Source organism: Corallococcus sp. AS-1-6, from assembly GCF_020037015.1.
Classification (GTDB): Bacteria; Myxococcota; Myxococcia; order Myxococcales; family Myxococcaceae; genus Corallococcus.
In genome coordinates this window covers 1-230,686 of record NZ_JAIQDE010000008.1, presented here as the reverse complement: position 1 = coordinate 230,686, position 230,686 = coordinate 1, and the positions used below count along the sequence as shown (strand labels likewise).

Annotated in this window: 190 protein-coding genes (1 of these 190 cut by a window edge); 86 read left to right on the top strand and 104 right to left on the bottom strand. The window is 70.7% G+C overall.

From position 1 onward, the window contains the following. Together xdhB and xdhC are read right to left on the bottom strand one after the other, a co-directional pair. Positions 1–1,994 carry the 5' portion of a xanthine dehydrogenase molybdopterin binding subunit gene (gene xdhB, locus K8612_RS14020; RefSeq protein WP_223762608.1) on the bottom strand. The gene continues 1,840 nt to the left of window position 1, outside the view, so 1,994 of the gene's 3,834 nt are visible here — the first part of the coding sequence; its start codon is at positions 1,992–1,994; the stop codon falls past the left edge of the window. Further along, positions 1,991–2,809, bottom strand: coding sequence for a xanthine dehydrogenase accessory protein XdhC (gene xdhC, locus K8612_RS14015; protein WP_223742928.1), 819 nt, complete (start codon positions 2,807–2,809; stop codon positions 1,991–1,993). Before xdhC ends, xdhB begins: the two co-directional genes overlap by 4 nt. Positions 2,810–3,539: 730 nt before the next feature. Between xdhC and K8612_RS14010 the strand changes: the two genes are divergently transcribed. Then, on the top strand, positions 3,540–3,983 hold the full coding sequence (locus tag K8612_RS14010) for a DUF2383 domain-containing protein (RefSeq protein WP_206791443.1): 444 nt from the start codon (positions 3,540–3,542) through the stop codon (positions 3,981–3,983). Between the two features lie 168 nt (positions 3,984–4,151). Beyond that, positions 4,152–4,991 (top strand): hypothetical protein, encoded by an 840-nt coding sequence (locus tag K8612_RS14005; RefSeq protein ID WP_223762607.1) that lies wholly within the window; start codon positions 4,152–4,154, stop codon positions 4,989–4,991. 12 nt (positions 4,992–5,003) lie between these two features. On the opposite strand, the gene K8612_RS14000 is transcribed toward K8612_RS14005, so the two are convergent. The 3 genes from K8612_RS14000 to K8612_RS13990 all read right to left on the bottom strand — a co-directional run bounded on the left by K8612_RS14000 (position 5,004) and on the right by K8612_RS13990 (position 8,686). Further along, positions 5,004–6,098 carry a hypothetical protein gene (locus tag K8612_RS14000; RefSeq protein ID WP_223762606.1) on the bottom strand — a complete coding sequence of 365 codons (1,095 nt, stop codon included), beginning with the start codon at positions 6,096–6,098 and terminating at the stop codon, positions 5,004–5,006. A gap of 11 nt (positions 6,099–6,109) precedes the next feature. Further along, positions 6,110–6,667 carry a DUF2378 family protein gene (locus K8612_RS13995; RefSeq protein ID WP_223742931.1) on the bottom strand — a complete coding sequence of 186 codons (558 nt, stop codon included), beginning with the start codon at positions 6,665–6,667 and terminating at the stop codon, positions 6,110–6,112. A 129-nt stretch (positions 6,668–6,796) separates the two neighbouring features. Further along, positions 6,797–8,686, bottom strand: coding sequence for a M4 family metallopeptidase (locus K8612_RS13990; protein WP_223762605.1), 1,890 nt, complete (start codon positions 8,684–8,686; stop codon positions 6,797–6,799). A gap of 259 nt (positions 8,687–8,945) precedes the next feature. On the opposite strand from K8612_RS13990, the gene purL reads away from it, so the two are divergent. Continuing rightward, a complete protein-coding gene (gene purL / locus K8612_RS13985) occupies positions 8,946–12,842 on the top strand; it encodes a phosphoribosylformylglycinamidine synthase (RefSeq protein ID WP_223762604.1) in 3,897 nt (1,298 codons plus the stop codon). Between the two features lie 15 nt (positions 12,843–12,857). Here the strand turns inward: purL and K8612_RS13980 are convergent, their stop codons facing one another. The 3 genes from K8612_RS13980 to msrB form a co-directional block, all read right to left on the bottom strand. After that, positions 12,858–14,747 (bottom strand): glycosyl hydrolase family 18 protein, encoded by a 1,890-nt coding sequence (locus K8612_RS13980; RefSeq protein WP_223762603.1) that lies wholly within the window; start codon positions 14,745–14,747, stop codon positions 12,858–12,860. A 133-nt stretch (positions 14,748–14,880) separates the two neighbouring features. Continuing rightward, complete coding sequence (locus K8612_RS13975) at positions 14,881–16,527, bottom strand: glycoside hydrolase family 18 protein (protein ID WP_223762602.1); 1,647 nt, start codon at positions 16,525–16,527, stop codon at positions 14,881–14,883. Positions 16,528–16,576: 49 nt separating this feature from the next. After that, complete coding sequence (gene msrB / locus K8612_RS13970; protein ID WP_223762601.1) at positions 16,577–16,999, bottom strand: peptide-methionine (R)-S-oxide reductase MsrB; 423 nt, start codon at positions 16,997–16,999, stop codon at positions 16,577–16,579. Between the two features lie 215 nt (positions 17,000–17,214). Between msrB and K8612_RS13965 the strand changes: the two genes are divergently transcribed. Next, positions 17,215–17,634: a CBS domain-containing protein gene (locus tag K8612_RS13965; protein WP_223742936.1), complete on the top strand. Its 420-nt coding sequence runs from the start codon at positions 17,215–17,217 to the stop codon at positions 17,632–17,634. 73 nt (positions 17,635–17,707) lie between these two features. On the opposite strand, the gene thrS is transcribed toward K8612_RS13965, so the two are convergent. Beyond that, complete coding sequence (gene thrS, locus K8612_RS13960; protein WP_223762600.1) at positions 17,708–18,910, bottom strand: threonine--tRNA ligase; 1,203 nt, start codon at positions 18,908–18,910, stop codon at positions 17,708–17,710. A 255-nt stretch (positions 18,911–19,165) separates the two neighbouring features. Beyond that, positions 19,166–21,013: an OPT/YSL family transporter gene (locus K8612_RS13955; RefSeq protein ID WP_223762599.1), complete on the bottom strand. Its 1,848-nt coding sequence runs from the start codon at positions 21,011–21,013 to the stop codon at positions 19,166–19,168. Between the two features lie 127 nt (positions 21,014–21,140). Here K8612_RS13955 and K8612_RS13950 point away from each other — a divergent pair, with 127 nt between their 5' ends. Next, positions 21,141–22,733, top strand: a complete 1,593-nt coding sequence (locus K8612_RS13950) for an MBL fold metallo-hydrolase (protein ID WP_223762598.1) — start codon at positions 21,141–21,143, stop codon at positions 22,731–22,733. Here K8612_RS13950 and K8612_RS13945 read toward each other — a convergent pair. Continuing rightward, positions 22,688–23,725: a hypothetical protein gene (locus K8612_RS13945; protein WP_223762597.1), complete on the bottom strand. Its 1,038-nt coding sequence runs from the start codon at positions 23,723–23,725 to the stop codon at positions 22,688–22,690. The two genes, K8612_RS13950 and K8612_RS13945, sit on opposite strands and share 46 nt — an antisense overlap. Before the next feature lie 85 nt (positions 23,726–23,810). After that, a complete protein-coding gene (locus tag K8612_RS13940) occupies positions 23,811–24,419 on the bottom strand; it encodes a hypothetical protein (protein ID WP_223762596.1) in 609 nt (202 codons plus the stop codon). 278 nt (positions 24,420–24,697) lie between these two features. Between K8612_RS13940 and K8612_RS13935 the strand changes: the two genes are divergently transcribed. After that, positions 24,698–25,516, top strand: coding sequence for a class I SAM-dependent methyltransferase (locus K8612_RS13935; protein WP_223762595.1), 819 nt, complete (start codon positions 24,698–24,700; stop codon positions 25,514–25,516). A gap of 303 nt (positions 25,517–25,819) precedes the next feature. Further along, positions 25,820–27,139 carry a carbamoyl-phosphate synthase gene (locus tag K8612_RS13930; RefSeq protein ID WP_223742943.1) on the top strand — a complete coding sequence of 440 codons (1,320 nt, stop codon included), beginning with the start codon at positions 25,820–25,822 and terminating at the stop codon, positions 27,137–27,139. A 9-nt stretch (positions 27,140–27,148) separates the two neighbouring features. Here the strand turns inward: K8612_RS13930 and K8612_RS13925 are convergent, their stop codons facing one another. The 3 genes from K8612_RS13925 to K8612_RS13915 form a co-directional block, all read right to left on the bottom strand. Continuing rightward, positions 27,149–28,594, bottom strand: a complete 1,446-nt coding sequence (locus tag K8612_RS13925; protein ID WP_373692103.1) for a pyridoxal-dependent decarboxylase — start codon at positions 28,592–28,594, stop codon at positions 27,149–27,151. Positions 28,595–28,619: 25 nt separating this feature from the next. Next, positions 28,620–29,471: a glycosyltransferase family 2 protein gene (locus tag K8612_RS13920; RefSeq protein WP_223742944.1), complete on the bottom strand. Its 852-nt coding sequence runs from the start codon at positions 29,469–29,471 to the stop codon at positions 28,620–28,622. A gap of 266 nt (positions 29,472–29,737) precedes the next feature. After that, the gene (locus K8612_RS13915) at positions 29,738–29,908 is read right to left on the bottom strand and encodes a hypothetical protein (protein ID WP_223742945.1); all 171 of its coding nucleotides are present in this window, start codon (positions 29,906–29,908) and stop codon (positions 29,738–29,740) included. Between the two features lie 178 nt (positions 29,909–30,086). On the opposite strand from K8612_RS13915, the gene K8612_RS13910 reads away from it, so the two are divergent. Next, positions 30,087–30,896, top strand: coding sequence for an arginyltransferase (locus K8612_RS13910; protein WP_223762594.1), 810 nt, complete (start codon positions 30,087–30,089; stop codon positions 30,894–30,896). Here the strand turns inward: K8612_RS13910 and K8612_RS13905 are convergent. Beyond that, the gene (locus tag K8612_RS13905; RefSeq protein ID WP_223762593.1) at positions 30,883–31,782 is read right to left on the bottom strand and encodes an alpha/beta fold hydrolase; all 900 of its coding nucleotides are present in this window, start codon (positions 31,780–31,782) and stop codon (positions 30,883–30,885) included. The two genes, K8612_RS13910 and K8612_RS13905, sit on opposite strands and share 14 nt — an antisense overlap. Before the next feature lie 422 nt (positions 31,783–32,204). Between K8612_RS13905 and K8612_RS13900 the strand changes: the two genes are divergently transcribed. Both K8612_RS13900 and K8612_RS13895 read left to right on the top strand, forming a co-directional pair. Beyond that, positions 32,205–33,341 (top strand): glycosyltransferase, encoded by a 1,137-nt coding sequence (locus K8612_RS13900; protein WP_223742948.1) that lies wholly within the window; start codon positions 32,205–32,207, stop codon positions 33,339–33,341. 93 nt (positions 33,342–33,434) lie between these two features. Beyond that, positions 33,435–35,117, top strand: coding sequence for a glutamine--tRNA ligase/YqeY domain fusion protein (locus tag K8612_RS13895; RefSeq protein WP_223762592.1), 1,683 nt, complete (start codon positions 33,435–33,437; stop codon positions 35,115–35,117). 66 nt (positions 35,118–35,183) lie between these two features. On the opposite strand, the gene K8612_RS13890 is transcribed toward K8612_RS13895, so the two are convergent. Both K8612_RS13890 and K8612_RS13885 read right to left on the bottom strand, forming a co-directional pair. After that, a complete protein-coding gene (locus tag K8612_RS13890) occupies positions 35,184–35,666 on the bottom strand; it encodes a GNAT family N-acetyltransferase (protein ID WP_223762591.1) in 483 nt (160 codons plus the stop codon). A 114-nt stretch (positions 35,667–35,780) separates the two neighbouring features. Continuing rightward, positions 35,781–36,284 carry a DUF3592 domain-containing protein gene (locus K8612_RS13885; protein ID WP_223742951.1) on the bottom strand — a complete coding sequence of 168 codons (504 nt, stop codon included), beginning with the start codon at positions 36,282–36,284 and terminating at the stop codon, positions 35,781–35,783. A 168-nt stretch (positions 36,285–36,452) separates the two neighbouring features. On the opposite strand from K8612_RS13885, the gene K8612_RS13880 reads away from it, so the two are divergent. Continuing rightward, positions 36,453–37,286: a 3'(2'),5'-bisphosphate nucleotidase CysQ gene (locus K8612_RS13880; RefSeq protein ID WP_223762590.1), complete on the top strand. Its 834-nt coding sequence runs from the start codon at positions 36,453–36,455 to the stop codon at positions 37,284–37,286. On the opposite strand, the gene mug is transcribed toward K8612_RS13880, so the two are convergent. Beyond that, positions 37,287–37,787, bottom strand: a complete 501-nt coding sequence (mug, locus tag K8612_RS13875) for a G/U mismatch-specific DNA glycosylase (RefSeq protein ID WP_223742981.1) — start codon at positions 37,785–37,787, stop codon at positions 37,287–37,289. 195 nt (positions 37,788–37,982) lie between these two features. Between mug and K8612_RS13870 the strand changes: the two genes are divergently transcribed. Together K8612_RS13870 and K8612_RS13865 are read left to right on the top strand one after the other, a co-directional pair. Continuing rightward, entirely contained in the window at positions 37,983–39,242 is a 1,260-nt protein-coding gene (locus K8612_RS13870; protein WP_223762589.1) for a glycosyltransferase 87 family protein, read from the top strand. 71 nt (positions 39,243–39,313) lie between these two features. Further along, on the top strand, positions 39,314–39,622 hold the full coding sequence (locus K8612_RS13865) for a hypothetical protein (RefSeq protein ID WP_223742954.1): 309 nt from the start codon (positions 39,314–39,316) through the stop codon (positions 39,620–39,622). A gap of 19 nt (positions 39,623–39,641) precedes the next feature. Here the strand turns inward: K8612_RS13865 and K8612_RS13860 are convergent, their stop codons facing one another. Then, the gene (locus K8612_RS13860; RefSeq protein ID WP_223742955.1) at positions 39,642–40,016 is read right to left on the bottom strand and encodes a DUF423 domain-containing protein; all 375 of its coding nucleotides are present in this window, start codon (positions 40,014–40,016) and stop codon (positions 39,642–39,644) included. A 102-nt stretch (positions 40,017–40,118) separates the two neighbouring features. Between K8612_RS13860 and K8612_RS13855 the strand changes: the two genes are divergently transcribed. Continuing rightward, positions 40,119–40,784 carry an SET domain-containing protein gene (locus K8612_RS13855; RefSeq protein ID WP_223762588.1) on the top strand — a complete coding sequence of 222 codons (666 nt, stop codon included), beginning with the start codon at positions 40,119–40,121 and terminating at the stop codon, positions 40,782–40,784. Between the two features lie 53 nt (positions 40,785–40,837). Beyond that, the gene (locus K8612_RS13850) at positions 40,838–41,773 is read left to right on the top strand and encodes an acyl-CoA dehydrogenase family protein (RefSeq protein WP_223742957.1); all 936 of its coding nucleotides are present in this window, start codon (positions 40,838–40,840) and stop codon (positions 41,771–41,773) included. A 50-nt stretch (positions 41,774–41,823) separates the two neighbouring features. Here the strand turns inward: K8612_RS13850 and K8612_RS13845 are convergent, their stop codons facing one another. Both K8612_RS13845 and K8612_RS13840 read right to left on the bottom strand, forming a co-directional pair. After that, positions 41,824–42,777 carry a VCBS repeat-containing protein gene (locus tag K8612_RS13845; RefSeq protein ID WP_223762587.1) on the bottom strand — a complete coding sequence of 318 codons (954 nt, stop codon included), beginning with the start codon at positions 42,775–42,777 and terminating at the stop codon, positions 41,824–41,826. 506 nt (positions 42,778–43,283) lie between these two features. After that, positions 43,284–43,991 carry a hypothetical protein gene (locus tag K8612_RS13840; RefSeq protein ID WP_223742958.1) on the bottom strand — a complete coding sequence of 236 codons (708 nt, stop codon included), beginning with the start codon at positions 43,989–43,991 and terminating at the stop codon, positions 43,284–43,286. Between the two features lie 120 nt (positions 43,992–44,111). On the opposite strand from K8612_RS13840, the gene K8612_RS13835 reads away from it, so the two are divergent. Beyond that, the gene (locus tag K8612_RS13835; protein ID WP_223742959.1) at positions 44,112–44,945 is read left to right on the top strand and encodes a hypothetical protein; all 834 of its coding nucleotides are present in this window, start codon (positions 44,112–44,114) and stop codon (positions 44,943–44,945) included. A 12-nt stretch (positions 44,946–44,957) separates the two neighbouring features. After that, complete coding sequence (locus tag K8612_RS13830) at positions 44,958–46,268, top strand: M18 family aminopeptidase (protein WP_223762586.1); 1,311 nt, start codon at positions 44,958–44,960, stop codon at positions 46,266–46,268. A 76-nt stretch (positions 46,269–46,344) separates the two neighbouring features. On the opposite strand, the gene K8612_RS13825 is transcribed toward K8612_RS13830, so the two are convergent. Then, the gene (locus K8612_RS13825) at positions 46,345–48,477 is read right to left on the bottom strand and encodes a M4 family metallopeptidase (RefSeq protein ID WP_223742961.1); all 2,133 of its coding nucleotides are present in this window, start codon (positions 48,475–48,477) and stop codon (positions 46,345–46,347) included. 373 nt (positions 48,478–48,850) lie between these two features. Here K8612_RS13825 and K8612_RS13820 point away from each other — a divergent pair, with 373 nt between their 5' ends. Then, on the top strand, positions 48,851–49,435 hold the full coding sequence (locus K8612_RS13820; RefSeq protein WP_223742962.1) for a DUF2378 family protein: 585 nt from the start codon (positions 48,851–48,853) through the stop codon (positions 49,433–49,435). 43 nt (positions 49,436–49,478) lie between these two features. Here the strand turns inward: K8612_RS13820 and K8612_RS13815 are convergent, their stop codons facing one another. From K8612_RS13815 to K8612_RS13790, 6 genes are all read right to left on the bottom strand, one after another. Further along, entirely contained in the window at positions 49,479–50,375 is an 897-nt protein-coding gene (locus K8612_RS13815) for a formyltransferase family protein (protein ID WP_223762585.1), read from the bottom strand. Between the two features lie 2 nt (positions 50,376–50,377). Continuing rightward, positions 50,378–51,565: a GNAT family N-acetyltransferase gene (locus K8612_RS13810; protein ID WP_223742964.1), complete on the bottom strand. Its 1,188-nt coding sequence runs from the start codon at positions 51,563–51,565 to the stop codon at positions 50,378–50,380. Further along, positions 51,562–52,830 (bottom strand): GNAT family N-acetyltransferase, encoded by a 1,269-nt coding sequence (locus tag K8612_RS13805; RefSeq protein ID WP_223762584.1) that lies wholly within the window; start codon positions 52,828–52,830, stop codon positions 51,562–51,564. Before K8612_RS13805 ends, K8612_RS13810 begins: the two co-directional genes overlap by 4 nt. A gap of 46 nt (positions 52,831–52,876) precedes the next feature. After that, complete coding sequence (locus tag K8612_RS13800; RefSeq protein ID WP_223762583.1) at positions 52,877–54,154, bottom strand: sterol desaturase family protein; 1,278 nt, start codon at positions 54,152–54,154, stop codon at positions 52,877–52,879. Positions 54,155–54,182: 28 nt separating this feature from the next. Then, a complete protein-coding gene (locus tag K8612_RS13795) occupies positions 54,183–55,484 on the bottom strand; it encodes an aminotransferase class I/II-fold pyridoxal phosphate-dependent enzyme (RefSeq protein WP_223762582.1) in 1,302 nt (433 codons plus the stop codon). Positions 55,485–55,812: 328 nt separating this feature from the next. Then, the gene (locus K8612_RS13790; RefSeq protein WP_223762581.1) at positions 55,813–56,826 is read right to left on the bottom strand and encodes a serine protease; all 1,014 of its coding nucleotides are present in this window, start codon (positions 56,824–56,826) and stop codon (positions 55,813–55,815) included. A gap of 168 nt (positions 56,827–56,994) precedes the next feature. Between K8612_RS13790 and uvrA the strand changes: the two genes are divergently transcribed. The 3 genes from uvrA (at position 56,995) to K8612_RS13775 (ending at position 64,169) form a co-directional block, all read left to right on the top strand. After that, positions 56,995–62,298, top strand: a complete 5,304-nt coding sequence (uvrA, locus tag K8612_RS13785; RefSeq protein WP_223762580.1) for an excinuclease ABC subunit UvrA — start codon at positions 56,995–56,997, stop codon at positions 62,296–62,298. Between the two features lie 34 nt (positions 62,299–62,332). After that, positions 62,333–62,893 (top strand): glutathione peroxidase, encoded by a 561-nt coding sequence (locus tag K8612_RS13780; protein WP_223742970.1) that lies wholly within the window; start codon positions 62,333–62,335, stop codon positions 62,891–62,893. A gap of 130 nt (positions 62,894–63,023) precedes the next feature. Continuing rightward, entirely contained in the window at positions 63,024–64,169 is a 1,146-nt protein-coding gene (locus tag K8612_RS13775) for a chemotaxis protein (protein WP_223762579.1), read from the top strand. Between the two features lie 6 nt (positions 64,170–64,175). On the opposite strand, the gene K8612_RS13770 is transcribed toward K8612_RS13775, so the two are convergent. From K8612_RS13770 to K8612_RS13750, 5 genes are all read right to left on the bottom strand, one after another. Then, positions 64,176–64,751 (bottom strand): DUF4136 domain-containing protein, encoded by a 576-nt coding sequence (locus K8612_RS13770; RefSeq protein ID WP_223762578.1) that lies wholly within the window; start codon positions 64,749–64,751, stop codon positions 64,176–64,178. Between the two features lie 128 nt (positions 64,752–64,879). Then, positions 64,880–65,377 (bottom strand): hypothetical protein, encoded by a 498-nt coding sequence (locus K8612_RS13765; protein ID WP_370639972.1) that lies wholly within the window; start codon positions 65,375–65,377, stop codon positions 64,880–64,882. Further along, complete coding sequence (locus tag K8612_RS13760; RefSeq protein WP_223762577.1) at positions 65,374–65,916, bottom strand: zf-HC2 domain-containing protein; 543 nt, start codon at positions 65,914–65,916, stop codon at positions 65,374–65,376. The genes K8612_RS13765 and K8612_RS13760 overlap by 4 nt, the downstream gene beginning before the upstream one ends. Then, a complete protein-coding gene (locus K8612_RS13755; protein WP_223742974.1) occupies positions 65,916–66,488 on the bottom strand; it encodes a sigma-70 family RNA polymerase sigma factor in 573 nt (190 codons plus the stop codon). The genes K8612_RS13760 and K8612_RS13755 overlap by 1 nt, the downstream gene beginning before the upstream one ends. 150 nt (positions 66,489–66,638) lie before the next feature. Next, the gene (locus K8612_RS13750) at positions 66,639–67,115 is read right to left on the bottom strand and encodes a peroxiredoxin (protein WP_223742975.1); all 477 of its coding nucleotides are present in this window, start codon (positions 67,113–67,115) and stop codon (positions 66,639–66,641) included. 122 nt (positions 67,116–67,237) lie between these two features. Between K8612_RS13750 and K8612_RS13745 the strand changes: the two genes are divergently transcribed. The 4 genes from K8612_RS13745 (at position 67,238) to K8612_RS13730 (ending at position 73,110) form a co-directional block, all read left to right on the top strand. Beyond that, positions 67,238–68,407: a YcaO-like family protein gene (locus tag K8612_RS13745; RefSeq protein ID WP_223762576.1), complete on the top strand. Its 1,170-nt coding sequence runs from the start codon at positions 67,238–67,240 to the stop codon at positions 68,405–68,407. Positions 68,408–68,655: 248 nt separating this feature from the next. After that, the gene (locus K8612_RS13740; RefSeq protein WP_223762575.1) at positions 68,656–69,825 is read left to right on the top strand and encodes a TfuA-like protein; all 1,170 of its coding nucleotides are present in this window, start codon (positions 68,656–68,658) and stop codon (positions 69,823–69,825) included. A gap of 379 nt (positions 69,826–70,204) precedes the next feature. Beyond that, positions 70,205–72,079 carry a serine/threonine-protein kinase gene (locus K8612_RS13735; RefSeq protein ID WP_223762574.1) on the top strand — a complete coding sequence of 625 codons (1,875 nt, stop codon included), beginning with the start codon at positions 70,205–70,207 and terminating at the stop codon, positions 72,077–72,079. A 122-nt stretch (positions 72,080–72,201) separates the two neighbouring features. Beyond that, a complete protein-coding gene (locus K8612_RS13730) occupies positions 72,202–73,110 on the top strand; it encodes a DUF2381 family protein (RefSeq protein WP_223762573.1) in 909 nt (302 codons plus the stop codon). A gap of 14 nt (positions 73,111–73,124) precedes the next feature. Here the strand turns inward: K8612_RS13730 and K8612_RS13725 are convergent, their stop codons facing one another. Next, complete coding sequence (locus K8612_RS13725; protein WP_223762572.1) at positions 73,125–73,982, bottom strand: DUF3396 domain-containing protein; 858 nt, start codon at positions 73,980–73,982, stop codon at positions 73,125–73,127. 44 nt (positions 73,983–74,026) lie between these two features. Next, entirely contained in the window at positions 74,027–74,818 is a 792-nt protein-coding gene (locus K8612_RS13720; protein WP_223762571.1) for a hypothetical protein, read from the bottom strand. A 60-nt stretch (positions 74,819–74,878) separates the two neighbouring features. Between K8612_RS13720 and K8612_RS13715 the strand changes: the two genes are divergently transcribed. Beyond that, positions 74,879–75,652, top strand: a complete 774-nt coding sequence (locus K8612_RS13715) for a DNA methyltransferase (RefSeq protein ID WP_223762570.1) — start codon at positions 74,879–74,881, stop codon at positions 75,650–75,652. Here the strand turns inward: K8612_RS13715 and K8612_RS13710 are convergent. Continuing rightward, positions 75,631–76,269 carry a hypothetical protein gene (locus K8612_RS13710; RefSeq protein WP_223762569.1) on the bottom strand — a complete coding sequence of 213 codons (639 nt, stop codon included), beginning with the start codon at positions 76,267–76,269 and terminating at the stop codon, positions 75,631–75,633. The two genes, K8612_RS13715 and K8612_RS13710, sit on opposite strands and share 22 nt — an antisense overlap. Before the next feature lie 71 nt (positions 76,270–76,340). Between K8612_RS13710 and K8612_RS13705 the strand changes: the two genes are divergently transcribed. The 3 genes from K8612_RS13705 to K8612_RS13695 all read left to right on the top strand — a co-directional run bounded on the left by K8612_RS13705 (position 76,341) and on the right by K8612_RS13695 (position 80,142). Then, complete coding sequence (locus tag K8612_RS13705; protein ID WP_223762568.1) at positions 76,341–77,618, top strand: dicarboxylate/amino acid:cation symporter; 1,278 nt, start codon at positions 76,341–76,343, stop codon at positions 77,616–77,618. Positions 77,619–77,693: 75 nt separating this feature from the next. Continuing rightward, positions 77,694–78,176 (top strand): peptidylprolyl isomerase, encoded by a 483-nt coding sequence (locus K8612_RS13700; protein ID WP_223744192.1) that lies wholly within the window; start codon positions 77,694–77,696, stop codon positions 78,174–78,176. Between the two features lie 70 nt (positions 78,177–78,246). Then, positions 78,247–80,142, top strand: a complete 1,896-nt coding sequence (locus tag K8612_RS13695) for an OPT family oligopeptide transporter (RefSeq protein WP_223762567.1) — start codon at positions 78,247–78,249, stop codon at positions 80,140–80,142. Positions 80,143–80,159: 17 nt separating this feature from the next. Here K8612_RS13695 and K8612_RS13690 read toward each other — a convergent pair whose 3' ends face one another. From K8612_RS13690 to fusA, 3 genes are all read right to left on the bottom strand, one after another. Next, positions 80,160–81,074, bottom strand: a complete 915-nt coding sequence (locus tag K8612_RS13690; protein ID WP_223744194.1) for a flagellar motor protein MotB — start codon at positions 81,072–81,074, stop codon at positions 80,160–80,162. 110 nt (positions 81,075–81,184) lie between these two features. Then, entirely contained in the window at positions 81,185–83,125 is a 1,941-nt protein-coding gene (locus K8612_RS13685; protein ID WP_223762566.1) for an ABC-F family ATP-binding cassette domain-containing protein, read from the bottom strand. Between the two features lie 102 nt (positions 83,126–83,227). Further along, on the bottom strand, positions 83,228–85,345 hold the full coding sequence (gene fusA, locus K8612_RS13680) for an elongation factor G (protein ID WP_223744196.1): 2,118 nt from the start codon (positions 85,343–85,345) through the stop codon (positions 83,228–83,230). Positions 85,346–85,501: 156 nt separating this feature from the next. On the opposite strand from fusA, the gene K8612_RS13675 reads away from it, so the two are divergent. Together K8612_RS13675 and K8612_RS13670 are read left to right on the top strand one after the other, a co-directional pair. Then, a complete protein-coding gene (locus K8612_RS13675) occupies positions 85,502–85,864 on the top strand; it encodes a nuclear transport factor 2 family protein (protein WP_120548854.1) in 363 nt (120 codons plus the stop codon). A 10-nt stretch (positions 85,865–85,874) separates the two neighbouring features. Continuing rightward, complete coding sequence (locus tag K8612_RS13670; RefSeq protein WP_223762565.1) at positions 85,875–86,207, top strand: hypothetical protein; 333 nt, start codon at positions 85,875–85,877, stop codon at positions 86,205–86,207. 13 nt (positions 86,208–86,220) lie between these two features. On the opposite strand, the gene sthA is transcribed toward K8612_RS13670, so the two are convergent. The 4 genes from sthA to K8612_RS13650 all read right to left on the bottom strand — a co-directional run bounded on the left by sthA (position 86,221) and on the right by K8612_RS13650 (position 89,579). Further along, the gene (gene sthA / locus K8612_RS13665; RefSeq protein ID WP_223744199.1) at positions 86,221–87,624 is read right to left on the bottom strand and encodes a Si-specific NAD(P)(+) transhydrogenase; all 1,404 of its coding nucleotides are present in this window, start codon (positions 87,622–87,624) and stop codon (positions 86,221–86,223) included. 43 nt (positions 87,625–87,667) lie between these two features. Continuing rightward, a complete protein-coding gene (locus K8612_RS13660) occupies positions 87,668–88,462 on the bottom strand; it encodes a pseudouridine synthase (RefSeq protein WP_223744200.1) in 795 nt (264 codons plus the stop codon). A 46-nt stretch (positions 88,463–88,508) separates the two neighbouring features. Then, entirely contained in the window at positions 88,509–88,727 is a 219-nt protein-coding gene (locus K8612_RS13655; protein ID WP_223762660.1) for a hypothetical protein, read from the bottom strand. Positions 88,728–88,832: 105 nt separating this feature from the next. After that, positions 88,833–89,579 carry an RNA methyltransferase gene (locus K8612_RS13650; protein WP_223744201.1) on the bottom strand — a complete coding sequence of 249 codons (747 nt, stop codon included), beginning with the start codon at positions 89,577–89,579 and terminating at the stop codon, positions 88,833–88,835. A 270-nt stretch (positions 89,580–89,849) separates the two neighbouring features. Between K8612_RS13650 and K8612_RS13645 the strand changes: the two genes are divergently transcribed. Together K8612_RS13645 and pbpC are read left to right on the top strand one after the other, a co-directional pair. Then, the gene (locus tag K8612_RS13645) at positions 89,850–95,567 is read left to right on the top strand and encodes an MG2 domain-containing protein (protein ID WP_223762564.1); all 5,718 of its coding nucleotides are present in this window, start codon (positions 89,850–89,852) and stop codon (positions 95,565–95,567) included. Positions 95,568–95,572: 5 nt separating this feature from the next. After that, on the top strand, positions 95,573–97,933 hold the full coding sequence (gene pbpC, locus K8612_RS13640) for a penicillin-binding protein 1C (protein WP_223762563.1): 2,361 nt from the start codon (positions 95,573–95,575) through the stop codon (positions 97,931–97,933). Positions 97,934–98,015: 82 nt separating this feature from the next. Here pbpC and K8612_RS13635 read toward each other — a convergent pair whose 3' ends face one another. Both K8612_RS13635 and K8612_RS13630 read right to left on the bottom strand, forming a co-directional pair. Beyond that, positions 98,016–99,038: an NAD(P)/FAD-dependent oxidoreductase gene (locus K8612_RS13635; RefSeq protein WP_223762562.1), complete on the bottom strand. Its 1,023-nt coding sequence runs from the start codon at positions 99,036–99,038 to the stop codon at positions 98,016–98,018. 68 nt (positions 99,039–99,106) lie between these two features. Then, positions 99,107–100,945, bottom strand: coding sequence for a CotH kinase family protein (locus K8612_RS13630; protein ID WP_223762561.1), 1,839 nt, complete (start codon positions 100,943–100,945; stop codon positions 99,107–99,109). 301 nt (positions 100,946–101,246) lie between these two features. Here K8612_RS13630 and K8612_RS13625 point away from each other — a divergent pair, with 301 nt between their 5' ends. Further along, the gene (locus K8612_RS13625; RefSeq protein ID WP_223744251.1) at positions 101,247–101,717 is read left to right on the top strand and encodes a hypothetical protein; all 471 of its coding nucleotides are present in this window, start codon (positions 101,247–101,249) and stop codon (positions 101,715–101,717) included. 2 nt (positions 101,718–101,719) lie between these two features. Here the strand turns inward: K8612_RS13625 and K8612_RS13620 are convergent, their stop codons facing one another. Continuing rightward, the gene (locus K8612_RS13620; RefSeq protein ID WP_223762560.1) at positions 101,720–105,304 is read right to left on the bottom strand and encodes a tolB protein precursor protein; all 3,585 of its coding nucleotides are present in this window, start codon (positions 105,302–105,304) and stop codon (positions 101,720–101,722) included. A gap of 183 nt (positions 105,305–105,487) precedes the next feature. Here K8612_RS13620 and K8612_RS13615 point away from each other — a divergent pair, with 183 nt between their 5' ends. Both K8612_RS13615 and K8612_RS13610 read left to right on the top strand, forming a co-directional pair. Next, entirely contained in the window at positions 105,488–106,939 is a 1,452-nt protein-coding gene (locus tag K8612_RS13615) for an LVIVD repeat-containing protein (protein ID WP_223762559.1), read from the top strand. Positions 106,940–106,954: 15 nt separating this feature from the next. Next, a complete protein-coding gene (locus K8612_RS13610) occupies positions 106,955–108,043 on the top strand; it encodes an EAL domain-containing protein (protein WP_223762558.1) in 1,089 nt (362 codons plus the stop codon). Here the strand turns inward: K8612_RS13610 and K8612_RS13605 are convergent. The 3 genes from K8612_RS13605 to K8612_RS13595 all read right to left on the bottom strand — a co-directional run bounded on the left by K8612_RS13605 (position 108,033) and on the right by K8612_RS13595 (position 111,685). Then, positions 108,033–109,562, bottom strand: a complete 1,530-nt coding sequence (locus tag K8612_RS13605; RefSeq protein WP_223762557.1) for a hypothetical protein — start codon at positions 109,560–109,562, stop codon at positions 108,033–108,035. The two genes, K8612_RS13610 and K8612_RS13605, sit on opposite strands and share 11 nt — an antisense overlap. An 84-nt stretch (positions 109,563–109,646) precedes the next feature. Beyond that, the gene (locus K8612_RS13600) at positions 109,647–110,972 is read right to left on the bottom strand and encodes an NAD(P)/FAD-dependent oxidoreductase (RefSeq protein ID WP_223762556.1); all 1,326 of its coding nucleotides are present in this window, start codon (positions 110,970–110,972) and stop codon (positions 109,647–109,649) included. A 119-nt stretch (positions 110,973–111,091) separates the two neighbouring features. Next, positions 111,092–111,685: a hypothetical protein gene (locus tag K8612_RS13595; RefSeq protein WP_223744210.1), complete on the bottom strand. Its 594-nt coding sequence runs from the start codon at positions 111,683–111,685 to the stop codon at positions 111,092–111,094. Between the two features lie 246 nt (positions 111,686–111,931). Between K8612_RS13595 and K8612_RS13590 the strand changes: the two genes are divergently transcribed. The 26 genes from K8612_RS13590 to sctV all read left to right on the top strand — a co-directional run bounded on the left by K8612_RS13590 (position 111,932) and on the right by sctV (position 133,172). Continuing rightward, entirely contained in the window at positions 111,932–112,249 is a 318-nt protein-coding gene (locus tag K8612_RS13590) for a hypothetical protein (protein ID WP_306799648.1), read from the top strand. Positions 112,250–112,389: 140 nt separating this feature from the next. Next, positions 112,390–112,953: a hypothetical protein gene (locus K8612_RS13585; protein ID WP_223744211.1), complete on the top strand. Its 564-nt coding sequence runs from the start codon at positions 112,390–112,392 to the stop codon at positions 112,951–112,953. Between the two features lie 95 nt (positions 112,954–113,048). Further along, positions 113,049–113,483, top strand: coding sequence for a tetratricopeptide repeat protein (locus K8612_RS13580; protein ID WP_223744212.1), 435 nt, complete (start codon positions 113,049–113,051; stop codon positions 113,481–113,483). A 26-nt stretch (positions 113,484–113,509) separates the two neighbouring features. Further along, entirely contained in the window at positions 113,510–113,905 is a 396-nt protein-coding gene (locus K8612_RS13575; RefSeq protein ID WP_014398430.1) for a hypothetical protein, read from the top strand. A gap of 9 nt (positions 113,906–113,914) precedes the next feature. Then, positions 113,915–114,754 carry a sigma-70 family RNA polymerase sigma factor gene (locus K8612_RS13570; RefSeq protein WP_206791679.1) on the top strand — a complete coding sequence of 280 codons (840 nt, stop codon included), beginning with the start codon at positions 113,915–113,917 and terminating at the stop codon, positions 114,752–114,754. 22 nt (positions 114,755–114,776) lie between these two features. Further along, complete coding sequence (locus K8612_RS13565) at positions 114,777–115,196, top strand: ATP-dependent helicase HrpB (protein ID WP_207056305.1); 420 nt, start codon at positions 114,777–114,779, stop codon at positions 115,194–115,196. 109 nt (positions 115,197–115,305) lie between these two features. Continuing rightward, positions 115,306–116,127, top strand: a complete 822-nt coding sequence (locus K8612_RS13560; RefSeq protein WP_223744213.1) for a type III secretion protein — start codon at positions 115,306–115,308, stop codon at positions 116,125–116,127. A gap of 113 nt (positions 116,128–116,240) precedes the next feature. After that, entirely contained in the window at positions 116,241–118,325 is a 2,085-nt protein-coding gene (locus tag K8612_RS13555) for a hypothetical protein (protein WP_223744214.1), read from the top strand. A 24-nt stretch (positions 118,326–118,349) separates the two neighbouring features. Then, positions 118,350–119,027 carry a FliH/SctL family protein gene (locus K8612_RS13550; protein ID WP_223744215.1) on the top strand — a complete coding sequence of 226 codons (678 nt, stop codon included), beginning with the start codon at positions 118,350–118,352 and terminating at the stop codon, positions 119,025–119,027. Positions 119,028–119,072: 45 nt separating this feature from the next. After that, complete coding sequence (gene sctN, locus K8612_RS13545) at positions 119,073–120,386, top strand: type III secretion system ATPase SctN (RefSeq protein WP_223744216.1); 1,314 nt, start codon at positions 119,073–119,075, stop codon at positions 120,384–120,386. Between the two features lie 58 nt (positions 120,387–120,444). Further along, complete coding sequence (locus K8612_RS13540) at positions 120,445–120,933, top strand: flagellar assembly protein FliH (RefSeq protein ID WP_223744217.1); 489 nt, start codon at positions 120,445–120,447, stop codon at positions 120,931–120,933. A gap of 36 nt (positions 120,934–120,969) precedes the next feature. After that, positions 120,970–121,875, top strand: a complete 906-nt coding sequence (locus K8612_RS13535) for a flagellar hook-length control protein FliK (RefSeq protein ID WP_223762555.1) — start codon at positions 120,970–120,972, stop codon at positions 121,873–121,875. Beyond that, on the top strand, positions 121,872–123,236 hold the full coding sequence (sctQ, locus tag K8612_RS13530) for a type III secretion system cytoplasmic ring protein SctQ (RefSeq protein WP_223744219.1): 1,365 nt from the start codon (positions 121,872–121,874) through the stop codon (positions 123,234–123,236). Before K8612_RS13535 ends, sctQ begins: the two co-directional genes overlap by 4 nt. A 102-nt stretch (positions 123,237–123,338) precedes the next feature. Beyond that, complete coding sequence (locus K8612_RS13525) at positions 123,339–123,986, top strand: flagellar biosynthetic protein FliO (RefSeq protein ID WP_223744220.1); 648 nt, start codon at positions 123,339–123,341, stop codon at positions 123,984–123,986. A 10-nt stretch (positions 123,987–123,996) separates the two neighbouring features. Further along, positions 123,997–124,821: a type III secretion system export apparatus subunit SctR gene (gene sctR / locus K8612_RS13520; protein WP_206791741.1), complete on the top strand. Its 825-nt coding sequence runs from the start codon at positions 123,997–123,999 to the stop codon at positions 124,819–124,821. Between the two features lie 16 nt (positions 124,822–124,837). Next, positions 124,838–125,104: a type III secretion system export apparatus subunit SctS gene (gene sctS, locus K8612_RS13515; protein ID WP_120528175.1), complete on the top strand. Its 267-nt coding sequence runs from the start codon at positions 124,838–124,840 to the stop codon at positions 125,102–125,104. Further along, on the top strand, positions 125,101–125,919 hold the full coding sequence (locus tag K8612_RS13510) for a flagellar biosynthetic protein FliR (RefSeq protein ID WP_223744221.1): 819 nt from the start codon (positions 125,101–125,103) through the stop codon (positions 125,917–125,919). The genes sctS and K8612_RS13510 overlap by 4 nt, the downstream gene beginning before the upstream one ends. 28 nt (positions 125,920–125,947) lie before the next feature. Beyond that, positions 125,948–127,030: a type III secretion system export apparatus subunit SctU gene (gene sctU / locus K8612_RS13505; RefSeq protein ID WP_223744222.1), complete on the top strand. Its 1,083-nt coding sequence runs from the start codon at positions 125,948–125,950 to the stop codon at positions 127,028–127,030. Positions 127,031–127,040: 10 nt separating this feature from the next. Continuing rightward, positions 127,041–127,322, top strand: a complete 282-nt coding sequence (locus tag K8612_RS13500; protein WP_014398415.1) for an EscU/YscU/HrcU family type III secretion system export apparatus switch protein — start codon at positions 127,041–127,043, stop codon at positions 127,320–127,322. 46 nt (positions 127,323–127,368) lie between these two features. Next, complete coding sequence (locus K8612_RS13495) at positions 127,369–127,851, top strand: hypothetical protein (protein ID WP_120580929.1); 483 nt, start codon at positions 127,369–127,371, stop codon at positions 127,849–127,851. Positions 127,852–127,854: 3 nt separating this feature from the next. Beyond that, complete coding sequence (locus K8612_RS13490) at positions 127,855–128,331, top strand: SycD/LcrH family type III secretion system chaperone (protein WP_206791762.1); 477 nt, start codon at positions 127,855–127,857, stop codon at positions 128,329–128,331. Positions 128,332–128,424: 93 nt separating this feature from the next. Next, positions 128,425–129,021 (top strand): hypothetical protein, encoded by a 597-nt coding sequence (locus tag K8612_RS13485; protein ID WP_223744223.1) that lies wholly within the window; start codon positions 128,425–128,427, stop codon positions 129,019–129,021. Positions 129,022–129,159: 138 nt separating this feature from the next. Beyond that, positions 129,160–129,378, top strand: coding sequence for a hypothetical protein (locus tag K8612_RS13480; protein ID WP_223744224.1), 219 nt, complete (start codon positions 129,160–129,162; stop codon positions 129,376–129,378). 604 nt (positions 129,379–129,982) lie between these two features. Then, the gene (locus K8612_RS13475) at positions 129,983–130,393 is read left to right on the top strand and encodes a hypothetical protein (RefSeq protein WP_223744225.1); all 411 of its coding nucleotides are present in this window, start codon (positions 129,983–129,985) and stop codon (positions 130,391–130,393) included. 98 nt (positions 130,394–130,491) lie between these two features. After that, on the top strand, positions 130,492–130,959 hold the full coding sequence (locus K8612_RS13470) for a tetratricopeptide repeat protein (protein WP_223762554.1): 468 nt from the start codon (positions 130,492–130,494) through the stop codon (positions 130,957–130,959). An 86-nt stretch (positions 130,960–131,045) separates the two neighbouring features. Further along, positions 131,046–133,172 (top strand): type III secretion system export apparatus subunit SctV, encoded by a 2,127-nt coding sequence (gene sctV, locus K8612_RS13465; protein WP_223744227.1) that lies wholly within the window; start codon positions 131,046–131,048, stop codon positions 133,170–133,172. Positions 133,173–133,262: 90 nt separating this feature from the next. On the opposite strand, the gene K8612_RS13460 is transcribed toward sctV, so the two are convergent. Beyond that, positions 133,263–134,318, bottom strand: coding sequence for an FHA domain-containing protein (locus K8612_RS13460; RefSeq protein ID WP_223762553.1), 1,056 nt, complete (start codon positions 134,316–134,318; stop codon positions 133,263–133,265). Positions 134,319–134,345: 27 nt separating this feature from the next. Next, positions 134,346–135,404 carry a lipopolysaccharide assembly protein LapB gene (locus K8612_RS13455; RefSeq protein ID WP_223762552.1) on the bottom strand — a complete coding sequence of 353 codons (1,059 nt, stop codon included), beginning with the start codon at positions 135,402–135,404 and terminating at the stop codon, positions 134,346–134,348. A gap of 103 nt (positions 135,405–135,507) precedes the next feature. On the opposite strand from K8612_RS13455, the gene K8612_RS13450 reads away from it, so the two are divergent. Continuing rightward, the gene (locus K8612_RS13450; RefSeq protein WP_223762551.1) at positions 135,508–136,026 is read left to right on the top strand and encodes an outer membrane beta-barrel protein; all 519 of its coding nucleotides are present in this window, start codon (positions 135,508–135,510) and stop codon (positions 136,024–136,026) included. On the opposite strand, the gene K8612_RS13445 is transcribed toward K8612_RS13450, so the two are convergent. Next, a complete protein-coding gene (locus tag K8612_RS13445; protein WP_223762550.1) occupies positions 135,968–136,813 on the bottom strand; it encodes an RDD family protein in 846 nt (281 codons plus the stop codon). The genes K8612_RS13450 and K8612_RS13445 overlap by 59 nt on opposite strands. 211 nt (positions 136,814–137,024) lie before the next feature. On the opposite strand from K8612_RS13445, the gene K8612_RS13440 reads away from it, so the two are divergent. Further along, positions 137,025–140,129, top strand: coding sequence for a cyclic nucleotide-binding domain-containing protein (locus tag K8612_RS13440; RefSeq protein ID WP_223762549.1), 3,105 nt, complete (start codon positions 137,025–137,027; stop codon positions 140,127–140,129). A 1-nt stretch (position 140,130) separates the two neighbouring features. Here the strand turns inward: K8612_RS13440 and K8612_RS13435 are convergent, their stop codons facing one another. Beyond that, entirely contained in the window at positions 140,131–141,678 is a 1,548-nt protein-coding gene (locus K8612_RS13435; RefSeq protein ID WP_223762548.1) for a hypothetical protein, read from the bottom strand. 51 nt (positions 141,679–141,729) lie between these two features. Here K8612_RS13435 and K8612_RS13430 point away from each other — a divergent pair, with 51 nt between their 5' ends. The 3 genes from K8612_RS13430 to K8612_RS13420 all read left to right on the top strand — a co-directional run bounded on the left by K8612_RS13430 (position 141,730) and on the right by K8612_RS13420 (position 144,854). After that, complete coding sequence (locus K8612_RS13430; protein ID WP_223762547.1) at positions 141,730–143,301, top strand: 5'-nucleotidase C-terminal domain-containing protein; 1,572 nt, start codon at positions 141,730–141,732, stop codon at positions 143,299–143,301. 102 nt (positions 143,302–143,403) lie between these two features. Further along, a complete protein-coding gene (locus tag K8612_RS13425; protein WP_223762546.1) occupies positions 143,404–144,414 on the top strand; it encodes a stage II sporulation protein M in 1,011 nt (336 codons plus the stop codon). Continuing rightward, entirely contained in the window at positions 144,411–144,854 is a 444-nt protein-coding gene (locus K8612_RS13420; protein ID WP_223744236.1) for an inorganic diphosphatase, read from the top strand. Before K8612_RS13425 ends, K8612_RS13420 begins: the two co-directional genes overlap by 4 nt. Here K8612_RS13420 and K8612_RS13415 read toward each other — a convergent pair. The 13 genes from K8612_RS13415 to K8612_RS13355 all read right to left on the bottom strand — a co-directional run bounded on the left by K8612_RS13415 (position 144,851) and on the right by K8612_RS13355 (position 163,671). After that, positions 144,851–145,372 (bottom strand): N-acetyltransferase, encoded by a 522-nt coding sequence (locus K8612_RS13415; protein ID WP_223744237.1) that lies wholly within the window; start codon positions 145,370–145,372, stop codon positions 144,851–144,853. The two genes, K8612_RS13420 and K8612_RS13415, sit on opposite strands and share 4 nt — an antisense overlap. A 12-nt stretch (positions 145,373–145,384) precedes the next feature. Next, the gene (locus K8612_RS13410; RefSeq protein ID WP_223762545.1) at positions 145,385–146,692 is read right to left on the bottom strand and encodes a DUF58 domain-containing protein; all 1,308 of its coding nucleotides are present in this window, start codon (positions 146,690–146,692) and stop codon (positions 145,385–145,387) included. After that, positions 146,689–147,687: a MoxR family ATPase gene (locus K8612_RS13405; RefSeq protein ID WP_223744239.1), complete on the bottom strand. Its 999-nt coding sequence runs from the start codon at positions 147,685–147,687 to the stop codon at positions 146,689–146,691. The genes K8612_RS13410 and K8612_RS13405 overlap by 4 nt, the downstream gene beginning before the upstream one ends. Next, the gene (locus K8612_RS13400; protein ID WP_223762544.1) at positions 147,684–148,961 is read right to left on the bottom strand and encodes a DUF4350 domain-containing protein; all 1,278 of its coding nucleotides are present in this window, start codon (positions 148,959–148,961) and stop codon (positions 147,684–147,686) included. Before K8612_RS13400 ends, K8612_RS13405 begins: the two co-directional genes overlap by 4 nt. Further along, positions 148,954–150,831 (bottom strand): DUF4129 domain-containing protein, encoded by a 1,878-nt coding sequence (locus K8612_RS13395; RefSeq protein WP_223762543.1) that lies wholly within the window; start codon positions 150,829–150,831, stop codon positions 148,954–148,956. The genes K8612_RS13400 and K8612_RS13395 overlap by 8 nt, the downstream gene beginning before the upstream one ends. A gap of 4 nt (positions 150,832–150,835) precedes the next feature. Continuing rightward, positions 150,836–151,102, bottom strand: coding sequence for a hypothetical protein (locus tag K8612_RS13390; protein WP_223762542.1), 267 nt, complete (start codon positions 151,100–151,102; stop codon positions 150,836–150,838). 58 nt (positions 151,103–151,160) lie between these two features. Further along, positions 151,161–152,756, bottom strand: coding sequence for a transcription termination factor Rho (gene rho, locus K8612_RS13385; RefSeq protein WP_223744242.1), 1,596 nt, complete (start codon positions 152,754–152,756; stop codon positions 151,161–151,163). Positions 152,757–153,015: 259 nt separating this feature from the next. Continuing rightward, the gene (gene sppA / locus K8612_RS13380; RefSeq protein WP_223762541.1) at positions 153,016–155,502 is read right to left on the bottom strand and encodes a signal peptide peptidase SppA; all 2,487 of its coding nucleotides are present in this window, start codon (positions 155,500–155,502) and stop codon (positions 153,016–153,018) included. Positions 155,503–155,550: 48 nt separating this feature from the next. Next, a complete protein-coding gene (locus tag K8612_RS13375) occupies positions 155,551–156,759 on the bottom strand; it encodes a PEGA domain-containing protein (protein ID WP_223744244.1) in 1,209 nt (402 codons plus the stop codon). A 28-nt stretch (positions 156,760–156,787) separates the two neighbouring features. After that, positions 156,788–158,251, bottom strand: coding sequence for a PEGA domain-containing protein (locus tag K8612_RS13370; RefSeq protein ID WP_223762540.1), 1,464 nt, complete (start codon positions 158,249–158,251; stop codon positions 156,788–156,790). Between the two features lie 97 nt (positions 158,252–158,348). Continuing rightward, complete coding sequence (locus K8612_RS13365; protein WP_223762539.1) at positions 158,349–160,280, bottom strand: type IIA DNA topoisomerase subunit B; 1,932 nt, start codon at positions 160,278–160,280, stop codon at positions 158,349–158,351. Positions 160,281–160,290: 10 nt separating this feature from the next. Then, positions 160,291–162,669 carry a DNA topoisomerase (ATP-hydrolyzing) subunit A gene (locus tag K8612_RS13360; protein ID WP_223762659.1) on the bottom strand — a complete coding sequence of 793 codons (2,379 nt, stop codon included), beginning with the start codon at positions 162,667–162,669 and terminating at the stop codon, positions 160,291–160,293. Between the two features lie 288 nt (positions 162,670–162,957). Then, positions 162,958–163,671 (bottom strand): hypothetical protein, encoded by a 714-nt coding sequence (locus tag K8612_RS13355; RefSeq protein ID WP_223762538.1) that lies wholly within the window; start codon positions 163,669–163,671, stop codon positions 162,958–162,960. Positions 163,672–163,778: 107 nt separating this feature from the next. On the opposite strand from K8612_RS13355, the gene K8612_RS13350 reads away from it, so the two are divergent. Further along, positions 163,779–164,438, top strand: coding sequence for an MBL fold metallo-hydrolase (locus tag K8612_RS13350; RefSeq protein ID WP_223762537.1), 660 nt, complete (start codon positions 163,779–163,781; stop codon positions 164,436–164,438). A gap of 123 nt (positions 164,439–164,561) precedes the next feature. Here the strand turns inward: K8612_RS13350 and K8612_RS13345 are convergent, their stop codons facing one another. Next, positions 164,562–167,129, bottom strand: coding sequence for an NACHT domain-containing protein (locus K8612_RS13345; RefSeq protein ID WP_223762536.1), 2,568 nt, complete (start codon positions 167,127–167,129; stop codon positions 164,562–164,564). 86 nt (positions 167,130–167,215) lie between these two features. After that, a complete protein-coding gene (locus K8612_RS13340) occupies positions 167,216–167,953 on the bottom strand; it encodes a M50 family metallopeptidase (RefSeq protein ID WP_223742726.1) in 738 nt (245 codons plus the stop codon). Positions 167,954–168,075: 122 nt separating this feature from the next. On the opposite strand from K8612_RS13340, the gene K8612_RS13335 reads away from it, so the two are divergent. Together K8612_RS13335 and K8612_RS13330 are read left to right on the top strand one after the other, a co-directional pair. Beyond that, complete coding sequence (locus K8612_RS13335; RefSeq protein ID WP_223762535.1) at positions 168,076–170,253, top strand: S46 family peptidase; 2,178 nt, start codon at positions 168,076–168,078, stop codon at positions 170,251–170,253. 1 nt (position 170,254) lies between these two features. Further along, positions 170,255–170,908: a hypothetical protein gene (locus K8612_RS13330; RefSeq protein WP_223742724.1), complete on the top strand. Its 654-nt coding sequence runs from the start codon at positions 170,255–170,257 to the stop codon at positions 170,906–170,908. A gap of 12 nt (positions 170,909–170,920) precedes the next feature. On the opposite strand, the gene K8612_RS13325 is transcribed toward K8612_RS13330, so the two are convergent. Beyond that, positions 170,921–171,436, bottom strand: a complete 516-nt coding sequence (locus tag K8612_RS13325; protein WP_223762534.1) for an RNA polymerase sigma factor — start codon at positions 171,434–171,436, stop codon at positions 170,921–170,923. Positions 171,437–171,613: 177 nt separating this feature from the next. On the opposite strand from K8612_RS13325, the gene K8612_RS13320 reads away from it, so the two are divergent. Then, positions 171,614–173,563: an APC family permease gene (locus tag K8612_RS13320; RefSeq protein WP_223762533.1), complete on the top strand. Its 1,950-nt coding sequence runs from the start codon at positions 171,614–171,616 to the stop codon at positions 173,561–173,563. Between the two features lie 19 nt (positions 173,564–173,582). On the opposite strand, the gene K8612_RS13315 is transcribed toward K8612_RS13320, so the two are convergent. The 19 genes from K8612_RS13315 to K8612_RS13225 all read right to left on the bottom strand — a co-directional run bounded on the left by K8612_RS13315 (position 173,583) and on the right by K8612_RS13225 (position 195,607). Then, positions 173,583–175,214: a sigma 54-interacting transcriptional regulator gene (locus K8612_RS13315; protein WP_223742721.1), complete on the bottom strand. Its 1,632-nt coding sequence runs from the start codon at positions 175,212–175,214 to the stop codon at positions 173,583–173,585. An 82-nt stretch (positions 175,215–175,296) separates the two neighbouring features. Continuing rightward, a complete protein-coding gene (gene gspN / locus K8612_RS13310; protein WP_223762532.1) occupies positions 175,297–176,277 on the bottom strand; it encodes a type II secretion system protein GspN in 981 nt (326 codons plus the stop codon). Between the two features lie 3 nt (positions 176,278–176,280). After that, entirely contained in the window at positions 176,281–176,838 is a 558-nt protein-coding gene (gene gspM / locus K8612_RS13305; RefSeq protein ID WP_223742719.1) for a type II secretion system protein GspM, read from the bottom strand. A gap of 1 nt (position 176,839) precedes the next feature. Then, positions 176,840–178,447 (bottom strand): pilus assembly protein PilM, encoded by a 1,608-nt coding sequence (gene pilM / locus K8612_RS13300; protein ID WP_223762531.1) that lies wholly within the window; start codon positions 178,445–178,447, stop codon positions 176,840–176,842. A 1-nt stretch (position 178,448) separates the two neighbouring features. Next, entirely contained in the window at positions 178,449–179,885 is a 1,437-nt protein-coding gene (locus K8612_RS13295) for a type II secretion system protein GspK (RefSeq protein WP_223762530.1), read from the bottom strand. Continuing rightward, positions 179,885–180,559 carry a type II secretion system protein GspJ gene (locus K8612_RS13290; RefSeq protein WP_223762529.1) on the bottom strand — a complete coding sequence of 225 codons (675 nt, stop codon included), beginning with the start codon at positions 180,557–180,559 and terminating at the stop codon, positions 179,885–179,887. Before K8612_RS13290 ends, K8612_RS13295 begins: the two co-directional genes overlap by 1 nt. Beyond that, a complete protein-coding gene (locus tag K8612_RS13285) occupies positions 180,556–181,494 on the bottom strand; it encodes a prepilin-type N-terminal cleavage/methylation domain-containing protein (protein ID WP_223762528.1) in 939 nt (312 codons plus the stop codon). The genes K8612_RS13290 and K8612_RS13285 overlap by 4 nt, the downstream gene beginning before the upstream one ends. Further along, positions 181,491–182,213 carry a Tfp pilus assembly protein FimT/FimU gene (locus K8612_RS13280; protein WP_223742714.1) on the bottom strand — a complete coding sequence of 241 codons (723 nt, stop codon included), beginning with the start codon at positions 182,211–182,213 and terminating at the stop codon, positions 181,491–181,493. Before K8612_RS13280 ends, K8612_RS13285 begins: the two co-directional genes overlap by 4 nt. An 8-nt stretch (positions 182,214–182,221) precedes the next feature. After that, entirely contained in the window at positions 182,222–182,689 is a 468-nt protein-coding gene (locus tag K8612_RS13275; RefSeq protein ID WP_223742713.1) for a type II secretion system protein GspG, read from the bottom strand. Between the two features lie 59 nt (positions 182,690–182,748). Beyond that, positions 182,749–183,168 (bottom strand): type II secretion system major pseudopilin GspG, encoded by a 420-nt coding sequence (gene gspG, locus K8612_RS13270; RefSeq protein ID WP_223742712.1) that lies wholly within the window; start codon positions 183,166–183,168, stop codon positions 182,749–182,751. A gap of 75 nt (positions 183,169–183,243) precedes the next feature. Continuing rightward, the gene (locus K8612_RS13265) at positions 183,244–183,387 is read right to left on the bottom strand and encodes a hypothetical protein (RefSeq protein WP_167510879.1); all 144 of its coding nucleotides are present in this window, start codon (positions 183,385–183,387) and stop codon (positions 183,244–183,246) included. A gap of 18 nt (positions 183,388–183,405) precedes the next feature. Further along, positions 183,406–184,662, bottom strand: a complete 1,257-nt coding sequence (gene gspF / locus K8612_RS13260) for a type II secretion system inner membrane protein GspF (protein WP_223742711.1) — start codon at positions 184,660–184,662, stop codon at positions 183,406–183,408. A gap of 7 nt (positions 184,663–184,669) precedes the next feature. After that, positions 184,670–186,496: a type II secretion system ATPase GspE gene (gspE, locus tag K8612_RS13255; protein WP_223762527.1), complete on the bottom strand. Its 1,827-nt coding sequence runs from the start codon at positions 186,494–186,496 to the stop codon at positions 184,670–184,672. A 5-nt stretch (positions 186,497–186,501) separates the two neighbouring features. Beyond that, a complete protein-coding gene (gspD, locus tag K8612_RS13250) occupies positions 186,502–189,102 on the bottom strand; it encodes a type II secretion system secretin GspD (protein WP_223742709.1) in 2,601 nt (866 codons plus the stop codon). 28 nt (positions 189,103–189,130) lie between these two features. After that, entirely contained in the window at positions 189,131–190,042 is a 912-nt protein-coding gene (gspC, locus tag K8612_RS13245) for a type II secretion system protein GspC (protein ID WP_223742708.1), read from the bottom strand. A 200-nt stretch (positions 190,043–190,242) separates the two neighbouring features. Next, positions 190,243–191,649, bottom strand: coding sequence for a sigma-54 dependent transcriptional regulator (locus K8612_RS13240; protein WP_223742707.1), 1,407 nt, complete (start codon positions 191,647–191,649; stop codon positions 190,243–190,245). A gap of 47 nt (positions 191,650–191,696) precedes the next feature. Then, the gene (locus K8612_RS13235) at positions 191,697–192,707 is read right to left on the bottom strand and encodes a ParB/RepB/Spo0J family partition protein (protein ID WP_223762526.1); all 1,011 of its coding nucleotides are present in this window, start codon (positions 192,705–192,707) and stop codon (positions 191,697–191,699) included. Between the two features lie 63 nt (positions 192,708–192,770). Next, positions 192,771–194,117: a TldD/PmbA family protein gene (locus tag K8612_RS13230; protein ID WP_223742705.1), complete on the bottom strand. Its 1,347-nt coding sequence runs from the start codon at positions 194,115–194,117 to the stop codon at positions 192,771–192,773. An 8-nt stretch (positions 194,118–194,125) separates the two neighbouring features. Beyond that, the gene (locus K8612_RS13225; protein WP_223762525.1) at positions 194,126–195,607 is read right to left on the bottom strand and encodes a TldD/PmbA family protein; all 1,482 of its coding nucleotides are present in this window, start codon (positions 195,605–195,607) and stop codon (positions 194,126–194,128) included. 298 nt (positions 195,608–195,905) lie between these two features. On the opposite strand from K8612_RS13225, the gene K8612_RS13220 reads away from it, so the two are divergent. From K8612_RS13220 to K8612_RS13210, 3 genes are all read left to right on the top strand, one after another. Beyond that, positions 195,906–197,846 (top strand): FHA domain-containing protein, encoded by a 1,941-nt coding sequence (locus tag K8612_RS13220; RefSeq protein ID WP_223762524.1) that lies wholly within the window; start codon positions 195,906–195,908, stop codon positions 197,844–197,846. Between the two features lie 105 nt (positions 197,847–197,951). Then, entirely contained in the window at positions 197,952–199,289 is a 1,338-nt protein-coding gene (locus K8612_RS13215; protein ID WP_223742702.1) for a cyclic nucleotide-binding domain-containing protein, read from the top strand. A gap of 1 nt (position 199,290) precedes the next feature. Further along, positions 199,291–199,782 carry a hypothetical protein gene (locus K8612_RS13210; protein ID WP_223742701.1) on the top strand — a complete coding sequence of 164 codons (492 nt, stop codon included), beginning with the start codon at positions 199,291–199,293 and terminating at the stop codon, positions 199,780–199,782. Here K8612_RS13210 and K8612_RS13205 read toward each other — a convergent pair. Continuing rightward, positions 199,779–201,389 carry a tetratricopeptide repeat protein gene (locus tag K8612_RS13205; RefSeq protein WP_223762523.1) on the bottom strand — a complete coding sequence of 537 codons (1,611 nt, stop codon included), beginning with the start codon at positions 201,387–201,389 and terminating at the stop codon, positions 199,779–199,781. The two genes, K8612_RS13210 and K8612_RS13205, sit on opposite strands and share 4 nt — an antisense overlap. Before the next feature lie 144 nt (positions 201,390–201,533). Between K8612_RS13205 and K8612_RS13200 the strand changes: the two genes are divergently transcribed. Beyond that, entirely contained in the window at positions 201,534–202,502 is a 969-nt protein-coding gene (locus K8612_RS13200; RefSeq protein ID WP_223762522.1) for a homoserine kinase, read from the top strand. Positions 202,503–202,517: 15 nt separating this feature from the next. Here the strand turns inward: K8612_RS13200 and K8612_RS13195 are convergent, their stop codons facing one another. From K8612_RS13195 to K8612_RS13185, 3 genes are all read right to left on the bottom strand, one after another. After that, positions 202,518–202,988 carry a nuclear transport factor 2 family protein gene (locus tag K8612_RS13195; protein ID WP_223742698.1) on the bottom strand — a complete coding sequence of 157 codons (471 nt, stop codon included), beginning with the start codon at positions 202,986–202,988 and terminating at the stop codon, positions 202,518–202,520. A gap of 73 nt (positions 202,989–203,061) precedes the next feature. Beyond that, positions 203,062–203,589, bottom strand: coding sequence for a hypothetical protein (locus K8612_RS13190; protein WP_223742697.1), 528 nt, complete (start codon positions 203,587–203,589; stop codon positions 203,062–203,064). Positions 203,590–203,643: 54 nt separating this feature from the next. Then, positions 203,644–206,007, bottom strand: a complete 2,364-nt coding sequence (locus K8612_RS13185) for a hypothetical protein (RefSeq protein WP_306799647.1) — start codon at positions 206,005–206,007, stop codon at positions 203,644–203,646. Positions 206,008–206,032: 25 nt separating this feature from the next. Between K8612_RS13185 and K8612_RS13180 the strand changes: the two genes are divergently transcribed. Then, positions 206,033–206,437, top strand: coding sequence for a TIGR02266 family protein (locus K8612_RS13180; RefSeq protein ID WP_120528360.1), 405 nt, complete (start codon positions 206,033–206,035; stop codon positions 206,435–206,437). Beyond that, entirely contained in the window at positions 206,434–206,991 is a 558-nt protein-coding gene (locus K8612_RS13175) for a DUF192 domain-containing protein (protein ID WP_223762520.1), read from the top strand. The genes K8612_RS13180 and K8612_RS13175 overlap by 4 nt, the downstream gene beginning before the upstream one ends. 22 nt (positions 206,992–207,013) lie before the next feature. On the opposite strand, the gene K8612_RS13170 is transcribed toward K8612_RS13175, so the two are convergent. The 7 genes from K8612_RS13170 to cglC all read right to left on the bottom strand — a co-directional run bounded on the left by K8612_RS13170 (position 207,014) and on the right by cglC (position 214,565). Next, positions 207,014–208,792, bottom strand: a complete 1,779-nt coding sequence (locus K8612_RS13170) for a bifunctional diguanylate cyclase/phosphodiesterase (RefSeq protein WP_223762519.1) — start codon at positions 208,790–208,792, stop codon at positions 207,014–207,016. A 139-nt stretch (positions 208,793–208,931) separates the two neighbouring features. Continuing rightward, positions 208,932–210,152 (bottom strand): hypothetical protein, encoded by a 1,221-nt coding sequence (locus K8612_RS13165; RefSeq protein WP_223762518.1) that lies wholly within the window; start codon positions 210,150–210,152, stop codon positions 208,932–208,934. A gap of 81 nt (positions 210,153–210,233) precedes the next feature. After that, positions 210,234–210,710 carry a Cys-tRNA(Pro) deacylase gene (gene ybaK / locus K8612_RS13160; RefSeq protein WP_206791999.1) on the bottom strand — a complete coding sequence of 159 codons (477 nt, stop codon included), beginning with the start codon at positions 210,708–210,710 and terminating at the stop codon, positions 210,234–210,236. A 5-nt stretch (positions 210,711–210,715) separates the two neighbouring features. Continuing rightward, positions 210,716–211,858: a 5-(carboxyamino)imidazole ribonucleotide synthase gene (gene purK / locus K8612_RS13155; protein WP_223762517.1), complete on the bottom strand. Its 1,143-nt coding sequence runs from the start codon at positions 211,856–211,858 to the stop codon at positions 210,716–210,718. After that, the gene (purE, locus tag K8612_RS13150; RefSeq protein WP_199738875.1) at positions 211,855–212,358 is read right to left on the bottom strand and encodes a 5-(carboxyamino)imidazole ribonucleotide mutase; all 504 of its coding nucleotides are present in this window, start codon (positions 212,356–212,358) and stop codon (positions 211,855–211,857) included. The genes purK and purE overlap by 4 nt, the downstream gene beginning before the upstream one ends. A 164-nt stretch (positions 212,359–212,522) precedes the next feature. Beyond that, complete coding sequence (locus K8612_RS13145; RefSeq protein ID WP_223762516.1) at positions 212,523–213,956, bottom strand: VWA domain-containing protein; 1,434 nt, start codon at positions 213,954–213,956, stop codon at positions 212,523–212,525. Between the two features lie 102 nt (positions 213,957–214,058). Continuing rightward, positions 214,059–214,565, bottom strand: a complete 507-nt coding sequence (gene cglC / locus K8612_RS13140) for an adventurous gliding motility lipoprotein CglC (protein WP_223742690.1) — start codon at positions 214,563–214,565, stop codon at positions 214,059–214,061. A 274-nt stretch (positions 214,566–214,839) separates the two neighbouring features. Between cglC and K8612_RS13135 the strand changes: the two genes are divergently transcribed. The 7 genes from K8612_RS13135 (at position 214,840) to pcnB (ending at position 224,208) form a co-directional block, all read left to right on the top strand. After that, a complete protein-coding gene (locus tag K8612_RS13135) occupies positions 214,840–215,667 on the top strand; it encodes an outer membrane beta-barrel domain-containing protein (protein ID WP_223762658.1) in 828 nt (275 codons plus the stop codon). Further along, the gene (locus tag K8612_RS13130) at positions 215,664–216,551 is read left to right on the top strand and encodes an outer membrane beta-barrel domain-containing protein (protein ID WP_223762515.1); all 888 of its coding nucleotides are present in this window, start codon (positions 215,664–215,666) and stop codon (positions 216,549–216,551) included. The genes K8612_RS13135 and K8612_RS13130 overlap by 4 nt, the downstream gene beginning before the upstream one ends. Positions 216,552–216,556: 5 nt before the next feature. Then, a complete protein-coding gene (gene gltC / locus K8612_RS13125) occupies positions 216,557–218,602 on the top strand; it encodes an adventurous gliding motility protein GltC (RefSeq protein ID WP_223762514.1) in 2,046 nt (681 codons plus the stop codon). Between the two features lie 111 nt (positions 218,603–218,713). Continuing rightward, entirely contained in the window at positions 218,714–220,027 is a 1,314-nt protein-coding gene (locus tag K8612_RS13120; protein ID WP_223762657.1) for an MFS transporter, read from the top strand. A 10-nt stretch (positions 220,028–220,037) separates the two neighbouring features. Continuing rightward, on the top strand, positions 220,038–221,072 hold the full coding sequence (gene plsX / locus K8612_RS13115; RefSeq protein WP_206792020.1) for a phosphate acyltransferase PlsX: 1,035 nt from the start codon (positions 220,038–220,040) through the stop codon (positions 221,070–221,072). Then, on the top strand, positions 221,069–222,115 hold the full coding sequence (locus K8612_RS13110) for a phosphatase domain-containing protein (RefSeq protein WP_223742685.1): 1,047 nt from the start codon (positions 221,069–221,071) through the stop codon (positions 222,113–222,115). The genes plsX and K8612_RS13110 overlap by 4 nt, the downstream gene beginning before the upstream one ends. 380 nt (positions 222,116–222,495) lie before the next feature. After that, positions 222,496–224,208: a polynucleotide adenylyltransferase PcnB gene (gene pcnB / locus K8612_RS13105; protein WP_223742684.1), complete on the top strand. Its 1,713-nt coding sequence runs from the start codon at positions 222,496–222,498 to the stop codon at positions 224,206–224,208. Positions 224,209–224,357: 149 nt separating this feature from the next. On the opposite strand, the gene K8612_RS13100 is transcribed toward pcnB, so the two are convergent. Beyond that, on the bottom strand, positions 224,358–225,563 hold the full coding sequence (locus K8612_RS13100; RefSeq protein WP_223742683.1) for a DNA polymerase IV: 1,206 nt from the start codon (positions 225,561–225,563) through the stop codon (positions 224,358–224,360). A gap of 41 nt (positions 225,564–225,604) precedes the next feature. On the opposite strand from K8612_RS13100, the gene K8612_RS13095 reads away from it, so the two are divergent. After that, entirely contained in the window at positions 225,605–226,018 is a 414-nt protein-coding gene (locus tag K8612_RS13095) for a secondary thiamine-phosphate synthase enzyme YjbQ (protein WP_223742682.1), read from the top strand. Here K8612_RS13095 and K8612_RS13090 read toward each other — a convergent pair. Together K8612_RS13090 and K8612_RS13085 are read right to left on the bottom strand one after the other, a co-directional pair. Beyond that, positions 226,015–226,956: an RluA family pseudouridine synthase gene (locus tag K8612_RS13090; protein ID WP_223762513.1), complete on the bottom strand. Its 942-nt coding sequence runs from the start codon at positions 226,954–226,956 to the stop codon at positions 226,015–226,017. The two genes, K8612_RS13095 and K8612_RS13090, sit on opposite strands and share 4 nt — an antisense overlap. After that, on the bottom strand, positions 226,953–228,071 hold the full coding sequence (locus K8612_RS13085; RefSeq protein WP_223762512.1) for a serine/threonine-protein kinase: 1,119 nt from the start codon (positions 228,069–228,071) through the stop codon (positions 226,953–226,955). Before K8612_RS13085 ends, K8612_RS13090 begins: the two co-directional genes overlap by 4 nt. Positions 228,072–228,199: 128 nt before the next feature. Here K8612_RS13085 and K8612_RS13080 point away from each other — a divergent pair, with 128 nt between their 5' ends. Then, on the top strand, positions 228,200–230,050 hold the full coding sequence (locus K8612_RS13080; protein WP_223762511.1) for a serine/threonine-protein kinase: 1,851 nt from the start codon (positions 228,200–228,202) through the stop codon (positions 230,048–230,050). Between the two features lie 9 nt (positions 230,051–230,059). On the opposite strand, the gene K8612_RS13075 is transcribed toward K8612_RS13080, so the two are convergent. Next, positions 230,060–230,434 carry a hypothetical protein gene (locus K8612_RS13075; protein ID WP_223762510.1) on the bottom strand — a complete coding sequence of 125 codons (375 nt, stop codon included), beginning with the start codon at positions 230,432–230,434 and terminating at the stop codon, positions 230,060–230,062. Between the last annotated feature and the right edge of the window lie 252 nt (positions 230,435–230,686).

The following is a 230,686-nucleotide window of genomic DNA, read 5'->3' as shown; positions in this document are numbered from 1 at the left end:
TGCTCCTGGCCGCCCATCGTCAGCTCGCCGGCCAGCCGGTTCGGACTGGAGGCGAGCGCGCTGTCCACGTCGCCCCGGCGGATGACGTGCGGGTCGGTGTGGAAGCTCTGCTGCTTCAGGGCCTCGGCCAGCGTGAGCACCGCGGGCAGGGGCTCGTAGTCCACCACCACCTGGCGGGCGCCCTCGCGGCAGGCCTCGGGCGTCTCGCCGACGACGAGCGCCACCACCTGCGCGTGGAAGAGCACCTCGTCCTTCGCGAGCAGCGGCTCGTCATGGCGGATGGGGCCCGTGTCGTTCATGCCCGGGATGTCCTCCGCGAGCAGCACCTTCACCACGCCGGGCACCTTCAGCGCGGCGCTGGCGTCGCGGCGGAGGATGCGCGCGTGCGCGTGCGGCGACAGCACCGGCCACACCGTCAGCATGGGCCTGCGCTGCGCGAGGTCGTCCACGTACTGCGCGCTGCCCGTCACGTGGCCCAGCGCGCTCTCATGGCGCAGCTCGCGGCCCGCGTCCGCGGTGGCGGAGGGAGCGCCCACGGTGAAGCGGGGGCGTCCGTCCAGCGCGGGGCTGCGCTCGCCGGACGCGAACTTCTCCAGGAGCGACACCACCAGCCCGCGCCGGTACTCCGCGCTGCCGCGCAGGTCCGTGAGGGGCGTGAACTCGCGCTCCAGCGTGGCGCGCACGCGGGCCACGGCCTCCGCGTTCCACGGGTGGCCCACGAGCAGTCCTTCCGTCTGCTTCGCCCGCGCGGGCGTGGCCGCGACGCCGCCGTAGCCCAGCCGCGCGGTGCGCACGAGGCCCCGCGCGTCCGTCTCGATGCAGAAGCCCGCCGCCACGATGCTGATGTCCAGCTCGCGGCGCTTGGACACCTTGAAGCTGTCCGAGTGCCGGGTGAGCCCGCTGTCCTTCGCCGGGGCGTGGGGGATGACGACGAAGCGGACCACCTCGTCCGGCTGGAGCGCCGTCTTGCGGTAGGCGAGGAAGAAGTCCGACAGCGCCACCGTCCGCTCGCCGCGCACGGACGCGAGCACCAGCCGGGCGTCCAGCGCGAGCAGCACCGGCGCGGTGTCGCCAATGGGCGAGGCCGTCACCAGGTTGCCCGCGAGCGTGGCGCGGTGGCGGATCTGCCGCGAGGCGAAGACGTTGAGCATCTTCGCCAGCTCCGGCACCTCGTGGCCCAGCGCGTCCTCCACGTCCACCAGCGACGCGGCGCCGCCCACGTACCAGCCGTCCTCCTCGCGGCGGATGGCGCGCAGGGCCTCCACGCCCTCGGTGGAGATGAGGAACGGGTAGCGGCGCGACTTCTTGGTGATGTCCACGCCCAGCTCGGTGGCGCCCGCCACGAGCATCGCCTCCGGGTGCAGGGCGCGCAGCGCGAGCAGGTCCTCCCAGGTGGTGGGGCGCAGGAACAGGCCGTCGCGCGCCTCGTAGCGCAGGGGCGGGGTGGGGGAGGGCGGCCCCTCCAGCGAGACACCGGGGAGGCCGGAGCCCGCGCCCTTCGCGTCGCGGGTGGCGAGCGCGTCCACCATCGCGTCGCGGATGGGGCGGTAGCCGGTACAGCGGCAGATGTTGCCGCAGAGCTGATCCGCGATGGCCTCCGGCGAGCCCGCGTCCTTGCGACAGTACGCCTCCACCATGGAGACGACGAAGCCCGGCGTGCAGAAGCCGCACTGCGAGCCGTAGTGCTTCACCATCGCCTGCTGCACGGGGTGGGGCGCGGCGCGGCTGCCCACGCCCTCCACGGTGACGAGCTCGCGCCCGGCCACCATGGGCAGCAGCGCGATGCAGCTATTGAACGCGCGCAGCGTCTTCTGGCCGCTCACGTCCCGGTCCACCATGGCCACGGTGCACGCGCCGCAGTCGCCCTCGGCGCAGCCTTGCTTGGTGCCCGTCAGGCCGCGCGCGCGCAGGTAATCCAGCAGGGTGGTGTTGGGCGACGCGTCGTCGACCTGGACCGTCTGGCCGTTGAGCCGGAACTCGAAGGGGGTGCTCATTCCCCCGAGGATAGCAGGGGCGCGGGCGCTGGCTGAGCGCCTGCTTCCTGGGCCAGCCCATGGTGGAGCTGGAGCAGCCCGGCCGCGATGCTCACGGCCACCTCCTGCGGTGACTTTCCCCCGGTAGGCAGCCCCATGGGGCACTGGACGCGGCCCACCTGCCCGGCGGGCATGCCTTTCGCTTCCAGCCGCTGCCGGAAGCGGGCCCACTTGGTGTCACTGCCGATGAGCCCGATGTAGCGGGCGGGCTTCTGGACGGCGAAGGCGATGATGTCCTGATCCACGTCGTGGCGGTGCGTCATCACCGCCACGTAGGTGCGCTGCGCGTCCCAGACCGCGCGAGAGGCGAAGTCGTCCCACGCCTCCTCGTGACGCACCACGCCCGAGGGCACCAGCGGGGACTGGACCCACTCCGGGCGCTCGTCCACCAGGTGCACGCGAAAGGGGGTGCCCTCCAGGATGCGGCACAGCGCCTGGCCCACGTGGCCGGCGCCGAAGAGGTAGAGCTGGGGCCCGTGGTTGACGGGCTCGACGAAGACGTCCACGACACCTCCACAGCACTGCCCCAGCTTCGCGCCCAGCGGATAGCGGAGCGTGCGCGCCTCGCCCCGGGCCAGACACGCGCGGGCGTCCTGTAGCACCAACTGCTCCAGGTGGCCGCCGCCGATGGTGCCGTGGAAGGTACCGTCCGCGCGCACCAGCAGCTTCGCGCCAGGGGGCGCGGGCGTGCTGCCCTTGCACTCCGTCACCGTGACGACGGCGAACGGCGTGTCCTCCCGTGCCCACTCCGCGAGTTGGTGAACCCAGTTCCACATGCCGCAGGGGAGTCTGCCACGACCGCAGGCACACGTCTCCGCTTACCCAGAGTTGGGGCGCAGTCCAGCCCCAGTGGACTCAATGCCTATCTGCTGGAATAGGCAGACGTGTTTGGATTGTCGGTGCTGGGTTGTGTGGAAAGTTATTTGCAGGTGAATGTGGTAGGGGGTTGAGAGGCATTGTTATATAGGTTTGTCTGTCGTTGCTGTGGACCACCAACGGGAGGTTGCATGCGGAAGATTGTGATGCTGGGTGCGGTGCTGCTGTCGATGGCCGGGTGCGGTGCGGGCGTTCAGGAGGACACGGGGAGTCAGGAGATTGGCTCAAATGAAGCGGCCGTTTGCGATGGCGCGGCGCTGCATGGCATGTGTCGGTCAGGAACCTGCTTTGGCACCACGGGATCTCAAGCGGCCTGCAATGGCCAGCCTTGTGAGAGCCCGGATGACTGCGCGTCCGCCTGCGTGAATGGCGAATGGGCTTGCGCCTCTTCCGGTGGGTAGTTCCGCGCTGCGGGTCTGAGGTTTGAAGTGAGGGAGCGCTGAGGCTTGTTGTCCAGCGCACCTCGGTAACGGGCTCATCAGGCGGCGCACGCGCGAAGGGCGTGAGCGGAGCCCTTCCCTGGCTGTCCGCCAAGCGGTCGAGGAGGCCAGCGCCTGTTGCCGGGCCGGTGAGGCACACCACCTTTTGCGCCAGACGTTTTCAACCCATCCGAATCAAGGAGATGACGTCATGGCCAATGCCGCCGCTGAACTCGAGACGCTGAACTCCTTCCTGCGGGGTGAGATCTCCGCCGTGGAGACCTACCGGCTCGCCTCGAAGCACATCGAGACCGAGGTCGCCAAGACGGAGGTGGAGGCCTGCCTCCACGACCATGAGAAGCGCGTGGAGGCCCTCAAGGAACGCATCGAGAAGCTGGGCGGGAAGCCCGCGGAGGGCTCCGGTCCCTGGGGCGTCTTCGCCAAGGTCGTCCAGGCCGGCGCGGACCTGCTGGGCGAGAAGCGCGCCATCGACGCGCTGGAGGAGGGCGAGGACCACGGCCTGAAGGACTACAACCGGGACGTGGACAAGCTGCACGGCGAGGCGCGCACCTTCGTGCGCCAGCAGTTGCTGCCCTCGCAGAAGCAGACGCACGCGCGGCTCAGCGCCCTGAAGAAGAATCCCACCCTGCACTGAGGGTCGGGGTTGCGCATTGCCGGACATCCCAAGGTGCCCATCCAGGATGTGGGGAGGGGCGCCTTGTGGTGCATCACACGTCCCCGCATCCAGGCCTGGAGGCTTTCAAGGGGCGTGCGATAGTTGGAAGGAGGGGACTTCCACCGGCGAGCGAGGGCGAAGAAGCACATGGGGCGCGAGCACACGGTGCCGGGGCCGCACGGGCCCGGGGCCGTCACCGACAGCGAGGACACGGGGACACCGGCTCCCCGCCCGCCCGACGTGCGCGCCGATGCCGAGGCGGCACCCTCCATTCCGTCCCCGACGACCGCCGACACCAGCTACGCCGCGGGTGCCCTGGGCACCGGCGTGGAGGTGCTCTTCACCACCTCCGAGCGCGCCCTGCAGTGGGCCTGGCGCGTGCTCCAGCTCGCGCGCGGCGTGGTGGAGGCCACGCCCCGGGGTGACGCGTTCATCCGCGAGGCCCGCGCGTCCGTGGTGGACTTCCTGGACCACATCCCGCCGCACGTGCGCCGCAGCGTCGAGGAGGTGCTCGTCTTCTGCAACCTGTGGCAGGCCGTGGGCGTGCGCCTGCGCCGCCGGGGCGGCTTCCCCGCGGGGGACGACACCGCCTGGCGCCAGCTCTGCGAGGACGTGGAGCTGCTCCAGCGCGCCGCCCAGGCCCGGCTGGGCACCGCCGCGGCCCTGGAGCAGGGGCTGCTCAAGGACCTGGGCCACCTGCGCGCGCTGGCCCTGTCCTGCGGCGACAGCGCCAATGAGGTCACCGTGGGCATGGAGGTGTTCACCCGCTGCATCGCGGAGCTGATGGCCGTGGCCAGCGCCATGCGCCGCGCGTGGGAGGCCGCCGCCCACGAGCTGGCCGAGTCCGCCGCGTGGCTGCGCGCGGGCGACCCGGCCTTCAGCGCGTGGCTGGCGGAGCACCTGGTCGCCGCCGAGCCCGCGTGGGAGCGCACCCAGAAGATCGCCCGCTGGCTGCGCGACGTGGGCGCCTTCGCGGGCCAGCCCTGAAGCCCGGCCCTCTCAGGGCTCGATGAGGATGCGGTGCCGGTGCAGCTCCAGGAGGATGTCCGGATCCAGGTCCGCCTGCTTGTGGTCGCGCAGGTGCTGGCGCACGGCCTCCACGGGCTTCTGGCCGGTGAACTCCACCAGCAGCGCGTAGGCCTCACCCGGCAGCGCCACCGCGTCGTATTCGCTGTACGAGCCCAGCGCCACGCTGCCGTCCGGCAGCCACTTCACCGTCGCGTCCGGGTTGAAGCGCAGCACGCGCGGCAGCGTGGGCGCGGTGGCCTGGGTGTGCAGCTTCTCCAGCACCTTCAACTCGATGGTGCCGTCCAGGCCCAGCATCCGCTCCAGGTCGTCCCGGGACACGGCGCGCACGGCGTCGAAGCAGGCGCGGTAGAAGTCCTTCTCCATCCCGGCGTAGCCCTTCCAGAGCGCGGCGTACACCTTCGCCGGGGGCGCCGCGTCGTCCAGGTCCTCCACGGACAGCGGGGCGGTGGCCACCTCCGCCTTGTCGCGGCCGTCCAGGAGGAACTCCGGCATCAACTGGAGCAGCGCGTGGCGCGACAACTGGAACTCCGCCAGCGTCAGGTACGTCTTCAGCGACATCCAGAAGCGCTGACCGTCCCGGCCCGCCACGTACTTGCAGAAGAACGTGGAGCAGACGGACTCGCGGTACGCCCAGATGGTGCAGCCGCCGGTCTCCAGCGCGTAGTACGGGCAGCGCAGCGACGACGCGCGGCCGAAGAACTGGTGCGCGTTCTTGTACAGGTGGTTGAACTTCGCCGGCGGCTTCACCCACTGCGGGCTCACGCCGATGCGGCTGTCGATCTTCGCCTCGATGCGCCGGCGCCCCTCCGCCATCTGGGGCGAGTCATCCGACAGGAGCGCGCCCACGAGGTAGTTGGGCAGCCGCGGCTGGTACGTGCAGCACTTGGTGTCCGGCCGGAACAGGTGCTCCGCCCCGTCCACGGACTCCACCGTGGCCTGCGCGGAGGCGCGGCTCATGGCGCAGTTGGAGCAGGTGGCCTTCTCTTCCGTTGGCGCGTCCTTGCGGAAGAAGGCCGGCAGGAGGTCCTGGTAGAGGGCGGGCAGCGTCGAGAGGATGGAAGACATGAAGGCGGGGGTCAGGCGGACCGGTCGGCCCACTCCAGGTGATAGGTGGCGGATTCGGGCGAGTGGCGGGTGCGGTGCAGGGTGAAGCCCTGGACTCCCACGCGCAACATCCCTTCCTCCAGCACGCCGTCCACGAAGCCCTCCAGGGGCTCCGGTTCGTTGAACCAGAGGTCCGCCTGGGTGGGGCCCAGCACGGTGAGCCGCGTCTCCGTGTAGTTGTTGCCGCTGCGGAAGTTGTGCTGCATCCGCTCCAGCGAGCGCATGGGGCCCACCACGCGCGCCAGCGTGAGGACAGCGCCGCCCACCAGCGTCTGCGCGTAGCCCTCCACCATCCGCCGGCCCATCAGGCGCCGGCCCTGCTCCACGGGCTGGTCCGGGTGGAGCGTGCGCGCCGTGTCCTCCAGGCAGTCCACCCAGACGGCCAGGGGGTAGGCGGCGAGCAGCGGGGCGTGGAGGTTCAGCCCCCGCGCGCGCAGCCGGTCCACCAGCTCGGGCGTCAGGGAGGGGGCGAGCACCTTGCGGTACAGGCTGTCCACGCTGCTGCTGAAGATGACGCGCTCGTCCCTCATGGCCCTCTGCCCTCGCCGGGACCCCCAGCGGCCCCGGGCGCGCATTCTTCGCCCAGGGCCCGGGAGGAGGCCAGCCCCCATGTGTCCACCCTCACACCGGGTGCGCGGCGAGGGGAAGCGCCGGGTGCGTCAGTAGTGCACCGACAGGCTCACGCCGCTGTAGGCCGAGTAGCCCCGGAGCAATATCCACTGCCGGCCGGCCGTGGTCTGCGCCGCCAGGTTGCACGTCTCGTTGTTGCCTCCCAGGTAGGGGCGGCAGTTGTAGGCCGTCGTGGTGGGCGCGGCGCCAAAGCGCGTGTAGAGGTCCACGTCCCCGGTGCCGCTGGAGGTGCTCACCGTGGAGGCCGTGTTCGCCGGCACGTCGAAGCAGAAGTACTGCTGCGAGTTGGCCGCGCCGGACAGCAGCGACACCGTGGTGTTGTTGGGCAGCAGGGTGCACGTGGGCGGAGGCGTCACCGCGCCCACGCCCACCGCTTCCCACGCCGCGTCCACCGCGTCCTGGGTGGCGGTGGAGTAGCCCAGGGTCTGCGCCGCCTGCCGCGTCGCCGTCTTGGCCGCGGCCAGCGTGGTGGTGGCGGTGAAGAGGTTGGCGTTGGCGTAATAGAAGATGCGGGCCGCGGCCTGCACGCCAATGCCCGTCACGTTCACCGTCGTCTTGCCGCGCGGGTGCGTGCCGCCGGTGGCCAGCAGCTTGAAGGCCAGGTTGGGCACGCCGGAGCCGTAGTGGACGACCGTGGTGCTCGTCACATCCGGCGCATAGTCCAGCGAAACGCCGTCCGCCGCGGGGTCGTTCATGTAGCGCAGCGCGTCCCCGGGCGTGCTCGGAGTCCAGGCCGTCTCGCCCAGTTGCCAGACGGACGCGGCGGTGCTCCACGTGCCCAGGGCCCAACTGGTGCAGGTGGCGGCGAAGATGTCCGACAGGGACTCGTTCAACGCGCCGGACTGGCCGCTGTAGACGAGGTTGGACGTCATCTGCGTGACGGCGTGCGTGAACTCGTGCACGACGATGTCCGGGTCCGCGCACGGCGGTCCGACCTGGGGCAGGCTGCCGTCTCCGCACACCAGCTTCGCGCCGTCGAAGTACGCGTTCGCGTAGTTGGTGCCGTAGTGCACCTGCGCCAGCAACTGGCCGCCCGTGCCGTTGTACGAGTCGCGCCCGAAGTTCTGCTGGAAGCAGTCGTAGAAGAGGCCCAGGTTGTCGTACGTCGTGTCGATGCCCGCGTCGCCGGTGGCCAACTGGCCCTCCATCCGGCACCAGCCGTTGGTGGCGCCCCCCACGGAGCACACCTTGCGGTTGCGCGCGGCGTGGATTTCCGGCGCGCGCAGCACCTCCCGGCCGTCCTCCGCGCTCACGTAGACGCGGTCGCGCAGCGGCATGCCGTCCTCGTGCTGGCCGGACACCACCACCTCGAAGGCGCGGACCAGGGCCGCCTCCGGCGCCGGGCGCACGAACACCTCCCGCACGGACTCCGCGAGGCCGCCCGAGGTCGCCGCCAGCGCCGCCTCACTCGCGGCCTCCGCGCTGATGCGGGCCGGGGCCGGCAGGGGCTCCCCGTCGCGCGCGGTGCCGTTCACCGCGTACACGTCGCCCCGCGCGTCCAGGTGGACGAGGAGCTCCTCGTTCACCACGGGCAGGCCGCCCTTGGTCTGCGCGTAGCGCAGGTGCGTGTGGCCCAGCCCGTCCCGCTGGATGCGCTGGGGCACCACGTCCTTCGCCGTCAGCCGGAAGGCGGGCAGCACGCGCAGCAGGGTGGGCTCCAGGAGCGCGTGCGCCTGCCAGGCGCTGGCTCCCGGGATGGGCCGGCCCGTCGCGCCCAGCGCACCCTGGATGAACTGGGGCACGCCGTCCGCGTGGACCCCGCGCACCTCCGCGCCGGGCAGCGCGGACAGCGCGGACTGAAGGTCGCCCAGACGGGCCCCGGTCGCGGGAGAGGGTGCCTCCGCGTCGGGCCCCCCCGCACCACACGCGGACAACGTGAACGTCAGGCCGGCAAGGAACCAGCGGGTGTTGCGCTTCATGGACATGCCCCCAGTGTGACGAGACCCAGCTTCAAAGCCTGGCGAGCAAAGCATGGAGCGCTGACTGGGAGGTGAATCCTGGAATGACTGGGAGTGCTGGGAAGGAGGTCGAGGACGGAGGGGCGCCCACGTCGGCGGTGGTTCACCCACCTGGGTGCTGTGCGGGCGTCCTGGCACGAACTCCGGACGTTGTGACGCGAGGCGCGGTGATAAGGACGGCCCCGCTGTTACCTCCCGTCACCCGTTCGCAAGGACCTTCATGCTCACGCTGCGCGGGGCTCCGGCCCTCTCCGAATTCAGGCTCGCCAAGCTGCTCGCCCGTTGCCGGGAGCGGGTGCCTACGGTGGCCACCCTCTACTCGGAGTTCGTGCACTTCGTGGACGCGTCCGCGCCGCTGACGCAGGACGAGTCGGAGCGGCTGGGGCGCCTGCTGGAGTACGGCCCGCATGCGGCGAAGCGCGAGCGCACGGGCACGCTGCTGCTGGTGGTGCCGCGTCCGGGCACGGTGTCGCCCTGGGCCTCCAAGGCGACGGACATCGCGCACCACTGCGGCCTCACCCAGGTGCGCCGCATGGAGCGCGGCATCGCGTTCTTCCTCACCGGCCCCGGCGGCCGGGAGCTGGACGCGAACGAGGCGGAGGGCGTGCAGGCGGTGCTGCACGACCGGATGACGCAGGCGGTGCTGCCCCGGCTGGAGGACGCGGAGGTGCTGTTCCGCGCGGACTCGCCCCGGCCGCTCACGCGGGTGGACGTGCTGGGCGGAGGCCGCGCGGCGCTGGCGAGGGCCAACGGCGAGCTGGGCCTGGCGCTGGCGGAGGACGAGATCGACTACCTGGTGGCGCGCTTCACGGAGCTCAAGCGCAACCCCACCGACGTGGAGTTGATGATGTTCGCGCAGGCGAACAGCGAGCACTGCCGCCATAAAATCTTCAACGCGTCCTGGACGGTGGATGGACAGCCGCGCGAGCGCTCGCTGTTCCAGGCCATCAAGAACACCTACGCCCAGAGCCCGGGCGGCGTGCTGTCCGCGTACAAGGACAACGCCGCCGTCATCGAGGGCTTCGAGGTGGAGCGCTTCTTCCCGCAGGGCGAGGGGCGCGAGTGGGGCACCGTGCGCGAGCCGGCCCACATCATGATGAAGGTGGAGACGCACAACCATCCCACCGCCATCTCGCCGTACCCGGGCGCGGCCACGGGCGCGGGCGGTGAGATCCGCGACGAGGGCGCCACCGGGCGCGGCGCGAAGCCCAAGGCGGGGCTCACCGGCTTCTCCGTCAGCCACCTGCGCCTGCCGGACTTCGCGCGGCCGTGGGAGGCGCCCTACGGCAAGCCGGACCGCATCGTGTCCGCGCTGGACATCATGGTGGACGGCCCGCTGGGCGGCGCCGCGTTCAACAACGAGTTCGGCCGGCCCAACCTCACCGGCTACTTCCGCAGCTTCGAGCAGCAGGTGCCCACGCCGGAGGGCGTGGAGGTGCGCGGCTACCACAAGCCCATCATGCTGGCGGGCGGCCTGGGCAACATCCGCGCGGACCACGCGAAGAAGGCCCCGCTGCGCGCGGGCGACAAGCTCATCGTGCTGGGCGGCCCGGCGATGCTCATCGGCCTGGGCGGCGGCGCGGCGTCGTCCATGGCGCAGGGCGCGAGCGCGGCGGACCTGGATTTCGCCTCCGTGCAGCGGGACAACGCGGAGATGGAGCGCCGCTGCCAGGAGGTCATCGACCAGTGCTGGATGCTGGGCGAGAAGAACCCCGTGCGCTCCATCCACGACGTGGGCGCGGGCGGCCTGTCCAACGCGCTGCCGGAGCTGGCGCACGACAACGACCTGGGCGGCCGGCTGGAGCTGCGCGAGGTGCCCAACGACGAGCCGGGCATGTCCCCGGTGGAAATCTGGTGCAACGAGGCGCAGGAGCGCTACGTGCTGGGCGTGGCGCCGGAGGACCTGCCGCGCTTCGCCGCGCTGTGCGAGCGCGAGCGCGCCCCCTTCGCCGTGCTGGGCGAGGCCACGGCGGAGCAGGTGCTCACGCTCACGGACCGCGAGCTGGGGGACACGCCCATCGCGCTGCCCATGGACGTCCTCTTCGGCAAGGCGCCGCGCATGCACCGCGAGGGCACGTCGCGCCCCCTGAAGCACGCGCCGCTGAGCCTCCCGTCCGACCTGAAGGCCGTGGCGCACGCGGTGCTGTCTCACCCCACGGTGGCGGACAAGTCGTTCCTCATCACCATTGGCGACCGCTCCGTGGGCGGCCACACCGCGCGCGACCAGATGGTGGGGCCGTGGCAGGTGCCGGTGGCGGACTGCGCGGTGACGCTGTCCTCGCTGATGTCGAACACGGGCGAGGCCATGGCGCTCGGCGAGCGCACGCCGGTGGCGCTGGTGGACGCGGCGGCCTCCGCGCGCATGGCGGTGGGCGAGGCGCTCACCAACCTGGCGGCGGCGCGCATCCAGAAGCTGTCGGACGTGAAGCTGTCCGCGAACTGGATGGCGGCGGCGGGCAGCCCCGGCGAGGACGCGAACCTCTACGCGGCCGTGCACGCGGTGGGCATGGAGCTGTGCCCCGCGCTGGGCATCGCCATCCCGGTGGGCAAGGACTCCATGTCCATGCGCACGCAGTGGCAGGAGGACGGCCAGAAGAAGGCCGTGACGGCGCCCCTGTCCCTCATCATCACCGCGTTCGCGCCGGTGCTGGATGCGCGCGTCACGCTGACGCCGCAGCCGGTGGACGTGGCGGGGGACACCCGCCTGCTGCTGCTGGACGTGGCGCAGGGCCGGCAGCGGCTGGGCGCGTCCGTGCTGGCGCAGGTGCACCAGCAGGTGGGGCCGGAGTGCCCGGACGTGGATGACGCGGCGGCGCTGAAGGGCTTCTTCGCGGCGGTGCAGGAGCTGCACGCGGCGGGCGTGCTGCTCGCGTACCACGACCGCTCCGACGGCGGCCTCTGGGCCACGCTCGCGGAGATGGCCTTCGCGGGCCGCTGCGGGCTGGACGTGGACCTGGCGAGCCTGGGCGGCGACGCGGTGGCGGCCCTCTTCAACGAGGAACTTGGCGCGGTGGTGCAGGTGCGCGCCGCCGACGTGGCGCGCGTGCGGGAGGTCCTCGCCCGCCACGGCCTGGGCGCGCACGTCCACGAGCTGGGGCGCCCCACGGCCCAGCAGGTGGTGCGCGTGCGGCACGGCGCGCGGGAGCTGCTCGCGGAGGAGACCGTGGCGCTCAAGCGCACCTGGTCCCGCGTGAGCTACGAAATCCAGAAGCTGCGTGACAACCCCACCTGCGCGGAGGAGGAGTACGCCGCGAAGTGCGACGCGCACGACCCGGGCCTGTCGCCCCGGCTCACGTTCGACCCCGCCGTGGACGTGGCGGCGCCGTACATCGCGAAGGGGGCGCGGCCTCGCGTGGCGGTGCTGCGCGAGCAGGGCGTCAACAGCCAGCAGGAGATGGCGGCGGCGTTCACCCGCGCGGGCTTCACCGCGGTGGACGTGCACATGAGCGACCTGGTGTCGGGCCGCGTGTCGCTGAAGGACTTCCACGGCGTGATGGCGTGCGGCGGCTTCAGCTACGGCGACGTGCTGGGCGCGGGCGGCGGGTGGGCGAAGTCCATCCTCTTCAACCCGCGCACGCGCGACGCCTTCTCGGAGTTCTTCGCGCGGCCGGACAGCTTCGGCCTGGGCGCGTGCAACGGCTGCCAGATGTTCGCGCAGCTTCGCGAGCTCATCCCCGGCGCGGACGGCTGGCCGCGCTTCGTGCGCAACGCGTCCGAGCAGTTCGAGGCCCGCCTGGGCACCGTTGAAATCGCGCCGTCGCCGTCGCTCTTCTACAAGGGCATGGAGGGCAGCCGGATGCTCATCGTCGTGTCGCACGGCGAGGGCCGGGCGGAGTTCGCCCACGCGGAGGCCGCCGCGCGCTTCGACGCCTCCGGGCTGGTGACGACGCGCTGGGTGGACAACCGGGGCCAGGTGGCGGCGAAGTACCCGGCCAACCCCAACGGCTCGCCGCACGGCATCGCCGGCGTCACCACCAAGGACGGGCGCTTCACCATCACCATGCCGCACCCGGAGCGCGTGCACCGCACCGTGCAGCACTCCTGGCACCCGGCGGAGTGGGGCGAGGACGGCCCCTGGATGCGCATGTTCCGCAACGCCCGCGTCACCCTGGGCTGACGCGGGCGCCGCGCGTCATTGCAGGAGGGCGCCCTTCACCGCGTCCAGCAACGGGTTGGCGCCGGTCTCCGGATCGGTGCAGCCCTGGTTGATGGTCCAGATGATGGTGCCGCCGTAGCCCTGCTGCTTCACGAAGGCGCCCTTGGCGGCGATGGCCTGCGGGCCGTCATAGGAGATCCACCGCACCGTGCCGTCCTCGATGGGCGTGTTCGGCGGGAAGGTGAGGTACTCGGCCTGCGCCGCGTCATCCCAGTGGTGGGTCCCCAACACCGACCACGCGAGGATGTTCTTGTACGTGAACGAGTTGTCCCCGCCCACGTAGTCGGACCAGTCCGTGAAGGGCTGGTAGGGCCCGGTGATGTTGCGCCAGCCCATGCCGTAGAAGGGGATGCCGATGCCCAGCTTCGCCTTGGGGATGCCGGCCGCCGCCCACAGCGCCAGGCTGGACTCGATGGAGGTGGGGTGCTGTCCCGACTCGCCCCGGAGCGCGGACGTGTACCAGGACACCCAGCCGTCCCAGGGGCCCACCATGGAGTAGGACATGACGTTCACCTGGTCCAGGTACAGCGCGAGCTCCGCGTACCAGGGGGCGGCGTCCTCGGGGAAGTTGGTGTTGATCCAGTGGATGGGGAAGGTGAGGAGCAGGCCCGGCCGCGCGGCGCGCAGGGTCTGCACCAGGGCCAGCAGGTGGAGCCGGTCCTCCAACTCCACGGGCTCCCAGTTCAGGTCCAGGCCGTCGTAGCCGAAGTCGTCCACGGCCTTCAGCAGCGCCTGGACGAACTTCGCGCGGTTCGCGTCCGACGCGGCGCCCACCCACCCCTCGTGCTCACCGGAGCCGCCCACCATGATGAGCGCCTTGCGGCCCGCCGCGTGGGCGCGCTGCGCCAGCAGCCGTGCGATGGCCGGGCCGTTGTCATTGTCGAACTGGGTGTTGAGCGTGCCGTCAGGCCGGGGCGTGGCGCGGCCCACGAGGATGTGCGTGAGCGCGCTGAAGTCCACCTTCTCCGGCGGGTACTCATCCGCGTTCCAGCCCGTGTAATAGCCGGACACCCACTTGCCGGAGCCGCCTCCAATGGCATGCACCCACGCGGTCGCCCGCGCGAACTTCGTGGGGTCCGCCCGGCTGCGCGCCACCACGCCGTAGGTGCCCTGCGTGGTGGGGGCGGTATAGACGCCCCCGGAGGTGATGGTGCCCGAGCCCGTCTGGGGATCCAGCTCCCACGTCACCGACGTGTCCGTGCTGCCCGTCACCGTGGCCTGGAAGGTGTACGCAGCGCCGGGAGCCAGCTCCACCTGCGTCGGGCTCACCGTGACGACCACCTGCGGGGGGGTGGTCCCCGAGGACTCCACGCGGAGGTCATCGAAGTAGAGCGTCGGCAGCGGCTTGCCGAGGGTCTCCTGGAGCCAGAGGCCCTTGATGCGGGACGTTCCCGCGGGCAGCAGCTTCGCCAGCGGCACATGGCAGGTCACCCACTTCCGGGCCTGGATGCGCCCGCCTTCGCAGTAGTCGCCGAGCAGCAGGCCCGCGTGTTGCGTTGCGTTCGCGACAGCACGCACGCGCACGGTCGCGCCTTCGCCAAACTCACCGCCATGGACCTTCAGCGTGAAGGTGTCGGACGCCGTCACGTCCAGGCCCGGGTGGGAGAACGAGAGCGCCTCGGAGGGCTCCATCGTCACCGAGATGGCGAAGCTGCCGGAGAACACCGGCGCGGTCGCGCTCAGCGAGTGCTTCGCCGTGGAGGTGTCCTTCCACGGCGCCGTCAACCGGTCCTGGTAGATCCATGCGACGGCGTTGGGGGTCCTGGGGCGGGCCTGCTCCTCGAGCGGTTGGGCACCCGCTTCCGAGCGGGTGAGCAGGATGAGCGTCAGCGCGACAAGGAACCACGTCCTTGCTTCTCTTTGCATGTCACTCTCTTCATGAGGAGCGTGAGCAGACAGTGCTCGCACACCGCGCCGTGGGGGCGGTGCCAGGACATAGAAAAGAGCGGCGTCGCTCGCATCCGCCACCGGTACTACCTGGAGGTGGAGTGCAGGACGTCTACGGGAGGAACGCGGCCTTCACCGCGTCCAGCAACGGGTTGGCGCCCGTCACCGGGTCGACGCATCCCTGGTTGAGTGTCCAGAGGATGGTGCCGCCGTAGCCCTCCTGCTTCACGAAGGCGCCCTTGGCGGCGATGGCCTGCGGGCTGTCGTAGGAGATCCACGTCACCGTGCCGTCCTCCACGAGCTTGTCCGGAGCGAACGTCACGTAGCTGGCCTGGGCCTTCTCGTCCCACTGGTACTTCCCCTGCTTCGAATAGCGGAGGATCTTCTTGTAGGTGAACGAGTTGTCCCCGCCCACGTAGTCGGACCAGTTCGTGAACGGCTGGTAGGGTCCGGTGATGTGGCGCCACGCGAGGCCGTAGAAGGGGATGCCGATGCCCAGCTTCGCCTTGGGGATGCCGGCCTTCACCCACAGCGCCAGGCTGGACTCGACGGACGTGGGGTGCAGCCCCTGTTCGCCCTTCAGCGCGGACGTGTGCCAGGACTTCCAGCCGTCCCACGCGCCAATCATCTCGTAGGACATCAGGTTCATCTGATCGAAGTACGTGGCCAGCTCCGCGAACCAGGGGTCGGCGTCGGTGGGGAAGTTGGTGTTGATCCAGTGGAGGGGGAAGGTGAGGAGCAGCTTCGGCCGCGCCTCGCGCAGCGCCTTCACCAGGGCCAGCAGCTTCGGCCGGTCCTCCTTCTCCACGGGCTCCCAGTCCAGGTCGAGCCCGTCGTAGCCGAAGTCGTCCACGGCCTTCAGCAGCGCGCGGACGAACCTCGCGCGGTTCGCGTCGGACGCGGCGCCCACCCAGCCGTCGTGCTCACCGGAGCCGCCCACCATGATGAGCGCCTTGCGGCCCGCCGCATGCGCGCGCTTCGACAGCGTGCGGGCGATCTCCGGCCCCCGGTCGTTGTCGAACTTCGTGCTCAGCGTGCCGTCCGCCTTCGGCGTGACGCGGCCCACGAGGATGTGCGTGAGCGCGCTGAAGTCCACCTTCTCCGGCGGATAGTCATCCGCGTTCCAGCCCGTGTAATAGCCGGACACCCACTTGCCGCCCTGTCGCGGGACGGCGGGCGGCTCCCGCGTGACGGTCACCGGCCGGAGGCCCTGCTCGATGCCGACGTCGTCGAAGAAGAGCGGCGGCAGCGTCTTGCCGCTGTCCTCCTGGAGCCACAGGCCGGTGATGCGCGTCCGGCCCTCGGGCAGCAGCTTCGCCAGGGGCACGCGGCAGGTCGTCCACTTCCTGGCGGGGATGGCGCCGCCCTCGCAGGTGGGGCCCAGGGGCACGCCCACGGGTTGCTCGGAGCCGAGGACGACGCGCGCGCGAACCGCCGCGTTCGCGCCGTCCTTCCCGCCGTTCACCTTCAGCACCAGCGTGTCCTCCGGTGACACGTCGAAGCCCGGGTGGCCGAAGTACAGCGCCTCCCAGGGCCCCAGCGTCACGGAGATGGCGTGGCGGCCCGAGGCCCCCGCCACGGCGGCGCTCATCGCGTGCGCCCCGGCCCACGTCAGGTCCTCCCAGGGCGGGGCCAGCCGGTCCTGATAGAGCCACGCCACCTGGGGCGGCGCTGCTTTCGGAGGGGGCGCCCCCCGGGCAGCCCCTCCCAGCAAGAGCGCGGTCAGCAGCACCCGGAGTCCGGCGGGAGGTCGTCGCATGGCCGCCCATCCTCGCAGAGGGAGGGGAGGCCCGTCCTGCCCCAGGCGCTCAGGCCCGGACCAGCTCGATGGGGCTGCCTTCGGGGACGTGCTTCATCGCCACGGAGTTCATGCAGTAGCGCAGCCCCGTGGGCGGCGGGCCGTCCGGGAACACGTGGCCCAGGTGACCGTCGCAGCGCGCGCAGCGGACCTCGGTGCGGATCATCCCGTGCGACACGTCGCGGATCTCCGTGACGGAGTCCTCCGACAGCGTCTGGGTGAAGGACGGCCAGCCGGTGCCGGACTCGAACTTCATTCCGGACTTGAACAGCGGGTTGTTGCAGCCCGCGCACACGTACGTGCCCGGCGTCTTGGTGCCGAGGAAGCAGCCCGTCCCCGGGTACTCGGTGCCGTGCTGACGCAGCACCTGGAACTCCTCGGGGGTGAGGCGCTTGCGCCACTCGTCGTTGGAAAGAATGAGCTTGTCCGCCATGGGTCCTCCTCCACGTTTCGGGCCTCGGGCCCGGAGCACGGCCTTGGATGCACCGGGGGCCATTGGGTCGCACCCTATACCAGGCAGGCCGCCGGGCGGCCGGCCGCCTTGTCCTGTACCGCACGGCATGGCGGGCCTTGCGGGCCAGGGCTTGGAGCGCCGTCCGTCGGTTGTACTCCTCCTGGACGCGGTGCGCGCCACGAGGAGGCCTGCCGATGCGGATCTCGGAGCTGATGCAGAGGGACGTGAAGACCATCGACGCGGATGAGTGCCTGCGCTCCGCCGCCGAGCGGCTGGACACCGCCAGCCTGGGCGCGCTGCCCGTCACGGAGCACGGCCGGGTGGTGGGCCTGCTCACCGACTCCGAGCTCTTCCTCTGCTCCACCGTCCACGGCCATGACCCGGACGTCACCACCGTGCGCGAGGCGATGACGGCCCCGCTCGTCACCTGTCCGGAGGACGCGCCGCTGGAGGCCGGTGAGCGCCTGATGGAGCAGCACCACCTCAACCGCCTGGTGGTCGTGGACGCGGAACACCACGCGGTGGGGCTGCTCCGCCTGGACGACGTCGCCTCCGAGTCCCTCACGCTGCTGCGGCCCGGCGAGCCGCTGGAGCACCTGAGCCTCTACTCCTGAGCGCACGAAGAGGCCCGGCGCCCCCTTCGCATGCGGGAAGGGCGCACCGGGCCGGTGCCTCCGGTGTGGGCGCTCAGCCCGCCACGGCCGGCTGGCACGCGGCGGACAGCCACGCCACGGCCTCATCCCAGGGCAGGTCGCGCTGGGAGCCGTCGCGCTGGCGCAGGCGGACGCCCTGGGACTCCACCTCGCGGCCACCCACCACCGCGAGGAACGGCACCCCGTCCTCGTGCGAGCCCAGGACCTTCTTCGACAGGGACTCGTCCCGCACGTCCGCCCGCGCGCGGCAGCCGGCCAGCCGCAGCCGCGCCGCCAGGCTTTCCGCGTACGCGGCGGCCCCCGCTCCCACGGAGGCCACCACCACCTGCTCTGGCGCGAGCCACGCTGGGAGCGCGCCCCCGTGGTGCTCCAGCAGCACGCCGATGAAGCGCTCCAGGCTGCCGAACAGCGCGCGGTGAAGCATCACCGGGCGCAGGCGCTCTCCGGACGCGCCGACGTAGTGCAGGTCGAAGCGCTCCGGCAGCACCAGGTCCAGTTGGATCGTCCCGCACTGCCACGCGCGGCCCAGCCGGTCCTTCAGCACGAACTCCAGCTTGGGCCCGTAGAAGGCGCCCTCGCCGGGCTGGTCCTCGTACTGGAGGCCCGCCTGCCTCGCCGCGGACTGGAGCCACGCCTCCGCCTGGTCCCACAGCGCGTCAGCGCCGGCGCGCATCGCCGGGCGGCTGGAGAAGGCCACCTGCACGTCGTCGAAGCCGAAGCCCGCGTAGAACGCCTTGAGCGAGCGCACGAAGCGGACGACCTCCGCCTCCACCTGCTCCGCCGCGCAGAAGATGTGGCCGTCGTCCTGCGTGAACTGGCGCAGGCGGAACAGCCCGTGCAACGCGCCGCTGGGCTCGCTGCGGTGCACCAGCCCGAACTCCCCCAGCCGCAGGGGCAGGTCGCGGTGGCTGGGCGCCATGCGCTGCACGAGCTGGATGTGGCCGGGGCAGCTCACCGGCTTCAGCGCCAGGTGCCGGTCGCCCTCCGGCAGGCAGAACATGTTCTGGCGGAAGTTGTCCCAGTGGCCGCTCTGCTCCCACAGCGGCTGGGCGCACAACTGCGGCGTACGGACTTCGCGGTAGCCCTCCTCGCGCATGCGCTGGCGGACGTGGTCCTCCAGGAGCCGGTACAGCATCAGTCCGCGCGGGTGCCAGAACACCATGCCCGGCGCCTCCTCCTGCAGGTGGAAGAGGTCCAGGCGCTGGCCCAGCGCGCGGTGGTCGTGTTCATCAAGCATGGTCGTCTCCGTGTGTCGGTCGGGATGAAGCAGCCGGGGCCGGACACGGGGCGTGTGAGGTTGCACGGTCGCCCCGGCCGGAACTCGGCGGGGCGGAAAACCGTGCGCTCGTCAGTCCACCGACACGCGCACCGCACCCACGCCCGCCGAAGCGGTGGTGGTCGTGGTCGCGGTGGTGTGGATGACGAGGCTCACGCGACAACAAGTGCTCCCGGAGGCACGGAAAGTCAAGCCGTGCTCCGGGACAGGACGCCTTCAGCCCAACAGGGACAGCAGGCCGGCGAGCCCCACGAAGAGGTAGAAGAGCGACTCGCCCGCGATGAGGCCGCCGCCCACCAGCGACATGGTGCTCATGTCCTCCGGCAGCACCGCCTCACCGGGCGCGGGCTCCTTGCGGAAGCGCTTGGACACGGTGTTGAAGACGGACGTGAGGACGCCGCCCACGCCGAACCAGATGGCCGCGGGCAGCGCGATGAAGCCGCCGAACGCGAGCGCGTAGGGGCTGGCCAGCACCAGCGAGTCCAGGGTCCATCCCACGCCGAACCCCGTGCGCGAGCCCTGCACGTAGCGCAGGTACGCGGGGCGGCGGCGCACCACCTTGCGGATGACCTCCAGCGTGAAGCCGATGCACAGGCCCACGAGCAGCGCCGTCACCTTGTGCGCGGACAGCGTGCCCAGGTCGCGGATGGCGCCCACGAACTTGTACGTCATCGCGGAGCTCCACTGGGCCACCTTCACGTCCGGGTGGTCCAACTGGTTGACGGACAGCACCGGGTACGCGCCCATGAAGACGCGCGCCAGCACCACGCACAGCACCGCGCCCATGAAGATGCCCAGCACCTGGTAGCGGAACTGCACCACGCGGTTGGTGCCCAGGCGCCACCCGGTGGAGCGGTCCTGCTGCATGTCGCAGCCCACCGACGTGGAGATGAGCAGGATGGAGGACGCCATCAGCCCCACCAGCGGATCCTTCAGGCCCAGCAGCGACATCAGCAGCACCGACACCACGAAGGCGCTGGAGATGGGGTTGTTGTCGCTGATGCCGTAGGCGATGCCGTTGATGAGCACGAACAAGAGCGACAGCACGAGCCCGAAGAGGATGAAGCCCGGGGGCTGGTGCAGCACCTGCGTGGCCACCACGACGACGGCCGCGCCCCAGCCCACCACCCAGGCGATGAGCCGGGGCACGTTGACCTTCTTCCACGCGGGCTCGGTGTCCGCGGGGGCCTGCGCGCGCCCCCGGATGCGGTCCACCGCCTGCACCGCGAGCAGCGACAGGTCCACCAGCGCCGCGCCGCAGATCATCGCCAGCGAGATGAGGAAGCCGATCTTCCGGTACGGATCCCCCGGCCCCAGCCACCCGATGCTCGTCAGGAAGGGCGTGATGGCGTAGCCGATGAGGCCCATGAGCATGGCGGGCACGGTGATGCGGCTGCCCACCACCATGCCGGCGCCCACAGTGGAGCTGCTCACGCCCAGCGCGGCGACCGCGGCCACCTTCTCCGTGAGCCACGCGGCCAGGATGCCCAGGCCGGTGCCGCCGCCCAGCTTCGCGATGGAGGCCTTGAGCAGGCGCTTGTCCGTGAGCGCCCGCAGGATGTTGGCCACCGCGTAGCCGGACGGGTAGTCCAACTGGAGCCGGTCCACGAGCAGCGGCGTGTAGAGCATGCCCACGCCCACGCCGAACATGCCCACGCACCCCACGAAGAGCATCAACTGCCACGCGGGCGGCTGGGGCATGCCCAGCCACACCATGGACTGGATGAGCACGGACATGGCGCACAGCGAGGCCACGGACGCGGCCATCGTCTGCATGTAGTTGGCGCCGTGCTTGCCCTCCGCGCCGTAGCCGTAGGTGACGACGCTGCCCAGGATGCCGGACAGCACCTGGCTGGCGACGAAGAAGCCCAGGCTGAAGTTCATGTACGACGCGGCCACGCCGCCCAGGGGGCCCAGGAAGAAGATGGCCACCGACGCGAGCAGCAGGTGGTACTTCCACGTGCCGACCGCGGGGAGGAAGCGGAAGCGCGGCGCGACGGCGTCGGGCACGGAGGACAGGGGGACGGAAGGCTCCGGCGGGAGCGGCTCGGCGGGGTGGGCCATGGGTGCGGGGGAGGGTACCGGCCTCCCTGGGCCGCCCACAACCCGCACGGGCGCGGGCGGCCCGGCGGCCGGTCGCAAGAAGCGCAACCCCTTGCGAAGGCCCGGGCGCCATGCGACGTCGCACGCCATGCGATTCACCCTGCACCGCGGCGTCAGCCTGGCCGTCCTCGCCTCCGCCCGCACGGAGGCCGACCACCACGAGGACCTGGGGTGCAGCATCCAGGGGCCCACCGCGCGCCCCGTGCGCCGCGCGCAGGTGCCGCTGAAGCGCCACATCGCCGCGCTGGGCCGCGAGGGCGCGCTGCGCGAAGCGGACGCGCTCATCCGCTGGCTGGAGGACACGCCCCGCTACGCCGCGCTCTGCCAGGGCACGAAGCGGCGCATGGGCCGGCGCGTGCTGCGCGAGGACGTCCTCTTCCCGGATCCGCTGCGCCACCGCCCGCGCGTGCTGCACCTGCGCCAGGGCTCGCTGGGGCTGGACGTGCCGGTGCGCGCGAAGGACTGGCCCGGGGTGGCGGACCTGTTCGCGGCGCTCGCCCGCGGCGCGACCCGGGAGGAGCTGCGCGCGCTGGCCACCGCGCCCGTCGTGGGCGAGCTGCTCGGCGACCTGTCGCAGGCCGGCTGGCTCGTGCGCCACGCGGGGCCGGTGGACGTGCCGGGGCCGGGCGCCCTCTTCGTGGGGCACAACACGGTGCTGGTGTCGGGCAGGGAAGGGCGCGTGCTGGTGGACCCGTACTTCCGCCCCACGGGCGAGGCGGACCTGCCCGGCTACGGGGCGTTGCAGGCGTCGGACCTGGGCCGGGTGGACGCCGTGGTCATCACCCATTCCCACGGGGACCACTTCCACCTGGGCTCGCTGCTGCCCCTGCCTCGCGACACGCGCATCTTCGTGCCGGCGGTGGCGCGCGAGAGCCTCTTCTCCACGGACTGCGCGCTGCGGCTGAAGCAGTTGGGCTTCACGCGCGTGGAGCCCCTCCGCTGGGGCGAGACGCGGCAGGTGGGCGACGTGACGGTGCACGCGCTGCCCTTCCACGGCGAGCAGCCCACCGACGGCGAGGGGCCGCACCCGGACCTCTACAACGAGGGGAACACGTGGCTCGTGCGCTCGCAGGACTTCTCCGCCGCCTTCTTCGCGGACGCGGGCCATGACGTGCGCGGGGACATGGCCGCGGTGTGCCGCCGCGTGCGCAAGCAGCAGGGGCCGGTGGACGTGCTCTTCTGCGGCGTGCGCGGCTTCCGGCTGCCGCCCATCTTCTTCGGCTTCACCACGCTGGATGCCTTCCTCGTCAACGTGCCGCGCGACGCGCTCACCACGCCGCAGCGCCTGATGGCGGGCCCGGAGGAGGCGCTGCGCTACGGCGAGCTGCTGGGCGCGCGCTACGTGGTGCCCTGCGCGGACGGCGGCGCCCCCTGGTACTGGCGCGAGGGCATGGGCCCGCGCTACGCCGGCTATCCAGGCGAGCCCGTCGAGGGCGCGAGCAACATGGACGAGAACCCGGACGCGGACCCCTATCCGGAGCGGCTGGCCGAGGTGCGCAAGGCCCGGGGCGAGGGGCCCGAGGCGCTCCTGCTGCGGCCCGGCGAGGCCCTGCGCTGGCGGGGCGCGCGCAAGCCGGAGGTGCTGAGCACGCCGGGCTTCGAGTGGCCCTTCGGGAACTGGCGCGACGCCGCGCCTCAGCCGCGCAGCACGTCGCGGGCACGCCAGAGGGAGACGAGGTAGAGCGCGGCCAGCGCGGCGAGGCACGCGAGGCCCACGTTCACGTTCCAGTGGATGACGCGGCTGATGTTCCAGCCGTACACGTCCACCAGGGCGCTGGGGTCGCTGAGGCCCGCGCCCTCGACGCGGCCGAAGGGGATGCGGTCCACGTGGGTGCGGGCCGCCCACCACATCTCGAAGCTGTCCATGAGCGCCGCCGCGCCGATGACGACGAACCCCCAGCGCAGTTGGTGCCGGTGGAGGTAGTGGCCCGGCGGCACGAAGAACGTGGCCATCAGCAGGGTGCCCAGCACCATCCGGCCCGCGTCGCCGCCGAAGTAGATGAGGGCGCGGGCCTGGACGGCGGTGAGGCCGAACCGGCCCGCCCCCAGCGCCGCGAGCAGCACCGCGCCCACGCCCATCCACGCCCACCGGCGGCGCTTCCAGCCCTGCCACACGAGCGCGCCCAGCAGGCCCGACAGCAGGAGGACCACGAACGTCGAGCGCTCCGGCGACACGTGGGTCACCCAGAGCGTGGGCGTGGCGCTGTAGCCGCAGAACCAGGCGGTGACGGCGTGCCCCAGCTCATGCACCGGCATGGTGAGGAAGGTGCGAATCAGGAAGTGGAAGAAGGGCGACTGGACCGCGAACCACGCGCCGACGAGCGCCACGGGGAGCACCGCCAGCCGCAGCCGCGCCTCCAGGGCGCCATCGCTCAGCTCACCGCCCGGGTGGAAGGTGATGCCCTCCGTGGAGGGCTCTGTCGCGGGTCGGGCCGCGGCCAGGGGCGACGCGAACGTGGGGACGGTGTGCGCCTCCAGCGCCTCGCGCAGGGCGGCCCGCTGGTCCTCGGACTCCCGCTGCGCGGCTTCACGGGCCTCGCGGTCGCGGGCCTCGGCCTGACGGGTGGCGGCGCGTGCTTCCGCGCGCAGGTAGATGACGCCGCACGCCGGGCACTCGGGCCCCGCCACGCGGGGGGCGCCACAGCGGGGACAGGTCGCGGACGGAGGGCTCACGAACCCCACACTCTAGGTGCGCCGCGGATGGGACGAAAATCGCACCGCCGGGAACCCGTGGGGCTCCCGGCGGCGGAGCGCGGAACTAGAAGCCGTAGTAGCTGCTGTAGTCCGTGCCGAACAGGTCGATGACCGTGACGCCCCACGAGTGCACGATGATGACGATGATGGTCTTGCGGAAGCGCGTGAGGTTCCAGTCGTTGATGGTGTGCTGCTGGATGCCCACCGTCATCGGCGAGCCGTAGCCCGCGGGCTTCATCGCGGAGGGGAAGGTCTCGATGACCGTCGCGCGCTGCGCGACCTCCTTGCCGTCCTTGTCGATGAGGCTGGCGATGGCCTTGTACTTGCCCACCTGGATGTCTTCCGGCCGGGCGCGGACGTTCACGCGGTAGTGGCCCGCCGGGATGCCCGCCTCGGGCGAGTCGATGTAGACGAAGGCCGCGTCCACGCCCTTCGCGTACTCCGCGGCGGGGACCTTCTCGTAGCCCGCGATGCTCGTCGCCACGACGGTGGCCTGCTCCGAGGTGAGGGTGCCGATCTCCGCCTCGTTGAGCGAGAGGCCCTGCTCCTTCGCGCCCCGCACCAGCTCGCCCTTGAGCTCGGTGCAGGCGGCCGCGGCGGCCGACGCGTACGGGGACTCGCCCGCGAAGGCGGAGCCGGAGAGGAGGAGGGCGGCGACGAGGGAGGAACGCACGAAACGGGAAGTGCTCATGGGGGACGGGGAACCAATCTCTAGGAGGGGACTGCGGTCACGGATGTCACGGGACGTCGACACCGGCGGCTCCCCCTGTGCAGCGAAGATGCCAATCCCTCTCCGGGCCGTGTTCCCCCTGGCTCCAGAGGCGAGCCCGCCGGGCCCGCGCCAGCGGGTGTGACCTGCGGTGTTACGGCGCGGGCCGGGCAATGACGTCCCGCGCTACAATCCGAGGGGAACGCTTGACGTCCCCGGCCCGGAGCGCCGAAGTCGTGCCCATGGCTCAGGAGCTGGATGCCCACACCCGGGGGAGGACCGCGCGAGGGCGCCTGCGCGCACTGGACGCGTACCTTTGCCACTTCGAGGCCCCGTTGCTCACGCGCGACGACGGCCCCTGGGCCCGCGCTGTCTTCGTGGACGTGGGCTTCGGTGAGCAGCCGTGGACCACGCTGGAGAGCGCCACCGCCTTCCGCGCGCTGAACCCGGGGCTGTCCGTGGTGGGCGTGGAGCTGGACCCCGAGCGCGCCTCGGCCGCCGCGCGAAACCACGCGGACGCGCGCACGCACTTCCGCGAGGGCGGCTTCGCGCTCCCGCTGTCACCGGACGAACCCGCCCGCCTGGTGCGCGCCATGAACCTCCTGCGCCAGGGCCCGCCGGAGCGCATCCCGGAGGCCCACCGAGCGATGTCGCGGCACCTGCTGCCCGGCGGGCTGCTCGTGGAGGGCTCTTCCGACACGGACGGCGCGGTGCTGGTGGCGCACCTGCTGCGCCGGACGCACGAAGCGGAAGCCCCCACGCGCGAGGGCCTCCTCTTCCACACCGACTTCTCCCGGGGCTTCGCGCCGCTGCTCCTGCGCGACTGGCTGCCTCGCGACCTGCGCCGCCGCGTCCGCCCGGGCGACCCCATGCACGCCTTCTTCCAGGCGTGGGAGGCGGCATGGAGGGCCGCGCGCGCGGAGGGGCACACCGCGCCCCCGGAGGCCTTCGCCGAGTCGGCCGTGCGCCTCGCGCAAACGACCCCAGGGGTCTCCACCGACGCGTGGCTGCTGACCCGGGGCTGTCTGCGCTGGAGCCCGCCGGGCGGCACTCCGGCGTGAGCCCGGTCACCCCTTGGGGGTGCAATCGTTCAGGGGCCGGTCCCAAGTGCCCCCGGAAAAGGTATTCTGTCGGGAATTGAGCTTCCGGCGGCCCCCCGATTCGCCAGAGGCAGACGGCTCGACATGAACAGGCACCTTCTGACGCTTCTCGCCGCGGGGCTGATGGCAAGCACCTCGTCCGCCGCCGGCCCGTCGAGTCCCGACTTCGGGGGAGGGCGTCTGTCACAGCGCCCCCACCGCCAATCCCGTCGTTCCTCGGCGCGCCCTCGCCGCGAGGCCGACCCCGCGAAACTGGAGCAAGAGATGGAAGAGGCCGCCTACTCCGATGAGGCCCCCGCGGCCGTCATCGCGGCCCGGCCCCCCGCGTTGCTGTTCTCCGCCAACTTCTACGGCACCCTGGCCGCCGCCCGCTGTCTGGGCCGCCACGGCGTGGACGTGACGGTGGCGGACACCGGCCGGTTGGGGCCGGCCAGCTACTCGCGCTTCGTCAGCCGCCGCGTGCAGTGCCCGCCGGAGTCCCAGCCGGAGGCCTTCCTCCAGTGGCTGGTGGACTTCGGCCTGCGCGAGCCCGTCAAGCACGTGCTCTACCCGACGAGCGATGAGCTGGCGTGGCTCATCTCCGCGCACCGCTCCAAGCTGGAGGACCTCTTCCACCTCTACGACCCGGGCGTGGACGCGGTGTACGGGCTGCTCAACAAGCGCCGGCTCTATGAAGTGGGCACGGAGGTGGGCCTGCACCTGCCGCGCACCTGGTTCCCCCAGTCCGAGGAGGACCTGGAGCAGGTGCGCCGCGAGGCGAACTTCCCGGTGCTGCTCAAGCCCACCACGCAGATCCTCCACGCCACGCACCGCAAGGGGCAGCCGGTGTCCTCGCCGGACGACCTGGCGCGCGAGTACCGCGAGTTCGCGCGGGACACCTACGCGCCCATGCTCGTGAAGTTCGACCCGGCGGTGGTCAACCCCATGGTGCAGGAGTTCCACCCGGAGGCCGCCGAGGGCATCTACAGCCTCTCCGGCTTCGTGGACGAGTCCGGCGAGCTCTTCGAGGCGCGCGCCGCGATGAAGGTCCTCCAGCGTCCGCGCCGCCTGGGCGTGGGCGTCTGCTTCGAGTCCGCGCCGCTGCGCGCGGACCTGGTCGCGGGCCTCACCCGGCTGTGCAAGAAGCTGGGCTACCACGGCGTCTTCGAGGTGGAGTTCATCCAGACGAAGGACTCGTACCTCCTCATCGACTTCAACCCGCGCTTCTACGGGCAGATGGGCTTCGACATCGCGCGGGGGCTGCCCCTGCCGCTGCTCGCGTACCACGCGGCCACCGGGGACCGGGACGCGCTCACCCGCGCGGTGGAGGACGCGCGCGACGCCAGCGCCGCGCACGAGGACGCGGTGTTCTGCAACCGCATCGCGCTGGAGATGCTGCTCAACCTCCAGCGGCTGTCCGGCGCGCTGCCGGCGGACGAGGCCCGGCAGTGGCGGCAGTGGTTCAACACCCACAAGGAGACGGCGGTGGATCCGCTCATCGACCGGGACGACATGATGCCCGCGGCGGTGGAGCTGGCCACCATCTCCTATGGGGCCGCGCGCCACCCCCGCGCCTTCCTGCGGATGATGGTCTTCAACCGCTGAAGGGGGCCCTCACCCCGCGGCGCGGGACGCCGAAGGCACCGGATCATCGAAGGTGATGAGGTCCTCGTTCGTCTCCGCCCGGCGCAGCCGCCGCACCTTCCCGCCCTCCACGCCCACGATGGCCGGCTGCGGGAAGGAGAAGGACGTGCCGAAGGGCACGAAGTACGCGCCCGCGTCCATGATGGCCAGCGTGTCGCCCACCTTCAGCTCCGGCAGCCGCACCGCGTGGTACAGCGTGTCCGCCGGGGTGCAGATGGGGCCCACCACCGTGTACGCCTTGTGTGACGGCGCGGCCGGCCGCTCGACGTGGAAGAGCTGGTGGTACTCGTTGCGCACGCATTCGGCGTGGTTGATGCCCATGTCGAGCACCGCCCACGTCCGCTCGCCGCCCTCCTTGAGCGCGTGCACGCGGCCCAGCAGGAGCTGTGTGTTGCCCGTCATCGCGCGGCCCGGCTCCAGGAAGATGCGCGGGCGCTTGCGGCCGTGCTTCGCGTAGTGCGCCTCCACCTGGGACACCACCTTCGCCACGTACCGCTCGATGGAGAGCGCCGCCGCGAAGTCCGGCGCGGGCAGGTCGCGCTGGAAGGTGAGGTTGAGCCGCCAGTCCCGCTGCTCGATGTGCTCCACCGTCGGCGTGCAGAGGCTGCCGCCCAGGTCCAGCACCTCCAGGTCCAGCCCCAGCTCGCGGTGCAGCGCGTCCGCGAAGTCCAGCACCGCGCCGACGAAGCCCTCCAGCTCCGCCTCCGTGCGGATGAGCTCGCCCCGGTGCGCGTGCAGGCCCACCACGTCCAGGTGGCCGGAGGCCAGCGCCTGCCGGTACGCGGCCATCGCCTGGCCTCCCGCGATGGGCGTGCCGAACTGCGACGTCCAGCCCGACATCGTCGTCACCCGCACCGCCACGCGCGGGCGCTTGCCGATTTCCGCCGCGTGGCGTGAGAAGACGTCCAGCTCCTCGCGGTGGTTCGCGGCCAGCAGGCCGATGCCCCGGGTGATGGACTCGCGGATGGACGCGTCCGACTTCACCGGGCCGTTGTAGACGATGCGCTCCGGCGCCACGCCCAGCTTGAGCGCGAGCCACAGCTCGTAGGCGGAGATCACCTCCGCGCCCACGCCGCGCGCGTGCAGCGCGGACAGCACGCCGGGCACCGGGTTGGTCTTGTACGAGTAGTAGACCTCGCAGCCGCCCGCCGCGCCCGGAGGCACCGCCTGGAACGCGTCCGCGTTGCGGTGCAGCGCCGCCATGTGCACCACGTGCAGCGGCGAGCCGTACTCCTCCGCCAACCGGGACAGCGACACGCCCTCCAGGAAGAGGCCCTGGCCGGGGCGCGACTCCAGGCCCCACGTCTCCGGGGGGAGGAAGGCCCTGGCGGGGGCCATCGCGCGCTGCACGACGGGCCCCAGGGTCTGCTTCAACTGGCGCTTGGCGGTTCCAACGAGACGATGACGCAGGCTCACGGGGAGAGGCCCTTTCAGGAGACGCTCAAGGCAGCTTGAGGGGGAGATAGCGCGTGAGGCCGAAGCGGCCCTTCAGCGCGCGCGTGGCCACCTGCAGGAGCCGGTACTCCAGCTCGCCGTGCTCGCGCCGGTACTTGTTGTGGATGATGGCGTTGGACTCCGCCACGGACTTCTCCACCTTCGCGCCCGTCTTGCCCAGGTCGTTCATCAGCGACGGCTTGCCCACCCGGTAGTTGAGGATGGGCCGGTTCACGTAGACGTGGCCGTAGCGCCGGATGCCGCGCATGTAGAAGTCCACGTCCTCGTAGACGGGGATGTTCGGGTCGAACCCGCCCAGGGGCTGGAAGTATTCGCGGCGCACCATGCACGCGGAGTTCACGTACAGCGTGCCCAGGAACAGGATGTGCGCCACCGTCCACGCGCTGTTGGGCGTCATGGCCCCCACCTTCGCCACCCGCTCGAAGTAGGTGCTCTTGTCCTCCAGCCACTCCGGATCCTCGCTGAAGGGCACCACCCAGCCCACCGCGACGCCCGCGTCCGGCCGCGCGTCCAGCGCCGACACCATGGCCTTGAGCGCGCCTTCCGCGAGCAGGTCGTCGTCGTCCAGGAAGTGCAGGTAGCGGCCCTGGGCCAGCGTGGCGCCGTGGTTGCGCACCAGCGCGGGGCGCCCCTTGGACGGCACCTCCTGCTGGAAGTAGCGCACGCGGGCATCGCCAATGCCCTGCACCGCGTCACGGGCCGTGCCCTCCGCGGAGTCATCCAGGACGATCACCTCCACCTGGACGCCTTCCTGACGCAGCGCGGAGTGGATGGCCTCCACCACGTCCTTCTCGCGCTTGTACGTGGGCATCACGACCGAGACGTCGATTGATGACATAGGCCCCGGTTTATACCGGTGGCGCCCCACGACTGAGAAGCCAGCCGGGCCCCCGCGCACGTGGGGCCTCCCGCAACCCGGGCCCTGTGTCCGGGGTTACCCGCCCGCTGTCCGGGGAAACGAACGGGGGCGTCGGTCTCGCGGTTTCTCGGAAGTTTCTACGGCCCCTTGAGGGGGCGGACCGGAAAGAATCACGGTCCGATCGCGACAGGGGTGCCACACCGTGGCTCCCCGACCGCAGGATTTTCGCCAGCTCCGCAGGATTTTCAGTAGCTGGCGACGGCGAAGTCGAACGCGTCCAGGTCTTCCACGGCGTCCTCCACGGCGGCGGAGTGGAGGGCGTCGTCCTCCTCGAGGAACGCGTCGCCCCAGAGGGGGCCGTCCGCCTCGTCGGGGTCCATCGGCAGCCATCCGGGATGCAGTTCCTCGCGGGCCATGTGCGTTCCTCCCCTGCCGCAAGTGGTACGGCTCTCCAGCCTGGACTTGCAGCCGTTGTGCCACCTTGTGGATACGGTACGGCCCACGTGGACGGGTCGTTTCCGACGAAGGGTGGGTCGGCGGACGGGCAGGCATGGCTTGACGCGGGAGCCCGGGGCCGACAGGAAGGGAACACCGATGGCCGTCCTGCTGGCACATGAAATCGAGACCCCGCGTCCGTGCAGCTACCTGCCGGAGCGGGAGGCGTCCCTGGAGACGCTGCTGATGCGCAACGTGACGGCGCAGGAGTACGAGCACCTGCTCGTGCGCGGGTGGCGCCGCTTCGGCCCGCAGTACTTCCGGCCCGCCTGCGCGTCGTGCCAGGAGTGCGTGTCCCTGCGCGTGCCCGTGGCGGGCTTCACGCCCAACCGCAGCCAGCGCCGGGCCCGCGCCGCGTGCGCGCACCTGCGCGTGGAGGTGGGCCCGCCGCGCGTGGACGAGGAGCGCCTGGCGCTCTACCGCGCGTGGCACGCGGAGCGCGAGTCGTCCCGCGACTGGGAGTCCTCGGAACTGGGGGCGCGCGAGTACTCGCTCCAGTTCGCCTTCCCGCACCCGTCCGCGCGCGAGGTGGCCTGGTACGACGACAGCGACCCCTCCGGCCCGAAGCTGGTGGGGCTGGGCCTGTGCGACGAGACGCCGCGCGCGTGGAGCGCGGTGTACTTCTTCTACGACCCGGCCTACGCGCGGCTGTCCCTGGGCAAGGCGAGCGTGTTGTTCCAGGTGGAGCTGGCGCGCGAGCGGGGCATCCCCTACGTGTACCTGGGCTACCGCGTGCTGGCGTGCGATTCGCTGCGCTACAAGGCCGGCTTCCGCCCCCATGAGCTGCTGGAGGGCCGCCCCGCGCTGGACGCGGCGCCGGTGTGGAGCGCCTCGGCTGACACGGCGGAAGCCGCGGCGGACGCGCCAGCGCCGGAGCGGGTGGGCCCGGAGGCCGTCAGGAGCCGCTGAGCAGCGCCGCGTCGAAGAAGTCGCGCAGGTGGCGCGCGTACGCCTCCGGGGCCTTCTTCGCGTACTCGCCGTGGTGCGCGCCGGGCACCACCCAGTAGGACTTGGGTTCGCACGCGGCCTGGAAGAGCGCGTCCTGGAGGAACGCGGGCGCGTACGGGTCCACGTCGCCGTTGATCAACAGGAGCGGCCGGCCCTTGAGCCCGCACAGGCGCTTCATGGGGTCCACCGCGTCCACGTCCACGCCGGACAGGCGCAGGGTCCAGAGCACCGGCTGGACACTCAGCGGCCCCCACCTGCCGTAGCTGTAGCGCGTGTCCGCCTCCAGCGACGGGTACGCGCCCGCGGCGGCCACCGCCTTGAGGCGCTCGTCCTCGAGCGCGCCCAGCATCGCGGTGGTGCCGCCCATGGAGAAGCCCAGCACGCCCAGGCGGGACGGATCCACGTCGTCGCGGTGCGAGACGAAGTCCACCGCCGCGCGCAGGTCCTCGCGCTCGCGGTCGCCCCACGTCACCAGGTCACCGTCGCTCTCGCCGTGGCCGCGCGAGTCGAAGAGCAGCACGCCGTAGCCCGCGCGTGAGAGCACCTCCGCCTCGAAGAGCATCTGCGTGCGGTTCTCCGCGAAGCCATGCATCACCACCACCGCCGCGCGGTTGCGCGAAGGCAGGTACCAGCCGCGCAGCGACAGGCCGTCCCGCGTGCGCAGCACCACGTCCGTGCGCTCCGTGAGCGCGCCTTGCGCCACCGGCTTCAGCGGTTGGCGCGCGGGGTGCAGTACCGCGCGCGCGGTGCGGACGTTGCGGTACGCGATGACGGCCGCCACCGCGAGCACGCCCAGCAGGGCGAGCGCGATGAAACGGGCGGGACGGAGGCGGATGGGTGTCTTCACGAGGATGGATTGTGAGCCTATACCCGGAATCCAGTTCCTGGCAGGTGGCCCCCGGGCTCGTTGAGTCCCCAAGCAGTGGACCCCGCCTCCTGACGCGCCCGGCGTCCGTTGACGCGTCAATGCGGGGACTCGCCCGGCAGCAAGCCCTGCGGGTGTTTCAACGATGTATCAGCGCGCCGGTGAAGGCCGCGGCTTCGGCGTGGCGTTGGTGCATCCGGGAGATCCACGGAAAGGGCGGCGTGCAATTGTCTCCTGGGTGGCGGCGCCGGGTGACCTTCGCTACCTATCGCAAGGTGCGTGGGCTATTGATCACTCCGTCACTCCAGGGGAGGGCTCGCCGGACACTCGGACGCCGGGCGGGAGGTCAAAAAATCGTTTCTTACCGGGAATCCCAGACATTGGAACCGCAGGCGCGGCAAGAGATGGCGGTTCCGGCCCCCGGGCGGCGGCGCGTGTTGTTCACGCTCGTCTTCATGGGGACGGGGGGCATCGAGCGCTCCGTGTGCAACGTGTTGGCGGGCCTGGACCGGGAGCGGTTCGATCCCTCGCTGTTCTTCCACCATGGGCCGCCGCCGCCGGACACGCGCGGGCGCATCCCCGCGGACGTGCCCATCTCCTGGGGCGTGGGCGTGGAGGCGTACCGGCGCTGGGAGCTGCCCCGGATGCTCTGGCGGCTTTTCCATGAAGCGCGCAAAGCGGACATCATCGTCTCCGGGCAGGAGGGCAGGGCGGCCCTGCTGGCGCGGCTGGCGGGGGCCCTGCTGGGCAAGCCGGTGCTGGGGATGGTGCACTTCGACTGGGGGGCCTTCCACCGCGAGCAGCCGAAGCGCCAGCTCTGGGGATTGAAGGTGCTCTACCCGGGCATGGACCGCATCGTGGCGTGCGGCTACGACTCCGCGAAGGCGTTCGCGGAGCTGGTGAACGTGGACCGCGAGCGGCTGGAGGTCATCCCCAACTTCGTGGACGCGGAGCGGATCCGCGCCGCGGCGGACGCTCCCCTGCCCGCGTGGGCGGTGCCGGTGTTCAAGAAGCCGGTGGTCATCGCGGTGGGGAGGCTGGAGCCGCAGAAGTCCTTCGACATGCTCATCCGCGCGCACGCCCGGATGCGGGCGGCCGGGGCGGACACGCACCTGCTCATCCTGGGAGTGGGCTCGCTGGAGGCGGAGCTCCGGGCGCTGGCCGCGGAACTGGGCGTGGCGTCCTCCGTGTTCATGCCGGGCTACGCGGACAACCCGCACGCGCTGATGCGGCGGGCCACGGCGTTCGCCCTGTCCTCGCGCTTCGAGGGGCTGCCCATGGTGATGCTGGAGGCGCTCGCGCTGGGCTGCCCCATCGTCAGCACGGACTGCCCCTCCGGCCCCGCGGAGGCCCTGGACGGGGGGCGGGCGGGGGTGCTGGTGCCCATGGGGGACGACGCCGCCATGGCCCAGGCGCTGGGGCGGGTGGTGACGGACGCGAAGTGGCGTGACGGGCTCCGCCAGCGGGCCCTGGACCGGGCGGACGAGTTGTCCGCCGAACGGGCGCTCAAGGCCTGGGAGTCGTTGCTGGCCGGGGTCTGAGCGGGCTGGCTCCCGAAGGATGAGGCCGGGCGGGGGGGCAGGTCAGGAAAACCTTGCTCCCCTTGTCCCGCTTCCAAGAGGATTCGCACCATCATGACGACGACGAACGAGACGCAGGGCCTCAACTTCCTCCAGGAAGTCGTTGAGGAAGACCGGCGGACGGGGAAGCACGGCGGACGCGTGCACACCCGCTTCCCGCCCGAGCCCAACGGCTACCTCCACATCGGCCACGCCAAGTCCATCGTGCTGAACTTCGGGCTGGCGCAGCAGTATGGCGGCAAGTGCAACCTGCGCCTCGACGACACCAACCCGCTCACCGAGGACACGGACTACGTGGAGTCCATCCAGCGCGACGTGCGCTGGCTCGGGTTCGACTGGGACGACCGGCGCTTCTTCGCCTCCGACTACTTCGACCGGCTCTACGCCTTCGCGGAGCAGTTGATTTCGCAGGGCCAGGCCTACGTGTGCAGCCTGTCGCCGGAGGAGATCAGCCAGTACCGCGGCAACTTCACCACGCCGGGCCGTGACAGCCCGTACCGCACGCGCACGGTGGAGGAGAACCTGGACCTGTTCCGCCGGATGAAGGCGGGCGAGTTCCCGGACGGCAAGCACACGCTGCGCGCGAAGATCGACATGACGTCGTCGAACCCCGTGCTGCGCGACCCGCCCATCTACCGCATCCGGCACGCGCACCACCACCGCACGGGCGACACGTGGTGCATCTACCCGCTCTACGACTTCGCGCACTGCCTGTCGGACGCGATTGAAGGCATCACGCACTCCGTCTGTACGCTGGAGTTCGAGAACCGCCGCGTGCTGTACGACTGGATCGTCGACGCGCTGATCAAGGGCGACCGGCCCTACCAGTACGAGTTCGCGCGGCTGAACCTCACCTACGCGGTGATGAGCAAGCGCAAGCTGCTCCAGTTGGTGCAGGAGAAGCGCGTCTCCGGCTGGGATGATCCGCGCATGCTGACCATCAGCGGCCTGCGCCGCCGGGGCTACACGCCCGCGTCGCTGCGCGACTTCGCGAAGCGCATCGGCGTGAGCAAGTCCGACAGCCTCATCGACATGGGCGTGCTGGAGCTGTCCATCCGGGACGACCTCAACGAGACGGCGCCGCGCGCCATGGCCGTCCTGCGTCCGCTCAAGGTGGTGCTGGAGAACTACCCGGAGGGCCAGACGGAGGAGCTGGAGACGGCGAACCACCCGAAGCGCGAGGACATGGGCACGCGCAAGGTGCCGTTCATGCGCGAGCTCTACATCGAGGCGGACGACTTCCAGGAGGTGCCGGAGAAGGGCTTCTTCCGCCTGGCGCCGGGCAAGGAGGTGCGCCTGCGCTCCGCGTACTTCATCAAGTGCGAGAAGGTCATCAAGGACGCGGCGGGCAACATCACGGAGCTGCGCTGCACCTACGACCCGGCCACGCGCGGCGGCGACTCGCCGGATGGCCGCAAGGTGAAGGGCACGCTGCACTGGGTGCCGGGCAACGCGCCCGAGGCGCAGGTGCGGCTGTTCGACCGGCTCTTCTCCGTGGAGCAGCCGGACAAGGACGAGACGAAGGACTTCAAGGAGTTCCTCAACCCGAACAGCCTGGAGACCCTCACGGGCGCGCGCGTGGAGCCGATGCTCGCGGAGGCGAAGCCGGGCGACCGCTTCCAGTTCGAGCGCCTGGGCTACTTCTGCGCGGACGCGGTGGACTCCAAGCCGGGCGCGCCCGTGTTCAACCGCACGGTGACGTTGAAGGACTCGTGGGTGAAGGAGCAGAAGAAGTAGGGCGCTCCGCCCCTCGCTGATGCTTCAGGGAGCCCCGGGTGGAAGCACCCGGGGCTTCGTCGTCTCTCACGGGGGCGCTTCGCGGGTCATCTCCACCATGGTGGGACGCCAGCCCAGCCGCGTGAACAGCCGCTGGGCGGCTTCGTTCTTCGCGGCGGTGCTGAGCACGACACGCGGGGCCCCCAGCTCGGTGAGCCGCCGCACCATGGCCTCCGCGAGCAGCCTGCCGGTGCCGGTGCCGCGCGCCGCTTCCTCCACCCAGATGTCGTGCAGGGCGCCGTGCTTGTCGAGGAGCATGTTCCAGTCCACGCCCTCCATCCGGCCGTAGCAGTAGCCGACCACTTCGCCGTCCAGCTCGGCCACGAGCACCACGGCCTCCTGCGGACGGCGCGCCTCCTTGCCCAGCCACCAGCGGTAGCCGGACTCCACGTCGTCCGGGACCATGAAGCGCCGTGAATCGAAGCCGTGGTGCTGGCGCGCGAGCGCCGCGCCCATGCGGCCCAGCGCGGGCGCGTCCGAGTCCTTCGCGGGGCGGATGGTGACGGGCATGCGGTCTCCAGGAAGCGGGTGTCCGCTCCAGGTTGCGCATCGTGGGCCGCGTCTGTCGAAGCCTTCCGGAGGAAAGTGCTCAGCCGGCCACGCGGAGGGGCGGCCCGGCGTTGGCTAACGGGCCTTCGCGCGCATCTGCGGCGCCGCGCGCCTGCCCTCGCCCAGGCCGGAGCGGGCCAGCTCCAGCAGGCCCCAGCCGGCCACCAGGGCGAACACCGCGCCGACCGCCGTGACGATGTAGTTGGCGAGGCCCGTGTCGCCGCACTGGAGGCACGCCACGGACGGGTCGCCCGGCTCGTAGTGGAGCGTCACCGGGGCACCGGTCACGTAGTGGCGCGACACCGCCTGCGCGTCCGCGAGCGCGCCGGCGCCGTGGCCGTCGAAGGCCACCGTGTCGGAGGTGTAGGGGACGCCGTTCACCTCGTAGCGGTAGCTCACCTCCGGGCGGAAGCTCACCGCGCGCTTGCTGCGCAGCGTCTCCACGCGGGAGCTCACCACGGTGCCCTGCACGGTGGGCCAGTCCTTGCTCACCTTCGAGCGGTACACCATCCGGCCGCCCGCGAACGCCAGCGCCACGCCGATGCCCAGCAGGGCCAGCCCCATCAGCCACTTCATCATCGTTCCAGTCCTTGCATGCCTCCCGCGCGCTGCCCGGGGTGGGGGAGGCGAATCCCCCTGGGAAGTGCAGCCACCGGGCCAGGGGCTCCGCCCTGGAGGGAGGGGGCCGCGCGGCGGGGCAGATTTCCCCACGGGGGGCAAATCGCCCCAGTAGACTCACCGGCCTCCATGCCCGCACTCGCCCAAGAGCTCGAAGTGGCCCGGCGCATCGCCCGCCAGGCCGGTGACATCCTCCTGCAGGTCTACGCCACGGACTTCTCGGTCACGGACAAGGCCGGAGGCGCCGGGCCCGTCACGGTGGCGGACGAGCGCGCCAACGCGTTCATCGTGGGCGAGCTGCGCAAGGCCTTCCCGGCGGACGGCGTGGTGGCGGAGGAGAAGGAGGACGTCTCCGACGCGAAGCGCTTCAGCCGCTGCTGGTTCGTGGATCCGCTCGACGGCACGCAGGAGTTCGTGAACCGCAACGGCGAGTTCGCCATCCACATCGGCCTGGCCGTGGAGGGCCGGGCGGCGCTGGGCGTCGTCTACCGCGCGGTGGGGGACGTCCTGTACTCCGGCATCGTGGGCGAGCAGGGCTACGTGGAGGACCCCCAGGGCCGCCGCGCGCTGCGCGTGTCGGACGTGGCGGACCCGGCACACCTGCGGCTCGTGGTGTCGCGCTCGCACCGCTCGAAGACGACGGACGCGGTGGTGCAGCGGCTGGGCATCACGAAGGAGACGGAGTCCGGTTCGGTGGGGCTCAAGTGCGGCCTGCTGGCGGAGGCCCGCTGCGACCTCTACGTGCACGTGAGCGACAAGAGCTACCGCTGGGACAACTGCGCGCCGGAGGCCGTCATCCGCTCCGCGGGTGGCGTGCTCACGGACCTGGCGGGCAACGCGTACCTCTACGACGGCTCCGAGCTCCAGAACCGCCGGGGCCTGCTCGCGTGCAACGCCGCCGCCTTCGACAAGGTGCTGCCCGTGGCCTCGCAGGTGGCCCGCGAGTCCGGCCTGCTCAAGTAGTCAGCGCGTCCCGGCCGCGCGGCGCAGCTCGCCGTAGAGCCGCGCGAGGTCCGGGAGCTGGTAGCTGGCGTTGAGCCCGCTCGGGTTGGGCAGCACCCACAGCCGCGTGTCGCCCAGCGTCTCCTGCTGCGGCCCGAACCTGGCTTTCGGCCGCGAGAAGGCGGTGCGGTACGCGCCCAGCCCCAGCACCGCGAGGTACGCCGGACGGTAGCGCTTCACCTTGCGCGCCAGCGACTTCGCGCCCTCCGCGTACTCCTCCGCGCCCAGTTGGTCCGCGCTCGCCGTGGCCCGGTCCACCACGTTGGTGATGCCCAGGCCCAGCGCGAGCAGCTCCTGCTGTTCCGCCGGCTTCAGGAGGCGCGGGGTGAAGCCCGACGCGTGCAGGGACGGCCAGAAGCGGTTGCCCGGCCTCGCGAAGTGCACGCCCACCACCGCCGAATAGAGGCTGGGGTTGATGCCGCAGAAGAGCACGCGCAGGCCCGGGGCCAGCAGGTCCGGCATGGTGCGGCCGGTGGCGGCGGACAGCTCGTCCTTCGTGGGGCGGTGGAGCTTCATGGCGTGGGCAACCCAGGGCGGAACCTAGCGGGTCGGGTGCCGCCTCGCACGTCCCTGCGCCTGGACGCGGCCCGGGCAGGGAAGGGGACGGACGCCTTTCCCGGCGACAGCGCCCGGCCCTCAAGGGCAGAGTGGCACCTCGTGTCCGCACCGACATCGTCCGCGCCCTCGCGACTGACGCCCAGGCACTGGCTCGCGCTCGCGGTGGCCGTGTCGCCGCTGGCGCTCTACGCCTTCTCCCCGCGCGAGGGCGACCTGCCGCTGTACTTCCGCACGGCCCGCGCGTTCCTGGACGGCGCGGTCCCCAACCGCGACTTCCGCTTCGAATACCCGCCCTACGCGCTCCTGTGGTTCGTGCCCGCGGCGTGGGTGGGCGGTGGCGTGCGCGGCTTCATCCTCGCGTTCGGACTCCAACTCACGCTCGTCGACGCCGTCATCAAGGGGCTGTTGCTCTCCGAGGGCGTGCGCCGGTGGGGCACGGCCTGGCGCGCGTGGGCGCCGTTCGCGGCGTACTCCGTCGTCAGTTGGCTCCAGAGCGTGCACTACCTCAAGCGCTACGACCTCATCCCCGCGGCGCTCGCGCTGGCGGCGTTGGTGGCGCTGATGCGCGGGCGTGAAGGCTGGGCGGGCGCGGCGCTCGCGGTGGGCACCGTCACCAAGCTGTACCCGGCGGTGCTCGTGCCGCTGGCCCTGGCCGTGTGCTGGCGCCGGGGCGCGAAGCCGGCGCGGGCCCTGCTCACCGGCCTGGTCGCGGGCCTGCTGCCGCTGGTTCCGCTGAGCTTCGTGTGGCCGTGGTGGCGGTTCGCGGCCTTCCACGTCGAGCGGGGCCTCCAGGTGGAGTCCTTGAGCGCGGGCCTGCTCTGGGCCGCGCACCTGCTGGGGTTCGCCCACGTCCAGTGGGTCCACGCCCCCGCCGCCTATGAGCTGCACGGCGCGGACGCGGAGTGGGTCCGCGCCGTCACCCGCCAGGTGTGGGTCGCGGGCCTGCTGCTGGCCGTGGCCGTCTCCGCGCGCGCCGCCTGGCGCAGGCCCCCGGCGCACCTGGAGGACCTGGCCCGGCTGACGCTGGTGCCGCTGGTGGCCTTCGTCATCCTCAACCCGGTGCTGAGCCCGCAGTACCTCATCTGGCTCACCGGGGCCGCCGCGCTCGCGCTGCTCTCCGGAACGGTGGCCCCGTCCGCCGTGCTGCTGGTGGCCGCCGCCATCACGCGCGGGCTCTTCGCGGGCAGCACCTACAACACGGGCTGGCAGCCGTCGTTCACGCTGCTCCTCATCGCGCGCAACGCGATGGTGCTCTTCGCGGGGCTCGCCTGGGCCCGCGAGGCGTGGCGGTGGGGATACCCGGGCGCCACGGTGCTCGCGGAGGCGAAGGACGCACCCGCGCCGACACCGCCCGCCTGAAGCCCGGCCGCCTGCCCGGCGTGGACCGGGGCACCGCTGCGAAGCCCGGGGCTCGTGGTTACAGGGAAGGCATGGCCCGTCCGGTGAACGTCAACGCCCTGCTGCCCGTGGAGGTGGACTTCCAGCGCGAGCGCGCCTCCGGGTTGCGCCGCTCCGGGGACAAGCTGGAGGACGCCCTCGCCCTGGTGGCTCAAGCGGAGAAGGAGCTGCGCGCCCTGCACGGCCTGGCGCGGGTGGAGCGCTACGCGGCGTACCGCGCGCTCTGGAAGGAAGCGGAGCGGCTGCGCTGGAACCTCACCGTGCAGCGCGAGGCCTGCGGCCTGCGCAACCACCGCGACCTGGACCTCATCTACCCGCTGCCGCCCCTGCTGCGGGAGTGACGGCCGGCGGTCCGCCGCTTCACGGCGAGGCGCGCCACGCGGCCACGGCGAGGAGCGCCCAGCCCGCGAGGAAGCCCAGGCCGCCCAGCGGCGTGATGGCGCCCAGCACGCGCACGCCGGACAGGGCCAGCGCGTACAGGCTGCCGGAGAACAGGACGATGCCCGCGAGCATCGCCCAGCCCGCGGACTCCAGGAGCGCGGAGGGGCGCACCGTGCCCAGGAGCCCCACCGCCACCAGCGCGAGCGCGTGGTACATGTGGTAGCGCGCCCCGGTTTCGAAGATGACCTGCAGGTCCTGGGCGAGCCGGGCCCTCAGCGCATGCGCCCCGAAGGCGCCCGCCGCCACGGACAGGAAAGCGTTCACCGCGCCCACCACGATCCACCACCGCATCATCGAGTGCCTTTCTTCGCGCGCTTGACTGCGGCACGCTACACCGCGCTCCACGGCAGCGTCCTGGTTGAACACGCACCCGCCCCAGCCGCGCCCCTATCCGCGATGACGACTTCCCCTTCCTTCCAGCCGACCCCGTCGATCCCCTTCGAGCTGCGCCAGTCCCCCATCCAGGGCACGGGCGCCTTCGCCACCCGCCGCATCCGCAAGGGCGCGCGCATCATCGAGTACATCGGTGAGCGCATCACCCAGGCCGAGGCGGACGTCCGCTACGACGACGAGTCGATGGAGCGCCACCACACGTTCCTCTTCAACCTGGACGACGACACGGTGCTGGACGCGGGGACCCTCCACAACGAGTCGCGCTACATCAACCACTCGTGCGAGCCCAACTGCCAGTCGCTCATCGACAAGGGCCACATCCACATCTACGCGCTGCGCGCCATCGAACCGGGGGAGGAGCTGACGTACGACTACGCGTACGAGCGCACCCCGGAGATGGACGCCGAGGCCGAGGCGCTCTACGTCTGCCGCTGTGGCACGCCCTCCTGCCGGGGCACCATCCTCGCGCCGGAGAAGAAGGCCCCCGCGCGGCGCAAGAAGGCCGCGTCGAAGGCCAAGTCGGGCTCCAAGTCCAAGGCCGCGTCGAAGGCCAAGTCGACCTCCAAGGCGAAGTCCGCCAAGAAGTCGAAGGCCGCGCCGCCGGCCGCCGCGAAGAAGAAGCGGGGCACCCGCCGCGCGAAGTCCCCGGGCCGCCGCGCCGCGAGCTGACGGCCCCGCACCGGAAGCGCGCACGCTCCAGGGCGGAGCATTAGACTGGGGGCGTGAAAGACGTCCTGCGCTTCCTGCTCACCGAGGCCCCTGACTCCCCTTCGCTCGACTCCGTGGAAGCCTGGTGGCGCCGGCACCTCGCGGTGCTGCCACGCTTCCAGGTGCCCGCGGACCTGGCGCTCGCCAGCGGCTTCCGGATGGACCGGATGGGGTTCGCGTTCTCCTCCGGTTATCAGGCCGCGCTGCGCTCGCTCTTCCCCCAGTTGCCGAAGGACAAGCGCGCCGCGCTCTGCGCCACGGAGATGGGCGGCGGGCACCCGGGCGCCATCGAGGCGAAGCTCACGCCGAAGGGCGCGGGCTGGACGCTCGACGGCGTGAAGACCTACGTCACGCTGGGCACGCACGCGGAGGTGCTGCTGGTGGTCGCCTCCGAGGGCCGGGACGCCCAGGAGCGCAACCGCCTGCGCATGGTGCGGCTGGACGCGCGCGCGCCCGGGGTGACCGTGGAGCCGCTGCCGCCCCTGGGCTTCGTGCCGGAGGTGCCGCACGCGGCGCTGCGGCTGGATGGCGTGGAGGTGGGGCCGGAGGACGTGCTGCCCGGGGACGGCTACACCCGCTATCTCAAGCCGTTCCGCACGGTGGAGGACTGCCACGTCAACCTGGCCGTGCTGGGCTGGCTGCTGAAGGTGGCCCGCCGGTGCGGCTGGCCGGTGGCGCTGCGCGAGGAGCTGGTCGCCATCGCGGTGATGATCCGGGCCCTCGCGCTGGAGGACCCCAGCGACCCGGCCGTGCACGTGGCGCTGGGCGGCGCGCTCGCGCAGATGCACCGGGCGCTGGAGCGCTGCGAGGTGGCCTGGGAGGGCGTGGACGTGGAGACGCGCGAGCGCTGGCAGCGCGACCGGCGCCTGCTCGACCTGGCGTCCAAGGTGCGCGCGAAGCGGCTGGAGGTCGCGCGGCAGCGGCTGGCCGGCGGCGCGGGCGAGGACTGAGCCGGGGCGCCAGGAGCGCACCCCCGTCCAGCCCTCATGCAACGGGGTGCCTAGTAGAAGCGGTTGCCTTCGTTCCAGCCGCTCGCATCCGTGAACGGCGTGGTGAAGACCGAGTAGGAGCTCACGCTCCAGCCACCGGAGCGCCACACGGTGAAGCTCCCCGACGGATCACGCGCCAGCAGGTCGTCGTAGCCGTCCCCATTGAGGTCCATGGGGAAGTAGCGGTGGCCGAACTTCCAGCCCGCCCCCGTCCGGAAGGGCGTCTCGATGCGGGTCGTGTCCTCGTTGAAGCTCGTCCCGTTCGAGCGCCAGAAGGACAGGTCTCCATCCGAGCGGCGCACGGCCAGGTCGTCCCGGTGGTCGCCGTTGACGTCCATCACGATGAAGCGATGGCCCTCGTCCCAGCCGCGCGCGTTGTTCAGCAGGGTGGAGAACGCGTTGGCGAAGACGAGCACCGAGCCATTGGAGCGCCACACCTCGAAGGCGCCACCGCCGTCGCGGGTCACCAGCTCCTTCGAGCGGCGGCCCGTGGTCGGAGAGATGGCGCCGTCGATGTCCATGACGAAGAAGCGGTGGCCTTCGTTCCAGCCGTTGGCGTCCGTGAGGGCCGTGCTGGTGGTGCCCGCGTACGTGAACGTCGTGCCGTTGGACACCCAGGTGTCGAAGCCGCCAAAGGCGTTGCGCGCCAGCAGGTCGCTCATGCCGTCGCCCGTGATGTCGGCCACCAGGAACCGGTTGCCTTCGTTCCAGCCCCAGGCGTCGGTGTACCCGGTGGAGAAGGCGCCCGAGTAGACCAGCGCGGTGCCATTGGAGAGCCAGACATCGAAGGTCCCATCCGCGCGCCGGGCGAGGAGGTCGTCCATGGCATCGCCGTTGATGCGCATCCGCTGGAAGGACTCACGCGCGCCCGGGAGCACGCGCACGCCGTAGTACTGCTGGACGCCGGCGCGGTCCCAGTAGCTCAGCTCCCCGTCGCCGTTGCGGACCGGGTTGCAGTAGTTCATGACGGAGTCCCAGTCCCAGGGGCCCACCGTCGTGTCGCCATTGTGTCCCTGGGGATCGCAGGTGGCGGACGAAGGCGTGTCACCCCGGTTCTGCTCATGCGAGAAGCCGATCGCATGGCCCAGTTCATGGACGACCGGCGACCGTGTGGGGCGCGGGCCAGAGGGCGTCCGTGGCCACGTACAGGGATTGCTTCGCCGAGGTCTTGAGGGCCGGGGCCGGCCCGGGCTCGCAGCCAATCAACGCGAACGCAAGCAGGCCAAAGGATTTCACAAACACGCGCTTCAACGGGAACTCCTTCACCACGGGGTGGGGAGGGAGTGTGTCTGGATTTGTGGTTGGAAAGCCAGTTCAATCCATTTCATGTCTGCTTATTCCCGATTCCGGGACCCGTCCCGGTTCTGGGAAGGGATTGCGTGGGCCGGGGTCTGGGAAAAGCGAAGCCCGCGAGGGGAGGGGCTCGAGGCCTCCTCCACCGCGCGGGCTTGGGGTGCGGCGGATTGGGGGGTCAGTACCGTCCGCCGCCCAGCGCGGAGACGATGGCGGACAGGACGCGGTTCTCCACGCCCCAGACGGCCTTGTTCATGCCCTTCACGCCCGCGCCGCGCATGTAGTCCGTGAAGTCGTGCAGGGCGGTGGAGCGCTGCATGCGCTCGGTGCTGGCGGCGTAGAGCAGCGGCGTGTTCGGCGCGCCCGTGAGGCCCAGGTCCGGGCAGGCCTCCGACAGCGCCGCGCGGTCGATGCCCGTCACCGCGGACAGCATCGCCACGGTGAAGTGGTGCACCGGCAGCTCGCGCGCGTTGGGCACGCGCTCCAGCACCTTCGCGCGCGTCGCCGGATCCGTGGCCAACTGGGGCAGCGTCACCCGGGACATCTCCAAAATCTGCTCGTTGGTGACGTGCTTGTTGTCCAGGATGGCCCGGTCGAACAGGCTCTGCGGCGTGTCACCCTTGATGGTGATGTTCACGTCGGACAGGCGCTGACGCATGGTCTGGATGGCGCGCCCCACCTCCGTGTTGGGGCCGCCGCGCCACGAGCCCGGCGTCGCCTGCACCGGCGCCATCGTCGCGCGGGCCCGCGCCAGCTCCGCGCGGTTGAGCACGTCCGCGCGTGACGCCTCCGTGACCTGGTTGGCCCGGGCGGGCTGGGCGGCCGGCGCCTGCGTGCGGGCCGGGGCGACGGAGGGGGCGGCGGGACGGTTGCGGATCTGCGTCATGGAGGCACCTTCTACCCTGGATGTCGGAGTAACGGATTATCGCCGGCAGAGCAGGGGAGTTGCCTTCCCATGCCCTCCCCAGCGCGTGCGTTCCGCCCCCGTCCCGGTATGGTGCGCGCCATGTCCCCGCGCCTGCCCACCCAGTTCGCCGACCTCCTCACCCCCAAGGGCCGCCGCATTCTCGAAGGCCGAGACTCCGAGACCCGCGGCGCGCTCCTGGACCCCACGCGGCCCTTCATCGCGCTGCAGGGCGTCATCGACGTGAAGAAGGCGGCCGAGGCCCGCGACCTCCTGGACGCCGCGCTGCGTGACACGCTCGTCACCATGGAGGACCCCATCCCGGAGGACTCCATCTCCGGCATGGTGGAGAACTACACGGAGGCGCTGCCCAAGACGGTGCGCGTGCGCACCGCGCTGCTGGAGAGCCGGCGCTCGCGCTCCTGGCGCGCGGCGGAGGCCGTGGGGCTGAGGGCGCTCTTGCGCTCGGACACGTTCGCGGCCTTCGCGGCGACGGTGAGCGGCCGGCCGCTCAAGCGGGGCTGGGGCATCCAGGTGCTCTGCTACGGCCCGGGCGACTACACCGGCCCGCACAACGACCACCACCCGGAGGAGGCGGACGCGCGCCACGGCTACGTGGACATGCACGTGAGCCTCACCCTGCCCGCCGTGGACCACCAGTACCTGGTGTACGCGAAGGACGGGCACTTCTCCGAGCTCACCCGGGTCAGCACCGTGGGCGGCGTCACCGTGTACCGGCTGCCCTTCTGGCACTACACGACGCCGCTGTCCGCGAAGCCGGGCCGGGAGGACGCGGCGCGCCGCTGGGTGCTCCTGGGCACCTTCCTGGACGCCGCTCCCGGGACGCGCCCCTCCTCCACCGTCCTGCCGGCGGGCGCCCCGCCGCCTGTCCGGGCGGTGACAGTCGGACGTGGCAGCGGGGCCGGACGGCGTTAGCGTGCCGGGCCCATGAGCCCGACCGACATCGACACGCAGGCCAACGACCTCCTCCAGTACATCGACGCGTCGCCCACGCCGTACCACGCCGTGCGCGAGACGGCGCGCCGCCTCACCGCCGCGGGCTTCCGCGAGCTGGACGAGCGCGAGTCCTGGTCGCTGAAGCCCGGCGACAAGGTCTTCGTCATCCGCGGCGACACGAGCATCGCCGCCTTCCAACTGGGCACGAAGCCCGTGGACACCACCGGCTTCCGGCTGGTGGGCTCGCACACGGACTCGCCCAACCTGCGCCTCAAGCCCAACGCGCCCGTCAACCGCCACGGCTACCAGCAACTGGGCGTTGAAATCTACGGCGGGGTGCTGCTGCACACGTGGACGGACCGCGACCTGTCGCTCGCGGGCCGCGTGGTGACGCTGCACGACGGCCGCCCCCGGCACCACCTGGTGGACTTCCGCCGGCCGCTCCTGCGCGTGCCCAACCTGGCCATCCACCTGAACCGCGGCGTCAACACGGAGGGCCTGAAGCTCAACCCCCAGGAGCACATGGTGCCGGTGCTGGGCCTGGAGAGCGCGGGCCCCGCGGAGCTGAAGGCGCTGCTGGTGGAGGAGCTGGGCCGCGCGGGCGTGAAGGCCGCCGCGGACGACCTGCTGGGCTACGACCTGTGCCTCTATGATTTGCAGCCGTCCACCCGCTCCGGCCTGCACGGGGAGTTCCTCCACGCGCCCCGCCTGGACAACCTGGCGAGCTGCCACACCGGGCTCACCACGCTCCTGAAGGACACCGGCCCGCGCGAGGCCACGGTGGGCGTGGTGCTCTACGACCACGAGGAGTGCGGCAGCCGCAGCGCGCAGGGCGCCGCGTCGCCGTTCCTGAAGGACCTGCTGGAGCGCATCGTCCAGGGGCACTCGGATGGACGCGCGGACGCGTTCCACCGCGCCATCCGCCGCTCGTTCCTGGTGAGCGCGGACATGGCGCACGCGGTGCACCCCAACTACGCGTCCATGCACGAGCCCAGGCACCAGCCGCAGTTGGGCGGCGGCCCGGTCATCAAGACCAACGTCAACCAGTCCTACGCGACGGACGGCGAGTCGTGGGCGCACTTCGCGGCGCTGTGCAAGGAGGCGGGCGTCACGCCCCAGCACTTCGTCACCCGCACGGACCTGGGCTGCGGCAGCACCATTGGCCCCATCACCGCGGGCCAGTTGGGCATCCGCACGGTGGACGTGGGCAACCCCATGCTGTCCATGCACTCCATCCGCGAGCTGGCCGCCGCGTCCGACGTGGCCCGCATGGTGGCGGTGCTGACGCGCTTCTTCGCCTGAGACGAAAAGGAAGAGGCGGGCCCGGTGGTGACACCGGACCCGCCTCGGGTGTTTCAGGAAGCTCGCGGCGCGGGGACTAGTTCACGCCCACCGCGGTCCAGGCGTCCTTCACCTTCGCCACCTGGTTGGAGTCCGCGCCGTACAGGTCGGTGGCGGCCTTGATGGTGGCCTCACGCGCCTGGGCGAACGTCGTCTTCGGCGTCATGTACGTGGTGAGGGCGCGGCCGAAGATCTTCAGGCCGTCCTCCATGCCGATGCCGCCCTTCACCTCCAGGCCGGAGGTGCGGTTCTTGCCGCCCTCCACGAGCAGGTAGAAGGCGTTGTTGGAGATGCCGCTGGAGCCGTGCACCTCCGTCTGCTTCGGGTAGTTCTTGTAGTTGTCGACCGAGTAGCCGTCCTTGGTCGGGTCGTTCATGTAGCGCAGGCCGTCCTCGTCGGTGCCGTTGTTCGGCGTCCAGGCGGCCTCGCCCACGGTCCAGTTCCACTTGGCCTCGGGGTTGTTCTTCGCGGCGTACCACTCCACGCCCGTGCCGATGATGTCGGAGAAGGACTCGTTCAGGCCGCCGGACTCGCCGCTGTAGATGAGGCCCGCGGTGCGCTCGGTGAGGCCGTGCGCGATCTCGTGGCCCGCGATGTCCAGCGTGGTGAGCGGGCCGGACTGCTTCCCGTCGCCGTCGCCGTAGCTCATCTTCTCGCCGTCCCAGTACGCGTTCACGTAGTTGTTCTTCACGTGCACGTAGTTGACGAGCTTCTCGCCGGCGCCGTCGATCGAGTCACGGCCCAGGACGTTCTTCAGGAAGTCGTAGGTCATGGCCGCGCCGTAGTGCGCGTCGATGCCGGCCTTGGCGCGCGCCGGGTCGGTGGCCTCGCCCCACTTGTCGTTGTTGTCGGAGATCTTCGTCTGGCCGGACGCGGTGGACTTGTTGTTCGCGTCGTAGGTCACGATGCCCTTGCCGCGCGTCGAGTCCTCCAGCGAGTACGTGCCGTCCGCTTCCTTCTTGGTCTTCAGGTCCACGTGGCCGCTGTACATGGACAGGTCGTCCGCGACGCCCGTGGGCGGGTTCTGCGGATCCGTCGGCGGAGGCGTGGTCTCCTTCGCGGTGATGTTCAGGCTCCAGTTGTTCAGGGTGCCCGTGTCACGCGCGGCCTTGTCCTCGACCGTGATGGTCCACTCGCCCTTGGCGCTCTCGCCCTTGAAGGCCTCCGAGAGGTCGAACGAGCCGGCGATGTCGTCCTTGGAGCCGCCCTTGCGGTCCTGCAGCACGGCCGTCTTGCCGGAGGGGCTGGTCACGGAGACCTTCAGGTCGCCGCTCCAGGTGTGCTTGATGTTCAGGTCGACGGACAGCTTGTCCACCGTCACGCCGTCCGGGATGTTGATCTTCGACTGGACCTGGCCCTTGTCCGGGATGGCGACGTTCGGGCTGGCGGTGCCGTTCACCTGCAACTGCGCCGCGGCGGACTTCGACCAGCCGCCGATCTTGTTGAAGCTCTCCAGCACCTTCCCCGTGTTGGCGTCGATGATGTAGTTCTGCTTCTTGGGCTTCTGCTGCCCGGCGATCTGCTGGATCTCCACCTGGTAGGCGGAGTGGTACTTGCCTTCCGCGTCCTGGTAGATGACGCGCTCGGAGGAGGGCTGCTTGTCGGCCTTGCCGCCCAGCTCCTTCTTCGCGATGTCGATGGCCTGCTGCGGCGCCAGCTTCGGCTTCTGGGTGCCCAGGCCCGCGGGGATGGGGTTCTGCTCACCGGTGACGCTGGACACCTTGCCGTCCGCGCCCAGGTGGCTGATGAGCTGCTCGCCGAAGACCTTCACGCCCTCGTGCATGCGGTCCAGGCGGACGTGGGTCATGCCCAGCTCGTCGACCTCCACGCTCTTGGGGGCCAGCGTCGGGCCGGCCTTGTTCGCCGCCAGCAGCGACGAGGCCGTCATCGGCGGGGTGAGGGCCTTCAGGGACGTCTGGATGGCGGCCTGCGCCTCCTTGCTGTCCAGCGCGAGGCGGCCGGGCTGCGCGGAGGCGGCCCCCGTCGTGGAAGCCTGCGCCGTCGTCGCGGCGGCGGCCGTGGGCTGCGCGCCAGCGGCGGCGCCCGTGCGGGAGACGGACTCGAAGCCGTCCTTCACGCGAAGGACGTTCTTCGCCTTCGCCGGCGCGGAGGTGTCGGTGGTGGGACGGAGGGAAACGGGCGTCGAACCTTCGGTGCGGCGAATGGTCATGGATCACTCACACTGCAAGGGGGATGAACAATTCTCGCACGATGAACTCCGAGAGTTTCCGATGGGTTGAAGAAGTTAACGCGGCAGCCCAGGAATCAGGGGATTGGGCTGGTGGACTTCCGGTGAATCCAACGGTTGACACCAAAAATTTGCTTTCAGTAAGGGTCCATTGCGACCCGAAGTCTCTGAATCCCCCGAGGCGAGCCGTCACGGATCAGCGCGAGCGGCGCGGGAAAATGCGGGGGAAATCATTGGAAAAGTCCACAACAGCGGCAACCAGGCGGGCAGGCCCGGCGCGTGGAGGCTGATACACTGAGACACGGTTTCCCGGCCGGGACGGTGCGGGGGCTGGACCCTGGGGGGGTTGAAGACCATGGAGCCGTGGAATCATCCGGAGACGCGGCAGGCGCCAGGCCTGCCGCTGCTGATGGTGCGGGTGCCTCGCCGCAACTTCGAAGGGCTGTTCGAGCACGCGCTGAGGCCGTCCGGCCCGTTCGCGCAGGCGCTGCGGGACGTGGGCTACGACCCGGACACGGTGGAGGAGCGCCTCCCCCTGGAGGTGTGGCGCGCGTCGCTGGCGGTGGCGCGGCGGCATGCGTGCCCGGGCCTGGCCAACGAGGACGCCAACCGCGTGCTGGGCACCCACTACGTGGAGGGGTTCGCGCAGACGCTGGTGGGGCGCATCTTCGCGGCGGCGGCGCCGCTGTTGGGCGCGGAGCGGTGCCTGGCGCGGCTGCCCACGTACCTGCGCGCGGGCCGCGAGGACATGAAGCTCACGCTGGAGCCGGTGCGCGCGCGGGAGTGGCGGGCGCGCGTGGTGGACGCGGATCCGCTGCCGGACTTCGTGGCGGGCGTGGTGGAGCAGGTGCTGCGCCGCACGCGGGTGCTGCCGCGCGTGGACGTGCTGGAGCGCACCGAGCACACCTATTCACTGCGGATCCGCTGGGACGAGGCCTGAAGCGGCGCGCTCCCCGCCGGAGGATGGCCCCGGCGGGCAGGGCTCAGGAGGCCGCGGTCCCCAGGGGCGCCTTGGCCACGGGGAACACGTCCCGCGTCGTCGGGTCGGTGGGGTCCTCGAAGCGCAGCAGCCGGCGGAAGTCCTCCGCGCGCCAGAACACCTGGCCCGCCGCGTGGAAGCGCTCCAGCTCCTCGCGCGTGGGCCAGGAGCGGTAGGGGAAGCGGGCGCGGCTCACGTCGATGGCGAGCGAGGGGGGCGTCCGGCCCTGCTCGAGCGCCTCCAGGTGCCGCGCGAGCAGCGGCACCCCCGCCGCGGTCGCCTTCACCGTCAGCGCCAGGTGGGACTCCGCGCCGGTGCGCGTGAAGGCGGACTGGCCATGCACGTCCCCCGCGTCGATGCGCGCGGTGGTGCGGTGGAGCGTCGTCCCAATCTCCGGCACGCCGTGGAGCATGGCCTGGAAGATGGAGTCCACGCCGCGGAAGTCCGGCAGCAGCGACGGGTGGAGGTTCAGGCAGCCGTGGCGCGGCAGGCCCAGCAGCGGCTCGCGGAGGATCTGATCGCACATGCTGGTGACGAAGAGGTCCACCTGCTGCGCTCGCAGCGCCTCGACGGTCTCCTCCCCGGAGAAGTCGTCGCTGACCTTCAGCGGGATGCCGTAGGCGCGCGAGAGCTGCTGGAAGCTCATCAGCCCGCCGCGAGGGGCGCCGAAGGGCAGCGAGCCCCCGAGCCCCGCGAGGACGTTGTAGCCGGTGAAGCGCGCGCCGAACTGCCGCAGGAAGACGGGCAGGACCTGGGCCGGGGTGTAGCGCTTCTTCTGGAAGCGCAGGCCCCCGGCGGACAGCAGGATGCTGGTGGGCACGAGCCCCCCGCGCCGCACCAGGGTGTTGGCGAAGGCGAGGGACATGATGGACGGGATGCAGCCGTAGGCGAAGCGGATCACGGTCACGCCGCCTTGTGGGAGGGGGGCTGGTCCCCCTCGTCGGACGTGGAGACGCGGAAGCGGCGCCGCTCCTGGGGCTGCTTCTCGCTCAGCAGCAGCGGCAGCAGCGGGTTGATGAGCGGCCGCAGCCAGGGGGACTGCAGGCGCGCGGCCATGGTCATCCCCTCCAGGTCCGCGCCCACGGTCTGCTTGACGAAGTAGCTGGTCAACCCCAGGTCCGCCACCCGGCACCCGTGCAGGGCCGCGTGCTCCAGCTCCTTCCAGAGCAGCAGGTAGTACGCGGGGGTGCCCTCCGTGCGCGCGTAGTCCATGCCGATGAGGAAGGGGTTGTGCACCCCGCCGCCCGTGCCCGTGAGGATGAAGGCGATGAGCTCACCCTCCTTCGTGCGCAGCGTGAGGAAGCTGCTGGTGGCGGGCATGCGCTCGGCGAGGGTCTCGAAGAAGGCGCGCGGGAAGGGGTTGCGCTTGAACTCCGAGGCGCCCTCGTGGACCTGGAGGTAGAGCGGGTAGCACGCGTCGATGAGCGGGCGGAAGTCCCGCACGCGCTCCACCTGGAACCCCAGCGCCTCCGCGTCCTTCAGCTTCTTGCGCAGGTTCTGCCGCGACTTCTTCTTCAGCCGCTGGAAGTGCTGCTCGCTGCTCATCCCGTCGAGCGTCACCATCGCCATGGGGTGGTTGGCCACCGGCTTGAAGCCCCGCTCCAGGAACCACGACTGCAGCCGCAGGTCCTCCGGCAGCCCCTCCATGAAGTCGCGCACCAGCAGCAGCGCGGAGTCCGTGCAGACCGTGTCGCAGGCCTCCAGCAGCGCCTGGGCGAAGTCGTGCTCCGACAGCTTGCGCGCGTCGTACCACCAGTGCCGCTGCGCCGTTTCGAAGGTGCCCACCATGCCCAGGCCCAGGGACAGGAAGCCGGGCATCACCCGGCGCACGCCCTTGGCCAGGGCGCCCACCCGGTCCGGCATGAGGAGGGTGAGGTCCAGGCGCTCCTCGGTGATGACGGCCAGGCCGACGACGTCCTCGCCCTGGGACATCACCAGGTAGCCGAACTTCCGCTCCGGGAACGAGTCCTCCAGGCACGACAGGAAGGCCGCGCTCTTGAAGGGGTGGCCCTGGGCCAGCTTCTCGTCCCAGAGCGCCTGGGGCACCTGCTGGATGCTGGGGACAATCCGCGTGGTGGTGGCCGTGCTCATTCCTCGCTCCCGTCGTCCAGCCGCTCGAAGTGGATGCCGTGACGGGCCAGGCCGTCGTCGTTCTCCTTCATGTCCCGGAACACGCGCTGCGAGCGCGGCAGCGGCGTGGGCGGGAACAGCTCCGCGCCGAAGCGCTTCAGCAGGGCGTCCAGCACCGGGTTCGTGTGGTGGACGGCCAGGTAGAGCCGGTCCACCACCGCGCCGATGCTCGCCTTGACGGCGTAGCTCGTCTGGCCCAGTTGCACCACGGCCTTGCCGTGGGCCTCCAGCACCTCCACGATCTTGTAGATGCTGTTGAAGTACAGCGCGCCCTCGTCCCGCAGGCGGTAGTCCAGCCCCAGGTAGATGGGGTGCACCCACTCGTCGTCCTTGAGGAACAGCTCGAAGGACACCAGCTCCTCGCCCTTGAAGCACAGGAGGGCGAAGACGCGCTCGCCCATGAGCGCGGGCAGCCGGGCGAAGAAGTCCACGCTGAGCGTCTCGAAGCGGATCTTCGAGCGGTTCAGCACCTGGAGGTACAGCGGGTGCATCTGCGCGGCGTAGCGGGAGAAGTCCGCGACCTGCTCCCAGCGCAGGCCCGCCTCCTGGACGCGGGCCATGCGGTTGTTCATGAGGGAGCGGTACTTCTTGCGCAGCCGCTCCCGGTAGGTGCTCTTCCCGGGCTCGCCCAGGTAGAGGTAGGTGGTGGCGGCGCTCTCCACGAAGGAGAAGCGCGGGGACAGCACGTCCCGCACCTCCGGCAGCAGCCGGGTGGTGAGCTCCTTCATGAAGACCAGGCCCAGCTTCAGGTGCCGGGCCCGGGCCACCACCTCGTCGGAGATGGCCCGCAGCACGGCGTCACGGCGCGGCTTCGGCAGGTCCGGGCGCACACCCAGCAAGTCCTTGCAGATGGCGATGGGCGTCCCGATGACGAAGGCGTTGAGGAACAGGAAGTCCGGCAGGACGCGGCGCACCTGGGAGACGACCTTGTTGACGTTGTCCGGCGCGATGACCGTCAGCGACATCCGGAAGCGGAAGCACGGCACGACGGCCAGGACCTCGGACGCGCTCCGGACCTGGAGGTAGTGGAACTGCACGTCCTCCAGGCTGGCGGCCTCCGTGGCCTGGTGCAGCTCATAGGCCTGCATCACGTCCGAGGTCGGGAAGCAGGTGTTCCAGGCCTCCCGGCCGATTTCCTGGATGGAGGAGACCCAGCGGAATTCGAGCGGCCCTGGAGGGGCGTGGGGCGCGGGGGCGCTCCCGATGGCGGTGGCGGACGCGGTCATGACGTGTCGTGCGAAGGAGGGACGGAGAAGAAGAAGGGGAGGCGGCTCAGGCGGCCAGCGCGCCCGGGGTCCGGGAGGCCTGGGACGCGCCCTCCTGGAACACGGCGCGGAAGCGCAGGAGCCACAGCGAGCCGAGCACGGGGTGCAGGAGCAGGGGCAGCGCGCCCGTCAGGGGCAGGCCTTCCATCAGCGCCAGGGCGGGGACGAACAGCGCCACGCAGGCCAGCCGCGCGCACTCCATCCGCCAGGCCCAGGGGCGCGAATCCATCAGCACGCCGAGGGTCCAGGTGCTGACGAGCACCAGCCCCAGCGCCAGGACGCGCGCGGCCACGCCCAGCGTGTCCAGGTACCACGCCACCAGGAGGATGCCGGTGGCGAGCACCAGGAACTGCGCGAAGCAGTAGGCGGCCACGGGCCAGGGCAGCCTGGGGTCGTACTTCTGGAACGTGGCGGACGGCCCGTCGTCCGCGTGGCGGAAGCGGTCCGCGCGCAGGGAGGGGGGCGTCCAGCCCGGACCGCGCACGACGCACAGCAGCTTGTCGGACACCCGCTCGCAGGCGGCGGCCTTCTGGAAGAGCTCGCCGAAGTAGTGGAAGTGCGCGGTGAAGGGGTTCCACGAGCGCAGGCCCGCGCGCAGCCCATAGACGGGAGGGTGCTCCGGCAGCTCCGGCTGGTAGGTGCCGAAGAGCAGGTCCCACACGACCAGGATGTTGCCGTAGTTCTTGTCGATGTACGGCGTGTTGCGGCTGTGGTGGACGCGGTGCTGGGACGGGGTGACGAGCACCTTCTCCAGGAAGCCCAGCGGCGGCACGTAGGTGTTGTGGATGGCGTACTGGAAGACGAGCTGGAGGCTGGTGATGCCCAGGAAGACCTCCGGCGAGATGCCCAGCAGCGCCATGGGCACGAAGAAGGGCCACGTGGTCAGCTCGCCCAGGGCGCTCTGGCGCACCGCCAGGCCGAAGTTCATGTCCTCGCCCGAGTGGTGGACGACGTGGATGCCCCACATCCACGCCATGGTGTGATGCAGGCGGTGCGCCCAGTAGTAGAAGAAGTCGTAGGACAGGAACGCCAGCACCCACGTCCACGCGGAGTCGTTGGGCAGCGCGAAGAGCGCGTGGTGCCGGTGCACGTAGCCGTAGAAGACGAACGTGGCCCCGGCGATGACGACGCTGCCCAGGACGGTGAGCAGGCTCATCGTCACGTTGGTGATGAGGTCGTTGAGCCGGTACGCCGGCCGCCGCCGCAACACCCCCACCACCAGCTCCAGGAGGATGGGGGTGAAGAACACCGGCAGCCCGTAGAGGAGCTGTTCCTTGAGGTCCATGGGCGCGAGTCCTGGGAGGGGGCGTGCGTCAGGTGCCGGTGGGCGACAGGGCCGGGGCCTGCTGCTGGAGGCCCAGCTTGCGGCTGCAGCGGTCCAGGGTGTCCAGGAAGCGCTCCAGGTCCGCCTGCCTCAGGTTGGCGCTGACGTTGATGCGCAGCCGCGTCCGGTTCTTGCTCACCGCGGGGTAGCCCACCGGGTTGACGTAGATGCCCTCCTCGTGGAGCAGCCGCGTCAGCTCGAAGGTCTTCTCGTAGGCGGGCATCAGCACGGGGATGATGGGGGACTCGCTGTTCATGCAGTCCAGGCCCATGGCGCGGATGCCGGTCCGCAGGACGTTCTCGTTGTGGTGCAGCCGCTGCTGCAGCTCGGGCTCCTCCTGGAGGATGCGGATGCCCTCCAGCAGGCCCGCGGCGACGGGGGGCGGCAGCGAGGCGGAGAAGATGTAGCCGTTGGAGCCGAAGCGCAGCAGGTCGATGGTGGCCTTCGCGCCGGCGGCGAACCCGCCGATGCCCGGCAGGCCCTTGCTGAGGCTGCCGGTGAGCACGTCCACGCCGTGCTGGAGGGCGAAGTGCGCCGGGGTGCCCCGGCCGTTGGGGCCCATGGCCGCGGTGGCGTGCGCGTCATCCACGAGCACGAAGGCGTTGTAGGACTCCGCCAGCGCCACGATGCCCGGCAGGTCCGCCACGTCGCCGTCCATGCTGAAGACGCCGTCGGTGATGATGAACTTGCGCTGCTCGAAGGGCAGCTTCTTCAGCATGCCTTCGATGCTGCGCAGGCTCTTGTGCCGGAAGGTGCGCACGTCCGCGCCCGACAGCTTCAGCCCGTCGATGATGGACTGGTGGTTGAGCATGTCCGACAGCACGACGTCGCCCTCGCCGCACAGCGCGGACAGCACGGACAGGTTCGCCGCGTAGCCGCTGCTGTAGGTGACGCAGTCCTCGAAGCCGAGGAACTCCGCCAGCGCGCGCTCCAGCTCCAGGTGCAGCTCGCAGGTGCCGTTGAGCAGCCGCACGCCGCTGACCGTCGTGCCGTAGCGCTTGAGGGCCGCCTCCGCCGCGGCCACCACGCGCGGGTGCCCGTTCAGGCCGGAGTAGTTGTAGGAGCCGAAGTGGAGGACCTCCCGGCGTCCGCGCGAGGCCGCCTCCCGGCGGGTCGGGCTGAGGCTGACGCTCGCCTCGCGGCCGGGGATGCCGTGGAACACGCGGCCGATGACGTCACAGTGGTGGTTGTCCACGTAGTAGTGGACCGCCTTCTGGACCTCCTGGAGCCGGGCGGAGCCCACGGTGAGGTCACGGTTCTTCACGACACGGGGAGGGGCGGCGATGTCCATGGCTGTTGCTTCCCGGGCCACGGCGCATGGGTCCCCTGCCTTCGGGCGCTCCCCTCCCGTTGCGCGCCGTGCGGCGAGCGCCACGGGCGGTGGGAAGCGAGGCCTCGACGGCGGTCCGGGTACGGGGAGCCGCTGCGCGTGGACGCTTCAAACGCAGGTGTGAGTGCGGGGGTGTACCGGATGGCCACGCCGCCGAGCCCCGGGTCGGGTGCTCGCCGCAGTCCCCCACCGTGGCGACTTCCAGTTATACAATGATAACCAGATTGTCAAAGGATGGATGTTTATTTTGTTTTTACTGGAATTGACCCGGATGTATCGGGGTGCGCCCCTAGTTGAGGTACGTCTTCGGCGGGGGGCGCTTGCTGGCGGGGGTGGGAGGCGCCGGGCGGGACTGGCGCCACCGGCCGATGACGTCCATCAACCCGTCGAACGTGTCGCGCAGGGCCCAGGCCCGGTCCTCCACGTCCTTCAGGGCCTCGCAGCGCAGGAGGCCGTCGCGCAGCGCGCGCTGGACGCCGGGGCAGTCGTCGCGCTCGTCGATGAGCTGCTCGGCGGTGTGCGCGTAGAGGCGGTAGCAGCCCTCCACGTCGCCCCGGTTGTAGGCGGGGGCGCCCACGTTGATGGCCTGGCCCAGCAGCGAGGCCACGGACTCCACGGCCGGCGTCGCGCAGCCCTCCAGCAGGCCCACGGGATGCTGCGGCACCTGCCGCACGCGCATGGCGCGCTGCCGGGGCGCGTCCAGCGCGGACAGCGGGCGGGGCGGGCCGGGCGTCTTGAGGAGCGGCGCGATGTAGCGCACCGGGATGACCAGCCCCAGCGCGCGGCCGTTGGCGAGCGCCGCGGTGGCCAGCCCCACCACCTGCCCGCGCGCGTCCAGCACCGGCGAGCCGGACGCGTCCTCGGGCAGCGTGCGGGACAGCTCCAGCAGGGTGAGCCATTCGCCCAGCACCTGCACCGCGCGGACCTCCAGCAGGCGCGGTTCGGGGGCGCGGTCCGCGTGGGCCTGGATGACGTGCAGGGACTCGCCCTCCGAGGGCAGCGTGGCGGGGCCCAGCGGGAGGGGGGGCACCAGGTCCGGGACGGAGAGGCACAGGAGGGCCAGGTCGCGGCGCTCGTCCACGGCCGCCACCTGCACCACCGGGGAGCGCAGGCCGTCCGGCAGCACGGCGGTGATGGCGCGGGCGCTGGCCACCGCGTGGAGGCTGGTGACGACGTGGCCTTCGGGGGAGATGACGAAGCCCGTGGCGGTGTGACCGCCCAGGTCCAGCAACACCAGGGAGGCACTCGTGCGCCGGAGGGCCTCTTCGGCCCGCGCACGGCGTACCTGGACGTCATCGGACATGGCCACCCCCGTTCGGCCGGCATTCCCACCGGGATGCGTTGGATGTGACCGGCCGCATCACGTTGTATCAGCCTGCCCGCTCCCCACCCAACCCACCCGGGCGGTGCGATGTTGGCCGTCATGTTGTGATTGGCGCGCGACTGTCCGGTCGTTAAACCTCCGGCCGGCATGCACAAGACCCACCTCGTCGGCGCCCGCACCCACAACCTCAAGGATCTGTCCGTCGACCTCTCCGAAGGGGAGTTCGTCTGCGTCACCGGCGTGTCCGGGGGCGGCAAATCGAGCCTCGCGCTGGACACGCTCTACGCGGAGGGGCAGCGCCGGTTCGTGGAGAGCTTCAGCCCGTACGCCCGGCAGTTCCTCGAGCGGCTGGAGCGGCCGCCCATGGACGCGCTGGAGCCGGTGGCCGCGGGCGTCGCGGTGGACCGCCGCGCGCCGGTGAAGAGCTCGCGCAGCACGGTGGCCACGCTGGCGGACGTGGAGCCGTACCTGTCCGCGCTCTTCACCCGCGAGGCGATGCCGGTGTGTCCGGACTGCGGCCTGGAGGCGGTGCGCACCGACGCGCGCGTGGCCGCGCAAACCGCCCTCCGCGAGCACCCGGACGCGCAGGGCGTCTTCACCTACCCGGTGCGCATCCCGGACACGGCCGCCTTCATCGACGCGCGGGCCCGGCTGCTGAAGGACGGCTACCACCGGCTGATGGTGCAGGGCGAGGTGAAGGAGCTGGAGACGCTCAAGCCGGGCGAGGCCACCGACCCCGCGGGCGTGGCGCAGGTGGTGGTGGACCGGGTGAAGCTGACGGACGCGAACCTGTCCCGCGTCACGCAGGCGCTGGAGGACGCGTGGGCCCGCGCGGACGGCGAGGCGCTCCTCTTCCTGCCGGAGACCGCGCCCCAGAAGCTGCGCCGGGGCCTGGTGTGCCCGAAGTGCGCGCGGGAGTTCGAGCTCGCGAGGCCGGGCCTCTTCAGCTACCAGAGCCCGGTGGGCGCGTGCGCGCCGTGCCGCGGCTTCGGGCGCACCATCGGCATCGACTGGGGGAAGGTGATCCCCAACCCGGGCTTGAGCCTGGCGCAGGGGGCCATCCGCCCGTGGTCCGGCCAGTCCACGAGCTGGGAGCGGGAGATGCTCCAGCGCTACTGCAAGCAGAAGGGCATCCCCTTCGACAAGCCGTGGGAGAAGCTCACCGCGGCCCAGCGCGAGGCGGTGCTCCAGGGCGAGGGGGACTACGACGGCGGCCGCGTCTACCCGGGCGTGCGCGCGTGGTTCCGGTGGATGGAGGGCCGCACGTACAAGATGCACGTGCGCGTGCTGCTGGCCCGGTATCGCGCGTACACGCTCTGCGAGAGCTGTCACGGCGCGCGCCTCAACGAGCAGGCCCGTGCGTGGCGCGTGGGCGGCCTGGACCTGCCGGCGTGGCACGGGCTGGAGCTGACGGACGCGCTGGCGCGGCTGGACGGGCTGAAGACGCTGACGGGGCAGGGGGACCTGGCGCGGCGGGAGCTGTCCGCGCGCCTGCGCTATCTGCAGCGCGTGGGCCTGGGCTACCTCACGCTGGACCGGCCCGCGCGCACGCTGTCCGGCGGCGAGGCGCAGCGCGTGTCGCTGACGGCGGCGCTGGGCACGTCGCTGACGGGCGCGCTGTTCGTGCTGGACGAGCCCACCGTGGGCCTGCACCCGGGGGACGTGCCGCCGCTCACGGAGGCCATCGCGGAGCTGGCGGACCGGGGCAACATCGCGCTGGTCATCGAGCATGATCCGCTGATCATCCGCTCCGCGCACCGCGTGCTGGAGCTGGGCCCGGGCGCGGGACGCCATGGCGGCACGCTGTGCTTCGATGGCACCCCGGAGGCGCTGGCGAAGCGGCAGGACCTGCCCACCGGCCGCATGCTGTCCGGGGGGGCGGAGGCGCCGCGCACGCCGCGCACCCGCACGGGCGAAATCGTCATCCGCGAGGCGCGCGAGCACAACCTGAAGGACGTGTCCGTGCGCGTGCCGCTGGGAGTGCTGTGCGCCATCACCGGCCCCAGCGGCTCCGGCAAGAGCACGCTGATGGACGAGGTGCTCTACCGGCACCTGGCGCGCGGGCTGGGCGTGAAGGACGTGGAGGCCCCCGGCGACGTGGCGGCGGTGGAGGGCGGGGCGCAGGTGGAGGCCATCACCTTCGTGGACCAGTCCCCGCTGGGGCGCACGTCGCGCGGCAACGCGGCCACGTACACCAAGGCGTGGGACCGGCTGCGCGAGCGCTTCGCCTCGGAGCCGGACGCGGAGGCGCGGGGGCTGACGTCCGCGCACTTCTCCTTCAACGTGGACAAGGGCCGCTGCGAGGCCTGCTCCGGTGAAGGCTACGAGACGGTGGAGATGCAGTTCCTCGCGGACGTGGCCCTCCTGTGCGCGGTGTGCCGGGGCCGGCGCTTCAAGGAGGAGGTGCTCGCCGTGCGCCACCAGGGCTTCAGCGTGGCGCAGGTCCTGGAGATGACGGTGGACGAGGTGCTCCAGCACTTCGGTGACGACTCCGCGCTCAAGCGCACCCTGGGGCCCGCGCAGCGGCTGGGCCTGGGCTACCTGCCGCTGGGCCAGCCCCTGTCCACGCTGTCCGGCGGCGAGGCGCAGCGGCTGAAGCTGGCGCGCGCCCTGGCGAGCGACGCGAAGGGCACGCTGTTCCTCATCGACGAGCCGAGCGCGGGCCTCCACGCGGAGGACGTGCGCCACGTGATGGCGTCCCTGCACGCGCTGGTGGACCGGGGCGCGAGCGTCCTCGTGGTGGACCACGACGTGTCGGTGATGAAGGGCTCGGATTGGATCATCGACCTGGGGCCCAAGGGCGGCCGGGACGGTGGCCGGCTGGTGGCGGAGGGCACGCCCGCGGACGTGGCGAAGGTGAAGGGCAGCGCCACCGCCGCCGCGCTGAGGGGGGAGGGCAAGCCGCTGGCGAAGGCGGTGAAGCTGCGCCGCCCGGGGAAGGAGGCGCCGCCCGCCATCGAGGTGGAGCACGCGCGCGAGCACAACCTCCAGGACGTGTCCTGCCGCATCCCCCTGGGGAAGATGACGGTGGTGACCGGGCCCAGCGGCTCCGGCAAGAGCTCGCTGGTGTTCGACGTCGTCTTCGCGGAGGGCCAGCGCCGCTTCCTGGAGACGCTGACGCCGTACGCGCGGCAGTTCCTGCCCACGCTGCCGCGCCCGGACGTGGAGCGCATCAGCAGCATCCCGCCCACCGTGGCGCTGGAGCAGCGCACGTCGCGCGCGGGGTCCACCAGCACCGTGGCCACCGTCACGGAGGTGGCCCACTACCTGCGGCTCATGTACGCGAAGATCGGCGAGCCGCACTGCCCGCATGACGACACGCCCATCGGCGCCACCACGCCGGCCGCGCTCTATGCGCAGGTGCTGGCGACGAAGGGCGACGGGCAGGTGCTGGCGCCCGCGGTGCGCGCGCGCAAGGGCACGTACCTGGACGTCTTCACCGCGGCGGCTCGCGCGGGCATCACCCAGGCCATCGTCGACGGGGAGCTGGCGTCCACGGACAACCCGCCGCGGCTGGCGAAGACGAAGGAGCACGACATCGACCTCGTGATGTACGAGGGCAGGCTCGCGAAGCTGCCGCGCGAGGTGTTCGACGCGTCGCTCAACTGGGGCAAGGGCGCGGTGAAGCTGCGCGCGGGCAAGGCGGAGACGCTCCTGTCCAGCGAGCGCACGTGCCCGAAGTGCGGCACCGCCGTGCCGGAGCTGGATCCGCGCTGGTTCTCCTTCAACACGAAGCAGGGCCGCTGCGAGTCGTGCGAGGGCACCGGCGTGCAGGGCGGCGCCGCCGCGATGGCCGAGGGCGAGACGGCCCCGTGCCGCACGTGCGGTGGCACCCGCCTGTCCCCGGTGCCGCGCGCGGTGCGGCTGGAGGGCGCGCGCTACCACGAGGTGGTGCAGGCGTCCGTGACGGCCACGCTCGCGCGCGTGCGCACCTGGAAGCTCAAGGGCGACCGGGCGCTCTTGGGGGAGACGGCGCGGCAGGAGATGCTGCGGCGGCTGGAGTTCCTGGAGCGCGTGGGCCTGGGCTACCTGTCCCTGGACCGCAACGCCGCCACGCTGTCCGGCGGCGAGATGCAGCGCTTGCGGTTGTCCGCGCAGTTGGGCGCGGGGCTCACCGGCGCGATGTACGTGCTGGACGAGCCCACCATCGGCCTGCACCCGCGCGACACGCACCGGCTGCTCGACAACCTCCGCGCGCTGGTGGAGACGGGCTCGACGGTGCTGGTGGTGGAGCATGACTCGGACACCATCCGCGCCGCGGACCACCTGCTGGACCTGGGGCCCACGGGCGGCCGGGGCGGCGGCCACATCCTGGCGGAGGGCACGCCGGACGTGGTGCTGGAGTCGGACTCGCCCACCGCGCAGGCGCTGCGGGCCGCGCAGGTGCGGCCTCCGTCCGGCCGGGGGGAGCCGAAGGCCTGGGTGGAGCTGAAGGGCGCGCGCGCGAACAACCTCCAGCGCGTGGACCTCAAGCTGCCGGTGGGGCGGCTCAACGTCGTCTCCGGCGTGTCGGGCTCCGGCAAGAGCACGCTCATCCGGCAGGTGCTGTACCCGGCGCTGCGCGACAAGCTGGGGCTCGTCACGGCGAAGGCCGGCGCGTTCGACGCGCTCAAGGGCACGGAGTCCATCAAGCGGGTGCTGTCGGTGGACCAGTCGCCCATCGGGCGCACGCCGCGCTCGGTGCCTGCGACGTTCCTGGGCATCTGGGACGAGCTGCGCCGCGTGTTCGCGGCCACGCCGGAGGCGAAGATCCGCGGCTTCGGGCCCGCGCGCTTCTCCTTCAACACGGCGAGCGGCGGCCGCTGCAAGGTGTGCGAAGGGCAGGGCGCCATCTCCCATGAGATGTCCTTCCTGCCGGACGTCGTCACGCCGTGCGAGGCCTGCAACGGGGCGCGCTTCGACGCCGCCACGCTGGAGGTGCGCTACCACGGGCTCACCGTGGGCGACGTGCTGCGCCTGTCCGCGGACGAGGCCAAGGACGTCTTCCGCGCGCTGCCCAAGGTCGCCGCGCCGCTGGAGTGCCTGGCGGACCTGGGCGTGGGCTACCTGCAACTGGGGCAGGGCTCCAACACGCTGTCCGGCGGTGAGGCGCAGCGGCTCAAGCTGGCCGCGGAGCTGACGGCCACCTCCCGCCACGAGCCCACGCTGTACGTGCTGGACGAGCCCACCACCGGCCTGCACCTGGGCGACGTGGAGAAGCTGATCACCTTCCTGGGCCGGCTGGTGGACCGGGGCGACACGCTGGTCGTCATCGAGCACCACCCGTCCGTCATCGCCGCGGCGGACCACGTGGTGGAGCTGGGGCCGGAGGGCGGCGAGGGCGGAGGCCGCATCGTGGGCGAAGGCACGCCGCGCGAGGTGGCGAAGCTCAAGACGCCCACGGGGCGCGTGCTCAAGTCGGTTTTTTCCACTGAAGAACCCCGGGCGCGCGCCGCCTCACGCGGACGGTGAAACGATGCGGCCCTTCCGGCATCCTGCGCACGCCATGAGAACCTCCCTGCTGTGCACCGTCGCGACGGTGCTCTCCCTCTCCACGGCGGCCTCCGCCGCGGACAAGACCGAGAAGAAAGCCATGTCCTTCCACCAGCTCTCCGCCAACCGGCTCGACGGAAAGCCCGAGAAGCTGTCGGACTTCCAGGGCAAGGTCGCCCTCGTCGTGAACACCGCGTCCGAGTGCGGCTACACGCCGCAGTACAAGGGCCTCCAGGCGCTCTACGACAGCTACAAGGACAAGGGCGTGGTCGTCCTGGGCTTCCCGTCCAACGACTTCGGCGGGCAGGAGCCGGGCACCTCCGAGCAGATCGCGAAGTTCTGCGAGCTGCGCTTCAAGGTCTCCTTCCCCATGTTCGAGAAGGTGAAGACGAAGGGCGAGGGCCAGTCCCCCGTCTACGCGTTCCTCGCCAGGGACCACGGCGAGCCCAAGTGGAACTTCCACAAGTACGTGGTGGGCAAGGACGGCCAGGTGAAGGCCGCCTTCCCCAGCAGCGTCACGCCGGACAGCCCGGAGCTGAAGGCCGCCATCGACAAGGCGCTCGCGGAGAAGTGACATCGGCGCGGGAGCGCGCGCATCCGGCGATGCGCGCGCCCCGGGCTCACCGTCGGGCCCATGACGGTGGCGTCACCCCCGGGCCCTGCTCGGCGGCGGGGCAGGGCGTGCGCAGCTTGCGGGCCGGCCCATGGCTCCGGCTCCTTCCCCCGTCCGCGCGGTGACCGTGGTGCTGCTCGCGGCGCTGTGTGGTGGATGCGCGTCGCTGGAGCCCCAGCGCTCGGAGCTGGCCATGCGCGTGGGGCGCTCCGACCTATCCGTGGCGGTGATGCGCACGCGGGTGCGCGACCTGGCCCGGCGCTTCTCGGGACTCATCGAGGCCATGGCGGACGACCTGTCCGCGCGCTCGGGTTCACCGCACGTGGCCTCCGCCATGCTGCGCTTCAAGGCCAACGCGGTGCCCGCGGTGCAGAGCGCGCTCTTCCAGCCGGATCCGGTGGCCGCCCTCATCGACACCTGGGCGCTGCTGGCCCAGCTCGAGAACTCGCTGCCGCACGCCGCCGAGGGCGCATCGCCGGAGCTGCTGGCGCAAGCCCATGGCTCGCTGGTGGCGCTGGAGTCCGAGGTGGAGGCCGAGTGGCGCGAGGTCACCGGCCGCGAGGACGCGACCCAGACCCGCGACAGGGTGCACGCCTGGGCCGCGGCGCATCCGCTGACCGGGCCGCTCGTCACGCGCGTGTCCACCGCGGCCCTGCTGGCCTCCCTCACGGATGTGACGGGCGGAGGCCTGCGCTCCACGGCCGCGGGCCTGGTCGAGGACACGCGCGACCTCACCGCGCGCGTGGACCTCTACGCGACCAGCCTGCCCCGGCAGGCGCGCTGGCAGGCGGAGCTGGTCGCGATGGATGCCCTGCGGGCCCCCACCGTCCAGGCCGCGCTGGCGGAGCTGGGGCGCACGGTGGACCTGCTGGACCGGGTGGGCGCCCTGGCCGCGAGCTCGCCCACGCTCATCGAACGCGAGCGCCGCGCGGTGCTGGACGCGCTGCACGCCGAACGCCTGGGCCTCCAGGACTTCGCCACCGGCGAGCGGCAGGCGGTGCTCGCGGACGTGGGCCGCGAGAGACAGGCCGTGCTGGACGCGCTGCACGCCGAGCGCGTGGCCACGCTCCAGCAGTTGGACGGCCTTGCGCGCGGCTGGGTGGACCACGCGTTCGACCGGCTGGGCCCGCTGGTGGACCGCGTGTTCCTCTGGCTCACGCTGCTGGTGGTGCTGCTGGGCGCGGGAGGCCTGCTGGGGGGCCTGCTGCTCACGAGGGCGTGGCGGCGCGCGCGCTGAAGGCGCCTACTTCTTCTCCTCCAGCTTGGGCGGGAACTTCTCCAGCATCTTGTTCACGCCCTTCTCGATCTTCTCGCCGTTGCCCTGGGCGCTCGGGCTGTCGCCCAGGTTCGCCTGGGCCGTGCCGCGCCAGACGAGCTTCTTCTCGTTCGCGTCCACCACGTCGAGGATGAGCGTGCCCACGTCGTACTGGCGCACGTACGTCTGCGAGGGCCCGTAGTACGAACCCCAGAAGGGATCCCACGGGTAGCCCCAGTAGTTGTCCACCGTCTCCGCGGACAGCCGCGTGTCGATGGCGCCCTGCCAGCCGACGAGGAAGTCCGGGTTCGCGCTCGCATCCACCTTCTGGTAGCCGCGGGACTGGAGGTCGCGGTCCACCGCCCCCGTCACCTGGGCATTGGTGATGTCGTTGTTGATGCGCGAGTCGTTCCCCTGCTGCGGATGCGACAGCCACGCATAGGTGTGGAAATCATTGATGCGCTGGACGGCGGCGGGGTCGTAGTTGGTGCCGACATCGACGCCCGCGCAGGACGCGAGCCCCAGGCCCACGAGCACGGGAAGAACACGGGACAGCAGACGCATGGCGGACTCCGGAAGGAGGGGGGTCCCTTGGGGGAAGGGACACGGTCAACGCCACGACGTTGGGTATGGCCTCCGGGGATGACCGCCCGTGCCCGCCCGTCCGCCTCCGACTCGGGGGAGGGGCGGCCTCAGTCGCCGCGCGATTCCTTCGGTCCCCTGGCCTTCAGCCCCTTCAGGCTCTCCGAGCGGGCCATGAGCACGGCCAGCCGGGCGCGCTTCTCCGGGGACAGGTCCTTGGCGAGCGCCTGGTACAGCTCCCGGTCCAGCGCGGCGATCTGCGCGCGGGCGTCGAAGACCTTCTGCGCCGCCGCGTCCACCTGACCCAGCGCCGCGCTGTCCCCCCGCGACGCCAGGTGGAGGATGCGCGCCGAGTCCCGCACCTGCTCACGCAGCGGGCGGCGCCGGTCCTCGAAGCGGCGCAGCGTCTCATCCATCTTCAGGGCCTGCGCGCTGTCCAGCTCCAGCGTGTCCGCCAGCTCCAGCACCTGCCGCAGCCGGTGCCGCTGCTCGGCCCGGGCCATGCGGTCGGCGTCGCGCGCCCCTGGCTCCCGGGGCCCGGGCTGCGCCAGCGCCAGCATGGGCAGCGCGAACACGAGCCCCCAGGTCATCCGCTTCATCGTCTTCACAGTGTCTCTCCCAGGTCGAAGTCCCCGTCCAGGCCGGGGTCGTCCCACGACAGGTCCTCGTCCAGGCCGTACCCCGAGCCTTCGTCCTCCAGCGGCTCCAACCCGGCCCACGCCTCGAAGGCGGCAAGCGTCTCCGGGTCCACGTCGTCGCGGGCGCTCACGGACGGCTGCGCGGCGGCCGGCGTCTTCACCGGGTGGGGTGCCTTGAGCCGCTCCAGCGCGGAGGGCCCCAGCATCAGCGCCACCACTGCCGCCACGGCCGCGAGCGACCCCAGCGCCCGGCGGCCCATGCCCCGGCGCGTCTGCTCCCGGCGCCAGGCCGCCAGGGTCCTGGCCCCCAGGCCCTCCTGCGCGCGCACCTCCACGGGCGTCTGGGGCGGCAGCGCCACCAGGCCCAGCAGCTCGCGAGCGGAGGCCACCTCCGCCTGACAGGCCGCGCAGGACTCCAGGTGGGCCTGGAAGCGCGCGGCCTCCTCGCCCTCCAGCGCCTCCGCGGCGTGGAGGCTCGCCTGCTCCTCGTATTCCACGCACGCACCCATCACCGCGTCTCCCCGGCCACGTCGGCCTTCAAGCGTTTCACCGCGTGGTGGAACTGCACCTTCGCGTTGTTCTCCGTGATGCCCAGCGTCTCGGCGATGTCCTTGAACGGCAGCCCGCCGTCCACCCGCAGCGTCAGCACCTCGCGCTGACGGCGGGGCAGGGCCAGCACCGCCTGGCGCACCCGTTGGCCCTGCTGGGTGCGCTCCAGCGACGCGTCCGCGCCCTCGCTCATGTCCGCCGCCACGTCATCCGTCACCGGCTCCACCAGCACCGGCCGCCACCGCAGCCCCTGGCGCGCGTGGTTCTTCGCCAGGTTGAGCGCCACCCGCACCAGCCACGAGCGGAACGGCGTGGGCGTGGCGGGCGTGAAGCGCGCGAACACCCGCCGCGATGCTTCCAGGGCCCGGAGGAACGCCTGCTGCGTCAGGTCCGCCGCGTCCTCCGCGCTCACGGTGTAGCGGCGCATCAGCGAGAAGACGAGGCCCCGGTGCCGTTCGAAGAGCTGGCCGAACGCCGTCGCGTCCCCCGCGAGGAAGGCCCCGCACAGGGCCTCGTCCGAGAGAGCGCTCACGGCCCCACCGGGCCGCACCAGTCCTAGGACCCGTCCGCTCACAGGGGCTTGAACCCTCCAGGGGCCGGAAGGTTATTTTCCGGCCCGTTTTTCGCCCCCAGGGATGTGCGCGGGACGTCCGGTACCGGGCAGGCGGGCGGGCGCGAGGCCTCAGGCGGAGGCGGTGTCGCCGCCCGGGGTGGGGTGGGCCTGGAGGTACTTCAGCACGTCGTCCAGGTGGCGGTAGACGCGCACCTCGTGGTGGATGACGTGCTCGACGACGCCGTCCGCGCCGATGATGAAGGTGACGCGCCGGTCGATGTTGAGGACCGGCCACAGCACGCCCCAGGCGCGGCTGATCCGCCGCTCCTCGTCTCCCAGGAGGGCGAAGTGGATGCCCTCCTGCTCCGCGAAGTCGCACTGGGTGGTGAGCGTGTCCACGGAGACGCCGACGAGCTCGGCGCCCAGGGCGCGGATCCGCTCGTGGTTGTCCCTGAAGGCGCGGTTCTCGATGGTGCAGCCCACGGTGAAGGCGCGAGGGAAGAAGAAGAGCACGACGCGCCGGCCTCGCAGCTCCGACAGGCGCACGGTCTGACCGTGGCAGTCGGTCGCGGCGAAGTCCGGTGCGGGTTCTCCGACGGCAATCATTCGATGCGCGCTCCATCCCGAGACGGCGGGGCCGCCCTTCCCCTACCACGTTTTCCCCGCCATCCCATGCCGCGCCGCGCCGGGTGTCCGCTCCCCGGAGAATCTGGCTAAGGTGACCCATCGTGTCGCCTGCCTCGACGGACCCTGTCCCCCCCGCATTTCTCGATGCCCTGGCCCGTGCCCTGGGGGTGACCCGGGTCGCCCGGGTGACCGGCCTGGACCGCACCGGCGTGGAGGTCGCCTGCGCGGTGCGTCCAGGTGGGCACGTGCTCCAGGTCTGTAATGGCAAGGGGTTGACGTTCGAGGCCGCGGCCCGGGGCGCCCTCTTCGAGACCGCGGAGCTGTGGGCGGCGGAGACGGTGCGGCCGGAGCGGCTGCGCTGGGGCTCCCGGACGGAGCTGGAGCGGGAGGGCGACGCGGTCTGGGGCGTGGAGGCGCTCGGGTCGGCGGGTGCGGTGGTGGCGCCGAGGCTCGCGGGGCCGGCGGTGCGGCTGGCGTGGTGCGAGGCGCGGACGCTGGACGGGGGCGAGCGGGTCTGGGTGCCGGCGCAGGGGGTGTACTGCCCGCCATCGGGAACGGTGGAGCTGGGGCCGGTGTCGGTGGCGTGGACGACGAATGGCTCCGGCGCGCATCCGGAGTCGGAGCCGGCGCTGCTGCACGCGCTGCTGGAGGCCACGGAGCGGGATCAGCTCTCGAGGGCGCTGCCGGAGGGGTGGTCGGAGGAGGGCGTGGTGGAGCGGATGCTGCGGCCGGAGGCCCTGGAGGACGGGGCGCCGCGCACGGCCGCGCTGAGGGACGCGCTGGGGGCCCAGGGGTTCCGGGCGTACCTCTTCGATGTGACGCCCGCGCCCCGGACGCGGGGGAGGGTGGGGCTGCCCGTGGCGGCGGCGGTGCTGGTGGACGCGGACGAGGGACCGGTGCCGCTCACGGCGGGTTATGCGTGCGCGATGGACCGGGACGAGGCGTTGCTGAAGGCCTTGCTGGAGGCCGCGCAGTCGCGGCTGACGGACATCCACGGAGCCCGTGAGGACGTGGCGGCGGCGGACCGCGAGGCGGCGCTGGGGTTCGCGCAGGCCCTGTCGGAGGTGAGGCCCCGCCGAGCGGTGGACGCGATGCCGGACGTGGCGGACCGGCGCGCGAGGACCCACGCGGCGAAGGTGCGCACGGTGTTGTCGCTGCTGGGCGAGTCAGGATTCACCAGGGTGGCGGGAGTGGCGCTGGACGCACCGCTGCCCGGGCTGCACGTGTGGAAGGTCGTGGTGCCGGGCATGCGCGTGTCGGAGCTCCTGTGAAGCGGCGGTCAGGTGTGAAGGGTGCCGGGGGCCAGGGCGTCCCGGCTGACGCGAGCAGGCCCGCGCGTGCAGGAGCGCGCGTGAAGCGCAGCGGTACCGGGCCCACGGAGCCAGGAGCCCCGGCAGCCGGGACCGACGCGGGGCGTGCGCGTGCAGGGGCCCGCGTGAAGCGCAGCGGTACTGGCACCATGGCGCCCGGTGCCCTGGCAGCCGGGACCGACGCAGGGCCCGCGCGTGGCGGGGCCCGCGTGAAGCGCCGGCCGGACGACCTGGTGGTGTTCCTGGGACCTTCGTTGCCCGCGGCGGAGGCGCGGCGGATCGCGCCGTGCACGGTGTTGCCTCCCGCGCGGCAGGGGGACGTGTGGCGGGCGCTGTCGCTCAAGCCCCGGGCGTTGGTGCTGGTGGACGGCGTCTTCGAGGCGCAGCCGTCCGTGTGGCACCACGAGCTGCTCGCGGCGCTGGAGGCCGGAGTGGCCGTGTTTGGCGGAGGCAGCATGGGCGCGCTGCGTGCCTCCGAGCTGTCCGAGCACGGCATGGTCGGCGTGGGCCGCATCTTCGGCTGGTATCGCGACGGCGTGGCGGTGGACGACGCGGAGGTGGCGCTGCTGCACGCGGACACCGAACACGGCTGGCGCCCCCTCACGGTGCCCCTGGTGAACGTGCGGCACGCGGCGGAGCTGGCGCGAAAGGCGCGCGTGCTGGGGCGCGCGGGGGCACAGGCCCTGGTGGACGCGGCCGCGGGCATCTTCTACCAGGAGCGCACCTGGACCCGGATCCGCGAGGCCGTGGAGCCCGCGTGGACCCGGCCCGTGCGCGACGCCTGGGACGCCTGGTTCGCGGGCGGCGTGGAGGACCTCAAGCGGCTGGACGCCATCGAGTGCGTGCGCGCGGGCGCGGAGTTCGTGAGCCGTGCGCCTCCGCCGCAACCTGGAGCGCGGCGCAATCCCTCGTCGCTGGTGCGGCGCCGGCGCCTGATGGAGGACGTGACGCGCGTGGGCTCGCGCGCCGTGGACTCCGGGCGCGTGATGGAGTTGCTGCGCGGCGCGCCGGATGCGGATGCATGGGCGGAGGCAGGCCTGCGGCGGGCGTTGCTCGCGGGCTGGGCGCGTTCGCTGGGGCTCGCCGCGACGGAGGAGGAGCTCGCCGCGGAGGAGGCCGCGTGGTGGACCGAGCGGAACGTTCGTGCCTCGCGCCGTGAGGGCTTCCTCGCCGCGAACGGGCTCGACGCGCTGGAGCTGCGCCGCCTGTGCGAAGCCCGCGCGCTGGAGCGCCTGGCCTTGCAGCACGCGTCGCGGCTCCTGCCGGATGGCCCTTCCTGGGACGAAGCCCTGGCCTCCGAGGCCCGCCTGGGAGGCCAGTGGGAGCAGGCCGCCCGCGCGCTGGCGGAAGCCGACGACACGGCCGACGAAGGCGGATAGCCGGCCCGAAGACGGGCCCCGCGCAATCCCAGACAGGGGATGCCGTCACATCCGGACAGGCTGAAAGCTGTTTCACGAACCTCAGGCTGCCTGGCGGGTTGGACGCCCGTTCAGGGGCGACCCCCCTGCTGCGTCACGAAAAAACGTGACAGCCCCGCAGGGCCAGATAGGGTCAACCCCGGAGGTTGTCCGCATTGAACACCGCTCCCTGGGTGGTTCCGCCAAGCAGGTCCGCGCCGTCGTCGGCCGGGCACGCTCGCGGATTGCGGGGAATCCGACCTCTGCGGTGGGGTGTGGCAGGGAAGTCGCCCTCGCCGGTCCTGAAACCCCGGGTGGCCGTCCCCACCTCCCAGGTTGTGTCACGGCATGAGTCAGAGGCATGAGCACACCGCTCCATCCGGACCAGCTTGAAGTCGGCCACCACGTCGGCCCTTGGCGAATCGTCGGGACGCTTGGCGCGGGAGGCTTCGGGCGGGTGTTCAAGGTGGAGCGGAGCGGGAATGTCTACGCGCTGAAGCTCGCGCTGCGCCCGGCGAACCAGCACGCCAGCGATGAAGAGGACGTCAACGGGCGGCTCGCGCGGGAGGTGGCGGCGCTGCTCGCGTGCGCGCCGCATCCCAACCTGCCGCGCGTGCACGCCGTGGATCGCTGGCCGGAGCCACCGGACGGCTATCTCTTCCACGTCACGGACTTCGTGGACGGCGAGACGTTCCACGAGTGGCGCTGGCGGGTGAAGCCCTCCGCCGCGCACCTGCTGACCGTCTACACGGAGGTCGTGCGGGTGGTGGCGGATCTCCACCGCAGGGGCGTGCATCACCGCGACCTCAAGTCGGACAACCTGCTGATCCGCCGCCTGGATGAGCGCCCCATCCTCATCGACCTGGGCACGGCGCGCATCCCGGGAGCCTCCACGCTGACCGTGGGCGTGGCGCCCGCGTCGCCGCACCTCCTGCCGCCCGAGTGCGTGACCTTCCTGCGCGAAGGCTCCTGGAAGTCCGGAGCGAACTTCGACGCGGGCATCCCGGGCGACCTGTACGCGCTGGGCGCGCTGCTCTACGAGTCCCTGACGGACGGCTACGCCTTCGACCCACGCCTTCCCTACGAACGGCTGCTGCCCGCCATCGAAACAGTGGTGCCGCGAGCGCCGAAGGACATCAACCCCAAGGTCCCCTCCAGCCTGTCGGACATCGCGATGCGGCTGCTCTCCAAGCGCCCCGAGGATCGCTACTCGGGGACGGAGACGCTGCTGCAGGCGCTCTGGGACGCCGCGAAGGACAAGCGCCACGCGGACTGGAAGGTCTCGCTGGACGTCCCCGCGGCTCCAGATGAGGCCGGGCTGGACCGGGGCGTCGTGTCGCTGTCCCAGTTCCCCGGGAACGCTCCGCCGCCGACGGCGCAACCCCGGGAGTCAGCGCCTCCGGAACCGTCCTTGCCCGCGCAGGCCGTCGAGCCGAAGCGGCGCCGTCGCAACGGCGCGGTGCTCGCCCTGGGCGCACTCCTGCTGGGCTTCTTGATCTTCGGGCTGGCGCGGCTGACGCCGGCCCGTCCTCCACCTGTTGTCGCGCCTGTGTCTGAGAAAGGAAGTCCGTCCGTGACACCAACCCCGAGTCTTCCCGATGCCGCCGTGCTCGCGGTGGCGTCTTCCCCGGATGCGGGTGTCTCCGCTGCGGTGGAGCCGACTCCGCCCGTGTCCACCGAGGTTGCGCCCCCCTCTGTGAAGCCCCTGCGAGCGGACGGCGGTGTCATGCGGAAGATCGCTGGAGCGGCCGTTGCGGCCTGCGTGGGCGCGTCATGCGCGGGCGGCAATGCCAACGCCCCCAGGGATCGGAGCGAACCGTGCCCGGCGGGGGCCAAGGAGGCCATGCTGGAGTTGAGGTCCGGCCACATGGCGTGGGACGGCCTCTGGCTGAAAGAGTCGCAGCGATTCGAGCTGGAAGTCCGTGAAGGACCCATCCAGGGCATCGTCCATAATGCGGCGGCGAGGCGCGGTGCCTTGCCGATAGGGACGGTCGTGAAGGGCCGCGCGGTGTTCGATCCGCTGATCACCCGACTGCTCTTCACGCAGGCCATCCTACCTGACGGGAGGGTCTTCCCCATCTGCATGGAGTACTTCGACGTGGACGGCACTCAGATCGGCCATGCGGTGAACTCGGAAGGCTACAGTCCGGACACCCCCACGACCCGGTGGATCCCGAACCAGTTGTACGGTGTGGTTGGGGTCAAGCGGCTCAACATATACTACGAGCCCAGGTAGCAGGCACTTCGCCAGGTCGACGCCTACTCGTGGAGGTGGGTCATCCGCGAACGGCGGGTCCGCGTAAAGCCCCGTGATAGAAGGGAGCTTCTGTTGCCCCGGTTCGAGGAGCCCTCCCCACCGTGCCCTCCTGTCTGTTCGTCGCGCTTCCGGTTCTTCTCTGGTCGACCCATGTATTGGCGGCTCCTCCCGTTGCAAACGACGCGGTTGAGGGGACGCTCCGGATGGAAGTGGGAGCGGATGGCGTGGGGACGCGCCCCATCCACATCGGGCCAGGGGTGAGCACGACGCTCCTCTTCGATACCGACATCCAGCAGGACCAACTGAGCCTGGAGTCACGAGCCCAGTTCGCACGGGTGAGCACGGGCAGTTCCGTGCTCGTGCTCGTGCCATCCAATGACTTGCAGGGGGGAGGCAGCTTGAAGCTGTCCATTCCCTTCAAGGATGCGGGCTCGGCGCTTCCCTCCAGGTTGTTTTTGACCTTGGTGGTGGGTTCAGGCGCCGTGGATCGGCAGGTGGAGATCTACCGACGGGTGCGTTCCGCGGAGTCGTACCACCAGGAAGTGCAGCAACTTCGCGCGGAGATCGAGCGCTTGCGGCAGGAGCGCGTTTCCTCGGGCGGGAGCACGCGTGAGCCGATGGGGCTTCGGGGGCTCCTGATAGGCTCGACGTCACTTCCTGGCATTGGGATCAATAGAAAATGGGAGCCCGCCAACTGCAGGCGCCCGTGTTCATTCCAGATGGACAGGGGCGCGGCGTTCACGTCAGGCCCGAGGCGAGCCGTGCAGATGGTGCTGCGAACGGCCGACAAGAAGCCGTGGACCATCGGGAGGGCCGTGCTGGTGGACCGGAGGGGAAGGGAGTGGCAATCCTTTCCGCCCTTTCAGACCGGCCCCATTGCCGCCGAGTCCGAGGCGACATTGATTCTGGAGTTCGATGTGAACAACGCGGAGCTGGAGGGCTATCAACTGATCGTCACGGATGTAGATGGCATCCGGACGGTGCATTGGAGTGGCGTCAACTTCCCCTGAGCCCGAAGCCCCGCTCAGTCCAGGAACCGGCGCTCCCATCGACGCTGGCCTTCGGTGTCTCGCCAGGGGCGGGAGTCGCCCTGGAAGTACAGCCAGGGCTCCAGGGCGCGGGCCAGCTCACGGTAGGCCGGTAGCACAGGGCTCTGCGTCACGTCTCCCGCGTCGGGTTCACTTCCCAGGGTGATGACCGCACGCTTACCGGACAGTGACTGCACCGTCGTGCCAGGACTCTTGAGCCGTCCACGAAGGGCCTCCACGCCGCCCAGTTCCGTGAGCACCGGCGGCCCCAGGAAGTTCAGCCAATGGACACCGCGGATCCGGTCGCCCAGGTGCAGGGACGCGGACTCATCGGGAACATCCATTCCGGGATGGCGAAGGCGTTCGCGCTGGATCCATTGATCGACCTCCAGCAGTCCGAGCTCTGCGTTGAACGCAAGGCCCGCGTGCCCCGAGGCGAACGGGAGGTCCGCTGAGAGTTTCAGTGCCAGCTCGCGAACGGCGTCAGGCCCGTGTGACTCCAGGAACTCCGTGGGGAGCCAGAATGTGACGGTGCTCGACAGCCGCGACGCATCAGGGGACCCGGGGTTCTCCCTCCACTGGCCTTCATAGATGAACTGGTAATCGCCCACTCCGTTGACGTGATCCGCCAGATGGACATGGGCGAACCGGGAGGCGTGGAACTCCTGCTCCAGCAACGCCCGCCCCTCTTCATCCAATTCATGGAAGTCCCCCTCGTAGTCGCAATACCAATCCAGGGATGCCGGGGCGATGGCCTGCTGAAACACATGGAGGGTGTGTTCAATCCGCTGGGTGATGTCCCGGTGCGAATGCCTCAAGTAGAAGGCAATGCTGACGCCATCCCGGACCAACATGCCTCCGTGCCCTGCGCGAATCCGGACTTGGGGATGTGAGCGGTTCACTGCGATGCTCCAAGGATGGGGACGACGAGCCAGGGACGAATGCCCAGGACCTGCTCATACATCTGACCTTGCGTCTTCCCCTCATAGGGATGGTTGCGGGGATAGCGCCTCCAACTCGCGGGATTGCTGATGGGACACGGAAACTTGAAGTCGAAGGCAGCTTCGGGCTCCAACGGCTCTCCCAGATGGATGACGACATCCGGAATGATCGTGCCCAGAAGTTGGCCCGCCTGTCCGGACCGAAGCCACGCTTCCGCTTGCGCACGGGTGATCAACCGGAGCGCTCCCGTCTTCATGTCGTAGCCGTACCGCTGCTCCAGACTGAATCGACCTGGCCATTCCGCGGACAGGCGTGCCTGAACGCAGCGGAGGGCCACCTCGTGCTTCTCCCGGCCCAACTGCATGGCCCGGGTGATGGGTTTGCCCTCCGCATCCGTCCCGACCTGCTCCCCGCACTGCTGCGCCGTAGGCGTCTTGCCGTCGAGAAGTCGCAGGTTCACCTCTGAGTCCGCCTTGTCCGCGCACTCCTGCATGACTTCCCGAATACTGGCTCGGGCCGCCGCATCCATGACCTTCAGCGCCCCTGCCACGGACGCGCCGGCCTGCGCCGTGGTTCGAACACTCGCGGGCATGGCCGCGCAGTACGCGGGGTTGTGGCGGCACGCGTTCGTGCCCGAATCCAGCGTCTGTTGGTACTCCCGCCGCGTCTGGCTTCCGCCCGCGGACTGGCATCCGCAGAGCAGCAGCCAGCCCAGCACCGCCGCGATGTGACGAACCCGCATGGCCACCGAGCGTGCCAGAATCCCGGCACCCCCGTCCCCATGCCGGGTAGGGTGCGGCTCCACACGATGACCTCCGACCTCACGCCCGAATCCCTGCGCTGCGTCCGCGCCGATGCGCGCGAACCCGAGGGCTACCGGGCCGCCCTCGGCGACACCCGCGCCTCGTTGCTCCACACGGACCCGCCCTATTGCCTGCTCACCCGGCGCCGCAAGGGCGGGGACCTGCGCGACCCCCGCGCCAACAAGAAGATCGACCGCAACCCCATCGTCCGCTTCGAGTCCGTGCGCGACTACCGCGTCTTCTCCGAGGCCTGGCTCACCCGCGCCACCGCGCACCTCACCCCCGACGCGCCCCTCATCATCTGGACCAACCTGCTGGGCAAGGAGCCCATCCTCACCGCCGCGCACGGCCTGGGCTACACCCACCTGCGCGGCGAGTACGTCTGGGGCAAGCGCACCACCGACAAGAACGCCAACGAGCAGCTCCTGCGCGTCTACGAGGTCGCCCTCGTCATCGCCCGCTCGCCCGCGCCGCCGCTCGCCCCCGGGGACGCCCCCACCGTGTGGGCCGTCGTCGGCGGCTACGACGATGACGCGGAAGCCGCGCAGTGGGGCGGCCACCCGCACCACAAGCCCTTCTCCGTGCTGGAGCCCCTGGTCCGCACCTGGAGCCGCCCCGGCGACACCGTCCTGGATCCGTTCGCCGGCAGCGGCTCCATGCCGTCCGCCGCCCTGCGCCTGGGCCGCCGCCCCGCCTGCATGGAGGTCGAACCCGAGTGGGCCGAGCGCGTCACCCACCGCCTGCGGGAGACGGCCCGTCAGGTGGCCAGCGCCCGGTAGAAGCGCGTCTCGCTCCACGTGGGCACGTCCGTGGGGCGGTGGCCCCACCAGTTCATCACCAGCGTGCGCCGCTCGCGCGAAGGCCCCGGCAGCTTGCCGTCCGGCACCTGGTTGTCCGCGTCCAGCACCCCGTGCGTCAGCGTCCCGTCGAACACCACCAGCCGGTTGGGGCGCGGCGCCACCAGCGTCAGGTCCTCCATCCGCTCCGGCGCGAGCGACGGGTTGTCTTCACACGGCGGCTCCCGCGTCACCGCCAGCGCGCCGCCGCGCACCCGGTTGAGGAACAACACCGACGAGCGCACCGGGTGCACCAGCTTCCCCGTGGCCAACGCCAGCCGCTCGTCCCGGTCCTGGTGGAAGTCCACCCGCACGTCCGTGGCCCGCATCCGCGACAGCCACCACTCCACGCCAGCAATCTTCCAGCCCTTCGTCACCCGGGGCCGCAGCGTGTGGATGACCTCTTCCACCACGTTCTCCGGCGGCCCGAAGGCGTACCAGAACGTCGTCTGGTACGTGTGACGCAGGCGCTCTCCCTTCAGGTCCCCCACCCGGCGGGTCAGCCGTTGGAAGAGGGGCGGGGGCAGGGCGGGCTCGGTGAGCTGGACGAGGGATTGCACGATGGGGCGGGAGCTTTCCCCCGAACGCGAGGTGGGCGCCACCTCCTTTCACCGGTAGGCTTCGCCCCCTCATGAAGCCCCATCAGAAGATGCTCCTCGGGATTTCCATCGGCGCGGCGGCCGGGCTCGTCTGCAACGCCGTGTTCGGGAGCGCGGACTGGCTCACCTGGCTCGTCGAGCACGTCACCAACCCCCTGGGGCAGATCTTCATCCGCCTGCTCCTGATGCTCGTGGTGCCGCTGCTGTTCTCCGCGCTCGTCGTGGGCGTGGCGGAGCTGGACCTGAAGCAGGTGGGCCGCCTGGGCGCCCGCACCCTGGGCTACACCGTCGTCTTCTCCGTCATCTCCGTGCTCATCGGCCTGCTGCTCGTCAACACGCTGCGGCCCGGCGACGGCCTGAGCGACGAGGCCCGCGCCCTGGCCCGCACGGGCACGACCATCAAGCCCGCGCCGCCCCCCGGGGACACCACCGCGGGCGCGCTCTTCATGTCCATGGTGCCCACCAACCCGCTGAAGGCCGCGGCGGACGGGGACATGATCGGCCTCATCGTCTTCTCGCTCATCTTCGGGCTGGGCCTGGCGCTCACCCCGGGCGAGCCCGCGCAGCGGCTCAAGGACGTCATCCAGGGCCTCTACGACGTGATGATGAAGCTCATCGACGGGGTGCTCAAGCTGGCGCCCGTGGGCGTGGGCGCGCTGCTCTTCTCCATGACGGCGCGCCTGGGCTTCCACATCCTGGGACAGTTGGCGTCGTACGTGGGCGTGGTGCTCCTGGCGTTGGGCATCCACATGTTCGTCGTGTACTCGCTGTCCGTGCGCTTCCTGGGCGGCCGCAACCCGGTGGAGTTCTTCCGCTCCTGCCGGCTGGCCATCGTCACCGCGTTCTCCACGTCCTCCTCCAGCGCCACGCTGCCCACCGCCCTCAAGGTGGCGGAGGAGAACCTCAAGCTGCCGCGCAACGTGTCCCGCTTCGTGCTCACCGCCGGCTCCGCGATGAACCAGAACGGCACCGCGCTCTTCGAGGGCGTCACCGTCCTCTTCCTCGCGCAGGTGTACGGCGTGCAGTTGGACCTCACCCAGCAGGCGACCATCATGTTCATCTGCGTGCTGGCGGGCATTGGCACCGCGGGCGTGCCGGCGGGCTCCATCCCCGTCATCGCGATGATCCTCGGCATGTTCCACATCCCCGTGGAGGGGCTGGGCCTCATCCTCGGCGTGGACCGCTTCCTGGACATGTGTCGCACCGTGCTCAACGTCACCGGAGACCTGGCGGCCGCCGTGTACGTGTCTCGCGGCGAGCCCCCCGACCGGCCGGTCGGCGAGGAGGCGGCGCAGTCGCCCGCCGCCTGACGTGGCACCGCCCCGGCTCCACCTTTGAACGAAGTCCCATCCGCCGTCCTTCCGCATCCAAGGAGCTTTAGCCGCATGAAAGTCTCGAACGGCCGCGTCGTCGCACTCGACTACCGCCTCCACCTGGGGGACGGGCAGATCATCGACCAGAGCGGTCCGGGCCAGCCGCTCGCCTATCTGCATGGGCACAAGCAGATCGTCCCCGGCCTGGAGGGCGCGCTGGACGGCCTGGGCGTGGGGGAGAGCAAGCAGGTGGTGGTGACGCCGGAGCAGGGCTACGGCGTCCACAAGCCGGAGGGCGTGCGCAACGTCCCGCGCACCATGCTGCCCACCACCTACCTGCCCCAGGTGGGCGGCACGCTGATGGCCCAGACGGAGGACGGCGACGTCCCCCTGCGCATCATCGCCGTGAACCCGGACTCCGTGGTGGTGGACCTGAACCACCCGCTCGCCGGCAAGACGCTCCACTTCGACGTCACCGTGCGCGAAGTGCGTGACGCGACGCAGGAAGAGCTGGCGCACGGCCACGTCCACGGGCCGGGCGGCGCGCACGGGTAGTGCCTTTTCCCAGCCGGGAGTCACGGAGCGTTTCGTGACCCCGGGGGGCGTGCACTATCTTGCGCCCCCCATGGTTCCTCCCGTCCCGAACCCCAGCCAGCTCCGCGTCCCCGCGCCCGACCCCGGCGCCGTCCCCGAACGGCCCGGCGCCTCCGCGGCCATGGATCCGGAGCTGTACTGGCGGGAGCACGTCTACCAGGGCGGCGCGCGGCAGCTCACCGTGCGCGCCGTCATCGCGGGCATGCTCATTGGCGCGGTGATGTGCCTGTCCAACCTCTACGTCGTCCTCAAGACGGGCTGGAGCCTGGGCGTCACCATCACCGCGTGCATCCTGGCCTTCGCGGTGTTCGGCACGCTGCGCTCGCTGAAGCTGCTGAGCAACGAGTTCACCGACCTGGAGAACAACGCCATGGGCTCCGTGGCGTCCGCCGCGGGCTACATGACGGGCGGCGGCAACATGGCCGCGGTGCCCGCGCTGCTGATGCTCACCGGCACGCTGCCGTCCTCCGGCTGGCTGATGCTGTGGTTCGCCGTCATCTCCGCGCTGGGCGTCTTCGCCGCCATCCCCATCAAGCGCCAGCTCATCAACATCGAAGCGCTGCCGTTCCCCACCGGCACCGCCACCGCGGAGACCATCCGCGCGCTGCACGGCCACGGCGACGTGGCGCGCAACAAGGCGCGGCTGCTGGGCCTGTCGGGCCTGGTGGGCGCGTTCCTGGTGCTGGTGCGCGACGCGCGCTTCACCTGGCTGAAGAACCTGCCGGAGAAGGTGAGCCTGCCCTTCAACATCCTGGGCCGCGAGGCGGGCAAGTGGTCCCTGTCCTTCGACTTCAGCCTGCTGCTCATCGGCGCGGGCGCGCTGGTGAACTTCCGCACCGGCTGGTCCATGCTGCTGGGCGCCATCCTCAACTACGGCTTCCTGGCGCCGGCCATGTTCACCCAGGGCGTCATCCCGGAGGTGACGTACAAGGCCATCAACGGCTGGTCGCTGTGGACGGGCTCCGCGGTGCTGGTGTCCTCCGGCCTGCTGTCCTTCGCCTTCCAGTGGAGGAGCGTGGTGCGCTCCTTCTCCGCGCTGGGCTCGCTGGTGGGCAGGAAGCCCCAGGAGGGCGCGGGCGCGGATCCGCTGGCGGACATCGAGTGCCCGCCGGCCTGGTTCCCGCTGGGCTTCGCGCTGCTGGGCCCCGTGGCCGTCTTCCTCATGGCCTGGCTGTTCCAGATTCCCTGGTGGGCCGGCGTGCTCGCGCTGCCCCTGGCGGTGGTGATGGGCGTCGTCGCGTCGCGCGTGACGGGTGAGACGGACACCACGCCCACCAAGGCGCTGGGCCCCGTCACCCAGCTCATCTTCGGGGGGCTCGCGCCGGGCAACATCCCCGCCAACGTAATGAGCGCCAACGCCACGGGCGGCGTGGGCCTGCACTCGGCGGACCTGCTCACGGACCTCAAGTCCGGGTGGCTGCTGGGGGCGTCGCCGCGCCAGCAGTTCTTCGCGCAGTTGTTCGGCGTGGCCGCGGGCGCGGTGGTGGTGGTGCCCATCTTCAACCTGCTGGTGCCCACCGCGGACGTGCTGGGCTCCGAGCAGTTCCCCGCGCCGTCCTCCATGGTGTGGGCCGGCGTGTCGAAGATGCTCGCCTCCGGCATGTCCGCGCTGCACCCCACCGCGCGCATGGGCGCCCTGGCCGGCGCGCTGCTGGGCGTCACGCTGGTGCTGCTGGAGCGCTGGGCCCACCCGAAGGTGAAGGCCTTCATCCCCACCGCGTCCGGCCTGGGGCTGGCCATGGTCATCCCCGGCTCCAGCTCCATCAGCCTCTTCGTGGGCGCGGCGCTGGCGGCGCTGATCAAACGCCTGAAGCCGAAGCTCGCCGAGGACACGGTGCTGCCCGTCTCCTCCGGCTTCATCGCGGGCGAGAGCCTGTTGGGCATCGCCATCGCGATGGTGAAGGCCTTCGGCTTCATGCCGAAGTAGGGGACGGGCCCCCCGCGTCAGTCCACCTTGCTGGTGGCCCAGGACACGCCCGCGACGAAGCGGAAGGTGGGCGTGTCGAACCCCGCGCCCACGCCCGGGCCGCCCATCACGTACAGGTCCAGGCTGGACAGGGCGTGGCGGCGGATGGCGATGAGCAGCTCCGCCCCCACCCGGCCCCCGTCCAGCGGGATGCCCGTGAGCACGCTCACCTCGCCGCGCGTCGTCTCACCGTGGAGCGACGTCACCGTGGCGCCCAGCCGCAGCTCGTTGCCCGCGATGTCGCGCGGGTCGTAGGACACGGGGCCCAGGTCCTGGCGCTTGCGCAGGAAGACGCCGGCCTCGCCGCCCACCTGGAAGCCCTCGCCCACGTAGCCCAGTTGCAGGCGCGGCTGCCACGCGTAGTCCTCGTGCGCCTGCGCCTCCCGGCTGCCCACCGGCAGGCCCGCCGTCAGCGCCACCGCGAGGTTGATGGGGGCGCCCTTCGTCTGGCGCAGCAGCGCCGCCCGGGCCGTCAGCCACGGCGTGGCGAGCCCCCCCGTCTTCGGCCCGAAGTACTCCAGCGTGGGCTTTCCCCCCTGCGTCAGCACGAAGGGCAGCTCGCCGCCCAGCTCCAGCCACGACAGCACGCCGATGCCCACCGTCAGGTGGGCGGACATCTTGTTCTCCACCAGGCCCGTGCCCTCGCCGGGCTCCCAGCGCGTCTGGAAGTGCAGGGGCAACTGCTCGTAGTGGTAGTTCAACGCCACGCGCAGTTGCCCGGGCGCCAGCGTCCGTCCCGTCCCCACCACCAGCGAGCCCAGCGCCGCCGGATCCAGACGAAGGCGTTGCAGGTCGAACATGGGGAGCGGGCTCTTGGGGCCGCTCTCCAGGGCGTGGGCGGAGAAGGGGAGGGACAGCAGGGCAGCGGCGAGGACCGAGGCCGGACGAAACACGTGACGACTCCCGAGGCGGAGGGACGCGGACTCTAGCCAGAGTCCCCCGACCCGAAAATCATGCACGGGGCGCAGCGGATTGTGTCCTCCCCCACGAAAAGACTGGCAGCTCAGGCCGTGCCGGCCGCCAGGTCCTGCAATTCCTGCCATCGCGTATAGAGCCGATCCACTTTGGCGGTGGTGGCCTCCAGGGCCTGGTTCACCTCCGCCACCTTGGAGCCCTGGCTGTAGACGGCGGGGTCGGCCAGCTTCGCCTCCAGCTCCGCCTTGCGCTTCTCCGCGGCCTCGATGGTGGCCTCCATGCCGTCCAGCTCGCGCTGGTCCTTGTAGGAGAGCTTCCCGGGCTTCTTCGGCGCGGGCTTCTGGGCGGGCTCCTCGCGCGGCTCGTCCTTCTTCTGCTCGTCCTTCTTCTGCGCGGCGGCGGCCTTGAGCGCGGCGGCCTGCGACTGCTCGCGCAGCCGCTTGTACATGTCGTAGTTGCCCTCGTAGCGGGTGACCTTGCCCTCGCCGTCGAAGGAGAGGATGGCGGTGGCCACCTTGTCGAGGAAGTACCGGTCGTGCGTCACCAGCAGGGTGCTGCCGGCGAAGTCCAGGAGCAGGCGCTCCAGGATGTTGAGCGTGACGATGTCCAGGTCGTTGGTGGGCTCGTCCAGCACCAGCACGTTGGCGCCTTCCAGGAAGAGCCGCGCCAGCAGCAGCCGGTTGCGCTCGCCGCCCGACAGCGCGCCCACCTTCATGCGCTGCATGGGCACCGGGAAGAGCAGGTCCTCCAGGTAGTCGCGCAGGGCCACCTTCCGGTCCGCCAGCTCCACGTGGTCCTCGCCGTTGGAGGCCGCGTCGTACACCGTCTGCTCCGGGTCCAACTGGGCGCGCTGCTGATCGTAGTAGGCGACCTTGGTGTTCTTCCCGATGACGAGCTTGCCGCTGTCCGCGGGGATCTCCCCCAGCAGCACGCGCAGGAAGGTCGTCTTGCCCACGCCGTTGGGGCCCAGGAAGCCCACGCGCTCGCCGCGCTGGAGGCGGAAGTCCACGCCGTCCAGCACCTTGCGCTCGCCGAAGGACTTCCTCAGCCCCTCGGCCTCGATGACGGTGTGTCCCAGCCGTGGCGCCGCCACCACCTTCAGGTCCGCCACCTTGGGGCGCTGGAAGCCCTTCTCCGCCAGCAGCTTCTGCGCCCTTTCGATGCGGGCCTTGCTCTTGGTTCGCCGCGCCTCCGGGCCCTTGCGCAGCCACGCCACCTCCTGGGCAATCCAGCGTCCGCGCTTGTGCTCCGCGACCTCAGCGTTCTCCTGGGCCACGAGCTTCTGCTCCACATAGGCCGCGTAGTTGCCGGGGTAGGAGACGAGGCCGCCGCCGGGCTGGATCTCCACGATGCGGTCCACCAGGTCGTCCAGGAAGTAGCGGTCGTGCGTGACGAGCAGCAGCGCCCCGGGCAGCTTGTCCAGCTCGTCCTCCAGCCAGTCCACGGTGTCCGCGTCCAGGTGGTTGGTGGGCTCGTCCAGCAGCAGCAGGTCCGGGCGCGTGAGCAGCGCGCGCGCGATGGCCACGCGCTTCCTCAGACCGCCCGACAACTGGGCCACGGGCCGGTCCCAGTCCTTCACGCCCAGCCGGTCGAGCAGCGTCTTCGCGTGGTGCTCCGTGTCCCAGCCGCCCGCCTGCTCGATGCGGTCGCTCAGGGCGGACAACTGCTCCAGCATCTTCGGGGTGGCGTGCGCGGGGTCCGCCTCCAGCTTCCGGGACAGCTCCGCGTGCGCGTCCAGCGCCTCCTTCAGCGGCGCCTGGGACACGGCGAGCTCGCTGGCCACGGTGGCGCCCTCGGGGAACTCCGGCTCCTGGGGCAGGTAGGTGACGCGCGCGCCCCGGCGCAGTTGCAGCTCGCCCAGGTCCGGCTTCGCCGCGCCGGCCAATATCTTCATCAGGGACGACTTGCCGGAGCCGTTGACGCCCACGAGGCCCACGCGCTCACCCTCCTCGATGGTGAAGGTGAGGCCCTCGAAGACGGTGCGGCTGCCGAAGGCGAGCTGGACGTTGGCGGCGCGAAGCAGCGTCACGGAAAGGAACCTTTCGAAAAGGGGAGGGGAAAAGCGAAAGGGCGCCCCCCACTTGAAGCGGGGAGCGCCCTTCCTACAGCCAGTGCGGCGTGGGCACCCGGACTACTTGCGGGCGGCCTGCTCCGCGGCCTGCTTCTCCTTGTACTGCGCCATCAGGGCCTCCGCCTCGTTGCGGGGGACCGGCAGGTACTTGGCGAACTCCATCGTGAACTCGCCCTTGCCCTGGGTGGCGGAGCGCAGGTCGGTGGAGTAGCCGAACATCGTGTTCAGCGGCACTTCCGCCACGGCCGTGACGTAGCCCTCGGCCGTGCCCGTCTCCAGGATGGTGCCGCGGCGCTGGTTGAGCTGGCCGACGACGGAACCCTGGAAGTCTTCCGGAGCCGTGACCTCCACCTTCATGATCGGCTCGAGGATGACCGGCTTGGCGGCGGCGTAGCCCTCGCGGAAGCCCATGATGGCGGCCGTCTTGAACGCCATTTCGGACGAGTCCACCGCGTGGAACGCGCCGTCGTTGATGACCACGCGCAGGCCCACCACGGGGAAGCCGATGAGGCTGCCCTTCTTCACGGCTTCCTGGAAGCCCTTGTCGCACGCGGGGATGAACTCGCGCGGGATGGAGCCACCGACGATGTCGTCCACGAACTCGTACTGCTGCACCGCGTCCGCGGGCAGGGGCTCCACGTAGCCGCACACGCGCGCGAACTGACCCGAACCACCGGTCTGCTTCTTGTGCGTGTACGCGAACTCGCCCTTCTGGGAGATGGTCTCGCGGTACGCCACCTGCGGCTTACCGGCGACCACCTCGCAGTTGTACTCGCGCTTCATGCGCTCGATGTAGATCTCCAGGTGGAGCTCGCCCATGCCGCTGATGATGGTCTGCGCGGACTCTTCGTCACGGCGCACGCGGAAGGTGGGGTCTTCCTTGTGGAAGCGGTTGAGCGCCTTGGAGAAGTTCGCCAGCGTGTCGCGGTTCTTCGGCGTCACCGCCAGCGAGATCACGGCGTCCGGCACGAACATGGACGTCATCGTGTACTGCACGGTGCCGTCGGTGAACGTGTCGCCGGAGGCGCACTCGATGCCGAACAGCGCGACGATGTCGCCGGCCGTGGCCTCGTTGACGTCGTGCATTTCCGACGCGTGCATGCGGACGATGCGCGGAACCTTGACCTTCTTCTGGTTCACCTGGTTGATGATGAAGTCGCCCTTGCTCACCTTGCCCTGGTACACGCGCATGTAGGTGAGCTGGCCGTAGCGACCGTCTTCCAGCTTGAACGCCAGGCCGACGAAGGGCTTGGTCGGGTCCGACTCCAGGATGACCTTGGCCTCGTTGTTCTTCTGGTCGAGCGCCTCGTTGGTCGCTTCCTTGGGGTTGGGCAGGTAGCTGCACACCGCGTTCAGGAGCAACTGCACGCCCTTGTTCTTGTACGCGGAGCCGCACATCACCGGCGTCATCTTCAGCGCGATGGTGGCGCGGCGCACGGCGGCGCGGAGCTGCTCCTCGGTGATGGAGCCCGGGTCCATCAGGAAGGCCTCGCCCAGCTCGTCGTCGACGTTGGCGATGCCCTCGATCATCTCGTCACGGCGCAGCTTGGCCTCGTCCAGCATGTCCGCCGGGATGGCCTCCTCGCGGATGTTCTCGCCGTTCTCGCCGTCGAAGTAGAACGCCTTCATCGAGAGCAGGTCGATGAGGCCCTGGAAGCGGTCCTCCGCGCCGATGGGGTACTGGAGCTTCACGGCGTGGTGGCCCAGCTTCTCCTTCAACTGCGCGGCGACGCGATCATAGTTCGCGCCCGAGCGGTCCATCTTGTTGATGAACGCGATGCGCGGAACCTTGTAGCGCTTCATCTGGCGGTCCACCGTGATGGACTGCGACTGCACGCCCGACACGGAGCAGAGCACCAGGATGGCGCCATCGAGGACGCGGAGCGCGCGCTCCACCTCGATGGTGAAGTCCACGTGTCCCGGGGTGTCGATGAGGTTGATGTTGTAGTCGCCCCACATCGCGTACGTGGCGGCGGACTGGATGGTGATGCCCTTCTCACGCTCCAGGTCCATCGAGTCCATGACCGCGCCCACGCCGTCCTTGCCGCGGACCTCGTGGATCTCGTGGATCTTGCCCGTGTAGAACAGGATGCGCTCGGACAGCGTCGTCTTGCCCGAGTCGATGTGGGCGGAGATACCGATGTTACGAATCTTCTCGATGGGTACGTTGGAGGCCACGATCCGGTCCTTCTTCGATTGAAAAAATTGCCTGAGGGAACAGAGCAGGCGGGGCCCTTACTTCCCACAGGACCCAGTTACCAGACAAATCCGCATGACGTAGGGCGTACATCCGCCTACGTTCCACCGCCCTGTTCCGACTGAGGTCTCATAACAATGAGCGCGAGCGAAAACTTCTCCCTGGCCCGAGCCTGGCTCAAGGCCTTCAACGCCCACGACGTCACCGCCCTGGTCTCGCTCTACGCGGAGGATGCAACACACACCTCGCCCAAGATTCGTGTCCTGCACCCGGAGACGGGCGGGCGTCTGGTGGGCCGGCCGGCCCTGGAGCGGTGGTGGAGGGACGCCATCGCCCGGCTGCCGGGCCTGCGCTACGAGGAGACGGCCCTCACGGCGGACGGGGACCGGGTGTTCATGGAGTACCTGCGCCACGCGCCCAATGAGGCCCCCCTGCCGGTGGCGGAGGTGCTGGAGGTGAAGGGCGGGCGCATCGTCGCGTCACGCGTCTACCACGGCTAAGGTGCCCCCCATGGCGACCCCCAATTTCGACCGGGACTTCGGGTACCTGCTGCCCTTCATGGACAAGGTGGCGGCGGCCGCCTCGGACCTGCCGGACGCGGCCGCCCGCGAGGAGCTGGTGCGGCTGGTGGCGGAGGAGAAGGTCCGCTGGGAGCGGATCCGCTCGCTGCTCCAGGGCGCCCCGGGACAGGCCGGGGGGGCCAAGGCTCCGGCCTCCCAGCCCCCCAGGGCCGCGCCGCCCGCCGCCGCGCCCGCGCTGGCCCGGGTGTCCTCGGACGGGGTGAACCGGGTGGCCCCCCGCGAGGCGGGCCTCACGGTGGGCAGCCTCAAGGACTCGCGCTAGCGGCCGCGGTGGATCAGGCGCTGCTCACGCGGACCTGATCCAACGCGTCGTAGGTGGCGGCCTTGTAGGCCTCCGACAGCGTCGGGTAGTTGAAGCAGGTCTCCACGAAGAGCTGCGCGGTGGAGCCGGTGAGCAGCGCGGTGAGCCCCACGTGCACCAGCTCCGAGGCCTGCTCGCCCAGCACGTGCACGCCCAGGAGCTTCAGGTCGTCGCGGTGGAAGAGCAGCTTCAGCAGCCCCTGCTTCTCCCCGATGATCTGCCCGCGCGGGTTGGTGTCGAAGGTGGCGCGGCCGACGACGTAGGGGATGCTCCGCGCGCGCAGCGACTCCTCCGAGTCGCCGGCCATGGACACCTCCGGGATGGTGTAGATGCCGTAGGGCAGGATGGGCGTGAGCGTGCGCTTGCCCGGGCCGAACGCGTGCTCCACCGCGATGCGGGCCTGCTCCATGGACGTGGAGGCCAGGGCGGGGAAGCCGATGACGTCCCCCACCGCGTAGATGTGGGGCACGGCCGTCTGGTACGCGAGCCCCACTTCAATCTGGCCGCGCTTGCCCTGCTTCACGCCCAGCGCCTCGATGTTCAGGCCCGCGGTGTTCGCGGTGCGGCCGGAGGCGACCAGCACCTGGTCCGCCTCCAGCACCTCGCCGGTGGACAGCTTCAGGCGGATGGGCTCCTCGTGGGACTCGGGGACGTGCGCGGACTCCACCGTCTGGCCCAGGCGCAGCCGCACGCCCAGCGTCTCCATGCAGTCGCGCAGGCGCTGGCCAATCTCCGCGTCCAGGAAGGCCAGCAGGTCGTGCTTCACCTCCACCAGCGTCACCGGGATGCCCAGCGCGGCGAACATGCACGCGTACTCGCAGCCGATGACGCCGCCGCCCACCACCACCAGCGTGCGGGGCAGGGTGGTGATGTCCAGGATCTCGTCCGAGTCGTGCACCCGAGGGTCGCCGAAGGGGTACATCGGCGGGCGGTACGGCGTGGAACCGGTGGCGATGAGGACGGTGCCGGCGGTGAGCCGGGCCACCTCCGCGCCGTCGCGCTTCACCGCGACGGTGTGCGCGTCCACGAAGGCGCCGGAGCCCTGGAACAGCGCCACGCCATGGCGCTGGAGGTTCTTGTGGATGCGCTCGCGCTCCATCTGCTTCACGCGGCGCTCGCGGAAGAGGAAGTCGGAGACGGTGGCCTCGTGGCGCAGCGTCGCGTCCACGCTGTAGAGGCCGCGCGCCTTGAAGCCGGACAGGTGCAGCGCCGTCTCGCGCAGCGTCTTGGAGGGGAGGGTGCCGGTGTTGGCCGCGGTGCCGCCGAGCACCAACTCCCGCTCCACCACCGCCACCCGCTTCCCCGCGAGCGAGGCCTGCACCGCGCCCCATTCTCCCGCGGGGCCTGAGCCGATGACCACCAGGTCGAAGTCCGCCATGGGCCCACCCTATCCCCAGCCCGGGGGCCAGGGCACCGGGAAGTCAGTCCCGGCCGGAGTAATTCAGCTTCTCGCGGACCTCCTCCTCGGTGAGCAGCCGGAAGCCGCCCTCGGGGATGCCGTCCAGGGTGATGTCGCCCACCGCCTCCCGGTGGAGCGCGCGGGCGGGCAGCCCCACGGCGCCCAGCATGCGCTTCACCTGGTGGTGGCGGCCCTCGGTGAGCGTCACCTCCACCGTGTGCTCGTCGCGCACGCGCACCCCGGCGGGGCGGGCGGGGCCGTCATCCAGCATCATCCCCTGGCGCAGCGGCTCCACCTTCGCGTCGTCCGCGGTGCTGAACACCGTGGCCACGTAGCGCTTGGGCAGGTTCGTCTCCGGGGACGTGGCGTGGGCCACCAGCTTGTCGTCGTTGGTGAAGAGCAGCAGGCCCGTGGTGTCCACGTCCAGCCGGCCCACGGCGTGCCAGGTGAAGCGGTTCAGCTCCAGGGGGAGCTGGGGCAGCAGCAGCTCGAACACCGTGCCCGTGCGGTGCTGGCGCGCGGTGGAGGTCAGCACCCCCGCGGGCTTGTGGAAGGCCAGCACGTGCGTGGGCGTTCCCTTGCGCACCGGCAGCCCGTCCACCTTGATGACGGCGTCGGGGGGGACGGGCGTCAGCGGCGTGGTCGCCACGCGGCCGTTGACGGTGACACGACCCGCCTTGATGGCGGCGTCGGCCTCGTCCTGGGGCATGGCGCCCGCGCGGGCGAGCGCGCGGGAGAGCCAGTCCGGCTTCTCCTTGCCCTCCCAGCGGTTGGGGCGGGGCGGTGACTTGGGGGGCCGTTCGGGCTTGCGAGGCATGGGCGCGGCACTGTAGCCGCGCTGAAGGCGGCGGCGGGGTCTTCCGTTAGCGCCGGATGGGTTCGTCCGGGTCCTCGCCCTCGGCGGAGCCCGGCGTCCTGCCCGGCTCGTCGCCGTCCGCGATGCGGTGGGGCTCCTCCTCCAGCCCGCCGTCCTCGGCTGTTTCGGGCGTGCGGCCGGGCTCCTCCGGCGCGTCCTCGTGAGACGGCGCCTGCCGGCCAGGGCCGGGCTCGGTGCCTCCCACGATCATCGACTCGTAGGGCATGTGGTTCACGCGGTGCTCCCTTCCGTGGGCTTCGCCCGTGGGTCCGGAAAAGGTAGCGACGCGCGGGCCTACCGCCGCGAGGGGGTGGCGCGTCCCCCTGCCTGCTCAGGTTCCGTCCGTGGGAGGGGTGTCCCCGCCGGGGAAGTGCTTGCGCACGGTGTGCAGCGCGGCCAGCCAGAGCCGGGCCTCGTTGCGCGTGAGGCGGGAGCGGCGCAGGGGCGCCACCAGGTCCCGCACCGCCGTGCGCCCGGGCTTCTCGTCCACGAGGAAGCCCCCCGAGGTGAGCAGCGCCTCCAGCGTCGCCTCCACCCGGGCCAGCTCCGCGTCCGTGGCGGCCAGGGGCAGGGGACCCGGCGGTGGCGCCGTGTCCGCCAGGTGCGCCATGCGGACCTCGTAGGCGTAGAGCAGCACCGCCTGGGCCAGGTTGATGGAGGGCTGCTCCGGCGCGGTGGGCACCGCGGACAGGTCGTGGCAGCGCTCCACCTCCGCGTTGGTGAGGCCGCTGCGCTCATCCCCGAAGACGAGCGCCACCGGCCCCTGCTTCGCCCGGGCCACCAGCTCCTCACCCACGGCCCTGGGTGACAGGCGGCGCTTCCCCTCCACCTTGCGGGAGCTGGTGCCCACCACCCAGACGCAGTCGGACACGGCCGCGTCCAGCGAGTCCGGGCGCTTCACCCCACCCAGCACGTCCTCCGCGTGCACCGCGAGCCGGTGGGCGGGGCCCAGGTCCTCCACCTCCGGCGTCACCCAGGCCCAGTCGGACAGGCCGCAGTTCTTCAGGGCGCGGGCGGCGGCACCCAGGTTCTCCGCGTTGCGCGGGCGCATGAGGACGAATCGGACGGGCAGCACCATGGGCGCGCACCCTACCGCCCTGGTGCCCGGGCAGGGACCCCTGTTGACCGCCCGGGTGTCTCACCGCCAGTCTGCACCGCGAAATCCCGCGTCCCGCGCGTCCAGCAGGCCACCCGCGAGTGTGGCTGCCCGGACACCCTGTGGGCCCGCGGACGCGCACGGGGGAGCGCCGGCACGTGGTCGCCGGGCCGCACTTCCCGTGCGCCTCCGGGGGCACCACGCGCGGCACGCGGCATGAAATCGGTCCCGCCGCCACCCCCTGGAGGAAACATGTCCCCGCAGTCCGCAGTCCCGCCGAAGGCCGCGCGCACGCCCCGTGCCCGCTGGCTCCTGCCGGCGTTGCTCGTGGGCGCGCTCGCCGCCGGCTGCAAGCAGGAGCCCGCGAAGACGCCGCCCGCCACCCCCGCGTCCACCGAGGCGCCCGCCGCCACCGCGACGTCCCCGTCCACCGCCCCCGCGCCCGTGCAGGCCGCGAAGCTCACGCCCGTCATCCACGAGCTGGCCAGTGAGAACGCCGTGCCCATGGGCGTGGTCATCGAGTTCGCGCTGCCGGTGCGCCCGCGCTACGAGAGCGTGGACGGCACGCGCGTCACGTTCTCTCCGGAGGTCGCGGGCAGCCTGAAGTGGACGGGCCCCTCGTCGCTGCTCTTCACGCCGTCCACGGGCTTCGCTGCTGGCACGACGTACACCGTGTCCGTGGACGCGGTGTACACCGACGCGGGCATGGTCCAGCCGGCGTCGTTCCGCGACTGGCGCTACAGCTTCACGACCTACGCCTTCAAGTTCAGTCAGGTCTACCCCACGCGCATGGACCCCCTGAAGGGGCTGGTGGAAGCGCACGTGGACTTCTCCGGTCCGGTGGACCTGGCCGCCGTGCGCTCCCGCATGGGCTTCCGCGTGGGCGACAGCGCCATCAGCGACGTGAAGTGGAGCACCCGCGCGGACACGCGCAACTCCCTCTCCGTGGTGCTCACCCATCCGAAGCTCAAGCCCGGCGCGACGGTGCAGTTCTCCCTGCGCGAGGGCCTGACGTCCGCGGGGACCGGCTCCAAGGAGCAGGCGCCCGCGGCCACCGGCAACTTCGTGGTGAACGGCGGCAAGCGCCTGGACATCACCTACGTGAGCCTCCAGGAGGGCTCCAGCGGCTACTTCTTCGAGGTGAGCTGCCGCGACGTGGCGGCGGACGCCCCGGCGAGCCCCACGGACGAGCAGTGGGACTCGTACTACTACGACGACGACAACAAGGGCTGCAGCTTGAGCGACGCGGTGGCCCAGGACGCCATCCGCTTCAAGCCCAAGGTGAAGTTCACCGTGGCCCCGTCGCGGCGCGGCTTCCGCATCTTCGGTGACTTCAAGCGCGGCCCGCACACGCTCTCGCTCGCGGAGGGCACGCTGTCCGTGGGCGGCGGCACGCTCATGGGCGCCTGGTCGCGCGGCTTCTCCGTGCCCGCGCGCCAGTCCCAGGTGCGCTTCAACGCCAACGGCCGCTACCTGCCGCGCAGCGCGTGGCGCAACCTGCCCCTGCAGCACCTCAACCTGGAGGAGGTGACGCTCACGGTGCGCAACGTGCCGCCGGAGAACCTCGTCTTCTGGATGGGCAGCGACTATTCGGAGAGCGCGGACGAGCGGACGAGCAACGTGCTGGTGCGCAAGGCGGTGCCGCTCAAGTCCACGCCGGACGCGCTGCTCACCACGTACATCGACGTGGCGTCGCTGGTGCCCGCGAACACGCGCGGCCTGGTGGAGATCCTGGCCGAGCGCGGCGACTACAAGGCCGCCGCCCGCATCCTGCTCACGGACCTGAGCCTCGTGGCCAAGCGCGGCGGGCCCGCCGTGGGCTCCAAGGACTCCGGCGAGGTGTGGGTCTGGGCCCTGGGCCTGGAGAGCACGGAGCCCCTGGCCGGCGTGGAGGTGACGCTGGTGAAGAAGAGCGGGCAGGCCGTGGCCCGCTGCACCACGCAGGGCGAGGCGGGCTGCCAGCTCAAGGTCCCCGCGCCCGGCGTGGACGACAGCGCCCCGTTCGCGCTGGTGGCGCGCAAGGGCGACGAGCTGACGTACCTCAAGTACGACGAGCTGAAGACGGAGATCGCCAACTCGGACGTGCAGGGCGAGCCGTACCGCGCCGAGCAGCCGTACCGCGCCTCCCTCTGGTCCGACCGCGGCGTGTACCGCCCCGGTGACACCGCGCACGTGGCCGCGGTGCTGCGCGGCCAGGACAACCTGGCGCCGCCGGTGGGCATGCCGGTGGAGGTGCGCGTCATCGACCCGCGCGAGCGTGAAATCCGCAAGCTGACGCTGAAGACGAACGCGGCGGGGCTCGTGGCCTTCGACCAGGCGTTCGCGGCGTTCCAGGACACGGGCCACTACTGGGTGCGCCTCAAGGTGGCGGACCGCGACCTGGCCTCCTACGCGGTGAACGTGGAGGAGTTCGTCCCGGAGCGCATGAAGGTGACGGCCAGCACCACCGCGCCGGGCTACGTGCAGGGCACGGAGATCCCCGTGGGCGTGGAGGCCGCGTACCTCTTCGGCGGCTCCGCGGAGGGCAGCCCGGTGGAGATGACGTGCCGGCTGGAGTCCGTGCCCTTCAAGCCCAGGCAGAACGCCCAGTACACCTACGGCGTCTGGCGGCAGGACGGCACCACGCCCCGGCCCGTCACGCTGGGCCAGGTGAAGGGCACGCTCGACGCGAAGGGGCAGGCGCTCCTCAACTGCCCGGCGCAGGCGGCGTCCGGCCCCATGAAGGGCGCGGCGCGGCTGTCCGCGGTGGCCAGCGTCTTCGAGTCCGGCAGCGGCCGCTCCACCATCGGAGAGGCCACGGTGCCCGTGCACCCGGAGGCGTACTACCTGGGCCTCCAGGCCAACACGCAGAAGGTGAAGGCGGCCACGCCCTTCACGCTGACCGGCGTGGTGGTGGACTGGAACGGCCAGCCCTTCACCGGCGACAAGGCGCCGAAGACGGTGCGGTTGGAGTACCAGTTGCTCGAGGAGAACTACGGCTACTACTACGACGAGGAGTCCGGCTACGAGCGCTACCAGCGCTACCTGCGCCCGCAGCGCGAGGGTGAGGCGACGGCGAAGGTGGAGAACGGCCGCTTCACCGCGACGGTGCTGCCGGGCCGTGACGGCGCGGGCTACCTCGTGCGCGCTCGCGCGGGCAACACCCAGACGGACCTCGCCATCGAAGGCGAGGGCCGCTACTACTGGTGGGGCGAGGGCTCGCGCGTGGACCAGACGCCGCGGCCCCTGAAGCCCACGGCGCTGGATATCTCGCTGCCCGCGAAGGGCAGGGTGGGCGAGGCCCTCACCGTGAAGCTGAAGGCGCCCTACCGGGGCCGCGTGCTCTTCACCGTGGAGACCGACCGCGTGCTCACCACCGCGTGGAAGCAGGTGGAGCCCGGCGAGGTGTCCTGGTCGTTCACGCCGTCCGAGTACGCGCCCAACGTGTACGTGAGCGCGTTCCTGGTGAAGGACCCGCACCTGGAATCCGCCCAGGCGTTCATGCCCGACCGCGCCTTCGGCGTGGGCAGCATCGCGCTGGAGCCGGTGGACTTCACCCAGGCCGTCTCGCTGACGGTGCCCAAGGAGGTGAAGAGCAACGACACCCTCACCGTGGACGTCGCGGTGGAGGGCGTGGAGGGCCCCACCTTCGCCACCGTGGCGGTGGTGGACGAAGGCATCCTGTCCCTCACGCGCTTCCAGAGCCCGGATCCGCTGAAGGAGATCTTCACGCGGCGCGCGCTGGGCATCCAGACCTACGAGACCGTGGGCTGGGCGCTGCTGGTGCCGCCCGGCGGCAACTCCAGCTCCACCGGTGGTGACGAGGGCGGCGCGGACGGCCGCGTGCAGCCGGTGAAGCCCGTGGCCCTGTGGAGCGGCGTGGTGGAGGTGCCCGCCAACGGCAAGCTGAAGGTGCCCTTCAAGCTGCCGCAGTACCGGGGCGCGGTGCGGGTGATGGTGGTGACGGCGGGCGCGAAGCGCATCGGCCGGGCCAGCGCGCAGGTGCTGGTGCGCGACCCGCTGGTGCTCCAGACGACGCTGCCGCGCTTCCTCTCCCAGAACGACGAGATTCAAATCCCGGTCTTCGTCACCAACCTGTCCGGCAAGGCGCAGGACGTGAAGGTGTCGCTGTCCGCGGAGGCGCTGGCGGTGCCGGGGCTCGCGATGCCGGAGGGCCTGGGCTCGCCGCTGGAGCTCAAGGGCAAGAGCGAGGGCCGCGCGAAGCTGGAGGACGGCAAGTCCCGCACCTTCGTCTTCCAGGGCCGCGCGGTGCAGTCGGTGGGCGCGGCGCGGCTGGTGGTGACGGTGGAGGGCGGTGGCTACACGTCTCGCGAGCAGTTGGACGTGCCGCTGTCTCCCGCCGGACCCCGGGAGCGGCGCATCCAGCAGGTGGAGCTGGCGCAGGGCACCACGGACCTGAAGCCGCTGCTCGCCGGCTGGGTGCCCACCACGGAGCGCACCAACGTCTGGGTGACGAACAACCCGTACGCGAAGTCGCTCCAGCACCTCTCGTACCTGGTGCGCTACCCGTACGGCTGCATCGAGCAGACGACGTCCTCCACCCGTCCGCTCCTGTTCGTGAGCCAGTTGGTGGATCGCGTGGATCCGACGCTGGTCTCCACGGCGAAGGTGGAGGACATGGTGCAGTCGGGCATCAACCGGGTTCTGTCCATGCAGACGGCCTCGGGTGGCTTCGCGTACTGGCCGGGCCAGACGGAGCCGGTGGCCTGGGGCACGGCCTACGCGACGCACATGCTGCTGGACGCGCGCAAGCTGAAGTACCCGGTGCCGGACGACCGCGTGGAGAGCGCGCTCGCGTGGATCGGGGACGAGCTGACCCGGAAGGAGGGCCGCCTGGGGGAGGACGACCACTACGGCCAGCACGCGGAGGCGTACATGCACTACGTGCTCGCGGTGGCGGGCAAGGGGCGCAAGGCGCGGGCGCAGGCGATGGTGAGCGTGCTGGAGACGGCGGCGAAGAAGGCCGCGCTCAGCGGCGAGAACCAGGAGGACCTGTACATGCTCAAGGCCGCGCTGTGGCTGTCCGGCGACCGCCGCTACGAGAAGGAGCTGCGCACTCCGGACGTGTCCACCGTCACCGATGAGCGCAAGAACAGTTGGTCGTTCTATTCGGACAGGCGCCGGCGCGGGATGATGCTCAGCACCTTCCAGGACCTCTTCGGCGACGCGCCGGAAGGGGAGCCCCTGGCGCGCATGGTGGCGACGGCGCTGTCGACCCGCACGTCGGCGTACTACTCGACGCAGGAGCTGGTCTGGGGCATCACCGGCCTGGGCAAGCGGCTGCAGGGCACGGCGACCAGCTTCTCGCCGCCCACGCTCACGGTGGCGGGCAAGACGGTGACGCCCGTCGCGGAGAAGGACGCGCGCGTGTCGGACCGCACGTGGGCCCTGGCCCGCGCCAGCGAGCGCGCCAGCCTGTCGCTGGACCTGAAGGAGAAGGGCGGCGGCAGCGTGTACCTCATCCTCAACAGCGAGGGCGTGCGCACCACGCCCGAGGTGAAGGTGGGCGGAGCGGGGCTGACGCTCAAGCGCACCTGGCGCTCGCTGGACGGCACCGCGCTGGACCTGAAGGCCCAGCCGGTGAAGCTGGCGGACCTCATCTACGTGGAGCTGGAGGTGACCAACACCCGGGCCGAGCGCGTGCAGAACATCGCGCTGGTGGACCGGCTGCCGGCGGGCTGGGAGATTGAAAATGCCCGCCTGGGGCGCGGTGGCAGCGTGGACTGGGTGGACGCGGATTCGCTCTGGGCCGCCGACTACGTGAACGTGCGCGATGACCGCATGGAGGCGTTCGGCACGCTGCAGGCCCACGAGACGAAGAAGCTCGTCTACGCGGTGCGCGCGGTGACGGCGGGCAGCTTCACCCTGCCGTCCGCGGAGGCCGAGGCGATGTACGACTCCTCCATCTGGGCCCGTGAGTCCGCGGGCACGGTGCAGGTGACGGGTCCCTGGAAGGACGACCTGCTCTAGGCCCCATGCGTCGCGTGCGTCTCAACGTGAAGAGGTGGGCGAGGGTGGCGCTGGCGGGGCTCGTGCTGTTGGGCGCGGGCCTCGCGGCGGCCTGGTGGGTGCCGCTGCCGGAGCGGTTGGCGGCGCCCCCCTCGGTGGTGATGGCGTACCGGGACGGGTCGCCCGCGTACGTCTTCCTCGCCCCGGACGAGCGGTGGCGCATCCCCGCGCCGAAGGACCGCGTCGACCGGGCCTATGTCCGCGCCCTGCTGGCGCTGGAGGACAAGCGGTTCTTCCAGCACCCGGGCGTGGATCCGCTCGCGGCCCTGCGCGCCCTCGGGCTCAACCTGAGCCGGGGGCGGCGGGTGTCGGGGGCGTCCACGTTGACGATGCAGTTGGTGCGCGTGCTGGAGCCCCGTCCCCGCACGTTCACCTCGAAGGTGATCGAGTCGTTCCGCGCCGCCCAGTTGGAGGCGCGGTTGTCCAAGCAGGAGGTGCTGGAGGCGTATCTCCAGTTCGTGCCCTACGGGCGCAACGTGGAGGGCGTGGAGGCGGCGGCGCTCGCGTACTTCGGGCACACCGCCCAGCACCTGAGCCCGGCGGAGATCGCCACGCTGCTGGCGGTGCCGCAGAACCCGAACCGGCGCTTCCCGTCGCCGGAGAACCGGGAGCGGCTGCGCTCGGCCCGGGATGACATCGCCCGGAGGCTCCTGGAGTCCGGGGGGCTGGCCGTGGAGGGCGTCGCGTCCGACGTGGCGCTGGCGGAGGTGCGGGCGACGGCGGTGCCGGATGTGCTCACGCCGTTTCCAAGGGAGGCGCCGCACGCGGCGGTGTGGCTCAAGGCGCAGCGGCCCGGGGAGACATGGCTGGCGACGACGCTGGACGCGGGCACGCAGCGCTTCGTGGAGCGCACGCTGGGCGAGGCGGCCCGGCGGTTGGATCGGCAGGGCATCCACAACGGCGCTGCGGTGGTGGCGGACCGGGAGACGGGCGAGGTGCGCGCGCTGGTGGGGAACTTCGACTTCTTCGATGAGAAGCACGGCGGGCAGATCATCGGCTTCGCCACGGCGCGCTCGCCGGGGTCGGCGCTCAAGCCGCTCTTGTACGCGCTGGGGATTGATCAGGGCCTGGTGGGGCCGGAGACGCTGGTGCCGGACATCCCGGTGGCGTACGGCGGCTACCAGCCGCGCAACTTCGACGGGCGGTTCCTGGGGCTGGTGCGGATGGAGTCCGCGCTGTCGCAGTCGCTCAACCTGCCGTTCGTGAGGCTCTTGGAGCGGCTGGGCGTGGAGGGCTTCCTGGGCTCCCTGCGGCAGGCGGGGGTCACCAGCCTGGATCCGCGGCCGGGGCACTACGGCCTGTCCGCGGCGGTGGGCGGCCTGGAGTTGACGCCGCTGGAGTTGACGGGCGTGTATCTGGCGCTGGCGGGGGATGGGCAGGTGCGGCCGCTGCGGGTGCTGGAGCAGGACACGGCGCCGAAGAAGGCCCAGGCGTTGGTGTCGCCGGGAGCGGCGTGGCTGACGCGGCAGGCCTTGGCGTTGAGGGATCGGCCGGACTTCCCGGAGCGGCGGCGGCTCACGGGGTTGCCGGCGCGGGTGCACTGGAAGACGGGCACGAGCTTCGGCAACCGGGATGCATGGGCGGCGGGCTCCGGTCCGAAGCACACGGCGGTGGTGTGGCTGGGCAACTTCGACCACTCATCGAGCGTGCACCTGGTGGGAGCGGAGAACGCGGCTCCGCTGCTGTTCGACATCCTGGAAGGCATCGGCCCGAGAGGCACGGCGGTGCAGGAAGAGGACACCGCGCCGCCGAAGGACCTGGTGAGCGTGGAGGTGTGCGCGTATTCGGGGCACCTGCCCACGGACGCGTGCACGCAGCGCAAGCGGGTGGACGCGGTGCGCACGGCGGTGCCGACGACACCGTGTCCGTACCACCACCGCGTGGAGGTGGACGTGGCGTCGGGCCTGGCAGTGGGGCCGGGATGCAGGGATGGGCGCAAGACGGAGTCGCGCGTGTACCTGACCTGGCCGTCCAGCCTGCGCCGGTGGCTCGCGGAGCAGCAGCGTCAGTTGCCCGAACCGCCGCCCCTGGCGCCCGGCTGCGTCGCGGGAGGCGAGCGCGACACGCCGACCATCCTCTCCCCCCCGGAAGGGCAGGTGGCGCTGCTCATCCCGGGCATGAGCACGGAGGAGCAGAAGATCCCCCTGGAGGCGGAGGCCGCGCACGACCGTGAGCTGACGTGGTTCGTGGACGGCGCCGTCCTGGGAACAGCGAAGGCCGCGGAGCGCCTGTGGTGGAAGCCGAGCGTGGGCACGCACGACATCCTCGTCACCGACGACCGGGGCCTCACCGCTCGCCGCACGCTGGTGGTGCGCGAGCGGCAGTAGGACTCAGGACGCGGCGAACCGCCTCGCATGAACACCGCCCCCGTGCTCGCGGCACGCTGGTGTGCGCGAGCGGAGGCAGGCTTCAGCGTTCAGCGATCCGCCTCGCCAGCGCGACGCCGCTGAGGAACGCGCCCTCCAAACGAGGACCCGCGCACCAGTCGCCACAAGCGCCCAGGCCCAGCGCCGCGTCGTACAGCGCCGAGGCATCCAGCGGAGGAGAGGGCATCGCGAAGCGCCACCGGTGCGCCACGGCCTCCACGGCGCGCACGTCCCGGCCCAGGGCCTCCCCAAACGCCTCCACGAGCTTCGGGGCCATCGCCTCCGGCGCCTCCTCCAGGTGCGCCGCGCTGAACTCCGGCGACGCGTGAAGCACCCAGCGCTCACCCGCGTCCCGCCCCGGCTTGCTCGCGTCCCGAGCCACCCACGACAGCGGCGAGTCCTCCACGAACGCGCCATCCAGCTCCACCGCCACCGGCGCGTCGAACCGGGCCATCACGGCCCAGCACGGAGCCATCCGCGCGGTCCCGGCCTGGGCCGCCAGCGCGGGCGCACCCGCGAGCAGCGGCACCGCCTGCGGTGCGGGCACCGCGGCCACCACCACCTCCGCGAGCCCCAGGTCCTCGCCCGTCTCCGACGTCAGCCGCCACGCCTGCCCCTCGCGCGCCACTCGCTCCACCCGCACCCCGGTGCGCACGTCCAACCCGTCCGCCAGCGCCTTCGCCACCGCGCTCATCCCCGGCACGCCCACGTACCGCACGGCCTCCTTCGCGGGCGTCACCGTCCCCCTCGTCAGCGTCCCGATGCGCCCGCGCCACTCCGCCGCCGCGCCCTCCGCCACCCACGCCTCCACCAGCGCCTGGAAGAGCGGATCCCTCGCGGTGAAGTACTGCGCCCCGTGGTCGAACGCGCCACCCTCCGCGCTCCTCCGCGTGGACAGCCGTCCTCCCGGCCCGCGCCCCTTGTCCAGCACCCGCACGCCGAAGCCCGCCCCCGTCAGCGCCCGCGCGAGCACGAGCCCTGACAGGCCCGCGCCAATGACGGCCACGCGGGGCAGGGGACCGGAGCGACGGGGCAGCAACTCATCCAGAACGCGAGAGGCGGGCATGGTCCAGGTGCTAACCCGGACCTGCCCGCCCCGCACGCCTGCTCATCCCTCGATGTCCGCGCGTCGACTCAGCGCACCTCCCAGCCCTCCTCGCCGCGGACGTAGCGCTTGCCCGAGGGCAGCTCGCCGTAGAACAGGGCGTCCTTCATGCCCACCACCGACGCGCCGTCGAACAGACCCACCTCGCCCTTGGCGGGGAAGGTGATGCCCAGCGAGCCGGCCGTGAGCCGCACCGTCTGGCCCGGAGCCACCGTCGTGTTGCCCAGCACCGCGCCCATGGGGGCCTTCACGATGGTCGGCGCGTAGTCGCCGCCCGCCAGGCTCACCCGCAGGTTCGTGGTCAGCGTCATGCCCTGGAGCGACACCGCCTGCGTGCCGTGGTTGGCCACCTCCACCCAACCCTCGCGCGGGTCGAACGCCTCCAGCACCAGGGTGGACTTCGCCGCCTTCAGCCGCTTCACCTCCGCCATCACGAACTCACGGCGGAACTTCACGAAGCGCTTCATGTACGCCTTGCCCGCGCTGAACTTCGCGTAGTCCATGTACGGGTCGGTCTTCATGGACGCGTCGATCAACCCATGGAGCTGGTCGATGTACGGGTCCATCACCTTCGAGACGAAGACCTCGGCCAGCGCCTTGTCCAGCCGCGCCTCCAGGCGGGCGCGAAGGACGGGGTTCAGCACCACCCGCGTGCCCATGTTGGAGAAGGTCGGCAGGTAGCCCGGGTAGCTCCCCTGTTCCAGCTTGCGCTGCTGGTACATCTTCTCCACCCAGCCATCCAGCAGCGTGAAGTTGAACAGCGGGTGCTTCATGTTGTTCGTGGAGACGGACTGGTCCTCCACCGTGTTCGTGTACCACCAGCGCGCATCGACGTTGTTCAGGTCCCACGGCACGTAGCGCCAGCGCCCGGTGATGTCGTCGTGCATGAAGTAGCTCTCGGAGTCCTCCACGTAGTTGTTGGACATCAGCGCGTCCAACACCATGGAGCGCACGTAGGATTCGATCTCCAGGTTCTTCTCCAGCGCGGCCACCAACTGCGGCTCCGGCGTGTGGTTGATGACGTCCAGCACCTCCCACAGCGCGTCGTCGGGCTCGCTCTCGTTCGTCTTCTTCACCCAGTCGCCCTGGTAGGGCACCTTCCACGTCTTGAACTCCGTGTCCTTCCAGCCCGCGCGGTAGATGGTCGCGTCGTCGTCCGGGAACTGCCTCGCCTTGACGAAGGCCTTGTTGACCTGCTCCACCTCCAGGAACACGCCCTCGTACCGGCCGTTCACGGAGAGCCGCACGAACGTCGCCTTCGACGCCGGCACCCGCATCGCCGCCAGCAGGTCGTAGGAGATCTTCTCCGCGATCATCGACGCGTCGGCGTACTCGGCGATGAGGTTGAGCGACGTGCGGCCCTCGAACTTGTCCTTGTCCGCGAAGCTGACGTTCCAGCTCTTCTTGTCGAAGTAGCGCGCGGAGGCCCCGCGCAGCCGCACCTTCACCGGGAACGTCTTGCCGTTCGCCTGGAACGTCGCGTCCTGTTCCCCGGTCAGCGGGTCCTTCATGAACTGCTCCAGCGTCTCCGGAGGCATGACCAGCGCGTACTCCGGCACCGTCGCCTGGAGCTTCGGCAGTGTGAAGGGCCGCTCCACCTCCGGAACGGGCTGCGGATCCGTCCCCGCGTCCGCGCTCCCGCCATCCCCGGGGCCGGTGCCCGCGTCCACCGCGCCACCGTCGGAAGCCCCGGCATCCGGGGTGCCCGCTTCCACGGAGCCCGCGTCGGGAGCACCGGAGTCCGGCGTGCTCGGGTCCGTGATGCCGGGGTCGGTCACGGAGGGCTGTGGGTCATCGGGATTCGATGTTCCGGCGCCGCAGGCGGCCAGCAACATCGAGAGGCTGATCAGAAGTCTTAGGCGCATCATCGTCCGACCCCAGAGCAAGGCCCATGCCTCCCTGCCTGGAAGGCGGAAGGAACTGCGCATCACCCGCCAGGAAGGCCCCTGGGGCAACGCATGGGGTCCGGAGTGCCCAGTGGATGGAAAACCCTTTCCCTCCCCGGAATGCTCGCCTGCCCTCCGGAACAGGGGAGGCAGCCGTCATCACCTCCGGGGCGGGCAGCCGGGCAACAGCCACGGGACGCCGCGCTGTGCACGGACACGACCGGCGGACCTAGCTTTCCAGGAGCAGGCTGGAGGACGGCCCGAGTCCGACAAGGGAGTGATGATGGAGTCCTGGAACCAGACCTCGACCGATGCCGTGCGCGCCCATGCGCCTTCCACGATGAACCGGCGCATCGACGTCCACGTGGAGTCGTGTGTCCGCTTCATGGCGGAGCATGGGGACCGCTCGGAGATGAGCCGGTACCTCGAAAAGCTGGAGCACGAGTGGGACGTGCACCGGACCCTGGTCGTGGGCGTCTCCGGGCTGGCGCTCGGTGGCCTGCTGCTGGGCCGCAAGTCCGGCCGGGGCTGGCGCGTGCTCGGCGGCGTCACCCTGGCCCTGCTCCTCCAGCACGGCCTCACCGGCTTCGGGCCCCTGTCCGTGCTGGTGCGGGCGCTGGGCGTGCGCACCCGCCGGGAGATCGACCTGGAGAAGTTCGCCATCAAGGCCCTGCGCGGGGACTTCGAGCGAATCCCCAACGACGGGGGGCCGCTGGCTCGCGCCAACGCCGCCCTCGTCGCCGCGCAGTCGTGACCTCAGTGCACCATGGGCGTGGTGTAGCCGCCGCCCAGCGCGGGCATCAGCGCGGGGCCCGGCGTGGGCGAGCCCGGCCTGCGGTCGCCCTTGGTGTCGAAGAAGCCGTTGAGGCCGGCGACGCCGATGGAGAAGTTCGTCACCCAGCCCTCGTCCGGCTTGCCCTCGGCGGCGTTGATGTCGAAGGGCCGCGCGAAGTGCAGGCGCAACAGCAGGGGCCCGAGCGACAGGTTGAAGCCGACGACGGCGTTGAGCACGCGGTGGTCCCAGAGGTCCCTCGCGCCGTCGCCCACGCCGCCCGCGTCCACCGCGGCGATGGCCTCCAGGTCGCTCAGGAAGGCCACCCGGATGATGTCGTTGAGCGGCAACTGCGCCTCCAGCGTGGAGTAGACGAAGTGCTGGCCCAGCAGCCACCGCTCGTCGCCGAAGTTCACGCCGCGCAGGGTGTCGAAGCTGGACAGGTAGTAGGAGCGCGCGTAGCGGCCGCCCACCGTGGTGCCCGCGCCCAGGCGCGCGAAGAAGTTGGTGCGGCCGTAGATGGGGAAGTACCGCTCCGCGTCCAGGCGCAGGTTGCCGTACGCCTGCCCGTCGAAGGGCTGCACGCCGGCGGTGGCCTCCAGCAGCACGGAGCTGCCGGACAGCGGCCCCGTCGCGTAGTGGTACTTGATGCTGTCGTAGCCGACGCGCCCGCTCAGCTCCGTCTGGAAGCGGATGTGCTGGTTGTCCGCGCGCCACACGGACAGCAGCTCCGTGTTCGACTCGTTGCGCTCCGGGAACGCCAGGTAGAACTCGCTGAAGTCATCCAGGAAGTACTTCGTGCCGCCGATGCTCAGGTCGCCCTGGAGGTAGAAGAAGGTGCTCAGCGGGTAGCGCAGGCTGCCCAACGCGCCGAAGTAGCGCTCCGACGACACGAAGAACGGCCGCTGCTCCGGCGGCAGGTAGTCGAACGTCTTGTCCACGCGGAAGCGCAGCGACTGGAACAGACCGCCGCCCCACGTCGTGCGCTTCTCGTCGTTGACGTAGAGCAGCAGGCCGTCCGTCAACTCGAAGGAGCCGTACACCGCCAGCGTCAGCACCATCTGGTGGTCGCGCAGCCGGTCCGACGCGGACGCGAACACCTGGCCCACGAAGCCGCCGCCGCCCGCGCCCGCGAAGCCGAAGATGGGCCCCAGCTCGATGTTCTCCCGCGTGAAGGGCCGGTAGGCCTGCGCGTCGGTGAGCGGCTTGAGCGCCAGCGGTGAGGGCGGATCCGCCACCGGCTCCTTCGGGCTCTCCAGCGACAGCATGCGCGGCGGACGCAGCAGGGACGGCTTCCGCTCGCCGCTCATGTGGAAGAGCATCCACAGGCCGCCGTCGGGGCCGGGGCCCGGCTCGAAGACGCCCGTCGTCAGGTCGGTGCGCCGCACGATGCGCCCGTCCGCCAGCCGCTCGTGCAGATCCGAGCTGCTCTTGTTGTAGGCCACGAAGAACAGGCGGCCGTCCGGCAGCGCCAGCGGATCCGCCTCGTCGCGGTCCTCGCTGGTGAGGCGCTCGGCCTGGCCCACCGGCGCGTCCGGCTTGATGCGGAAGAGGTTGTACTTGCGGTGCGACGTCGCGTCGGACGTGTAGATGATGCCGGACGGGCCCCAGGTGACCTGGCGCTCGGCGAAGACGTCGTCGGTGAGCTTGCGGATCTTCGCGTCCTCGCCCTGCGTGAGGTCCACCAGGTACAGGTCGCGCAGGCCCGCGTCGTTGATGCCGATGAACGCGACGTAGCGCCCGTCCGGGGAGAAGGCCGGCGAGTAGATGGCCAGCACGCCCTGCTTGTCGACGCGGTACGCGCGCCGGTCGCCCGTCTCCAGCTTCACGTTGAGGCCCACCTCCGTGCCAATGCCCGTGCGCACGGCGGACCGCCGCACCAGCACGTCCGTGGACCGCTTCTCGGAGAGGTGCACGTAGTCCTGCACGTACAGCACGTCGCGCCCGGTGCGCTCCGCCACGAACGCGAGCTTGTCCTTGGTCAGCGCGAAGTTGCGGCCGGACACCGGGTGCAGGGACTCCACGCCCGGCACGCCGTCACCCGCCACCTTCACCGTCTTGCCCGGCGTGCGGGGATCCGTGAGGTACAGCCGGCTCTCGCCCGTCTCCGGGATGATGGTGCGCAGGGCCAGCACGGTGCCGTCCGGGCCGCTGGCCATCGCCGTCACGATCCCCGGCGTCTCGCCCAGCGAGTCCAGCGCGGGCGCCGTCTGCGACGAGTCCAGGTACGTCTTGAACGCCCGGCGCTTGAGCCAGTTCTCGAACCGCGCGGAGATGCGCTTGGGATCATCCCCCGTCAGCCGCTCCAGCAGCTCCTCGAACTTGAGCGACGGGGAGTCGCGCGAGCCGCCCACCAGCCGGGGCGCCTCCTCCAGGAGCCGCTGCGTGATGCCCGCGCCGTACTCGTCCTCCAGGAACGCCACGCGCGCCTGACCGACCTTGTAGATCCACAGGTAGCCGTACGGCCCGGGGGAGAAGAAGTCGAGGAAGGCGTAGCCCTTCATCAGGTCCGGGTTCACCAGCAGGTCCCGCACCATCATCTCCGCCTCGGGGTCCAGGCCGCGCTTGGCGTAGAACTCCGCCAGGCCTTCGATGAACCACAGCGGATAGCCGCCCAGCGGGTCGCCGAACGTCTTGGCCTGCTCGGCCACCGTGCGCACCTTCTGGATGGTGAACTGGTGCGCCAGCTCGTGCGTGCTGACCTCCTCGAAGAGGTGGTGGTCGCCCAGGTACGGCAGGGACAGCTTCAGGTCCTCCGTGGAGGTGACGCCCAGCGTGCCCTCGGAGACCGCGAACACGTTCGTCTGGAGGAACTCCGCGTAGCTGCTGTAGAGGATGTACGGGAACGTCTCAGTGGGCACGTACTTGAACTGATCCACCAGGTACCGGTACGCCTCCTCGATGATGGGCGCGGCCCGCTCGGCCACCTCGCGCTCGCGCTCGTAGAAGTAGAAGCGCACGCCGCCCGTCTTCGCGCCCAGGTCCTTCGCGTAGGTGTACTTGAAGCCGGCGTCGGAGCTGCCCAGCATCAGCGGCGCGCCGGAGAACACCGTGCCGCCGTCCGCGCCCGGGGTGCCCGCGAGCACGCCCGCGTCGCCCACGGTGCCGCCGTCCGCCAGCGCCACCACGCCCGGGGGCGGGATGCCGCCGTCGGGGAGGCCCGTGACGGTCGGGGGCGCGCCGGCGTCGGACGCGCCCATGTCGAGCGAGATGCCGTCGGTCGGCGGCATGCGATCCGTCGGCGGCTGCGAGGACACGTTGCCGGAAGGGGTGACCTCCGCGCCGTCCACGGGGGACTGGCTGTCGCCGGTCCGGTCGGACGTGGTGGGCGCCTGCGGATTGGGGCCGCCCTGCACGCCGGGCGGGTTCTGATGCGCGGTGTTGTCCGGGGGCTTCGCCAGCCCGGTCGCGGCGGGGCCCACGAGGATGTCGACGTGGCGCCACTCGAACTCGTAGCTGTTCACGGGTGTCTTCCCCGCGCGGCGGGGAACGACGAAGACCTGGGCCAGCGCGAGCTCCGGCAGGAGCAGGGCCAGCAGCACGGCGATCACGTGCGGACGGGGGTTCAAAAAGCACCTCGGTACGGCGAGGAGACGGGCTATCAGGGGCCTGGAGGAAGGCTCCCTCTCCCACCGGAAACGCACAAGCGGTCCTTTTGTTTCTTTGCGTTGCGGTGGACGTCCCGGCGCTTCCGCCTCGGCGCGCGCCGGGGGACTTGGCGGCGGTCGGGATGGCCCGGTATGGAGGGGGGAATGAATCGTCTCTCTCTCGTCGCCGCTACCGCGCTCCTCGCCATCGGTTGTGGCAAGGACAGTTCCGCCAACAAGGCCGAGTGTCAGCTTGAAGCCATCGACCTGACCGGTTGTGACAGGTCGACGTTGAGTGCCGTTCAGGCGGAAGGCATCTGGAACGCCAACATCAACCTGAACGACGGCTACTCGGCCCCGTCGACCATCCGGTTCTCGCCCGGTGAGCCGCTCCTCATCGGCCTGGCGATGACGACGAAGCAAGTCACCCCGGACACCTTCTACCTGGCCAGCGACGTGGCGGGCAGCGCGGCGGGCTCGACGGTGCGCTACGCGTTCGCCGGCTGCAAGGCCTCCGGCCCGGGCGAGGTGCTGGGGGTGGTGCGGGTGTGCGGCAACGGCGCGACGGTGAGCCAGGGCACCTTCACCGCCCGGCGCGTCGTGCGTCGCGAGGGCGAGGCCGAGTCCGACCGCGTGGAGCTGCTGGGCCAGGGCGTGCTGCCCCGCGGCGCCGCCAACGGCGTGGTGGCCGCGAACGGCTACGCCTACGTCATCGCGGGCAGCGAGGGCGTGTTCGTCTACGACGTGAAGGACCCCGCGCACCCGGCGCTGGTGTCCGAGCTGAAGCTCCCCTCGGTGACGTTCACCAGCGCGCTCGTCAGCGGCACGACGCTCTACCTGGGCACCTACGCGTCGGGCATCCGCATCTGCGACCTGACCAAACCGGAGCGCCTCACCTGCGACACGTCGGTGCTGGCGGACGTGTCGGTGCGCGTGGACAGCATGGCGAAGGACGGCAACCTGCTCTACGTGGCCTCGCCGCTGCCCAAGTCGGACATCGTCATCCTGGATGTGACCCAGCCGTCCGCGCCGACCCTGGTGGTGCGCTACACGGTGGAGGGCGCCTCGCCCGACCTGAGCGAGTACCCCTACGCCCTGGCGGTGCAGGACAACCGCCTGTACGTGAGCAACTGGAGCTACGGCGTGACGGTGACGGACCTCGCGCCCCTGGCGACGGCGACGAAGCTGCCCAAGCTCCTGGGCCGCTTCGCCGGGCCCTCCACCAGCGCCCTGGCGGTGGGGAGGCTGGGGGACTCCACGGTCGTCTACCAGGGCTCGGACGCGTGGGGCTCCTCCCTCCTGGCGCTGGACGCCACGAACCCGGCGTCCATCGTGCAGCGCGGCGAGCTGCCGCTGCGGCCCGAGGCGACGCTGGGCGGCATGGCCCTGTCGGGCACCACGCTCTACGTGGCCAACTACCAGGACGGCCTGCGGGTGTATGACGTTTCCACGCTGGGCACGCCGAAGGCCGCCGGGTACTTCAACACCTGGAACGAGACGGACGCGGGCCGGGGCAAGAGCTACTTCGACGGCCTTCAGGGCGTTCATGTCGCGGACGGGCTGGTGTATGGGTGGGACACGACGCGCGGGCTGCTCATCTTCCGCCACACCCCGTGACGCCAAGGCTGTCTCATGACCCTGATGAACGGATGCGGCCGCTGTCAGACCCTGCCCGAGTCGCCGGACGCACCGGGGCGTCTCTTCCTGTGGCCGCCGCTGGGCCACAGCCTGGGCAAGCTGGTGGCCCACCTGCGTGACTCCGGGGGCACCTTCCAACTGCGCACCGACGCTCAGTGTGTCGTGGTGGGGATGGGGGAGGGCGGCCTGCGGAAGCTCTCCGCGAGCCTCCCCAACGTGCTGACGGCGGAGGAGGTGCGGGGCACGCGCGCCCTCTTCATCGAGGGTGACGGCGAGCCCGGCATGGCGGACTTCCCGCGCGTGGACTCCCTGCAGCGGCTCACCACGCTGCATCAGTCCGGGTGGCTGGTGGACATGCTGGCGGAGTCGCGGCTCACCAGCTTCTTCCAGCCCATCGTCCACGCGCAGGACACCTCGCGCATCTTCGCGCACGAGGCGCTCGTGCGGGGCCGCGACCGGGACGGGGCGTTGGTGCCCCCGAACCGGCTGTTCGACACGGCGCGCGAGGCGGACCTGCTGTTCCAGTTGGACCTGTCCGCGCGCACCACGGCCATCCGCGAGGCGGTGCGGCACCAACTGCGCACGCACCTGTTCATCAACTTCACGCCCACGGCCATCTACGACCCGGCCTTCTGCCTGCGCTCCACGGTGGCGGCCATCCGCGAGTCGGGCATCCCGGAGTCGAACGTCGTCTTCGAGATCATCGAATCCGACCGGGCCGCGAACGCGGCGCACCTGCGCGCCATCGTGGACTTCTACCGCGCGGCGGGCTTCAAGGTGGCGCTGGACGACCTGGGGGCGGGCTACTCGTCGCTGAACCTCATCCACCAGCTCCGGCCGGAGTTCATGAAGCTGGACATGGAGTTGGTGCGGGGCGTCCACGAGGACCCCTACAAGGCGTCCATCGTGCAGAAGCTGCTGGAGATCGCCCGGCAGCTCGGCATCCAGACGGTGGCCGAGGGCATCGAGACGCCCGAGGAGCTGTCCTGGGTGCGCCGGCACGGGGTGGACTTCGTGCAGGGCTACCTCATCGCGAAGCCCGCGAGCGCGCCGGCGAGCACCACCCCGCGCCTCACGGATTGAGCAGGGTGTTGGACGAGCCCGAGCGCTCCAGGCTGGCGGCGCGCGCCAGTCGCAGCTCCTCGCCCGCGGTCTGGAGGGCGAGGCGCGCGGCGTAGATGTCCCGGCGGTTGGCGGCATCCCGGGCGAAGGCGATCTGCGCGCGGATGCGCTCGGCCTGGACCACGACGCCGCCCTGTCCGTAGGTCGAGGCGCTCTGGCGAACGACGGCGAAGTCCTCGTCGGCGATATCCAGGGCGTTGTCGACGTTGAGCTCGCCCTGTTCCAGCGCCTGATCCGCCGCGAGCATCCACTGGCCACCGGACTGGATGCGAGCCAGCCGCTGCTGCCGGGCGCGCTCGGCCTCGTAGGCGCGCTGCTCGTGGGTGTCCACCTGGGTCTGCACGGATTGGGTGCGCTCGGTGGCGCGAGCGTCGCGGGCTTCCATCTCCTGCTCCAGGTCCGCGACGCGCTGGCGCAGACGCGTCACCTCCTCGTTGACCGCGACGTCCTGAGCCGTCTGAGCCTGCCCCTGCGCGCCCTGGGGCGCCTGCGTCGTCTGACCCGAAGGCGCCTGGGCCGGCGCCGTCGTGCCAGACGCAGCGGCGCCCCCCGTAGAGGGCTGCGTGGTGGATCCGGTTCCTGTCGTGGCCGCCGCACCGGCGCCACCCGTCGAGGTGGTCCCAGTCTCCGTCGTGCCAACCGCCCCCGCGCCGCCCGTCGAGGTGGTCCCAGTCTCCGTCGTGCCCGCCGCCCCCGCGCCACCGGTCGGCGCGGCGGATCCGGTTCCTGTCGTGCCGGCGGCCCCCGCGCCACCCGTCGCGGTGGTCGGCGCAGTGCTCTCGGTCTCTGTCGTGCCAGCCGTCCCCGCGCCACCGGTCGCGGTCCCCGGCTCCTGCACCGTCACGCGTGACGTATCCAGCGGTGCCTCCCCCGTGCCACCTGGAGCGACATTGCTCGGAGCGGTCGAAGAGGTCGCGCCCGTGTCGTAGCCGCCGCCGAAGCCAGGGGCGTTCGCTTCGGTGGTACCGGACGCTGGCGCAGTCCCCGCGGCACCCGCCCCCGTGGTGGGCTGCCCCGCGGCCGCTCCACCCGTGGTCGGCGCCGCCCCCGGACCCGTGGTGGGTTGCTCCGTCGAACTCCCCGTGGTTCCAGCGCCTCCCGTGCCCGTCTGGGGCTGCGCGGCCTCCGTCTCCGTCGACTCACCAGGAGCGGGCTCCTGCGCGAAGACCGTGGGGACGGGCGGCGGCACATACGTCTGGGCCTCCTGGACCGCGACCTCGCCCGAGGTGGCCGGCGGTTGGCCGTCGGACATCAGGGGCGTCAGCGAATAGTAGCTGCCCTCGGTCAAATCCAACGGGGCCTGCATGACGTAGCCCTGGGGAGGCCGCGCACCATCCCGGTCATCCGCGGCCTTCTCATAGGCATCCTGCAACGCGGCGGCGGCGGGGTCCCTGACGGAAGGATCTTCCGGAGGCAGCGGCTCCACGTCGTACGACTGCCCCATGCTCAATCCCGCGACGATGGCGATCCAGAGGCGCATGCCTCGAAGATGTCCACGCGCGAACGCTTCCACATCACCGCCAGCGCCCCTCCGCCCGCTCCTCCGCCAGGAGGACGGAAGGGCTCAGGCCTTCGAGCGCCGGTCCAGCAGCTCGTCCGCCGCGCGCCGTCCCGTCTCGAGCGCGCCATGCACCGTGCCCTCATCACCGCCCGCGTGCGTCGCCTCGCCAGCGAAGAAGAGCGTCCGGCCCACGGGCCGCGCGAGCGCCGCGACAGCGTCCATCGCGCCAGAAGGGATGACCGCGTAGCCCCCGCGCGTGTAGGGCTCTGCCTGCCAGTCCTGCACGTGCCACGCCTCCAGCCGCGCGTTCAGCTCCCGCACGGAGAGCTTGAAGAGCTGGGACAGCCCCTGGAGCGCGCGTCCCAACACCACCCGCTCGCTCGAACGGGACAGCGACGCAGCGGGAGGGCCTCCACTCCAGCCCACCAGGTGCCGGGTGCGCCGGTGGGGCGACAGCGTCCACCAGGTGGGGAACGCGGAAGCCGGCGCGTGGAAGAAGCCGAAGCGCGCCGTGGCCTCCTGCTCCCGCCAGAACGCCGTGCGGAAGCGCAGGAGGATCTTCACCAGGGAGCCCATCGCCAATCGGCCCCAGGCCCGCTCCTGCTCCCGCACGCGAGGCACGAAGCGCACGGCCCCCGGGGCGGGCGGCTTCGCCTGCAACACGCCCACGGGAAGCGTCACCACCGCGTGCGCCCCCCGGAACGTCCCGAGCGGAGTGCCCTGCCGGGTCCGAGCCCGCACGAGGACCGAGCCCGGTCTCCAGCGCACCTCCTCGGCCACGGCGTTGAGGACCAGCGTGTCCGGCTTCGCGAGCAGCTTCGCGGCCATCGCGTGCGGCACGCGGTCGTACCCCTCCAGCACACGCGAGGGTGTCGTGCCCCCGGACGCGTCCGCGGTGCGCTCCATGCGCGCGATGGCGAGCGTGCTCGCGACCTCCGGATCCGCGGCGTAGAAGCCCCGGACATACGAGCGCGCCATCGCGCACACGACGGGTGACCACCGGTGGATGCGTGCCTGCTCCTCCAACCAGGCGGCCATGGGGCGGTCCGGTCCCTTCGCGGACATCAGGGCCTCCTGGAACGCGAAGGCATCCTCCCCGTCACCCAGCTTCCCGCGCCACAGGAGCGCATGCCTGTCGTTGCAGGGGCTCACCGTCAATCCCGCCCGGTGGGCGCGTCTCAGCAACCCGCCGGGCTTGCCATGGATGAACTCGGCCCCCAGCTCCAGGGGCACCTCCGCCACCGTGTCCCGGAGCGTCGCCACGCGGCCGCCCACGCGGTCGCGAGCCTCCAGCACGATGACCCGCAGGCCCTTGCGCATCAATCGTTCAGCGGCGGCGAGCCCCGCGGCACCGGCCCCCAGGATGACGACATCCGCCTCGTGGTCCATGCCGCTCCTGCGTGCACCGCCCCTCATGGAAAGCCGCTCGCGGCCCACCGACGAACGGGGGCCGCGAGCCACGGTTCCCCTCCCATGCGGGAGAGGAACAGGGGAGGGGAGACGCGGTGCTAGTAGGTCTTCGGCGAGCTGCTGGAACCCGTGCTGGATCCCGTGTCCGGGTTCATGGAGGAGTCGTTGCCCTGGTTCTTGTCATCCATGCCCGAGCCGCCCTTGCCCTCGTTGATGGACGAGTCCGGCGACATCACGTCGGAGCCCGAGCCGCCCGTGCCCGAGCTCGGCGAGATGCTGGTCGCCATGTTCTTCTCGTCCTTCACCTGGAAGCTGGCGCGGATCTCCTGGCCCTCCTTCAGGCTCTTGGCGTTCTTCATGCTCGGGTCGGTGAACTGCGTCTTGCTGTCGATGTCCAGCGGCACCACCGCGCCGCTGGCGCTGCTGACGTAGACCTTCTTGCTCTCGCTCTTGACGACCTTGCCCGTCAGCTCGTTCGAGCCCGTCATGCTCGAAGAACCCATGGATTGCGAGGACGACGACCCCGAGCCGCCCATGGCGTCCGAGCTGCCCGTGCTCCCGGAGGAGCCCTGCATGCTGCCCGACGACGTCGACGGCTGCTGCGAGCCCTGCTGCGTCGTGCTGTCCTGGGCAAACGCCACACCCGAACCCAGCAGCGCAACGGACGCGAAAACCCCAATGAGCTTCTTCATGGAATCTCTCCCGGATGATGTGAGTGGGACGGGGCGGCGCCACCGGGCCCCCCCGTTGGGAAAAAGCTAGGGGTGGTGGGAGTGGGGAACAGGTCGGGGGGAGGAGACCGCGTGAATGCCTGTTCGGCCCCCGGCCCATGGGACGTGGTCCGGAAGCGACATCCGGCGCTCCGGCCGCCGGGTGGGGTGCTTGAAGCCGCTTCCGGATTCACCTAGCGTGCTGGGGAAAGAGCGGAGGCTGGCCGCATGCCTGCTCCCCGCCAGGAGACCGAGACCTCGATGCCCCCGCCCGCCAGGCCCTCCGCGCCGCAGCCCCAGCCCCAGGAACTGCCTGTCCCGTCGTACCCCGCCGTCGAGACCTTCATCGAGAAGGCCTCCGCCAGCGACGTCCAGGCGCTCTTCGCGCCCGTCAAGGAGGGGCTCGCCGGCCTCAAGGGCCCGCGCGCGGAGATCGGCAAGAAGGCCCAGGCTGCGATCGCGCGCTCCGAGGAGCTGCTCACCATGCTCGTGGACGTCCGCGAGAAGCTCGTCGCCGAGTCGAAGCAGTCCAAGGGCCGGAAATAACGGGCCTTTCCGGGGACCGGACGATTTCTTGTCACCAGCAGGCAACCGGCGGCTGGCTCTCCCGATAATCCATTGAAAGAGCCGAGGGATGATCCCGGGGCTCCCCTTTTCGAATCGCTGGCACCAGCGCGGAGGCTGAAATGAGCAAGATCGACAGCGGCATGATGGGCCCGAACCTGCGCATGAACACCCAGATGACCACGGCTCGGCAGACGCCGAACACGAGCTTCGGCGCGCGCGTGCAGAACGGCCTGAACAGCACCGTCGGCGCCGTGGGCGCGGGCGTGGGCGCGGTGGCGGGCTTCGTTCCGGGCGCCGGCATCGTCTCCGCCGCCGTCTCCTCCGCGCAGACCTTCTCCGGCGCCTCCGGCTCCGGCATGCAGGGCGGCCCGTACGTGGGCGTGATGAACACCGGCTCCGGCGCGGTGCCCTCCACCAACCTGCCGGGCGTCGGCGGCTCCGGCCTGCCCTCCACGGGCGGCTCCACCGGCCTGGGCACCAGCGTCGGCGGCGGCGCCTCGGGCGGCCAGGTGTCGGATCAGCTCACCAACAACAGCAGCCTCAAGACGATGATGGACGACAACGTCAAGCTGCTGAACCTCCAGTCGGCCATGCAGCACGAGTCGCAGCTCTTCACGGCTGTTTCCAACGTGATGAAGTCGCGGCACGATACGACCAAGAACTCCATCGGCAACATCCGCTAGTCTTCACGGACAGCGGAATCTGACCGGTGCAAGGAAGGCGGCCCTCGACGGCCGCCTTCCGTGCTTCCGGCGACAGGAAAGGAAGCGCGACGTCCATGGCGGAGACCCCTTCGGAGATTGCCAACAGCCTCGTGCCCCTGGCGCGCCAGCCGGCCATGGTCCTGCTGGAGTCCGGCTACCTGTGGCTGGACATGGGTCACTTCGACAAGGCGAAGGAGGTCTTCGCCGGCGCCGCCGCGCTCATGCCCAAGAGCGAGGTGCCGCAGATCGGCCTGGGCGCCGTGGAGTTCGCGCAGGGCAAGCACGACAAGGCCCTGGCGGCCTACCGGGTCGCCCAGCGGCTCGCGCCCCTGTCCTCGCTGCCCCGGGCACACGCCGGTGAGGCCCTGCTGTTCATGGGCAAGGTGCCGGAGGCCCTCAAGGAGCTGAAGGCCGCCATCGACCTGGAGCCCGAAAGCGACGGCGCGAAGCTGGCCCAGGCGCTCATCCAGGCGAAGGAAGCGGGGGCCCTGCCTCCGCCGAAGAAGTAGTCGCGGAAGCGGAAGGAGGTACGTCGATGGCTGTCGGTGGAGTCGGACGTGGGGGTGGGAAGGGCCGCGCGGGCGGCGTGAAGGGGGCGTCCGGTCCGTCGGGTGCCTCCGGCGCGTCCTTTGGCGGCAAGGTGGACCGCACGGAATCGCTCGTCGGGCCCTCGGGTCTGGTAGGCTCCAGCAACGTCCAGGGCCCCCAGGCAACGGATCCGATCGCGGCGCAGGCCCTCGCCATCGCCAAGCGGCTGAAGAACGGGGGCTTCAAGAGCAAGGAAGAGGCGACGAAGGCGCTCGTCTCGGAAGTGCTCCAGGAGAAGTTGAACATGAAGTCCGCTGCCCTCACGGGCCGCATCGCCGGGGCCCTGCAGGATGATCCCCGGCTGAACCAGGTTCTCGAGCGGCTGTGGTCCAAGGCCGAGTGAGCGCGCCGCTTGCCTCTGGGTGAAGACAGGAAGGTCATCCTGGAGAAGTACGGCCCGTACGTGCGGTCGCTCGCGGCCACCGTGCGCAAGCAGTTCAATGCCCAGCTCGAGCTGGATGAACTGCTGGCCTATGGGCAAATCGGTCTCCTGGAAGCCGCTGAGCGCTTCGACCCCAAGGTTGGCGCCAACTTCCTCACCTTTGCCCACTACCGCATCAAGGGCGCCATCTTCGACGGCCTGAGGAAGATGGGCGTTCTGCGGGGCGCGGACGCCCGCACCGCCTATCAGGGCGAGCGCGCGACGGCGTATCTGGGAAATCTGGCGGACCGCGAGCAGGGCGCAAGCAACCGCGGGTCGTCATTCGACGATGATATTGGAGACATCTCGGATGCCGTGGCGGGCCTCGCGGCGGTTTTCGCGGCGGGGGCGGAAGGGGCGGAGGCGGCGGGCTACGTGGATGAATCACTCCCGGCGGATCAGCGCCTGGAGATGGAGCAGTTGAAGAACCGGGTGCGCTCGGCCATCGAGAAGCTTCCGGAGAAAGAGCGCAAGCTCCTGCAGGGCTATTACTTCCAGGGACGCACGCTGGAAGAGGCAGGAGCGGAGATCGGGCAGTCGAAGAGCTGGGCCTCGCGGCTTCATGCGCGGGCCATTGATCGGCTCAAGGAACTCTTGAACGAGGAGGAGGAACTCCCTCCCCCCTCGACGGATGCAAGGAGGGTGTCACATGGCGGCTCCGATGAGCGGCATCTCCGCGGGACAGGTGGCGCAGCAAAAGCTGCAGGATCAGGGCGCGCAGCAGCAGACGCAGAAGACGGGCGCGTCGAAGTTCGACGGAGTTCTCGCTGACAAGGCGCAGGGCGCCGGCCAGGTGGACGCCGCCCAGAACGTGAACAAGGCCCAGGCCGCGCAGGCCACCCAGAAGGCGGACGCCGTCCGCCAGGTGGAGACCGTCAACAAGGCGGAGAAGGCCAACCTGAACAAGGTGAGCGGCGCGGCCCAGCAGCCCGCCACGGCCAAGGGCGCGGAGCCCGTGGATGCGAAGGCGGAAGCCTCCAAGACGACCAAGTCGGGCGGCATGGTCTCCGACCTCGTCTCCGGTCTGGAGAAGGGTCAGGTCAGCATGGACAAGCTGATCAAGGAGGCCTCCTCCGGCAAGAACATGTCCAACGCCGAGCTGCTCGGTCTCCAGGCGTCCATGTACAAGTACTCGCAGGAGCTGGACCTCACGTCGAAGGTCGTCGAGAAGGCCACCAGCGGCCTGAAGGACGTCGTCAAGACGCAGGTCTGAAGTCCCCACCCCGCCGGGCCAGGGCGGCATGCGAAGGGCGGTCCCTCCCAACGTCGGGAGGGGGCGCCCTTCCGCGTTTTGCAAGGGCCCTGTTAAGCTAAGCGCGCCCATGACTCGCCGAACGCCCGTCTTCGCCGCCCCGCTCCTCGCCCTGCTGTTCCTCACCGGCTGCTCCATCGAGCTGCAGCACGAGCTGACGGAAGCGGACGCGAATGAAATCTACGTCCTGCTCAGCAAGAACGGCATCAACGCCAAGAAGGAGAAGGCGGAGGGCGGCAACGAAGTGCGCTTCACCATCGTCGTCCCCAAGGGCGACGCCGCGCAGGCCGCGGAACTGCTGAAGCGCAACTCGCTGCCGCGCCCGGTGGAGAAGGGCCTGTCCCACTTCGCCAAGGGCAGCATGGTGCCCACCGCCACGGAGGAGCGCGCCATGCTCCTCAAGGCCATGGCGGGCGAGGTCTCCAACGCGCTCAACCAGATCGACGGCGTGCTGGAGGCGCGCGCCATCGTGATGGTGCCGGAGAACAACGACCTGTCGCAGCCGGAGAACAAGCCGATGCCGTCGGCCTCCGTGTTCATCAAGTACCGCACGGTGGAGGGCGGCAAGCCCCCCGTCTCGGTGGACGCGGTGAAGCAGTTCGTCGCCAGCTCCGTGGCGGAGCTCAAGCCGGAGGCCGTCACCGTGCTGATGACGGAGGCCATGGCCCCCACGGCGGAGACCACGGAGACCAACCGCCTGCAGGACGTGCTCGGCGTGCGCATGACGGCCGCCAGCGCCAGCACCTTCAAGATGATCCTCGGCGGCGCGTTCGTGCTCATCCTGGCGATGATGGGCCTCACCGCGTGGACCTTCATGCGCGGAGGCTCCGGCGGCGCCGCCCCCGCCGCGGCGGCGCGCCCCGCGCGTGCGCGCGGCGGTCGCGAGGGCTAGAGCTGCACGTCGCTTCCCGCGGCCCTCCTGGGGTGGTCCGCGGGACGTGTCCTCCAGGCCGGGGACACGACTTCTATCTTCAGCGGGCCACCTGGGGGCCCGCGAGGTGACCGTTGGATTCCTTCTTCACCTCGCTCAGCAAACGCCAGACGATGATGCTGCTCACCGCGGTCACCTTCGGGGGCCAGGAGAGCATGGCGGCGCTGGAGCACCTGCCGGACGAGGAGGGCGCGCTCTTGCGCCACCGCGCGCAGGAGATCCTCCAGATTCCGCGCGAGAAGCGCCTGCCCGCGGTGGTCCAGGAGCTCAAGCGCCTGATGAAGGACCGGCGCGGCCAGTTGTGGACCGCGGATCCGGAGCGGCTGGCGGCGCTGCTCCAGCGCGAGCGCGGCGCCCTGGTGGAGGTCACGCTGCGCGCGCTGCCCGGCAACATGGCGGAGGCGGTGCGCGGCCACCTGCCTGCCTCGCGCGTGAAGCTGACCCGCGAGGTGCGGCCGCAGGTCCTGGACATCATCCGCTGGAAGCTGGAGGAGGCGCTGGCGCGCGAGGTCGCGGGCCAGTCCGCGGGCTTCAAGTTCGCGGACGTGCTCAACCTGCAGACCCGCGAGCTGCTCACGGTGAGTGACCGGCTGGGCGCGCGCGTGCTGGGGCCGGCGCTGGCGGGACTGCCCGAAGAAGAGCTGAACGGCCTCCTGGAGTCGCTGCCCCCGGACCTGCTCCAGCTCGCGAGCAAGTCCGTGGCGGCCAATGCGCCGCGCAAGCTCCCGGAGGAGGACGCGCGCGCGCAGCTCAACCTGCACGATGGCTTCAGCCGGCTGGCGGGCGCCATCCGCAGCGCGGGCGTGCAGCGGCTGGCGCGCGCGTGCGTGGCGCAGTCCCCGGAGTTCGCCGCGCGCATGCTGGAGAAGCACCGCGGCGAGTTCGGCCACCTGGTGGCGAAGTGGGTGCGCGAGGAGCGCTCGCGGCCGACCGCCCGGGGCGACGGCGGACGCACCGACATCGTCATGGACCTGGAGCGGCTGGCCGTGCGCGGCCTCATCGAGCGCCCCGTGCGGCTGACCGCGCCGCCGCCGCGCCCCTCCGCCGTGCTGCCTCCACCGCCGGGGGCCCGGAAGCCCGCGCCCGCGGCTCCCGGAGCCCAGGGAGCCCGTCCCGCGGCTCCGGCCGCCGCGCGCCCCGGGGCGGCCCCCGCGCCTCGCGAGGGCCTGCGCACCACCGCGCCGGATCCGTCGCGCTCGCCCGCGCTCCGGGCTCCCAGGGCCCTGCGGGGAGCCCCTCCCGCCGGAGAGTCCGCGGATGCGGGCGCCAAGCGCGACTTCATGGCCGAGCGCGCGGCCCGGCGCGCGGGTGCGGCGTCCAGCCGTGACGCGGGCCCGGGTGCGCCCCCCGGCGCGCGTCCGCGCCCGGCGCCAGGGGAGGAGCGGGGCTCGTCGGTAGGGCCCGCGCCCCGCGCGTCCATGGTCTCGCCGGAAGGGGACGCGAACGGTTCGCGGATGCGCCGCATGCCGGTGGAGCGCGAGCGTGGGCCCGCGCCCCGCGCCTCCATGGTGGCGCCGCCGGAGGGCGAAGCGGGCGGTTCGCAGATCCGCCGGATGCCGGTGGAGCGCGAGCGTGGGCCCGCGCCCCGTGCCTCCACGGTGGCGCCGGAAGGGGACGCGAACGGCTCCCAGATGCGCCGCATGCCGGTGGACCGGGGCTCGTCGGTGGGGCCCGCGCCCCGCGCGTCCACCGGGGCCGTTCCCGGCCGCCGTGATCCAGAGGGCCCGCGGCCGTCGCGTCCCGCCCGGCCGGATCCAGACGGCGCCCGCATTGGCCCGCCGCCCTCGCGGCTGGGGGCACGCGGTGCGTCACGCCCGCCGGAGCCGGAGGCGCCGGAAGGCCGCTCCGTCCGGGCCGAGCGCCCCGCGCGTCCTCCCGCGGAGGCGGAGGAGCGCGCCCCGCGGCGCCCGGAGCCGTCCGGGGAAGCCGCTGACGGGGCCCGCGTGCTGCGCTCGCGCACGGGGGGCCGCCCCGCGGCGCGTCCCGAACCGGGGGCCGAGCCGGAGCGTCCCCCGCGCGTGCTCTCCAGCCAGGCATCCTCGTCCCGGGTCTCGGAGGGAACGCAGGTGGGCCGCCGGCGCCCCCCTCCCTCCGACCGGCCGGCCCAGGATGACGCGGGCGGTCCGGGAGGGCGTGGACCGCGCGGCGGAACGCGCTAGCATCCGGTCTTCAAGGAGTGGCCCATGGCGATCGGCAAGGTAATCAAGGGGGACGGGTTGGCGGAGTCGGTGGTCGTCGCCACGTCCGAGCGACCGGCGCTGCGTCCGCCGCGCGCGGGCGTGATGAACGCCGAGGTCTTCGAGGCACGCCAGGGCGCCCAGGGCATCATCGAGGAGGCCCACCGCGAGCGTGAGCGCATCCTCGCCGAGGCCCAGCGCGAGAAGGAGGAGCTCTTCGCCAAGGCGAAGGACCTGGGCCGTCAGGAGGGCATCGCCCAGGCCACGGAGCTGCTCCTGCGCGCGAAGATCCAGGCCGGGGAGATGCTCAACTCCCAGGAGCAGGACATCATCGCGCTGGCGCTGAAGATGGCGGAGAAGATCCTCGGCCGCGACCTGGAGCGCGAGCCGGAGCTGCTGGTGGACATGTGCGCCGCGGCCATTGAAAACCTCCGCAACGCGCGCGCCATGGTCCTGCGCGTGCACCCGAAGACGGCCACGGTGCTGCGCGCCAAGCGCCCGCAGTTGATGGAGCTCATCGGCCGCACGGTGGACCTGGCCATCAAGGAGGACCCGGAGGTCGCTCCCGTGGGCTGCATCGTCCAGACGGAGTACGGCACCGTGGACGCGCAACTGCCCACCCAACTGGAGATGCTCCAGAACCTCCTGCAGCCGGACACCGGTCGCAAGAGCGGCCCTCCCTGAGCCTCCCGGCCAACGCCGCGCCCTCGAGCCCTCCCGGAATCCGCCATGGCCATCGACCTCTCGCGCTACTACGACCTCATCAAGGAAGCGTCCCTCGTCCGGGTGCGCGGCCGCGTCACGGAGCTGACGGGGCTCGTCATCAAGGCGAGCGTGCCCAACGTGCGCATCGGCGAGCTGGTGCTCATCAAGAACCGCCAGCGCGGCCTGATGAAGTCGGAGGTCGTGGGCTTCGTGGGCGACGAGGTGATGCTCATGCCCCTGGGCGAGCTGTACGGCATCGGTCCGGACAGCGAGTGCATCCCCACGGGGCGTCCCCTCACCATCAAGTGCGGCGACGGGCTCCTGGGCCGCGTGCTCAACGGCATCGGCGAGCCCATGGACGGCCTGCCCCTGGAGGGGGATAACCTGGTCGACTGGCCCGTGGACCGCGACTGCCCGGACCCCTTCACCCGCCAGCGCATCGAGCGGCCGCTGCCCCTGGGCGTGCGCTGCATCGACGGGCTGCTCACCGTGGGCGAGGGTCAGCGCGTGGGCCTCTTCGCCGGCTCCGGCGTCGGCAAGTCCACGCTGATGGGCCAGATTGCCCGCAACACGCAAGCCGACTTGAGCGTCGTGGCGCTCATCGGCGAGCGTGGTCGCGAGGTCCGCGAGTTCATCGAGGACGCCATGGGCGAGGAGGGCATGAAGCGCGCCGTGCTGGTGTGCGCCACGTCCGACCAGCCCGCCCTCGTGCGTCTGCGCGCCGCCTACGTGGCCACGGCCATCGCGGAGTACTTCCGGGAGCGCGGCGGCAACGTGCTGTTCATGCTCGACACGGTGACGCGTCTGGCGCGCTCCCAGCGCGACATCGGCCTCGCCATCGGCGAGCCCCCGGCGCGTCAGGGCTACCCGCCCAGCGTCTTCTCCATGCTGCCGCGCATCCTCGAGCGCACGGGCAACTCGGCGAAGGGCAAGTGCACCGCCATCTACACCTGTCTCGTGGCCGGCGGTGACATGGAAGACCCCATCGCCGACGAGGTCCGAGGTATTCTCGACGGCCACTTCATCCTCAACCGTGAGCTGGGCGCGCGAAACCAGTGGCCCGCCATGGACGTGCTCCAGAGCCTCAGCCGTGTGATGAGCGGCATCGTGAGCAAGGAGCACAAGAAGGCCGCCGGCAAGCTGCGCGAGACGCTCTCCACCTACGAGAAGCAGCGCGACCTCATCCTGCTGGGCGCCTACCAGGCCGGCGCGGACCCCCGGACGGATTACGCCATCGAGAAGTACGACTCCATCATCGACTTCCTCAAGCAGGACACGCACTCCAACTCCCCGTACGAGGAGACCGTGGAGCAGCTCATCAACCTGTTCGCGGAGTGAGCCGGGCCGCCCCGGCGTACCTACGGACCGGACGGTTTTTGGGTAGGATGGCCCCACCATGCCCCCGTACCGGTTGCAGTCCCTGCTGGACATGCGTGAGAAGGCGAAGGACGAGGCCGAGCAGGCCTTCTCCGACGCCGTCAAGGCGCTGGCGAAGGAAGAGCTGGAACAGCAGCGCCTGGAGGCGGAGCTGGAGCGCCGCCGCAAGGAGCGCAAGGCCAAGGTCCAGGAGTACTTCCAGCAGATCATGGCCAAGGGCGCCGGCATCAACGGCATGAACATGATGGGCCGCTTCGAGGAGCGCCTGAAGGACGACGAAGCCCAGGTCGCCCTCCAGATTGAACACCAGAAGGAGGTCGTCCGGACGGCGGGCCGCCTGGTGGAGCAGCGCCGCATGCTGATGGCCGAGGCCGCCAAGGAGCTCAAGGCCATCGAGAAGAACAAGGAGAAGTTCGTCAAGCAGGTGAAAAAGGAGCGCCAGGATCGGGAGGAGTTGCAGCAGGAGGAGATCGGCAGCGCCTTGTTCCTGGCCCGCCAGCGCAAGTAACCTCCCGCCGCCTTCCGCCGAGTCTGGAGAGACGCCATGAGCCGAGTTGATGATGATCGCGATGCCGCGCGCTTGGCCGAGCGGATGATCCAGGAGCGCAAGCTCGCGGAGGCGAAGACCCAGAAGCGACTGCAGGGCGAGTCCGTCTTCTCCAAGCTGGTCCAGCAGGGCCAGGCCGAGCAGGCCCAGCCCAAGCAGGCGCAGGAGCTCAAGCAGCCCCTGGGCAAGCAGGTCCTGGCGCGGCTCGCGCAGGGGCAGGGGAAGTCCTTCGACGAGAAGCTGGCCCAGAAGGAGACCGCCTTCGCGAAGCCCGGTGAGTCCACCCAGGGCGCCCAGCAGTCCCAGCGCAACAGCGAGTCGCAGAGCCTGTCCAAGGGCGGCGAGGCCCGCAAGACGGAGGTCGTGGAGGAGAAGCGCTCCACGGACGTCCGCGAGGGCGACATGAACAAGGCCGAAGGTCAGGCCAGCCGGCTGAGCCAGGAGAAGGGCGAGCTGAAGATCGACGTCAACGCCGGAGGTGGCAAGGGCGCGGGCGGCGGGGCCAGCAAGGAGAAGGACGACAAGGGCGGGCAGATGGCCGCCGCGGGCTTCCGCTTCAACCCCGCGCTGATGGCGCCGGTGCCGGTGGCCAAGCCCAAGGACACCGCGGGCTCCGAGCGGCTGCGCGCCATGGCGAATGAGATCGCCCAGAAGATCGTCGAGCGCGTGCGCGTGGGCACCAACGCCGCGGGCAACGCGGAGTTCCAGATCGACCTGCGCGGCGACGTGCTCAACGGCCTGTCCATCAAGGTCAGCGCGAAGAACGGGAAGATTTCGGCCGTCTTCAGCGGCAACGACCGCGACACCCTGAAGATGCTCGAAGAGCAGAGCGACGGCCTGCGCAGCGCCCTGGGCGGCCGGGGACTGGCGCTTGAAAATCTGAGGTTCGAGGCCAAGACATGAGCCTGGAGCCGGACGACGAGCCCGGAGTCTTCGAGCGCACCATGTTGGTCGACACCCGGAAGCTGGGACCGCCTTCGAAGCCCGCGCAGGCGCCGGCTCCCGCCCCGGCGCCGGTGTCGCCGTGGCGGCCGTTCGCGTTCACGAACCTGGAGAAGGTGTCGCGCACGCAGGGCCAGTTGGCGGAGCGGCTGCGGTGGCTGACGCCCAACGCGGGCACGCTGGAGACGGTCTGCGCGCGCCTCAAGGCCCTCTTCGACGTGGACGTGCGCCTGTCGGTGGAGTCCGCCCAGGCGCGCCCCATGACGGAGCTGCGCCGCTTCCTGGGCGACCCGTCCTTCCTGGCCGTGCTGGCCCCCGGCGCGCTCAAGGGACGGGTCATCCTCGAAATCGAGCTGTCGCTGGCGCACTCGGCGGTGGACCTGCTGCTGGGCGGCGCCGGTGAGACGGTGGGCCTGCGCCCCCTGACGGACATCGAGGAGGGCGTGATGGGCTACGTCGTCCTGGAGGCCCTCAAGGAGCTGGTGCCCGGACTGCAGCCGGGCGTTCCCCGGCCCCGGCTGGACGGCGTGGCGCGCGGCGTGGATGAGGTCTCCGCCCGCCTGGGTGAGGACGGCCCGATGCTGGCGGTGCACCTGAACGCGGTGCTGGGCTCGCACCGAGGCATCGTGCGGCTGGTGGTGCCGTCCGCGGTGCTGGAGGCGGCGGAGCCCGCGGTGGAGAGCGCCCAGCGGCGCGAGCACCGCCGCCAGGACATGAAGGCGAACGGCCGGCGCCTGTCCGCGCTGCGCGACTGGCTGCGCGCGGAGATTGGCGTGGCGGAGCTGTCCGCCCAGGACCTGGCGTCGCTGCGCATCAAGGACGTGCTGCTCCTGGACATGCTGTCGGCGCGGCCGGACCGGGGCGAGCCCGGCACGGCGCAGTTGCGGCTGGGCCTGGGGCGCACCGGCCACTTCGCGGCGGACGTGTTCGTGGAGCAGGGCCGCTACCGGGCGCGCATCACGGACATCATCCCCGGCGAGCCGGGCAACCCCCAGGGTGGGGAGCCCGGGGGCGCTTCGGAAGAGAACGAGGACTTCACCAACCCGGAGCTGGGCGTTCCTCCGGAACTCGAAGGGGCGGCATTGGACGACAAGGACGGAAGCGATCTGCTCAGCGACCTGCCCCTGCAGGTGGCGGTGGAGCTGGCGCGCGTGCCCATCACGGCCGAACAGGTGGTGGGCCTGCGCACGGGCCAGGTCATCGACCTGCGCCGCGGGGCGGGTGAGCCCGTGGACCTGTCGGTGAACGGCAAGGTGGTGGCCCGGGGTGAGCTCGTGGAGCTGGAGGGCCAGCTCGGGGTGCGCATCATCCACCTGAGCTGAAGCGTTTGCGCCCGTGCGTCACAAGGCAGGCGGGCAGGGGGGCGTGCTTGTGCCCGGGCCCGTGGCGGTCCTGACTCGGGTGCACTAGGCTCGCGCCCATCCATGGCGGTCCTCGGTCTCTTCCCCTCGCGCCTGTTGCTCGGCGCCGCGCTCTTCTTCGCGTCGCCCGCCGTCCTGGCGCAGGCGCCCGCGGCCTCTTCGCCCGACGCCTCCGTGGCGGCGCCGGCCCCGGAGGCGGCCTCCGTCCAGACTCCCCTGGCGGCCCCCGCCCCGGCCGTCGAGGGTGAAGCCGCGGCCCGCGCGAAGCGCCACGCGGACGAGCTGGACCGCGAGCTGGGCGTCCCCGAGGCCGAAGGCGCGGAGGCGCAGGAGAGCCTGGCCTGGGTGGTGGTGCGCACGGTGGCGCTGCTGGGCGCGGTGCTCGCGGCCATCTACCTCACGCTCAACGTGGGGCTGCGCCGGCTGATGGGGTTGCAGGGCGTGCCCGTGGGCAAGGCGTCGGTTGTGTCGGTGATGGAGCGCATCCCGTTGGATCAACGGCGCACGCTCTTCGTCCTGAAGGCCGCGGACGAGTACCTGCTGGTGGGTGGCGGCGAGGGTGGCGTGCAACTGGTTTCGAAGCTGGACCGCGACGCCGTGGAGCGCATCCGCGCCGCGCGTCCGCCGTCGTCGCCGGTGTCCCTGAGTCCTTTCCTCCAGAAGCTCCTCTCCCGCCGGACCGGTGGCACCACGCCGCCGCCGGGCGTCTGAAGGCCGTCACGTGAACCGTTCGTCTCCCGCTCGCCCGCTGCTGTTCCGCGCTCCGCCCTGGCTCTTCGCGGCCCTCGTGTCGCTCTCCCCCTTCGTCGCGTCCGCGGCGAAGAAGGGCGGCGACTCGATGCCGGATGAGATGGTCAAGGAGGCGGTGAGCTCCGACTCCTTCACCTCCCGTCCGCTCATCCTCATCCTCGCGCTCGCGGCCATGTCCCTGGTCCCGTTCGCGCTGATGATGGTGACCAGCTTCGTGAAGATCTCCGTGGTGCTCTCCATCGTCCGCTCGGCGCTGGGCACCCAGCAGATTCCCCCCACCCAGGTCATCACCGGCCTGGCCATCATCCTCACCGTCTACATCATGGCCCCCGTGGGCCAGGAGATGTACCGGGCGGGCGGCATCGACATCTGGTCCCGGGGCACGTCCGTCTTCTCCTCGGAGACGGTGGGCACGATGCTGGGGGCCGCGGACAAGTCCAAGGAGCCCCTGCGCGAGTTCCTGATGAAGAAGGTCACCAACAAGGACCGCACGCTCTTCTACAGCCTGGCGAAGAAGATGCGGAAGGAGGAGGACCGCAAGGACATTGGCCCGAACGACTTCATGGTCATCGTCCCGGCCTTCGTCGTGTCCGAGCTGAAGGAGGCCTTCCAGATCGGCTTCCTCCTGTTCGTGCCCTTCATCGTCATCGACATGGTGGTCGCCAACATCCTGCTGGCGCTGGGCATGCACATGCTGTCGCCCACGACCATCTCCATGCCCTTCAAGCTGCTCCTGTTCGTGCTCGTGGACGGCTGGTACCTCATCGCCAAGGGCCTGGTCATCGGCTACCTGTAAGGAGCCCCGTACTTCCATGAATCAGCTCACGTTCATCACCCAGGAGGCGCTGTTCCTGGTGCTCGTGGTCTCCGCGCCGCCGGTGCTCATGAGCCTCCTGGTGGGCTTCCTCGTCTCGCTGTTCCAGGCCACCACGCAGATTCAAGAGCAGACGCTCTCCTTCGCGCCCAAGGTCGTGCTCGTCTTCGGCGTGCTGGCCATGACGGGCCCGTGGATTGGCGGTCAGCTCCTGCGCTTCACCTTCCACGTCTTCGACCGGTTCCCGGCGCTCATCGGCAGATGAACATCGGCGAAGCCATGGCCGAGCTGGGTGCTCGGGTCAACCTGTCGGTCGTCATCTTCACGATGGCACTCATCATGTGCCGCGTGATGCCCATCCTCATCTTCAGCCCGTTCCTGGGCGGCGAGGTCGTCCCCTCGGAGATGAAGCTGGGCCTGGGCCTGCTGGTGTCCGCGGTGCTCTTCCCGTCCGTCGCGGACCGGATGGACCGGATCCCCCTGAGCGCGCTCCCGTACATCGGCCTTCTGCTCAAGGAGGTCTTCATCGGCGTGGCGCTGTCGTACATCGTCAACATGGTGTTCGACGCGGCCCGCGTGGCCGGCACGCTGATGGACACCATGTCGGGCAGCAACAACGCCCAGCTCTACGTGCCGCAGTTGGGCACGCAGGTGTCGCTCTTCTCCAGCCTCAAGGTGCAGTTGTGCGTGGTGCTGTTCCTGTCGCTGGACGGGCACCACATCATCATCCGGGCGCTCGCGGACAGCCTCGCCATCGTGCCGCTGGAGGGCTTCCCGCGCTTCAGCCGCGGCGTGTGGCCCTTCTTCGACCTGATGATCCGCTCCTTCGCGGACCTGCTGAAGATCAGCCTGGCGCTGGCGGGTCCCGGCATGGTGGCCGCGTTCGTCACCGACCTGGCCCTGGGCGCCATCAACCGCGTCGCGCCGCAGATCCAGGTGTTCTTCATCTCCATGTCGCTCAAGCCGCTGGTGGGCGTGCTCATCATGTTCATCGCCATCCATGTCGTGATTGGCCGCATGCAGCAGGAGCTGGCCAACATGCTCCGCATGTTCCAGCACGCCATCCAGATGCTGGCCTGAGCCGCTTCAAGCCTCCCGGGATTCCTCCATGTCGGACGAGAGTGGCGACAAAACAGAAGAACCGTCGCATAAGAAGCTCGACGACGCGCGCAAGAAGGGTCAGACCTGGAAGAGCAAGGACCTGACGGGCGTGGCCGTGCTCGTCGCGGGCCTGGGCATCGTCAAGGGGACCTGGGACACCGTGGAGCGGGAGATCTCCACGCTCTTCCGCTTCAGCTTCGACGCCATCGCCCACTCGGATGACCTGGCCCTGGCGACGACGCAGTTGCTCATCATGGGCCTGCGCACGCTGCTGCTCCTCACGGTGCCCATCGTGGCGGGCGCGGCGGTGCTGGGCGGGCTGATGGACTTCCTCCAGGTGGGGTCGCTCTTCACCATCGACCCGCTCATCCCGAAGTTCGACAAGCTCAACCCCATCGCGGGGTTGAAGAACATGTTCTCGAAGAAGTCCTTCGTGGAGCTGCTCAAGAACCTCATCAAGATTTCCGTCGCCGCCTACGTCGTCACCGGCGTGGTGCGAGACTCCATGCCCCTGGTCATCGAAACGGTGCGGCAGGACACGCACGGCATCATGGCCATCATGGGGGAGATCCTCTACCGGGTCTGTGTGCGCATCGTGATGCTCTTCGTCATCTTCGGCGTGTTCGACGTGTGGTGGCAGCGCAAGTCGTTCATGAAGGACATGATGATGACGAAGGAGGAAGTGAAGAAGGAGTACAAGCAGAGCGAAGGCGACCCGCACCACAAGGCCAAGCGCAAGGAGCTCCACCATGAGATCATGGAGGGGGCCCAGATGGAGGCCGTGAAGGACGCGAGCGTCATCGTCACCAACCCGGACCACGTCGCGGTGGCGCTGCAGTACGACCAGAACAAGGACGGGGCGCCGCGGGTGCTGGTGAAGGGCATGGACGCCAAGGCGGAGCGCATCAAGGCGCTGGCGCGCGAGGCGGACGTGCCCCTCTTGCGCAACGTCCCGCTGGCGCACGCGCTGTTGCGCGTGGAGGTGGGCGAGGAAGTCCCGGAGGAGCTCTACGACGCGGTCGCCGAGGTGCTGAACTTCGTCTACGGGCTCAAGCAGCAGCAGAACGCGGCGCCGCCTGCGCGCGCCTGAGGAGGAGGCCATGGCCAGCGACGAAGAGGCGGACATCGCCATCGCCATCAAGTACGACAACAAGGCGGACGGCGCGCCTCGCGTGGTGGCGAAGGGGATGCGCCTCAAGGCGGAGAAGATCCGGGAGATCGCCAAGCAGTACGGCATCCCGGTGATGCGCAACGTGTCCCTGGCCCACGCCCTGTACCGGGTGGACGTGGGGCAGGAGGTCCCGGAAGAGCTCTACGACGCGGTGGCCGAGGTGCTGAATTTCGTCTACGCGCTGCAGCGTGAGCAGGCGGGCGGGCGCTGAAGGGGGCTGGACGCGGGCCCCCCACCTGTATTGAAGTCGGCCCACCATGGCCAGAATCAACAATCAGCCCCCCAGCACCGCGCTTTGGCCCTGGGGAGGTCCCCGCAGCGTCCGCGAGCGGCTGGTGGACCCGTCCCAACTGGACCGGGCGAAGAAGCTGCGCAAGGCGGGCAACATCAAGAACCCGTCGATGCCCTCCGCGGCGCTCCTGGACTTCATCGGTCCGGCGCACTCGTCGGAGGAGCTCCGGTTGCCCCTGCCGCCCCACCCGGGCGGTCACGACGCGGACCTGGAGGGCTTCAGTGACCGGCCGCACCTGGCCAGCGTCGCGGGCCGGGGAGATGACGGGCAGCGCCGCATGCTGGAGCGCGGCCTGTCCAAGGTGAACGCGCCGCCGGAGCGCCTGGAGCGCCTCAAGGCCCTGTTGCAGCGCGAGTCCGCGATGCTGGGCCTGGTGGATCAGGTGAGCGCGGAGTCGCAGGAGATCATCCGCCGCATGTGGGAAGAGCAGAAGGACGAGGGCTACTGACCCATGGCGGCGCTGGACCCGGAAGATCCGCAGGACGAGGCGAAGCTCACCGCGCTCCTGCAGCGCTGGGCGGAGGGCAAGGCCACGCTCCGCGAGGTGCGCGGCTACTCCAACGACGAGCTGTACGCCATCGCCAAGACGGCCTACTTCTTCTTCTACCAGGGCCGGATAGCGGAGGCGCGCACGCTCTTCCAGGGCCTCTACGCCATCAACCCCACGGACGTGTACTTCGCCAAGGCGCTCGGGGTGGTGGAGATGGCCGCGGGGAACGGGCAGGGCGCGCTCGCCGCCTTCGACGTGGCCGCCAAGCTGGCCCCCCAGGACCCGTCAGTCTACGTGGGCCGCGCGGAGGTGAAGTTGGCCATGGGACAGAAGCCCCAGGCCCTGGAGGACCTGCGCCGTGCGGCGGCCATGCCTCCGGCGGATGATCCGGTGGTGCGCAAGGCCGGCGCCATGGTCACCGCCCTCACCCGGCGTTGAGCCACGGGGTGGGACCGCCTCCTGGCGCGTGGGATGGAAGCCCCGTAATCTCTGTTAGGCTGGATTCATTCACCTCAACCGATGGAGCGGTTCATGAGCACCCCCCCCAAGACACAGCTTCCGCTGCCCCCGGAGCCGCCGGAGCTGAAGGAGAAGCGCGACAAGCTGCTGGCGGAGCTGGATGTCCAGGGCAAGACGGCCCAGGGCACGTTCCTCCAGGTGGTGCGCAACATGCGCAAGCTGGTGGCCGCGTCGGCTCCCGGCACGCCGCTGGATGAGGGGATGTACAAGGACGTCACGGATTCGCTGAACCGCTTCATGAAGGACCCCATCCTGCCGCCCCCGGCCATCCTGGGGAGCGTGGTGGAGTACCTGCAGTACCGCATCAGCACCTACGGCATGACCATCCAGAGCGCCGTGATGGAGATGAACCCGGAGCTGGGCGCCAAGTTCGCCGTGACGCCCCCGGCCGCCGCGGCCGCTCCCGCGGCGCCTGCTCGCGGCCCGGCGGGCGGGCTCAAGACGTCGGATGGCTTCGAGAGCTCGAGCCGCCCGAAGATCGCGCTGACCCGCGAGGACTCCCTGCCCGGCGCCGCCAAGCCGGTGGACCCCCGCGCCGAGTCGCAGCAGCAGCTCGACTCCTTCAAGGCGTGGATGAAGAACCCCGCCCTGGGCAAGCTGAAGGGCTGATCCTCCCGGGGGGCCGAGGAGGGGAGCCGGGAAGAAATGATCCCGGGAAATTCCGAGGAAACTCCGGTCCCCCCTCAGCGATAATCCTTTTGTAGCTGGTGCCGCACGAACCCATCTCGCCGTACCAGGAGAACTCTCATGGCCACGATCGACGTCTTCAACAAGGCTGTTAACACCGCGAAGAGCACCACCGGCACGGCGATGGACAAGATGATCGCCGCGGCCCCCGAGGAGCAGAAGGGCTTCCTCCAGGCGCAGAAGCAGGTGCAGCTCGAGTCGCAGATCATGAGCACCATCACGAACCTCATGAAGAAGATGGACGACATGGCGATGGCCGCCGTGAACAACCTGAAGTAGTCCTTCGCAGGTTGTTGGTCCGCTCCGGCCCCGTGCTGATGCCCTCCAGGGCATCGGTCCGGGGCCGGTGGCATTTCCGGCCAGCGGTGGCGCGACGCGGCGGGAGCGGGGGAAAAATGATCGCGAAAAAATCCCCAGGAAACTCCGGTTCGCCCTCAGCGATAATCCTTTTGTAGCTGGTGCCGCACGAACCCATCCCGCCGTACCAGGAGAACTCTCATGGCCACGATCGACGTCTTCAACAAGGCTGTTAACACCGCGAAGAGCACCACCGGAACCTCATGAAGAAGATGGACGACATGGCGATGGCCGCCGTGAACAACCTGAAGTAGTCCTTCGCAGGTTGTTGGTCTCGCTCCGGCCCCGTGCTGGTGCCCTCCAGGGCATCGGTCCGGGGCCGGTGGCGTTTCCGGGCTCCTTCCACGCGCCGCCGCCGGTGGAAAGGATCCGGAAACTTCCACTAGGCTCACGCCGATAACCCAGGAAACGCAGCACTTAGAACGAGGTTTGGATCATGGGCTCCTCCCCGATTAACGGTTCTGCTCCCCGCGTCGGCATCGCGACCACCTCCACTGCCAGGCCGGCGACCGGCTCGCAGGCTGTCGTGAAGCAGGAGAACCTGCTCCGCGCCACGACGGATCAGCTCGCCAAGGGCCTCCAGACGCTCCAGGCGAAGAGCGCCCCGCAGACGGCCGCCGCGGGCCAGAGCCAGAAGTCGGCCCAGGCCGACAAGCCCTCCGCCGAGCAGGCCATCCAGGACGTCGCCGGCCAGTTCGGTGACTACCTGGGCAGCCTGGGTGAGAAGGCCGGCACGCGCGCGCTGGACAAGGCGCAGAAGTCGGTCGCGGACTTCATCGCGAAGAACCCGGACGCCACTCCCGAGCAGATCAACGCGGAGGCGAAGAAGGCCTTCAACAAGGAGACCAGCGCCGAGTACATCTTCAAGAGCGTCATCGAGAAGTCGCTGAGCGACGTGATGGCGAAGGTCCAGGAGCGGATCGACGAGCAGGGCTGAGGTCCGGCTCACGCCGACAAGGGGACCCCGTCTGGAACTGGCGGGGGCCCCGGGCTAGACTCCCCGCCGCTGCTGTCCCCGCCCCGGTGAACGCGCCGATGACGACTGAATTCAAGGCCACGGTGTCGAACGACAACGAGAAGCCCCTGTCCGGACCGGAGATGCTCGAGCGGGCCACGGAGGGTTTCAACCTCTTCCAGGACGGGAACTTCAACGAGTCGCTGGCCATCTTCGAGAAGCTCTCGGCCATGGACTCGAGCGAGGCCTACTTCCAGACCGCGCTGGGCGCCTGCCACCTGGCGCTGGAGGACCTGGACACCGCCGTGGCGTGCTTCAACCGCGCCATCGAGCTGGATCCCACCGACATCACCCCCTTCGTCAACCGGGGCGAGGCCTTCCTCCGCCAGGGCCGCACGGCGGAAGCGGCCCGTGACTTCCAGCATGCCGTGTCGCTGGATCCCGAGGACAAGGACCCCTTGAGCCGTCGTGCGCGCATGCTCGCCGCCGCGGCCCTGGAGAGCTCGGACGAGGCTTCGGAATCCGAAGCCCCCGAGGACCGCTCGTAGGCTGTCCGCAGGCTCCCTCGCCGGACAGGTGAGGGAAGGCCCCCCCTTGGGCTCGGGGGCGCGCACGGATTAGGATGGCCCCGCCGATGGCCAACGCCGATCCGAACAGCTTCCTGAACAAGTACTCCGACATCGTCCTGGCGGTGGTCGTCGTGGCCATCGTCGCGATGATGATCGTCCCGCTGCCGACGATCATCCTGGACGTGTTGCTGACGCTGAACATCAGCATCTCGGTGGTACTGCTCCTCATCTCCCTCTACGTGCCCAGCGCGCTGTACCTGTCGTCGTTCCCGACGATCCTGCTGATCACGACGATGTTCCGCCTGTCGCTGACCATCTCCACCACGCGACTCATCCTGCTCACCGGCGACCCGGGCGAAGTGGTGGTGGCGTTCGGTAACTTCGTGGTGCAGGGCAACTTCGTCGTCGGCGCCATCCTCTTCCTCATCCTGGTGGTGGTGAACTTCATCGTCATCTCCAAGGGCTCGGAGCGCGTCGCGGAAGTGGCCGCGCGCTTCACTCTGGACGCCATGCCCGGCAAGCAGATGTCCATCGACGCGGACCTGCGCGCCGGCGTGATTGATCAGGACCAGATGAAGAAGAAGCGCCGCGACCTGGAGCGTGAGAGCCAGCTCTTCGGCGCCATGGACGGCGCGATGAAGTTCGTGAAGGGCGACGCCATCGCGTCCATCATCATCACGGTCATCAACATCGTGGGCGGCCTGATCATCGGCGTCACCCAGAAGGGCATGGCCGCCGGTGACGCCGCGCAGAAGTACACGCTGCTCACCATCGGTGACGGTCTGGTCGGCATGATCCCCGCCATCCTCATCTCCACCTGCGCCGGCATCCTGGTGACGCGCGTGGGCGGCGAGGAGGAGGGCGCGCACCTGGGCAAGGACGTGGGCAGCCAGCTCACCGCCTTCCCGAAGGCCATCGCCATCGCGGCGGCCATGCTCGTGGGCCTGGGCCTCATCCCCGGTCTGCCCAAGATTCCCTTCTTCCTGCTGGGCGCGGGCGCGGGCTTCGGCGCCTGGACGATGATGCGCAAGCGCGACGAGGCGCTGGCCGCCGAGGAGGCCGGCCCCGCGATGGAGTCCAGCTTCGGCACGCCCGTGTCCGCCGAGCCCCCGCCCAAGGAGCAGCTCAACCCGGACTCGGAGCTGTTCATCCCCGTCGTCACGCCCATCGTGCTGGAGGTCTCCGACGCGCTGGTGCCCTTCGTGGACTCGCGGCAGGACGGCGGCAAGTTCCTCTTCGAGCTCATCCCGTTCATGCGCGACGGCCTCTTCGTGGAGCTGGGCGTGCGCTTCCCCGGCGTGCGCGCGCGCGGCAACGGCGGCCTGCCGCCCGGGGCCTACCAGATTCAAATCAACGAGGTGCCCGTCGTCACCGGCCAGGCCACCCTGGGCCACATCCTGGTGAACGACACGGTGGAGCGCCTCAAGCTGATGAACATCCCCGGCTTCGAGGCCATCAACCCCGCGACGCGTCAGCCGGCCGCGTGGGTGCCCGAGCAGTTCCGGGAGACGCTCGAGTCCGCGGGCCTCACCACCTGGGATGTGCCCGGCTACATCATCCTGCACACCGCCGCCGTGCTCCGGAAGAACGCGCGCGAGTTCGTGGGCGTGCAGGAGACGCAGACGATGCTGGAGCAGTTGGAGAAGGCCTTCCCGGCCATCGTCAAGGAGGTCGTCCCGAAGATCGTCAACGTGCTGAAGCTGACGGACATCCTCGGGCGCCTGGTGGAGGAGGAGATCTCCATCCGCGACCTGCGCGGCATCCTCCAGGCCCTGTCCGAGTACGGCCAGGTGGAGGCCGACAACGTCATGCTCACCGAGCATGTCCGCGCCTCGCTGCGCCGCTACATCTCCCACAAGTACGCGCGCGGCACCGGCACGCTGGTGGTGTACCTGCTCGACCCGAACATCGAGGAGGCCATCCGCAGCTCCATCAAGCGCACCTCCGCGGGCGCGCACCTGGCGCTGGAGCCGGAGATCGCCCAGGAGATCGTCGGCGCGGTGCGCTCGGAGTGCGGCCACCTGCCGCCCAGCGCCCAGCGCCCCGTCATCCTCACGGCGATGGACATCCGCCGCTACGTGCGCAAGCTGCTGGAGTACGAGTTCAACCCCTCGTTCTCCATCCTCAGCTACCAGGAGCTGTCCCCGGACCTGAACATCCAGCCGGTGGCGCGCATCTCCTCCGGCCGGTAGCGGCCGGGAGCGGCTGAAGGACCCAGGGCCTCCGCTTCCTCGAGCGGGGGCCTTGTCGTTTCCGGGGGAAGGAGAAGGGGAGGGCGCGGCTCAGGCGCCGGCGAGCACGGCGATCATCAGCACCAGGAAGCTCAGCCCCACCACGCCCATGACGATGAGCGGGACGAGCTTCTTCTTGTCCGCCAGCGCGGACATGGCCGCCGGGGCGGGCTCGGGCTCGGGCTCCGGCATGGGCAGCTCCTCGCCCCCGTCGGGCTGCGGCTCCTCGGAGGAGGACGCGGACCCGTCCTCGGAGGCGGGCTGCTCCTCCGGCGGCGCGGGGGCGGGCTCCGGCTCGGGCTCCGGCGGGGGCGGCTCCTCGCGCTTGGGCGGGGAGGGGCGCGGCGGCGACGGGGCCGGGACGACGGCGGAGCTCTCCGCGGAGAGGCTCACCGCGGGCTCGTCGGGGGGCTCGGCGGGGTCCACGTAGACGAAGCGGGTGGCGCCAATCTCCAGCTCGTCGCCGTCCTTGAGCGCCTTGCGGTTCACCCGCTTCTTGTTGACCTTGATGCCGTTGCGGCTGCCCAGGTCCTCCACGTGCGTGCCGGACCAGTCACGGCGCACCTTGGCGTGCTTGCGGGAGACGAGGTCGTCCTTGAGGATGACGTCGGCTTCCTTCTCGTCGCGGCCGAAGATGTGCTCCTGGGCCTCGGAGATTTCGATGCGCTGGCCCTCGCGCGGGCCGTTCATGTAGCGCAGGAAGCGCTCCTCGCCGCCGGCGAGCCCGCGCATCGCGTCCTTCAGGATGCCGCGCGCGAGGAACGACGTCTTGTCGCTGACGTCCGGGGCGATCTCGACGACCTTGTCGAAGCGGACGTCGTACTGCGCGATGGCGATGACGTCGCCGTTGCGCAGCAGCTCCTTCTCTCCCTTGGGGAGCGTCTTGCCGTTGATCTTCGTGCCGTAGGCGCTGCCCAGGTCCTCCAGGAAGTAGAGGGTGCCCTCCTGGCTGATGCGCGCGTGGTTGCGCGACACCGCCTGCTGCGGGAGCACCACCTGGCAGGTCTTGTCCCGCCCCAGGGTGATGACGGAGTCGTCGAGGACGACCTCTTTGCCCGAGGCGCCTCCGGCCTCGCTGCGCTGCGTGACGGTCAGACGGACGCTCATCGCGTGTGTCGCTACCCGAAGGGACGGCTAGAACGAGTCGTTGGCCAGGAATCTCTCACACGTCGTGTACTCGGTGGGGAATTCCTCGGAGGTTCCAAACTTCATGAAGTTCTTGCAGGCCGTCTGCGCGTGGGTCTGCTTGTGGGCCTCGGAGAAGATCTGGAAGAGGCCGAAGTGGCAGGGCGCGAACTTGGCGTCCAGCTTCACGCACTTGCGGTAGGCGCTCTCCTCCTCCGCGAGCAGGCCCTTCTCCCGGTACTGGCGCGCGAGCAGGTACATGGCCGGGGCGCTGTTCTCCGCCGTCTGGGTGTCCTTGAGCTCCTTGAGGGCGGAGTCGGTGAGGGCCACCTTGCGCTGGGCCACGGCCAGGTTGTTGAGGCAACTGGCGTTCTTCTCATCCAGGCGGGCGCAGTTGCCGAAGGCCTCGCGGGCCTCCGCGAAGCGGCTCTGCTCCATCAGCACGGTGCCCAGGTCGTGCCACACCTCCGCGGAGTCGGGGGTGAGCTGGGCGGCCTGGGAGATGTGCTCGAAGGCGCCCTCCAGGTCCTTGTCCTCGTAGGCCATGATGCCGAGGTTGTGGTGGGCGTTGGCCACGTTGGGGTTGACCGCGAGCAGCGTGTCGAACTCCTTCTTGGCCTCCTTCTTCTTGCCCATCTTCATGTAGGTGAGGCCCAGGTCGTAGCGCGACTCCAGGTTGTCCGGGTTCACCTGCAGGGCGCGCTTGAAGTTGTCGTGGGCCTTTCCGTAGGCGCCTTCATCCAGGTAGAGCACGCCCAGGTTCTGGTAGGCCTGGAGGTGCTCCTGGTTGAAGCGCAGGGCCTTGATGAAGAACTCCTTCGCCTTGCCCTTGTTGCCCGAGTACATGGCGATGAGGCCCTTGTTGGCCCACAGGTCCGCGTACTGGGGGGAGAACTCCAGGCCCAGGTTGCAGTAGGTCTCCGCCTTCTGCAGGTCTCCGTTGGCCATCTCCTGCGCGCACAGCTCGTTGTTGATGAGCGCCCGTTCATGCGGGGGCGGCGTGCTGAGGCAGGCGGTGGTGGTGAGGGAGGCGGCGGCGGTCAGCGTGAGGAAGAGGCGAAGACGCATGGCCGGCCGAGTGTAGGAGAGCGCCACCCCGTGAGGCAACGCCGGCCTTGAGCTGAATCAGCGCTGTTTTCCAGGGGTTAGCCCGGCTGTAGAGTGCGCCGCCATGCGTACCTACCTTTGTGCTTTCGGCTTGCTCGCCGCCCTGCTGGGCGCGGCTCCTGCTCACGCGCAGTTCTCCAACCGGAGTCTGGGCCTGTCGCTGGGCTACATGGACTTCAAGCGCACCGCGGGCCTCGCGGGGACGCCGTTCATCGGCCTGGAGGGAAGCCTCTACATCGAGAACGGCTTCGAGGTCGTCTCGCTGTCGAAGCTGATGTTCCCGACGGACACCTTCTCCACGCCGGAGAAGCGCGTGGTGGGCCTGGCCCCGTCGCTGGGCATCCGGTACCTGCTGCTGGAGGAGACCATCCGCCCGTATATCGGCACGGACGTGAGCTACCTCATCGTGTTCAAGGAGACCGTCAGCAACTTCGTGGGCATCGGGCCCAACGCGGGCGTGGACTTCTTCCTCAGCGATTCCGTGAGCCTGGGCGTGCGCGCGCAGTACAACTTCTACATCGCGCTCAACGAGGATACGCAGACGTCGCTGACGGGCTCCGTGGGCCTGGCGACGTACTTCTAGGTCCGGACGTGGGCCGCCCCGGGCGCGTGGCCGGGGCGGGCAGCAGGGCGGCGGCGACGAGCAGCGTCCACTTCTCGTCCGAGAGGTGGGCGGGCTTTATGGCGAGCGAGTCCTGGAGCCGTGCGCCCAGCGCGGAGAACAGCGTGAGCCGGGCCTCCAGCCGCAGCTCCTCGCGGCGCAGGGCGGCGGACAGCACCAGCTCCCGCTCCTCGGTGGACAGCCGCTTCACGCGCGAGACGAACAGCGGATCCGCCAGCAGGCCCTCCTCGCCGCGCGTCTCCAGGGCGGAGGGCACCTTGAGGCGCCGCTCGCGCACGACGATGGTGCCGGCGAGCAGGTCCCCCAGCCGCTGGTGCGAGCGCGACACGAGCGCCACCGAGCCGCCCACGAGGTAGAGCAGCGGCAGCCGGTCCACCACGCGCGCCAGGTTGCGCAGGGCCGCGTGGTAGAAGCCGATGCGCACGCCGCTCTCCTGGATGACCCGGAGGGACATCACGCGCTTGCCCACCGTCTGGCCCGCCCACACGGTCTCCAGGGTGATGCCGTAGCCCCAGTCCACCAGGAAGTAGACGACGATGCCCAGCGCGCTGGCGAACCCGGGGAACGCGGCCATGGCCACCTGGAACACCAGCAGCACCCCCGTCGTGGCGAAGCCGACGATGAGCGCGTCCATCAGCCACGCGAGGAAGCGCGAGTACACCCCCGCCAGCGTGAAGCGGAACTCCACGTACTCCGGGGTCAGCACCGTGTGGGTGCCGTCGAGCAGGGTGTCGGGGGTGGGCGTCACGGCGCCGGAGTGTACGTCACGCGGCCCGCGTTCCGGGGGCTCCCCGGCGCGTCCCTCCGTGGGAGCCGCAAGGACTCCCGGTCCGGAGTCCGGCTGCGACGCCGGGCAGGCGGGCGGACGGCTGCGACGGAAGGGCGGATGCTCTTGGGACCTGAAGAGTGGTATTCGTGAATAGCGGGCTCCACGCTATCCTGTCCGCACCCCCGCGCCCGTGGCCCCTTCCGAAACCTCATCCTGGAACCGCCGCGTCCTGCCGGCGGGTGCCTTCCAGTTCGCGCTCATCGCCGGGGTGACGCAGCTCAAGACGTCCGCGAACGCGCTGGTGCTGTCGCGCTTCGAGTCCCAGGCGCTGCCGTACCTCTACCTCCTGGGTGCGTTGATGACGGCGGCGCTGACGCTGCTGCCGCGCGCCCGGCCGGACGCGCCCACGGAGTCCCCGGGCATCCTCACCGGGGTGGGCGGGGTGCTGGCGCTGGGGCTGGCGGCGGCGCTGTCCGCGGGGCAGCGCATGCCGGCGCTGGCGCTGTACCTGTTCGCGGACTGCTTCAGCACGTTCGTGTCGTTCCGCTTCTGGGGCCGCATGGCGTCCGCGTTCGACGCGCGCGAGGCGCGCCGGGCCTTCACCGTGCTCAACGGCTTCGGCATGGGCGGAGGCATCGCGGGCGGTTTGCTGGTGCAGGCGCTGGCGGTGCGGCTGGGCACGCCCGCCGTGGTGGTGAGCGGCGCGGTGAGCCTGCTGGCCGCGGGCGCCATCTTCCACCACCTGCACAAGGCGGAGCCGGCGCCGCCCCCGCGCACGCGGTCGCTGCAGGCGTGGTTCCCGGCGTGGAGCTACCTGGGGGAGAGCCCCTACGCGCAGGTGCTGGCGGCGCTGGGCATCGCGTTCGCGGTGCTGTCGTCCTTCGTGGACTACCTCTTCCGCCTGCGCGTGGAGGGCACGCTCAGCGAGGACGGGCTGGCGGCGCTGTTCGGCTCGCTGCAGTTGTGGATTGGCCTGTTCTGCGTGGCGTTCCAGCTCCTCGTGGCGGAGCGGCTGCTCAAGCGCATGGGCCTGCTCATGTACCTGGCGCTGGTGCCGCTGGTGCTCGCGCCGCTGGCGGGCGCCACGCTGGCCACCGGGCAGTTGTGGCCGGTGCACCTGCTGCGGCTGGTGGAGACGGCGGTGAGCTACTCCATCCTGCCGGTGGGCATCCAACTGCTCTACGCGGCGGTGCCGGACGAGCAGCGCGAGGGGCTGCGCAGCGCGGTGGACGGGCTGCTGCGCAAGGGCGGCGTGGTGCTGGCGGGCCTGCTGCTCATCGGCGCGGGCCGGGGTGCCAACGGCATCACCATGGCGGTGGCGGTGGTGGGGCTGTGCGCCGCGCTGGGGCTGCTGCTCGTGCGCCTGAAGCCCGCGTACCTCACGGCGCTGGGCGAGCAGGTGGGCGCGCACGAAGAGGAAGAGGTGGAGCTGGGCGGCGAGGCGCAGAAGCTGCTGGTGGAGGCGCTGGGCGCGCCCACGCCGGAGCGGGTGCTGCGCGCGGTGGACATGCTGGAGCAGGCGGAGGCCGCGCCCCTGCGGCAGCACCTGGCCGCGCTCCTGTCCCATCCCCACGAGCGCGTGCAGGAGCGCGGCGTGACGCTGGCCCTGTCCTTCGAGGCGCGGGAGCTGGCGCCCATGCTGGAGCGGCTGGTGGAGGAGGGCCCCCGGCGCCCCCGCGACCAGGCCGTGTGGGCCCTGGCGCGGCTGTCCCCGGAGCGCGCGGAGCGGCTCCTGCCGCCGCTGCTCACCAGCTCCGACGTGGGCCTGCGCTGCGCGGCGATTGGCGCGCTGATGCGCACGCAGGGCAACTCCGCGGCGCTGGAGTCCCTGCGCGAATTGCTGGCGAAGGGCGACCACGCGCCCGTGGCCGAGCGGCGCGAGGTGGCGCGGCTGTTGGGCCGGCTGAAGGACCCTCGCTTCGCGGGGCCGCTGTCCCTCTACCTGGAGGACATGGACATCTCCGTGCGGCGCGTGGCGCTGGTGGCGGTGGGCGAGGGCGGCTACGTGGAGCTGGCGCCGCGCCTGCTGCCGTTCCTCGGCTGGCGCGAGGAGCGCCCGGCCGCGCGCGAGTCGCTGGTGCAGTTGGGCGACGCGGTGACGCCGCTGCTGGAGCTGCAGCTCAACAACAAGGCCGCGCCCCTGGCCATGCGGATGCAACTGCCCCGCGTGCTGCGCGGCATCGGTTCGTCCGCGGCGCTCAACGCGCTGCTGTTCTCCAACGTGCGCGACGACGCGGCGCTGCACTTCCGCATCGGCGCGCAGTTGTCGCGTCTGCGCGAGGAGCAGCCGGACCACCCGGTGGACGTGGACCGCATCCACGAGGCGCTGGGCCGCCGCCGCGACACGTACCGCCAACTGGTGGGCGCCTTCCGCGACGTGCAGGCGGCGCTGGGGCCCCAGTCGCTGCTCACCCGCGCGGTGGGCGACCGGTTGGACCAGGCGCTGGAGCTGTCGTTCTTCCTGTTGGGCCTGCTGCACCCGCCGCAGGCCATGCGCCGCATCCACCAGCACCTGGTGGGCAACGATTCGCGCCGCCGCGCCTACGCGTTGGAGCTGCTGGAGAACCTGGTGGCGCAGGAGGAGCGCGAGCTGGTGATGGAGCAGGTGGAGGCCCACCACCGCGAGTTGCCGCCCGGAGCGCCGGGCCGTCTGTGGCGGCGGCTGGCGGGGCTCGTGCAGAGTGAGGACCTGGTGCTGCGCGCGTGCGCCCGCCACGTGGCGCGGGTGAACGGCCTGGACGTGCTCCCGCAGGAGGGTGACATGAGCGATACCATCGTCCAACGGATGTTCGCCCTGGAGGGCGTGAGCGTCTTCTCGCAGAGCGACGTGGACGACATCGCGGCCATCGCGGAGGTGGCGCGCGAGGCGTCCTTCAAGGCGGGCCAGCGGCTCTACAGCCAGGGGGACCCGGGCGACGCGCTCTACGTCATCGTCGAGGGCGCGGTGGACGCGTTCCGCAACGGCGAGCACGTGCTGCGCTTCCAGGCGAAGGAGGCCATTGGCGAGGTGAGCCTGCTGGACGGCGCGCCCCGGCCCACGGACATGGTGGCCGCGGTGGACTCGCGCGTGCTCGTCATCGACCGGCGCGACTTCCTGGACCTGCTCGCGGACCGGCCGGAGCTGCTCACCGGCTTCTTCCGCTCCGTGAGCCAGCAGCTCCAGAGCGTCATCGACCTGCCCGCGCGCCGTGAGGAGGGCCAGCGGCTGGAGCTGGGCGCCCCCCAGCAGCCCCACGCGCCGCTGGAGGGCATAGGCGGGCTGCCGCCCGAAGGCAACGCGCCCTCGGACGTGTGAGTCAGTCCCCCGCGCCGTGCGCGGGCGGGGCTTCACCGCTCTTGAGCGCGGGCGGCTGCAGGGGGTCCAGCCCGAGCAGGTGCGCCGAGGCCACCGGGATGAACGGCCGCGTGAAGCAGCGCAGCGGCGGGAGGCTGCCCACGAACCGCGTGAGCGCGAGCCCCGCGAAGACCCACGGCTGACGCTCCACGGCGGCGATGGGCGCGGCGACGGCTTCAGAGCGCCGCGCGAGGCCCTTCATCATCCAGCGCAAGGCCCCATGGGCGGGCAGGACGCTCCAGGCGCGCACGAACCAGGGCGGACGCGTGACGGGCGCCATCCAGGCGCGGTCGCTCTTGGCGGCGGTGAAGACGAGCAGCCACCAGAAGCCCCAGAGGCTGCTGAGGACGGTGAACGACTTCGGGAACCAGCACAGGGGGACGCAGAGCAGGACGAGGGCTGGAACGCCCGCGACGAACAGCAGCAGGGCCCTCCAGCGGCGCTGGAGCTTGGCGCGCAGCCAGGGGACGTTGAGGCGCACGTGCGGGGTGATATCGGGGTCCTCGGGGGGCACGCCGGTGGCGAGGCTGGCCTCGCGGGAGATGACCGTGTGGTAGTCGCGCGACAGGGCGACGACGATCCACTGCACCGCGCTCAGCGAGCCGAAGAAGAGCGCCCAGAACTCCCAGCTCCCCAGGAAGAAGACGCCGTCGCGGACCTCGGGCGCGTCGACGTTGAACCCCTTCTTCTGGGGCTCCTTCTGGATGCGCGGGCCCTTGTCCTTCTCCTCCGAGACGTCCCGGAGGGCCGCCTCCACCTCCGCCCGGATGACGGCGGAGAGGGAGTCCGCCGCGTCCTCGTCCTCCGAGGACGTGCGCTCCGGCGCGGAGTCCCCCGCGGCCCGTGGGGGCCCGTCCGCGGTGCCGTCGGCTCCGGGCGTGGCGCCAGCCCGGGCCTCCTGTTCGGCCTCTTCGTGTTCCGCCTTCGCCTCTTCGGCGGCGGACGCGGCCTCATCCGCCGCGTCCTCGGCGGCCGTGGCGGCTTCGTCCGGAGGCAGGGCGCCCGCCTTGCCGGCGTTGACGGCCTCGTGGATGAGCGCGCTGAGCGCATTCTTCATGGCGGCCGGATTTCCCTTCGAGGCCTCCAGCTCCTTCGCCCGTTGCTCGATACGGGCCTGCGCCTTCTCACGCGCGGCGCGGGACTCGGCCGTCTCCGGCCGCTTCTCCCGGGTCTCCTCGTGCTTGTCGCCGTTGAACTCGTGGAACGCCCACCCCGCGGCGATGGCCAGCAGGAACGCCGTCTGCAGCGCGGTCACCTTCACGTAGGTGGCGCGGATGGCGGGGCTCGCGAGCGTGACGCGGGCGATGTGGAAGGGCAGGGCCACCCCGTAGAAGAACTGGCGGATGCGGCCCCTGGGCAACTGGCCCTTCGTGGACTGGAAGTGCTCGGCGCCGCCCCGGACCTCGCCCCACAGCTCCGAGGCGAAGTTCCGGCCCGGGGAGCCCCCTTTTCCGCTGGGAGTCCCGCCGTCCTTCTCCTCCTGTAAAGGCTTGAAATCCTTGCCTTTCATGCCCGTCATTGCGTCACGCTACCACGGCGGGGATGTGCTAAAGGCCCGGCCGTGAACCCGAACCTTCCCTCGCTGCGTCCCTTCCGTCGTCCTTCCCGCCAGCTCACGCTGTCGTCCGGCGCGCTGGTCCTCGCCCTGGGAGCCCTCGCGGGTTGTGAGAAGACTCCCCCGCCGGCTCCGGCCGCTCCGCCTGCCGCGGCCGCGCCCGCGAAGCCCGCCGTGCCCAACGAGGTGACGGTGCTCGTCACCGGCAGCGCCCGTGGCCAGTTGCTGCCCGTCGAGGGCAAGGGCGGCGCCGCGGAGCTGATGGGCCGCTGGGTGAATGATGAAAAGCACTGTGCCGGTCCGCTGAAGGACGGCCAGGCGACCTGTCCGGATGCCGGCACGCTCGCCCTGACGACGGGCGACCTGTGGACGGGCCCGGCCATCTCCTCCTTCTTCCTGGGGGCTCCGACGGCGGAAGTGATGGGGCACATGGGCTATGCGGCCTCCGCGCTGGGCAACCACGAGCTGTCGTACGCCAAGGATTCCTTCCTGAAGAACCGCGCGGCCGGGGGCTTCCCCTTCCTGGCGGCGAACCTGAAGGTGACGGACGCGACGCTGGCGAAGGACCTGTCCATGCCCGCGTTCCAGGTCTACGAGCGGAGGGGCCTGAAGATTGCGGTGGTGGGCCTCACCTCGCAGAAGACGGTGCGCACGGCGATGTCCGGCCGCGCGGAGGGCCTGGAGGTCATCCCCAACGAGGACGCGCTGAACACGGCCGTCCCGGAGGCGCGCAAGGCGGGCGCGGACGTGGTGGTGATTGTCGCGGACCAGTGCCCCACGGACCTGCAGCCGGTGCTGGCGAAGCACGCGGACTGGAAGGTGTCCCTGGTGGCCGGTGGCCGCTGCGGCACGGACGCCCCGGGTGTGAAGACGGAGGGCGACACCACCTACGCGTCGCTGGGCCGTGGCTTCGAGTCGTACCTGCGCGCGGAGCTGAAGTTCGACCCGTCCAAGGCGGCCGGCCAGAAGCTGACCGGCGTGGACACGAAGGTCGTGGAGGTCGCGGGCGGCACGCCGGACGCGGAGACGGCGAAGCGCATCGCGGAGTGGCAGGCGAAGGTGGACCAGGCGCTGGGCCGGAAGATCGGCTTCACCAAGACGGGCATCCCGCAGGACTCGCCGCTGATGGCGAAGTGGGTGGCGGGCGCGGTGCGCACGCAGCTCAACACCGACGGGGCCATCCTCAACAAGGGCGGCATCCGCAACGGCCTGGCCAAGGGCGAGGTGACGCTGGGCAGCGTGTACTCGGCGATGCCGTTCGAGAACTCGCTGCTCACCGTGAAGCTCAAGGGCGAGGACCTGGCCAAGCAGCTCGCGAACCCGGACGCGCTCGTGGCCGGCTTCACCCCGGCGGGCAAGGGCAAGTTCAAGGACGCCCAGGGCAAGGCGCTGGATCCGAAGAAGGAGTACACGGTCGCGACGGTGGAGTACCTGTACTTCGGCGGTGACGGCTTCGACTTCGAGAAGCTGGACACCGACCCGGCGGAGACGGGCATGGCGTGGCAGACGCCGGTCGTCGAGTGGACGGAGGCCCAGGCCTCCACCGAGGCGAAGCCGCTGGAGAAGTTCATCAAGTAGCGCTTGGCGTGGTCCTGAAGCACCGGGGCGCCGGAGTCCTCCCTCGAAGCGGGGAGGGCGGCCGGCGCCTCGCCGTTTCCGGGGCTCGGTTAGAGTGGGCCCATGGAGATGGCGGAGTTCATCGAGACGCGGCGTCCGCGCTGGCAGCAACTGGAGTCGCTGCTGGACAAGTCCGAGGGCGAGGGGCTGCGCAAGCTGAGCCTGGACGAGGCCCGCGCGTTGGGGAAGCTGTACCGCGCCGTCTCCAGCGACCTGCTGTGGGTGCGCGCGCGCAGCGGCTCCGCGGACGTGAGCGCGTACCTCAACGACCTGGTGGGCCGCGCGTACGCGCTGACGTACCCGGGCAGCCGGCCCCGGTTCGCGGACGTGTGGGCCTTCGTGGCGCGCGGCTTCCCGGCGCTCCTGCACCACGAGTGGCGCATGTACGTGGCGTCGGTGCTGTTGTTCCTTGCGGGCGCGGGCTTCGGCTACGTGGGCATGGTGGTGGATCCGGACGCCGCGCACTACCTGGTGCCGGAGCAGCACCTGAGCCTGGACCCCGTGAAGCGCGCCGCGGACGAGGCCGCGGGCAAGGGCATGACGGTGGAGGAGCAGGCCCAGTTCTCCTCGTTCCTCTTCACGCACAACATCCAGGTGGCCTTCCTGGCGTTCGCGCTGGGCATCACGCTGGGGCTGGGCACGGCGGTGATGCTGTTCACCAACGGCCTGTTCCTGGGGGCGCTCGCGCAGGTGTACGCGGCGAAGGGGATGGCCGGGTGGTTCTGGGCGTGGATATTGCCGCACGGCATCCCGGAGATTTCCGCCATCTGCATCGCGGGCGCGGCGGGGCTCGTCATCGCGCGGGGCATGGTGGCGCCGGGTGGGTTGTCTCGCGGGCAGGCGCTGCGCAAGGAGGCGGTGACGGCGGTGAAGCTGCTGTTCGGCACGCTGGTGCTGTTCGTGCTCGCGGGCTTCATCGAAGGCACCGTGTCGCAGATCCACCCGCCGAAGCTGTCGGTGGCCTTCAAGGTCGGCTTCGCGCTCACGGTGGGGACGGGCGTCTACGCGTACCTGCTGTCCGACTGGACGCGCGGCCGGCGCGAAGGTGCGCGTGCGGCGGAGCTGGCGGGATGAGCGGGCCGGACCTGGCCGTGCCTCCGCTGCCGCGTGAGCCGGAGGTGCTGATCGAGTGCCCGCGCTTCTCCCTGGTGAAGCGGCGCGCGGACGGCTCCGTGGACTTCGTGTCGCCGCTGCCGTGCCCGTACAACTACGGCTCCATCCCGGGCCTGCTGTCGGATGACGGGGACCCGCTGGACGCGGTGGTGCTGGGGCCCCGGCTGCCGCAGGGGCAGCGCGTGCGCGTGCCGGTGGTGGCCGTGCTGGGCTTCATCGACGCGGGGAAGGGCGACCCGAAGGTGGTGTGCGGCACGCACCCGATGACGCCCTCCGAGCGCGCGGGCCTGGAGCGCTTCTTCCGCGTCTACGCCCTGTTCAAGCGGGGGCTGCACCGCGTGCGCGGCGATGTGCCCGACACGCGCTTTGTGGGCTGGCTGCGCGAAGGGCCCGAGCCCTAGCCGAGGGCCTTGGTCATCTTCAGGACGCGGTTCATCCGAAGGCCCTGCTCGATGGGGCCCACCCATTGCTCCGGCTGGAAGCCCACGCGCGCCCAGAAGCGGCGGCCGACCTCGTTGTGCTCCACCACCGCCACGCGCAGCAACCGGCCGCCGTTCGCGCGCACATGGTCCGCGTAGGCGTTGAGCACGGCCTCGCCCCTGCCGTGGCTCCGGGCCTCCGGCGCGAGGAGCAGCAGGCCGATGTACCACTCACCCCGCGCCGGGAAGTCGCGCAGCGCTTCGAGCATCCCCGCGAGGCCGCCCTGCGCGTCGCGAAGCGCGAAGAGGTGTCCCTGCCCGGGCGCGAGCGTGGGGGGCCGTTCGTTGGGGATGTTCCGGGCCTGCTCGGGGAGCGCGGGGCGGCCGTAGGCGATCTGGTGGTAGTCCTCGCAGCGGTCCAGCAGCGGCTGCACGATGCCGGTCTCCGCGTCGGGGACGGATTCCGCGGTGAGGTCTCCTGCCTGGAAAACGACGGTCATGTGGGCTCCTGGTTAGAGGACTCCGCGCGCCTTGATGTCGAGGTAACGGTTCACCGCCGCGAGGCTCAGTTCGTCCGGCGCCACGTCCAGCATCTGCACGCCGCCCCTGCTCACGCGGGCCTTGAGGACCTCCCGGTCCGTGAGCAGCTCCGACGCCACCGCGTGCTGGAACGCCTCCTCCGGTCCTGACGGGGGCGTGCGCAGCAGCTTCTGCAGCGCGGTGTCCTTCACGGACAGGCACAGCGGGACGTGGCGGCGGGCCAGCCGGTGCAGCGGGGCCACCAGCGTTCCGGCCTGCTCCTCGTCCAGGAAGTCCGTGAAGACGCACAGCAGGCTGCGCCGGTTGAGGCGCACGTTCAGCTCCTTGAAGAGCGCCAGGTAGTCCACGTACGTGAGGCTGGGCGTCGCGGAGTAGAGCGTGTCCACCAGCTTGCGGTACTGGCCCCGGCCCGCCGCGGGCGGCAGGTAGGCCTTCACGCCGTCCGCGAAGAGGGCCAGGCCCACGCGGTCCCCGTTGCGGATGGCCACGAAGGCGAGGAACAGCGCCGCGTTCACCGCGTGATCCAGCTTGGTGAGGCCGTCCACCTGGGCCGCCATGGAGCGCCCCGCGTCCACGCAGATGATCAGCGCCTGCGAGCGCTCCGACTCCAGCACCCGCGTCACCGGCCGGCCCCGGCGCGCGGTGGCCTTCCAGTCCACGTCGCGCACGCTGTCGCCCTGGGCGTAGTCCCGCAGGCGCGCGAACTCGCTGCCCTGGCCGTCTCGCCGCAACTGCCGCAGCCCCAGGTTCACCAGGTCCAGCGCGGCGCCGGACAACAGCAACCTCCGGGCGCCTCGCAGGTCCGGGTACACCGACACCGAGCGCTCCGCCGGGAACGTCCGCTCGTGCGAGACGAGCCCCAGGGGGCCGCGCACGCGCACGTGCACGGCGCCGAAGCTGAACTTGCCGCGCTTCGCGGGCGTGGTCCGGTACACCCACTGCGTCTGGCTGTCCGGCGTGAGGCGCAGCGTGGCCTCCGAGGGCTCCGAGGTGAACGACGGCGGCGCGTCGTCCTTCACGCGCACCTCCACCGTGCCCCCGCCCCGGTGCACCAGGCGCAGCTCGACGCGATTGGCCACGCCCACGTTGAGGCGCTCCGGCAGCAGGCGCTCCACCTCCAGCCGCACGCGGCGAGCCTGGAGGAAGTCGAACACGGCCAGCGCCACGGCCAGCGCGTCCAGCGCCAGCACCGCGCCGCCCAGGCCCGGGAAGAAGCCCGCCAGCGCCATGGGCAGCGCGAGCATGGCCAGCAGCCCCCACAGGCGCTCGGAGGGAATCACCGGGGGACCTCGACGCCCTGGACCACCTCGCGCAGCACGTCCGCGGCCGTGGCCCCGTCCAGCTCCGCGTCCGGCGACAGGAGCAGGCGGTGGCGCAGCACCGGGCCCACCAGGAAGCGCACGTCGTCAGGCGTCACGAAGTCGCGGCCCCGCAGCGCCGCCAGCGCCTTCGACGCGAGCAGCAGGTGCACGCCCGCGCGCGGCCCCGCGCCCAGGCGGATGTTGGGCGAGCTTCGCGTCGCGGCCACCAGCTTGCGGATGTACGCAAGGACCGGCGGCTCCACGTTCACCGTGTTGAGCGCCACGCGCGCCTGGAGCAGGTCGTCCTTCGTCACCGCCGCGCTCACGCCCGCGCGCGCCAGGTCGCCCGCGTCGAAGCCCCGGTGCACGGACTCGAGGATGGCGTCCTCCTCCTCCGGCGCGGGGTAGCCCACGTCGATCTTCAGCAGGAAGCGGTCCAACTGCGCCTCGGGGAGCGGGTACGTGCCTTCCGACTCCACCGGGTTCTGCGTGGCGAACACCGTGAACATGGGCGACAACTGGAGGTTCTTGCCCTCCAGCGACACGGCGCGCTCCTGCATGGCCTCCAGCAGCGCGGACTGCGTCTTCGCCGGGGCGCGGTTGATCTCGTCCGCCAGCAGCAGGTCCGTGAAGATGGGGCCTCGCGCGAGCACGAAGGCCTGTGACTTCAGGTCGAAGACGCTGGTGCCCAGGATGTCCGCGGGCATCAGGTCCGGCGTGAACTGGATGCGCTTGAAGTCCGCGCCCACGCTGCGCGACAGCGCCTTGGCCATCAGCGTCTTGGCCACGCCGGGTACGCCCTCCAGCAGGATGTGCCCGCCGGCCACGAGCCCGCAGAGCATCAGCTCCAGCGGCTCATCCTGCCCGACCACGGCCTTGCGCACCTCCGCGAGGACGCCCTCGCGGATGGCGTTCGCGGACCGCACGGCGTTGCCGGTGTCCGGGAAGGGGGGAGGGGAGGAGGGCGCGTTCATGGGGTTCCGGGGCGGGGCCGGCCGGTGCCGGCGGGGTGGATGCGCTCGCGCACGTGCGCGGCGGAGGTGGCGAGGGCCTGGAGGTCGGCGTCCCTCTGGACCGTTTCGGACTGGCGGACCACGTCGAGCAGCCCGTCCGCCAGGTCCTGGCGTCCGCGCGTGCGCAGCCCTTCCGCGACGGCGGCAAAGGGGGAGTGCGAAGGCAGGCCCGCGAGCGGCGCCAGTTGCTGCGTGAGGCCGCGCGAGATGAGCCCCGCGGCGAACCCGTGGTGCTGGCCCTCGCGGTACAGGCGGCTCATGGCGAAGAGGGCGTCCGTGGCGCCCACGCGCATGGACTCCGGCGGAGGCAGCGGCCGGCCGAAGCGCTTCAGCGCGCCCGCCCACAGCACGACGCCCAGGAGCAGTTGCGCGACGGCGAAGTGCAGGCCGTAGCGGCGCGCGAAGTCCACGAGCGAGCGCTCGTTGGTGAAGCCGTGGTGGAACTCGTCGAAGGCGAAGGGGCCGGGGCCCAGGGCCTCCAGCGCGCTCAGCCAGAACTGCGCGTTGTCCGCCCTGGCGAGCGCCGGGTTCATCGCGAGCTCGGGGGCGCCCACCACCAGCACCCGGCCCAGGCCCACATGAAGCACCGCGGCCACGGGGAAGCCCAGGCGCTCATCCTCCAGCACCGTGACGGCGTGCTCCGGGAGGCGGAGGTAGGCCTGGACCTTCGCCTCCACGCGCTCCACGCCCAGCGTGTACGGCGTGGGCAGCGGGGGCACCAGCGTGCGCATGGGCAGCGTCACGTCCGCCTTGTCCAGCTTCACGCCCAGCTCGTCCAGGAGCGCGTTCTCCTTCGAGCCCCAGGGCACGTACACGAGCGAGGCGCCGGCGCGGACATGGGACAGCACGCGCTCCACCTCTTCGTCGTCCAGTTGCTGCGCGCGCAGGGCGTTGAAGCCCTGGTGCGGCGCCTCCTCGTCGTCCACGCCCGCGTCCGGGTCCGACGCGAGCCGCGTCTGGTCCGGATCCTCCTCGTGCGAGTCCTGGACCTCCACGGCGAGCAGCACCAGCGCCTCATGGCCGGTGAGCAGGCGCAGGTCCGCCATGTTGCGCGTCACCGGCAGGCCGCTCTCCTGCGCGAGCAGGTACAGGGCGCGCGCGCCGTCCGGCTCCGCGCGGAAGGTGGACAGCGGATCCGCGAAGCCGCCGCGCTGGGCGCCGCGCACCAGGAACGCCCCGAGCACGCCCGCGAGCAGCAGGCCCCCCAGCACGAGCAGCGGGAAGCGGTCACGCACCGGCGGCCTCCTGCGCGGGCGGCGCGGCGAGCAGCGGGGCGGTGATGGCGCGGAACTCGGTGTAGCCGTCCGCGCCCACGGGCGCGTTGCCGTACCACGCGAAGTCGAAGCGGCGCGTCAGCTCGCGGAACGGGGCCTTCACCTCCGGGCGGCCCCGGAACGCGCGCAGGTAGTCCCAGTTGGACAGCGTCTCGTCGTAGTGGATGGCGCCGTCACGGTGCAGGCGCGACAGGAGCGCGAGGTACAGGTTGCGCACCGCCTCGCGGTACTCCCCCTTCGCGGCCAGCGCGTCGGCCAGGTGCGCCCAGCCCTCCGGGGGACGCGACAGCGCGTGGTCCGGGTTGCCCGCGAGCGCCGCGGCGTCCACGGTGCTGACGTCCAGCGCAGGGCCCGCGCCCTCCCGCTTGCGCCGCAGCACGCTCACGACCACCACCCCCAGCACCGCGAGCGTCAGCGCGACCAGCATCACGACGAGGGCGTTCGCCGCCGCGCCGCCGCTCAGGGGCAGGGCCGTGTCCCGCGACTGGGGCCGCGGGTTGTTGCGCTTGAAGAAGTCCCGGAGCCACTCACCCAGCTTGTCGATGAAGCGGCGCCACCAGCTCGCCTCCGGAGGGACGTCCTCCTTCGGTTCGGCCGGGGCCTTCTCCGGGCGCTCCTGGAACTCCGGCCGCGCGAGGATGGCCCGCGCCCGGTCCGTGGCCGCACGGGCGTCCGCGCGCGCCTGGGCCTCGGCCGTGGCCGACACCTGCGTAAGCCCGCTCTCCAGCGTCACCGCCGCCGTCTCGCAGTCCTCGTCGTCGAAGGCCAACTGCTCCAGGCGCCGCACGAAGCGCTCGAGCTTGGCCGTCTCCCGCGCGTCCAGCGCATCGAAGTCCTGGAGCGCCGTGCCCTCCACCTGCTCCGGCAGCTCGCACTCCGTCGCGACCTTCTCCAAGCGCGCGCGCAGCGCCTGGCGCGTGGCGGCCTCCGGCGCGGCTTCCACGGACGCGGGGGCCGCGAGGAGCAGCCCCGTGGCCAGCAGCAGCGCCGCGGCCACGCCCTTTGACGCGAGCCCCCCGCGCTTCGTGCTCCGCTCCGGGAGCTGCTGCACGGCGGCCAGCAGGTCCAGGCCCTCCTGGCGCACGCGCCCGTCCACCAGCAGCAGCGTGGCGGTCGCCGCGCGCAGGGGCTCGAAGAGGGCGAACGTCGTCGCGACGAGGAACACGAGCCACGGCGGGTTGTCCAACGACGCGAACCGCTCCGCGAACGTCAGGTCGATGCCCACGAGCTTCCGCCCGAGGTACAGCAGGAAGTTGAGCCCCACGTGCAGGTTGAGGAGCACCAGCACCTGCACGCCCATCAGCCAGCGCACCGCGGTGGCCGTCCCTCGCGACGGGCCCAGCAGCCGCGAGCCCAGCGCGTACAGCTTCAGCGGGCTGCCCCGGCCCTGCATGGTCGCCGCGTAGCCCACGCCCTGCGCGGAGAGGAGGAACAGCGCGATGCCCAGCGAGAACGTCAGCGTCAGCACGTTGAAGAACGCCAGGTACGCCACGGCGATGAACAGGCTGGGCAGCTTCTCCAGCGCCGCGCGCAGGGACTGGCGCACGGACGGCTCCGCCTTCGCGCCCAGCAGCAGCTCCTGCACGTAGTGGCACGCCGCGCCCTGGCCCACGCCCCGCAGGAACCACGCGAGCGTCACGTACAGCGCGGGCAGGGTGGGGGAGCGCCCGTGGTCCACGGCGTCCAGCAGGTGCAGCAGCGTGGCCACCACCGCCGCGCCACCCGGCAGCGTGAGCGCCCACACGCCCGCGTCGCGCGCGCACAGGCGCAGCGCCGCGTCCATCAAGGCCACCGGACCCCGGGGGCGCAGTTCCAGTGCGGAGACGGCCATCGCGCTAGCCCACCGCGTGCGCCGCCAGCAGCACGCCGCCCCATACGAGCACGACGCCCACGAGCGCCAGCACCACGTGCGCCACGGTCCACTCGCGCCGGGGCGGCGGCCCCTCCAGCGCCTTGCGGCGCGTGTCGAGGCAACTGGCGCAGCGGTTGATGCCCTCGAACTGCGTGGTGCACTCGCGGCAGATGACGCGCCGGCACTCCACGCAGACGCCCAGGCCCGCGCGGTCCGGGTGGTAGTGGCAGCGGCCCGAGCCCTGAATCATGCGCTCACCTTACGCAATCCAGGGCTCGCCACACCACCCCCGCGCGGGCGGGACGGGCCTACAGCTCGTCGAAGAACTCGTCGTTGTAGGTGTACCGGCCGAGCCGTTTGACGAGCGCCTCCATGGCCTCCACCGGCTTCACGGAGAAGAGCATCTGCCGCAGCTTCTTCACCTTCTCGTACTCGCGCAGGGTGAAGAGCTTCTCCTCCTTGCGCGTGCCGGACTGGGCGATGTTGATGGCCGGGAAGACGCGCTTCTCCGCGAGCAGGCGGTCCAGGGTGACCTCGGAGTTACCCGTGCCCTTGAACTCCTCGAAGATGACCTCGTCCATGCGGCTGCCGGTGTCGATGAGCGCCGTGCCGATGATGGTGAGCGAGCCCGCCTCCTCCGTGGCGCGCGCGGCGCCGAAGATGCGCTTGGGGCGCTCCAGGGCGCGGCTGTCCACGCCGCCCGTCATGGTGCGGCCGGAGCTGTCCACTTCCTTGTTGTAGGCGCGCGCCAGGCGGGTGATGGAGTCCAGGAGGATGACCACGTCCTTGCCGGACTCCACCAGCCGGCGGGCGCGCTCCAGGGCGAGCTCCGCGACCTTGAGGTGGTCGCCCGTGGGCCGGTCGGAGCTGGAGGCGATGACCTCCGCCTTGATGCTCCGGCGCATGTCCGTCACTTCTTCCGGGCGCTCGTCGATGAGCACCACCATGACGTGGCACTCCGGGTGGTTCTGGATGATGGCCTGCGCGATGCGCTGGAGCATGATCGTCTTGCCCGTCTTGGGCGGGGCGACGATGAGCGCGCGCTGACCCTTGCCGATGGGCGCGATGAGGTCCAACACGCGCGTGACCATCTCCTTGTGGCCGTTCTCCAGCTTCAGCCGCTCGGTGGGGTCCACGGAGGTGAGGTCCGCGAAGTGCGGCAGCCGGGGCGCGCCGTCCAGCGGGCGGCCGTCCACCGTGTCCACCTTCTGGATGACGCCCTTGTGGCCGCGCATCTGCGCGAACGCGGTGAGGTACTGGCCCTGCCGCAGGCGCAGCTTCTGCACCAGGTTCTTGGGCAGCTCCGGGTCATCCGGCGACGCCAGCAGGTTGCGCTTCACCTGACGCAGGAACGCGTTGGGGCCCTTGGCCTCCGTGTCCAGCACGCCCTCCACGGGCGTCAGGTTCTGCTGCGGCGCGCCCTGGGCATGCCCGCCGCCGCGCTGCTGCTGCGGGTGGCGCGGGTGCTCGTGCCGCTGCGGCGGCGGTCCGCCGTCCTGCGGGCGGTTCTCCTGGCCCTGCGGCTGGCCGCCGCCCTGGGGCTGCTGCTGTTGCTGCTGCGCCTGGCGCTGGCGGTACTGCTCCAGCTCCTGCGGCGTCAGGAAGACCTGCACCTGCTGCCCGTCCGGGCCCGCCGTCATGCGGTAGGCCTGGCCCTCCGGGGTGAAGTGCACCTGCGCGCCACGGCGGCGGCGGCGGCGGCGGCGGCGGCGGCCTCCCTGGCCGGGGGCACCGGGGGCGCCGTTCTGGGCAGCGCCACCCGCGGAGGACTCACCCTCGTCGGGGCCCTCGTCGCCCTCGTCGTCACCGCCGTCGTCGTCCGCCTCGGGGGGCGGGGGGGGACGGGCGGCCGCGGGCGGAGGCGGCGGGTTGCGGGTCTCGGGGTTGTCGGAATTCTCGCTCATGGGGCTCCACGCGTGACGGCCCTTCGAGGTCGGCGGCCGTGAGCGGGCCCGCCGGGGACGTCAGGAAGCAGGTTTTGGGACAGGAAGCCGGACGCGGGGCCTGCGAGAAGGCCGAAACCGCCGGTTCCTGAAACCCCCCGACGGCCCTAGCGCCGGCCGGGAGGCACTCACCACCCTAACAGAGCGCCCGGATGGGGCGCCCGCAATTTCGCCGCCCGTACGCGTGGGCTGTCCACCGGGCGACCTCCCTGGGGGCCCTTCAGCGGATGCGCACGCGGAAGGGCATCATGGCCTTCAGGCCGGGGCGCAGGAGCTCGGGCGACCCCAGCCCCACCTCCCGGGCGAGCACGGACAGGGCCTCCGGCGGGCGCTCCGGCAGCGCGGGCAGCAGCACCCCCGCCAGCGCGTGCACGCCGGGCTCGCCGCCCAGCCCGGAGAGGAAGCCGCGCGCGTCCCCCATGACGTCCAGCTCCAGCTCCTCCGAGGGCGCCACCTTCGCGCGCTTGCGCGCCGACGCCACGGCCTCCGGCATGCCGCCCAGCCCGTCCACCAGCCCCCGGGCGAGCGCGTCCGTGCCGCTCCACACGCGGCCTCGGGCCACGGCGTCCACCTTCGCCTTGTCCATCTTCCGGTTGCGGGCGACCTCCGTGATGAACGTGTCGTAGGAGTCGTCCACCCAGGTCTGCACCGCGGCCTGCTGCTCGGGCGTCCACGGCTTCCACCACTCCAGGAGGTCCGCCATGTCGCCGCGCTTGAGCGTCTCCTGGTTCACCCCCAGCTTCGTGCCCAGGCCCTCCAGCGCGGGCTTCGGGTAGAAGACGCCGATGCTGCCCGTCAGCGTGGTGGGCTCCGCCAGGACCTCGTCCGCGGCCACCGCCGCGTAGTAGCCGCCGGAGGCCGCCGCGTCGCCCATGGAGGCGATGACGGGCTTGTGCTTCTTCGCCTCCAGCACCGCGCGGTACATCAGGTCGGACGCAAGCACGTCACCGCCGCCGGAGTCCACGCGCAGGATGATGGCCACCACGGACGGGTCGTCCTGCGCCTCCTCCAGCGCGCGCACCACCGTCTCCGCGCCCGCCAGCCGCGCGAAGCCCAGCGGGTCCTCGCGGCTGCGGCCCCCGGTGATGTCGCCCAGCACCGGCACCACCGCGATGCGGCGGCGCAGGCCCCAGCGGTCCTCGCGCTCGTCGCGCGGCGAGTACGTCGGCCGGAAGCGCAGGCCCGGGAACCACTCCGCCACGCGCGCGTCCAGCTCCGTCGCGGACACCACGCCGTCCAGGAGGCCCGCCGCCTGCGCCCGCTTCGAGGACAGGATGCCCTGGGCCCACGCCGCGCGCAGCCGCTCCGGGGGCAGCTTGCGCCCGGCCTCCACGGCCTTCTCGTAGTGCGCCACCTGGGAGTCCAGGTACGCGTCCAGCGTCTCGCGCTCCGCGGGGCTCATGTCGGAGCGGGTGAACTGCTCCATCGCCGTCTTGTACTCGCCCACGCGCGCCACGTCCCACGTCACGCCCAGCTTCTCCATGGTGCCGCCCAGCGACGTCACCGTGGCGGACAGGCCGTTGATGGGCAGCGACGCCTCCGTCAGCGCGTAGACGCTGTCCGCCGCGGACGCCACCAGGTAGCTGCGGTCATCCCCGGACAGCATCACCACCACGACCTTCTTGCCCGCGTCGCGCAGCTTGAGCAGCGACTGGCGCAGCTCCTCCGCCGTGCCCCAGCCCACGCCGGGCAGGCCCTCCATCTTCACCACCACGCCCTTGAGCCGCTCGTCGCGCGTGGCCAGGTCCAGGAACTTCAGCAGGCGCAGGTACGGGTCCGTCTCGCTCACGCCCAGGAGGGCAAGCGCGGGGCTCACGCCGCCCGCGAGCATGTCGTCCAGATCCAGCAGCGCCACCACGCCGCCGCCGCCGTGCACGGAGCGGTAGCGCTCCGAGGACAGGCGCACCTGCAGCACGTGGTCCAGGCCTTCGCCCGCGCCGCCCGCCGCGTACGTCAGGCCCGCGTGGCCCAGGTCCACCGTGGCCGAGAGCTGGAGCGCCAGGGGGATGCCGCTGACGAAGCCGTGGGACAGGCCGCCGCCCAGCCGCAGGCCGCGCACCACCTCCGCCTGGAGCGTGTACGTGGCCAGGCCCTCCCGGAAGCCGCCCTCCGCGAAGAGCCAGTCCACGCCCAGCGTGTAGCGCTCGTCCAGCGGGCGCAGGCCCAGGCCGAAGTTGTAGCGGCGCGGCAGCTTGAGGCCGTCCTGCTCCGGCGCGTTCAGGTCCCTGGCCACCGCGGCCAGCGACAGGAAGCGGAAGGGGCGCGCGGTGAGGCCCACGTCCCAGCTCGTCAGCCCGCTGATGCGGGAGTCATCCGAGCTGCTGAAGTCGTGCAGCGCGGCGCCGAGCTGCAGCGTGCGGGGCCCCAGCGACAGGCCGAAGGACGTCTTGCGGTAGTCCGGCGCGTTCTCGCCGCGGATCCACTCCAGGGAGAAGCCCGCGCCCAGGCCCAGGACGCGCGTGCCCAGGAAGACGGCGTCGCCCACCGAGTCGGACTGGAGGTTGCGCTCGTGGAGGTAGAAGAGCTGCCCCGCGTCCTGGAAGCCCAGGCCGGCGGGGTTGAGGGACAGGGCGGGCGCTTCGTCGATGAGCGCCGCGTTGGTGGGCGGCAGGGTGACGCCCCGGGGCGGGGCGGGGGCGCGGTCGACGGCGCCCGTCTGGGCAAGCGCGAGGCTGGGGAGGAGGGCGAGCAGCGGCAGGTGGCGCATACGGCCCGGGACTCTAGGTGCGAGCCGTCCCGGGACAAGCGCCGCGTGTCACCAGTCCTCGGTACCCGACACGTCGTCCAGCGGATCATCCCCGGAGTGCTTCTTGACGGACTGTCGGGAGTTGCCACCCCGGTCCTCGGAGCCCCAGTCCTCCGCGCCGCTGCGGTTGTCCAGCGGGTCGCGCCGCTTCTGGACCTGCTCGCCCTCGCTGTTGATGAGCTGGTTGACCACCCGCTCCATCTCCGACTTGAGCTGGCCGTACTCGTCGCCCTGGAGCACCAGCTTGCGCGAGCCCAGGCGCTTGCCGCTCTTCACGTCGAAGAGGCCCACGGACAGCTCCGTGCCGCGCTCCGGGATGACGCGCACGGTGCCCACCATCGCCCGGTCCAGGCTCAACGAGCGGCCCAGCGAGGCGACGGCGTTGGCCGGCTTGTCGCTGGGGCGCGACACGTCCGGAATCACCTTGTCCAACTGCGCGTCGTAGGCCTTGTAGGTGGCCGTGGGGGACAGGGAGGCGACGACGTCCACGTCGTCCGGCGTCACCTCCGCGATCTGCCCGAACTGCCGGAAGCCCGGCCGCTCCATGCGCACCAGGTGCTTACCCACCGGCAGCGTGGGCAGCGTCAGCGGCGTGTAGCCCACCGGCTCCCCGTCCACGTAGACGCGGGCGCCCGCGGGCCGGGACTTGAAGGTGGCGCTGCCGCGCAACTGCGAGGGGCGGCTCGTCGCCACCTGCACGCGCAGGCTGATGAACTCCCGGCTGAAGCGCTTGGGGTTCAATTCGAACGTGGGGTTGAGCGCCATCAGGTCGATGAGCAGCAGCTTCGCCTCCTCCACGTCGCCCCGGAGCTGGAGGATGGCGCCGTGCAGCGCCAGCGCGTCGCACAGCGGGAAGCAGGACGTCATCGCCGCGACGGAGCCGTCCAGCTCCTTGAGGGTGGCGCGCACCTTGCGCTCCGCGTCCTCGTACTCGCGCGCCTCGAAGGCCTTGACGCTCTCCTCGTAGCCCTTCTTCGCGCGCTGGAACGACGCCTGCGCGGCCGGGTCGTCCGGCAGGCCGAAGAGGTCGCGCGGCTTGCGCACGGAGTAGCTGGCGAAGTTTCCGAGCGCGTCGTTCATGTAGCTCTCCATCTGCACCCCCGAGGACTCGGACGACGGGTCCATGGGGATGAGCAGCGCGGAGATGCGGCCCGGTTGGGACGAGGCGGACAGCGCCAGGGCGGGCAGCAGCACGAGCGCGAGCGGAAGGGCTTTCATGAGGAGTCCTGTGCGCTTGACGCCCAAGCTAGAAGGAAATTCCACCGGGCAGACCGTTGACCGGGTTGAAGCCAGCGCCGCGGTCCGTGGTGGCCACGTACACCACGCCCGCCGTCACGGCCGCCACGCCCGCCGCAGCGGCCCAGAACCAGGGCTTGCGCAGCACGGAGTCGCTGGCCACGAGCGGATCCTTCGACTCCGAGCGGCCCTGGGGCAGCGCCGCGCCGGTGAGGAAGGTGTGCACCTGGTCCGCGGCGAAGTCCGCGCTGCCCTTGCCCTCGCGCTTGCCGAAGTCCACCTCCACGCCGCGCAGGCGGTTCTTGGTGCGCACGTCCCACGCCTGCACCTCGCCGTGCAGCCGGCCCTTCTTGTCCTGGAACGTGGCCGCCAGCACCACGTAGCGCGCGTTGAGCCGCTCGGCGATGGCGCCCACCTCAGGCGGCGTGCCGTCCGCGTCGAAGGCGGCCTCCGTGCCGGCCTTCGCCGCCGCGTCCCGCAGCGCGGACAGGCCCGGCGCGGAGCCGAGCTTCGTCTTCACCTCCGTGGGGGCGGACGGCTTCACCTCCACGTACGTCGCGAACGGGGCGTAGCCCGGCAGCACCACCTGCACGGGGTAGTGGCCCGGGGCCAGCTTCGCGCCCGCCAGCGGCGTCGTGCCCACGTCGCGGCCGCGCACCAGCACGCGCGCGCCCTGGGGCTGGGTGTTCACCACCAGCGTGCCCTGCGGCTGCGCGTTCAGCTCGCCCTGCGCCTCGGAGAACACCCGCTGCACGTCCTGGCCGAAGAGGGCCGCGTCCGGGCGCAGCGACGGCTCCGCGAGCAGCGCGTTCGTGAAGGCCGCCTTCGCGCCCGCCACGTCGCCGTTGAGGAGCTGGGACGCGCCCTGGAAGAGGTACGTCTCACCCAGCTTCTCCGGGCGCAGGTCGCCGGGGCGCTGCACGTAGGCCTCCGCGGCCGCCTTGAACTTCACCGCCGCGGCGTCCGGGTCCAGGTTGTCGTACGCGGCGCGGCCCTCGTCGAAGAGGGCGTCCGCCTTGGGGTTGCCCTGGGGCTCCGGGGGCGGGAAGGCGGTGGCCAGGTCCACGAACTGCACGTCGCCCGCGCTGCCCAGCCGCCGGGTGAGGGTGTCCTCCAGCTTCGCCGCGGAGTCCGTCGCGGCCGACTGGCGGGCCACGCCGAAGATGGCCACCGCGCTGGACGGCGCCGCGCGCTCCGCCGGGGCCGGGACGTCCGCCAGCTTCTTCGGCGCGGCGGGCGTGGCCGGGGTGACGGGCGCCGGGGTGGCGGCCCTGGGCGCCACCGGCGCGTCCGACCCGGGGGGCGCTTCGTCCGGCGGGGTGAAGGTGTCCTCGGGGATGGCCGCGGGGACCTTCTTGGTGGCGGCGGGGCGCTTCTTCTTCGCGGCGGACTTCCGCTTGGTGGCGGCGTCGGCGGCGGGAGCGCTCAGCACGCAGGCGAGCGCGACAGTCAGGGCAAGGCGGGTGGTGTTCACGATTCGGCGGATGCTAGCCGACCGGCGGGGCGGAAGACCAATGCCCACCCGGGACGGAAACAGCGCCCATCCCGGGTGTGCGGGGACTCCCGTTTTCTCAGACGTCCAGCTCCTGGACCTCACCGGCCTGCTCGGTGATGAACTTGTAACGCGCCGAGACGTCCTTCCCCATCAGGTCGTTGATGATGCGGTCGGTCTCCAGCGCGTTGTCGATGGTGACGCGCAGGCTGATGCGGTTTCGCGCGTCGAGCGTCGTCTGCTTCAGCTCGTCGGCCGTCATCTCGCCCAGACCCTTGAAGCGCATGATGTTGGGCTTGGCGTTGCCCTTGGCCTTCTCGCGGATGATGCGGTCGCGGTCCGGCTCGTCCAGGGCCCAGTACGTCTCCTTGCCGATGTCCACCCGGTACAGCGGCGGCTGGGCGATGTGCACGGCGCCCGCTTCAATCAGGGGCCGCAGGTGCCGGTAGAAGAACGTGAGCAGCAGCGTGGCGATGTGGTGGCCGTCGCTGTCCGCGTCCATCAGCAGGAAGACGCGGCCGTATCGCAGCTTCGTGATGTCGAAGTCGGACCCGATGCCGCAGCCCAGCGCGCTGACGATGTCCTGGAGCTCCTTGTTGGTGGCCACCTTGTCGGTGGACGCCTGCTCCGCGTTGAGCACCTTGCCGCGCAGGGGGAGGATGGCCTGGGTGCGCCGGTCGCGGCCCTGCTTGGCGGAGCCGCCCGCGGAGTCACCTTCCACGATGAACAGCTCGCTGGACGCAGGGTCCGTGGACGAGCAGTCCGCGAGCTTGCCGGGGAGGTTCAGCCGGTGGCTCACCGCGGACTTGCGGCTGATGGCGGCGGAGGCCGCGCGGGAGGCCTCGCGCGCGCGGGCGGCCAGGATGATGCGCGCCAGCAGCGCCTCCGCGATGGACTTGTTGTCGTTGAACCACTTCTCCAGCGCCGGGCGCACGGCGCCGTCCACCTGCGCCGTCGTCTCCGGGTTGTTGAGGCGGCCCTTCGTCTGCCCCTGGAACTGGGGCTCCACCACGTACACGGAGAGGATGGCGGTGATGCCCTCGCGGATGTCCTCCGCGGTGAGCGTCACGCCCTTGGGCGTCAGGCCGTGCGTCTCGATGTAGTTGCGCATCGCCTTGACGATGGCGGCCCTCAGGCCCGCCTCGTGCGTGCCGCCCAGGTTCGTGGGGATGCCGTTGACGTACGAGCGGATGTGCTCGTCCGTGGCCTCCGTCCACGCCAGCGCCACCTCCAGGCGGACCTCGTTGTCGCGCGAGTAGTAGAACGGCGCGCCGCCCACGGGGACGATGGGCTTCTGGCGCTCCGACACGACCTTGGTGAGGTACTCGGCGATGCCGCCGTCGTGCTTGAACGTCTCCGACACGGCGGGCGTGGCGGTCTCGTCCTTCCAGACGACCGTCATCCCCTTGTGCAGGTAGCTCTTCGCCTCCAGGCGCTCGCGCACCAGGGCCGCGTCGAACTTCTGCTTCTCCCCGAAGATTTCGGGGTCCGGCTCGAAGGTGATGGACGTGCCGGTGCCGCGCGCCGGGCCCTCCACCTTGAGGGCGCTGGTCGCCTTGCCGCGCGCGTACGACTGCACGTGGCGCTTGCCGTCCTTCTTGATTTCGATGAGCAGCTTGCTGGTGAGCGCGTTCACCACGGAGCTGCCCACGCCGTGCAGACCGCCCGAGTGGATGTAGTTGCCCTGCTCGAACTTGCCGCCCGCGTGCAGCGTCGTGAGGATGACCTCCACGGCGGGCTTCTTGTGCTTGGGCATCATGTCCACGGGGATGCCGCGCCCGTTGTCCACGACGGTGATGGACCTGCCGCCCTTGTGCAGCGTGACTTCAATCAGGGACGCGTAGCCGTTGATGACCTCGTCCACCGAGTTGTCGACGATCTCCCAGAGGAGGTGGTGGTAGCCCGTGCTGTCGGTGCCACCGATGTACATGGCCGGGCGCTTGCGCACCGGCTCCAGGCCTTCCAGGACCTGGATGTCCGCGCCTGTGTAGCTTTCCTTCTTGGTCGCCATGGCCTTCCCGCTACTCCTTCTTCTCCGGCAGCGGCACGAAGGTGACGGGACGCGCCACCTCCTTCACCGTGTCGCGCTTGGACATCTCATGGCCCTTGCCGCCGCGGCCCGTCACGCTGAACTTCGCCGGGGACAGGTGCAGCTTGCGGCCCTTCTGCGTCTCGAACTCCAGCGTGGCGTCCTTCTGACTGGCGGGCGCCGCGAGGAAGTCCACCACCTTGTCCCCGTCATCCACCTTGATGACCTGGACGCCCTTGCCGGGGCCTGCCAGCTCGTTCACCTCGGCCACCTTGCAGACCAGGGCGTTTGTTTTTTCCGTGAGGACGGCGAGCAGGTCCTTGTCGCCCACCGGCTGCGTGCCGATGATTTCATCGCCCTCGCCCGTCTTCGCGTAGCGGCGGCCGGCGCGGGTGGAGACCTCCGTGTGCGGCGCCAAGAGGAAGCGCAGGCCCAGGCCCTGGCGCGTCACCGCCACCAGCTTCTCCGGCTGGGGCAGGCGGGCATCCTGGGACAGGGCGCCCACCACGCGCTCGCCGTCGTCGAACTTGAAGAGCTTCTGCACCGGGTCGCCGTAGCCGGTGGAGGCCGGCACGTCGTTGAAGCGGGTGACGTAGGCGGTGCCGAAGTTGCTGAACAGCACCAGGTTCGCCTTCAGGCTGCCGGCGAGCACCGCCATCACCGCGTCGCCTTCACGCAGGCGGGTGGTGGACGGGTCCTTCACCTCGCGCACGCGCTTGATCCACCCGTCGCGGGTGATGACGACGTGGGCGTCCTCGTCCGCGATGAACGCCTCCGCGGAGAACTCCACCTCCTCCGCGCCCGCGCCGCCAATGCGCGTGCGGCGCTTGTCGGTGTACGCGGCCTTGAGGCCGGTCAGCTCCTCCTGGATGACGTTCCAGCGCTTCTTCGCGTCCTTGAGGATGCCCTCGATGCGCTTGATCTCCGCGCGCTTCTCCTTGAGCTCCTTCTGGACGATGAGGATCTCCAGGCGGGCCAGCTTGTAGAGGCGCATCTCCAGGATGGCGTCCACCTGGAGCTCGTCCAGCTTGAAGCGCGTCATCAGCTTCTGGGCGGCGTCCTGCTTGCCCTCCGACTGGCGGATGATCCGGATGATCTCATCCAGCGCGTCGTAGGCCTTCTCGAAGCCCTCCAGGATGTGGACGCGCCGCTTGAGCTCCGCCAGCTCGTGCTCGAAGCGCTTCGTCACGACCTCCAGGCGGAAGTCGAGGAAGTAGCGGAGCATGGACTTGAGGTCCAGGCGCTTGGGCGTGCCGACGTCCGGGTTCTCCGAGGGGACGAGGCAGGTGAGGTTCACGCCGAAGTTCGTCTGCAGGGGCGTGTGCTTGTAGAGGTACGCCATCACCAGCTCGGGGTTGGCGTCCTTCTTGACCTCCAGCACGATGCGCACGTCCGTGGTGGACTCGTCGCGCACGTCGGTGATGAGCGGCAGCTTGCGGTCGCGCACCAGCTCGCCAATCTTCGCGACGAGCGTGGACTTGTTCACCGTGTACGGGATGGAGGTGACGACGATCATCTGACCGCCGCGCTTCAGCTCCTCCAGCTTGTACTCGCCGCGGATGCGGACGGAGCCCTGGCCCGTCTCGTAGATGTCGCGCAGCTCCTTCTTGTCGTTGAGGATCTGCCCGCCGGTGGGGAAGTCCGGCCCCTTGATGTACTTGAGCAGGTCCTTGGTCTGCAGCTCCGGGTCGTTGATGAGCGCCAGGAGCGCGTCCACCAGCTCGCCCAGGTGGTGGGGCGGGATGTTGGTGGCCATGCCCACCGCGATGCCGGTGGTGCCGTTCATCAACAACTGCGGCACGCGCGCCGGGATGACGACGGGCTCGTCGCGGGTGCCGTCGTAGTTGGGGCGGAAGCGGACCGTCTTGCTGTCCAGCTCACCCAGCAGCTCCGTGGCCAGCTTCTCCAGGCGGCACTCGGTGTAGCGGTAGGCGGCGGCGGAGTCGCCGTCCAGCGAGCCGAAGTTGCCGTGGCCGTCCACCAGCGGGTAGCGCAGGGAGAAGTCCTGCGCCATGCGCACCAGCGCGTCGTAGATGGCCGTGTCGCCGTGCGGGTGGTAGCGGCCCATGATGGCGCCCACGACCTGCGCGCACTTCTGGTACTTCGTGTCGAACGACAGGTTCAGGTCGTTCCACATGCCGTAGAGGATGCGGCGCTGCACCGGCTTGAGGCCGTCCCGCACGTCGGGCAGGGCGCGCGAGGTGATGACCGACAGGGCGTAGTTGAGGTACCGGCGGCGCGCTTCCTCGGCCAGGCCCGCGGGCAGGCTGTCCCCACCACCGGCGCCGGACCCGCCGCCGCCTCCCTTCCCTCCGCCCCCTGCCGGGCCTCCCTGCTTCTTGCGCGACTTCGTTTCGGCTTCTGCGAGCATGGTCATGGAATCCAGATGGGTGTCACACGGGCCCGCCGGCAGGGCGTGACGCGCCGCGCGGGCGTGAAGCCGTGCGCGCCGCGACTACCAGTCGGGTCGGACCCTCGACGTCAGATGGGCGGGACTACCATGGGCCCCTGACATTGAGAACGAATTCGGGTGGTTGCGTCGGCTCCAGCCCGGAACTTCTGCACGTCCGTACAGTCCTGTGCCTGCTTGAAACCCACCGCCAACCCCCCGGAATTCCGAGGGGAGCGGGGGCCGGGGCTGGCTGGCGGGCTGCTGGGACTAGCCGTTGTCGCCGGAGGGGGTGGCGCGGGGCTTCTTGCCCTCCGCGTCCGGGGCGCGGCCCCAGCCGCTGCCGCGCTTGAAGATCTGCACGCCCCGGCCGGAGCTGCCGCCGGCCATGCCGTTGATGGTGGCGGTGAGGGCCTTGCTCCCCGGCGGGTGGTAGATGACGCGCACCTTGCGGGCGGAGGGCAGGAGCGCGCTGGTGGCGTCCACCAGCAGGTAGACGGTGGTGCCGTCCGTCTGGATGCGCTCCGGGTCCTGCCGGTTGTTGAGGTCCGCGAGCAGCTCGCCCGCGTCCGCGCTGGTGGCGTCCGAGCCCAGTTGGCGGATCTTCACCCGCAGGGCCACCTCCGGGGGCGCGTCCTGGCGCCTGTACTCCCGCACGCCCTGGATGACGACCGCCAGGTCGGCGCCGTTCTCCGGGGCCTTGGTGGCGGGCAGGTGGAGGCCGGACTGGACGCTGGAGTCGGTGTCCAGGAAGAGGGTGACGTTGGCGCAGCGCTGCTTGCACTCCTCGCCGAAGGGGTCCTTGTTGAACTTCAGGCGCATGGCGAAGTCGCTGCCCTGGGGCCCGATGGTGGCATCCACGATGACGGGGCGCTCATCGTCCGCGGACGGCTTGTAGCGGAACGTGGAGGCGCTCCGCCCCGCGGCGGAGGCGGTCGCGCTGGCCAGCAACGAGCAGACGAGCAGGGTGGGCAGGCGCTTCACGGACGGAGACCTCCTGACGGCGTGGGGCATCGAAAAAGTGGCATTCAAAGGGAACTGGCCCCGGCGCGGCAAGCCTGGGGCGTAGAGTGGCCGTCTGGAGGACAACCATGCCCACGCCGTACGTACGTCAGCTCAAGCTCGGACCGATGGACAACTTCGTCTACCTCGTGGGTCCCCAGGACGGCCCGGAGGTGGTGGTGGTGGATCCGGCGTGGGACGTGCCGGCCATCGAGGCGGCGGCGGCGCAGGACGGCAAGCGCGTGGTGGGCGCGTTCGTGTCGCACTGCCACGGCGACCACATCAACGGCCTGGAGGAGCTGCTGTCCCGCCATGACGTCCCGGTGTTCGCGCAGGCGGAGGAGGTCGCCTTCTCCAGCGACCTGCGCAAGCGGGGGGGGGACGCGCTCAAGCTCCTGAAGGCGGGCGACGCGGTGACGGTGGGCGCGCGCACCTTCCACGCGCTGCACACGCCCGGGCACACGCCGGGGTCGCACTGCCTGCTGGCGGAGGACGCGCTCGTGTCCGGGGACACCGTCTTCATCAACGGGTGCGGCCGGTGCGACTTCCCGGGCGGCAACCCGGAGGACATGTACCGCTCGCTGTCGCAGGTGCTGGCGAAGGTGCCGGACACCGCGCGGCTGTACCCCGGGCATGACTACGCGGACGTGCCGGTGGACCGGATGGAGGCCATCCGGCAGAAGAACCCGTACTTCGGCTTCCCGGACATGGCGTCCTTCGTGGCCTTCCGGATGCGCCCGCGCAAGTAGGGCAGTAGATGGGGTCACCAAATGACAGGGCAGCCCATCTTGATGTCTATGGGCTGCTCAATCAATGCGCCACGGAGATTGACAAAATTCGATCGGTCGCACTCTGTTGGTTGTCTTGAGTCCTCAAACCAGTCGATTGTCTCTTAGGAAGTTCGCCAGCTCGTTAGACAGCTCGCGCCGCTCGAAGAGCAATGTAAAGACATCGCGACCTCGTTCCGTTGCTACGACCTGCTCTGTTCTTCCCTTGGAGGGCTCAACGAGGCCAGTGTTTTCGAGGTATTTGATGAATTGGCTAGCGAACTTGGGGTTTTGGCGCGCAGCGCCACGCTGTTCAAGGCCTCGCTTCTGACGAGCTCCTTCGGTGAGCTTGCGACAAATCTTTTCAATTATTGGGAAGCCTGGATGGTTTTGGAAGACATAATAGGATGGTACTTCGTCAGTGGTGGCGCCAGCGAAGTTTAAATAGCCAATGCTTGCAAGTCCTTCCAGTCTGCGCGGGGTGGTTGATACAGGATCGACAAGAATTGTTGAGCTCTTGTCGGCGCCGCGGAAGTCGGCTCCGACGAGAATTGTCCCAGTGAAATCCACGTCGATCAGGAGGCTGTCGTTAAAGCGTGCTCCGAGTAGGCTTGCATTGGAGAAGTTGGTGTTTTCGAGAATGGCGTTTGAGAAATTGGATCCGGCGGCTACGCAGGAGGAGAAGTCAACATCCGACAGGGTGCTGGCTGAGAAGTCTATGCCGTTGAGCGTAGATGGCCTGTTTTCTGAGGAAAGTTTGAGACGTGAAACGCTTATTGTGTCCATGCGCAAATTGCCGCCAGCGAGAGATGTAAGGCACTCGCGAACGGGCTCTGGCGATGTCGCAAAGAGCCGTAGCGCCCCATCCCATAGTAGTGACAATATTTGGCCAATGCCGGGTTGGTTTTCACGGTGCGCCCAGCGCGCGGTCAGTTTTGAAAAAAGGTGCTCGATGTCCTTGGAGTCACGCGAGGCAGTGAAAACTCGCATTGGATCTGAAACGGGAACTTGCTCTGGGGCTAGTTCGTCCTTCTCAAGGCAGTCGAGTAGGTACTCGGTAAGTAGGAACTCGCGAAGAGAGTTGTGTGAGAATCTGAACCCAGTGCGGGTTGGGTCGGAGGATCTCGTTAGCGTGGCGGAGCTGCGAAGGTCTGTGTAATATTTCTGAACCTCCTCCTCGCGGTCTGATTGCGTCAAGCGCAATTCAGCTTTGAATTCTCTCCTGATGAGAGATTGGAATTCTTCCTCTCCTATGATGGGATTGTCTCTTTTGGAGAGCCACACACTTAGATTGCGCAAAAAACTTCTGCGCTTGGCGGGCAGGACGTGATGGGAGCGTCTGAAGTCTCTCATCATGAGTTGTTCAACGATTAGTCTGTAGACTGCCCACTCTGATAGTGGGGCATCGCCGCCACCGCGGGGATGCTCTTTGAGTGATTCGACAACATCTAGAAGATAGCTAATGATTACGGGCTTGCCAGATAGTGAGATGGCGCCAGCGTCCTCTGAACTTCGTTGGATGCGTCCCAGCAGGTTCAATACGGCATCTCTTCCTTCGTTGTCGTTCTTGAGAACCCGCTTGACGAGCGATTCGGTTTGTTCGGGAGACAAGTCTTTGAGTGTTCGCTCGTACCTTTCGAGGAATTGAGACAGAAGCAGTTGGTCGAGTTCTTTTTCCCGCGCTACGACGTCCTTGTCGATGCCTGTTAGATAAAAGGAGCCGGTATTTAGTGAAGAGTAGAGAATCTCAAAAACCTGTAGTTCTTCAGCTTCAGAGAAATAGTTGGGGCGGCTCGTCAAAATGCCTTTGGCTCCATCGGAAGCCAACTGTGCCAAAGCTTCTAGGCAGACGCGTCGTTCCCTGGCATGCATATACTGGGCCATTTCATCATAGCCATCTAGCAGTAGTACGATTCGCCCAGCTCGAATTAGAGTGAAAACAAAATCTAGTGGTACGTGCCCAAGTCCATTGTGATCAAGAAAGTGATGGAGGAGTCCCCGGGCGTCAAACTGGCGAGTGAACTCTCGTAATTCAATTCTGAATGGAATTGGAAGCGATGGATTCTTTTGGTATTCTTGAGTCCATCGGTATTGAAGGATTTTTGTGAGGGCTGTCTTGCCGGTTCCGTATTCGCCGACGATGACTAGCCATCTCTTTTCTAAAGCCGTGGTGGAACGCCATTTACTTAAGAAATTTGTTGCCTGCTCGTTTCCGACCTTGTCGAAGAATGAAGGCTCTTCGTATACGGCATCAAGGTCGCGCAACTGTCTTGCGGAGGGTCCAGTTGAAAGTACGTTTTTGATGTATGGGTCGAATCTTTCGAATTTGGCAAACAGTTCGTCGTATGTGAGTGTTTCAATGCGGCTGTCTTTGGCTCGTTCTTTAACCGGGAGCGAGAAACTTCTGGCTGAGACGATTAGTCTCCGTGCGCCAGGATCGATCTCGCGGATTAAGGCGAATTTCCCCGCATCCTTTCCGTATTTTTCATTGTCAACATGTTCGATAGTTGCTTCGATGTATATCGGCGTGCCGAATGGGTCGGATTTGGGCCTAGCGACTAGATCGACTTCCGCTCCTCTGAGTTGTACTGGTCCTTCTACGTCATAATTGTTTAGCTGGAAGAGAAGGCGAATTGCTGCTGGTAGAGATTCGGCAGTGAATTCATTTGGCATTTTGGTCCTATTGCTGTGTGTGCTTTTGCTGTTGGCGGGTTTCGATGCGTTGGTAGATTGGATTCAGTTCATGGTTCGTTTTCTTCTCACACCCGCCGCGCGCGGGCCATGGGCGGCATCTTCACGCCGCCGCCCGGCTTCGCGTGCATGGCCCAGTACGCGGACACCCCCAGCAGGGCCAGGGACAGGAGCGTCCACAGCGCCGCCCAGACGATGGACGGCACCCACGTCTCGCTGGCGAGGATGGCCGCGTCGCTCTGGGCGCGCACCGCGCTGTTCCACAGGTCGTCCCTCAGGTCGAAGACGACGTAGAGCGCGGTGAAGGCCGCGAGGAACAGGTTGAGCGCGTCCACCAGCCCCGTGGGCAGGAAGCGCGCGCCCAGCCCCATGGCCAGCGCCATGCCCAGGCAGAAGGCCAGGGTGAACAGGTCCCCCGCGTAGAAGAAGCCCATCACCGCCAGCCACACGGACGCGGCGCCCATCACCGCGCGGCCCAGCCGGAAGCGGAAGGTGGCCAGCATCAGCGCCGCGCCCGCCACCGCGCTGCCCAGGTAGCCCGCGGACGACACGATGACGCGGTTGATGACGCCCGGCGGCAGGCGGGAGAAGCAGCTCCCCCCTTCGTTCAACTGGAGGTGGACCCGGTCCACCGAGCCCCCCACGAGCAGCGTGGCGAGCGCGTGCCCGCTCTCATGCATCATCACCACCAGCACCTTCACCGGCCACAGCACCGGCGAATACCAGAAGTACCAGGACGCCCCCATCAGGAGGACGAGCAGCGCCAGCCTTCCGAAATCCAGTGTCGCCCCGCTCGCGGTCCGCATCGCTGGTCCCCTCCTGCCTGGACACCGGAACATCCAAGCGCGTTCCATCTTCCGCGAAAACGCGCGTCCCGGACACCGGAACGGTCGCGCCGGGGCGGCGGACGGGGTAGGGAGGGGGCACCATGAAGAAGACGCTCCTTCTCCTCTCGCTCGTGGCAGCCCCGGCCTTCGCCGGGGAAGGGAAGTGGACCCCGCAGCAGGTGCTGGAACTGAGCCCCGCCTGGCTCAAGGCCCAGGGCCTCCAGTTGCCGCCCAGCAAGCTGTGGGACCCCAAGCGGGGCACGGGCCTGCTCGCGGGCACGGTGAACACCGGCGGCTGCTCCGGGTCGTTCATCTCCGCCTCCGGCCTCATCATCACCAACCACCACTGTGCCTTCTCCATCATCCAGGAGCACAGCTCCCCGCAGAAGGATCTCATCACGGACGGCTTCCTCGCGAAGAGCCAGGCGGAGGAGCTCCCGGGCAAGGGCTCGCGCGTGCAGGTGCCGCGCGGCTTCAAGGACGTGACGGCGGAGGTCAACGCCGCCGTGCCGCAGGGCGCGGACGACCTCGCGCGCTACAAGGCCATCGACCGCAAGCAGAAGGAGCTGGTCGCCGAGTGCGAGAAGCGCCCCGCCACCCGCTGCCAGGTGGCCACCTTCGACGGCGGCGTGAACTACACGCTGGTGGACGCCGTGGAGCTGCAGGACGTGCGGCTCGTCTACGCGCCGCCGCGCGCCGTGGGTGAGTACGGCGGAGAAGAGGACAACTGGATGTGGCCGCGCCACACCGGCGACTTCGCCATCATCCGCGCGTACACCGCGCCGGACGGCGCCTCCGCGGCGTTCAGCGACAAGAACGTGCCCTACAAGGCGGAGTTCTTCTTCCCGCTGTCCACGGAGGGCGTGAAGCCGGGCGACTTCGTGATGGTGCTGGGCTACCCGGGCTCCACCTTCCGCACGCTGCTCGCGGACGAGATGGCGGAGCGCCAGGCGCGCTTCTACCCGCGCATCCGCGACGTGATGGGTGAGGCCATCCGCATCCTGGAGGCGGAAGGGGAGAAGGACCCGGCCGGGAAGATCGCCGTGGCCTCGCAGCTCAAGAGCCTGCACAACGTCTACAAGAACGCGGGCGGCCAGTTGGCGGGCCTGAAGCGCGGCCACATCGTGGAGAAGCAGCGCGACGCGGAGGCCGCCACCGTCGCCTGGGCCCAGAAGGACCCCGCGAAGTGGGGGGAGGCCATCAAGGCCCGCGAGGCGCTGCTCGCGGAGCAGCAGACCGCCTCCAAGACCTTCGAGCGCGAGTTCCTCCTGGTCATGTCCAGCCGCCTGGCGCGCGGGCCGGCGCTGGCCGCGTCCGTGTCCCGGCTGGCCATGGAGCGCGTGAAGCCGGACCTGGAGCGCCGCCCGGAGTACATGGACCGCGAGGTGCCGCGCATCAAGGACCGCCTGGAGCGCGAGCAGAAGAACCTCTTCCTCGCCGCGGACAAGGCGCTGCTGCACGCGTTCGTGAAGCGCGCGCAGGCGCTCCCCCAGGACGCGCGCATCGCGGCCGTGGACACCGTCTTCGGCAAGACGTACGCGGAGAAGGACGTCCTGGCGAAGATCGACTCGCTCTACGCGGGCACGAAGGTGCTCACGCTCGCGGAGCGCATGAAGATGGCGGACGAGTCCGTGGGGCAGCTCGTCGCGCGCCGCGACCCGCTGCTGGCGTTCGGCATGGAGCTGGCGAAGGAGCAGTCCGCGCTGGATGACACGCGCGAGCAGCGCCTGGGCGCGTCCTCCCGGCTGCGGCCGGCGTGGCGCAAGGCGGTGATGGCGCAGGCGGGCAAGCCGATTGCTCCGGACGCCAACAGCACGCTGCGCGTGTCGTTCGCCAAGGTGCAGGGCTACACGCCGCGCGACGGCGTGCAGTACCTGCCGCAGACGACGCTGACGGGGATGCTGCAGAAGCACACCGGCGAGGAGCCCTTCAACGCGCCGGAGAAGGTGCGCGCGGCCGCGGCGGCGAAGAAGTTCGGCCGGTGGGTGGACCCCCGGCTGAAGGACGTGCCGGTGGACTTCCTGGCGGACGCGGACACCACGGGCGGCAACTCCGGCAGCCCCACGGTGAACGGCAAGGGGCAGCTCGTCGGCGTGAACTTCGACCGCGTGTGGGAGAACGTCGCGAACGACTTCGGCTACAATCCGGACGTGGCCCGGAACGTCAACGTGGACGTGCGCTACCTGCTGTGGCAGCTCGACCAGGTCGAGGACGCGGACGCGCTCCTGCGCGAGCTCAACATCCGCAAGGGCAAGCCGGTGGCCAGGGAGGCGCGCTGAAATGTCGGACGCGGGGGACGGGACTCCAGCGCTGCCCACCTTCCGGCCGGATGAGCGGGTGTGTGGCAACTGCAAGCTCTGGAGCCCGCACTCCGTGGATCACCGTGGGTGGGTGGGGCCGTGCCGCCTGCAGGGCTCGCGCGGCATGTTCCCTCCCTCCGCGCCCATCTGTGACAAGTACGCGCCCCGGGGCTCCGCGGCCCCGGCGCCCGTGGTTTCGAGCACGCGGACCCGCGCCCCGCGCAGCGTGGCGCCCGTGGTGGTGCGCCACCGCGCGGATCCGCACGAAGTGGTGGACCTGGAAGGGCTGAACATGACGCGCGAAGAGCTGATGGACATCTTCCGGGAGGCGGCGGGCCTCAGTGATCCGCCGCTCGCGGGCAAGTGGGAGGGCGGCACGGTGCGGCTGGTGCCGGGCAACCCGGAGCTGCAGGCGAAGGACATGCCCATCGACAACCTGTTCCACAAGGTCACGATGGTGCGCGACCGCATCCGCGTGCTGGAGCAGAAGCTCAACGCGCACCCCAAGCTCACGGACGCGGAGAAGGCGGAGATGCAGGGCTACATCACCCGCGTCTACGGCTCGCTCACCAGCTTCAACCTCCTCTTCAAGGAGAAGGGCGACCAGTTCGTGGGCAGCAAGGGCGACGAGTAGCGCCTTCGCCCCTCAGGGCCGCTGGCCGCGCTCCTCCATCACGGTGAGGGCGCGCTGGCGGCCGCGGTGCAGGGCGCTCTTCACGGTGCCCTCCGGGATGCGCAGCAGCCGGGCGATTTCAGCGGAGCCCAGGCCGCGCACCTCGCGCAGGTAGAGCACCTGCCGCTGCTGGGGGTTCACCTCCTCCAGCGCCTCGTGGAATTGCCGCTGCATCTGCGTGCCCATGGCGTGGGCCTCCGGCGACACGGTCTCCTGGGGCGCGTGCGACAGCCGCTCCCGGCGCCTGCGCGCGCGCAGCCAGTTGATGCTGCTGTTGACCATCACCCGGTGCAGCCAGGTCGTCCACGTCGCGCGCCCATCCAGCCCCGGTGGCTGCCGCGACAGGCGCAGGAAGACGTCCTGCACCACGTCCTCCGCGTCGTCGGTGTCCCCCACGATGCGCCGGGCGATGGCCAGCGCCCGGGGACGGTGCAGGGCGTACAAATCATCCAGGGTGGGGAAGGGGAGGACGGCGGCGTGCGGGCCCATGGCGGACGGTCTCCTGTGTCTTCCCGTGAAACGAACGGGCGAGCGAAAGGGTCTATGGCCCTGGAGGGCATGCGACTCCAGGGCCGTGTTCTCGCCCGGACAGCCGGTGCGCACCTTCCGTGCCAGGGGGACGCCGCCATGGCTCAGTGGGCCGAGTACGGACGCAGGAGGCCGTTCATGCCCCGGCGCCGCGAAGGCAACGGCGTCATGGACGTGCTCCTGGGGCGCCCGCTCACCAGCGCCCAGGCGATGCAGGAGAAGACGGGCGTCCTCACCGGCGTGGCGCTCCTGGGGCTGGACGCGCTGTCCTCCGCCGCGTACGGCCCGGAGGCCGCGCTCACCGTGCTGCGCCCGCTGGGGGCCGCGGGGGTGTGGCTGCTCCTCCCCATCACCGCCGCCATCGTCGGGCTCTTGATGCTCGTCGCGGGCTCGTACGCGCAGACCATCGCCGCGTACCCCAGCGGCGGCGGCGCCTACTCCGTGGCGAAGCAGAACCTGGGGCGGGGCGCGGGGCTGCTCGCGGCGACGGCGCTGATGCTGGACTACCTGCTCAACGTGGCGGTGGGCATCTCCGCCGGCACGGGCGCGCTGGTGTCCGCGGTCCCTGCCCTGCGGCCGCACACGCTGCACATCACCCTGGGCCTGCTGGCGCTGCTCACCCTGGTGAACCTGCGCGGCGTCAGCGAGGCGGGCGCCGTGTTCGTCGTGCCCACGTGGTTCTTCATCGCGTCCCTGGGCGTGGTGCTGGCCGTGGGCCTCTTCAAGCTGTCCACGGGGGATGCGACGCCCGTCCAGCCGCCGCCACCGCTGGCGGTGCCCACCGCGTCCGTGGGCGCGTGGCTGGTGATTCGCGCCTTCGCCAGCGGGTGCACGGCGATGACGGGCGTGGAGGCCATCAGCAACGCGGTGCCCATCTTCCGCGACCCCGACGTCCGCCGCGCGCGCGTCACGCTGGGCATCATCGTGGGCGTCCTGGTGACGATGCTGCTGGGCATCGCGCTGTTGTGCCGGGCGTACGGCGTGGGCGCCACCGTCCCCGGCGGCGCCCACTACCAGACGGTGCTCTCGCAGCTCATCGCGGCGGTGATGGGGCGCGGCGTCTTCTACTACGTGGCCATGGCCGCCATCCTCTGCGTGCTCGCGCTGTCCGCGAACACCAGCTACGCGGGCTTCCCGCTCGTCTGCCAGGTGCTGGCGCGCGAGCGCTACCTGCCGCCGGGCTTCGCCCACCGGGGCCGCAGGCTCGCCCTGTCGCGCGGCATCCTCACCCTGTCCGCGCTGGCGGCCGTGCTGCTCATCGCGTGCGGGGGCATCACGGACCGGCTGATTCCCCTGTTCGCCATTGGCGCGCTGATGGCCTTCACCCTGTCCCAGGCGGGCATGGTGGTGCACTGGGGGCGCCACCGGGAGCAGGACGGCTGGCGGTGGCGCCGGGCCCTCAACGGCGCGGGCGCGGCGATGACGGCGCTCACGCTGTGCATCGTGGGCGTGTCCAAGTTCGCGCACGGCGGCTGGGCCGCGTTCGTCATCGTGCCCGTGGGGCTGCTGCTGCTGTCGCGCGTCCACGCCGCGTACACGCGCACGCGGCAGGTGACGGAGCTGAAGCGGCCCGTGCTCCTGACGCCCGCGTCGCCGATGGTCGCCGTGGTGCCCGTGGACCGCTGGTCCCACGCGTCGGAGACGGCGCTGCGCTTCGCGCTGACGCTGAGCGACGACGTGAGGGCGGTGCACATCTGCAGCGGCGACACCGACGAGGCGGCGCTGGACTCGCAATGGCAGCACTTCGTCCAGGCGCCGCTCCAGGAGGCGGGGAGGAGGCCTCCGCCGCTCGTGCACGTGGGATCGCCGTACCGCGCGCTGGTGTGGCCCCTGATGGACTACCTGGACGCGCTGCTCGCGGAGGTGCCGGGCGGCACCGTGGCCATCGTGCTGCCGGAGTTGCTGGAGCGGCGCTGGTACCGGGCCATGTTCTACGGCCACCGCTCGGAGCTGCTGCGCAGCGCGCTGCTGCTGTCCGGCGAGCGGCGCCTGGTGGTGGTCAGCGTGCCCTGGTACATGCGCACGCGGGCGCACCCGGCACCGCACTCCGCCTGGGGCGACCTCGCCCACCCGGGAGACCCCGGGTAGGGCGCGGGCGCCTCCGGAGTCACTCCTGCTCGTCCTGCTTCGTCAGGCCCCAGTCCTTCAGGCGCTTGAAGAGGGTGGAGCGCGCGAGGCCCAGCTCCCGCGCCACGCGCTCGCGGTTGTTGTTGAAGCGGCGCAGCGCGGTTTCGATGATCTGCCGCTCCAGCTTCTCCAGCATCTGCTCCAGCGTCATGCCCGGCGGCAGCTCCGGCACGGTGATGCCCGTCTCGCGGTTGACCTCCTGGTCGAAGGACAGGTCGCTCGCGTCGATGGACGGGCCCTTGCGCAAAAGCAGCGCGCGGTGCACCACGTTGCGCAGCTCGCGGATGTTGCCCGGCCAGGCGTGCTGCTGGAGCCTGTCCAGCGCGGCCGGCGTGAAGCGCACCGTCTGCCCGCGCGGGGCGAACGCGCGCACGAAGTGCTCCGACAGCGCCACCACGTCCCCCCGGCGGTTGCGCAAAGGCGGCAGGTGCAGGGGCACCACGCACAGGCGGTAGTATAGGTCCTCGCGGAAGCGGCCCTCACGCGCCGCCGCCAGCAGGTCGCGGTTCGTGGCCGCCACCACGCGCACGTCCACGTGCAGCGGGCGGCTGGCGCCCACGCGCTTGATTTCGCCGCTCTCCAGCGCGCGCAGCAGCTTCGCCTGGAGGTCCAGGGGCAGCTCGCCAATCTCGTCCAGGAACAGCGTGCCGCCGTCCGCCTCCTCGAAGGCGCCCTTGCGCGCGCCCACGGAGCCGGTGAACGCGCCCTTCTCGTGGCCGAAGAGCTCGCTCTCAATCAGCTCCTTGGAGATGGCGGCGCAGTTGACCGGGATGAGCGGCCGGTTCGCGCGCGGGGAGCACGCGTGCAGCGCGTTCGCCACCAGCTCCTTGCCCGTGCCGGACTCGCCCAGGATGGTGACGGCCGCGGTGGACGGCGCCACGCGCTGGATGAGGTCCGTGAGCTGCCGCACGGACGGGTCGCCGCCGAGGATGCCGTGGAAGGACTGCGCTTCCTTCTTCGCCGCGGGCACGGCCTCCAGGATGAGCTCCGCCTCGCCCACGCGCAGCGTGGTGGGCAGCGTCACCTCCGCCTCGAAGAGGCGCACCGGGCCCAGCCACGTGCCGTTGGTGGAGCGCAGGTCCACGACGTGGAAGACGCCGTCCTTGCGCGTGACCTTCAGGTGCCGGCCGGAGATGAACCGATCCTGGAGCACCAGGTCGTTGCCCGCGTCCTTGCCCACCGTGAAGCTGTCGCCGGTGAGCCGGTGCACGGCCTCCGTGCTGGCCTGCTTCACGCGCAACTGCGCGGGCTGCCAACGCTGCGGGTCGCGGCCCTGCACGGCGGTGGCGCTGCCGGCCTCCGTGGCCGCGTCCGCGTCGTCGCTGGCGCCGTGCTGGCGGAACACCGCGCGCCACTGGCCCAGCTCCAGGTCCGCGCCGTCCGGCAGGTCCGCGCGCTCCACCACCGCGCCCGCGACCTTCGTGCCCTTGCCGGACAGGTCCTCCACGCGGCACTTCTGTCCGTCCCACAGGAGGGCCACCTGCTGGCGGCTCACCTCCGGATCCGGGATGGCCACGTCGCTGGAGTCGCCCCGGCCGAGCACCACCCGCGCCCGGTCCACCGCCACCCGCAGCACTTCCTCGCCTCGACGGAAGAACACCAGCTCCGGCATTACGAACTCTCTCCCAAGCCCGGACACCCCGGGGCCGCGCGCAGCGCTTTACACGGCGCGTGCGCGGGCATCAACCGGGGGCCTACCGCTTGGGTCCGAAGCGGGGGCTGCTCACCATGCCGGTGAGCCGGCCGCCGCGCCAACCGGGGTTGTCCCGGTCCTGCGGCAGCATGTTCACCGCGAGCGCCAGGGGCCCCAGCCGCTGCTGGAAGGCCTGCTCGAACTTCAGCCGCACGTCCAGCCCCAGCTCGCTGTACTCCAGCCGGCGGCCCAGCTTCAGCGTGCCGGTGCCGGAGCCCTCCAGGTCCTCGCTCTTGAGGTTCAGGTCGCGCACCGTGCCCAGGCCCTTGTCGAACTGGAGGTCGCCCTTCAGCTCGCCCAGCGCCACGCGCGGCAGCTCCATGGGCATGGCGGGGCCGCCGCCCATGGGGATGGCCGCCTTGCCGCCCTTGATGGTGAGCCCCTGGGTGTCCAGCGCCACCGTGCCGGACGCCTGGGACCAGTCCACCGGCTGGCCGCGAATCATCGTCCCCGGCGCCGTGAGCGCGAGCTTCGCGTTGAGGGTGCCCTCCATGTCCACGCCGGTGTACGCCGGCAGGTTGCCGCCGCCGGCCTGCACGCCGTCCACGTCCACGTTCAGCGACGTGCCGCTCAGGCCGCCCACGTGGATGTCCACCGTGCCGCCCATGCCCTTCAGCTTCATCACCAGGCCGGGCGGGAAGAGGGACGGGCGCAGGGCCACGCTGTCGAAGATGAGCGCCTCGCCCAGCTCGTCCTTGCCCAGCCCGCCGGACTCGCCCCGGGCGAGCGCCGCGACGGACTCCGCGCCCAGCGGCGTGGGCGGCTTGCTCAGCCGCACGTGGGTGGCGGTGACGCCGGACAGGCCGGGGCGCAGGCTGTCCATGCGCACCGCCAGCCCGTGGGCCGCGGCCTCCGTCACCAGCCGCGAGCGGACCGCGTCGTAGGGGAACGTCAGCAGCAGGCAGAGGATGAACGCCACCACCGCGAAGGCGGTGTAGCCCAGGACGAGCTTCCAGCGGGCGGTCTTGGTTTCAGTGGCCATGGGCTATTGCTTCATCCGGTAGGTGGCGACGGTCGTCCACGCCGTCAGGGTGTCCGTGGCGGGCCGGGGCTCCACGCGCAGGTACTTCACCTTCACGATGCCCGGGCCCGTCTCCACCGTGCGCAGGAAGTCCGTCAGCTTGCGCAGGTCCACGTCCGTGAAGGTCAGCTCCACGGAGCTTTCGATGATCTTCCCGTCCCCCACGCCCACGTCCCCCTTGGGCGTCATGTTGGGGACGGTGAGGCCCGCGGCGGTGGCCTTGTCTTCAATGTAGGTGATCAGCCGCACGTTGCTCTGGGTGAGCTGCTGCTCCACGTTCTGCCGCTCCGCCTGCGCCTGGCCGTAGCTGATGGCCAGCGCCTGCACCTCCTGCAGCTTCGCCAGCTTGTCCTGCGTGCGCCGGCGGTAGCCCTGCGCGCTGTTGGCGAAGCTGAAGAGCGTCACGAAGAGCACGAACACCAGCACCGCGGAGCCGGCCAGCGCCACGAGCTTGCGCTCGCGGTCGGAGAGCCGCTCGAACCAGGTCTGGAGGGGCGCGAAGAGTTCCTTGAGCTTTCCCATGTCACGTCTCTCCCGCCGGCGGCTCGCCGGGGCACTGCACCTGCACGTCCAGGCGGAAGGTCACCTTCTGCCCGTCGCGTGTCTTCTCCACCTTGCCCTCCTTCACGTCCTTGAAGCAGCGGTGGCCCTTCAAGGCGGCGGAGAGCGTGTCGATCTGCTTGGAGCTGTCCGTCTCTCCCTGGAGCATGATGCGGTCCAGGTCCACCTGGATGCGGTCGAACTTCACCGGCACCTCCGGAGGCACGCGCTGGGTGACCTCCGCCAGCAGGTTCACCGCGGACATCGTGGGCAGCGCCGCGGCGGGGCTCTCCACGCCCTTGAGCATGTTCAGCGCGCGGTCGTAGTTCGTCTCGCAGGTGCCCAGGATGCGCTGGGTCGTCTTGCAGAGCACCGCGTCCACCTCCGCCTCGCGCCGCGACAGGACGGTGTTGCGCACGACGCCGAAGGCGATGAGCAGCAGCAGGAGCGTCACCGCGAAGGAGGCCAGGAGCCCCAGCCGGTCCTTCACGTAGTCGTAGCCGCCCTTGAAGGCGAACTCACCCCGGCGCAGGTTGAAGCGCGGCGCCCTGGCCCCGGCCGCGTTGCCGCGCATGGCCAGCGCGTACGCCTGCGCCGCGGACGGCGTCTCCCGGGGGCCGATCTTCTCCGTCGCGTCCACCGGGAGCGCCAGCACGCGCACCGGCAGGTTCAGGTCCTTGGACAACTGCTCGGCCAGGCCCGGCATCCGCGCGGTGCCGCCGCACAGCACCACCGCGGAGACCTGCCGGCGGGCGCGCGCGGCGAAGGACTTGAAGGACGGGCGCAGCTCGCGCAGCACCGGCTGCAGGCCGCGCACGAAGGCGTTCGCGGCGCGCTCGGCGTCCGGCCCCTGCGCCGCGCTGGCCATGGCGCCATGCGCCTCCTTCCACGCGTGGGCCTCCGGAAGCGTCGTCTGGAACTCCGTGGCCAGGGCGCGCGTCAGGTCGCGCCCGCCGCCCGCGAAGGTGCGCGCGAACTCCACGCCCTTGCCCGGCTGGCCAATGGCCACCGCCGTGCGCTCATGGCCGATGTCCACCACCGCCACGGGGCCGCCGTCACCCACGCCCTCGAAGAGGCCGGGAAGCTGGGTGAAGAGGTTCTGGTACGCGAGCGCCGGGTGGGTGATGACGCGCGGATCCACCTGGAGGCCGCCCAGCAGCGCGAGCAGCGACTGGAGCTCCTCCTTCTTCACCACGCCCACCAGCAGGTCCGCGGCCTTCTCCTTGCCGCCGGTGTCCTTCTGGCCGACCACCTGGTAGTCGTAGACGACCTCCGAGATGTCGAACGGGAGCTGGCTGCCCACCTCGAAGGGCAGCGTCGCCTCCACGCGCTTGCTGTCGGAGAAGGGCAGGCTCACCGCGTGCGTGGTGAGGGACGGGCCGGGCAGGGCGATGACGACCTGGTCCACGTGCCCCTGCGGCATCTTCCCGAGCAGCTCCTCCACCGCGGCGCGCAGCGTGTCCGCGCGCTCGCCTTCCTGCGCGCGGCGCACCTCCGCGTAGGCCTGGGTGGTGTTGCTTTTCGTCCCGGAGGTGAGCACCACCCCCTTCACGGAGTGGCTGCCCAGGTCCAGGCCAAGAATGCGGGCCATGCTATTCCTCTCTGTAATACACGAGCTTGCCCAGCCCGTCGTCCAGGCGGATGACGGCGGTGAGCGTCTTCTGGACGCTGCCCGCCTCTCCCACGGACTTGATGGTGAATGTCTTGCTCTTGTCGCCCAGGTAGCGGTTCTGCTGGACGTTGCCCTTGATGAGCGGATTGACCGCGATGCCGGCCTGCTCCACCACGCCCACGAAGTCCGCCACCGACATGCCGAAGAAGTTGAACATGCGCGCGGCGCGGATGCGGCTGATGAGCTCGTTGAGGAACACGGGGTCCGTCAGGCGCGGGTCCGGGCGGTTGGGGTCCGCGGCGGACATGATGGCCAGCCCCAGCATGATGGGGTCGTCGGTGTTGACGTTCGGCTTGGAGTTGATGTCCGGGTACACCGTGAGCCGGTCTCGGAAGGCCGCCATGAAGCGGTCGTTGACGCCATGCACCCGGTACAACTCGTCCAGGCTGTCGAAGCGCGCGTTCTTGACGTCATAGCGCGGTTCGTAGCGGCTGTACGGCGAACCCTCGTCCGCGAAGCCCGAGACGAAGGGGTTCGTGGGGTCCTTCTCGTTGAGGGTGGACTGGGTGGTGTCCTCGTCCGACCAGTCCTTCAGCGCGAGGATGGTGTCCCGGGGCGTGGAGCGCACCTTGTTGGCGTCGTCCTGCTGCCAGAGGAACTCGAAGCGCTTGTCCGCGAACATGTCCAGCATGCGCGCGGCGGTCGCCTGGGACTCCGCGCCGCCGGTGTTCAGGCGCATGACGTTGAGCTTCTCCTCCTCGTCGCTGATGGTCGCGAGGAAGCAGCCCTCGAAGCCGCCGAAGGAGCGGCGCTGCATCTGCGCCGCCATCTGCGTGGCCGCGCCCGCGTTCTCCCCGTCCTCGCCCTCGAACTTGAAGTTGGGGTCCACCTGCGTGGGCTCCGTCTCCACGGGGCGGCCGTCCTCGCCCTGCGCGCCGTCGCTCTTCACCAGGCCCTTGAGCATGTGGCAGTCCACCCGCGCCAGCTTCCAGAGCTGGAGGTTGAGCGACTGCGGCTGGAACGCGTTCGCGCCGCCTGCGCCGGGGGTGCCGCCGCCCGCGAGCCCGCCCAGCGCGCCCAGGATGCTCGCGGGGTTGGGGATGGGCGTCTGGTCCACCTGCTTCTGGAAGCGCAGCAGCAGCCGCCCCAGCGACAGGCCGGAGCGGGCCATGTAGTAGGCGCGCACTTCGTCGCGCTGGTTGGCGGCGAGCTGCAGGTCCACGCGGCTGTTGTAGGCGAACTCCGTGGCCACCACCGTGAGCAGCGTGATGGACACGAGCGCGATGATGAGCGCCACGCCGCGCGAGCGCCGGTGCTTTCGCTCCGCCGGGGAGCGCCGCGGCGCCGGGGCCTGGGGGGCGGCCGTCCGCGCCTTGCCGCGCCGGCGGGACGCCTGCTGGAAGTAGGGGAAGGCCATCAGTTGAACCTCGGCAGGGTGGTGTTGAGCAGGATGCGCGCCTGCGTGGTGTAGCGCGCCTCCTTGCCCGCCTCATCCAGGGCGATGACGGTGATGCGCACGCGCGTGGGGAGCAGGTCCTTCTTCTCCGTGCGCCGCGTGTCCCACTCGTCGTCCCACTCCTTCTTGTCGGAGTCCCAGTAGGCGAACTCCACGCCCTTGACGCCCTCGAAGAGGACGTCCGTGGTGCCGCCCCGGTCCATGCGGTCCCCCACGTTGGGGTTCACCCGCCGCTTCAGGTCCTGCCGCTGCCGGGCGCCGCGCTCGGAGGAGTTCTCCACGAAGTACTCCACCACCGCCTGGTCGGACTCCTTCACGTCCGTGTACAGGCGCTGGTGCGCGAACGTCGTGAAGGTCAGCTTGTCGCGCTCGCCAATGAAGTTGGTGGGCCGGTCGTTCTGGTCGCGGAAGCGGCGCAGGTCATAGCGGTCGCTCACGAACGCGGAGCCGACCTCCCGCGCCATGCGGTTGAGCGACACGCGCACCATGCGGTAGCGCTCCGCCTCGCCCTCCACGACCTCCTTGGCGTTGATGCCCGTCTGGAAGGCCAGGGCCACGACGGTGCCCATGAGGGCGGTGATGCCCACCGCGACCATGACCTCCATGAGGGTGAAGCCCCGCATGCGCCGCTTCATCGGATGCTCCCTCCGCGAGGCAGGGTGGGCAGGTTCGGCAGGCTCCCCCGGCCGCCGAAGATGCCGCCCGGCGAGCGCGGGTTGATGCCGGTGTTGCCGGTGCCGCCCTGCTGGCCGCCCATGTTCCTGTTGAGCTGCTCGAGCTGGGCCGCCCGGTTGACCAGCGGCTCGCGCGTGTTCGGGTCCAGCATCTGGCCGTTGGGGCCGGGGATGGGGTTGTCCACCAGTTGGCCCGTGCGCGGGTTCACCCACTGGTTCTCCGCGCCCGCCGTTCTGCCCGCGTTGGGCGTGAAGCCGCCGTTGCGGTCGCCGCCGGGCCCCAGGGACACCACGTGCGTCACCACGTCCACGCTCTCCACCTGGGTGCCCTCCTTCCAGTACACGGTGAGGTGCACCTCGCGGACGGACTTGGTGAGCTGGTCCACCATCTGCGTGAACATGGGCTGCGCCATGCTCATGGCGGACGCGCCCATGGGGCTGGCCGTGGTGGTGCCGCCGGGAGGCGTGCCGCCCTTGCCGTCGCCGCCGCCGCCGCCGAAGAGGCTGGCCAGGCCGCCCATGGGGTCGCCGGAGTCGCCGCCGCCCATGGGCAGGTTGAAGATGGCGCCGATGAGCTGATCCGGCGTCACGCCGTCCGTCTTGGGCGCGATGATGCGCGCGCGCCACTTGAACTGGGGCCAGCCCTCGTCGGAGAAGTCGCCGGACTGCTCGTCGTCGTCCTGCTCGAAGCCGTCGTCGTAGAGCTTCTGCTCCAGGTCCGTCATCTTCGAGCGGGACAGGAGCGCCGCCACGGTGAGCCGCTTGGTGTAGACGTGGTTGGCCACCGCGCCGGAGTTGAGGTCGAAGATGGCCATCAGCGCGACGCTGAGGATGGCCAGGGCCACCATCGTCTCCAGCAGGGTGAAGCCCCCGCGCCCGTGCGTTGCAGTCCTCATGAGCGGGGCACCTCCAGGGCCTCGGATGCGATGAACACCTTGCCCGTCAGGGGTGACACGTCCAGCGTCCAGGCGTTGTCACCCTGGCGCAGGAAGACCATGGCCTTCTCCGTGTAGCCCTGCGGGAAGAAGTAGAGATAGGCCACGCCGCTCTCCACCGGCTCGCGCTGCTGCCGCGTCCACACCGACACCGCCACGCCCGCCGGCAGCTCCTTGGGCGAGATCTCCTCGGCGGTGTAGGAGGAGAAGGTGGACTGGGACTCGATGCGGTTCTTCTCCTCGTCCATCAGCTCCTGCGCGGACGGCTGCGAGCCCTCCGAGCGCGTGTAGTTCTTGCGCGTGTCCCCGCCGCTGTTGCCGCTCTTCCGGGCGCGCTCGCGGTCGCGCGCCTCGTCGCGGAGCGCCGCGTCCCGGTCGCGCGAGGTGGTGACGCCGCCCGCGGCGCACTCGGCGTGGTAGCGCGTGGCCTCCTCCCGCTTCGGGTCCGGGATTTCGAACACCAGCCGGCACGTCCGGCCGCTGAGCGCCGCCGAGTCGTAGAGCGAGCGGATGACGCCCGCGAGCTCCGTGGCGCTGCCCTTCGCCTTCGCGCCGGTGATGGCGCCGATGCCGATGGTCACCGCGGCGAACATCACCGCGGCGATGGCCAGCGCGATGGAGATTTCAATCAGCGTGAGGCCGCGCGGGGCGCGACGGCGGCGGGCGGGACGAGGGGCCATGGCCGGCTTCAAGGCTGCACCTCCTGTGCCACGATGCCGCCGGAGAAGATGTCCGCGGCGTCGCCGGTGCCGCCGGGCTTGCCGTCCGAGCCCAGGGACAGCACGGCGCCCGTCTTGCCCTCCATGCGGTAGACGTACGGGTGGCCCCACGGGTCGAGCGGCGTCGAGTCCAGCACCTTCGACTCGATGAGCGGCGCGAAGCCCTGCTCCTGCGAGGGGAAGAAGCCCATCAGCCGGTGGTGGGCCTTGAAGTAGCCCTCCAGGCGGCGGATCTGCTCGCGCGCCTGGCGCTGGGGCGGGGTGAGGCTGCTGTCCTCGGTGGCCCACACCAGCGCGAACGCGAGCAGGGTGGCGACACCGAAGACGCCCAGCAGCAGCAGGCGGCCCAGCCGGGGAGAGCGGGCGCGGGCCTGTCCGCTGGAAGCGGCTCGCGCCTCACGCGCGGACGTCGGGGAGGAAGTGTGCTCGGGAGTCATCACGGGCATTCCTACGACAACACGCGGGAGGCGCGGCTTTGCTTCGGGAAAAACGCCCGTTACGGCTTGGCGTTCTGGTCCTTGGAGGAGATGTCGGCGTCGGAGCCCTCGCCGCCCGGGTTGCCGTCGGCGCCGTAGCTGGTGATGACCGGCTTGCCGCCCTCGTTCATGTAGACGTACTCGCGGCCCCAGGGGTCCAGCGGCATGCGCTCCAGGTTGTTGGTGTCCACCAGCGCCTTGAGGCCCGTGGCGGTGTCCGGGTAGGAGCCCTTCTTCGTGTAGTAGAGCTTCATGGCGCTCTGGATGTTGCGGATGTCCAGGCGCGCCGTGTCCTGCTTGGCCTCTTCCAGCTTCGGGATGACGGCCACGCCCACCGCCGCCGCGATGAGCCCGAGGATGGTGATGACCACCATGATCTCGATGAGGGTCATGCCGCGGTTCTTGCGGCGCTGCTGCTTCTTGGCGTTCGTCGTGTGCATGTCTTCACCAGCTTTCGGGTGACTTTCTGGCAAGCCACCGCGCCATGGGTGTGTCGGGATGTCAGGGGCGTTTCGTCAGGGGGCCGTGCCCGCGCTGGAGGCGGCGGGCGGGTCGCGGTGGGCGTACAGGGTGGCCCCCACCGTCGCCAGCGTGGCGGCCAGGGCCAAGAGGCCCATCAGCGTCGCGCGCTGGATCCACCGGTCGAGCGTGTCGTTCATCGCGGGAGCTCCCTCCACCTAATGGATGGCCGTGTTCACCTGCAGAATCGGCATCAGGATGGAGAGCGCGACGAATGCAATCATCACGCCCATCACCACGATGAGCATGGGCTCCAGGAGGCTGGTGAGCGCGCCGATGCGCACGTTCACCTGCGTCTCATAGGAGTCCGCCACCGACAGGAGCATGTCCTCCAACTGCCCTGATTTCTCACCGATGGCGACCATGTGGTAGACGAGCGGCGGGAACTGGCCGGAGCGCTTGAGCGGGTTGGCGATGCTCTCGCCTTCGCGGATGGACTCGCGGGCGTTCTCCACCGCGTCCGCCAGCACCGAGTTCGTCATCACCGCCTTGACGATGTCCAGCGCGGCCAGCATGGGCACGCCGCTCTTGAGCAGCGTGGCCAGCGTGCGCGCGAAGCGGGAGATGGCCAGGAGGCGCACCAGGCTGCCGAAGATGGGGGCCTTGAGCGTGAAGCGGTCCCACTTGGGCTTGCCCTTGGGGCTCTTCGTCCAGCGCAGGAAGAGCACCACGCCCGCGATGAAGGCCGGGATGATGATGAACCACCACCCCTGCATGAGGTTGGACGCGGCGATGAGGATGCGCGTGTTGAGGGGCAGGGTGGCCTTCATGGTCTCGAAGATCTTCGTCACCTTCGGGACGACGAACACCATCAGCAGCACCAGGATGCCGCCGCCCACCGCCAGCATGATGATGGGGTAGATCATCGTGCCGATGATCTTCTGCTGCAGCTTGGCCTGGTTCTCCGTGAAGTCCGCCAGGCGCAGGAGGACCTGGTCCAGCGCGCCGGAGGCCTCACCCGCGCGCACCATGTTGATGTAGATGCTGGGGAAGATTTTGGGGTGCTGGGAGAAGGCGTCCGCCAGGGACGAGCCCTCGTTCACGCGCTGCTTGATGTCGGACAGGGCGCGCTTGAGGCGCTCCTTCTCCGCCTGGTCCACCAGCGCGTTGAGCGAGTCCACGATGGTGACGCCCGCGCCCAGCAGCGTGGCCAACTGCCGGGTGAGGATGGCGACGTCCTCCGTGGACACGCGGCCGCGGCCCAGCTTGCGCAGGTCCACGTCACGCGCGAGCAGGGACGCGTTGGCGCCCTTGGAGACGCCCGCGCGGCTGCCCTCCGCCTGACCCAGCACGTCCGTGAGGAAGATGCCGTCCTGACGCAGCTTGGAGCGCAGCGTCTTGGGCGAGTCCGCCTCCAGCAGGCCCTTCTTCTGCCTGCCCTGGGAATCAAGGCCTCTGTATTCGAAGACGGGCATGGCGGACCTAGATGTCCTCCTGCGTGATGCTCAGCACTTCGGCGATGGTCGTCTCGCCCAGGGCGATCTTCCGCACGCCGTCGTCCAGGAGCGTCGTCATGCCCTTGGCCAGGGCGGACTTCTTGATGGTGGACGCGTCCACGTTCTTGAGCACCAGTTGGCGCACGTCGTCGTCCACGAAGAGGAACTCGTAGATGCCGGAGCGGCCGCGGTAGCCGTTGCGGTTGCAGGACGGGCAGCCCACCGCGCGGTAGATGCGGTCCGTGCCGAACTTCGCCTTGAAGCTCGCGACCGTGTAGCCCAGCTCCTTCAGCTCCGCGTCCGTGGGCGTGTACTGCTGGCGGCAGTCCGGGCACACCCGGCGCACGAGGCGCTGGGCGAGGATGCCGGTGAGCGACGACGCCACGAGGAAGGGCTGCACGCCCATGTCCACCAGTCGCGTCACGGCGCCGGCCGCGTCGTTGGTGTGCACCGTGGAGAGCACCAGGTGGCCCGTGAGGGACGCCTGGATGGCGATCTCCGCCGTCTCCTTGTCGCGGATCTCACCGACCATGATGACGTCGGGGTCCTGGCGCAGGAAGGAGCGCAGGCCCTGCGCGAAGGTGAGGCCGATCTTCGGGGCGATGGCCATCTGGCCAATGCCCTTGAGCTGGTACTCGACCGGGTCCTCGACGGTGAGGATGTTCAGGTCCGGCGTGTTGATCTTGGAGAGCGCGCCGTAGAGCGTCGTCGTCTTGCCGGAGCCCGTGGGGCCCGTCACCAGGACGATGCCGTGGGAGCGCTTGATGACGGACTCCATGTTGCCCAGCACCTGCGGGCTCATGCCGATCTCCGCCAGGTCCAGCAGCGTCGCCGTCTTGTCGAGCAGACGCATGACGATGCGCTCGCCGAAGGACGTGGGCGTGGTGGACAGGCGGATGTCGATGTCGCGGCCCGCGAGCTTGATGCGGATGCGGCCGTCCTGCGGCAGGCGCTTCTCCGCGATGTTGAGCTGCCCCATCACCTTCACGCGCGCGATGATGGAGTTCTGGTAGCGCTTGGGCGGCTTGATGACCTCCTGGAGCACGCCGTCGATGCGGAAGCGCACCAGGAGCTCGCGCTCCATGGGCTCGATGTGGATGTCGCTCGCGCGCTCCTTGGCGGCGCGGAAGAGCACGGAGTTCACCAGCCGGATGACGGGCGCTTCGTCGTCCGCGTCCAGCAGGTCCTTGGGCTCCTCCAGCTCATGGGCCAGCGAGTCCAGGTCCTCCGTGGTCTCCATCTCGTCCACGAGCGCCTCGGCCTCGTTGACGGAGCGGTCGTACACGCTGTTGATGGCGTCCACGATGGTGGAGGCGAGCGCGATGCGCGGCTGGATGCCCTGGCCCAGCAGCAGGCGCGCGTGGTCCAGCGCGGTGGTGTCCAGCGGATCCGCCACCGCGAGCACCACCTCGTCGCCCTCCAGGGAGAGCGGCAGGAGCTGCGTCTGGCGGGCGAAGTTGATGGGGATGCGCTTGACCAGCTCCGCGTCCACCTCCTCCACGAAGATGCGCTGGAGGTAGGGCAGGTCCAGTTGGTGGCCCAGCGCGCGAGCGACGTCCTCCTCGCTGATCGCCTTCATGCCCACCAGGATCTCGCCCAGCCGCCCGCCCTTCTCCTGCTGGGCGGCGAGCGCCTCCTGGACCTTCTCCGGCGTGAGGCCGGGCACGAGCGCGCGGAGGATCTCCCCGATGGGCCGGCCACAGAGGTACGCGAGCCCGTGGCCCACGACCTGGGTGGCGTCGTTGCGGCCGCCGGACACGTCGGGCGTCGCGGTGGAGCCTTGGGAGGTGGTGGTGTCGGCGGTCAGGTCCATGGCGGTTACTCCCCGTCTCCCGGCTGGATGCGCAGCCGCTCCGCGTCCGCATCCGGTGCGGGCGCGACGACTTCAGGCTGCGGCGCGGGGACTGATCTCTCCGAACCCTCCGGAGGCGCCTCGAAATTTCGCGGCGCCTGGTCGCCCTCGGGGGAGGGCGCGGCGCCTTCCTGCGGAGCAGGCGCTCCCCCGCCCGGCCGCGCGGGAGACGGGGAGGGTGAGCCGCCGGGAGCGGGGGCGCCGTTCGGGCGGATGACCCGCTCGTTGGGCGTGCCGCTGCCGCCGTTCTCCACCCGCTGCTCTTCCTTGATGACGGACTGGTTCATGCGCGACAGGGGGCCGGGCTTGCGGCTGAAGTCCACCGCGACGTCGTAGCCGGGGACCTGGCCGTAGAACTGCTCCACGAACTGCTGCCGCTCCTTCATCTTGCGCTCGAAGATGCGGCGGAAGTCCTCCTGGCCCCGGATGATGTAGGGCGTGAGGAAGAGCAGCAGGTTCGTCTTCGTCTTGCGGCGCGTGGTGTCGCGGAACAGGTGGCCCAAAAGCGGGATGTCACCCAGCACCGGCACCTTGGAGACGGACTCCAGCGTGCGGTCCTGCATGATGCCGCCAATCACCACCGTCTCCATGTCCTTGGCGATGACGGTCGTCTTCGCGCTGCGCTTGGACGTGGTGGGGCCCAGGACGGGGTCCGAGGAGGCGATCTCCTCCGTCTGCTCGGTGATGACCAGGCGGATGTAGTCGCTCTCGTTGATCTGCGGCTTGACGGTGAGCTTGAGCTCCACGTTCTGGCGGGTGATGGGCGCGTACAGCGACCCCAGGCCGCCCAGCGAACCCAGCAGCGACGGGTTGACGCCGCCGGTGGTGCCGGTGCCGCCCAGCGACGCGCTCAGCGCGGACGGGGTGAAGCCGGACTGGAAGGGCACGTTCTGGCCCACCGTGATTTCGGCCTCCTCGTTGTCGCTGGTGAGCAGGTGCGGCGTGGACAGCACGTTCACGTCGGACGACTGCTGCATGGCGTTGAGCACCACGCCGAAGGCCGGGATGTCGATGCCCAGGTTCTTGAGCTCCGGCAGGACGGGGCCCTGGATGCCGGCGAGGAAGCCGCCCATGCTGGCCAGGTTCGCCAGGGAGAAGGACGGCGGGATGGAGCCGCCGGAGTAGTTGGTGCCCAGGATGCCGGGGATGGCGCCGTCATCCGTCTTGAGGCTGAAGCCCTGGTGGAAGTTGATGCCGAACTCGCTGTTGCGGTCCAGGTTCACTTCCATGATCACCGCCTCCACGAACACCTGGCGGCGCGGCTGATCCAACTGCTGGATGATCTGGACGATGTTCTTGTAGTCCGCCTGGCTGGCGACGATGACCAGCGAGTTGGTGCCCTTGTCCGCGGAGATCTTCACCTCGCCGCTGAACAGCTCCGCGGCCTGGGCGGGCGCGCGCGGCAGGCCCTGCGGCTGGACCGGGACGGGGCCGCGCTGGGGGCGGTTGGCGGTGCCCTGCGCGAGCGACTGGAGCGTGCTGGCCAGCTCCTCCGAGTTGGCGTTCTCCAGCGGGTAGACGTTGATCTTGTTGCCGCTGCCGGACGGGATGTCGATCTCCCGCACCAGGTCCTCGATGCGGCCGAAGGCGGCGGGGCTGGCCACGACGATGAGCTTGTTGGTGCGCTCGTCCGGGATGATCTGCGACAGCGTGACGGCGCCGCCCGTCTCCGAGCCGGCCACGCCCTCCGAGCCCGGCGGGGGCTGGCCGGGCTGGCCCTGCGTGAAGTTGCCGGGGCGCTGGCCCGTGCGGCCGCCCGCGCCGGCCTTGGCTTCAAAGAGCTTCTGGATGGTGTTGGCCACGTCCTGCGCGGTGGCGTACTGCACCTGGATGATGCGCATCTCGTCGCTGGACGAGCGGCTGTCCAACTGCTTGATGAGGCGCTCCAGGCGGTGGATGTTGGAGCCCACGTCGTTGACGATGATGGTGTCCGGCGGGTACGGGATGGTGTCGCCGTCCTTGGACACGAGCTGCTGGAGCACGCCGCGCAGCGGCTCCACCTCCACGTACTTGATCTTGAACAGCTTGGTGACCATCTGCTCGTTCGTCGTGTACGGGGTGTCCTCGTCCACGATGGTCGGGATGGGGTTCTGCTTCGCCGAGCGCTTGTCGACGATCTTCAGGAAGCGGCCGTACGGGTAGACGGCGAGCCCGTTCGCGTCGAGCGCGGCGAGGAACGCGGAGTAGAACTGGTCCGCGTCCACCTCCACGCGGCCGTTCTCCGGCCCGATGATGGAGATCTTCCCGCGCACGTTCTCCGGGAGGATGAAGGTGCGGCAGGTGGCATCCGACACGGTCTGGACGAGCTTCTCGATGTCCACCTTGTCGAAGTAGATGCCGTAGCGCGCGTTGCGCCGGGCCTGCTCGCACGTGGGCGTCTGGCGGGGGCCCTGGTTCTCGGCGGGCGCGGCGCTGCCGTTCTGCGGGGTGATGGTCCGGTCGCGTTCACCCTGGGCCGCCGGAGCGGGGGAGGGGGTGCCGGGCTGTGTAGGACGGCGCTGGGCCCACGCGGGAACGGAGAGCGCGAGGCACAGGCAGAGCATCCAGGACGGGAGCGTCGTCTTCATGGAGGAGCGGGCGCTTTGACGGGGGTGTTTAACGGACGTTGTAGGATTTGCGGATCGGCGCGCCGTTGCGCTCGATCTCGATCTCGATGCGGGAGGAGTCCTTCAGCTTCGAGTAGATCTCCAGCGCCTTCTCGGGGCTGTTCATGTCGAAGCCGTTGATGCGGCGGATGACGTCACCGTTCTGGACGCCGATCTTCGAATAGATGCTGTCCGGGCGGATGGAGAACAGCTTGAAGCCCACCGCCTGGCCGTCCTTGAAGGCGGGCACGATGCGCGCCTGCATCGCCACGTCGTTGAGGTTGCTCAACGTCTTGTCGATCTCCGCCTTGGGGACTTCGTACTCGTTCTCACCCGTGGACTTGATGCCGTTGCCCAGGCTGTTGGTCGGCGTGGCGGTGGGGGCCACCGGGGGCGGGGTGTACGCGGCGACGGCGCCGTCACCGGGCTGCCCGTCGATGAACTCCCGGCGCCCGTTGTTGTTGATAATCACCCGCTCGCGTTCGATCTCCATGATGGTGGCGCCCATCAGGTTGTTGCCGATCATGTAGGTCTGCGACCGCTGCGTGTTCATGTCCTGGATGGACGCGAAGGACCAGTCCGGGTTGGCCGCGACGAGCGTGCCCAGCAGCTTCACGCGCAGGCCGCTCTTGGCCGGCGGGGCGTTGGCGTCGAACTCCGGTGCCGTGGGCTCCTTCACCGCGACCTCCGGCTCCGGCAGCTTCACGCCGGTGAGGCGCGACAGGCGCTCCGCGTCGATGGTGGCCAGGCCGCTGTCCGCGGCGTGGGTGCGCTGCGCGACGCGGGCGGGGGCCTCGGACGCGGGCGCGGGGGAGATGGAGGATTCGACGAACAGGTTCACCGTGCGCGCCGCCAGCAGGGCGACGAGCAGGATGAACAACAGGTTCACGCTCCAGAAGTACTTGCGAAAGAAGAGTTCCATCACGCTTCCGGGAGAAAGCCAGCCCCAGATGGGACCTTGAGCAAGGCAGGTGCCATCGCTGGGCGGGCGTCAAACCCACGACTTACGGCCAAGTCCTTGAAATTATTTCGGAATAGGACGGGGCCCCAGCCAGGGGAGCGGCCGGGACAGGACGTCCGGACAAATTGTCAAAAGCAGGCGGGGGCCGGTGTGACGGCCTGTCAGTCCGCGCTGGTGGGGGGGGAGGGGGGGGCCGGAGGCGTGTCGGGGCCGCCCTGCTCGCGCTCGAGCTTGCGGTAGATGGTGCGCGCGGCGATGCCCAGCAGGCGGGCGGCGAGCGTCTTGTCCCCGCGGGTGTGGCGCAGGGTCTCGTGGATGACGCGCCTTTCAATCTCCTCCATGGGCGTCCCGATGGGGATGACGAGCTGTCCGGCGGAGCCCAGGGGCCCCTTGCGCACGGACTCCGGCAGGTCGCTGGCCTCCAGCACGTCCGTGCGGGCCAGCACCACGGCGCGCTCCACGGCGTGCTCCAGCTCGCGCACGTTGCCCGGCCACGCGTAGTTCTCCAGCACGCCCAGGGCGTCCGGGGAGAAGCCGCGCAGCACCTTGCCGTTCTTCGCGGAGAAGCGGCGCAGGAACGCCTCCGCCAGCAGCGGGATGTCCTCGCGGCGCGAGGCCAGCGCGGGCACGCGGATCTCCACCACGTGCAGGCGGTAGTACAGGTCCTCGCGGAAGCGCCCTTCGGCGACCTCCTTCTGCAGGTCCTTGTTGGTGGCGGCGACCAGCCGCACGTCCACCTTCACCGTCTGCGTGCCGCCCAGCCGCTCCAGCTCTCCCTCCTGGAGCACGCGCAGGAGCTTCACCTGCGCGGAGAGGGGCATCTCGCCCACCTCGTCCAGGAAGAGGGTGCCGCCGTTGGCGCGCTCGAAGCGGCCCTCGCGGCGGGTGACGGCGCCGGTGTACGCGCCGCGCTCCACGCCGAAGAGCTCCGCCTCCAGGATGCTCTCCGGGATGGCGCCGCAGTTGACCGCAATGAAGGGCTGCTTCGCCCGGGCGGAGTGCTCGTGCAGCGCTCTGGCGGCCAGCTCCTTGCCGGTGCCGGATTCGCCCAGCAGGAGCACCGTGGCGGTGGAGGGCGCGGCCTGGCGGATGGTGTCCAGCATGGCGCGGAAGGCGGGGGACTGGCCCACCATGGCGCGCCCGCCCGCGGGGTTGATCTCCGCGAGCTTCGCCTTGAGGGAGGTGTTCTCCTGGACGAGCGCCTGCTTCTCCAGCGCCTTCTGCACGGCCTTCACCAGGGCGTGGCGCTTGAGGGGCTTGGTGATGAAGTCGTAGGCGCCGTCCTTCATGGCGGCCACGGCCGTCTCCACCGTGCCGTAGGCGGTCATCAGCACCACCTCCACGTCCGGGCGGATGGCGCGGCTGGCCTTGAGCAGCTCCTGGCCGTCCATGCCGGGCATCATCAGGTCGGTGACCATGACGCTGACCTCCGGGCGCCGGAGCAGCTCCAGCGCCTCCGTGCCCTGCGCGGCGGACAACGTGGCGAAGCCTTCCCGCTGGAAGATGCGGGCGACCGAATCGAGGTTGGCGCGGTCGTCGTCGACGACCAGGACCGTGGGAGATGTCATGGGGGTACGGGGCCTCTCTCAACACGGCCCTGCAATCCCCATTCCCGTCAGGCCTGCTCTTCGTCCGGCTCCGCGGGGCCGCCGCCCATGCGGCCAATGTCCTCGCGCTTCACCTTGTCCACGTTGAAGCGCCGGGCGCTGGCGAGCATGCGGCTGATGGTGGCGTCGAAGGTGGGAGGCGGGCCGTCCTTGCGGAAGCGCAGGAAGTTGAGCCGGGCGACGACGAAGTTCTTGAGGTAGGGGCTCTGGAGGCCGCGCTCCTTGAGGGCGTTGACGATGGCGACCACCACGTCGTCCAGCTCCAGCAGCTTGTCCGCCTGGGCGTCGCGCACGGCCAGGGCCTGGGGCAGCGGCACGTCCTGGAAGCCGTCCACCACCTTGACGAAGGGGTGGTAGGCGCCCGCGGAGAAGCGGGGGCGCTTCTCGTAGGCGGCGCCCAGGGTGAGGAAGGAGGGCTCCTCGAAGAGGTGGGAGAAGGCGGACTCCTTGCCCGGGCGGTTCGCGCCGAGGAGGCCCCGCGCCATGCGGATGACCTCCAGCGAGCGCTCCTTCAGGTTGTGGGCCTTCTCCGTGTTGAGGGCGAGGATTTGATAGGCCACGTCCTCGTCCGGCAGCAGCAGCGCGACGATGGACTTCGCGCCCAGCAGCTTGCTGGCGTTGAGGCGGTGGTTGCCGTTGGGCGTCCAGTAGCGGCCCTCCACGCGCACCGCGATGACGGGGTCCAGGAAGCGGTCCAGCCGCTCCATGGCGGTGGCGAGCCGCTTGACGTGGGGCTCGGACAGGTCGCGCTGGTAGGGCGTGGGCTCCACCTTGTCGATGGGGAGCGCGGCGAAGACGACGGGGTGTCCGCCCAGCGGGTCGCGGTAGACGGACAGCACCTCGCCGCCGTCCTCGCGCACGGCCTGGAGGAGGGCTTCGGGGAAGGCGACGGACTCGCTCGCGACCTCGGCCGCGCTCAGGCCCCGCGACTTCGGTTCGGCCTTCTTGCGGCGCGGCTTGCGCGGCGTGGCCGACTTCGACTTCGCGGGGGCGGACTTGCGGGCGGACTTCGCGGCCATGCGGACTTCACCTCGTGCCGGTGGAAATGAGGTCCGCGAGCGTAGGCGACCGCGTGGCGCCGGCTACGCGCCGGAGACGGTGAGCTGTCGGAAGCGGACAGTGGGCGCGCCCACGCTGCCGCCCCGGAACTGGAGGTCGCTGCCCACCGCGTCCACGTCCTTCAACATCTGGAGCAGGTGGCCCGCGACCGTCACCTCCTGCACCGGGTGGGTCAGCTCACCGTTCTCAATCCAAAGGCCGTTGGCCCCGCAGGACATGTCCCCGGACACCGGATCCGCGCCGTGGCCCAACAGGGCGGTGACGTAGAGGCCCTGGGGCACCTCGCGGATCAGCTCCTCCGGCGTCTTCGTGCCCTTCTCCAGGTAGAGGTTGGTGGCGCCGATGCCCGGCAGCGCGCTGTAGCCGCGCGACGCGTTGCCCGTGGTGCGCGCCTTCGCCTTGCGCGCGGTGAACGCGTCGTAGAGGAAGCCGGACAGCACGCCCTGGTCGAGGATGGGCGTGCGGCGCGTGGGGACGCCCTCGCCGTCGAACGGTGCGGTGGCCAGGCCCCGGGGCAGCAGGCCGTCATCCACCAGCGTGACGTGCTTGCCCGCCAGCCGCTTGCCCAGGTGGGGCGCGAGCACGCTGGACTGCTGGTACACGGCGTTGCCGTTGGCGGCCTGGGACAGGTTGCCCACGAAGCTCGCGGCCACCAGCGGGTCGAACACCACCGGCACCTGCTGCGTCTTCACCGGCTTCGCGCCCAGCATGCGCACGGCGCGCTTCGTGGCCTCGCGGCCGATGGACTCCGGCGACTCCAGGTCGTCCAGGAAGCGCTTGTAGTCCAGCCAGTAGCCCGTCTGGAGCTGCCCGTCCTGTGACGCCACCGGCACCGCGACCAGGTACACGTACGTGCCCGAGTAGCCGCCGGACGCGCCCTCGCTGGACGCGAGGTACACCTCCGCCACGAAGTCCCCGGCGGACACGGAGTCGAAGGTGACGACGCGCGCGTCCTGCGCCCGGCCCGCGCGCTCCGCCTCCAGGGCCGCGTTGATCTTCCAGTCCCCGGGCAGGTTCGCGACCTTGGGGTCGAAGAGGACGCCGGTGTCCCCGCGCCTGCCCAGGTCCTTCGCGCCGGGCAGGCCGTTGAGCTTGTTGGGCGCGGCGGCCTCCGCCAGTTGCACGGCCAGGTCCACCACGCGCTCCAGGCCCGCGGGCGTGAAGTCGGACGTGTACGCGAAGCCCAGCCGGTCCTTCACGATGACCCGGATGCCCAGGCCCTTGCTGGTGGCCTCCGTGAGGTCTTCAATCTGCCCTTCGCGGACGCGCACGCTGCTCTGGCGGCCCACCTCCAGGTAGGCCTCCGCCTGCTTCGCGCCCTTCTTCACGGCGCGCTGGACGACCTTCTTCGCGAGCTGTTCGTAGTTCACGGTTGTCCTCAGCCGACCTTCGTTCCGCCCACGGTGACGTTGTCGATGCGCACGGTGGGCAGGCCCACCCCCACGGGCATCATCTGCCCGTCCTTCACGCAGACGCCCATGCCGGGGTCCGGCATCGGGTCGCAGCCCACGCGGGTGATGTTCTTCAGCGCCTCCGGCCCCACGCCAATCAGGATGGCGTTCTTCACCGGACGGCCCAGCTTCCCGTCTTCAATCTGGTAGGCCTCGCTGACCTCGAAGACGAAGTTGCCGTTGCTGATGTCCACCTGGCCTCCGCCGAAGGTGGCGCAGTACAGCCCGCGCTTCACCTCCTTGAGGATGTCCTCCGGCGCGTGGTCCCCGGGCGCCAGGAAGGTGTTCGTCATGCGCGGCAGGGGCAGGCTCTTGAACGACTCCCGCCGGCCCGAGCCCGTGGAGCGCTGGTTCATCAGCTTCGCGTTGAGCTGATCATAGAGGTAGCCCTTGAGGACGCCGTTCTCGATGAGGACCTTGCGCTCGCCCGGCACGCCCTCGTCGTCGATGTTGATGGAGCCGCGCGCGCTGGACACCGTGCCGTCGTCGATGACGGTGACGAGCTCCGAGGCCACCTTCTCCCCCAGCTTGCCCGCGAACAGCGACGTGCCCTTGCGGATGAAGTCCGCCTCCAGGCCGTGGCCCACCGCTTCATGCAGGAGGATGCCGCTCCAGCCCGGCGCCAGCACCACCGTCTGCGGGCCGGCCACGCAGTCCACCGCGCCCAGCGTGGCGATGGCCTGACGCGCGGCCTCCTCCGCCACGGACTCCGGCGTCACGCCGTCCCAGTAGCTGAAGGACACCCGGCCGCCGCTGCCGTACATGCCCGTGCGCCGCTCGCCGTTCTTGCCCAGCGCCACCACGTGCACGCTCATGCGGGACTGGTCCTGCGTGTCCTCGCTGAAGCGGCCGGTGGTGTTGGCCACGGCGATGCGCCGCGTCTGATCCACGTAGGACGCGTTCACCTGCTGGACGCGCGAGTCGAAGGCGCGGGCCGCCTTGTCCGCGCGGGTGAGCAGCGCCGTCTTGCGCGCCACCGCCACGTCCTCCAGCGGCTGGCCGACCCGGTAGTGGCTGGGCACCGGCACGCGCTTGACGGGGTAGGCGCGCTCGGAGCCGCCGCCCTGGGCGATCATCGCGGCGGTGCGCGCGGCGCGCACGAGCGCGGCCTCGTCCCAGTCGTCGGAGTAGGCGTAGCCCACCTTGGCCCCGGCGATGACCCGCACGCCCACGCCCTGCACCAGGCCCACCTGCGCGCTGCGGATGCGCTGCTCCTCCAGCACCACCGCCGTGGTGGACGTGCGCTCCACGTACACCTCCGCGAAGTCCGCGCCCCGGCCCATGGCTTCCGCCAGCAGACGTTCCAACAGACCGGGGGGCAGGAGCGGGGAGGCGGCCGCCTGCCGCGCGGCCGGGGGGGCGAGCTGGGCGGGACGGGCGCGCCGGGAGGACGCGAGGGCTCGGGGCATGGGGAGGCTCTGGGCGCTGGAGGAATCGGGAATGGAGGGAAACCTACATCGGGGAGGGGTCGCCGTGCGGGCCAACGAACCGGAATGGGCCCGTCTTCCCTGAAAGGAACGCTGGGAGCGCATTCCCACCGTGCGGTGGGCGCTCTAAGATGCTGGCCGCTTCAACCTGGACCCACCCATGCCTCCTCGCCGTCCATCACCGTCGTCGCGTTCAGGTACCGGCCGTTCGGCCGGGGGCGCGCCGGCGGACCGCCGACCCAAAGCCCCCGCGGGGGGCGGCTCGCGCCGCGTCTCCGCCGTGCCGGACGAGGACTGGTCCGCGCCGCTCTCCGGGGAGGACAGCCAGGACGGGGGAGACCCGGAGCTGTACGGCGACGCGGAGCCGGTGCGCTCGCGCACGGGCGAGACGCGGGTGGCCTCCATTGAAGACGTGCGTCCGGAGGCGGAGGAGCCCGCCGACGAGGACGAGGACAACTCCGAGACGACGCGCGCCGGCCCCCCGGTGCTGATGCTGGTGCTGGACGGCCCGGACAAGGGGCGCAAGAAGCGCTTCAAGGGCGTGCGCATGGTGGTGGGGCGCAGCAAGGACTGCGACTTCGCCCTGGGCGACCAGACGGTGTCCCGGCGCCACCTGGAGCTCGTCTACGGCGAGAGCGGCGTGGTGATGCGCGACCTGGGCGGCATCTCCGGCACCCAGGTGAACGACCAGAAGGTCGACGAGTGCATCCTGAAGCACGGGGATGAGATCTCCGTGGGCAAGACGCGCCTGCGCTTCGTGGACGAGGGCGAGCTCATCAAGGAGATGCGCGCCAAGGCCGAGTCCGGCGAGGCGGAGGAGAAGAAGGAGGAAAAGAAGGAGGAGCGGAAGGACCCGCGCCTGGATGAGAAGACCAACGCGAACTACAAGCTCGCGGACCTGATGCGCGACGAGAAGGCGCGCAAGACGGGCGTGCCCCGTCCGCGTCCGGTGCGCTCGTCGGCGCGCGAGGGCTTCAAGCCCACCTTCAAGATGAAGGTGGGCGCGGCGGTGGGCGGCCTGGTGCTCCTGATGCTGATCGCCGGCCTGGTCATGTCCAGCGGGAACAAGCCGCCGCCCAAGCCGGTGGTGGACCCGAACCAGGCGCGCGCCCAGGAGCTGATGCAGCGCGCGCGCGACAAGGTGCGTGACGGCGACTACCCGGACGCGGTGCGCTTCGCCCAGGAGGCGGAGAAGCTGCGCGTGGGCATCGACGTGGACGGCGTGGCCAAGGCGGCGCAGCAGCTCCAGGACATCGTGGACGCCTTCCAGGCGACCCGGGGGCTGATGGCGGAGAACCGCTACCCGGAGGCGCGCCAGAAGCTGGCCGGCACGCCGCAGGGCACGGCGCGCATGGACGAGGAGCGCAGGAAGCTGGAGGAGGAGCTGGACGCCAAGGAGCAGGCGTACACGCTGGGCCTCGTGGACGCGGCGCTGACGGAGCGCCGGCCGGACGACGCGCGCACCCTCATCGCGGAGCTGCCGCAGGGCACGCGCTCGCTCTATGAGCAGAAGCTGGCGGACCTGGAGAACCAGTTGGCCAAGGAGGCGGCGCAGGCCGCGCGGCAGGCCGGCATCCGGCAGGCGGTGGCCGCGGAGAACGCCAAGCAGCGCCGCGCGGAGTTCGTGGCGGAGGCCTTCCAGGACGTGGAGCGCCGCTTCAACGGCGGGGACTTCCAGCGCGCGACGCTGGAGGTGGACCGGGTGATGGACAAGTTCCGGGGCGAGGCGGACATCCAGGCCCGCGCGCGCAACCTGAAGAAGCTCATCCCCCAGTTCCGCTCCGCCTTCGAGGAGGGCCAGAAGAAGTACGAGAACAACGCGCTGGAGGCCTCCGTGAAGCCGCTGCGCCGCGCGGCGGAGGTGTACCGGCAGATCGGCTTCGCGGGCTCGCTGGGCGACACGCTGGACAACGAGCTGGCCTCCGCGTCGGTGGCGGCGGGGCAGGCGGCCTTCAAGCGCAAGGAGTACCCGCTGGCGGGCCGCAGCTTCCGCGAGGCGCTGCGCCTCAACCCGGGGGACTCGCGCGCCCGCGACGGCCTGGACGAGCTGCAGAAGAAGGTGGAGGAGCTGTACCTGTCGGCGTACATCTCGCGCGACCGCGACCCGGCCCTGGCGACGGAGCAGTTCAAGATCGTCATCGAGGCGTCCGCGGAGGGCGCGGACGTGAAGCGCAAGGCGGAGATGGCGCTGAGCGAGCTGCAGAAGGCCGGCGGTTCGTAGCGCGGAGCTTTCAGTCAGGGGGCCGCCGCCCGGGGGGATGGGGCGGGCGGCCTCGTTCATGGATTCCTGTCACACCTGTCGTCGTGCGCGGTCTGGAGACACCGGATGAACGAGTCGTCGTTGCGTGAGCTGGGCATGGACCTGTTCGAGGAGCGCCAGTTCGAGCGCGCCCTCGCCGTCTTCGCGGAGGCCGTTCGCCGCGTGCCCGCCGACCACCGCTCGCGCATGCTGGCGTCCCGGTGCCTGGCGGAGCTGGGGGAGCGCGAGCGCGCCGTCACCGCGTACCACGCGTGCGCGGAGGGGCTCCTGCGCCGCGACTACCTCCTGAGCGCCATGGCCGCGTGCAAGCTGGCCCTGGAGCTGTCGCCGAACGAGCGCCGCCTGAAGGAGACGCTCTACCGCGTGCACTCGCGCGCCGCGCGCAGCGCCCCGGGCCGCGCCGCCGTGCCGCCGCCGCTGCCGCCGGAGCACCTGTACGACGGCAAGGTGGACACGGACCTGATGGGCCTGGTGGGCGAGGAGCTGTCCAACCGCGCCATCGAAGTGCTGGCCGCGCCGGACACCGGCGGCACCGCGGATCCGCAGAGCCGTCCGCCCCTGCCGCTGTTCGCGGACCTGGACCGGGACGCGTTCCTGGACCTGGTGGGGCGCATGGTGTGGCGCACCATCAAGCCGGAGGAGGTCATCAGCCGCGAGGGCGAGCCGGACGACCACCTGCACGTCATCGTCGCCGGCAAGGCGGAGGTGACGCGCAGGACGGACGGCGAGGACCGCACGCTGGGCTTTTTGGGCGGCGGCTCCATCTTCGGGGAGCTGGCGCTGCTCACGGGCGCGCCGCCCACCGCGACGGTGACGGCGGTGTCGGACTCGGAGGTCTTCGAAATCCGCCGCGAGCACCTCAACGCGGTGGCGAAGAGCCACCCGGCGGTGCCGCAGTTGCTGGCGGACTTCGCGCAGCAGCGCATGATGCGCAACCTGATGGCGAACTCGCCCCTGTTCCAGCAGTTGCCGGAGTCGGAGCGGGGCGCGTTCTTCCAGCGCTTCACCTTCCGCGCGCTCCAGCCCGGCGAGAAGGTCCTGGTGGAGGGCGAGTACTCCCAGGGCCTCTTCCTGGTGCTGGCCGGCGAGCTGACGGTGCAGAAGGAGGACCCGGCGGGCGGCATGGTGACGCTGGGCGTGCTGCGCGAGGGCGACGTGGCGGGGGAGATTTCGCTCCTCACGGGCCTGAGGGCCACGGCCACGGTGTCCGTGACGCGCAAGACGGCGGCGGGGTGGCTCAAGCGCGAGGCCTTCCAGGAGCTGGTGACGTCCTTCCCCAACATCCGCACGTACCTGGAGCAGTTGTCCGACCGCCGCCTGAAGCAGATTGGCGAGGCGCTGCGCCCGCTGGAGATCATCGACGCGGACGACATGATGCTGGAGCCGGAGACCGGGGCCGCCTGAGATGGTGCTGACGCGAACGCGGGTGGTGAGCGGCATGGCGGCGGTGGCGGCCGCGGCGCTGGTGCTGTTCCTCTGGCCGCGCGAGGAGCCGGGCGTGAAGGACGCCGTCACCCGGCGCATCATCGCGATGACGCGCGCGGCGGAGGACAAGGACGTGGGCGGGGTGATGGAGGGCGTGTCCGAGCGCTTCAAGACGACGGACGGCTGGAACAAGCAGGACGTGCACCGCATCCTGGCCGCGCAGGTGCTGCGGGGCCAGTGGGTGCGCGTCTTCACCACGGACATCGACGTGCACGAGGTGTCGCCCACGCAGGGCGACTTCCAGGCGCGCTTCATCTTCGGCCGCTCGCAGGCGGACAAGCTGGAGGACCTGGCGAAGGACAGCGTGCTCAACGCCTACGCCATCGAGGGCACCTTCGAGAAGGAGTCCGATGGCGAGTGGCGCGTGGTGAAGGCGAAGCAGCGCCGGTTGGACCCCTCGGAGCTGCTCTAGCGCGTCACCGCGGCGGGCTCGTTGCCGCCGCTGAAGAGCGGCCCGGCCTCCGTGAGCCACGCCTTGGCCATGGCGGGCTGGCCGCTGGTCTCCAGGCGCTTCTTGATGTCGTTGGCGCGCGTGGCCAGTTGCTCCGCGGGCGCCCCCTGCGCGCGGGCGCGCACGAGCGAGAAGTAGTGCTGCTGGCACCCGGCGGCGAACTCGCCCTGGGCGAAGAGCAGCTCGCCCAGCGCCGCGTACGCCTCCGGGATGCTGCCCGCGCCCGACTCCGGGGCCACGGCGGTGAGCAGCGCCTTCGCGCCGTCGAAGTCCTTGCGCGTGAGCAGCAGCGCGCCCTTGGCGTACTGCGCCCGCGCGAGCCCCACGCCGCGCGCCGACAGCGCCTTGTCGTAGGCCGCGAGCGCGTCGTCCTGACGGCCGGCCGCCTCCATCACGCCGCCGCGCGCGAGCCAGTACCGGTCGTCCCTGTCCAGCGCGGGCAGCTCCTTGCCGTCCGCCGTCCGCGCCTTCACCGCGTGGAAGGTCTTCTCGTAGGCGTCCAGCATGGCCAGCGCGCCCTCGCCGTCGCCCTGGGCCTGGAGCAGCCGCGCGCCCTCCAGCGTCAACAGCGGCGCGGTGGGCCTCTTGGCCACCGCCGCCTCGAAGGCCTGGCGGGCCTCCGGGGCGCGCTTCGCCGCGAGCGCACGGCCCCGGGTGAAGAGGGCGTAGTGTTCGTCCGGCCAGGCCTTGAGCGCCGCGTCCACGTGCGTGAGCGCCTCATCCGGGGCGCCCTTCGCCAGCGCCACCTCCGCCTGGACCACCGCCACGCGGGCCTGGAGCGCGGGCGTCAGCTCCTTGCCGCGCGAGCGCACCTCCTCCAGCAACGCCGTCACGCCCTCCGGGGGCCGCTCCGCGTACAGCCGCGCCAGGGCGGACGTCACCCGCGACAGCAGGTGGTCCGGGTTCGCGTTGGTGGCGCGCGCGAAGGCCTCCACTGCCTGGGGGAACATCCCCTCGTCGAGCAGCGCTTCACCGTAGGCCGCGGAGAAGCGCGGATCCTTCCAGGCCCCCTCCGCGGCGCGCGCGAAGGCCTGGCGGGCCTCGGAGAGGCGCCCCTCCCGCTGCAGCAGCAGCGCCTGGGCCAGCGTCAGCCGGGGGCTGTTGGCGCCCTGGGCCTTGAGCTCCTCCAGGAGCTTGTTCGCCTCCTGCGTCTGCCCCGCGCCCACGAGCAGCAGGGCCCGGGCGCCGTAGCGCTCACCGGAGCGCGAGCCCAGCGCCTCCGCGCGCTCCAACTGCTCGCGCGCCTTCGCGTCCGCGCCGGGCAGGTGGTGGGTGAGCCACAGCTCCGCCTGGAGGTCCGCGGCCAGCGCACGCGCGTCGCGCGAGTCCGGCGCGAGCTGGAAGAGGGCGTCCAGGTTCTGCTGCGCCATGGCCAGGTCGCTGGGGTTGCCCTTCAGCACCGCGGCGCGCGCCGTGCGCAGGTGGGCGTCCACCTCCTGGCGCACCTGCCCCCGGTGCACGTACCAGGCGACCCCCGCCGCCAGCAGCACCGCGACGACGCCAATCTGGGCCAGGGCGCTGCCCAGTCCCTCGCGACGCTTCCAGTCACCGCGGCCCGACGTTTCCATGGGGGTGGCCTCACGCGCAAAGATTGAAGATTTGCAGACGGTGATGCGAAGTAGGACGGGCGTGGACAGATAGGTCCGGCCCCCTGGGGTGTCAACGGGTGGGGGCCGCACGCACGCGGGGGCGGCACGCCCCGGAGGCACGCCATGGCTGTCTACACGACACTTCCCCCCGAGGCCTTCACCCATGTGGCGGAGCTCTGGGGCCTGGGGGCGGTGCGCTCCATCACGCCGATTCCCCAGGGCTCCATCAACACCAACCACCGGCTGGAGACGGACGCGGGCCGCGTCTTCGTGCGCCACACGACGGTGCGCTCGCCGGAGGACCTGCGCTTCGAGGCGTCCCTGCTGGAGCACCTGTCGCGCGCGCACTTCCCCGCGCCCGTGCTGATGGTGCCGCCGGGGCCCACGCCCTTCCTGGAGCTGCACGGCGGGCGGATCAGCGTCTTCAAGTGGCTGGCCGGCGAGGAGCTCACCCGCGACCGCCTCACGCCGGAGGTGCTGGAGCGCCTGGGCGCCGAGCTGGGCAAGCTGCACCAGGTGACGCAGTCCTTCCGAGGCACGCGCGCCAACCCCTACGGCCCGGGCCTGGTGAAGGGCTGGCTCAACAGCCTGTCCCAGCGGCCGGAGCCGGAGCTCGTCTCCGTGGCGGCGGAGCTGGAGCGGTACCTCGCGCGCGCGGACGCCGAGCGCCAGGGGCTGGAGCCCCGGGGCGTCATCCACGCGGACCTCTTCCTGGACAACGTGAAGTGGCTGGGCGACCGCGTGGGCGCCTTCTTCGACTTCGAGATGGCTTGCGTGGACGCGTACGCGCTGGACGTGGCCATCACCCTCAACGCGTGGTGCTTCGAGGGGGCGTACCAGCCGGAGCGCTGCCAGGCGCTCCTGCGGGGCTACCAGGACGCGCGGCCGCTGTCGGACGTGGAGAAGCGGGCGCTGTACGGCCACGCCCTCTACGGCGCGGTGCGCTTCACCACCAGCCGCATCCGCGACTACCACCTGTCCCCGCTGGGCGCGGACAAGCTCGCGCCCAAGGACTTCCGCACCTACCTGTCCCGCGCGCGGGCCCTGGACGGCATGGGCCCGGACGGGCTGCGGGCGCTCGTGGGGGTGTGACGGGGAGGCTGGCGGCTAGATGCCGGAGAGGATCTTCCACTCCCCGCCGACCTTCTGGAACACCATCTGCTCCAGCTCCGAGTCCGACTGGGGCCGGGCGTTGAGGCCGGGCATGCGCCAGGACGCGTTCCAGTAGTAGATGGCGAGCGCGACGTCGTCCTCGCGGAACTCCACGCGGCGGACGTTGAAGTCCACCTTGGGGTTCTGCAGCTTCTGGAAGAGGGCCTGGAGGTGGGCCTGCAGGTTGTCCGCGGTGAGGTCATCCGCCGGGTCGTCCGGGGTGCCGGCGTCGTCGCGGAACTTCGGGGACACCATCGCCTGGATGGCCTTCGCGTCGCGGGCCTCCAGGGCGGCGCGGTACTTCTCCATCACGGACAGGATGGCGCGGGTTTCACCGGTGTCTTCCAGCTCCGTGCCGGGGATGCGCTTCGGGGCGCATGCGGCCAGGAAGAAGACGGCGCAGAGGGCGAGGAAGCGGTTGTGCATGGCGGGGCCTTATGGGTTCAACCGCATTTGTGTCAACCCATTCCCAGGCCCCGCCGCCCTCCGTGCGCTTTGACTATTTGGCGCGGATGACTTCAGCGATGAAGCGGTTGAGCACGGGCAGCTCGCCATCGAGGATCTTCAGCCCCTCCGTCTTGATGAGCGGCTCGGCGATCATCGCCACGGGCTTGAGCAGGAAGGGCACCTTGAGCGCCAGCTCCCCCTCCATCTTGCGCTCCGTCTGGCCATTGCCCAGGTCGCGCAGCTTCAGCACGCCCGTGTTCACCAGCATCTTGGAGATGGTGTGGGACGTGGGCGTGTTGGTGAACGTGAGCTGCTTGGTGCGCTTGTCGTAGGTGGACGTCTCGATGAAGGCGAACCACTCCGGCGACACCTTCTTGGGGCCCACGGAGGAGATGACGGGCTTGGGGCGGTAGCGCACCTTGCGGTGCACGCGGTCACCGTCGACGCGCACCTCCTGGGGCTGCAGCTCCAGCAGCACGCCGTGGTGCTGGAGGAGGTACGGGAAGTAGCGCTCGTCCAGCAGCGCGCGCTCCACTTCGTCCACCGTCCCCTGGATGTACTGCGTCTTCTCGAAGTGCATGCCCCATCCACCTTTCCGTCAATGCGTGAATCGTCTCAGCGCAGGGGCCCGCGTCTAGCGGAAAGCCTGACGCGGCACCAGCGGCCCGCGATAGGCCGTTTGCTCGAAGTCACAACGGGCCTGCCACTCGGAGGCCGCCGCACGGAAGGCGGCCCCGTAATCCGGCAGCGCGCCCACCTCATGCCGCACGGCGCCGCAGTCGCCCGCCAGGTAGGCGGCCTCGATCCTCAGCCGCGTGGCCTCCCGGCGGATGGCCTCCGGGAGGGTGGCGTCCGCCAGGGCGCGCTGGAGCTGCTCGCCCGCGAGCGCCGGGGCCCCCACCTGGTGCAGCCGCCGCCCCAGCAGGTAGCGCAGCCACGGGTCCATTGGTGACGCGAGCAGGGCGCGGTCCAGGAGCAGCAGGCGCAGCTCCTCCTGGGGCGCGCGGAAGTACGCCTCGATGGGCGCGCGGCGCGACGGCGTCTCCAGCGCGGCCAGCTTCACCTGGGCGGTGCGCGTGAGCTCCGGGCCCGGATCCAACGCGAGCGCGGCCTGGAGGAGGGCGCGCGACCCCTCCACGTCGTCCAGGTGGAGGGCCACGTCCGCGCGGGCCACGGCCACCTCCGCGGCGAGCGCGGGCCGGTCCTTCACCTGCTCCGCGAGCGAGGCCAGCACCTTCGCCGCGTCCGGCCCGCGCTCCAGGGCGTCCAGGGCCACGGCCTGGCCCAACTGGAACGACGGCTCCTCCGGCTGGAGCCGGGCGGCGCGCTGGTAGCGCTCGAGCGCGTCCTGCGGGTCGCTGGCGAGTGATTCGCGGGCGGAGTCCGACAGGCGGGCCACCTCGCGGGCGCAGGCGCGGGTGAAGAGGCTGCCGGTGCGGAAGCGGGCGAAGGCGCGCGCGAGCGTGGACGCGTCCAGGGGCAGCGCGTCCAGGGTGCGCTCCCACTCGGTGACGAGCTCGTCCAGGGGCCGGCCGTAGGCCTCGTTGAAGTCCGCGTGCGCATAGACGGTGCGCAGCTTGTCCGCGCCGTAGGTGTCCGCCAGGTAGCGCAGGAACGAACCGGCCACGGTGTACGCGCGCGCCGGGGCGGACTGGTAGAAGCCCTTGGGCCCCATCAGGTCGCGCATGTCCGGGGCCAGCCCCTGCCGGCGCATGCCCGCGGCCCACTGGTGCAGGGTGAGCTCGCCCTGCACGGGGTCGTCCGCGGCCACCGCGAGCCCTTCAATCACGCCCATCAGCGGCCACACGCCCAGCCGGGTGGTGACGCGGAAGAAGCCGGAGCCCGCCGGGCCCGCCATCACGTGCGCCAGCTCATGGTGCAGCGTGGAGTGGGGGAAGGGCTTGTCCTGGATGTGCAGCTCCGCGCGCCAGGGCTTGGCGAACTGGGTGCGGCCGGCGCCCACCAGCCGCTGCTTCTCGTCCTCGGAGCGGTAGAGCCACACGCGCACGCGCTCCGTGGGGGCCGTGCCCAGGAAGAGGGACGTCTGGGTGAAGCGGAACTCCAGGTCGCGGGCCATGCGGTCCACGTCCTGGCGCGCCTTGCCGCGCGGGTAGTGCAGGACGAAGTGCTCCGTCTCCCGGACGCCGCCCAGTTGCTCGGCGAGGTACGCGTCGCTCATCCGCAGGCCCAACTGGGGCGCGCGGGCCTCCAGCCAGGAGATGCCCAGGGCGCAGGGGAGCACCAGCCCCAGCAGGCCGCCCACGCGCGCGCCCTTGAGCGCCAGGCGCCCGGTGCGCACGTCCAGGAGCGCGATGGCGAGCCCCGCGAAGACGCCCCCCCACAGGAGCGTCTCCAGGCGGAACCAGCCCAGCGCGGCCGTCATCTGGAGGGCCTCGTCGTAGAGCGGGCCGGGCAGGTGGCCCAGGAAGATGTTGAAGGCGAACACCTGGGGCCCGAAGACGATGGGCCACACCGTCACCGCCAGTGAGGCGAGCAGCAGCAGGGCGTACAGGCCCGCCGCGCCCCGGGGCCGGGCCGTCGCGAAGCCCAGGAGCACGCCCGCCGCGGAGGCCACCAGGGCGGAGGGGAGGGTGAGCAGGGGGTAGAAGCCCGCCAGCTCGAAGGGGTCGCACGCGGTGCGAAAACGGGCGAAGAGCAGGGCGCACACGAAGGGGGGGACCAGCACCCCCAGGTTCAGGACGGCGCTGGCGCCCAGGGCCCGGCCCACGGCGGTTCCGGGCAGGGCGGACGCTTCCACCCGGGCGGGCACGGGGCCGGCGCCCGTGAGGACGCGGCGCTCCTGGGCGGCGGCGGCGATGCCTGTCCCCCCCCCGAGCAGGCCCACGGCGATGGACAGGGCCAAGCCCAGTTCGAAGCCCGGGACCCCGAAAAGGGGGAGGAGGACGAGGGCCGACCCCCCACCGCCGAGCAGCAGCACGGTGGCCAGGACGGCTGGACGGCCCAACAGTGCACGGGCACGGGGGAGGACTTGCCGCATGGCGTCCCCTATACTCCCCGGCCGCATGTCCGAACAGAAGAGCGGATCCGAACTGCGCACCCACGGTCGTGCGCCCATCGAGCTGAAGGTCGACTACAAGAAGCTCAATTCGTTCTTCGCTGACTACACGAAGAACATCAGCAAGGGCGGCACGTTCATCAAGACGAAGAAGCCGCTGCCCATTGGCACGCGCTTCCTCTTCAAGCTGACGGTGCCGCACCGCGAGGCACCCTTCGAGTTGCTGGGCGAGGTCGTCTGGTCCAAGGCCGACGCGGAGGAGCCCGGCATGGGCATCCGCTTCATCTACAGCAGCGAGTCCCAGCGCGTGGACTTCGAGACGCTGGTGGAGCGGCTCATGTCGGACAGCCTGGGCTCCGAGCTGACCGAGAAGCTGCTCAACAAGCCCCTGCACCCCCAGCACCCCTCATGAAGACGCGGACGCGCCTGACGTTCGTGGTGGCGGCGCTGGCCTTCGCGGGCGGCGCGTGTCAGGAAGCGCCCGCCGCGCCTCCGAAGACCGCCGCGCCCGCACCGGCGCGTCCGAAGTCCAGGGACGTGTCGGCGGAGGACTACGTGATGCCGACCCTGCCGCGCGCGCACGTGCGGCTGAAGGATGCCTACGGTGGTGTGCACCGCGTGGAGGTGGAGGTGGCCGCCACGGACGAGTCGCGCACGCGCGGGCTCATGTGGCGCAAGTCGCTGCCGGCCGGGCAGGGCATGCTCTTCATCTTCCCGGATGAAGAGGTGCGCGGCTTCTGGATGCGCAACACGCTCATCCCGCTGGACATGTTGTTCATCACGTCCGAGGGCCGCGTCGTGGGCATCATCGAGAACGCGGAGCCGCGCACGCTGACGAACCGCGGCGTGGGCATCCCCAGCCAGTACGTGCTGGAGGTGCCGGGCGGCTGGTGCCAGAAGAACGGCATCGTCCGCGGCGGCACGGCGGAGTTCGAGGGCGTGAGCACGCTCCCCATCTCACCGTGACGCCCCGGCGGGCGCGGTCCGGCTACTTCACCGCGCCCGGCTGGAACAGGAACGTGCTGGTGTGCGTCTGCGCGGAGACGGCCTTCACCCGCTTGCGCAGGGACGCGGCCACGGCGGACAGCTCCGCCGGGTGCGGGTGGGCGGACAGCCCCTGGTGGTCCACCGCCGCCAGGCTCAGCGTCACCGGCACCGTGTTGCCCGCCGCGTCCTTCGCCGTGAAGCCCCCGCGCCGCAGGTCCTCCGGCCCGTAGAGCGGGACCTTCTCCGCGTCGAAGCGCTGGCAGAGCGTGCGCAACACCTCCGGCGCCACCGCGTCCGGACACACGAGCACGAAGTCGTCGCCGCCCACGTGGCCCAGGTTGGAGCCCTCCGGCAGCAGGTGCAGACACTCCGACAGGACGCTCGCCGTGTAGCGGATGACGCGGTCGCCCTGGAGGAAGCCGTAGCGGTCGTTGTACGCCTCGAAGTGGTCCAGGTCCGCGTAGATGACCGTGAACGCGCGGCCCTGGAGCGCGGCGCGGATCCACCGCTCGATCATCCGGCTGCCGGGCAGGTCCGTCAGCGGGTGCGCGCCCGTCGCCGCGTGCTGCTCCAGGTCCGAGGCCCGCGCGATGAGCTGCTTCATGGTCACCGTGCCCAGGAAGTGGCCCTTCGCGTCCGTCACCACCACCGGGTCGTAGACCGTCTCGGGCGGGCGGCGCATCGCCATGCGCGCCAGCGCCGTGATGGCCGTCGCGTCCTCCACCACCATCGGCGCCTCGCGCGGCCCGTCCGGGAGCGCCGCCTCCGTGCTGGCGGCGGTCCCCCCGAAGCGCGCGTAGAAGTTGCGCCGCGTCACCACCGCCCGAGGCTGCTCTCCGTCCAGCAACACGACGTGGTCCTCGCCGGGCGTGCGGCGGAAGAGCCGGTCCAGCTCCACCGCCTGCGCCGTCACCGGCGCGCACGGCGGGCGGATGATCATGCTGCCCACCGTCTCGTCGTCCTCGTGCTCGCGGTGGTGCAGGGCGCGGATGGCCTCGCGGCAACGCTCCGCGAAGTCCGCGCCCGGCCGCTGCGGCGAGCTCACGGGCCGGGCCAGCAGGTAGCCCTGCGCGTGCCGGATGCCCAGGCGCAGCAGGACCGCCAATTCGTTCCAGGTCTCCACGCCCTCGGCGATGAGCACCGCGTCCACGCGCTGCGCGAACGCCACCAGCGACTTCACCAGGTGCTGCCGGTACGTGTGCAGGTGGATGTCCCGCACCAGCGCCTGGTCCAACTTGATGAAGTCCGGCGCGCTGTGCACCAGCGTCACCAGGCCCGAGTGCCCCGCGCCAAAGTCGTCCAGCGCGATGCCGAAGCCCTGCTCCGCGTACCGCCGCGCGAGCATGCGCAACTGCTCCGTGTCCTCGAACGTGCTGCGCTCGGTGATCTCCAGCACCAGTTGCTGGGGACTCAGGCCGTGCTGACGCAGCAGCTCCAGCGTGGACGCGCCGCCAAAGCGCTCGTCGCTCAGCACGTCCGGGCTGACGTTGAAGAAGAACGGGCCGCGCCGCTGCGTCTCCGGCAGCGTGGCGATGCGGCGCACCGCCGCGGTCCAGCACGCGCGCTCCAGCTCGAAGGTGAAGCCCTCCACCCGCGCGCGGTGGAACAGCTCGTTGGGGGACTCCACCGGGCCCAGGCCTCGCGACAGCACCTCGTGGCCGAGGACCTCGCCGCTGAGCAGATCGACGATGGGCTGGAAGACGGTGGCGACCCTCGGCTCGTCACCGTTCCAGAGCCAGGGCGGTGGTGGTGCGGGCTTGCTGGGGGAGGGCAGGCTCATGGCCCCCGAAATGTACCGCGCTCCGGCGCAAGCTTCAGTCCCCCCCGACCACCCGGCAGGGCCAGCATCGAAAACGGACGCTTGGCACGGGCGCCCCCCAGGGCCCGGGGCGGGAGGGCCCCGTCAGCCTCCCCAGGTCCTATTCCCCTTGAATCCGCTGGATTTCCGGCACCTTGGCGCCCTCGGATTCTGCTGGTGACGGATCCACCGGGGTGACGGGGGCCACGTTCGCCGCCGCCACCTGGGTCAGCGTGACCTGGGCCGCGACCGCGTCCATCGCCTGGCCTTCCTCTCCCTGGGCGGTCGAGAGGGCGCGGAACCGGCGCGCCAGCGAGGCCAGCTCCGCCGCCTTCAACTGGGCCTGACCGCTGCGCAGGGACAGGAGCGCCACGCGCGCACGCTCCAGCAGGGCCACCTCCGCGCGCAGCCTCGCGAGGATGCGCTCGCGCCGCTGGCGCATGTCCCCCAGCCGCTCCACCTCCTCCGCCAGCGACGCCGCCGCGGCCTCCAACTGCCGGCGCGCCACCATGTCCGTGCTCGCGCGAGCGCCGCGCTCCAGGCTCTCGCGCTCCGCCTGCAGCTCCGCGGCGGCGCGCTCCTCCAACTGCGCCTCCACGCCGGCCCACTCGGACGCCACCTCCACCGCGCCCCGGGTGATGCGCGCCAGCGTGCGGGCCAGCTCCTCGCGCGCGGGCTCGCGGGGCAGCTTCGCCAGGGACTGGCCGCATTGACGGTAGAGGGACAGCGCGCGCTCGGACAGCGTGAGGAAGTCACCGGAGAGCTGGGGCAGCAGCTCCTCCGCGCGCGCCTCCACCGGATCCGCCGTCAGCCCCAGGTGCGCGGCGATGGCGCCCAGCCCCACGAAGAGCCCCACGATGCCGCCCACCACCGCCGCCGCCAGCAGCGTGGGCGTGGCCACGGACGCCAGCCGCGCCGACAGGATGTTCGCCACCACGCCGCCCGCCAGCGTGAGCCCCGCGCCCAGCACCGCGCCCAGGCCGTAGTGCACGAGGGTGGGGCGGGCCTCCGCGACCTGTCCCTCCTCACCCAGGTCGTTGAGGCGGGAGCGCACCAGCAGGGCGCCCGCGGCCGCGCCGCTGGTGGCCACGGTCCACGCGGGCGACAGGCCCAGCCCATACGGCAGCGCGACCAGCAGCAACCCCAGGCCGCTCAAGAGGCCCCGGTCCCAGCGGTCGCCGCGCGCGCACGCCAGCACCACCGCCGCGGGCACCACCCACGTCAGCGGCACCGGCATGCCCGCGCGCAGGGACACCCACTGCACGAGCCCCGCTCCGGCGCCCGCCGCCAGCGCGCGCGTGACGGTGTGCTCGAAGGCTTCGCGGTGGTGGAATTGCAACACGGCGGCATTCATCGGGACACCCCGGGAACGGCCCCCAAGGGCCGGGAATGTCCCTTCGAACGCGCGGCTCGCGAAAAGGGTCTACGCCTTCGGACGCGAAATGGGTCCCGGCTTGCCCTTCGTCACGCGCAGGTAGTCCGCCGGAGCGAGGACGAGCTGCGTCCCGCGCACCCCGGCCGACACGGCGACCTCGTCGAACAGCTCCAGCGTCTCATCCACGAAGACGGGGTAGTCCTTCTTGCCGCCCAGCGCGGTGACGCCGCCCCGGATGTAGCCGGTGAGCGGCTGCAGCTCCTTGAGGGGGACGGTGTCCACCTTGCGGTCGCCGGACAGCCGCGCCAGGGCCTTCAGGTCCAGCTCCGCGTTGCCCGGCACCACCGCCATCAACACGCCGGTGCGGTCGCCCTTGGCCACCAGCGTCTTGAAGACCTGCTCCGCGGGCATGCCCACCTTGGCGGCCACCGTCTCCGCGGACAGGTCGTCCGGATCCACGTCGTAGTCGCGCAGGCGGTACGCGATGCCGAGCGAGTCCAGGAGCCGGGCGGCGTTCGTCTTCATGCGCGCTACATCCCCAGGGCCGTGGCGGCGGCCTTCACGCGCTGGAGCGCGTCCTCGGGCGTGCTGCCCACGGCGGACAGGTGGCCCATCTTGCGCCCCTTGCGCGCGTCGCGCTTGCCGTACAGGTGCAGCCGGACGCCGGGCAGCGCCAGCGCCTGCGCGAACCGGGGCCCGCCCTCCTGCAACCACAGGTCGCCCAGCAGGTTCACGATGGCCGCGGGGCGCACCACCTCCACGGAGCCCAGGGGCAGGTTGCACACCGCGCGCACGGCCTGCTCGAACTGGCTCGTCAGGCAGGCCACCTCCGTGGAGTGGAAGCTGTTGTGCGGGCGGGGCGCCACCTCGTTGACGAGCAGCGACCCGTCACCCAGCAGGAACATCTCCACCACCAGCAGCCCCTCCACCTTCAGGCCCGCGGTGATGTCGCGCGCCACCTGCGACGCCTGCGTCAGCACGGCCGGCGGCAGCGGCCCCGGCAGCAGGGACCACGCGAGGATGCGCTCCTCGTGGTGGTTGAACGCGGGCGGGTACACCGCGAGCTGACCATCCGGCCCGCGCGCCACCAGCACGGACAGCTCCGCCTCCAGGTCCAGCGCGGCCTCCACCACCACGGAGCGCTCGCCCAGCTCCTTCCACGCGACGCCCGCCTCGGAGGCGGACTTCACCTCGTACTGGCCGCGCCCGTCGTAGCCGCCCTCGCTGGACTTGATGAAGCACCTGCCGCCCAGCGCGGTGATGGCCGCGGACAGATCCGCCTCCGAGTTCGCCTCGCGCCACGGGCCCAGCGGGAAGCCGCCCTTCGCGAGCCACGCCTTCTGCCGGCCGCGGTGCTGCACCACCTCCAGCACGGAGGCGCCGGGCCGCATGGGCGCGTGCCGGGCCACCGCGTTGAGCGTGGCCAGGGACACCTTCTCGATCTCCAGCGTCACCACGTCGCACTGGCGCGCCAGGTCCTCGGCCGCCGCCGTGTCGGTGAAGGACGCGGTGAGGCAGCGGTCCACCACGGAGCGGGACGGGCACGCCGAGTCTGGATCCAACGCCTGCACCTGGTAGCCCAGCGTGCGCGCCGCGAGCGCCATCATGCGCCCCAACTGGCCGCCGCCCAGGATGCCCAGCGTCCCACCCGGAAGCACCATGGGGCCGCTCATCCCGCCACCTCGCGCTGCGCCAGCACCTCGTCCGTGCGGGCCTTGCGCCAGGCGGCCAGCCGCTCGCGCAGCTCCGGGTACTTCAGCGCCAGGATGGCCGCCGCGTGCAGCGCCGCGTTGGCGGCCCCCGGCTTGCCAATGGCCTGCGTGCCCACCGGCACGCCCTTGGGCATCTGCACGATGGAGAGCAGCGCGTCGAAGCCGGACAGCACCGTGGTGGGCATGGGCACGCCCAGCACCGGCAGCAGCGTCTTGCTGGACACCATGCCGGGCAGGTGCGCCGCGCCGCCCGCCGCGGCGATGATGACGGACAGCCCGCGCCCCTCCGCGCTGGACGCGTACTCCATCATCCAGTCCGGCGTGCGGTGCGCGGACACGATGCGCACCTCGTGCGGGATGCGCAGCTCGGCGAGGATGTCGATCGCCGGTTGCAGGTGCTCCAGGTCGCTCTTGCCGCCCATGATGACCCCGACCCACGGGGTGCTCGCGCTCGCCGCCATACGTGTCCGCGCCTCCAGTGCGCCCTGCTTCCAGGGGGTGAAGCCTGGAAGAACGCGGAGATAGGGCCACGCGATTCCGGAGGTCAACCGCGAAGATGTGACGACGCGATGGCGGGCGGGCAGGGGGGCGGGCGGTGCCCCCTCGCACGCCCTGTCCCCGACACTCAGTACGTCGAGCCCATGCGCCCGAAGCTCTTGAGCGCCTTCACCTTGCTGTTCTTCACGGCGGCCTTCTGGGCTTCGTACGAGTCCGCGTCGTCGTATTCCTGCATCGCGCGGCTCTGCTCGGCCTGATCCGCCGCCACCGCCGCCGCGCCCGCCACTGCGCCCGCCTCCTCGAAGAGGGCCTGGTTCTGGGACAGGTAGCCCTTGGCCTCGTCCTTCCGGCCCTGGCTCATGGCCTCCGCGGCCTTCTGGAGGTTCTGCGCGCTGCGGGCCCGGGCCGCGTACACCGTGGCCTCCTTGTCCTGGCGCTGGACGATCTCCTCCCGCACGTCGGTGGCCACCGCGGCCAGCGTGGACTGGTCCTCCACGTTCTTCTGCACCAGCAGGTCCGTGTACGCGACCTTCAGCCCCGCCACCTGCACGGACTGGCCCGGCGCGGTGCCCGTCACGTGGAGGCGCGCCACCACGCGCTCCGTCTGGCCCGCGGAGAAGTCCGGCAGCGCCACGCGCACGGTGTTGCCGGCCTGGTGCGCGCGGTAGCCCAGGACCTCTTCCAGCTTGGTGCCCGGGGGCAGCTCGAAGGACAGCTCCACGTTGCGCGCCACCGCGGTGGTGGCCTGCTGCAGGTCGCGCTGGAAGAGGGTGGACAGCTTGCTCGCGTCCTCCAGGAAGCCGTACGCGCCGGCGCCGTACTCCGCGAAGGCCTGCATCAGGTCCTCGTTGAAGTCCGTGCCCACGCCAATGGAGCTCACCGTGATGCCGGAGGCGCGGATCTCCCGCACCACGTTCTTCAGCCCCTCCTCGTCGGACACGCCCTCGGTGGGCTGGCCGTCGCTCATCAGGATGAGGCGGTTCACGGTGGCCGCGCCGCCCATGGCGGACGCCAACTGCGTGCGGCCCACGGACAGGCCCGCGCTGATGTTGGTGCCGCCGTCATCCCAGATGCCGTCGATGAACTGGAGCATCCGCTCGCGGTTGCCCGCGGTGGCCGGCAGGGACGGCAGGCTCTTCACGTCGCTGCCGTAGTGCACGATGGCCAGCCGGTCCTCGTCGCGCAGGAGCGACACCAGGTGCCGCGCGGCCTGCTTCGCCTGCTGGAGCTTGTAGCCGCTCATGGACCCGGACCGGTCGATGACCACCGCCAGGTTCACCGGGGTGCGCCGGGCTCCGGGCACCTCCGCGCCGGTGAGGTCCACCGTCACGTACGTCTCCGAGGGGCCCACCGGCACGTACGGGTGCGACAGCCGGCTCGTCACCTGGAGGCTGCCCGAGGACGCGCGCGGCCCCGGCGGCGGGACGGGCAGGGGAGGCGCGGGCGGCGTCACGGCGACGTGCGGCGTGGGCGGAAGGCCGCCCCCGCGGGGCATGCCCAGCACCAGCGCGGTGAGGGCGAGGCCACCAGCCAGGGCGAGGAACAGGACCGTACGATTCATGGCAGGGCTCCAGAGGCGTTTGAAACGCGGGCCCTGCCTTTACGAACGGGGGGCGCGAAAAGGTCTAACCCTTTCGCGCGAGGCGACTGTTCAGTCCGGACTTCAGTTGCCCTGGGCCGCCGGGACGGCGCCCGCGCAGAAGTAGGGCGAGTTGTTCTCGCCGAAGGTGCGCCGGTAGAAGGTCTCGTCGGCGACCTTGATGGCGTCCAGCGTGTCCTGGTCCAGCAGCAGGGGGCGGCACGTCATGCGCTCCTTGAGGCCCTCCTCCACGTCGCCCACGGTGCGGGTGATCTCGCAGCCCGTCGTGGTGCCCTGCACGCACTCCTTGCTGCAGTAGCCCAGGGCGAACGCCTCCGGGTTGTCGCTGCGGGGGCTCTGATCATCCCGGACGCAGACGAGGTCCTCGCAGTCCAGCGAACCGAAGGAGATGAAGTCCTGATCCACGGCGATGTCCTTCTCCTGGATCTCCACGAACTTGCGGCCCTGGGCCTCCTGCTCCTGGGCCGTGGCCCTGCGCACCAGTTGGCACGGCTTGCCCAGCTCGGTGGTGACGTCGCAGCCTCCCAGCATCAGGGCGGCGGACAGGAAGAGCGCGGTTCGCACGAACATCTTTGGGACCTCTAGGAAGGATGGAAGCGGGGCGCGCGACAGGGGGAGGACGGCGCCCGGAACCCGTGAACGGTAGCACACCGCTTCTTCGCGCCAACCCCTGACCCGCGGGGCGTGAGGACAGTGGAATTGTGAAGCGATACGGGAGGAATACAGAGGAGGCAGGCGCATTCTGCCGGTTGATGGTTGGGAATACGGCCGATAGGATGGAGCGGCTGATGTCATGCTGCCTTCCGGTGGCAGTACGTTCCCTCCCCCCACGGAGCGCCCGGACTTGAACCGCCCCACGCTGCTGCTTGCGCTGAGCCTGATGTGGCCCGCGCTGGCCCCCGCCCAGAACCAGCAAGGCATGGGCCTCGATCTGACCGAGGACTCCCAGGCCAAGCCACCCGAAGAGAACCCCACGCCGCCGCCGGACGAGGAAGCCCGTCCCGCGTCGCCGCCTGCCGCCGCCCCGGCGAAGGACATCCCGGTCGAAGCGCTGATGCCGCTCACGGACATCACCCAGGACGACCGGGTGAAGAGCGTTCAGCGCAAGGTCTACCTGAAGAAGAACCGCCTGGAGATCTCACCGTTCGTGAGCCTCTCCGTGAACGACCCGTTCTATTCGAAGTTCGGCGGCTCGCTGCGCGCGGCCTGGTACCTGTCGGACACGCTGGCCATCTCCGCGCGTGGCTCGCTCATCCAGGTGATTCCCTCGGATGACGTCCGCACGGCGAAGCGCACCTTCAACAGCAAGATCTACAGCTCCGTGCCGAACTGGTCGGCCATGGGCGACCTGGAGTGGGCGCCGCTCTACGGCAAGGTGTCCTTCCTCAACTCCATCCTCCACTTCGACGGCTACCTGCTGGGCGGCATGGGCGTGGTGAGGACGGAGACCTCCGCGCTGCCGGACCGCGGCCTCAACCCGGCCTTCGACCTGGGCCTGGGCATGCGCTTCGTCACCAAGGACTACCTGGCCGTCAACGTGGCCCTCATCAACACCTCCTACGTGGACCAGCCCCTGGGCAGCAGCAAGGGCGCCCTCCAGAACGTCATGACCCTCAACGCGGGCATCTCCATCTTCCTGCCCCTCAAGTCGACGGGGAGGGAGTCCGAATGAAGCCCGCCTTCCGTCTGCTGCTGACCCTGTGCGCGGGCGTGCCCGCGCTCGCCGCCGCCGACCAGGCCCCCGCGCCCGCTCCGGCCGCCGCGGCTCCGGCCACGCCTGCTCCGGCCCCGGCGGCCCCGGCCCCGAAGACCGCGGCCAACTCCAACCCGCCCGCCACCTCCCAGGAGGAGGAGGCCGGCGACGTGTCCGAGGTGGACAAGGACGCCCTGGGGCCCCTGCGCGAGCGCATCCGGCCGGTGTCCGGCCACATGTTCCTCAAGAAGGGCCGCTTCGAGGTCAGCCCGTCCGCGTCCATCACCATCCGCGACGCGTTCTTCAAGAAGTACCTCTTCGGCGGCACCGTCACCTACTTCCCCATGGAGACGCTGGGCGTGGGCCTGCGCGGCGGCTACGCGCTGAACTCCGTGGCGGGCTCCGCGCAGATCTGCACCTTCACGCCGGGCGAGGGCGGTGACACCCGCGGCTGCCGCGCGCCCTCCAAGGGCGAGCTGGACGGGTACGCGCCCGGCCAGATGACGCTGATGGGCGGCGTGGACGTCCAGTGGGCGCCCATCTACGGAAAGCTGTCGCTGCTGGCGGAGAAGTTCGTCCACTTCGACATGTACGGCGTCGTGGGCGCGTCCGTCGTCCAGTACAAGGGTCCGGCGGAGTCGCTGGCGGACGGCTCGCCCGTCGCGGGCAGCAAGTCGTACCTCACGGGCGGCGGCAACGTGGGCGTCGGCCTGCGCTTCTTCTTCAACCGGTGGATGACGCTGCGCACGGAGCTGCGCGACATCATCTACGTGGAGAAGGGCCGGGAGCCCACGCCCAACTACCTCCGCAACCAGATCCTGTTCGAGCTGGGCCTGTCCTTCTTCTTCCCCTCCGGTTCCTGAGACTCATGCGCACCCACCGGTTCCTCCGCCTCGCCGTCCTCGGGCTCACGCTCGCGTACACGGCCCCCACGCTGGCCCAGTCCTTCGAAGGGCTGGATCTGGCGGGCCAGTCGAAGAAGAAGAAGAAGGGGGCCTCTTCGAAGGCCTCCTCCAAGAAGAAGACCAGCGCCAAGCGCGGCAAGGGCAAGGCGGCCGTCCCGGCCGAGGACGCGGACGCGAGCGCGGACGAGTCCTCCGCGCCCGTGGGCAACCCCGCCACGCCGCCCGCCGCCGTGACGACGACGCCCGCGCCCACGGCCACCCCGGCCTCGCCCGCCGCGAAGCCCCCGCCGGCCGCGAAGCCGGCCGCGCAGGGCAGCCCCGGCCTGGGGCTGGACCTCACGGGTGACAACGACAAGCCGCCCGCGCCCACCATGACTTTCGACGCGGTGGACGTGTCCGGCAAGACGGCGGACCGCCAGCGCCTGGACGCGGCCATCAGCCTGTTCAAGAACGACGAGTACGAGAAGTCCGCGATGGCGGCCCACGAGCTTTTGGGGGACCCCAAGCTCCAGGGCCTGCACGTGGAGGCGCGCTACGTGCTCGCCAAGTCCCTGTACCGCATGGGGCTGTACCACTCGTCGCTGGGCGAGTTCTCCAAGATCCTCGCCGCGGGCCCGTCCACGAAGTTCTTCAAGACGAGCCTGGAGTGGCTGTTCTTCATCAGCCGCAAGACGCAGAACGAGACGGTCATCCTGGATGAGATCGCCCGGTACGCGAACTACGAGTTCCCGGAGAAGTTCCGCAACGAGTTCCGCTACCTGCTGGCGCGCTACCACTTCGTGCGTGGCCGCGCGCTGGATCAGGTGGGCCAGACGGAGAACGCGGACAAGTCCTTCGAAGAGGTGAAGCGCCTGGCGCTGACCATCCCGCGCACGGACGCGTTCTACCCGCGCGCGAAGTACCTGGAGGGCCTGGCCTTCTTCCGCAACGGCACGGCCCACAAGGACGCGGCGGCCAAGCGCGGCAACACGGACGTCATGGCGTCCGTGGAGGCCATGAAGGAAGTGGTGCGCCTCACCCGTCCCCAGGCGGGCCGCACCGGCGAGGCGGCGAAGCTGGACAAGTCGCTGCGCGAGCTGGCCTTCATGCAGTTGGCCCGCACGCACTACGGCATGCAGCAGAACCGCTTCTCCATCTTCTATTTGAACAAGGTGGAGCGCGGGAACACGCAGTGGCTGGAGGCCCTCTTCGAGTCCTCCTGGGCCAACTACCGCATCGGCCAGTACGAGCAGGCGCTGGGCAACCTCATCACCCTGTCGTCGCCCTTCTTCCGCGAGGAGTACTTCCCGGAGGCGCTCATCCTGAAGGCGGTCATCTATTACGAGAACTGCCGCTACCGGGAGTCCAACCTCATCCTCCAGGACTTCGAGCGCACCTACCTGCCCGTGCACGACGAGCTGGACGGGCTGGTGAAGAAGAACATGGAGGCCTCCGAGTACTACACGGTGCTCGCGGACGTGCAGAAGAAGAACAAGGACGGCCTGGAGAAGAACGGCACGGACGTCATCCTGGAGCGCATCCTGCGGCTGGCCCTCACGGATCAGGACCTGAAGAAGACCAACGACTCCATCCTGGAGCTCGAGGGTGAGATGGACCTGTTCGGCAACAAGGGCGACACGTTCAAGTACTCGGAGCTGACCAAGCAGTTGCTGGAGGAGCTCAAGGTCCAGCGCACCAGCCTCATCTCCAAGGCCGGCATCATGGCCAAGGGCAAGCTGGAGTCGGAGCTGGGCGCGCTCAAGCTGCTGCTGGCCAACGGCCTGCGCATCAAGTTCGAGACGACCACCAAGGAGAAGGAGTTCCTGGAGGAGCAGCTCAAGGCGGGCGGCCGCACGGCCATCGTCAAGAAGTACAAGTACTCCGTGGCCGTGGCGGACGATCAGCTCTACTGGCCCTACGAGGGCGAGTACTGGCGTGACGAGCTGGGCACGTACCAGTACACGATGACCAAGGGCTGCATCGAGCGCGACACGGCCAACCGTCAAATCCAGTCCGCCGAGGCGATGTAGACGCCTTCCGCCGAGAGTGGGATTGTTCCCGGCCGCCGGAGCGCCCGTTGCGCGCGCTCCGGCGGTCTTGTTTTTTCCAACGGTCCCTCGAAGGGACGAGGGAGTGTGAAGTTGGCTCGGGAGGCGTCGCTGCGGGTGGTGTTCGGCATCGCCGTCCTGGACCTCATCGGGTTCGGCATCCTGATTCCGCAGTTGGGCGTGTACGGCGTGCGCTTTGGCGCTTCCCCCTTCGCGGTGGGGCTGCTCGTCGCGGTGTACTCGCTGATGCAGTTGGTGGCGGCGCCCATCATGGGGCGGCTGTCGGACCGGTTCGGCCGGCGGCCGGTGCTGCTCATCTCCCAGGTGGGCTCGCTGGTGGGCTACGTGCTGTTCGCCTTCGCGCACACGCTGCCCTTGTTGTTCCTGTCCCGCGTCATCGACGGGGTGTCCGGCGGCAACGTGTCCACGGCGCAGGCGGTGGTGGCGGACATCACGAAGCCCCATGAGCGCGCGCGGGGCATGGGCATCATCGGCGCGGCGTTCGGCCTGGGCTTCGTGCTGGGGCCCGCGCTGGGCGGCGTGCTGGGGGCGTGGGGCGGCAACCTGGCCATCGGTCTGTTCGCGGCGGGACTGTCCGCGCTGAACCTGCTCAACACCTGGTTCTTCCTGCCGGAGACGCGCAGGGCGGACTCGCCGTCCGCCACGACGCGCAGCATGCGGGGCGCCGCCTCCGTGTTGACGCTGCCCGTCGTGGGCCGGTGCGTGGTGCTGGTGCTGCTCTACACGGTGGCCTTCGCGCAGATGGAGGGCACCTTCTCCGTCTACCTGTTGACGCGCTTCCTCTCCACCGGGCCGGTGCCGCTGGAGGGCGGGTGGCTGGTGCACGCGGTGCATCCGGACGCGGCCGTCCTGAAGGAGGCGAGCCTGCGCTCCGGGGCGCTCTTCGCGGTGGTGGGCGTTCTGTCCGCGCTGGTGCAGGGCGGGCTGGTGCGCCGGCTGGTGTCCGCGGGGCATGGCGCGCCGGGCCAAGGGGCGGAAGGTGCCCCGGGGGGCAGGGGAGGGCGGGAGGCCCCGGTGGCCGTGGTGGGCTTCGGGCTGACGGCGGCGGGGCTGGCCCTTCTGCCCGTGGCGCCGTCGTATGGGTGGCTGTTCCCGGTGATGGGGCTGCTGGCGGTGGGCTCCGCGCTGGTGACGCCGTGCCTGTCCGCGCTGGTGTCCCTGCACGCGCCCATGGAGCGCCAGGGGGCGGTGTTGGGGGCCTACCAGGCGTCCGGCTCCCTGGGCCGCATCGTGGGGCCCGCGCTGGGCGGCCTGCTCTTCACACGACTGGGCCCGACGGCGCCTTATGGGACGGGCGCGGTGCTGGTGGCGCTGGGTGGACTTTTGGCACTGTCGTTGGTGACACAGGTGCGAATGTCGGGAGCAGGCGCGGAGCAAAGCTCATAGGATGGGGACCATGGTGGGCAAGCCGCAGCACATCACCATCGCGTTCGACGTGATGGGGAGCGATCACGGCCCGGCGGAGGTGGTGCGAGGCGCCGCCCAGCTTTCGCTGGAGTCTCCGCACATCCACGCGCTGCTCGTGGGGGACCGGCCGGTCATCGACGAGGCCCTGGCGGGCATCAAGCACAACGGGGAGCGCATCTCCGTGCACCACGCGGGCGACTACGTGGGCATGGACGAGAAGCCCGGCGAGGCGCTGGCGCGCAAGCCGGAGTCCTCCGTGGCGGTGGCCGCCCGGCTGGTGGCGGAGGGGGAGGCGCACGCGCTCGTCTCCGCGGGCAACACGGGCGCGGGCGTGCTCGCGTGCAAGCGCCACTTCCAGCTCATCCCCGGCGTGCGCCGCGCGGCCCTGGCCACGGTGTACCCCACGCGGGGCGTGAGAGGCGCGAAGCAGGACCCGTTCAGCCTCATCCTCGACGTGGGCGCCACGGTGGAGGCCACCGCGGAGGACCTGGTGGCGTTCGCCGTCATGGGCTCCGCCTACGCGCGCATCATCTCCCGCAACGAGCGGCCCAAGGTGGCGCTGTTGTCCAACGGTGTGGAACCGCAGAAGGGCCCGCCCCGGGTGGTGGAGGCGCACCAGCGGCTGTCGCAGATGCCGGGGCTCAACTTCACGGGGAACGTGGAGGGCATCGACATCCCGCGCGGCACGGTGGACGTGATTGTCACGGACGGCTTCGTGGGCAACGTGTGCCTGAAGATGCTGGAGGGCGTGCACGACACGGTGATGGAGCTGGCCCAGTACGCCTACAAGGAGAGCCTGCGCTGGCGCGCGGGCCTGGCCATGCTGTCCTCCGGCATCGAGCGGCTGAAGGACATCACGGACTGGGAGCAGTACGGCGGCGCGCCCATCCTGGGGTTCGACCGCATCTTCATCAAGGCGCACGGCCGCTCCAAGGCGCGCGCCATCGCGAACGCGGGCAAGGTGGCCGCGAAGGCGGTGGCGAACGAGCTGGGCACCGCCATCCAGGAGGGCCTGGCGAAGTGAGCCTGCCGGACCGCATCGACCCGCGCCCCCCGCGCCGCATCTACCGGTGGGACCTGGACAAGACGTACCTCCAGACGGACTTCGAGTCGCTGCGCGACCTGTTCCGCACGGCGTTCCAGAAGGCCCATGAGAAGGTCGCCGTGCCCGGTGCGTCCGCCCTCATCCGCGAGCTGGCGGAGCAGGGGGACTCGCGGCTGTGCATCGTGTCCGGCAGCCCCAAGCAGATGCGCGCGGTGCTGGAGGAGAAGCTCAAGCTGGACGGCGTCCAGTGGGACGAGTTCGTCCTCAAGGACAACGTGGGCAACCTCCTGCGCGGGCGCTTCCGGGCCCTGCGCGGCCAGGTGGGCTACAAGCTGCCCGCCATCCTGGAGAGCCGCGTCAACGCGCCGGTGGAGGCCGAAGAGGTCCTCTTCGGCGACGACGCGGAGGCCGACGCGTTCATCTATTCGCTCTACGCGGACCTCATCGCGGGCCGGGTGGACGAGCGCGTGCTGTCCCAGGTGCTGGAGGCGGGCGGGGTGTACCCGGACGACGCCGCGCGGGTGCACGAGGCGTGGAAGAAGATTCCCATCGCGGACCCGGTGCGGCGCATCTTCATCCACCTGGACAAGCTGACGCCGCCCGCGCACTTCACGCCCTACGGCCCGCGCGTGGTGCCCATCTTCAACTACTTCCAGGCGGCGCTGGTGCTCCTGGCGGACGGCCACCTCACGGCGCCGCAGGTGCTCAAGATTGCCGTGGAGATGGTGCAGACGGCGGGGCACAACATCATCACGCTGTCGAACTCGTTCCAGGACCTGCTGCGGCGCGGGCTGCCGCTGCAGCAGGCGGCCATCGCGTTGTCCCAGGCGATGGAGGGCCCCAACGCGCTGCTCAAGGCCATGCGCCCCATGCCGGACATCCTGGCCGCGTTCAGCAAGCGCCTGGCCGCGCTGGGCACGCAGCCGCCCCCGCCGCGCGTGCAGGCGGTGGACTACGTGTCGCTCATCTCCCACGCGCTGCCCCGGACCCACAAGGGGCGCACCCTGAAGCCGCCCACCTGAGGCGTCCTGCCCCCCGGGCCCGGCCGCCTGCCTGCCTTGCGGCCCCTCCAGCGTGAGGGGCCCGTGGCGGCCGGGGTTCGGCCCGGACCCGGTGTTATCCAGTGGAGGCGCCTCCCACGGGCAGCGGGCGCACGGCGGGCGGGCAGGGGGCCCCGGGTGGACCCCCGACGTCCCTGAAGAATGTCCTTAGCCGCGACCCCCATGGGTGGGAGGATGCGTGCTAGACGGCTGCCCTTCCGAGGCGAATGACGCGAGACCCGACCCATCCCCCGCCCCATGGCGGAACGCTGCCAGCCGCGCCCGGAGACGACGCGCGCGGAGAGGCCTCCTTCGAGGCGGCAGCGGACACGGCTTCCGGGTCCGCGCACGAGGTACTTTCCATGTCTTCCCCCCTGGACCTGACGGGCTCCGAGGAGCGCGGCGAGCGCACCGAAGCCCAGGTGCCCGCGGACTCCGCCGAGCACCTCAGCGAGCACGAAACCCCTTCCCGGGCCGCCCCGGCCCCCTCCGAGCCCCCCTACGCCGCGGACGCCGCGGAGGACGACGGGTTCGACGACGATGACGACACCGAGGACGCCGGCCCCGAGGTCAGCGATGAAATCCGCGCCGCCACCGAGGCCCTGAAGGCCGCGGAGGCGGAGGACGCGCAGGCCGCCGCCGAGGCGGGTGACGAGGCCGAGGAGCCCGAGGCCGTCATCCTGGAGCCGGAGCCGGAGCCCGCCGCGAACGAGCCGGAGCTGCAGGCGCCCACCACCACCCGCACGGGCGAGCCCGCGGAGATCGACCCGGACGAGATGGATCCGGACGCGCTCAAGGTGGTGCTGCGGCTGCACCAGCACGGCCACCAGGCGTACCTGGTGGGCGGCTGCGTGCGCGACCTGCTGCTGGGCAAGAAGCCCAAGGACTTCGACGTGGCCACCAGCGCCCACCCGGGCGAGGTGCGCGCCATCTTCCGCAACTGCCGGCTCATCGGCCGGCGCTTCCGGCTGGCGCACGTCTACTTCAAGGGCGGGAAGATCGTGGAGGTGTCCACCTTCCGCGCGAACCCGACGGAGCTGGAGCCGGCGGCGGGGGTGGAGGAGGGGCAGAGCGGCGAGGACCTCCTCATCACGCACGACAACGTCTTCGGCACCGCGCAGCAGGACGCGCGCCGCCGCGACTTCACCATCAACGGCCTGTTCTACGACGCGAGCGAAGGCCGGGTCATCGACTACGTGCGCGGCCGGCGCGACCTGGATGAGCGCTTCATCCGGACGATTGGCGACCCGGAGATCCGCATGCGCGAGGACCCGGTGCGCATCCTGCGCGCGGTGCGCTTCGCGGCGAAGCTGGACCTGGACATCGAGTCGCGCACGTACGCGGCGATGGAGGGCGCGGTGGAGGACCTGCCGCGCTGCGCGCCCGCGCGCCTGTTGGAGGAGACGTTCCGGCTCATCCGCGGCGGCGTGTCCGCCCCGGCGCTGAAGCTGCTGGCGGCGCTGGACGCGCTGAAGATATTGCTGCCGCCGGTGGACGCGTACCTGCGCGAGCACGGGAAGGAAGGGGAGAAGACCTTCTACGCCTTCGCGCAGGCGCTGGATAAGCGCGTGTCGGCGGGCGAGGTGCTGGACGACGCCATCCTGCTGGCCACGTTGCTGGTGCCCATCAGCCGCGCGCAGCCGCCGCCGGAGGAGTCGCAGGACGAGGGCCGCGCGTCGGTGTCGCGCGTCATCGAGGACCTGCTGGCGGGCTTCGTGGAGTCCGCGAGGCTGCCGCGCCGCATCGCCGAGCGCTGCCGCATGTTGCTGCTGATGCAGCGCACGCTGTCCGGGGAGCGCCGCCGCAAGACGGGCGCCTTCCGCCGCCACCCGCTCTTCAACGAGGCGCTGGCCGTCTACGCGATGACGGTGGAGGCCACGGGCGAAGGGCGCGAGGCGCTGGAGGCGTGGCAGGCCGGAGAGGTGCCGCCGCCGCGCGCCGGAGCGGGCAACGGAGCGGACGCGGATGGGCCCCGCCGCAAGCGCCGTCGCCGCCGTCGCCGCCGTTCCGGCAGCGGGAGCGGGGAGGGCGGTGGTTCCAGCGCCTCGTCCGGTTCCGACGCGGGCGAGGGATAGCGCTCCCGTAGCAGCCGGGTGCAGCGAAAGGGCTGGGGCGCTTCGGTGCTCCGGCCCGTTTCGTTTCTGGAGGCGCTGCCGCGTCGTCCCCGCCGTGACGGCGCAGCGACAGGGCTGGGGCGCTCAGGTGCTCCGGGCCCGGGGGCCCGCTACCGCTTCGGTTTGTCCACCGGCTTCTCGGAGCGGTGCTGGTCGTCATCCGACGCCTCCGCCCCCGCGATGTCCGCCATGGTGATGGCCTTGCTGCCAAAGCGCGCCGCGATGCGGTCCATCGCCTCGTTCAACTTCGACGACTTCGGCGCCGCCGCCGGGAACAGCCCCAACTGCGGCTCGTCCTCGTCCAACTGCACGCTCACGCCGGTGAGCCGCAGCGCCTTGCCTTCGTGCGCGCGCTCCAGCAGCTCCAGCGCCGCGCGGTAGATGACCTGCCCGTCGTCCGTGGCCTCTCGCAGCGTGGTGCGCCGGGTGATGAGCGTGAAGTCCGAGAACTTCAGCTTGAGCTGCACCACCCGCCCCTTCAGCGACGCTCTGCGCAGCCGCCGGGCCACCCGCAGGGCCTGCGCGTGCACGTGCGGCTTGAGCGCCTCCGGGCCCGTCAGGTCCTCGTCGAAGGTGTCCTCCGCGCCCACGCTCTTGGCCGCCCGGTCCGGCACCACGTCCCGTGCGTCGATGCCGTGCGACAGCTCCCACAGGTGCTTCGCGCTCGCCGCGCCGAAGCGCTGCTCCAGCCAGTCCACGTCCCGCGCCGCCACGTCCCCGATGGTGACGAGCCCCGCGCGCTTCATCGCCTCTTCCGTCTTGGGCCCCACGCCCCACAGCCGCGACACCGGCAGCCCCGCGAGGAACGCCACCGTCTCCTCCGGGCGCACCTCGCGCTGGCCGTTGGGCTTCGCCAGGTCGGAGGCGATCTTCGCCACGAACTTCGCCGTGGCGATGCCCGCGGACGCCGGCAGGTTCAACTCGTGGGCAATCTCCTTGCGGATCCGCTTCGCGATGTCCGCCGCCGCGCCGAACAGCCCCACCGACGCCGTGACGTCCAGGAACGCCTCGTCCAGCGACAGGGGCTCAATCAGCGGCGTGTACCGCTCGAAGATGGCGAACACCTGCTCGCTGGCCTCCGCGTACGCGGAGAAGCGCGGCTTCACCACGATGGCGTGCGGCGCCTGCTTCACCGCCCGCGCCATGGGCATGGCGCTGCGCACGCCGAAGGGGCGGACTTCATACGACGCGGCCACCACCACGCCGCGTTGTGCATGCCCGCCAACGATGACCGGCTTGCCCCGCAGGGACGGGTTGTCGCGCTGCTCGACGGACGCATAGAAGGCGTCCATGTCCACGTGGAGGATGGCTCGCATGGCGTGAGTCACTCTAGTGGTCCCCTCTGACAGTGCGAGCCATGAAGACCCTCACCGAATACCTCTGGTTCGAGACGAAGGCCCGGCGCGAGCTGGTGCGCCTCACGGACACCGTGGCCTCCCTGGTGAAGAAGAGCGGCGTCCAGGAGGGCATGGTGCTGGTGTCCGCCATGCACATCACCGCGGGCGTCTTCGTCAACGACGACGAGCCCGGCCTCCACGAGGACATCTGGGACTGGCTCCAGCACCTGGCGCCCCACGGCCCCGACTACCGCCACCACCGCACCGGCGAGGACAACGGCGACGCGCACCTGAAGTCCATGCTCGTCCACCATCAGGTGCTGATCCCCATCACCGCCGGCAAGCTCGACCTGGGCCCGTGGCAGCAGGTCTTCTACGCGGAGTTCGACGGGCAGCGCCGCAAGCGCGTCATCGTCAAGGTGATGGGCGACTAACCGGCCACCGGCCACGGCAGCCCGTGGCGCGAAAGCTCCGCCACCAGGTCCGGCGGCAGCGGGCTCTCCACCTTCACGGGCTCCTTCGTCACCGGGTGCGGCACGGTGAGCGAGCGGGCGTGCAGGAAGAACCGCCCCAATTCCGGCGCCTCGCGGCCCCCGTAGAGCGCGTCCCCCACGATGGGCGCGCCCACGCCCGCCAGGTGCGCGCGCACCTGGTGCAGCACGCCGGTGAGGATTTTCACCTCCACCAGGCTGGAGTCCCCGGACCGGGCCAGCACCCGGAAGTGGGACAGCGCCTCGCGGGCGTCCTCGGCGCCGTAGGGGGCCGGCTCCACGCGGTCCGGGTGGCGCGGGTGGTGGCGCAGCGGCACCTCCACCTCGCCCTCGTCCGCCAGCGGGCCCGTCACCAGGGCCAGGTAGCGCTTGTCCACGGCGCGGTGGCTGAAGGCCTCACGCACGGCGGTCCAGGCCTCGCGCGTGCGGGCCGCCACCAGGACCCCGGACGTCTCCACGTCCAGCCGGTGGCACAGGCCGCCCTCGCGCGGGTCCTGGGACGCCTGCGCGACCTCCGGGTAGCGCGCCACCAGGGCGTTGGCCACCGTGCCCGTCTCTCCCGGCTGCAGGGGGTGGGACGGGCGGCCGGCGGGCTTGTCCACGAAGAGCAGGGCGGCGTCCTCGTGCAGGACGACGAGCGGGAAGTCCGTGTCGGGCACGGCCTCGCGCGGGGCCTCCTCCACCGTCACGGCGACCTGCTGGCCCTCGGTGACGGTGAGCCCCTTCTTGGCGGGGCGGCCATTCACGCGCACCTGGCCTTCTTCGAAGAGGCGCTTCAGGCGCGCGCGGGACAGGCCCAGGGCCTCGCCCACGAACAGGTCCACCCGCTGGCCCGCCTGGGTGGCGTCCACGGTGAGGGTGTGCGTCGTCGTCGTGGTCACTCGGAGAGGGCCTCGTACACTTCCTCGGCCGTCTGGAACCGGTCGTCCGGCTCCTTGCGGATGAGGCGATGGGCCACCCGCGCCAACTGCGGGTCGCCATGCAGGTTGAGCGCGAGCAGCGGCGGAGGTTCCGTCTCCAGCACCTGACGCCACAGCTCGTGCGGCGTTTTCGCGTCGAACGGCGGACGCCCGCTCATCAGCTCGTACAGGATGACGCCCAGGCTGTACAGGTCCGAGCGCCCATCCAGCGGCTCGCCCAGGATCTGCTCCGGGGCCATGTAGCGGTACGTGCCCACCAGCTTGCCGTCCGCGGTGATGCCCGCGTCGTCCGCGAGGAACTTGGCCAGGCCGAAGTCCATCAGCCGCACCTGGCGGTCGTCATCCACCATGATGTTGGACGGCTTCAGGTCGCGGTGCACCAGCCCGTGGCCGTGGATGTACGCCAGCGCCTCGCACACCTGGAGCATGGCGTCCTTCAGCTTGCCCATGCGCTCCGGACGGTTGAGGTCCGCCATCTTCGGCGTGGCGGGGCGGGAAGGGGGCGGCGGCGCGCGCGGTGCGGCCCGGCGCGGGTCCACCACGGGCATCCCGCCCGAGTCCGAGTCGTCCTCCCCGGCGCCGTGGAAGCTGGCCAGGTCCTCGCTGGGGGCCTCCTCCGCGAAGGCGTTGAGGTCGAAGGTGCCGTCGTCCTCGCTGGCGTCGTCCGCTTCGTCGTCCGGGCCGTCCTCGCTGCCGAAGTCGTCGTCCGCGGTGCGGCGGACGGTGAGCGGGAAGCGGCTGGAGGGCGTGGGCGTGTGCAGGTCGTTGAAGCTCACGTCCAGGTAGTGGCGCAGCGTGAGCCCTTCGATGAGCTCCATGGCCAGGTACGGCTGGCCCGCGTGGACGCCGGCCTCGAAGACCTTCACCACGTTGGGGTGGGCCAGGTCCGCGAGCGTCTCGAATTCGCGCGCGAGCCTCCGGGCCGCGCGGTCGTCCAGCGACGGGCCACCCGTCGACAGGAGCTTCAGCGCGACCTCGTCGTTGCTGCGGCGGTCCAGGGCCCGATAGACGGTCCCGGCCCCGCCACTGCCGAGCGTTTCCAGCACGCGGTAGGGACCAATGGCCTTGGGAGGCATGGGAGGGCGGATCCTACGGAGCACGTCGCGTCAGGGTCAAACGTCCTGGTGGCTTGCTCATGCCGCCAGACGCTCGGTCGCGCGGCGGGTTTCACTTTTCCAGTGAACCATGGGAAAGCTTTGGGTCCATGCAATTGGGGAAGTACCAGTTGGTGCGGAAACTCGCCTCGGGAGGCATGGCCGAGGTGTTCCTCGCGAAGGCGGCGGGGCCCCGGGGGTTCGAGAAGACGCTGGTCCTCAAGCGCATCCTGCCGCACCTGGCGGAGGATGAGGCGTTCGTGGAGATGTTCCTGGGCGAGGCGCAACTGGCCGCCCGGCTGGACCACCCGAACGTGGTGCAGATCTTCGACTTCGGCGAGGTGGACGGCAGCTACTTCCTGGCGATGGAGTACATCGACGGGCCCACGCTGCGCCGGCTCATCAAGCGCTCCACGGAGCTGAAGCAGCCGCTGCCCCCGGGCGTGTGCGCGAAGATGGTGGCCGCCGCGGCGGAGGGGCTGGCGTTCGCGCACGAGCTGACGGACCCGGAGACGGGGGCGCCGCTGGGGCTGGTGCACCGGGACATCTCTCCGGAGAACGTGCTGGTGTCGCGGCAGGGCGCGGTGAAGGTGGTGGACTTCGGCATCGCGAAGGTGGCGGGGCAGAGTCACCGCACGGCGACGGGCGTGGTGAAGGGGAAGGTCGCGTACATGCCGCCGGAGCAGCTGCAGGCCCGGCCCATGGATGGGCGCGTGGACGTGTACGCGCTGGGCATCGTGCTCTACGAGCTGCTCACCGGGAAGCGCCCCTTCGAGGCGACGACGGACGTGAGCATGATGCAGGCCATCCTCTTCGAGCCCTTCGTGCCCGCGGTGCAGCGCCGGCCGGACCTGCCGGAGGCGATGCAGCGCATCCTGGAGAAGGCGCTCGCGAAGGACCGGGAGCAGCGCTACCCGGACTGCCGCGCGTTCCAGGCGGACCTGGAGCGCTTCGTGCTGTCGCTGGGCGAGCCCGTGGGCGCGTACCAGATTGCCCGGCTGGTGGCGCAGGTGATGGAGGGGGTGGAGACCACGCCCCCGGCGGCCACGCCCGCGAAGGGGCGGGTGACGGCGCCCTTGGCGCCCGTGGTGGAAGCGGCGACGACGCCCATGCCCCATCGCGCAGGCACGGCGTGGGAGCCGTTGGCCTCGCGCTCCTCGATGGAGGCGCCCGCCGTCACCGCCTCCGGACACGACATGCCGTCGAGCCGGTTCGACGCGGCGACGGACCCCGCGACGCCGTCAGCGGGGAGCCTGCTGCGGGAGTCCGGGGCGCCGCCTCCGAAGGTCTCGAAGGGGGCTGCCTCCGAGCAGCCCGTGCTCGCGGGAGCGGTGCGCTCGCCCAGGCGGAAGCTGGTGGGCGTGATGGTGGCGGTGAGCGTGGTGGGGCTCGCTGGGGGACTGGCGCTCCTGGGGAAGGGGGAGAAGCCCGCCGCGCCTGTGAGTACGCCCACGCCGGTTGCTCAGAACGACAATGCCCCCGTGAAGCCGCGGGAGCCGAAGGTGACCCCTGTCGTTCCGGCGACGCGCGTGGAACCGGTGGCCGCCGAGACGGTGGACAGCGGCACTCCTGCTGTCGTGGCAGAAGTGAAGCCCGCGACGGAGAGCGCCTCCGAGGTGCGAGACGCGGGCGTGGTGGCGGAGGTGGTGCCGGCTCCGCGCCCCACGGTCGTCGCGAAGCCCGTGGTGGCCAGCACGTCCACGCTGCCGGTCAGCCGCGTGGCCACCCCGGTCCGTCGCGAACTCCCGAAGGGCAGGGTGGAGTTCCGCGTCCGTCCGTTCGGCATGGTGTCCCTGGACGGCAAGCCCCTGGGACAGACGCCCTTCGCCGCCGTGGCGGCGACAGAGGGCGTGCATCAGGTGCGCGTCGTGAACAAGGAGCTGGGCAAGGACGTGACGCGGTCCTTCGAGGTGAAGGCCGGGCAGGACAACGTCTTCAAGCTCAACCTCATGGCGGAGTGATCCGCTGGTTCAATGAACTGTCAGGCTCCAGGCCCCTGGTGCAGCGATCTGCTTGGGTTCAAAGACATCCGTGTTCGAATCGTCAATCAATCCATAACCATTGAAGCCCCAACCCCAGACGCTCCCATCTTGCTTCACGGTGAGCGAGTGTTCGTTGCCCGCAGCCAGGGATGCGACGTTCGTGAGTCCTGGAGCCTGCGCCGGAGTCGCACGGTCCATGGTGGTGCCGTCTCCAAGTTGGCCGTAATTGTTCTGCCCCCAGGCCCAGATGGTTCCGTCCGCTTTCAGTGGTCCCGTCACCCAATTGCCCCCACTCGTTATTGCCTCAGGTTCAAAACGTAAGTGCCCGATTTTGCTGAGCCACTCCAGCTCCGCTTCCACCATCCATCTGAAGCGGGGATAATGCGCGAACCGGGATGTGGACCGAATTTCAATGCTTGGAGCACATTGTGCCTGCTCGTCCTTTGCTCATTGCAGCGCTGATCCTCCTTGCTTCGTGTGGGGAGGGAGCGAATGTCTCTGATGGCGTAGTGCCTCCCTCGAACGACCATCCGCGTCTGTTTAACGCGGCGGCGAAAAGCAAAGCAGAATCAAAGACATAGGTGCAGCCGAGCAGGCAGGCCCGTCGAAACGGAG

Coding starts and splice junctions, on each gene's coding strand:
- sctS (WP_120528175.1), top strand. CDS start 124,838: ATGAATCAGCTCACGTTCATCACCCAGGAGGCGCTGTTCCTGGTGCTC.
- K8612_RS13860 (WP_223742955.1), bottom strand. CDS start 40,016: ATGATGCGGTGGTGGATCGTGGTGGGCGCGGTGAACGCTTTCCTGTCC.
- K8612_RS13995 (WP_223742931.1), bottom strand. CDS start 6,667: ATGAGGGACGAGCGCGTCATCTTCAGCAGCAGCGTGGACAGCCTGTAC.
- K8612_RS13200 (WP_223762522.1), top strand. CDS start 201,534: ATGGCTGTCTACACGACACTTCCCCCCGAGGCCTTCACCCATGTGGCG.
- K8612_RS13825 (WP_223742961.1), bottom strand. CDS start 48,477: ATGACCATTCGCCGCACCGAAGGTTCGACGCCCGTTTCCCTCCGTCCC.
- K8612_RS13615 (WP_223762559.1), top strand. CDS start 105,488: ATGAATCGTCTCTCTCTCGTCGCCGCTACCGCGCTCCTCGCCATCGGT.
- K8612_RS13605 (WP_223762557.1), bottom strand. CDS start 109,562: ATGCGCCTCTGGATCGCCATCGTCGCGGGATTGAGCATGGGGCAGTCG.
- K8612_RS14000 (WP_223762606.1), bottom strand. CDS start 6,098: ATGTCTTCCATCCTCTCGACGCTGCCCGCCCTCTACCAGGACCTCCTG.
- K8612_RS13175 (WP_223762520.1), top strand. CDS start 206,434: ATGAAGACGCGGACGCGCCTGACGTTCGTGGTGGCGGCGCTGGCCTTC.
- K8612_RS13325 (WP_223762534.1), bottom strand. CDS start 171,436: ATGGGCCCGCACGCCGCCGTCCTCCCCTTCCCCACCCTGGATGATTTG.
- K8612_RS13330 (WP_223742724.1), top strand. CDS start 170,255: ATGTCGGACGCGGGGGACGGGACTCCAGCGCTGCCCACCTTCCGGCCG.
- thrS (WP_223762600.1), bottom strand. CDS start 18,910: ATGCTTGATGAACACGACCACCGCGCGCTGGGCCAGCGCCTGGACCTC.
- K8612_RS13290 (WP_223762529.1), bottom strand. CDS start 180,559: ATGAAGCGGCGCATGCGGGGCTTCACCCTCATGGAGGTCATGGTCGCG.
- K8612_RS13800 (WP_223762583.1), bottom strand. CDS start 54,154: ATGGACCTCAAGGAACAGCTCCTCTACGGGCTGCCGGTGTTCTTCACC.
- K8612_RS13195 (WP_223742698.1), bottom strand. CDS start 202,988: ATGCACAACCGCTTCCTCGCCCTCTGCGCCGTCTTCTTCCTGGCCGCA.
- pbpC (WP_223762563.1), top strand. CDS start 95,573: ATGCGTCGCGTGCGTCTCAACGTGAAGAGGTGGGCGAGGGTGGCGCTG.
- K8612_RS13810 (WP_223742964.1), bottom strand. CDS start 51,565: ATGAGCACGGCCACCACCACGCGGATTGTCCCCAGCATCCAGCAGGTG.
- purE (WP_199738875.1), bottom strand. CDS start 212,358: ATGGCGGCGAGCGCGAGCACCCCGTGGGTCGGGGTCATCATGGGCGGC.
- sctQ (WP_223744219.1), top strand. CDS start 121,872: ATGAGCCTGGAGCCGGACGACGAGCCCGGAGTCTTCGAGCGCACCATG.
- gspM (WP_223742719.1), bottom strand. CDS start 176,838: ATGGGAAAGCTCAAGGAACTCTTCGCGCCCCTCCAGACCTGGTTCGAG.
- K8612_RS13900 (WP_223742948.1), top strand. CDS start 32,205: ATGGCGGTTCCGGCCCCCGGGCGGCGGCGCGTGTTGTTCACGCTCGTC.
- K8612_RS13965 (WP_223742936.1), top strand. CDS start 17,215: ATGCGGATCTCGGAGCTGATGCAGAGGGACGTGAAGACCATCGACGCG.
- K8612_RS13775 (WP_223762579.1), top strand. CDS start 63,024: ATGGCTCCGGCTCCTTCCCCCGTCCGCGCGGTGACCGTGGTGCTGCTC.
- K8612_RS13340 (WP_223742726.1), bottom strand. CDS start 167,953: ATGCGGACCGCGAGCGGGGCGACACTGGATTTCGGAAGGCTGGCGCTG.
- K8612_RS13830 (WP_223762586.1), top strand. CDS start 44,958: ATGAGCCCGACCGACATCGACACGCAGGCCAACGACCTCCTCCAGTAC.
- K8612_RS13780 (WP_223742970.1), top strand. CDS start 62,333: ATGAGAACCTCCCTGCTGTGCACCGTCGCGACGGTGCTCTCCCTCTCC.
- K8612_RS13575 (WP_014398430.1), top strand. CDS start 113,510: ATGGCTGTCGGTGGAGTCGGACGTGGGGGTGGGAAGGGCCGCGCGGGC.
- K8612_RS13930 (WP_223742943.1), top strand. CDS start 25,820: ATGGAAGAGGCCGCCTACTCCGATGAGGCCCCCGCGGCCGTCATCGCG.
- xdhC (WP_223742928.1), bottom strand. CDS start 2,809: ATGTGGAACTGGGTTCACCAACTCGCGGAGTGGGCACGGGAGGACACG.
- K8612_RS13075 (WP_223762510.1), bottom strand. CDS start 230,434: ATGGTGGAAGCGGAGCTGGAGTGGCTCAGCAAAATCGGGCACTTACGT.
- K8612_RS13700 (WP_223744192.1), top strand. CDS start 77,694: ATGAAAGTCTCGAACGGCCGCGTCGTCGCACTCGACTACCGCCTCCAC.
- K8612_RS13715 (WP_223762570.1), top strand. CDS start 74,879: ATGACCTCCGACCTCACGCCCGAATCCCTGCGCTGCGTCCGCGCCGAT.
- K8612_RS13585 (WP_223744211.1), top strand. CDS start 112,390: ATGAGCAAGATCGACAGCGGCATGATGGGCCCGAACCTGCGCATGAAC.
- K8612_RS13320 (WP_223762533.1), top strand. CDS start 171,614: ATGCCCCGGCGCCGCGAAGGCAACGGCGTCATGGACGTGCTCCTGGGG.
- K8612_RS13170 (WP_223762519.1), bottom strand. CDS start 208,792: ATGAGCCTGCCCTCCCCCAGCAAGCCCGCACCACCACCGCCCTGGCTC.
- K8612_RS13420 (WP_223744236.1), top strand. CDS start 144,411: ATGAGCGGGCCGGACCTGGCCGTGCCTCCGCTGCCGCGTGAGCCGGAG.
- K8612_RS13635 (WP_223762562.1), bottom strand. CDS start 99,038: ATGCCCGCCTCTCGCGTTCTGGATGAGTTGCTGCCCCGTCGCTCCGGT.
- K8612_RS13660 (WP_223744200.1), bottom strand. CDS start 88,462: ATGCCTCGCAAGCCCGAACGGCCCCCCAAGTCACCGCCCCGCCCCAAC.
- K8612_RS13450 (WP_223762551.1), top strand. CDS start 135,508: ATGCGTACCTACCTTTGTGCTTTCGGCTTGCTCGCCGCCCTGCTGGGC.
- K8612_RS13795 (WP_223762582.1), bottom strand. CDS start 55,484: ATGGACATCGCCGCCCCTCCCCGTGTCGTGAAGAACCGTGACCTCACC.
- K8612_RS13890 (WP_223762591.1), bottom strand. CDS start 35,666: ATGCCCGTCACCATCCGCCCCGCGAAGGACTCGGACGCGCCCGCGCTG.
- K8612_RS13455 (WP_223762552.1), bottom strand. CDS start 135,404: ATGCGTCTTCGCCTCTTCCTCACGCTGACCGCCGCCGCCTCCCTCACC.
- K8612_RS13495 (WP_120580929.1), top strand. CDS start 127,369: ATGGCCAGAATCAACAATCAGCCCCCCAGCACCGCGCTTTGGCCCTGG.
- K8612_RS13625 (WP_223744251.1), top strand. CDS start 101,247: ATGGAGTCCTGGAACCAGACCTCGACCGATGCCGTGCGCGCCCATGCG.
- K8612_RS13285 (WP_223762528.1), bottom strand. CDS start 181,494: ATGAGGACTGCAACGCACGGGCGCGGGGGCTTCACCCTGCTGGAGACG.
- K8612_RS13705 (WP_223762568.1), top strand. CDS start 76,341: ATGAAGCCCCATCAGAAGATGCTCCTCGGGATTTCCATCGGCGCGGCG.
- rho (WP_223744242.1), bottom strand. CDS start 152,756: ATGAGCGAGAATTCCGACAACCCCGAGACCCGCAACCCGCCGCCTCCG.
- K8612_RS13435 (WP_223762548.1), bottom strand. CDS start 141,678: ATGAAAGGCAAGGATTTCAAGCCTTTACAGGAGGAGAAGGACGGCGGG.
- K8612_RS13980 (WP_223762603.1), bottom strand. CDS start 14,747: ATGCAAAGAGAAGCAAGGACGTGGTTCCTTGTCGCGCTGACGCTCATC.
- K8612_RS13180 (WP_120528360.1), top strand. CDS start 206,033: ATGTCCGAACAGAAGAGCGGATCCGAACTGCGCACCCACGGTCGTGCG.
- K8612_RS13600 (WP_223762556.1), bottom strand. CDS start 110,972: ATGGACCACGAGGCGGATGTCGTCATCCTGGGGGCCGGTGCCGCGGGG.
- K8612_RS13540 (WP_223744217.1), top strand. CDS start 120,445: ATGCCCCCGTACCGGTTGCAGTCCCTGCTGGACATGCGTGAGAAGGCG.
- K8612_RS13280 (WP_223742714.1), bottom strand. CDS start 182,213: ATGGCCCCTCGTCCCGCCCGCCGCCGTCGCGCCCCGCGCGGCCTCACG.
- K8612_RS13335 (WP_223762535.1), top strand. CDS start 168,076: ATGAAGAAGACGCTCCTTCTCCTCTCGCTCGTGGCAGCCCCGGCCTTC.
- K8612_RS13205 (WP_223762523.1), bottom strand. CDS start 201,389: ATGGAAACGTCGGGCCGCGGTGACTGGAAGCGTCGCGAGGGACTGGGC.
- K8612_RS13210 (WP_223742701.1), top strand. CDS start 199,291: ATGGTGCTGACGCGAACGCGGGTGGTGAGCGGCATGGCGGCGGTGGCG.
- K8612_RS13695 (WP_223762567.1), top strand. CDS start 78,247: ATGGTTCCTCCCGTCCCGAACCCCAGCCAGCTCCGCGTCCCCGCGCCC.
- K8612_RS13835 (WP_223742959.1), top strand. CDS start 44,112: ATGTCCCCGCGCCTGCCCACCCAGTTCGCCGACCTCCTCACCCCCAAG.
- K8612_RS13390 (WP_223762542.1), bottom strand. CDS start 151,102: ATGATTCAGGGCTCGGGCCGCTGCCACTACCACCCGGACCGCGCGGGC.
- pilM (WP_223762531.1), bottom strand. CDS start 178,447: ATGGCCCGCATTCTTGGCCTGGACCTGGGCAGCCACTCCGTGAAGGGG.
- K8612_RS13550 (WP_223744215.1), top strand. CDS start 118,350: ATGGCGATCGGCAAGGTAATCAAGGGGGACGGGTTGGCGGAGTCGGTG.
- K8612_RS13395 (WP_223762543.1), bottom strand. CDS start 150,831: ATGGCCGTCTCCGCACTGGAACTGCGCCCCCGGGGTCCGGTGGCCTTG.
- K8612_RS13345 (WP_223762536.1), bottom strand. CDS start 167,129: ATGCCAAATGAATTCACTGCCGAATCTCTACCAGCAGCAATTCGCCTT.
- gspG (WP_223742712.1), bottom strand. CDS start 183,168: ATGCACACGACGAACGCCAAGAAGCAGCAGCGCCGCAAGAACCGCGGC.
- K8612_RS13990 (WP_223762605.1), bottom strand. CDS start 8,686: ATGAAGCGCAACACCCGCTGGTTCCTTGCCGGCCTGACGTTCACGTTG.
- K8612_RS13235 (WP_223762526.1), bottom strand. CDS start 192,707: ATGGCCGCGAAGTCCGCCCGCAAGTCCGCCCCCGCGAAGTCGAAGTCG.
- K8612_RS13365 (WP_223762539.1), bottom strand. CDS start 160,280: ATGGCGACCAAGAAGGAAAGCTACACAGGCGCGGACATCCAGGTCCTG.
- K8612_RS13955 (WP_223762599.1), bottom strand. CDS start 21,013: ATGGCCCACCCCGCCGAGCCGCTCCCGCCGGAGCCTTCCGTCCCCCTG.
- K8612_RS13500 (WP_014398415.1), top strand. CDS start 127,041: ATGGCCAGCGACGAAGAGGCGGACATCGCCATCGCCATCAAGTACGAC.
- K8612_RS13130 (WP_223762515.1), top strand. CDS start 215,664: ATGAAGCCCGCCTTCCGTCTGCTGCTGACCCTGTGCGCGGGCGTGCCC.
- K8612_RS13510 (WP_223744221.1), top strand. CDS start 125,101: ATGAACATCGGCGAAGCCATGGCCGAGCTGGGTGCTCGGGTCAACCTG.
- K8612_RS13935 (WP_223762595.1), top strand. CDS start 24,698: ATGGCTCAGGAGCTGGATGCCCACACCCGGGGGAGGACCGCGCGAGGG.
- K8612_RS13560 (WP_223744213.1), top strand. CDS start 115,306: ATGACTCGCCGAACGCCCGTCTTCGCCGCCCCGCTCCTCGCCCTGCTG.
- K8612_RS13275 (WP_223742713.1), bottom strand. CDS start 182,689: ATGACTCCCGAGCACACTTCCTCCCCGACGTCCGCGCGTGAGGCGCGA.
- gspD (WP_223742709.1), bottom strand. CDS start 189,102: ATGAAGACGACGCTCCCGTCCTGGATGCTCTGCCTGTGCCTCGCGCTC.
- K8612_RS13655 (WP_223762660.1), bottom strand. CDS start 88,727: ATGCCCTACGAGTCGATGATCGTGGGAGGCACCGAGCCCGGCCCTGGC.
- cglC (WP_223742690.1), bottom strand. CDS start 214,565: ATGTTCGTGCGAACCGCGCTCTTCCTGTCCGCCGCCCTGATGCTGGGA.
- pcnB (WP_223742684.1), top strand. CDS start 222,496: ATGTCTTCCCCCCTGGACCTGACGGGCTCCGAGGAGCGCGGCGAGCGC.
- K8612_RS13880 (WP_223762590.1), top strand. CDS start 36,453: ATGCCCGCACTCGCCCAAGAGCTCGAAGTGGCCCGGCGCATCGCCCGC.
- K8612_RS13485 (WP_223744223.1), top strand. CDS start 128,425: ATGAGCACCCCCCCCAAGACACAGCTTCCGCTGCCCCCGGAGCCGCCG.
- K8612_RS13580 (WP_223744212.1), top strand. CDS start 113,049: ATGGCGGAGACCCCTTCGGAGATTGCCAACAGCCTCGTGCCCCTGGCG.
- K8612_RS13185 (WP_306799647.1), bottom strand. CDS start 206,007: ATGCGGCAAGTCCTCCCCCGTGCCCGTGCACTGTTGGGCCGTCCAGCC.
- K8612_RS13920 (WP_223742944.1), bottom strand. CDS start 29,471: ATGTCATCAATCGACGTCTCGGTCGTGATGCCCACGTACAAGCGCGAG.
- K8612_RS13375 (WP_223744244.1), bottom strand. CDS start 156,759: ATGAAAGCCCTTCCGCTCGCGCTCGTGCTGCTGCCCGCCCTGGCGCTG.
- K8612_RS13725 (WP_223762572.1), bottom strand. CDS start 73,982: ATGTTGGTCCGGGATGGCGTCAGCATTGCCTTCTACTTGAGGCATTCG.
- K8612_RS13460 (WP_223762553.1), bottom strand. CDS start 134,318: ATGAGCGTCCGTCTGACCGTCACGCAGCGCAGCGAGGCCGGAGGCGCC.
- K8612_RS13645 (WP_223762564.1), top strand. CDS start 89,850: ATGTCCCCGCAGTCCGCAGTCCCGCCGAAGGCCGCGCGCACGCCCCGT.
- K8612_RS13610 (WP_223762558.1), top strand. CDS start 106,955: ATGACCCTGATGAACGGATGCGGCCGCTGTCAGACCCTGCCCGAGTCG.
- K8612_RS13225 (WP_223762525.1), bottom strand. CDS start 195,607: ATGCCCCGAGCCCTCGCGTCCTCCCGGCGCGCCCGTCCCGCCCAGCTC.
- K8612_RS13425 (WP_223762546.1), top strand. CDS start 143,404: ATGGAGATGGCGGAGTTCATCGAGACGCGGCGTCCGCGCTGGCAGCAA.
- K8612_RS13950 (WP_223762598.1), top strand. CDS start 21,141: ATGCGATTCACCCTGCACCGCGGCGTCAGCCTGGCCGTCCTCGCCTCC.
- K8612_RS13240 (WP_223742707.1), bottom strand. CDS start 191,649: ATGACATCTCCCACGGTCCTGGTCGTCGACGACGACCGCGCCAACCTC.
- K8612_RS13215 (WP_223742702.1), top strand. CDS start 197,952: ATGAACGAGTCGTCGTTGCGTGAGCTGGGCATGGACCTGTTCGAGGAG.
- K8612_RS13350 (WP_223762537.1), top strand. CDS start 163,779: ATGCCCACGCCGTACGTACGTCAGCTCAAGCTCGGACCGATGGACAAC.
- K8612_RS13790 (WP_223762581.1), bottom strand. CDS start 56,826: ATGTCCGATGACGTCCAGGTACGCCGTGCGCGGGCCGAAGAGGCCCTC.
- K8612_RS13415 (WP_223744237.1), bottom strand. CDS start 145,372: ATGACCGTCGTTTTCCAGGCAGGAGACCTCACCGCGGAATCCGTCCCC.
- K8612_RS13085 (WP_223762512.1), bottom strand. CDS start 228,071: ATGCCTCCCAAGGCCATTGGTCCCTACCGCGTGCTGGAAACGCTCGGC.
- gspC (WP_223742708.1), bottom strand. CDS start 190,042: ATGGAACTCTTCTTTCGCAAGTACTTCTGGAGCGTGAACCTGTTGTTC.
- K8612_RS13470 (WP_223762554.1), top strand. CDS start 130,492: ATGACGACTGAATTCAAGGCCACGGTGTCGAACGACAACGAGAAGCCC.
- K8612_RS13405 (WP_223744239.1), bottom strand. CDS start 147,687: ATGAACGCGCCCTCCTCCCCTCCCCCCTTCCCGGACACCGGCAACGCC.
- uvrA (WP_223762580.1), top strand. CDS start 56,995: ATGCACAAGACCCACCTCGTCGGCGCCCGCACCCACAACCTCAAGGAT.
- K8612_RS13915 (WP_223742945.1), bottom strand. CDS start 29,908: ATGGCCCGCGAGGAACTGCATCCCGGATGGCTGCCGATGGACCCCGAC.
- K8612_RS13845 (WP_223762587.1), bottom strand. CDS start 42,777: ATGAACTACTGCAACCCGGTCCGCAACGGCGACGGGGAGCTGAGCTAC.
- plsX (WP_206792020.1), top strand. CDS start 220,038: ATGGTGGGCAAGCCGCAGCACATCACCATCGCGTTCGACGTGATGGGG.
- K8612_RS13735 (WP_223762574.1), top strand. CDS start 70,205: ATGAGCACACCGCTCCATCCGGACCAGCTTGAAGTCGGCCACCACGTC.
- K8612_RS13675 (WP_120548854.1), top strand. CDS start 85,502: ATGAGCGCGAGCGAAAACTTCTCCCTGGCCCGAGCCTGGCTCAAGGCC.
- K8612_RS13910 (WP_223762594.1), top strand. CDS start 30,087: ATGGCCGTCCTGCTGGCACATGAAATCGAGACCCCGCGTCCGTGCAGC.
- K8612_RS13805 (WP_223762584.1), bottom strand. CDS start 52,830: ATGACCGCGTCCGCCACCGCCATCGGGAGCGCCCCCGCGCCCCACGCC.
- msrB (WP_223762601.1), bottom strand. CDS start 16,999: ATGGCGGACAAGCTCATTCTTTCCAACGACGAGTGGCGCAAGCGCCTC.
- K8612_RS13190 (WP_223742697.1), bottom strand. CDS start 203,589: ATGCACTTCGAGAAGACGCAGTACATCCAGGGGACGGTGGACGAAGTG.
- purL (WP_223762604.1), top strand. CDS start 8,946: ATGCTCACGCTGCGCGGGGCTCCGGCCCTCTCCGAATTCAGGCTCGCC.
- sthA (WP_223744199.1), bottom strand. CDS start 87,624: ATGGCGGACTTCGACCTGGTGGTCATCGGCTCAGGCCCCGCGGGAGAA.
- sctV (WP_223744227.1), top strand. CDS start 131,046: ATGGCCAACGCCGATCCGAACAGCTTCCTGAACAAGTACTCCGACATC.
- K8612_RS13590 (WP_306799648.1), top strand. CDS start 111,932: ATGCCTGCTCCCCGCCAGGAGACCGAGACCTCGATGCCCCCGCCCGCC.
- K8612_RS13595 (WP_223744210.1), bottom strand. CDS start 111,685: ATGAAGAAGCTCATTGGGGTTTTCGCGTCCGTTGCGCTGCTGGGTTCG.
- K8612_RS13315 (WP_223742721.1), bottom strand. CDS start 175,214: ATGCCGGAGCTGGTGTTCTTCCGTCGAGGCGAGGAAGTGCTGCGGGTG.
- gspF (WP_223742711.1), bottom strand. CDS start 184,662: ATGCCCGTCTTCGAATACAGAGGCCTTGATTCCCAGGGCAGGCAGAAG.
- K8612_RS13670 (WP_223762565.1), top strand. CDS start 85,875: ATGGCGACCCCCAATTTCGACCGGGACTTCGGGTACCTGCTGCCCTTC.
- K8612_RS13895 (WP_223762592.1), top strand. CDS start 33,435: ATGACGACGACGAACGAGACGCAGGGCCTCAACTTCCTCCAGGAAGTC.
- K8612_RS13095 (WP_223742682.1), top strand. CDS start 225,605: ATGAAGACCCTCACCGAATACCTCTGGTTCGAGACGAAGGCCCGGCGC.
- K8612_RS13650 (WP_223744201.1), bottom strand. CDS start 89,579: ATGGTGCTGCCCGTCCGATTCGTCCTCATGCGCCCGCGCAACGCGGAG.
- sppA (WP_223762541.1), bottom strand. CDS start 155,502: ATGCGCCACCTGCCGCTGCTCGCCCTCCTCCCCAGCCTCGCGCTTGCC.
- K8612_RS13885 (WP_223742951.1), bottom strand. CDS start 36,284: ATGATGAAGTGGCTGATGGGGCTGGCCCTGCTGGGCATCGGCGTGGCG.
- K8612_RS13865 (WP_223742954.1), top strand. CDS start 39,314: ATGGCCCGTCCGGTGAACGTCAACGCCCTGCTGCCCGTGGAGGTGGAC.
- K8612_RS13265 (WP_167510879.1), bottom strand. CDS start 183,387: ATGAACGACACGCTCGACCGGTGGATCCAGCGCGCGACGCTGATGGGC.
- K8612_RS13480 (WP_223744224.1), top strand. CDS start 129,160: ATGGCCACGATCGACGTCTTCAACAAGGCTGTTAACACCGCGAAGAGC.
- K8612_RS13630 (WP_223762561.1), bottom strand. CDS start 100,945: ATGATGCGCCTAAGACTTCTGATCAGCCTCTCGATGTTGCTGGCCGCC.
- K8612_RS13750 (WP_223742975.1), bottom strand. CDS start 67,115: ATGATTGCCGTCGGAGAACCCGCACCGGACTTCGCCGCGACCGACTGC.
- K8612_RS13295 (WP_223762530.1), bottom strand. CDS start 179,885: ATGGCCTTCCCCTACTTCCAGCAGGCGTCCCGCCGGCGCGGCAAGGCG.
- gspN (WP_223762532.1), bottom strand. CDS start 176,277: ATGGCCACTGAAACCAAGACCGCCCGCTGGAAGCTCGTCCTGGGCTAC.
- sctU (WP_223744222.1), top strand. CDS start 125,948: ATGTCGGACGAGAGTGGCGACAAAACAGAAGAACCGTCGCATAAGAAG.
- K8612_RS13080 (WP_223762511.1), top strand. CDS start 228,200: ATGCAATTGGGGAAGTACCAGTTGGTGCGGAAACTCGCCTCGGGAGGC.
- K8612_RS13975 (WP_223762602.1), bottom strand. CDS start 16,527: ATGCGACGACCTCCCGCCGGACTCCGGGTGCTGCTGACCGCGCTCTTG.
- mug (WP_223742981.1), bottom strand. CDS start 37,787: ATGCCGGACCTGCTGGCCCCGGGCCTGCGCGTGCTCTTCTGCGGCATC.
- K8612_RS14005 (WP_223762607.1), top strand. CDS start 4,152: ATGGGGCGCGAGCACACGGTGCCGGGGCCGCACGGGCCCGGGGCCGTC.
- K8612_RS13145 (WP_223762516.1), bottom strand. CDS start 213,956: ATGAATCGTACGGTCCTGTTCCTCGCCCTGGCTGGTGGCCTCGCCCTC.
- K8612_RS13855 (WP_223762588.1), top strand. CDS start 40,119: ATGACGACTTCCCCTTCCTTCCAGCCGACCCCGTCGATCCCCTTCGAG.
- gspE (WP_223762527.1), bottom strand. CDS start 186,496: ATGGACCTGACCGCCGACACCACCACCTCCCAAGGCTCCACCGCGACG.
- K8612_RS13525 (WP_223744220.1), top strand. CDS start 123,339: ATGGCGGTCCTCGGTCTCTTCCCCTCGCGCCTGTTGCTCGGCGCCGCG.
- K8612_RS13535 (WP_223762555.1), top strand. CDS start 120,970: ATGAGCCGAGTTGATGATGATCGCGATGCCGCGCGCTTGGCCGAGCGG.
- K8612_RS13840 (WP_223742958.1), bottom strand. CDS start 43,991: ATGACGCAGATCCGCAACCGTCCCGCCGCCCCCTCCGTCGCCCCGGCC.
- K8612_RS13760 (WP_223762577.1), bottom strand. CDS start 65,916: ATGGGTGCGTGCGTGGAATACGAGGAGCAGGCGAGCCTCCACGCCGCG.
- sctN (WP_223744216.1), top strand. CDS start 119,073: ATGGCCATCGACCTCTCGCGCTACTACGACCTCATCAAGGAAGCGTCC.
- K8612_RS14010 (WP_206791443.1), top strand. CDS start 3,540: ATGGCCAATGCCGCCGCTGAACTCGAGACGCTGAACTCCTTCCTGCGG.
- gltC (WP_223762514.1), top strand. CDS start 216,557: ATGCGCACCCACCGGTTCCTCCGCCTCGCCGTCCTCGGGCTCACGCTC.
- ybaK (WP_206791999.1), bottom strand. CDS start 210,710: ATGAAGACGAACGCCGCCCGGCTCCTGGACTCGCTCGGCATCGCGTAC.
- K8612_RS13490 (WP_206791762.1), top strand. CDS start 127,855: ATGGCGGCGCTGGACCCGGAAGATCCGCAGGACGAGGCGAAGCTCACC.
- K8612_RS13820 (WP_223742962.1), top strand. CDS start 48,851: ATGGAGCCGTGGAATCATCCGGAGACGCGGCAGGCGCCAGGCCTGCCG.
- K8612_RS13770 (WP_223762578.1), bottom strand. CDS start 64,751: ATGCGTCTGCTGTCCCGTGTTCTTCCCGTGCTCGTGGGCCTGGGGCTC.
- purK (WP_223762517.1), bottom strand. CDS start 211,858: ATGAGCGGCCCCATGGTGCTTCCGGGTGGGACGCTGGGCATCCTGGGC.
- K8612_RS13360 (WP_223762659.1), bottom strand. CDS start 162,669: ATGCTCGCAGAAGCCGAAACGAAGTCGCGCAAGAAGCAGGGAGGCCCG.
- K8612_RS13100 (WP_223742683.1), bottom strand. CDS start 225,563: ATGCGAGCCATCCTCCACGTGGACATGGACGCCTTCTATGCGTCCGTC.